This is a genomic window from Pseudomonas sp. MBLB4136, assembly GCF_051904765.1.
GTDB lineage: Bacteria > Pseudomonadota > Gammaproteobacteria > Pseudomonadales > Pseudomonadaceae > Aquipseudomonas.
Map to the genome: position 1 here is coordinate 2590373 of NZ_CP196713.1, position 230686 is coordinate 2821058.

Annotated in this window: 186 protein-coding genes, 5 tRNA genes, 3 rRNA genes and 5 pseudogenes (2 of these 199 cut by a window edge); 82 read left to right on the plus strand and 117 right to left on the minus strand. The window is 65.1% G+C overall.

Annotated features, from left to right (window positions below; all coding sequences use genetic code 11):
* The 3 genes from ACSX1D_RS11810 to ACSX1D_RS11820 all read right to left on the minus strand — a co-directional run.
* Positions 1-1325, minus strand: the 5' portion of a protein-coding gene (locus ACSX1D_RS11810; RefSeq protein ID WP_439858699.1) for a ferrous iron transporter B. 355 nt of this gene lie to the left of the window's left edge; the window shows 1325 of its 1680 coding nt (coding positions 1-1325); it begins with the start codon at positions 1323-1325; its stop codon lies off the left edge, out of view.
* 50 nt (positions 1326-1375) lie between these two features.
* Positions 1376-2188: a crotonase/enoyl-CoA hydratase family protein gene (locus ACSX1D_RS11815; RefSeq protein WP_439858700.1), complete on the minus strand. Its 813-nt coding sequence runs from the start codon at positions 2186-2188 to the stop codon at positions 1376-1378.
* A gap of 239 nt (positions 2189-2427) precedes the next feature.
* Positions 2428-4695 carry an Orn/Lys/Arg decarboxylase N-terminal domain-containing protein gene (locus ACSX1D_RS11820; RefSeq protein WP_439858701.1) on the minus strand — a complete coding sequence of 756 codons (2268 nt, stop codon included), beginning with the start codon at positions 4693-4695 and terminating at the stop codon, positions 2428-2430.
* A gap of 251 nt (positions 4696-4946) precedes the next feature.
* On the opposite strand from ACSX1D_RS11820, the gene ACSX1D_RS11825 reads away from it, so the two are divergent.
* Positions 4947-6044, plus strand: coding sequence for a saccharopine dehydrogenase family protein (locus ACSX1D_RS11825; protein ID WP_439858702.1), 1098 nt, complete (start codon positions 4947-4949; stop codon positions 6042-6044).
* A gap of 118 nt (positions 6045-6162) precedes the next feature.
* Here the strand turns inward: ACSX1D_RS11825 and ACSX1D_RS11830 are convergent, their stop codons facing one another.
* The 5 genes from ACSX1D_RS11830 to ACSX1D_RS11850 form a co-directional block, all read right to left on the minus strand.
* The gene (locus ACSX1D_RS11830) at positions 6163-6624 is read right to left on the minus strand and encodes an Lrp/AsnC family transcriptional regulator (RefSeq protein ID WP_439858703.1); all 462 of its coding nucleotides are present in this window, start codon (positions 6622-6624) and stop codon (positions 6163-6165) included.
* Positions 6625-6853: 229 nt separating this feature from the next.
* The gene (locus ACSX1D_RS11835; protein WP_439858704.1) at positions 6854-7543 is read right to left on the minus strand and encodes an ABC transporter permease; all 690 of its coding nucleotides are present in this window, start codon (positions 7541-7543) and stop codon (positions 6854-6856) included.
* Positions 7540-8235, minus strand: coding sequence for an ABC transporter permease (locus ACSX1D_RS11840; protein ID WP_439858705.1), 696 nt, complete (start codon positions 8233-8235; stop codon positions 7540-7542). The genes ACSX1D_RS11835 and ACSX1D_RS11840 overlap by 4 nt, the downstream gene beginning before the upstream one ends.
* A gap of 58 nt (positions 8236-8293) precedes the next feature.
* Positions 8294-9046 carry an ABC transporter substrate-binding protein gene (locus tag ACSX1D_RS11845; protein WP_439858706.1) on the minus strand — a complete coding sequence of 251 codons (753 nt, stop codon included), beginning with the start codon at positions 9044-9046 and terminating at the stop codon, positions 8294-8296.
* A 17-nt stretch (positions 9047-9063) separates the two neighbouring features.
* On the minus strand, positions 9064-9837 hold the full coding sequence (locus ACSX1D_RS11850; protein WP_439858707.1) for an ABC transporter ATP-binding protein: 774 nt from the start codon (positions 9835-9837) through the stop codon (positions 9064-9066).
* Between the two features lie 359 nt (positions 9838-10196).
* On the opposite strand from ACSX1D_RS11850, the gene gfa reads away from it, so the two are divergent.
* A complete protein-coding gene (gene gfa / locus ACSX1D_RS11855) occupies positions 10197-10775 on the plus strand; it encodes an S-(hydroxymethyl)glutathione synthase (RefSeq protein ID WP_439858708.1) in 579 nt (192 codons plus the stop codon).
* Positions 10776-11005: 230 nt separating this feature from the next.
* Here the strand turns inward: gfa and ACSX1D_RS11860 are convergent.
* The 6 genes and pseudogenes from ACSX1D_RS11860 to ACSX1D_RS11885 form a co-directional block, all read right to left on the minus strand.
* Positions 11006-11860: pseudogene (locus tag ACSX1D_RS11860) on the minus strand (universal stress protein); the annotation flags it as partial.
* 750 nt (positions 11861-12610) lie between these two features.
* Positions 12611-14032, minus strand: coding sequence for a 2-oxoadipate dioxygenase/decarboxylase HglS (gene hglS / locus ACSX1D_RS11865; protein ID WP_439858709.1), 1422 nt, complete (start codon positions 14030-14032; stop codon positions 12611-12613).
* 304 nt (positions 14033-14336) lie between these two features.
* Complete coding sequence (locus ACSX1D_RS11870) at positions 14337-15044, minus strand: CTP synthase C-terminal region-related (seleno)protein (RefSeq protein WP_439858710.1); 708 nt, start codon at positions 15042-15044, stop codon at positions 14337-14339.
* A 108-nt stretch (positions 15045-15152) separates the two neighbouring features.
* Complete coding sequence (locus ACSX1D_RS11875; RefSeq protein ID WP_439858711.1) at positions 15153-16037, minus strand: sterol desaturase family protein; 885 nt, start codon at positions 16035-16037, stop codon at positions 15153-15155.
* Between the two features lie 148 nt (positions 16038-16185).
* Positions 16186-16917, minus strand: coding sequence for an NAD(P)-dependent oxidoreductase (locus tag ACSX1D_RS11880; protein ID WP_439858712.1), 732 nt, complete (start codon positions 16915-16917; stop codon positions 16186-16188).
* Positions 16918-17032: 115 nt separating this feature from the next.
* A complete protein-coding gene (locus ACSX1D_RS11885; protein ID WP_439858713.1) occupies positions 17033-18361 on the minus strand; it encodes a mechanosensitive ion channel family protein in 1329 nt (442 codons plus the stop codon).
* Between the two features lie 245 nt (positions 18362-18606).
* Between ACSX1D_RS11885 and ACSX1D_RS11890 the strand changes: the two are divergent.
* Positions 18607-18735 (plus strand): annotated as a pseudogene (locus tag ACSX1D_RS11890) (IS110 family transposase); the annotation flags it as partial.
* 269 nt (positions 18736-19004) lie between these two features.
* On the opposite strand, the gene ACSX1D_RS11895 reads toward ACSX1D_RS11890, so the two are convergent.
* From ACSX1D_RS11895 to ACSX1D_RS11910, 4 genes are all read right to left on the minus strand, one after another.
* Complete coding sequence (locus tag ACSX1D_RS11895) at positions 19005-19472, minus strand: hypothetical protein (RefSeq protein ID WP_439858714.1); 468 nt, start codon at positions 19470-19472, stop codon at positions 19005-19007.
* Between the two features lie 325 nt (positions 19473-19797).
* A complete protein-coding gene (locus tag ACSX1D_RS11900; RefSeq protein WP_439858715.1) occupies positions 19798-21030 on the minus strand; it encodes a DUF3422 domain-containing protein in 1233 nt (410 codons plus the stop codon).
* A gap of 150 nt (positions 21031-21180) precedes the next feature.
* Positions 21181-22431: a 2-aminoadipate transaminase gene (locus ACSX1D_RS11905; RefSeq protein WP_439858716.1), complete on the minus strand. Its 1251-nt coding sequence runs from the start codon at positions 22429-22431 to the stop codon at positions 21181-21183.
* Positions 22432-22635: 204 nt separating this feature from the next.
* Complete coding sequence (locus ACSX1D_RS11910) at positions 22636-23547, minus strand: LysR family transcriptional regulator (RefSeq protein WP_439858717.1); 912 nt, start codon at positions 23545-23547, stop codon at positions 22636-22638.
* 156 nt (positions 23548-23703) lie between these two features.
* On the opposite strand from ACSX1D_RS11910, the gene amaB reads away from it, so the two are divergent.
* Positions 23704-25194, plus strand: a complete 1491-nt coding sequence (gene amaB / locus ACSX1D_RS11915; RefSeq protein WP_439858718.1) for an L-piperidine-6-carboxylate dehydrogenase — start codon at positions 23704-23706, stop codon at positions 25192-25194.
* Positions 25195-25522: 328 nt separating this feature from the next.
* On the opposite strand, the gene dnaQ is transcribed toward amaB, so the two are convergent.
* From dnaQ to ACSX1D_RS11930, 3 genes are all read right to left on the minus strand, one after another.
* Positions 25523-26266, minus strand: coding sequence for a DNA polymerase III subunit epsilon (dnaQ, locus tag ACSX1D_RS11920; protein ID WP_439858719.1), 744 nt, complete (start codon positions 26264-26266; stop codon positions 25523-25525).
* The gene (rnhA, locus tag ACSX1D_RS11925; protein WP_439858720.1) at positions 26259-26711 is read right to left on the minus strand and encodes a ribonuclease HI; all 453 of its coding nucleotides are present in this window, start codon (positions 26709-26711) and stop codon (positions 26259-26261) included. The genes dnaQ and rnhA overlap by 8 nt, the downstream gene beginning before the upstream one ends.
* Before the next feature lie 180 nt (positions 26712-26891).
* Entirely contained in the window at positions 26892-27653 is a 762-nt protein-coding gene (locus ACSX1D_RS11930) for a methyltransferase domain-containing protein (RefSeq protein ID WP_439858721.1), read from the minus strand.
* A 75-nt stretch (positions 27654-27728) separates the two neighbouring features.
* On the opposite strand from ACSX1D_RS11930, the gene gloB reads away from it, so the two are divergent.
* Both gloB and ACSX1D_RS11940 read left to right on the plus strand, forming a co-directional pair.
* Entirely contained in the window at positions 27729-28502 is a 774-nt protein-coding gene (gloB, locus tag ACSX1D_RS11935; RefSeq protein WP_439858722.1) for a hydroxyacylglutathione hydrolase, read from the plus strand.
* A gap of 100 nt (positions 28503-28602) precedes the next feature.
* Entirely contained in the window at positions 28603-30171 is a 1569-nt protein-coding gene (locus tag ACSX1D_RS11940; RefSeq protein ID WP_439858723.1) for a LysM peptidoglycan-binding domain-containing protein, read from the plus strand.
* Here the strand turns inward: ACSX1D_RS11940 and ACSX1D_RS11945 are convergent, their stop codons facing one another.
* Complete coding sequence (locus tag ACSX1D_RS11945) at positions 30172-31617, minus strand: HDOD domain-containing protein (RefSeq protein WP_439858724.1); 1446 nt, start codon at positions 31615-31617, stop codon at positions 30172-30174.
* Positions 31618-31763: 146 nt separating this feature from the next.
* On the opposite strand from ACSX1D_RS11945, the gene ACSX1D_RS11950 reads away from it, so the two are divergent.
* The 7 genes from ACSX1D_RS11950 to ACSX1D_RS11980 all read left to right on the plus strand — a co-directional run bounded on the left by ACSX1D_RS11950 (position 31764) and on the right by ACSX1D_RS11980 (position 41297).
* Positions 31764-33593 (plus strand): extracellular solute-binding protein, encoded by a 1830-nt coding sequence (locus ACSX1D_RS11950; protein ID WP_439862312.1) that lies wholly within the window; start codon positions 31764-31766, stop codon positions 33591-33593.
* A complete protein-coding gene (locus tag ACSX1D_RS11955; protein ID WP_439858725.1) occupies positions 33590-35434 on the plus strand; it encodes an extracellular solute-binding protein in 1845 nt (614 codons plus the stop codon). Before ACSX1D_RS11950 ends, ACSX1D_RS11955 begins: the two co-directional genes overlap by 4 nt.
* Before the next feature lies 1 nt (position 35435).
* Positions 35436-36509, plus strand: coding sequence for a microcin C ABC transporter permease YejB (locus tag ACSX1D_RS11960; protein ID WP_439858726.1), 1074 nt, complete (start codon positions 35436-35438; stop codon positions 36507-36509).
* A 1-nt stretch (position 36510) separates the two neighbouring features.
* Positions 36511-37530: an ABC transporter permease gene (locus tag ACSX1D_RS11965; RefSeq protein WP_208707012.1), complete on the plus strand. Its 1020-nt coding sequence runs from the start codon at positions 36511-36513 to the stop codon at positions 37528-37530.
* 1 nt (position 37531) lies between these two features.
* Complete coding sequence (locus ACSX1D_RS11970; protein WP_439858727.1) at positions 37532-39145, plus strand: ABC transporter ATP-binding protein; 1614 nt, start codon at positions 37532-37534, stop codon at positions 39143-39145.
* A 30-nt stretch (positions 39146-39175) separates the two neighbouring features.
* Positions 39176-39970 carry an enoyl-ACP reductase FabI gene (fabI, locus tag ACSX1D_RS11975; RefSeq protein ID WP_439858728.1) on the plus strand — a complete coding sequence of 265 codons (795 nt, stop codon included), beginning with the start codon at positions 39176-39178 and terminating at the stop codon, positions 39968-39970.
* 124 nt (positions 39971-40094) lie between these two features.
* Positions 40095-41297 (plus strand): ISL3 family transposase, encoded by a 1203-nt coding sequence (locus tag ACSX1D_RS11980; RefSeq protein ID WP_439858729.1) that lies wholly within the window; start codon positions 40095-40097, stop codon positions 41295-41297.
* Between the two features lie 48 nt (positions 41298-41345).
* Here the strand turns inward: ACSX1D_RS11980 and ACSX1D_RS11985 are convergent, their stop codons facing one another.
* The 9 genes from ACSX1D_RS11985 to ACSX1D_RS12025 all read right to left on the minus strand — a co-directional run bounded on the left by ACSX1D_RS11985 (position 41346) and on the right by ACSX1D_RS12025 (position 50266).
* Positions 41346-43211 (minus strand): SurA N-terminal domain-containing protein, encoded by a 1866-nt coding sequence (locus tag ACSX1D_RS11985; RefSeq protein WP_439858730.1) that lies wholly within the window; start codon positions 43209-43211, stop codon positions 41346-41348.
* 225 nt (positions 43212-43436) lie between these two features.
* The gene (hupB, locus tag ACSX1D_RS11990; RefSeq protein ID WP_003239952.1) at positions 43437-43709 is read right to left on the minus strand and encodes a nucleoid-associated protein HU-beta; all 273 of its coding nucleotides are present in this window, start codon (positions 43707-43709) and stop codon (positions 43437-43439) included.
* A gap of 137 nt (positions 43710-43846) precedes the next feature.
* Entirely contained in the window at positions 43847-46243 is a 2397-nt protein-coding gene (gene lon, locus ACSX1D_RS11995; RefSeq protein WP_439858731.1) for an endopeptidase La, read from the minus strand.
* 145 nt (positions 46244-46388) lie between these two features.
* Complete coding sequence (gene clpX / locus ACSX1D_RS12000; protein ID WP_208707017.1) at positions 46389-47669, minus strand: ATP-dependent Clp protease ATP-binding subunit ClpX; 1281 nt, start codon at positions 47667-47669, stop codon at positions 46389-46391.
* 104 nt (positions 47670-47773) lie between these two features.
* Positions 47774-48415: an ATP-dependent Clp endopeptidase proteolytic subunit ClpP gene (clpP, locus tag ACSX1D_RS12005; RefSeq protein WP_208707018.1), complete on the minus strand. Its 642-nt coding sequence runs from the start codon at positions 48413-48415 to the stop codon at positions 47774-47776.
* A 91-nt stretch (positions 48416-48506) separates the two neighbouring features.
* On the minus strand, positions 48507-49817 hold the full coding sequence (tig, locus tag ACSX1D_RS12010) for a trigger factor (RefSeq protein ID WP_439858732.1): 1311 nt from the start codon (positions 49815-49817) through the stop codon (positions 48507-48509).
* A gap of 124 nt (positions 49818-49941) precedes the next feature.
* Positions 49942-50026, minus strand: a tRNA-Leu gene (locus tag ACSX1D_RS12015).
* 54 nt (positions 50027-50080) lie between these two features.
* A tRNA-His gene (locus tag ACSX1D_RS12020) sits at positions 50081-50156 on the minus strand.
* Between the two features lie 33 nt (positions 50157-50189).
* Positions 50190-50266 (minus strand) — tRNA-Arg (locus tag ACSX1D_RS12025).
* Positions 50267-50536: 270 nt separating this feature from the next.
* On the opposite strand from ACSX1D_RS12025, the gene folD reads away from it, so the two are divergent.
* On the plus strand, positions 50537-51391 hold the full coding sequence (folD, locus tag ACSX1D_RS12030; RefSeq protein WP_208707020.1) for a bifunctional methylenetetrahydrofolate dehydrogenase/methenyltetrahydrofolate cyclohydrolase FolD: 855 nt from the start codon (positions 50537-50539) through the stop codon (positions 51389-51391).
* A gap of 60 nt (positions 51392-51451) precedes the next feature.
* Here folD and ACSX1D_RS12035 read toward each other — a convergent pair whose 3' ends face one another.
* From ACSX1D_RS12035 to ACSX1D_RS12060, 6 genes are all read right to left on the minus strand, one after another.
* Positions 51452-53194 (minus strand): ABC transporter substrate-binding protein, encoded by a 1743-nt coding sequence (locus tag ACSX1D_RS12035; RefSeq protein WP_439858733.1) that lies wholly within the window; start codon positions 53192-53194, stop codon positions 51452-51454.
* Between the two features lie 84 nt (positions 53195-53278).
* Positions 53279-53551 carry a DUF2160 domain-containing protein gene (locus tag ACSX1D_RS12040; protein WP_439858734.1) on the minus strand — a complete coding sequence of 91 codons (273 nt, stop codon included), beginning with the start codon at positions 53549-53551 and terminating at the stop codon, positions 53279-53281.
* An 11-nt stretch (positions 53552-53562) separates the two neighbouring features.
* Positions 53563-54363, minus strand: coding sequence for a carbohydrate ABC transporter permease (locus ACSX1D_RS12045; RefSeq protein WP_439858735.1), 801 nt, complete (start codon positions 54361-54363; stop codon positions 53563-53565).
* 8 nt (positions 54364-54371) lie between these two features.
* Positions 54372-55238, minus strand: a complete 867-nt coding sequence (locus tag ACSX1D_RS12050; protein ID WP_439858736.1) for a carbohydrate ABC transporter permease — start codon at positions 55236-55238, stop codon at positions 54372-54374.
* Positions 55235-56347, minus strand: a complete 1113-nt coding sequence (locus ACSX1D_RS12055) for an ABC transporter ATP-binding protein (protein WP_439858737.1) — start codon at positions 56345-56347, stop codon at positions 55235-55237. Before ACSX1D_RS12055 ends, ACSX1D_RS12050 begins: the two co-directional genes overlap by 4 nt.
* The gene (locus tag ACSX1D_RS12060) at positions 56347-57441 is read right to left on the minus strand and encodes an ABC transporter ATP-binding protein (RefSeq protein ID WP_439858738.1); all 1095 of its coding nucleotides are present in this window, start codon (positions 57439-57441) and stop codon (positions 56347-56349) included. Before ACSX1D_RS12060 ends, ACSX1D_RS12055 begins: the two co-directional genes overlap by 1 nt.
* A gap of 282 nt (positions 57442-57723) precedes the next feature.
* Here ACSX1D_RS12060 and ACSX1D_RS12065 point away from each other — a divergent pair, with 282 nt between their 5' ends.
* Positions 57724-59598, plus strand: a complete 1875-nt coding sequence (locus ACSX1D_RS12065; protein WP_439858739.1) for a sigma-54-dependent Fis family transcriptional regulator — start codon at positions 57724-57726, stop codon at positions 59596-59598.
* A 127-nt stretch (positions 59599-59725) separates the two neighbouring features.
* Positions 59726-60127, plus strand: coding sequence for a hypothetical protein (locus ACSX1D_RS12070; protein ID WP_439858740.1), 402 nt, complete (start codon positions 59726-59728; stop codon positions 60125-60127).
* Positions 60128-60172: 45 nt separating this feature from the next.
* On the opposite strand, the gene ACSX1D_RS12075 is transcribed toward ACSX1D_RS12070, so the two are convergent.
* Positions 60173-61090, minus strand: a complete 918-nt coding sequence (locus ACSX1D_RS12075) for a LysR family transcriptional regulator (RefSeq protein WP_439858741.1) — start codon at positions 61088-61090, stop codon at positions 60173-60175.
* A 141-nt stretch (positions 61091-61231) separates the two neighbouring features.
* Between ACSX1D_RS12075 and ACSX1D_RS12080 the strand changes: the two genes are divergently transcribed.
* Positions 61232-62668: an MFS transporter gene (locus tag ACSX1D_RS12080; protein ID WP_439858742.1), complete on the plus strand. Its 1437-nt coding sequence runs from the start codon at positions 61232-61234 to the stop codon at positions 62666-62668.
* Between the two features lie 414 nt (positions 62669-63082).
* Here ACSX1D_RS12080 and ACSX1D_RS12085 read toward each other — a convergent pair whose 3' ends face one another.
* Positions 63083-63544 (minus strand): hemerythrin domain-containing protein, encoded by a 462-nt coding sequence (locus ACSX1D_RS12085; RefSeq protein ID WP_208707031.1) that lies wholly within the window; start codon positions 63542-63544, stop codon positions 63083-63085.
* 496 nt (positions 63545-64040) lie between these two features.
* Entirely contained in the window at positions 64041-64928 is an 888-nt protein-coding gene (locus tag ACSX1D_RS12090; RefSeq protein ID WP_439858743.1) for a LysR family transcriptional regulator, read from the minus strand.
* 96 nt (positions 64929-65024) lie between these two features.
* Here ACSX1D_RS12090 and ACSX1D_RS12095 point away from each other — a divergent pair, with 96 nt between their 5' ends.
* Positions 65025-65525 (plus strand): lactoylglutathione lyase family protein, encoded by a 501-nt coding sequence (locus ACSX1D_RS12095; protein WP_208707033.1) that lies wholly within the window; start codon positions 65025-65027, stop codon positions 65523-65525.
* An 84-nt stretch (positions 65526-65609) separates the two neighbouring features.
* Here the strand turns inward: ACSX1D_RS12095 and cysS are convergent, their stop codons facing one another.
* Positions 65610-66995, minus strand: coding sequence for a cysteine--tRNA ligase (cysS, locus tag ACSX1D_RS12100; protein WP_439858744.1), 1386 nt, complete (start codon positions 66993-66995; stop codon positions 65610-65612).
* A complete protein-coding gene (locus tag ACSX1D_RS12105) occupies positions 66995-68665 on the minus strand; it encodes a glutamine--tRNA ligase/YqeY domain fusion protein (protein WP_439858745.1) in 1671 nt (556 codons plus the stop codon). The genes cysS and ACSX1D_RS12105 overlap by 1 nt, the downstream gene beginning before the upstream one ends.
* Positions 68666-68784: 119 nt before the next feature.
* On the opposite strand from ACSX1D_RS12105, the gene ACSX1D_RS12110 reads away from it, so the two are divergent.
* Both ACSX1D_RS12110 and lpxH read left to right on the plus strand, forming a co-directional pair.
* The gene (locus tag ACSX1D_RS12110) at positions 68785-69279 is read left to right on the plus strand and encodes a peptidylprolyl isomerase (RefSeq protein WP_208707036.1); all 495 of its coding nucleotides are present in this window, start codon (positions 68785-68787) and stop codon (positions 69277-69279) included.
* The gene (lpxH, locus tag ACSX1D_RS12115) at positions 69276-69998 is read left to right on the plus strand and encodes a UDP-2,3-diacylglucosamine diphosphatase (protein ID WP_439858746.1); all 723 of its coding nucleotides are present in this window, start codon (positions 69276-69278) and stop codon (positions 69996-69998) included. Before ACSX1D_RS12110 ends, lpxH begins: the two co-directional genes overlap by 4 nt.
* Positions 69999-70012: 14 nt before the next feature.
* Here lpxH and ACSX1D_RS12120 read toward each other — a convergent pair whose 3' ends face one another.
* A complete protein-coding gene (locus ACSX1D_RS12120; RefSeq protein WP_439858747.1) occupies positions 70013-70891 on the minus strand; it encodes a LysR substrate-binding domain-containing protein in 879 nt (292 codons plus the stop codon).
* Positions 70892-71021: 130 nt separating this feature from the next.
* Between ACSX1D_RS12120 and ACSX1D_RS12125 the strand changes: the two genes are divergently transcribed.
* The gene (locus ACSX1D_RS12125; protein WP_439858748.1) at positions 71022-72233 is read left to right on the plus strand and encodes an MFS transporter; all 1212 of its coding nucleotides are present in this window, start codon (positions 71022-71024) and stop codon (positions 72231-72233) included.
* Between the two features lie 54 nt (positions 72234-72287).
* On the opposite strand, the gene ACSX1D_RS12130 is transcribed toward ACSX1D_RS12125, so the two are convergent.
* Positions 72288-72890 carry a tRNA-(ms[2]io[6]A)-hydroxylase gene (locus ACSX1D_RS12130; protein ID WP_439858749.1) on the minus strand — a complete coding sequence of 201 codons (603 nt, stop codon included), beginning with the start codon at positions 72888-72890 and terminating at the stop codon, positions 72288-72290.
* 164 nt (positions 72891-73054) lie between these two features.
* On the opposite strand from ACSX1D_RS12130, the gene ACSX1D_RS12135 reads away from it, so the two are divergent.
* Both ACSX1D_RS12135 and ACSX1D_RS12140 read left to right on the plus strand, forming a co-directional pair.
* On the plus strand, positions 73055-73918 hold the full coding sequence (locus tag ACSX1D_RS12135) for a universal stress protein (RefSeq protein ID WP_439858750.1): 864 nt from the start codon (positions 73055-73057) through the stop codon (positions 73916-73918).
* Between the two features lie 206 nt (positions 73919-74124).
* Positions 74125-75030, plus strand: a complete 906-nt coding sequence (locus tag ACSX1D_RS12140; RefSeq protein ID WP_439858751.1) for a universal stress protein — start codon at positions 74125-74127, stop codon at positions 75028-75030.
* A 50-nt stretch (positions 75031-75080) separates the two neighbouring features.
* Here the strand turns inward: ACSX1D_RS12140 and ACSX1D_RS12145 are convergent, their stop codons facing one another.
* Entirely contained in the window at positions 75081-75545 is a 465-nt protein-coding gene (locus ACSX1D_RS12145) for a DUF1289 domain-containing protein (protein ID WP_208707043.1), read from the minus strand.
* A gap of 407 nt (positions 75546-75952) precedes the next feature.
* On the opposite strand from ACSX1D_RS12145, the gene acnB reads away from it, so the two are divergent.
* The 5 genes from acnB to alaC all read left to right on the plus strand — a co-directional run bounded on the left by acnB (position 75953) and on the right by alaC (position 83472).
* The gene (acnB, locus tag ACSX1D_RS12150) at positions 75953-78553 is read left to right on the plus strand and encodes a bifunctional aconitate hydratase 2/2-methylisocitrate dehydratase (RefSeq protein WP_439858752.1); all 2601 of its coding nucleotides are present in this window, start codon (positions 75953-75955) and stop codon (positions 78551-78553) included.
* 191 nt (positions 78554-78744) lie between these two features.
* The gene (locus tag ACSX1D_RS12155) at positions 78745-79962 is read left to right on the plus strand and encodes a CmpA/NrtA family ABC transporter substrate-binding protein (RefSeq protein WP_439858753.1); all 1218 of its coding nucleotides are present in this window, start codon (positions 78745-78747) and stop codon (positions 79960-79962) included.
* Positions 79963-79983: 21 nt separating this feature from the next.
* Entirely contained in the window at positions 79984-80562 is a 579-nt protein-coding gene (locus ACSX1D_RS12160; protein ID WP_439858754.1) for an ANTAR domain-containing response regulator, read from the plus strand.
* A gap of 185 nt (positions 80563-80747) precedes the next feature.
* Positions 80748-82112, plus strand: a complete 1365-nt coding sequence (locus ACSX1D_RS12165; RefSeq protein WP_439858755.1) for a pyridoxal phosphate-dependent decarboxylase family protein — start codon at positions 80748-80750, stop codon at positions 82110-82112.
* A 121-nt stretch (positions 82113-82233) separates the two neighbouring features.
* Positions 82234-83472: an alanine transaminase gene (gene alaC / locus ACSX1D_RS12170; RefSeq protein ID WP_439858756.1), complete on the plus strand. Its 1239-nt coding sequence runs from the start codon at positions 82234-82236 to the stop codon at positions 83470-83472.
* Positions 83473-83520: 48 nt separating this feature from the next.
* Here the strand turns inward: alaC and ACSX1D_RS12175 are convergent, their stop codons facing one another.
* Positions 83521-83913, minus strand: coding sequence for a hypothetical protein (locus ACSX1D_RS12175; protein ID WP_439858757.1), 393 nt, complete (start codon positions 83911-83913; stop codon positions 83521-83523).
* Between the two features lie 202 nt (positions 83914-84115).
* On the opposite strand from ACSX1D_RS12175, the gene ACSX1D_RS12180 reads away from it, so the two are divergent.
* The 12 genes from ACSX1D_RS12180 to cobA all read left to right on the plus strand — a co-directional run bounded on the left by ACSX1D_RS12180 (position 84116) and on the right by cobA (position 99415).
* A complete protein-coding gene (locus tag ACSX1D_RS12180) occupies positions 84116-84433 on the plus strand; it encodes a transcriptional regulator (RefSeq protein WP_208707050.1) in 318 nt (105 codons plus the stop codon).
* A gap of 412 nt (positions 84434-84845) precedes the next feature.
* Positions 84846-86234, plus strand: a complete 1389-nt coding sequence (locus ACSX1D_RS12185) for a CmpA/NrtA family ABC transporter substrate-binding protein (RefSeq protein ID WP_439858758.1) — start codon at positions 84846-84848, stop codon at positions 86232-86234.
* A gap of 58 nt (positions 86235-86292) precedes the next feature.
* Positions 86293-87282 carry an ABC transporter permease gene (locus tag ACSX1D_RS12190; protein WP_439858759.1) on the plus strand — a complete coding sequence of 330 codons (990 nt, stop codon included), beginning with the start codon at positions 86293-86295 and terminating at the stop codon, positions 87280-87282.
* 24 nt (positions 87283-87306) lie between these two features.
* The gene (locus ACSX1D_RS12195) at positions 87307-88101 is read left to right on the plus strand and encodes an ABC transporter ATP-binding protein (RefSeq protein ID WP_439858760.1); all 795 of its coding nucleotides are present in this window, start codon (positions 87307-87309) and stop codon (positions 88099-88101) included.
* 86 nt (positions 88102-88187) lie between these two features.
* Positions 88188-88631 carry a thioesterase family protein gene (locus ACSX1D_RS12200; RefSeq protein WP_439858761.1) on the plus strand — a complete coding sequence of 148 codons (444 nt, stop codon included), beginning with the start codon at positions 88188-88190 and terminating at the stop codon, positions 88629-88631.
* 60 nt (positions 88632-88691) lie between these two features.
* A complete protein-coding gene (locus tag ACSX1D_RS12205; protein WP_439858762.1) occupies positions 88692-89174 on the plus strand; it encodes a cytochrome C in 483 nt (160 codons plus the stop codon).
* Positions 89175-89616: 442 nt separating this feature from the next.
* A complete protein-coding gene (locus ACSX1D_RS12210) occupies positions 89617-90828 on the plus strand; it encodes a nitrate/nitrite transporter (protein WP_439858763.1) in 1212 nt (403 codons plus the stop codon).
* A gap of 207 nt (positions 90829-91035) precedes the next feature.
* Positions 91036-92703, plus strand: a complete 1668-nt coding sequence (locus ACSX1D_RS12215) for a protein kinase domain-containing protein (RefSeq protein WP_439858764.1) — start codon at positions 91036-91038, stop codon at positions 92701-92703.
* A 294-nt stretch (positions 92704-92997) separates the two neighbouring features.
* Positions 92998-95454 carry a nitrite reductase large subunit NirB gene (nirB, locus tag ACSX1D_RS12220; protein ID WP_439858765.1) on the plus strand — a complete coding sequence of 819 codons (2457 nt, stop codon included), beginning with the start codon at positions 92998-93000 and terminating at the stop codon, positions 95452-95454.
* Positions 95451-95777, plus strand: a complete 327-nt coding sequence (gene nirD / locus ACSX1D_RS12225) for a nitrite reductase small subunit NirD (protein WP_439858766.1) — start codon at positions 95451-95453, stop codon at positions 95775-95777. The genes nirB and nirD overlap by 4 nt, the downstream gene beginning before the upstream one ends.
* A gap of 110 nt (positions 95778-95887) precedes the next feature.
* Positions 95888-98605: a nitrate reductase gene (locus ACSX1D_RS12230; RefSeq protein ID WP_439858767.1), complete on the plus strand. Its 2718-nt coding sequence runs from the start codon at positions 95888-95890 to the stop codon at positions 98603-98605.
* Positions 98606-98677: 72 nt separating this feature from the next.
* Entirely contained in the window at positions 98678-99415 is a 738-nt protein-coding gene (cobA, locus tag ACSX1D_RS12235) for a uroporphyrinogen-III C-methyltransferase (protein WP_439858768.1), read from the plus strand.
* 105 nt (positions 99416-99520) lie between these two features.
* Here the strand turns inward: cobA and ACSX1D_RS12240 are convergent, their stop codons facing one another.
* The 9 genes from ACSX1D_RS12240 to ppsA all read right to left on the minus strand — a co-directional run bounded on the left by ACSX1D_RS12240 (position 99521) and on the right by ppsA (position 107854).
* A complete protein-coding gene (locus tag ACSX1D_RS12240; RefSeq protein ID WP_439858769.1) occupies positions 99521-100501 on the minus strand; it encodes an OmpA family protein in 981 nt (326 codons plus the stop codon).
* A gap of 111 nt (positions 100502-100612) precedes the next feature.
* Positions 100613-101203, minus strand: a complete 591-nt coding sequence (gene sigX / locus ACSX1D_RS12245) for an RNA polymerase sigma factor SigX (protein ID WP_208707063.1) — start codon at positions 101201-101203, stop codon at positions 100613-100615.
* A 92-nt stretch (positions 101204-101295) separates the two neighbouring features.
* Positions 101296-102120, minus strand: a complete 825-nt coding sequence (locus ACSX1D_RS12250) for a mechanosensitive ion channel family protein (RefSeq protein ID WP_439858770.1) — start codon at positions 102118-102120, stop codon at positions 101296-101298.
* 1 nt (position 102121) lies between these two features.
* Complete coding sequence (locus ACSX1D_RS12255; protein WP_208707065.1) at positions 102122-102367, minus strand: CrfX protein; 246 nt, start codon at positions 102365-102367, stop codon at positions 102122-102124.
* Positions 102368-102421: 54 nt separating this feature from the next.
* Positions 102422-103417: a zinc transporter ZntB gene (locus ACSX1D_RS12260; RefSeq protein WP_439858771.1), complete on the minus strand. Its 996-nt coding sequence runs from the start codon at positions 103415-103417 to the stop codon at positions 102422-102424.
* A gap of 31 nt (positions 103418-103448) precedes the next feature.
* The gene (gene rraA / locus ACSX1D_RS12265; RefSeq protein WP_439858772.1) at positions 103449-103937 is read right to left on the minus strand and encodes a ribonuclease E activity regulator RraA; all 489 of its coding nucleotides are present in this window, start codon (positions 103935-103937) and stop codon (positions 103449-103451) included.
* A gap of 34 nt (positions 103938-103971) precedes the next feature.
* The gene (locus tag ACSX1D_RS12270; RefSeq protein WP_439858773.1) at positions 103972-104271 is read right to left on the minus strand and encodes a Rieske (2Fe-2S) protein; all 300 of its coding nucleotides are present in this window, start codon (positions 104269-104271) and stop codon (positions 103972-103974) included.
* Positions 104272-104323: 52 nt separating this feature from the next.
* Positions 104324-105343: an alpha/beta fold hydrolase gene (locus tag ACSX1D_RS12275; RefSeq protein WP_439858774.1), complete on the minus strand. Its 1020-nt coding sequence runs from the start codon at positions 105341-105343 to the stop codon at positions 104324-104326.
* 138 nt (positions 105344-105481) lie between these two features.
* Positions 105482-107854, minus strand: coding sequence for a phosphoenolpyruvate synthase (gene ppsA / locus ACSX1D_RS12280; protein ID WP_439858775.1), 2373 nt, complete (start codon positions 107852-107854; stop codon positions 105482-105484).
* A 178-nt stretch (positions 107855-108032) separates the two neighbouring features.
* Here ppsA and ppsR point away from each other — a divergent pair, with 178 nt between their 5' ends.
* Positions 108033-108851 carry a posphoenolpyruvate synthetase regulatory kinase/phosphorylase PpsR gene (gene ppsR, locus ACSX1D_RS12285; protein ID WP_208707071.1) on the plus strand — a complete coding sequence of 273 codons (819 nt, stop codon included), beginning with the start codon at positions 108033-108035 and terminating at the stop codon, positions 108849-108851.
* Between the two features lie 60 nt (positions 108852-108911).
* Here ppsR and prpD read toward each other — a convergent pair whose 3' ends face one another.
* From prpD to ACSX1D_RS12315, 6 genes are all read right to left on the minus strand, one after another.
* A complete protein-coding gene (prpD, locus tag ACSX1D_RS12290) occupies positions 108912-110396 on the minus strand; it encodes a 2-methylcitrate dehydratase (RefSeq protein ID WP_439858776.1) in 1485 nt (494 codons plus the stop codon).
* 111 nt (positions 110397-110507) lie between these two features.
* On the minus strand, positions 110508-111707 hold the full coding sequence (prpF, locus tag ACSX1D_RS12295) for a 2-methylaconitate cis-trans isomerase PrpF (RefSeq protein WP_439858777.1): 1200 nt from the start codon (positions 111705-111707) through the stop codon (positions 110508-110510).
* A 138-nt stretch (positions 111708-111845) separates the two neighbouring features.
* Positions 111846-114455 carry a Fe/S-dependent 2-methylisocitrate dehydratase AcnD gene (acnD, locus tag ACSX1D_RS12300; protein ID WP_439858778.1) on the minus strand — a complete coding sequence of 870 codons (2610 nt, stop codon included), beginning with the start codon at positions 114453-114455 and terminating at the stop codon, positions 111846-111848.
* Positions 114455-115612 carry a bifunctional 2-methylcitrate synthase/citrate synthase gene (gene prpC, locus ACSX1D_RS12305; protein ID WP_208707075.1) on the minus strand — a complete coding sequence of 386 codons (1158 nt, stop codon included), beginning with the start codon at positions 115610-115612 and terminating at the stop codon, positions 114455-114457. Before prpC ends, acnD begins: the two co-directional genes overlap by 1 nt.
* 40 nt (positions 115613-115652) lie before the next feature.
* Complete coding sequence (prpB, locus tag ACSX1D_RS12310; RefSeq protein ID WP_439858779.1) at positions 115653-116537, minus strand: methylisocitrate lyase; 885 nt, start codon at positions 116535-116537, stop codon at positions 115653-115655.
* Complete coding sequence (locus ACSX1D_RS12315) at positions 116534-117271, minus strand: GntR family transcriptional regulator (RefSeq protein ID WP_439858780.1); 738 nt, start codon at positions 117269-117271, stop codon at positions 116534-116536. Before ACSX1D_RS12315 ends, prpB begins: the two co-directional genes overlap by 4 nt.
* 305 nt (positions 117272-117576) lie before the next feature.
* Between ACSX1D_RS12315 and rloA the strand changes: the two genes are divergently transcribed.
* From rloA to ACSX1D_RS12330, 3 genes are read left to right on the plus strand one after another with little or no spacing between them, the layout of a single operon-like run.
* Entirely contained in the window at positions 117577-118113 is a 537-nt protein-coding gene (gene rloA / locus ACSX1D_RS12320; RefSeq protein ID WP_439858781.1) for a retropepsin-like aspartic peptidase RloA, read from the plus strand.
* Positions 118114-118118: 5 nt separating this feature from the next.
* Complete coding sequence (gene rloB / locus ACSX1D_RS12325; protein ID WP_439858782.1) at positions 118119-119645, plus strand: osmotic stress tolerance membrane protein RloB; 1527 nt, start codon at positions 118119-118121, stop codon at positions 119643-119645.
* 3 nt (positions 119646-119648) lie between these two features.
* Entirely contained in the window at positions 119649-120635 is a 987-nt protein-coding gene (locus ACSX1D_RS12330) for an alpha-L-glutamate ligase-like protein (RefSeq protein ID WP_439858783.1), read from the plus strand.
* Between the two features lie 58 nt (positions 120636-120693).
* Here the strand turns inward: ACSX1D_RS12330 and ACSX1D_RS12335 are convergent, their stop codons facing one another.
* The gene (locus ACSX1D_RS12335) at positions 120694-123417 is read right to left on the minus strand and encodes a LuxR C-terminal-related transcriptional regulator (RefSeq protein ID WP_439858784.1); all 2724 of its coding nucleotides are present in this window, start codon (positions 123415-123417) and stop codon (positions 120694-120696) included.
* The gene (locus tag ACSX1D_RS12340; RefSeq protein WP_439858785.1) at positions 123414-126128 is read right to left on the minus strand and encodes a LuxR C-terminal-related transcriptional regulator; all 2715 of its coding nucleotides are present in this window, start codon (positions 126126-126128) and stop codon (positions 123414-123416) included. Before ACSX1D_RS12340 ends, ACSX1D_RS12335 begins: the two co-directional genes overlap by 4 nt.
* A gap of 166 nt (positions 126129-126294) precedes the next feature.
* Here ACSX1D_RS12340 and pabB point away from each other — a divergent pair, with 166 nt between their 5' ends.
* Positions 126295-127644: an aminodeoxychorismate synthase component I gene (pabB, locus tag ACSX1D_RS12345; protein WP_439858786.1), complete on the plus strand. Its 1350-nt coding sequence runs from the start codon at positions 126295-126297 to the stop codon at positions 127642-127644.
* Positions 127645-127686: 42 nt separating this feature from the next.
* Here pabB and thrH read toward each other — a convergent pair whose 3' ends face one another.
* Positions 127687-128304 carry a bifunctional phosphoserine phosphatase/homoserine phosphotransferase ThrH gene (gene thrH, locus ACSX1D_RS12350; protein ID WP_439858787.1) on the minus strand — a complete coding sequence of 206 codons (618 nt, stop codon included), beginning with the start codon at positions 128302-128304 and terminating at the stop codon, positions 127687-127689.
* A gap of 256 nt (positions 128305-128560) precedes the next feature.
* Here thrH and ACSX1D_RS12355 point away from each other — a divergent pair, with 256 nt between their 5' ends.
* The 3 genes from ACSX1D_RS12355 to ACSX1D_RS12365 all read left to right on the plus strand — a co-directional run bounded on the left by ACSX1D_RS12355 (position 128561) and on the right by ACSX1D_RS12365 (position 130817).
* Positions 128561-129295, plus strand: coding sequence for a phosphoadenylyl-sulfate reductase (locus tag ACSX1D_RS12355; protein WP_439858788.1), 735 nt, complete (start codon positions 128561-128563; stop codon positions 129293-129295).
* A gap of 196 nt (positions 129296-129491) precedes the next feature.
* Positions 129492-130301 (plus strand): ammonia-dependent NAD(+) synthetase, encoded by an 810-nt coding sequence (gene nadE / locus ACSX1D_RS12360; protein ID WP_439858789.1) that lies wholly within the window; start codon positions 129492-129494, stop codon positions 130299-130301.
* 162 nt (positions 130302-130463) lie between these two features.
* Positions 130464-130817: an MmcQ/YjbR family DNA-binding protein gene (locus tag ACSX1D_RS12365; protein ID WP_439858790.1), complete on the plus strand. Its 354-nt coding sequence runs from the start codon at positions 130464-130466 to the stop codon at positions 130815-130817.
* A 9-nt stretch (positions 130818-130826) separates the two neighbouring features.
* Here ACSX1D_RS12365 and ACSX1D_RS12370 read toward each other — a convergent pair whose 3' ends face one another.
* On the minus strand, positions 130827-131657 hold the full coding sequence (locus ACSX1D_RS12370; RefSeq protein ID WP_439858791.1) for an undecaprenyl-diphosphate phosphatase: 831 nt from the start codon (positions 131655-131657) through the stop codon (positions 130827-130829).
* A 488-nt stretch (positions 131658-132145) separates the two neighbouring features.
* Between ACSX1D_RS12370 and ACSX1D_RS12375 the strand changes: the two are divergent.
* From ACSX1D_RS12375 to ACSX1D_RS12385, 3 genes and pseudogenes are all read left to right on the plus strand, one after another.
* Positions 132146-132712: pseudogene (locus tag ACSX1D_RS12375) on the plus strand (cache domain-containing protein); the annotation flags it as partial.
* Positions 132713-133033: 321 nt separating this feature from the next.
* Positions 133034-133618: pseudogene (locus ACSX1D_RS12380) on the plus strand (methyl-accepting chemotaxis protein); the annotation flags it as partial.
* 7 nt (positions 133619-133625) lie between these two features.
* A complete protein-coding gene (locus ACSX1D_RS12385) occupies positions 133626-134240 on the plus strand; it encodes a hypothetical protein (RefSeq protein WP_439858792.1) in 615 nt (204 codons plus the stop codon).
* A 30-nt stretch (positions 134241-134270) separates the two neighbouring features.
* Here ACSX1D_RS12385 and ACSX1D_RS12390 read toward each other — a convergent pair whose 3' ends face one another.
* Positions 134271-134738, minus strand: coding sequence for a DUF3429 domain-containing protein (locus ACSX1D_RS12390; RefSeq protein WP_208707093.1), 468 nt, complete (start codon positions 134736-134738; stop codon positions 134271-134273).
* A 288-nt stretch (positions 134739-135026) separates the two neighbouring features.
* Here ACSX1D_RS12390 and ACSX1D_RS12395 point away from each other — a divergent pair, with 288 nt between their 5' ends.
* The 3 genes from ACSX1D_RS12395 to queD all read left to right on the plus strand — a co-directional run bounded on the left by ACSX1D_RS12395 (position 135027) and on the right by queD (position 138631).
* Positions 135027-136901: a di-heme-cytochrome C peroxidase gene (locus ACSX1D_RS12395; protein WP_439858793.1), complete on the plus strand. Its 1875-nt coding sequence runs from the start codon at positions 135027-135029 to the stop codon at positions 136899-136901.
* A gap of 86 nt (positions 136902-136987) precedes the next feature.
* Complete coding sequence (locus ACSX1D_RS12400; protein WP_439858794.1) at positions 136988-138133, plus strand: catalase family protein; 1146 nt, start codon at positions 136988-136990, stop codon at positions 138131-138133.
* A 141-nt stretch (positions 138134-138274) separates the two neighbouring features.
* Positions 138275-138631, plus strand: a complete 357-nt coding sequence (gene queD / locus ACSX1D_RS12405) for a 6-carboxytetrahydropterin synthase QueD (RefSeq protein WP_208707096.1) — start codon at positions 138275-138277, stop codon at positions 138629-138631.
* A gap of 151 nt (positions 138632-138782) precedes the next feature.
* Here the strand turns inward: queD and rrf are convergent.
* From rrf to zwf, 9 genes are all read right to left on the minus strand, one after another.
* Positions 138783-138898, minus strand: a 5S ribosomal RNA gene (gene rrf, locus ACSX1D_RS12410).
* A 140-nt stretch (positions 138899-139038) separates the two neighbouring features.
* Positions 139039-141929: ribosomal RNA gene (locus ACSX1D_RS12415) — 23S ribosomal RNA — on the minus strand.
* Between the two features lie 250 nt (positions 141930-142179).
* Positions 142180-142255, minus strand: a tRNA-Ala gene (locus ACSX1D_RS12420).
* A 31-nt stretch (positions 142256-142286) separates the two neighbouring features.
* Positions 142287-142363, minus strand: a tRNA-Ile gene (locus ACSX1D_RS12425).
* Between the two features lie 65 nt (positions 142364-142428).
* Positions 142429-143965 (minus strand): 16S ribosomal RNA (locus ACSX1D_RS12430).
* The 16S, 23S and 5S rRNA genes sit together here with 2 tRNA genes alongside, the layout of an rRNA operon.
* 606 nt (positions 143966-144571) lie before the next feature.
* A complete protein-coding gene (locus tag ACSX1D_RS12435; protein WP_439858795.1) occupies positions 144572-145435 on the minus strand; it encodes an aldo/keto reductase in 864 nt (287 codons plus the stop codon).
* Between the two features lie 96 nt (positions 145436-145531).
* The gene (locus ACSX1D_RS12440; RefSeq protein WP_439858796.1) at positions 145532-146203 is read right to left on the minus strand and encodes a bifunctional 4-hydroxy-2-oxoglutarate aldolase/2-dehydro-3-deoxy-phosphogluconate aldolase; all 672 of its coding nucleotides are present in this window, start codon (positions 146201-146203) and stop codon (positions 145532-145534) included.
* 19 nt (positions 146204-146222) lie between these two features.
* Complete coding sequence (gene pgl / locus ACSX1D_RS12445) at positions 146223-146936, minus strand: 6-phosphogluconolactonase (RefSeq protein WP_439858797.1); 714 nt, start codon at positions 146934-146936, stop codon at positions 146223-146225.
* A complete protein-coding gene (zwf, locus tag ACSX1D_RS12450) occupies positions 146923-148392 on the minus strand; it encodes a glucose-6-phosphate dehydrogenase (protein ID WP_439858798.1) in 1470 nt (489 codons plus the stop codon). Before zwf ends, pgl begins: the two co-directional genes overlap by 14 nt.
* Positions 148393-148573: 181 nt before the next feature.
* Here zwf and ACSX1D_RS12455 point away from each other — a divergent pair, with 181 nt between their 5' ends.
* On the plus strand, positions 148574-149434 hold the full coding sequence (locus ACSX1D_RS12455; RefSeq protein WP_439862313.1) for a MurR/RpiR family transcriptional regulator: 861 nt from the start codon (positions 148574-148576) through the stop codon (positions 149432-149434).
* 242 nt (positions 149435-149676) lie between these two features.
* Here the strand turns inward: ACSX1D_RS12455 and gpmI are convergent, their stop codons facing one another.
* From gpmI to ACSX1D_RS12520, 13 genes are all read right to left on the minus strand, one after another.
* Complete coding sequence (gene gpmI, locus ACSX1D_RS12460; protein ID WP_439858799.1) at positions 149677-151203, minus strand: 2,3-bisphosphoglycerate-independent phosphoglycerate mutase; 1527 nt, start codon at positions 151201-151203, stop codon at positions 149677-149679.
* Positions 151204-151214: 11 nt separating this feature from the next.
* Entirely contained in the window at positions 151215-152840 is a 1626-nt protein-coding gene (locus ACSX1D_RS12465) for an NADP-dependent glyceraldehyde-3-phosphate dehydrogenase (RefSeq protein WP_439858800.1), read from the minus strand.
* A 106-nt stretch (positions 152841-152946) separates the two neighbouring features.
* Positions 152947-154257 (minus strand): phosphopyruvate hydratase, encoded by a 1311-nt coding sequence (gene eno, locus ACSX1D_RS12470; protein WP_439858801.1) that lies wholly within the window; start codon positions 154255-154257, stop codon positions 152947-152949.
* Complete coding sequence (locus tag ACSX1D_RS12475) at positions 154250-154432, minus strand: hypothetical protein (RefSeq protein ID WP_439858802.1); 183 nt, start codon at positions 154430-154432, stop codon at positions 154250-154252. Before ACSX1D_RS12475 ends, eno begins: the two co-directional genes overlap by 8 nt.
* Positions 154433-154446: 14 nt before the next feature.
* Positions 154447-155895 carry a pyruvate kinase gene (gene pyk, locus ACSX1D_RS12480; RefSeq protein WP_439858803.1) on the minus strand — a complete coding sequence of 483 codons (1449 nt, stop codon included), beginning with the start codon at positions 155893-155895 and terminating at the stop codon, positions 154447-154449.
* A gap of 380 nt (positions 155896-156275) precedes the next feature.
* On the minus strand, positions 156276-157121 hold the full coding sequence (locus ACSX1D_RS12485; RefSeq protein ID WP_439858804.1) for a D-hexose-6-phosphate mutarotase: 846 nt from the start codon (positions 157119-157121) through the stop codon (positions 156276-156278).
* Between the two features lie 93 nt (positions 157122-157214).
* A complete protein-coding gene (locus ACSX1D_RS12490) occupies positions 157215-158441 on the minus strand; it encodes a maltoporin (RefSeq protein WP_439858805.1) in 1227 nt (408 codons plus the stop codon).
* 148 nt (positions 158442-158589) lie between these two features.
* Complete coding sequence (locus ACSX1D_RS12495) at positions 158590-159747, minus strand: ABC transporter ATP-binding protein (RefSeq protein WP_439858806.1); 1158 nt, start codon at positions 159745-159747, stop codon at positions 158590-158592.
* Between the two features lie 10 nt (positions 159748-159757).
* Positions 159758-160591, minus strand: a complete 834-nt coding sequence (locus ACSX1D_RS12500) for a carbohydrate ABC transporter permease (RefSeq protein ID WP_439858807.1) — start codon at positions 160589-160591, stop codon at positions 159758-159760.
* A complete protein-coding gene (locus tag ACSX1D_RS12505) occupies positions 160584-161492 on the minus strand; it encodes a carbohydrate ABC transporter permease (RefSeq protein WP_439858808.1) in 909 nt (302 codons plus the stop codon). The genes ACSX1D_RS12500 and ACSX1D_RS12505 overlap by 8 nt, the downstream gene beginning before the upstream one ends.
* 127 nt (positions 161493-161619) lie before the next feature.
* Positions 161620-162873 (minus strand): ABC transporter substrate-binding protein, encoded by a 1254-nt coding sequence (locus tag ACSX1D_RS12510; protein WP_439858809.1) that lies wholly within the window; start codon positions 162871-162873, stop codon positions 161620-161622.
* 252 nt (positions 162874-163125) lie between these two features.
* Positions 163126-163743 (minus strand): nitroreductase family protein, encoded by a 618-nt coding sequence (locus tag ACSX1D_RS12515; protein WP_439858810.1) that lies wholly within the window; start codon positions 163741-163743, stop codon positions 163126-163128.
* A gap of 68 nt (positions 163744-163811) precedes the next feature.
* On the minus strand, positions 163812-164723 hold the full coding sequence (locus ACSX1D_RS12520; RefSeq protein ID WP_439858811.1) for an EamA family transporter: 912 nt from the start codon (positions 164721-164723) through the stop codon (positions 163812-163814).
* Positions 164724-164800: 77 nt separating this feature from the next.
* Between ACSX1D_RS12520 and ACSX1D_RS12525 the strand changes: the two genes are divergently transcribed.
* Entirely contained in the window at positions 164801-165313 is a 513-nt protein-coding gene (locus ACSX1D_RS12525; protein ID WP_439858812.1) for a MarR family winged helix-turn-helix transcriptional regulator, read from the plus strand.
* 46 nt (positions 165314-165359) lie between these two features.
* Here the strand turns inward: ACSX1D_RS12525 and ACSX1D_RS12530 are convergent, their stop codons facing one another.
* The 4 genes from ACSX1D_RS12530 to edd form a co-directional block, all read right to left on the minus strand.
* A complete protein-coding gene (locus ACSX1D_RS12530) occupies positions 165360-166838 on the minus strand; it encodes an ATP-binding protein (RefSeq protein WP_439858813.1) in 1479 nt (492 codons plus the stop codon).
* Positions 166807-167541, minus strand: coding sequence for a response regulator (locus tag ACSX1D_RS12535; protein WP_439858814.1), 735 nt, complete (start codon positions 167539-167541; stop codon positions 166807-166809). The genes ACSX1D_RS12530 and ACSX1D_RS12535 overlap by 32 nt, the downstream gene beginning before the upstream one ends.
* Before the next feature lie 71 nt (positions 167542-167612).
* Positions 167613-168569: a glucokinase gene (locus ACSX1D_RS12540; RefSeq protein WP_439858815.1), complete on the minus strand. Its 957-nt coding sequence runs from the start codon at positions 168567-168569 to the stop codon at positions 167613-167615.
* A complete protein-coding gene (edd, locus tag ACSX1D_RS12545; RefSeq protein ID WP_439858816.1) occupies positions 168566-170392 on the minus strand; it encodes a phosphogluconate dehydratase in 1827 nt (608 codons plus the stop codon). Before edd ends, ACSX1D_RS12540 begins: the two co-directional genes overlap by 4 nt.
* Before the next feature lie 132 nt (positions 170393-170524).
* Here edd and gap point away from each other — a divergent pair, with 132 nt between their 5' ends.
* From gap to ACSX1D_RS12595, 10 genes are all read left to right on the plus strand, one after another.
* Positions 170525-171526: a type I glyceraldehyde-3-phosphate dehydrogenase gene (gene gap, locus ACSX1D_RS12550; protein ID WP_439858817.1), complete on the plus strand. Its 1002-nt coding sequence runs from the start codon at positions 170525-170527 to the stop codon at positions 171524-171526.
* Between the two features lie 91 nt (positions 171527-171617).
* A complete protein-coding gene (locus ACSX1D_RS12555) occupies positions 171618-172082 on the plus strand; it encodes a methylglyoxal synthase (RefSeq protein ID WP_439858818.1) in 465 nt (154 codons plus the stop codon).
* A gap of 215 nt (positions 172083-172297) precedes the next feature.
* Positions 172298-172606, plus strand: coding sequence for a BufA1 family periplasmic bufferin-type metallophore (locus ACSX1D_RS12560; protein ID WP_439858819.1), 309 nt, complete (start codon positions 172298-172300; stop codon positions 172604-172606).
* A gap of 24 nt (positions 172607-172630) precedes the next feature.
* Positions 172631-173533, plus strand: a complete 903-nt coding sequence (gene bufB, locus ACSX1D_RS12565) for an MNIO family bufferin maturase (protein ID WP_439862314.1) — start codon at positions 172631-172633, stop codon at positions 173531-173533.
* Positions 173530-174309 carry an HvfC/BufC N-terminal domain-containing protein gene (locus tag ACSX1D_RS12570; RefSeq protein WP_439858820.1) on the plus strand — a complete coding sequence of 260 codons (780 nt, stop codon included), beginning with the start codon at positions 173530-173532 and terminating at the stop codon, positions 174307-174309. Before bufB ends, ACSX1D_RS12570 begins: the two co-directional genes overlap by 4 nt.
* Positions 174306-174824 carry a DoxX family protein gene (locus tag ACSX1D_RS12575; RefSeq protein ID WP_439858821.1) on the plus strand — a complete coding sequence of 173 codons (519 nt, stop codon included), beginning with the start codon at positions 174306-174308 and terminating at the stop codon, positions 174822-174824. Before ACSX1D_RS12570 ends, ACSX1D_RS12575 begins: the two co-directional genes overlap by 4 nt.
* A gap of 20 nt (positions 174825-174844) precedes the next feature.
* Positions 174845-175186 carry a hypothetical protein gene (locus tag ACSX1D_RS12580; protein ID WP_439858822.1) on the plus strand — a complete coding sequence of 114 codons (342 nt, stop codon included), beginning with the start codon at positions 174845-174847 and terminating at the stop codon, positions 175184-175186.
* A 100-nt stretch (positions 175187-175286) separates the two neighbouring features.
* On the plus strand, positions 175287-176540 hold the full coding sequence (locus tag ACSX1D_RS12585; RefSeq protein WP_439858823.1) for a TolC family protein: 1254 nt from the start codon (positions 175287-175289) through the stop codon (positions 176538-176540).
* Positions 176540-178015, plus strand: coding sequence for an efflux RND transporter periplasmic adaptor subunit (locus ACSX1D_RS12590; protein ID WP_439858824.1), 1476 nt, complete (start codon positions 176540-176542; stop codon positions 178013-178015). Before ACSX1D_RS12585 ends, ACSX1D_RS12590 begins: the two co-directional genes overlap by 1 nt.
* Positions 178012-181179 carry an efflux RND transporter permease subunit gene (locus ACSX1D_RS12595; protein ID WP_439858825.1) on the plus strand — a complete coding sequence of 1056 codons (3168 nt, stop codon included), beginning with the start codon at positions 178012-178014 and terminating at the stop codon, positions 181177-181179. Before ACSX1D_RS12590 ends, ACSX1D_RS12595 begins: the two co-directional genes overlap by 4 nt.
* Positions 181180-181245: 66 nt before the next feature.
* Here the strand turns inward: ACSX1D_RS12595 and arfB are convergent, their stop codons facing one another.
* Positions 181246-181659: an alternative ribosome rescue aminoacyl-tRNA hydrolase ArfB gene (gene arfB, locus ACSX1D_RS12600; RefSeq protein ID WP_439858826.1), complete on the minus strand. Its 414-nt coding sequence runs from the start codon at positions 181657-181659 to the stop codon at positions 181246-181248.
* A gap of 75 nt (positions 181660-181734) precedes the next feature.
* The gene (locus ACSX1D_RS12605) at positions 181735-182289 is read right to left on the minus strand and encodes a VOC family protein (protein ID WP_439858827.1); all 555 of its coding nucleotides are present in this window, start codon (positions 182287-182289) and stop codon (positions 181735-181737) included.
* 242 nt (positions 182290-182531) lie between these two features.
* Between ACSX1D_RS12605 and ccoG the strand changes: the two genes are divergently transcribed.
* The 3 genes from ccoG (at position 182532) to ACSX1D_RS12620 (ending at position 186585) form a co-directional block, all read left to right on the plus strand.
* Positions 182532-183947, plus strand: coding sequence for a cytochrome c oxidase accessory protein CcoG (ccoG, locus tag ACSX1D_RS12610; protein ID WP_439858828.1), 1416 nt, complete (start codon positions 182532-182534; stop codon positions 183945-183947).
* 60 nt (positions 183948-184007) lie between these two features.
* Positions 184008-185417, plus strand: a complete 1410-nt coding sequence (gene mapR, locus ACSX1D_RS12615; RefSeq protein WP_439862315.1) for a GntR family transcriptional regulator MpaR — start codon at positions 184008-184010, stop codon at positions 185415-185417.
* Positions 185418-185514: 97 nt separating this feature from the next.
* Entirely contained in the window at positions 185515-186585 is a 1071-nt protein-coding gene (locus tag ACSX1D_RS12620; RefSeq protein WP_439858829.1) for a metal-dependent hydrolase, read from the plus strand.
* Positions 186586-186609: 24 nt separating this feature from the next.
* Here ACSX1D_RS12620 and ACSX1D_RS12625 read toward each other — a convergent pair whose 3' ends face one another.
* The 7 genes and pseudogenes from ACSX1D_RS12625 to ACSX1D_RS12655 all read right to left on the minus strand — a co-directional run bounded on the left by ACSX1D_RS12625 (position 186610) and on the right by ACSX1D_RS12655 (position 193919).
* Positions 186610-187491, minus strand: coding sequence for a methyl-accepting chemotaxis protein (locus ACSX1D_RS12625; RefSeq protein WP_439862316.1), 882 nt, complete (start codon positions 187489-187491; stop codon positions 186610-186612).
* Between the two features lie 24 nt (positions 187492-187515).
* Positions 187516-188565, minus strand: a pseudogene (locus tag ACSX1D_RS12630) (methyl-accepting chemotaxis protein); the annotation flags it as partial.
* Between the two features lie 446 nt (positions 188566-189011).
* Positions 189012-189662 carry a maleylacetoacetate isomerase gene (maiA, locus tag ACSX1D_RS12635; RefSeq protein ID WP_439858830.1) on the minus strand — a complete coding sequence of 217 codons (651 nt, stop codon included), beginning with the start codon at positions 189660-189662 and terminating at the stop codon, positions 189012-189014.
* A complete protein-coding gene (locus ACSX1D_RS12640; protein ID WP_439858831.1) occupies positions 189652-190635 on the minus strand; it encodes a fumarylacetoacetate hydrolase family protein in 984 nt (327 codons plus the stop codon). Before ACSX1D_RS12640 ends, maiA begins: the two co-directional genes overlap by 11 nt.
* A 70-nt stretch (positions 190636-190705) precedes the next feature.
* Positions 190706-191845: a homogentisate 1,2-dioxygenase gene (locus ACSX1D_RS12645; protein WP_439858832.1), complete on the minus strand. Its 1140-nt coding sequence runs from the start codon at positions 191843-191845 to the stop codon at positions 190706-190708.
* A 101-nt stretch (positions 191846-191946) separates the two neighbouring features.
* On the minus strand, positions 191947-193044 hold the full coding sequence (gene hppD / locus ACSX1D_RS12650) for a 4-hydroxyphenylpyruvate dioxygenase (RefSeq protein WP_439858833.1): 1098 nt from the start codon (positions 193042-193044) through the stop codon (positions 191947-191949).
* A gap of 269 nt (positions 193045-193313) precedes the next feature.
* Positions 193314-193919, minus strand: coding sequence for a response regulator (locus ACSX1D_RS12655; protein ID WP_439858834.1), 606 nt, complete (start codon positions 193917-193919; stop codon positions 193314-193316).
* Positions 193920-194152: 233 nt separating this feature from the next.
* Here ACSX1D_RS12655 and ACSX1D_RS12660 point away from each other — a divergent pair, with 233 nt between their 5' ends.
* The 3 genes from ACSX1D_RS12660 (at position 194153) to ACSX1D_RS12670 (ending at position 200533) form a co-directional block, all read left to right on the plus strand.
* A complete protein-coding gene (locus ACSX1D_RS12660) occupies positions 194153-197314 on the plus strand; it encodes a CHASE domain-containing protein (protein WP_439858835.1) in 3162 nt (1053 codons plus the stop codon).
* Positions 197315-197317: 3 nt separating this feature from the next.
* Entirely contained in the window at positions 197318-199801 is a 2484-nt protein-coding gene (locus ACSX1D_RS12665; protein ID WP_439858836.1) for an EAL domain-containing protein, read from the plus strand.
* 138 nt (positions 199802-199939) lie between these two features.
* A complete protein-coding gene (locus ACSX1D_RS12670; protein WP_439858837.1) occupies positions 199940-200533 on the plus strand; it encodes a hypothetical protein in 594 nt (197 codons plus the stop codon).
* 25 nt (positions 200534-200558) lie between these two features.
* On the opposite strand, the gene ACSX1D_RS12675 is transcribed toward ACSX1D_RS12670, so the two are convergent.
* The 5 genes from ACSX1D_RS12675 to ACSX1D_RS12695 all read right to left on the minus strand — a co-directional run bounded on the left by ACSX1D_RS12675 (position 200559) and on the right by ACSX1D_RS12695 (position 204930).
* Entirely contained in the window at positions 200559-202340 is a 1782-nt protein-coding gene (locus ACSX1D_RS12675) for an ABC transporter ATP-binding protein (protein WP_439858838.1), read from the minus strand.
* Positions 202333-202965: a DsbA family protein gene (locus ACSX1D_RS12680; RefSeq protein ID WP_439858839.1), complete on the minus strand. Its 633-nt coding sequence runs from the start codon at positions 202963-202965 to the stop codon at positions 202333-202335. Before ACSX1D_RS12680 ends, ACSX1D_RS12675 begins: the two co-directional genes overlap by 8 nt.
* Positions 202966-202967: 2 nt before the next feature.
* Complete coding sequence (trhO, locus tag ACSX1D_RS12685; protein WP_439858840.1) at positions 202968-203906, minus strand: oxygen-dependent tRNA uridine(34) hydroxylase TrhO; 939 nt, start codon at positions 203904-203906, stop codon at positions 202968-202970.
* 205 nt (positions 203907-204111) lie between these two features.
* Positions 204112-204417: a BolA family protein gene (locus tag ACSX1D_RS12690; RefSeq protein WP_439858841.1), complete on the minus strand. Its 306-nt coding sequence runs from the start codon at positions 204415-204417 to the stop codon at positions 204112-204114.
* Positions 204418-204429: 12 nt separating this feature from the next.
* A complete protein-coding gene (locus tag ACSX1D_RS12695; RefSeq protein ID WP_439858842.1) occupies positions 204430-204930 on the minus strand; it encodes a DUF2059 domain-containing protein in 501 nt (166 codons plus the stop codon).
* 266 nt (positions 204931-205196) lie between these two features.
* Between ACSX1D_RS12695 and ACSX1D_RS12700 the strand changes: the two genes are divergently transcribed.
* The 3 genes from ACSX1D_RS12700 to ACSX1D_RS12710 all read left to right on the plus strand — a co-directional run bounded on the left by ACSX1D_RS12700 (position 205197) and on the right by ACSX1D_RS12710 (position 208284).
* Positions 205197-206207 carry a DUF2804 domain-containing protein gene (locus ACSX1D_RS12700; protein ID WP_439858843.1) on the plus strand — a complete coding sequence of 337 codons (1011 nt, stop codon included), beginning with the start codon at positions 205197-205199 and terminating at the stop codon, positions 206205-206207.
* Between the two features lie 72 nt (positions 206208-206279).
* On the plus strand, positions 206280-207674 hold the full coding sequence (locus tag ACSX1D_RS12705; RefSeq protein ID WP_439858844.1) for a class II fumarate hydratase: 1395 nt from the start codon (positions 206280-206282) through the stop codon (positions 207672-207674).
* Positions 207667-208284, plus strand: a complete 618-nt coding sequence (locus ACSX1D_RS12710) for an NAD(P)H-dependent oxidoreductase (protein WP_439858845.1) — start codon at positions 207667-207669, stop codon at positions 208282-208284. Before ACSX1D_RS12705 ends, ACSX1D_RS12710 begins: the two co-directional genes overlap by 8 nt.
* A 23-nt stretch (positions 208285-208307) precedes the next feature.
* On the opposite strand, the gene ACSX1D_RS12715 is transcribed toward ACSX1D_RS12710, so the two are convergent.
* A complete protein-coding gene (locus tag ACSX1D_RS12715) occupies positions 208308-209273 on the minus strand; it encodes a DMT family transporter (RefSeq protein ID WP_439858846.1) in 966 nt (321 codons plus the stop codon).
* A 293-nt stretch (positions 209274-209566) separates the two neighbouring features.
* On the opposite strand from ACSX1D_RS12715, the gene ACSX1D_RS12720 reads away from it, so the two are divergent.
* A complete protein-coding gene (locus tag ACSX1D_RS12720) occupies positions 209567-209776 on the plus strand; it encodes a DUF6316 family protein (RefSeq protein WP_439858847.1) in 210 nt (69 codons plus the stop codon).
* Between the two features lie 92 nt (positions 209777-209868).
* Here ACSX1D_RS12720 and pap read toward each other — a convergent pair whose 3' ends face one another.
* Entirely contained in the window at positions 209869-211356 is a 1488-nt protein-coding gene (gene pap / locus ACSX1D_RS12725; RefSeq protein ID WP_439858848.1) for a polyphosphate:AMP phosphotransferase, read from the minus strand.
* Positions 211357-211477: 121 nt separating this feature from the next.
* Here pap and mnmC point away from each other — a divergent pair, with 121 nt between their 5' ends.
* Positions 211478-213484 (plus strand): bifunctional tRNA (5-methylaminomethyl-2-thiouridine)(34)-methyltransferase MnmD/FAD-dependent 5-carboxymethylaminomethyl-2-thiouridine(34) oxidoreductase MnmC, encoded by a 2007-nt coding sequence (gene mnmC, locus ACSX1D_RS12730; protein WP_439858849.1) that lies wholly within the window; start codon positions 211478-211480, stop codon positions 213482-213484.
* Between the two features lie 76 nt (positions 213485-213560).
* On the opposite strand, the gene ACSX1D_RS12735 is transcribed toward mnmC, so the two are convergent.
* The gene (locus ACSX1D_RS12735; RefSeq protein WP_439858850.1) at positions 213561-214034 is read right to left on the minus strand and encodes a MarR family winged helix-turn-helix transcriptional regulator; all 474 of its coding nucleotides are present in this window, start codon (positions 214032-214034) and stop codon (positions 213561-213563) included.
* Between the two features lie 113 nt (positions 214035-214147).
* On the opposite strand from ACSX1D_RS12735, the gene ACSX1D_RS12740 reads away from it, so the two are divergent.
* The 5 genes from ACSX1D_RS12740 to ACSX1D_RS12760 all read left to right on the plus strand — a co-directional run bounded on the left by ACSX1D_RS12740 (position 214148) and on the right by ACSX1D_RS12760 (position 222471).
* Complete coding sequence (locus ACSX1D_RS12740; protein ID WP_439858851.1) at positions 214148-215917, plus strand: N-acetylglutaminylglutamine amidotransferase; 1770 nt, start codon at positions 214148-214150, stop codon at positions 215915-215917.
* A 205-nt stretch (positions 215918-216122) separates the two neighbouring features.
* Positions 216123-217862 (plus strand): N-acetylglutaminylglutamine synthetase, encoded by a 1740-nt coding sequence (gene ngg / locus ACSX1D_RS12745; RefSeq protein WP_439858852.1) that lies wholly within the window; start codon positions 216123-216125, stop codon positions 217860-217862.
* Positions 217863-218023: 161 nt separating this feature from the next.
* Positions 218024-219214 carry an osmoprotectant NAGGN system M42 family peptidase gene (locus tag ACSX1D_RS12750; protein ID WP_439858853.1) on the plus strand — a complete coding sequence of 397 codons (1191 nt, stop codon included), beginning with the start codon at positions 218024-218026 and terminating at the stop codon, positions 219212-219214.
* A gap of 144 nt (positions 219215-219358) precedes the next feature.
* The gene (locus tag ACSX1D_RS12755) at positions 219359-222115 is read left to right on the plus strand and encodes a 7TM-DISM domain-containing protein (protein ID WP_439858854.1); all 2757 of its coding nucleotides are present in this window, start codon (positions 219359-219361) and stop codon (positions 222113-222115) included.
* A gap of 116 nt (positions 222116-222231) precedes the next feature.
* On the plus strand, positions 222232-222471 hold the full coding sequence (locus ACSX1D_RS12760) for a YheU family protein (RefSeq protein WP_439858855.1): 240 nt from the start codon (positions 222232-222234) through the stop codon (positions 222469-222471).
* Here the strand turns inward: ACSX1D_RS12760 and ACSX1D_RS12765 are convergent.
* From ACSX1D_RS12765 to ACSX1D_RS12800, 8 genes are all read right to left on the minus strand, one after another.
* On the minus strand, positions 222468-222896 hold the full coding sequence (locus ACSX1D_RS12765; RefSeq protein WP_439858856.1) for a hypothetical protein: 429 nt from the start codon (positions 222894-222896) through the stop codon (positions 222468-222470). The two genes, ACSX1D_RS12760 and ACSX1D_RS12765, sit on opposite strands and share 4 nt — an antisense overlap.
* Before the next feature lie 191 nt (positions 222897-223087).
* The gene (locus ACSX1D_RS12770; RefSeq protein ID WP_439858857.1) at positions 223088-223897 is read right to left on the minus strand and encodes an SDR family oxidoreductase; all 810 of its coding nucleotides are present in this window, start codon (positions 223895-223897) and stop codon (positions 223088-223090) included.
* A 124-nt stretch (positions 223898-224021) separates the two neighbouring features.
* Positions 224022-224390: a DUF2784 domain-containing protein gene (locus tag ACSX1D_RS12775; RefSeq protein WP_439858858.1), complete on the minus strand. Its 369-nt coding sequence runs from the start codon at positions 224388-224390 to the stop codon at positions 224022-224024.
* A gap of 97 nt (positions 224391-224487) precedes the next feature.
* On the minus strand, positions 224488-226461 hold the full coding sequence (locus ACSX1D_RS12780; RefSeq protein ID WP_439862317.1) for a polysaccharide biosynthesis protein: 1974 nt from the start codon (positions 226459-226461) through the stop codon (positions 224488-224490).
* A gap of 526 nt (positions 226462-226987) precedes the next feature.
* Positions 226988-227581, minus strand: a complete 594-nt coding sequence (locus tag ACSX1D_RS12785) for a sugar transferase (protein ID WP_439858859.1) — start codon at positions 227579-227581, stop codon at positions 226988-226990.
* The gene (locus tag ACSX1D_RS12790) at positions 227574-228737 is read right to left on the minus strand and encodes a DegT/DnrJ/EryC1/StrS family aminotransferase (protein WP_439858860.1); all 1164 of its coding nucleotides are present in this window, start codon (positions 228735-228737) and stop codon (positions 227574-227576) included. The genes ACSX1D_RS12785 and ACSX1D_RS12790 overlap by 8 nt, the downstream gene beginning before the upstream one ends.
* A gap of 210 nt (positions 228738-228947) precedes the next feature.
* Positions 228948-230084, minus strand: a complete 1137-nt coding sequence (locus ACSX1D_RS12795; protein ID WP_439858861.1) for an acyltransferase family protein — start codon at positions 230082-230084, stop codon at positions 228948-228950.
* A gap of 49 nt (positions 230085-230133) precedes the next feature.
* Positions 230134-230686: the 3' portion of a GNAT family N-acetyltransferase gene (locus ACSX1D_RS12800; protein WP_439858862.1), read on the minus strand. The gene runs 47 nt beyond the window's last position; the window shows 553 of its 600 coding nt (coding positions 48-600); its start codon lies beyond the right edge, outside the window — the gene reads right to left on this strand; it ends in the stop codon at positions 230134-230136.

The following is a 230686-nucleotide window of genomic DNA, read 5'->3' on the forward strand; positions in this document are numbered from 1 at the left end:
CGGGCCTCGTCCACCACCACGATGCGCGCCTCGTTGAGCTGGTGCAGGGCGAAGGATTCGGCCTCGTGTCCCGGTTGCGCCTGGGCCGGACGGCTGTCGCGGCGTTCGCCGCTCTCCAGGCTGGCCACCATGCCTTCGACATAGAGCACCGCTTCGGCCAGACGATTCAGCTCGGCAGCCGGCGGCACTACTTCCTCGCGCCAGCCGGCAACCGTCTGCAGCTGCGCCGCCAGCGAATTGCCGGCCGAGCTGAGGCCGACCATGGCGAGGGTCTTGCTCAGTTTGCCGAGCAAGGCGTGCAGGGCACTTAGACTCTCGGCCTGCACCGTGCCGCGCTCGATCAGATCGAGCATGTCCTTGAGACCGGTCAGCTCTTCGCGAATCGCCGAACTGAGCGAGCGCATCACCGACTGGCCGGGACCGGACAGACGCCGGTACTCCTCCTCCAGCAGGTGGTCGGTGAACGGCAAGGTCGCGAGGCCGAAGACTTCCCGCACCGGCGTGACGGTGGGGCCACGACTGTCGCCCAGGGCGACCAGATAGAGCAGCTCCTTGAGCAGGCTGCGTGAGGTCTCATGCTGCTCGTTGCCCAGCATCGCCTTGAGTTCGCGGTCGACTCTCGAAAACAGCTGCTTGCGCGACTTGCGCGCCAGCATGCGACCGTCGACCTGGGCCTCCAGGGCCGCTGCGGCGATCCAGCACAGGCGTCCGCGCGGCTCACCGCCATACAGACCGTCCAGGCGGTTCATCGCACGCGCCATGAGTCTCAGGCTGGCCTTGGGATTCTGCTCGCGGATGAAGCCGAGCAGCCCCACCTGATACATATGCCGCAGACGCTTGGCCTCGACGGCCCTGGTTGCCGCATCGAGGGCTGGCGCGTCGCGATGCGGGCGCTGCTGGTCGAGGCGCACGCTGAAGAAGAAGCTCTCGGGCAGCCCGGGCTGACCACCGGCCTGACGCAGGTCGTTGATCGCCGGCAACAGTAGCTCGGGCATCTCCTGGCGGTTGGCGTCGACGCTCTCCAGATAGCGGCGCAGCACGTGCAGGGCATTGCTCAGTGCCGAAAGCTGCACGTCGCGCTCGCTGCCAGCGCCGGCGGGAATATCGGTGGCCTGGTCGAGCACTTCCTGGGCCAGCAGCTCCGCCCCGGCCAGTTCGATCAGGTTGAGCGCGCCGCGCACCTGCTGCAGGCCCTCCACCGCCTGCTGCAACAGGCTGCCGTTGTCACGCTCGGCGATGAACTGCTCCAGGCTGGACTCGGCCTCCTCCATGGTGGTGAACAGCTCATCACGCACCAGGCTCAGCGACGTGGCTCCTGAAACCATGGGCTAATGCGCCTCCCGCGCCGATAGAGAAGAGGATCGCGGACAGCGCATCAGTCGGCGAACTCCGGCTTCTGCTTGCTCATGTGGGCGGTCATGGCCACCCGCAGGTCGACGGACTGCAGCATCGCGGCGTTCCAGGTGGCGACGTACTCCAGGCCATCGTCGACCCGATGGTCACGCATGTAGCGGATCATCTCCTTGGTACCGCGCACGGCGATCGGCGACTTGGCGGCGATCTCGCGGGCGATGTCCATCACCCCGTCGAGCAGCGCTGCGGCATCACCAAAGGTACGGTTGACCAGGCCGATGCGCCGAGCCTCTTCGCCGTCGATGGTTCGCCCGGTGTACGCCAGCTCGCGCATCATGCCGTCGCCGATGATGCGTGGCAGGCGCTGCAGCGTGCCGACATCGGCGGCCATGCCGATGTCGATTTCCTTGATCGAGAACTGCGCATCGACGCTGGCGTAGCGCATGTCGCAGGCGGCGATCAGGTCAATGGCGCCGCCCAGGCAATAGCCCTGGATCGCCGCCAGCACCGGCTTGCGGCAGCGGTCGACGGCATTGAAGGAGGCCTGCAGCTCGAGGATCTTGCGGCGCAGCGCCTCGGCATTACGGCCGACGTCCTTGCCCAGTTGGCTGCCGACCTGGGCCAGCAGCATCAGGTCGATGCCTGACGAGAAATGCTTGCCGGCGCCCGACAGGACCACCACCCGCACCTCGTCGGTGGCATCGGCCCAGCGGAATATCTCGATGATCTCCGACCAGAAATCGGCGTTCATCGCGTTGACCTTCTCCGGGCGATTGATCACGACATGGGCGATCTTATCTGCCAACTCGACGCGGAAGGCTTTGTAGTCGGACACGGCAGTCATCCTCAAGCAAAAGGCGCGGGCGCGCTTAGAAAGATTCTTATGATATGAACCGGCCAACTATAACAAGGACAGTGTCAATGTCGATGCCATCCACTGTGACGCAGGGCACGCCATGCAACTTCAGTCGGAACTTGAGTCCCGGCGTTAAGCATTTGATCTGTCGAGGATACTAGCACCGGTCAGCGCGCCGCACCGGCACCGCTTGAAGGCCCTGCTGCGGCAGGCGGCGCCTAGGCCTTGATGCAGTCCACCGTGTACAGGGCGCCCTGCGGGCCGTCCTGGCGTTGCAGCCCATGCACGTCCGCATCGAAGCCAGGGAAGCCGTGGTCGAAGGTACGGGCGAACTGCAGATAGTCGATGATCGCGCGGGTGGCCGGGGTGAAGCGCTCGCCCGGCATGATCAAGGGGATGCCGGGCGGATAAGGCACCAGCATCACCGCGGCGATGCGGCCGTCGAGCCGGTCGATCGGCACCGCCTCGACCTCGCCGCGCACCAACTGGTCGTATGCATCGGCCGGTTTCATCGCCACCTCCGGCAGCACCGTGTACATGCGCTTGAGCGCCTTGGCCGTGGCGTTCTCGCGGTAGCAGCCGTGCAACGCGTCGCACAGGTCGCGCAGGCCCATGCCCTGGTACTGCGCGCCGCCCGCCCTGGCGATGGACGGCAGGGCATCGGCCAGTGCCAGGTTGGCGTCGTAACTGCGCTTGAACTCCAGCAACTCGGTCAGCAGGGTGCTCCACTTGCCCTTGGTGATGCCCATGGAGAACAGCACGAGGAAGGAGTACAGGCCGGTCTTCTCCACCACCAGGCCACGCTCCCAGAGGAACTTGCCGACCACCGCCGCGGGTATCCCGCACTGGTCCAGCTTGCCGCCGGCGGTCAGCCCCGGCGTAACCAGGGTGACCTTGATAGGATCGAGCAGCACATAGTCCTCGGCCACTTCGCCGAAGCCGTGCCACTCGGCCTGCGGCTGCAACAGCCAGTCGCCGGTCGCCACCTCCTCGGCGCCCTCCGCCCGCGGCGGCTGCCAGATGCTGAACCACCAGTCGTCGGCCTTGAGGTTCTGCCGCAGGTGGGCCAGGGCGCGGCGAAAGCTCAGCGCCTCATCGAAGGTCTCCTGGATCAGCGAGCGCCCGGCCGGCCCCTCCATCATCGCCGAGGCCACATCGAGGGAGGCGATGATGCCGTACTGCGGCGAAGTGGAGATGTGCATCATGAAGGCTTCGTTGAAGCGGTCGCAGTCCAGCTGACGGCTGCCGCTGTCCTGCACGTGGATCATCGAGGCCTGGCTGAAGGCCGCCAGCAGCTTGTGGGTGGAATGGGTGGTGAACACCAGCGGCCCCTCGGCCTCGCGCGAGGTGCCCATGCCGTAGCGCCCGGCATAGAACTCATGGAAGGCCGCATAGGCGTACCAGGCCTCGTCGAAATGCAACACCTCGACACTGTCGCCCAGGGCCTGCTTGATCAGCTCGGCGTTGTAGCACAGGCCGTCGTAGGTCGAGTTGGTCACCACGGCGAGCTTGACCTTCGCCGCCGCGCCGCCGGCGCGCGCCTGGGCCAGCGGACTGGCGGCGATCTTGGCGCGGATAGACTCGGCGGAGAACTCGCTGAGCGGGATCGGCCCGATGATGCCCAGCTCGTTGCGTTCGGGGCTCAGGTACAGGGGGATGGCCCCGGTCATGATGATCGAGTGGAGGATCGACTTGTGGCAGTTGCGGTCGACCAGCACCAGGTCGTCGCGGGCAACCATGCTGTGCCAGACGATTTTGTTCGCCGTCGAGGTGCCATTGATCACGAAATAGGTGTGGTCGGCGCCGAAATTGCGCGCCGCGCGCGCCTCCGCCTCGGCCAGGGGGCCGGTGTGGTCGAGCAGCGAGCCCAGCTCCGGCACCGACACCGACAGGTCCGAGCGCAGCGTGTTCTCGCCGAAGAACTGGTGGAAGGCCTGCCCCACCGGGCTCTTGCGGTAGGCCACGCCACCGCCGTGGCCGGGCGTGTGCCAGGAGTAGTTGGACTGCGCGGTGTGCTGCACCAGGGCCTTGAAGAACGGCGGCAGCAGGCCGTCCAGGTAGTTGCGCGCGGCGCGGGCGACCTGGCGGGCGAGGAAGGGCACGGTGTCCTCGAACAGGTAGAGGATGCCGCGCAGCTGGTTGAGATCGTTCATCGCCTCGGCCGGCGCGTTCTCGATGGTGACCTGCTCGCCGAGGGCGAAGATCGGCAGCTGCGGCGCGCGCGTGCGGGCGATGCGGATCAGCTCGACCATGTCCTCCAGCAGGTGCTTGTTCTCCCCCGCCCCCTCGGCCGTCACCAGGATGCAGGCCAGGCCGTGGTGGGTCGAGGCGACGATGCGCCCTTCGGCGGCACTGGCGGTGGAGACGATGCTGAAGCCGTCCTGCTCCAGCTCCCGGGCGATCGCGCGCACCCGCTCGCCGGCCACGGTGTCGGCCTTGATGTCGCGGTGCACGATGAGCACGGGGAACTTGAGGTCTTTGTACATGGCGGTTCCTGCTCGGCTATGGCGCGCTTGCCTGTCCCTCAGGGTAGAAGGTCCAGGGTGCCATGTGACAAGAAAGTTATAAGACCCGCCGCGTACTGCCGTCCGCAGTCACGACTGAATCCGACTAAACGCATCACCAGCACGTCATATCGACTCACAAGCCAATCTTTTTGATGTTTTATGAGTCTTATTGTCGAACTAACTGCTCTTTAGACTGGCCCCATCTGAACGCAACCTTGGAGATAACAACAATGAACGTCCTCCTGCTCGGCGCGGGCCACATCGGCTACACCATCGCCCAACTGCTGCACAAATCCGGCGACTACCGGGTGCTGGTAGCCGACCGCGACGCCACCTCGCTGCAAGCCATCGCCGACCTGGGCATCGCCACCCGCGAACTCGACTCGGCCGACAGCGGCGCCCTGGAAGCCGCCATGCAGGGCCAGGATGCGGTGCTCAACGCCCTGCCCTACCACATGGCCATCGGCGTGGCCAAGGCAGCCAAGGCCACCGCCACCCACTACTTCGACCTGACCGAAGACGTGCACGCGACCAAGACCATCATGGAGCTGGCCAAGGACGCCAAGACCGCGTTCATGCCGCAGTGTGGCCTGGCCCCGGGCTTCATCGGCATTGCCGCCCACTCCCTGGCGCGTCACTTCGACAGCGTGCGCGAGGTCAAGATGCGCGTCGGCGCCCTGCCCGAGTTCCCCACCAACGCCCTGAAGTACAACCTGACCTGGAGCGTCGACGGCCTGGTCAACGAGTACTGCCACCCCTGCGAGGCGATCCGCAACGGCAAGCTACAGATGGTCCAGCCGCTGGAAGGCCTGGAGCACTTCTCCCTGGACGGCGTCGAGTACGAGGCCTTCAACACCTCCGGCGGTCTCGGCACCCTGTGCGAGACCCTGCAAGGCAAGGTCGAGGTGCTGGACTACAAGACCGTGCGCTACCCGGGCCACCGCGACCTGATGAAGTTCCTCCTGGAAGACCTGCGCCTGTCGGCCAACCAGGACAAGCTCAAGGACATCCTGCGCGGCGCGGTGCCCAGCACCATGCAGGACGTGGTGCTGGTGTTCGTCACCGTCAACGGCCTGCGCGGCGGCAAGCTGGTGCAGGAAGTGTTCAGCCGCAAGATCTTCGCCGCCGAACAGAACGGCCGCTTGACCAGTGCCATCCAGATCACCACCGCCGCCGGCATCTGCGCCGCCCTGGACCTGTTCCGCGAGCAGCGTCTGCCGCAAGCGGGCTTCATCAGCCAGGAGCAGGTGTCGCTGGAGGACTTCCTGGCCAACCGTTTCGGTCAGGCCTACGAGGAGCAAGAGGTGCAGACCCAAGAGGCCGCCTAAGCCTCGGCGAGTCACCGATCCCCGGTCGCCGGCAGCTCAGCCGGCGACCGGGGATTTTTCGTTTGGTCATCCGTTTCCCAGCCCGGCGCGGGCCAGGCGCCCGCCCAACCATTCCTGCCTAGAGCTTCTGTCCGCGATCCAGCTTGCACGACAGGATGATCGAGGTGGTGGTCTTCTCCACCCCGTCGACTTCGCCGATCTCGTCCAGCAACTGGTCGAGGCGCTCCGGCGAGTCGGCCCGCAACCAGGCGACGAAATCGAACTCCCCACTGACCGTACACAACTGCTGCACCTCGGCCATGCTGGTCAAGCGGCGCAGCACCTCCTTGCCCGAGCGCGGCTGCAGGGTGATGCCCACGTAGGCCTGCAGGCCGCCATCCAGCACACGCTGGCCCAAACGCAGGCCGTAGCCGGTGATGACCTTGTGCTTTTCCAGGCGGGTAATGCGCGAGATCACCGTGGTGCGGGCGATCCCCAACTTGCGCGCCAGCATGGCCACGCTCTCGCGGGCATTGAGTTGCAACGCGGCGATCAGCTGACGATCGATGTCATCCAGGCGCAGCGGGTTCAAATCAGACATTCAGGACCAACCTCAAGAACTCACGAGACAACGAAACGCCGCCCGGCAAGGCCGGCCAGCGTTGGCAATTTACTGATTCCGCTACGACTCGGGCGCCTTCCTCAGGAGGCGCCCGAATCGGTCTGCGTGGCGGCCAGGGCGCCTGCGCAGTCTGCTTATGCGCCGGCGCCGCGTAAAGCAGCCTCCGCGCTCCCGGCCCACGCCTCGGGCGGCGCCGGGCGCGAGCGGCTCAACGGCCCTGGCAGGCATCCACCCGCAGACGCCGCTCCAGCAGGCGGAAGGCATGCACCAGCAGATAGGCCGCCAGCAGGTAGAACAGGCCGGCGGCGAAGAAGATCTCCACCGGCTGGTAGGTGCGAGCGATGATGGTGCGCGACATGCCGGTCAGCTCCAGCAGGGTGATGGTGCTGGCCAGGGCGCTGGCCTTGAGCATCAGGATCACCTCGTTGCTGTAGGCCGGCAGGCCGATGCGCGCCGCCCGCGGCAGGACGATGTAGAGCGAGGTCTGCCAGCGCGCCATGCCCAGCGCTCGCGCCGCCTCGATCTCCCCCGGCGGCACGGCCTGGATGGCGCCACGCAGGATCTCGGCGATGTAGGCCGCGGTGTGCAGGGTCAGGGTGATGATGGCGCACCAGTAGGCATCACGCAGGTAGGGCCACAGCGGCCCCTCGCGCACCGCCTCGAATTGCGCCAGGCCGTAGTAGACCAGGAACAGCTGCACCAGTAGCGGCGTGCCGCGGAAGAAGAAGATATAGCCGTAGGGCAAGGCGCGCAGCCACCAGTGCCGCGAGGCCCGCGCTATGCCCAGGGGCAACGCCAGGATCAGCCCGGCGATCACCGCGATGCCGACCAGCTCCAGGGTCAGCCAGGCGCCCTCGAGAATCCGTGGCAGCCACTTGATGATCAATTCCCAGTTCATGCGGCAGCCCTCAGGAAACCACGGCTGGCACGCTTCTCGAGCAGGTGCAGGCCGATCATGGCGAGGATGGTCAGGCTCAGGTAGATGAACGCGGCCACCAGGAAGAAGGTGAAGGGCTCCTTGCTCGAGGTCACTGCGATCTGCGAACGGCGCATGATCTCCTCCAGGCCGATCACCGAGACCAGCGCGGTGTCCTTCATCAGGATCATGAACAGGTTGCCCAGCCCCGGCAGGGCGATGCGCCACATCTGCGGCAGGATCAACCGCCAGAGAATCCGCGCCTTGGACAGGCCGAGGGCCTGCCCCGCCTCGCGATGGCCCTTGGGGATGGCCAGGATGGCGCCCCGGAACACCTCGGTGGCGTAGGCGCCGAAACACAGGCCGAGGGCGATGGTGCCGGCGGCGAAGGGCGACAGCTCCAGGCTGGCCACGCCGAGCAGGTCGGCCAGGCTGCGCATCAGGCTGACCGTGCCGAAGTAGATCAGCAGCACCCAGAGCAGCTCGGGCACGCCGCGCACCAGGGTCGAATAGGTGCCGCCGAGCCACTGCAGCGGCTTGTACGGCGAAGTCTTGGCCAGGGCGCCGAGCAGGCCCAATACCAGGCCCAGGGACAGCGACGCGAGCGCCAGCTTGATGGTCATCAAGGCACCGGCGAGCAGCGCCGGGCCGAATCCGTAGAGATCGAGAGTCATGATTCAAACCACCGCAGGGGGCTGGTACGGCAGCGGCGGCCGCACCAGCCGGTGCCGATCAGTAGATGCTGAAGGGGAAGTACTTGTCGTTGATCTGCTTGTAGGTGCCGTCGGCGACGATTTCCTTCAGGGCGACATTGAGCTTCTCGCGCAGCGGCTCACCCTTGCGCACGGCGATGCCGATCTTGTCGTTGTCGAACACCGGCTCGCCCTTGAACTCGAAGCCCTTGCCGGCATCGCTCTTGAGCCATTCCCAGTTGACGAAGGTGTCGGCCAGCACACCGTCGAGGCGCCCGGACGTGAGGTCCAGATAAGCGTTCTCCTGGGTGTCGTAGAGCTTGATGTCGACCACGTCATCGAGGTTGTCTTCCAGCCAGGTGCCGGCGATGGTCGCGCGCTGGGCGCCGATCACCTTGCCCTTGAGGCTGGCTTCGTCGGTCTTGAACTCGCTGCCTTTCGGGGCGATGAACTGCAGCTTGTTGGTGTAGTAGGGCTCGGTGAAGTCGACCGCCTGCTGGCGCTCTTCGGTGATCGACATCGAGGCCACCAGGAAGTCGAACTTCCTGGCGTTCAGCGCCGGGATGATGCCGTCCCAGTCGGAGGTGACCACTTCGCATTCGGCCTGCATCTTGGCGCACAGGGCCTGGGCGATCTCGATGTCGAAGCCAACCACCTGGCCATCGGCGTCGATCAGGTTGAACGGCGGGTAGGCGCCTTCGGTGCCGATCTTCAGCTTGTCGGCGGCTACGGCGCTGGTGCCGAAAGCCAGGGTGGCGGCCGCAGCCAGCAGGATTTTCTTGTAGTTATGCATGCGATGTAGCTCCATTTTCAGTGGTTACTGGACATGAACTGCTTGCAGCGTGCCGACTGCGGGTTGTCGAACACCTGTTCCGGCGGGCCCTGCTCCTCGACCAGGCCCTGGTGCAGGAACACCACCTCACTGGACACCTGGCGGGCAAAGTTCATCTCGTGGGTCACCAGCAGCATGGTGCGACCCTCTTCGGCCAGGGCGCGGATCACGCTGAGCACTTCCTGGACCATTTCCGGGTCGAGGGCCGAGGTCGGCTCGTCGAACAGGATCACCTTCGGCTCCATGCACAGCGTGCGGGCGATGGCCGCGCGCTGCTGCTGGCCGCCGGACAGCTGGTTGGGGTAGACATGGCGCTTGTCGGCGATGCCTACCTTGGCCAGCAAGGCCTCGGCGCGCTCGATGGCCTCGGCCTTGCTCAGGCCCAGTACCCGGCGCGGCGCCTCGGTGATGTTGTCGAGCACGCTCATGTGCGGCCACAGGTTGAAGCTCTGGAAGACGAAGCCCAGCTCGCTGCGCAGGCGGTTGATCTGCTTGCTGCTGGCCGCCTGCAGGTCGCCGGCTGCGCCCTTCTTGAGCAGCAGCTCCTCGCCATTGACGATGATCTGCCCGCGGTGAGGGTTTTCCAGCAGGTTGATGCAGCGTAGGAAGGTGCTCTTGCCGGAACCGGAGGAGCCGAGGATGGAGATCACGTCACCGTCACGGGCATTCAGCGAGATGCCCTTGAGCACCTCGTGATCGCCGTAGCGCTTGTGCAGATCACGGATCTCCAGGGCGAACGGGGAGCTGGTCATGCAGTACCTCTTATTATTCTTTTTAAGCCTGGCAAATACTGCCGCCCGTCAAGGCCATCCGCCTAACACGCAGGCGTCATCGACGGCCTTAATGGCGTCATCCTTGCCCCGCGATAGCACTGCCGCAGCCTTCCCAGGCCCATCCGGCAGCGCCGCTGGCTACCGATCTAAACAAGGATAGGCACACGCCTCAAACGAAAAGAAGGACTCGGTTCATTCCAAAATCTATGGAACTGCACGGGTTGCTGCGGCACCGCCAGACGCCGGCCAAGCCCCGCCGATCGACGGTATCCGGCTCGCCCGCGCGGGCGCTGCCCCACGCTACGCTCATAGTGTTGGCAACTTTAAGGAGGTGAGAAATGACCGGCACATTCTCGATTCACCCATCGGTGGACAATGGCATCCAGCCAGGCGCCGATGACTTCGCCGGGGGAACCCTGGTCTGCCATTGCTCCCGGGATCCAGTCAAGGTGAGGGTCGACGCCCAGTCGGCGCACAATCACGCCTGCGGCTGCACCAAGTGCTGGAAGCCCAAGGGCGCCCTGTTCTCCCTGGTAGCGGTGGTGCCGCGAGACAAACTGCGGGTCAGCGAGCATGCCGAGAAGCTCGAAGTGGTCGACCCCGGCGCCACCATCCAGCGCCACGCCTGCCGCGAGTGCGGGGTGCACCTGTACGGGCGCATCGAGAACAGCGCCCACCCTCTCTATGGACTGGACTTCATCCACACCGAACTGTCGCCGGACAAGGGCTGGTCGGCCCCGCAGTTCGCCGCATTCGTCTCCTCGATCATCGAGTCGGGCACCGATCCGGCGCTGATGGGCGCGGTGCGCGCCCGCCTCAAGGCGCTCGGCCTGGAGCCCTACGACTGCCTGTCGCCGCCCCTGATGGACGCCATCGCCACCCACCTGGCCAAGGCCTCCGGCGCGCTGAAGAGCTGAATTCGGCCTACCGCCCCGAGGCCGCGAGACAGGCTCGCGGCCTCGGCCGGCACGCCGCCCGGCAGCTCGGCGAGTGCAGTTCGCGCCCCTCAGCGCGCTTGCAGTCCCGGCCCGCTGGGCTGCGGCTCGGCTTCGTCCGGGCCGTCTTCGGGCTCGGCCTGCTTGTGCACGCGTGCGGCATGGCTGTAGGGCCAGGAATGTATCGCCGAGTCCAGCTCCGGGCTCACCGGCGCCGCCAGTTCCTCCAGGTGACTGATCACATCGGCGGGCTTGAGCACCAGCACGTCGCACTCCAGGCTGTCGAGCACGGTTTCCGCCGTGTTGCCGATCAACGCCCCCGACAGGCCGCTGCGCGCCACGCTGCCGATCACCGTCAGTGACACGTCCAGGCGATGGGCGACCGCGGGGATCAGCACGTCGGCGGGGCCCTCCTCTATGTGCAGGCGTTCGTCGTCGATGCCGTATTCGGCCTGCAGCACCCGGCACTGCTTGCGGTACAGGGCCAGGATGCTGTCCTTGACCTGGAACACCGGATCGGGCGCCAGCAGTTCGGGACAAGGGTGGGCCGACATCAGGTGCAGGGTGCCGCCGGTCATGTTGGCGATGTCATGGCCATGACCGACGATCCCGGCATGCAGCACGCGGTGATCGACGTCGTCGTTGCCCGCATCGATGGCGGCGAGAATGCTGCTGCCCTGCCAGGACGCGGTCGTCCTCACGATCAGCACCGGACAAGGGCAAAAGCGCAGCAGCTTCCAGTCCTCGGAGGGCAGCAGGGTCTTGCTCAGGCGCGTATCGCGTCGGTGTTGCTTGATCACCAAGCCGCAGCCTTGAGCCTGCTGCGCGGCGATGATGGTCCGGTGCTGGCTACCATGCCAGGCCTGCTCGGCGCTAACGCTGAAGCCTTGGCCTTGCAGGGTCTCGCGGGTCTCGCCAAGGAGGGCCGAATAGTCGTTTTTCTTGTCGCACACCAACACGTGCAGGTGCGACTGCGTGGTGTTGGCGATCAGCTTGGCTCGGTCGAGGACCAGTGCCGGAGACTGCTCTGGGTCCATCACCACCAGGGTATTGCGAATGGTTTGCATGACTAACGTCCTGTGCGTAAGGGTGTCGGTACCGCTCGGCGACAGGTAGCGTCCAGGCCTTGACTCAGGCGCAGCCGCTTGCCGCTTCGTCGGGTGATCAACGGGTCACTGATTCGGCGAGGACGGCCGGGAAACGACTTCGATGAAATCTGCTTTTGATTCTTGGACTAATGAAGCCCGCCGCGCGCTCGCCCCGCGGATTCGGGGCGCCGCTACAGGATGTGGATGCCGTCACTCATGCGCGGCTCTCGCGAACCGGCGCTGTGTTGCGGTGCATCGACTAATAACGTGAAAGAGCGCTGTGCAGTCCATCTGCAGGCGTCCTCGGCATGATTCGCGTGCCTGGGCGGTCGGCTGGCATTGAGTGGAGCGGATTGACCATTCGTCAGGCGTCGCCCGTCGGCGTCCTCAAGCCAGCTTCCGAAGACACCCCGGTGTCGAACCCGGGCATCGATCACGGCGCTCATCGGCGACTGCATTGCAAAACGATGGTTCGCGGGCACAGTGCTGTTTGCCCTGCCCCACGCTTCAGTGTGGTCGTTGTGCCGCAGCCCGCCAGCACCGCTAGTCGATTGGCGCGCTGGCGAGGTGCCGACGGACAGGGCCATCACGGCCCTCGCCCGCCCCTCTTGCCGCGTCCGCCGGCTGTTTGTGGGAGGCCGCGCGCCGGGCGCAAAGCACCAGGTCAGGCGCGCCGGCAGGTAAGCGAAGACCCAGGCGTGGCGATCGACGGCAGGCCTCGCCTGCGCCTCAGGCGAGTGCCGCCAGGCCCAGCGCCTCGGCGCACTGCTCCAGCGAGCGCTGCTGGGTTTCCGCGTACAACGCCAGCTCATCGAGCACCGGCGCGCCCAGGTCGCGCTCGAAGGCTTCGCGGTTGGCGCTCTGGCCATAGCTGTCGCGGGCATTGTCGCCGAGGTTGGACTGGAAGATGCCGGCGGCGCTGACCGGCAGGAAGTCCTCGTAGACCAGTGGCTCGCATTGCAGGTGGCCGGCGGCCAGCAGCGCCTCGAGTTCCTGGGCCAGCTCGCCCCGCGCCTTGGCGGCCACGCCCTGCTCGGTGACGAAGTAGCGGAAGTAGGCCAGCCCCTGCCGGCGCAGGCTGGCGTAGTCATCGGGGAACGCCTGGAACTGCTGGCTGAGCGTGGCCATATAGGCCGCCGCGCCCTCCTCGTTCGGCGCGCCACCGGCGACCTTGCGGGTAGCCTCGAGCAGGCGGTCATACAGCGCCCGACCCCGCGGGGTGAGGGCCACGCCACGCTGCTCGATCTCGCCGAAGCGCGCGGTGTGGCTGCCCAGCGCATCGCTGCCGTCCGCCTCGACGAACGTCACCGCCTCCTGCAGGGCCTTGAAGCTGGTCTGCCGCAGCAGGATCGGGCAGCGCCGCGGTGGCGGCCCTTCGATCACCGCCTTCGGGCTGATGCCGCGACCCTGCATGCCGGCCTGCACCGCGTCGATATCCAGGGTGCGCGGAGTCAGGTGATTGATGTGCGGCCCCTTGAACGCCACCACATCGGCGATCAGCCGGTGCTGGTCGCTCAACTGCTGGTACAGCGCGGCACCGACGGTGCCCTCGCGGTGCCAGCGGAAGGTCTCCAGGGCCTGCTGGACGAACTCGTCCGCCTCGCCCGCGTTCAGGCCGCCGGCTGCCTCGGCCCGCTCGATCAGCTGCAGGGCGCGAGGGGTGAAGATATTGCGCCGCGCGAGGATGCCCGCGGCCAGTTCGCGCAGCTCGCGGTTCTCGATCAGCTCCAGACGCAGCAGCGAGGTGAACACGCGGAACGGGCTGTGCTGCAGCGACGCCTCATGGATGGCACGAAACGCGGTGGAATGCACCGGCACGCCGGCACAGGCCAGATCGTAATAGCCCACCGGATACATGCCCATGACCGCGAACAGGCGGCGCATGGTGGCCAGCTCGGCGGCGCTGCCCAGGCGAATGGCGCCGTGGCGCTCCATGTCCAGGCGCTGGATCTCGCCTGTTGCGCTGAGCCGCGCGGCCAGCTGCCGGTCCTGCGCCAGGGCCTGGGCGTTGACCTCCCCCACCAGCTCCAGCAGCGCGCCGTACAACGGCACCTCGGCCTGGTACATGGCCGACATGGCGCGGGAGAACTGCGCGCGGATCTCATCGGGACTAACCAGCGCATCCGGGTTAGCGGCAGCTTGAACGCTCATGGGAACTCGACTCCTTGCATCGCCTGGACAGGGTGGCCGGCATCCCCAGTGATTTGGTATTCCAGCCATTCATGGGAAACATTCTGGCGAGCGGGATAGTCGGTTTCAAACGACTAATCCTCAGCTGTTCATTCCCTTAAAGAATCCACCGGCAGGCGCTGGCAGGCCCAGAATGCTCGCGGGAAGGCCATACAGTCTCGGCGCGTCTCGGCGCACCAATCGGGAACGCCGCTGTGCCCTGGATCGACCCCGAGTCGCCCTCGACCGCCAGGGCCAGCCGCTATATGGGCGAAGTACCCCGGCCTCAGCGCCCCGCACCGGACATGCAGGCACGCAGGAAGGCAACCACCAGCGGAACCGGATCGCCCCGCAGCGCCCTGCGCTCGGGTTGAAACAGGGTCGCGACGAAGAAGGGATGGCCCTCGAGTTCGACCGCGCGGACCTCGCCCGCCCCGTCATAGGCCGTCGCTCGCAGCGGTCCGGAGACAAGCGCCGCGCGGAACGCTGGATTCAGCCCGTAGCTGCATCGATACCCTTCGGTAATTTCAACCGCAGCGTAGGCGGACGCGACACGGGTATTGGCCTGCAGGCGAATCAGGTCACTCACCTCCACCAATGCGCACGCCAACGGGGCAATCACCTGGCGCGGCGCATCGGGGGCGGTTTCGCCATGCTCGGCGTCGTGCCAGCCCAGCACATTGCGCGCGTACTCCAGCAGCGCATGCTGAAACCCGCCACATGTCCCCAGGAAGGGCATGCCATTGCTGCGTGCATGGCCAATGGCGAGCAGCGCACCGTCCATGTTCCGGTAAGGGCTGGCAGGCACACACCAGAGTCCGTCGAAGCGGCTGATCGAGGCGGCAGAGGTGATCGTTTCGGTGCCGATCCACTCGAACCCCACCTCGACTTCCAGCCCCTGCGCCGCCTGCTGCAGCGCCAGTGGGATGGCCTGATGGGCCGGAACGGCGTCGTGGTAGTCGCCGATCAAGCCGACTGTGATGGTTGCGGGCATGTCCGTGTACGTTCCTTGTCAGTGGCAAATTTCAGCTTCGGGGCGCCCAGTACGGGCGCCCATCAGCGGTTAACGCAGCGAGAACCGAACGTTCTCCGGGCAATCTGCCTATCCCACGCAGCACCCAGGGGAAAACAGCGAGCGCAACTGCGAGAAGTAGCCAGACCGCCCTGGGTAGGCGGCGCTGTCGGCGAACAGGCCAACCTGCACCGGCGCCCTGTTGTTCCCGCCCAGGTAGAACGTCTTGAATACCTGATCCCAAATCACCAGGGCACTGCCAAAGTTGACATGGCCTTCGCGCGCGTCACTGGAATGATGCCAGCGGTGCAATTCGTTGCTGCTGAAGATGAAGTTCAGCCAGCCGCTCTTAAGGTCGATATTCGCATGCTGCAGCATGAGCACCGGCTGGGTGAGCGCCAGATACCCCAGCAACGCCTCGGGCGAAAATCCGAGGAGCATGGCCGGCAGCATGCCGACGATAAAATTCGTCGCGTGATTGAGCGGATGAAACCGGAAGTTGTTCAGGCTATACAGGCGTTCACTGCTGTGGTGCATGGCGTGCAACCACCAGAGCGGCTTGGCCATGTGATGCAACCGGTGCGACCAATAGCGCCCAAGCTCGATGAGCAGGGTCGCCGCCAGTATCTGCAACGCAAGGGGCAGGCTCGCCAGAAAGGCCTCGCTTGGCGCGATCGATGCCGCCCCCAGTAATGAAACAAGGGCGACAGGCCCAGCCGCCTTGAGCAACGGCTCCACCATGCCGACCAGCACCATGGCGCTGATGACATCGGTCCCGGCATCCCCCCTGTTGCGGCGCCAGTCCTCTCGATAGGGGGCGAAACGCTCGAACAGCATGCCGGCCACCAGCGTCGCGACAGTAGCGGCAAGAACCGTCACCTCGAGGTCCAGCCCAGCGTGATAGGCGAAAAAGAAGGCGGCCAGGCTGGCGCAGACGCTGATCAACAAAAAGGTGCGACTCAACAGCTGTTGCATAGTGCGCTCTCCGATCCATGGTGACGGGGCTAACGCGTCGCGTCAGCGCCCAGTTAAGTTGACGAGCGAAATCTCGCTCAACCGCATCCACTTGCCCTGTACATACAGTCCCGCGCCGCCCCCCTGCACGATGCGTTGAACGCACGGTCTACAGGGGGCCGTCGACGTTATAGACCACCGGCATCCGCCCCTTCCATTTAAGCCAGCCGCCATTGTCGGTGATCAGGTCCGCCATGAAATGTGCCACGTTGATGCGACTGGTTTTGCCTGCATCGAATATCGCGCTTCGGGTCGGTGAAGGGTGAACCGCGTATTCGGTTACAACGCTCTCATCAATCAAGGTATCGGGACGAACCACGGCCCATTCGATCAACCCGTCGCCGTGACCAATGCGGGTGCGCAGAAAATCTGCGGCCCGCTCATTATCCAGGTGCGGCGGCACCAACAGGCGAATCAGCCCCACGACAACTTTCTGGGCCCAGGAAATCGGCTCAGACAGATCGCGATTGCGGTTGCCGGTGGTGTTCATCAGCACGAACTTGACCGGTCTGGCCGGCTGGCTTTCGCCGATGGCGGTGCATAAGCGGTTGACCGCATCGGTCACCAGCCGGCGCGGCTCGCCGTAGATCCCCTTCAGGCTCAGGCTGTGTCCCAGGCACGAAGCCACTGCCTCACACCCATCGACGTGACGCGCCAGTTCGCCGTCGCTCAACTCCAGGATGCTGCCGGGGATAACCGAAAGATTCTCATTGTTTTCGAAGAGCCGCCGAAACGGCTCCGGCGCTCTCACAATCGCCCGGACCTGCTGGCCTCGACTGAGCAACTGCTCGACCAACAACCGCCCCGTCGCGCCGCTTGCGCCTACCACCAGTATGGCCATGCCCTGTCTCCTTCCCTGTATCTGGACAACTGCGCTCGCAACGATCAAGCCAAGGGACGGGCCTTATCCACTGCCCGTACGCTACGCCCCAAGGCGATGGCGCGCCACGGACTGGCTAATCGCCCCGTCTTCTTTTGGCGGAGGGGCGTTCGTTCAGGACACGCACCTCTCTCTGCGGGAAGGGTATTTCGAAGCCATGCTCCTGCAGCGCCTCCAAGATCATCAGCAAGAGGTCGCCCCCTACGCGATTCTTGCCGTCGTCGACCCCCTCCATCCAGAACTCCACGAACATATTGATGCCCGAGTCGCCAAAGCTGTCTATCTCGCAGTCGGGCCGCTCCTCGAACGGTACATCCTCACCGCTGAATACCTGCGGGTGGCTGGCGACCACTTCCTTGATGATCTCCACCAGCTTCCTGACATCCGAGTCATAGGAGACCGAAAAATCCACCCGATAGCGCTGGCTTTTGTCCTTGTGCGTCCAATTGGTAAATATCTCGGCGATAAACTTTTCGTTCGGTACCACAACATCCTTGCCATCGAAGGTTTCCAGCGTGGTCGAGCGCATATTCAACTCACGCACAATTCCGGTGCGGCCATCCTCGAGCTCGACGTAATCACCAATGGACACCGAGCGGTCCAGCAGGATGATGATTCCGGATATGAAATTGGAGGCGATGGCCTGCAACCCAAAGCCCAGACCAACACCCAGCGCGCCGCCAAACACCGCGAGCGTGGTGAGGTTGATGCCCATGATTTGCAACAGCAGCAGGAAAATGAAGAAGAATATCGCCACCTCGAAGAGCTTCGCGGCCACTTCCCGGGTGCGTACGTCCAGGTTCTCCTGATGGGAAATGAAGTCCCGGCCGGTTCTGCTGCTGACGCGGCCGAGCCAGAACAGCATCGAGCCGAAGATCGCGACCCGGGCGATGCCGTATACCGAAATCTCGATATTGCCCAGGTTGACCGAGATGGATTCGAGTATCCCGATCAATCCGTCGAGCAGGCCGACCAGGTGCAGAAATAACAACGGGATGCCCAGCCACTTGAAGGTCGCGGCGAGAAACCTGTTGCGGATAAAGTTACGGATGATCGAGTAAAAGATAAGCAGGATGGAAATGGTAAGCGCCGCCTGCACCAGCCACCCCTGACTCAGCAGGTTCTCGCTCACCTCAACGGATATTCGCAACAACAAAATCGCGAGTATCGGGAAAATCAAGCCACCCAGCCTGCCGATAAATTTACGAAGCGGATGAGCGCCAGCCTCATCATCTCCTACATTCAGAACCGGGACATATTTCCTGATGCGATTGGCAACTATCCAGGCAAGCGCGTAAATGGCTATGACGATACCCATTTGCGTGTAGGTTACCGGCTGGGAAACAACCGAACTCACCGTCTGGAGCGCCTGATCGACCTGCACGCCGAGATTGTCAATCATCATTATTGAAAACCCTATCCATTACTTGACAGGCAAACTGGACTATCCAAGTAAAATCAACTTCACAGCGCCCCCATAAAACACAACAGCTGTCTAGCCAGAATCATAGACTCGATCTATTACCCCGGGGCCTTGGCCTAAAAAGCTACTAGACCACCGACACCCACTGCAGCAAACGAATATGAAGCATAGCCCCCGGATCCGAACCTATGCCGCCAACACCGCTTGCACGCAAACAAAATGTTTAAACGGCGGCGCGCATCGACCACAACAAGGTGGCGGTGGCCCTGGCCAACAAACTGGTGCGGATCTGCTGGGCGGTACGGTGTCACCAGGGCCGCTTCAGTGGCGACTGGCAGCGCGTAAGGCCCGCCTGACGGCGGGCGTAATCAGGAGGGAATGAAGGGTTTCGGATGGTTGTGGTGAGACGCGAGACTGTCGGAACAGGCGAGTCCGGCAGCGGAACAAGGCCGATAACAATCATGATCCACGTGATCGATTGAACGCTGGGCCCCCGCTGCGCGAACTACAGAGTGGCCAGGGCGATGCTGCCCATGACAGGCCGGATATACGAATGCAACCGCACTGACGACAGGCTTGAAAAGCGATTCCTCATCTACTTGTGGGGAGCGTCCATATACAATTGTTAGGAGGCAACACGCTTCTTTGCCTCTTCTGCTTTTTCTATCAAATGGCTGATTAGGTCCTCGAAAAGGCCATGTCGTATGTTGCCTGCCCAACGCTCAATTTCTTGAATTGTCTTTGGTAGTTGGCGCGCAGATTCGTAAAAGTTGAAAATATCCTCTGCGGCTCTTGAGCCTAGTGATGGTACTTCTAAGCGGCACATGTTGAATGCTTCTGCTGATACGGCTGATTTTATGCGTTCAGCGATTTCCTGCATGGTGAGTGGCTCAATAAAGCTGGGCATGTTTTCTGCTGATGCTTGGTTGATTACAGAAAGCTCATTCTGTAAGGCGTCTATATTGGATTGGATTTCACGATGAAGGATTCTGGATATGTTTTTAGTATTTCTCTTGCCTTTTGCGCTTTCGTAGGCGGCACTCAGTGCGAAGCCAAGAACAACTCCGATTACCGTGAGGGCAAGCTCAAACATCCATATCTCCAATTGCTTCCTAACTAAAATTAGACACCGAATGGTGCGTTTAAACGCACCATTCGGTGGATAACATTCCTTGTCGCCTTTGGCTTTCCCTGTCTATTCCGGAGATTCCAGCGGGTCGCTGGGGGCAGAAGGACGTTATGCACCATCGACGGCAAGCCTGGATGCCTCGCCCACGCTTGGCATATGCCGGCCGACGCTACTGTTTTGCCATGATCCTGTCCAGCGACTGAATCTGCCGGCATGCCGTGCTCGGCAGAGGATATCGGCCAAGCGCAGGCGATGCCGGCTTCGGCCGCGCGGCTGGGGCCCTGCCCGCCTAGTGCCGCGCGGCTTGCTTCAGCCGCCGCGCCAGCAGCAGCAGGGTCAGCAGGAACAGCGGCGCCAGCAGGGCGAACAGCACCTTGCCGGACAGCGGCGAGCCCAGGGCGCCCAGGCCTTCCAGGGTCATCTTCAGCAGGCCGATCAGGTAGTAGCTGATGGCGATCAGCGAGAAGCCCTCTACCGCCTTCTGGATCTTCAGCTGGGTGTGGGTGCGGGCGTTGAGGCTTTCGAGAATCTTCGAGTTCTGCTCCTCCACTTCCACCTGGGCCTTGGCCTGCAGCAGTTCGCCGAGGTTGGCGATGCCATGGGCCAGGCGGTCCAGGCGCTGTTCGGTGGCGGCGCAGTAGCGCACGCTGGGCTTGAAGCGCCGCTCGAGGAAGATGCCGAGGCGCTGGTGCTCGCCGACGTGGCTTTCGCGCAGCTCGGCGATGCGCTCGAAGACAATCTGCGCGTAGGCCGCGGTGGCGCTGAAGCGCGGCCGGCTGGTGGCCGAGCAGCGCATCAGCCGGGCCGACAGCGCGGTCAGGCCATCGAGCAGGGCCTTGGCCTGGTCGTTGTCCGCCTCGGCGTTGCGCTCGGCGAGGCGGATCAGTTCGCGGTCCAGTTCCTGCAGCGTATTGCCCAGCTCCTGTGCCGTGGGCAGGCCGAGGCACGCCAGCATGCGGTAGGTCTCGATCTCCACCAGGCGGCGCACCATGCGCCCGAGGCGGTAGGCATTCAGGCCACGGTTGACCAGCAGCAGGCGATTGTAGCCCTGGGCCGAGAGGCGGAAGTCGCCCCACACCGTGGCGTCGCCACCGCCGATATGCGAGCCGGCCGGGTCCTTGAAGCCATAGCCGGCCGGCGCCTGCGCCGCGTCCTGCTGGTTCTCGACGAGGATCACCAGGGCATCGATGATCAGCTCGCGGTGGGCGTCGAGCAGGCCGCGCAGCGGCTGCGGCACCTCGGCCCAGCGCGTGCCATCGGCCGCCAGCGGCACCACCCAGGTCAGCGAGAGGAATTCGCTGTGGCGCTCCCACTTGAAGGCGCAGCCGGCGATGCGCAGCAGGCCGTGGCGCAGCACGCCGCGGCCCGGGTTGTCGGCCAGCTCGTCGAGGCGGCGGACGATGGCCTCCAGTGACTGGCCATCGTCCAGCAGGGCGAAATGATAGACATGGGCCGGGCCGTCGAAATAGAGCGACGGGCGCGCGTGCAGTTCATCGTGCAGGCTTGCTCTCAGCGGGTGCATCACAGGCTCCAAGACAGAGGGCGCCACCGCTCGGCCGGCAGCGCCTGAATCTACTGGACTGCCGCCCGCCCCGCCGGGACACAGGTCGCCGCGGTGCCTCTATGGCCTGGGCGCATCAGCAGGCCACGGCGCAAGCGGGCGCCGATCGACTCAGTCCAGTTGCGCCAGGCAGCGCTCGAAGATGTCGAAGCCCTCGTCCAGCCGCTCGGGCTCGGTGGTCAGCGGCGCCAGCAGGCGGATGATGTGGCGCTGCTTGCCGCTGGGCATCAGCAGCAGGCCCTGCTCGCGGGCGTTGCCCAGCAGGCTGGCCAGGCGCTCGCTGCCGGGGCCGCCGTCGGCGCTGCGCAGTTCGATGCCGCGCATGGCGCCCACGCCGGTCAGGCGGCCGATGGCAGCCGCCCAGGGCGCCTGCCGCCAGCTGGTGTAGCGGGCGAGGATGGTGCATTCCTGCAGCTCGCCCCAGGTCGCCAGGTTGGCGTCGCTCATCTCTTCCAGGGTGGCCAGGGCCGCGGCGCAGGCGATCGGGTTGCCCGAATAGGTGCCGCCCAGGCCGCCCTTGGGCAGCGCGTCCATCAGTTCGCGGCGGCCGACCACCGCCGCCAGCGGCAGGCCGCCGGCCATGCTCTTGCCCAGCAGCAGAAGGTCCGGCTCGATGCCCAGGCGGCTGAAGGCGAAGCGCTGGCCGCTGCGGCCGAAGCCGGACTGGATCTCGTCGATGATCAGGAGGATGCCGTGGGTATCGCAGAAGCGCCGCAGGTCCTGGGCGAAGGCCGCATCCAGGGCCTGGAAGCCGCCCTCGCCCTGCACCGGTTCGACGATGAAGCAGGCCACCTCGGCGCGGTCGATCTCCACGCTGAACAGCCGCTCCATGGCCGCCAGGGCCTGCTCGCGGCTGACCCCGTTATCGGCACTGGGGTACGGCAGGTGATAGACCGGCCCCGGCAGCACGCCGACCTTCTGCTTGTAGGGCGCCACCTTGCCGTTGAGGTTGAGGGTGGCCAGGGTACGGCCGTGGAAGCCGCCGTCGAAGGCGATCACCGCGCTGCGCCCGGTGGCCGCGCGGACGATCTTCAGGGCGTTCTCCGCCGCCTCGGCGCCGCTGTTGGTGAGCATGCCGGAGAGCGGGTAGCTGACCGGAACGAAGCACGTCAGGGCCTCCATCAGCCGGCCGTAGCCCTCATGGGGCACGGCATTGAAGGCCGAGTGGGTCAGCCGGCCGGCCTGCTCGCGCACCGCCTCGACGATGCGCGGATGGCAGTGGCCGAGGTTGAGCACGCCGATGCCGCCGACGAAGTCGATGTAGCGCTTGCCGGCGCTGTCCCAGACCTCGGCGTTGCGGCCGTGGCTGAGGCTGATGGGGTGGACGATGCCCAGGGCGTTGCTGATCGGAGCCTGGCTCATGGGCGCACACCCTCCGCGCGGCGAAGGATCGAAGGGCATGGGCAGGCATTCTCGCGGGCGGGCATGGGGCGTCCTCGTGGCCGGGTTGACTGGGCCACTATGAAAGCGAGAGATGAAGGCGCCCGGCAAACGAAAAAAAACGCGGCTGTCATTCCTTTTTTTCCGCCTTGTGCCCGCCTCGACGCGGTGCCCGCTGGGGACGACTCAGCGTGCGGCCTCGCCGTGTTCGAGGCGTACCTGCGCCTCGATCCACTTCACGAAGGCGCGAATCTTCGGCACTTCGGCGGCATGTTCGGCGTAGGCGAGAAAGTGCCGGCCGCTGCTGGGCTGGGGGTGATCCCAGGGAATCACCAGCTTGCCCTCGGCCAGCTCGTCCTCCACCAGGAAACGCGGCACCAGCGCCACGCCGCAGCCGGACTGGGCCGCGCGGATGCACATATAGAAGGTCTCGAAGCGCGGCCCGTGGTAGCTGTGCTCGGTCTGCAGGCCCTGGGCCTCGAACCACTCGTGCCAGGCCTCGGGCCGCGAGGCGCACTGCAGCAGCACCCGCTCGCTCAGCTGCAGGGCGCTGTCCAGCGGCGTGGCCGGGAGGATGTCCGGGGCGCACACCGGCACCATCTCCTCGCCGAACAGCTCGATGCACTCGGCCCCCGGCCAGGTGCCCTGGCCGAAGAAGAACACCACGTCGGCCCGCGCCTGGACCAGGTCGAAGGGTTCCAGTTCATTGCGGATGTCCAGGTGGATGTTCGGGTTGGCCGCACCGAAGCCCTTGAGATGAGGGATCAGCCAGCGCGCGCCGAAGGTCGGTTGGGTCGCCACCTTGAGCACCTCGGTCTCGCCACCGTAGGACAGGATGTAGTGGGTGGACATCTCCACCTGCTTGAGGATCTTGTTCACCTCGGTCAGGTACAACGAGCCGGCCGGGGTCAGCTGCAGGCGCCGGCGGATGCGGCGGAACAGCAGGTGCTGGAGCATCTCCTCGAGCTGCGCCACCTGCTTGCTCACCGCGCTCTGGGTGAGGAACAGCTCCTCCGCGGCGCGGGTGAAGCTCAGGTGGCGCGCCACCGCCTCGAAGCACTGCAGGGCGGCCATGGACGGCATCAGGCGTTTGGACATGGGGAAATCTCGCGAAGGCGTGGGGCGGCGAACAGGGGCGAACGATGAATCCTAGGAATGACATGGCGAATAATGCTCGCTTGCTGCCCTCCAGGCGGAAGATTAATACTGACCCCGAGCATAATTTTCAACCACGACCAGATACAGGAGAGAGCCATGGTTGACGGACTTCTGAGCCGCCTCGGGGTTAGCGCCCACGCAGTAGAGAATGGCAACTACCCGGTACACACCCCGATCGACGGCAGCCAGATCGCTTCGGTCAGCCTGGAAGACCGCGCCGCGGTGCAGGCCAAGATCGCCCGCGCCGAGCAGGCCTTCCTGGCCTGGCGCAGCGTGCCGGCGCCGCGTCGTGGCGAACTGATCCGTCTGTTCGGCGAGGTGCTGCGCAAGCACAAGGCCGACCTCGGCGAACTGGTGTCCTGGGAAGCCGGCAAGATCACCCAGGAAGGCCTGGGCGAAGTGCAGGAGATGATCGACATCTGCGACTTCGCCGTCGGCCTGTCGCGCCAGCTCTACGGCCTGACCATCGCTTCCGAGCGCCCGGGCCACCACATGCGCGAGACCTGGCAGCCGCTCGGCGTGGTCGGCGTGATCAGTGCCTTCAACTTCCCGGTGGCGGTCTGGGCCTGGAACACCACCCTGGCCCTGGTCTGCGGCGACGCCGTGCTGTGGAAGCCATCGGAGAAGACCCCGCTCACCGCCCTAGCCTGCCAGGCGCTGTTCGAGCAGGCGCTGGCCGCCTTCGGCGATGCCCCCGAGGGCCTCAGCCAGCTGATCATCGGCGACCGCGAGGCCGGCGACGCCCTGGTCGAGGACCCGCGCGTGGCCCTGATCAGCGCCACCGGCAGCACCCGCATGGGCCGCGAAGTGGCGCCCAAGGTGGCCGCGCGCTTCGGCCGCACCATCCTCGAACTGGGCGGCAACAACGCCATGATCCTGGCCCCCAGCGCCGACCTCGACATGGCCGTGCGGGCCATCCTGTTCGGCGCCGTGGGCACCGCCGGCCAGCGCTGCACCACCCTGCGCCGGCTGATCGCCCACGAGTCGGTCAAGGACGAGATCGTCGCCCGCCTCAAGGTCGCCTACAGCAAGGTGCGCATCGGCCACCCGCTGCAGGGCAACCTGGTCGGCCCGCTGATCGACAAGCACAGCTTCGAGGCCATGCAGGCGGCGCTGGACAAGGCCCGCGCGGAGGGCGGCAAGGTCTTCGGCGGCGAGCGCCAGCTGGCCGAGCAGTTCCCGAACGCCTACTACGTCAGCCCGGCCATCGTCGAGATGTCGGCGCAGAGCGAGGTGGTGCGCCACGAGACCTTCGCGCCGATCCTCTACGTGATGAGCTACAGCGACTTCGACCAGGCCCTGCGCCTGAACAACGAAGTGCCGCAGGGCCTGTCGTCGTGCATCTTCACCACCGACATGCGTGAAGCCGAGCAGTTCCAGAGCGCCGCCGGCAGCGACTGCGGCATCGCCAACGTCAACATCGGCACCAGCGGCGCGGAAATTGGCGGCGCGTTCGGCGGCGAGAAGGAAACCGGCGGCGGCCGCGAGTCCGGCTCCGATGCGTGGAAGGCCTACATGCGCCGGCAGACCAACACGGTCAACTACTCCCGTGAGCTACCCCTGGCCCAGGGCATCGTGTTCGACTGACAGCAACCCAGGCCCTAACGACAAAGCCCCGAGGCCTGCGCTCTCGGGGCTTTTTCATTTGGACGCCGCCGTAGGGTGCGCTATGCGCACCGAACACCCTGCAACGGCTGCTGCGCCATAGCGCTGGTGCGCGCGGCACACCCTACCGCTCTCAGTGTTCGACCGACGCGAAGCAGGCCTGAACGACAAAGCCCCGAGACCTGCGCTCTTGGGGCTTTTTCATTTGGACGCCGCCCGTAGGGTGCGCCATGCGCACCGAACACCCTGCAACGGCCACTGCGTCAAAACGCTGGTGCGCGCGGCGCACCCTACCCGCGCATGGCGCCCCCTACTGCTCTGCTTTTGGCTGTTCCAGCTGCACCCACAGGGGCGGCGCGCCGGCCGACTTCTCGATCACCGCCATACGGGCGGCATGGGCGGCCACCTCGTCCTCGCTGGCGCGGATCACCAGGGTGCGCGCGCGCTCGGCAGGCAGGCGGCGGATCGGCGTGGGCTGCCGGCGACCGCTGCTGTCGCCTTCGGAGCCATCGCCGGCCAGGGACAGGTTGGTCTGCCCGCCGGTCATCGCGAGGTAGACGTCGGCGAGGATCTCGGCATCGAGCAAGGCGCCGTGCAGGTCACGCCCGGAGTTGTCGACGTCGTAACGCTTGCACAGCGCATCGAGGTTGTTGCGCTGGCCCGGATGGCGCTCGCGCGCCATCAACAGGGTGTCGAGAATCGGGCAGTGCTCGCCGATGTCGGCGCGCTCCTGCTGACCCAGCAAGGCGAACTCGTTGTTGATGAAGCCCACGTCGAACGCCGCGTTGTGGATGATCAGCTGGGCGCCCTTGATGAACTCGAAGAACTCCTCGGCCACATCCTTGAAACGCGGCTTGTCCTGCAGGAACTCGTTGGTGATGCCGTGCACCGCGATGGCGCCTTCGTCGATCTCGCGATCCGGCTGCAGGTAGACGTGGAAATGCCGGCCGGTCAGGCGCCGGCCCATCAGCTCGACGCAACCGATCTCGATGATCCGGTGACCATCGGTGACCGGCATGCCGGTGGTTTCGGTATCCAGAACGATGCTACGCACGCTTCAATCCCCTCACTTCTTCGACGCCACGGTTGGCCAGCTGGTCGGCCCGCTCGTTGCCCGGGTGGCCGGTATGACCGCGCACCCACTGCCAGGTCACGTTGTGGCGATTGACCTGCTCATCCAGCTGCTGCCACAGGTCGGCATTCTTCACCGGCTGCTTGGCGGCGGTCTTCCAGCCGCGCTTCTTCCAGTTCGGCATCCAGTCCTGGATGCCCTGCATAACGTACTGGGAATCGGTGACCAGGCGCACCTCGCAGGCGCGCTTCAGCTCGGCCAGGGCGCGAATCGCCGCGGTCAGCTCCATGCGGTTGTTGGTGGTCTCGGCCTCGCCGCCCCAGAGCTCCTTCTCCACCCCCTTGAAGATCAGCAGCGCGCCCCAGCCACCGACTCCCGGATTGCCCTTGCAGGCACCATCGGTGTAGATCTCGACTTGTTCAGACATGCACAGCCTTTTTCTCAGTAATTTTCGCCGGCAGGCTCTAGTGCCCGGTACGGATGATGGGTTGTCGCCAGCTCGGCCGGCAATGAGGATCAGCGTCGGCCCCTGGCGGGCCATGACGAACGGCGCAGCACCGCTATTGCCGACACCGTCATGGACTGATCGATTGCGCCGCCGGGGCCGCTAGGACCGCTCGGAATCGCGCCGGCTGACCTTGGCCACCGGCATCGGCACCAACTTGCCCATCGGCGCACGCTGGGTCTGGCGCAGCGGCCGCAGACCGACCACCAGCTTGCGCGCGACCAGCAGGTAGAAGCCGCCACCCGGCGACTGCCAGGCATCGCCCCAGGCCTCCAGCGGCGCCAGGCGAGCCTGCCAGGCATTGGAAGCAAGCGGCGGACGATAGCATCCGAAGCAGCGTTTCTCCAGCGCGAAGCCCAGCAAGTGCAGCCAGTCGCTGACCCGTCCGGGCGCGATGCAGCGGGCCCTGCGCAGAGCGTCGCGGCTGTACAGGTGACGCACGCCCCAGGCGCTCACCGGATTGATGCCGACAACCAGCAGATGGCCGCCCGGCCGGACGCTGCGCGCCGCTTCGCGCAGCAGACCGTGGGGCGACAGGCTGAAGTCCAGGCCGTGCTGCAGCAGCACCAGGTCCGCGGCATGCTCGCTCACGGGCCAGGCCTGCTCCTCGCAAACGATCTCGACGCCCTTGAACGGCGCGCCGAGGCGCACGCTGCGCTGGATCTGCGCGGCCCCGGGCACCGCGTGCGCCGAGGGCCCGTAGTGCACCAGGTAGCCGCCGAAGAAGCGCGCCAGCTCGCGCTCCAGCAGGCGCTGCTCCTCGGCCAGCAACAGCTGTCCGTGAGGGCCGTTGAACCAGTTGCGCGCCTCGCCGATCAGCGCGAGCCAATCGGCATCGGCCTGAGCGAAAGGATGATCCGCCATAAGGATTGCCTGCGTAGCCGTCATTGCCAATGAGGCCTAAGATGCACCTTTGTGAACCGCTTAGCGACCCACACCATGATAAAGATCGATGCCCTTCCCGCCTTTACCGACAACTATATCTGGTTGTTGCAGGATCCCGAGACGCGCCGCTGCGCGGTAGTCGACCCCGGTGACGCCGCGCCGGTGCTGGCCTGGCTGAGCGAACATCCCGGCTGGCAGCTGAGCGACATCCTGATCACCCATCACCACCCCGACCATGTCGGCGGGGTGGAGCGGCTGAAATCGACGAGCGGTGCCCGCGTGCTCGGCCCGGCCGCGGAGCGGATCCCCGCCCGCGACCTGGCCCTTGGCGAAGGGGACAGGGTCGAGGTGCTCGGCCACAGCTTCGCCATCATCGAGGTACCGGGGCATACCCTGGGCCATATCGCCTATTACCAGGCCGAGCAGCACTGGCTGTTCTGCGGCGACACCCTGTTCGCCGCCGGCTGCGGCCGCCTGTTCGAGGGCACGCCCGAACAGATGCATGTCTCACTCAGCCGCCTGGCGGCGCTACCCGCCGAGACCCAGGTGTACTGCACCCATGAATACACCCTGAGCAACCTGCGCTTCGCCCAGGCGGTCGAGCCCGACAACCGGCAGATCGCCCAACGCCTGGCGCAGGTCAGCGAATGGCGACAGACGGGACGGATCAGCCTGCCCTCCACGCTACAACTGGAGCGCGCCACCAACCCCTTCCTGCGTAGCGACGAACCCTCGGTGCAGGCCCGCATCGCCGAGCGCGAAGGCGCGAAACCGCGTTCGCCCAGCGACGTGTTCGCCAGCCTGCGCGCCTGGAAGGATCGCTTCTAAAAGGTCGACGGCGGCGCAAAAGGGGCGCCGCAAACTTGACCCCCCCGGTCACGGTTTCTAGAATCCCTCGCTCTTTTGCCTGGGAAGTGCGCCCCGACCAATGCCTATATCACCACGCAAGCCATTGATTAATAAGGCATTAGCACAAGGCGCCGCGGCGCTCGTGGTGGTGTTCAGCCTGCTCCTGAGCGGCTGCCAAAGCAGGGGCGGCGGCGAGGACGACGGCCGCGACACGGACCTGACGATCAGCCTGGAGCGGGAGCCGGAATGGTTGACCGCCAGCATCCAGCCGGACGAGCCAGTCGATATCTGGGAGCGGGTTCGCGACGGCTACCAGCTGCAGGACGAAATCGGCATCAACCCGCGCATCGAACAGCAGCGCCTGTGGTTCGCCAGCAACCCCGCCTTCGTCGAGAAGGTCGGCGAGCGCAGCAGCCCCTACATCCATTACATCGTAGAGCGCCTGGAAGAACGCGGCATGCCGATGGAGCTGGCGCTGCTGCCGATGATCGAAAGCGCCTACAACCCCTTCGCCTATTCGCCGGCCGATGCCGTTGGCCTGTGGCAGTTCATCCCCTCCACCGGACGCCATTTCAACCTGCGCCAGACCAGCTGGTACGACGGCCGTCGCGACGTTTTGGCCTCGACCAACGCGGCGATGAACTACCTGTCACGCCTGCATGAGATGTTCAACGGCGACTGGCTGCTGGCTCTGGCCGCCTACAATGCCGGCGAAGGTCGGGTTAGCCGCGCCATCGAGCGCAATCAGCAGCTCGGCCTGCCGACCGACTACTGGAACCTGCCGCTGCCGGACGAGACGCGCAACTACGTGCCCAAGCTGCTGGCCTTGTCCCAGGTGATCATGAGCCCCACGGCCTATGGCGTCAGCCTCGCGCCCATCGCCAACGAGCCCTATTTCGAGAAGGTCAAGCTCAAGCAACGCATGGACCTGTCCCGGGTCGCCGTCCTGGCCGAGCTCGACGAGGAGGAGCTGTATCAGCTCAATCCGGCCTTCAAGCGGCGCATCACCCTCGACGGCCCGCAGCACCTGCTGGTGCCGACCGACAAGGCCGAGATACTCACGGCCAACCTGGCCCTGATCAAGCCCCAGGAGCTGGTCGACTGGCAGCAATACCGCGTGCGCAGCGGCGACAGCCTGCACGCCATTGCCAACCGCCACCAGGTTACGGTGCGGACGCTCAAGGACATCAATCGGCTCAGCAGCAATCGACTGAATGTCGGCCAGGTACTGAGCATTCCCGCCCAGCCCGGAACACAAGCGCCGCAACCGCTGTACCAGAAGGTCGCCAGCCCGGCGCCGCAAGCGGCACCGGCAGCGCGCAGCTATCGGGTGAAGAACGGCGATACCCTGTGGCAGATCGCCAGGAGCCACGGTGTTTCGGTCAAGGATGTGCAGCGCTGGAACAGGCTCCAAGGCAACAGCCTGCGGGTCGGCCAGACGCTGGCGCTGCAATCGCCCAGCGCCAGTACCGGCAGCGCCGCGCAACAGCGTGATGCCGCCACCTACTACAAGGTGCGGCGAGGCGATTCGCTGTACCTGATCGCCAAGCGCTTCAAGGTACAGATGGAGCACCTGCAGCGCTGGAACCCGCGCACCGGCAGCGCCCTCAAGCCCGGCCAGACCCTGACCCTGTACCTGCCGCGCTGATCAGCCGCGCCGACTCAGCGCCTCCAGGCAGCGGCCGGTGAGCTGGGTAAAGCGCTGGAAGGCGACGAACTGTTCATGACTTAAGGCTCGCCCGGATAGCCGGCTGTCGGCATACAGCACGCCTATTTCGCGCTTGCCCGCCACGAGCGGGGCGATGAAGAACATGCCCTGGCCGAGGAGCTGGCGAATCGGCTCGCTCACCAGTTCGCTCAGGCCATAACTGGCAGGCACGCCCATCCACACCGGCTCCTTGTGGCGCAGCACATAGCTGAAGATGTGGCTCTGCGTGCCGACTCCGGCCGGCAGCTCGAAATCACCCATCCAGCCGCCGGTGCCCTCCCCGACAACCCGTTTGGCGCGAAAAAAGCGCTGCCCATCGGCCAGCACCACCAGCATCACCCGCTCCAGGCCGGCCCCGCGGTGCACTCCGCTGAACAGCGCGTCGAGAATCAGGCCGAGGTCGCCCTTGTGCTGCGCCATCTCGCCGAGCTCCTGCAGGGCGCGCTGCAGCGTCTGCAGGTCGGGCTGCAGCAGCCGCGCCTGGCGTCGCTCCTGCTGCAGGCGAATCTGCTCCGGGTCGGTGTCGGGGATCAATCGGGACAGCTGGCTGGCACCGAAGGTGGCGGCCACCCTGACCGCCTCATCGGCGCTGTCCAGCACCTGCTGCATGGCCTCCTCGCGACTGATGCCGACGAAACTGGCCAGCTGCCCGACCAGCTGCTCCATCGGCGGCGATTCCCAGCCCTCCAGCGCCGCCTCGCTGATCCGCGTACCGAGCGTGACGGCATACACCGCCGGATCATTCTGCGTGGCGTTGCCCTGCGCCAGGCTGGCGATCTCGCCGAGGTTCCAGGTCCTGACCAGGCCTTGGGTCAGCTGGCGAAAGCTGGTGCCGAGCACCGTGCGCACGGCCGTTTCGGCATCGGCGCCCGGTTGCGCCAGGGCATGGGCCAGTTCGTCGGCCTGCTCGCCACCGCAGCCCCAGAATGCCAGCTCGCCCAGGTGGAACAGCAGGGCGGCGATGAACACCTCTTCCTGATGCCGCGAGAGCACGTAACCGGCGATGTTGCGCGCCTGCACCGCGGCATGGAAGGAGCGCGCCAGCAACGCCTGCACCTGCTCCCGCGGCGCCTTGGTCAGCAGGCCATCGATCAGCGTCACCGCCAGGCCGATCAGCCGCACATTATCGAAGCCGATCAGCACGATGGCCCGTGAGATAGTGCGGATGGTCTCGCGCGAAGGGTTGTAGTATGCGCTGTTGCCGACCCGCAGGACCTTGGAGGTCAGCGAGGCATCGCGCAACAGGACATCGGCCAGTTGCTTGACCGACGAGTCATCCGAATGTGCCAGCCGGTGCAGATCCTGCACCACGGAGGCCACCGCAGGCAGCTCGGCCTCGTTCAGGCGCTCAATCCATGACTGCAAACCATGACTTCTTGTACCCAAGATCGAGGCCTCGTTATGCGTTGTCCAGATGTCGTCGATAGGCGTCCAGGCCCTGCTCCCGGGCCTGGCCTTTTTCCAGCGGATACAAGCTGTTACTGTACCGGACAAGAAGCCCAAAAGCCGCCACGGATCGGATAATTCACTTGATACGTCCCCTCCTCTCGTTACTGCTAGGCCTGGTCATCAGCCTGCCGGCCTGGGCGGCCATCCGCGAAAGCCATGGCTACGCGCAGTTCGGCCTGCTCAAGTACCCCGCCAGCTTCAGCCATTTCGACTGGGTCAATCCCGACGCCCCCAAGGGCGGCACCATGCGGATGATGGCGCTGGGCTCGTTCGACACTCTCAACGCCTACACGCTCAAGGGCACCAGCCCGATCGCCACCGCCAACTTCCTGCAATACGGCATCACCGGCCTGAACGAGCCGTTGATGGTCGGCACCGACTCCTACGACCCCTCCGGCGACGAACCGGCCTCCAGCTACGGCCTGATCGCCAAGTCGATCGAGTACAGCGACGACCGCAGCTGGGTGGTGTTCAACCTGCGTCCTGAAGCGCGCTTTCACGACGACAAGCCGATCACCGCCTACGACGTGGCGTTCTCCTACCGCCTGTTGCTCAAGGACGGGCACCCGCAGTACCGCACCAATCTGCAGGAAGTGAAGCGGGTCGACATCCTCAACCGCCATCGTATTCGCTTCGTCTTCAAGCGCTCCGGCAACCCGCTGCTGATCCTGCGCCTGGGTGAACTGCCGGTACTGCCGCAGCACTACTGGAAGGACCGCGAGTTCAAGACCACCACTTTCGAGCCGCCGCTGGGCAGTGGTCCCTATCGCATCAGCCAGGTCAATCCAGGGCGCAGCCTGACCTTCGAGCGGGTCAAGAACTGGTGGGGCGAAAAGCTGCCGGTCAACCGCGGCAAGTACAATTTCGACCGGGTCGACGTGGAGTTCTACCGCGACAGCCACGTCGCCTTCGAAGCCTTCAAGGCCGGCGAGTTCGACTTCTATATCGAGCAGCAGGCGAAGAACTGGGCCAGCGGCTACCGCTTCCCGGCAGTGGAACGGGGCGAGGTGGTCCAGGCCAATATTCCGCACCAGATTCCCACCCAGACCCAGGCGCTGTTCATGAACACGCGGCGTGCGATCTTCGATGATCGCAAGGTTCGTGAGGCCATTGGCCTGATGTTCGATTTCGAGTGGACCAACCGCGCGCTGTTCAACAGCGCCTACACCCGGGCCCAGAGCTACTACCCGAACAGCGAGTTCTCCGCCACCGGAAAACCCCAGGGCGCCGAGTGGCTGCTGCTGTCCCCGTACCGCAAACAACTGCCGGCGCGGCTGTTCACCGAGCCCTTCAAGATGCCGCAGACCGACGGCCGCGGCATCCCGCGCGACACCCTGCGCCGCGCCCTGACATTGCTTGGCGAGGCAGGCTGGAAGCCAAGCGGCCAGCGTTTGCTCGACCGCGATGGCCAGCCGCTGCGGTTCGAGGTCCTGCTGGTCAACCCCAGGCTGGAGCGGATCCTCCAGCCCTTTGTCGAGAACCTTGCGCAAATAGGCATAGAGGCCCAGTTACGCACCGTCGACCGCGCCCAGTACAAGCAGCGCCTGGATCAGTTCGACTTCGACATGATCCTGCTGACCCTGCCGCAGACCCTAAGCCCGGGACTGGAGCAGTGGCTGTATTTCCACTCCAGCCAGGGCAAGGTCAAGGGTGGCAAGAACTACGCCGGGATCGACCACCCCGTGGTCGACGCCCTGCTCGACAAGCTGCTGGCCGCCAAGACCCGCGACCAGCAGGTAGCCGCGACCCGCGCCCTGGACCGCGTGCTGCTGTGGCAGCACTACACAATACCCAACTGGTACATCAGTCAGCATCGCCTGGCGTACTGGAATCGCTTCGCCTTCGTCGCCACGCCGCCCTACACGCTGGGCCTGCGCACCTGGTGGCTGAAATCCCTGGAGACCACTCGATGACGCATCCGTTGCGCTCATTCCTCGCCCACGGCAGCGGCCTGTTGCTGCTGGCCCTGGCCGGCCTCGGCCAGGCCGCACCTCAGCATGCCCTGACCCTGTATGACGAGCCGCCCAAGTATCCGGCCGACTTCCAGCACTTCGACTATGTGAACCCCGATGCGCCCAAGGGCGGAACCCTGCGCCAATCCGGCTTCGGCGGCTTCGACAGTCTCAACCCCTTCATCAACAAGGGCGTAGCGGCCGACGAAATCGGCCTGATCTACGACACCCTGACCCGCCACAGCCTGGACGAGCCGTTCACCGAATATGGACTGCTCGCGGAAACGATTGAGAAGGCCCCCGACAACGCCTGGGTGCGCTTCACTCTGCGTCCCGAGGCCCGCTTCCACGACGGCCAGCCGGTTACCGCGCAAGACGTCAAGTTCACCTTCGAAACCCTGATGCAGCATGGCGCCCCCACCTACCGCGCCTACTACGCCGACGTCGACAGGGTCGAGGCGGAGGGCCCGCGCCAGGTGCGCTTCATCTTCAAGCACAGCGGAAACCGCGAGCTGCCGCTGATTCTCGGCCAGTTGCCGGTACTGCCCAAGCACTGGTGGGCCGACCGCGACTTCGCCAAGGGCAACCTGGACATTCCCCTCGGCAGCGGCCCCTATCGGGTGGTAGACGTCAAGGCCGGCCGTTCCATTCGCTATGAGCGAGTCAGGGACTGGTGGGGCAAGGACCTGCCGGTCAACCGCGGTTTCTACAACTTCGACAACTTGCGTATCGACTACTACCGCGACAATACGGTCGCGCTGGAGGCGCTGAAGGCCGGGCAGTTCGATTTCTGGCTGGAGTCCAGCGCGAAGAACTGGGCCACCGCCTATGACATCGACGCGGTGACCAATGGCCAGCTGATCAAGGAAGAGATCGCCAACCACAACCCCACCGGCATGCAGGGTTTCATCTTCAATACCCGCCGGCCGCTGTTCCAGGATCGGCGGGTGCGGGAGGCGCTCGGCCTGCTGTTCGACTTCGAGTGGGCCAACAAGCAGCTGTTCAATGGCGCCTACTCCCGTACCCGCAGCTATTTCGACAACTCCGAGCTGGCATCCAGCGGCCTGCCGGACGAGGCCGAGCTGAAGATCCTCGAACCGCTGCGCGGCAAGGTTCCGCCCGAGGTGTTCAGCAAGGCGTTCAGCGTTCCGGTCACCGATGCCAGCGGCATCATCCGCGAGCAGCAACGCCGCGCCTATCAGCTGTTGCAGGACGCCGGCTGGCACGTCGAGGGCGACCACATGCTCGACGCCGAGGGCAAGCCGGTCAGCATCGAGTTTCTCCTCGCGCAGGCCGAGTTCGAGCGGGTGCTGCTGCCATTCAAACGCAACATGGCCGACCTGGGCATCGAGCTGGTAATTCGCCGGGTCGACGTGTCGCAGTACATCAACCGCCTGCGCTCGCGGGACTTCGACCTGATAGTCGGCGGTTTCGGCCAGTCCAACTCGCCCGGCAACGAGCAACGCGAGTACTGGCATTCGAGCAGCGCGGACAAGCCCGGCAGCCGCAACTTCATCGGCCTGCAGGATCCGGCCATCGATCAACTGGTTGACGGCCTGATCAACGCCGACTCGCGGCAGAGCCTGGTCACCCATACCCGCGCCCTCGACCGGGTACTGCTGTGGGGCCATTACGTCATCCCCAACTGGCACATCAAGACCTGGCGCGTAGCCTACTGGAATCGCCTGGCCCACCCGCAGACCACGCCGCTCTACGATATCGGCTTGCACACCTGGTGGGTTCGCGAGCAAGCGCCAGACGAGCCGCCAACCGAGGCCGAAGCACCGAGCACGGAGCCTTAACATGCTGGCGTATATCATTCGTCGCCTGCTGCTGATCATCCCCACGCTGTTCGGCATCCTGCTGCTCAATTTCATCATCATCCAGGCCGCCCCCGGCGGCCCGGTGGAACAGATGATCGCCCAGCTGGAAGGCTTCGAGGGCGCCACCAGCCGCATCGCCGGCGGCGGCGCCGAGGTCGCCGTGGCCAGCTCCAACTACCGCGGCGCCCAGGGCCTCGACCCCGAGCTGATCGCCGAAATCGAGCGTCTGTACGGCTTCGACAAACCGGCGCCGGAACGCTTCTGGATCATGCTGAAGAACTATGCCCAACTGGATTTCGGCGAGAGTTTCTTTCGCGATGCCGAAGTGATCGACCTGATCATCGAGAAGATGCCGGTTTCGGCATCCCTCGGGCTGTGGAGCACCCTGATCATGTACCTGGTGTCCATCCCCCTGGGCATCGCCAAGGCGGTGCGCCATGGCAGCGCATTCGACGTCTGGACCAGCTCGGCGATCATCGTCGGCTATGCCATTCCCGCGTTCCTGTTCGCCATCCTGCTGATCGTGCTGTTCGCCGGCGGCAGCTACTTCGACTGGTTCCCCCTGCGCGGCCTGACCTCGAACAACTTCGACCAGCTCAGCCTCGGCGGCCAGATACTCGACTACTTCTGGCACCTGGCCCTGCCAGTCACCGCCCTGGTGATCGGCAACTTCGCCACCCTGACCCTGCTGACCAAGAACAGCTTCCTCGACGAGATCAACAAGCAGTACGTGACCACCGCCCGGGCCAAGGGCCTGTCGAAGAACGGCGTGCTCTATGGCCATGTGTTCCGCAACGCCATGCTGATCATCATCGCCGGCTTCCCCTCGGCGCTGATCGGCATCTTCTTCACCGGCTCCTTGCTGATCGAGGTGATCTTCTCCCTCGACGGCCTCGGCCTGATGAGCTTCGAAGCCGCCATCAACCGCGACTACCCGGTGGTCTTCGGCACCCTGTTCATCTTCACCCTGCTGGGACTGGTGCTGAAGCTGATCGGCGACCTCACCTACACCCTGGTCGATCCACGCATCGACTTCGAAAGCCGGGAGCATTGAGATGGCCTTGTCTCCTATCAATCAACGGCGTTTCGAACTGTTCAAGGCCCACAAGCGCGGCTGGTGGTCGTTGTGGATCTTCCTCGCCCTATTCGTCCTGACTCTGGGTGCCGAGCTGATCGCCAACGACAAACCGCTGGTGGTGCAGTACGACGGCCAATGGTACTTCCCGGTGCTCAAGCGCTACCCGGAGACCACCTTCGGCGGCGAGTTCCCCTTGCAGGCGAACTACAAGAGCCCCTATATCAAGGGCTTGATCGCCGAGAAGGACGGCTGGATGCTCTGGCCGCCCATCCCCTTCAGCTACTCCAGCATCAATTACGACCTGGAGGTGCCGGCCCCCGCGCCGCCTTCCGCGGCGAACTGGCTGGGCACCGACGACCAGGGCCGCGACGTGCTCGCCCGGGTGATCTATGGCTTTCGCATCTCGGTGCTGTTCGCCCTGACCCTGACAGTGCTCAGTTCGATCATCGGCGTGCTCGCCGGCGCCCTGCAGGGCTTCTACGGCGGCTGGGTCGACCTGCTCGGCCAGCGTTTCCTCGAGGTCTGGTCGGGCCTGCCGGTGCTCTATCTGCTGATTATCCTGGCCAGCTTCGTGCAACCGAACTTCTGGTGGCTGCTGGGCATCATGCTGCTGTTTTCCTGGATGAGCCTGGTCGACGTGGTACGCGCCGAATTCCTTCGCGGCCGCAACCTCGAGTATGTGCGGGCGGCCCGCGCCCTCGGCATGGAGAACGGCGCCATCATGCTGCACCACATCCTGCCCAACGCCATGGTCTCGACCATGACCTTCATGCCCTTCATCCTCACCGGCGCCATCGGCACCCTGACCGCCCTGGACTTCCTCGGTTTCGGCCTGCCCCCGGGCGCGCCGTCGCTGGGAGAGCTGGTCGCCCAGGGCAAGTCCAACCTGCAGGCGCCCTGGCTCGGCATCACCGCATTCTCCGTGCTGGCACTGATGCTCAGCCTGCTGGTGTTTATCGGCGAAGCGGCGCGCGACGCCTTCGACCCGAGGAAATGAGATGAACGACTCAGCCCCCCTGATCGAAGTCCGCGACCTCGCCGTCGAGTTCGTCATTGGCGAGCAGAAACAACGCGTGGTCGAAGGCGTCAGCTTCTCCATCAAGCGCGGCGAGACCGTCGCCCTGGTCGGCGAGAGCGGCTCCGGCAAGTCGGTCACGGCCCACTCGATCCTGCGCCTGCTGCCCTACCCCCTGGCGCAGCACCCGAGCGGCAGCATCCACTACGCCGGGGAAGACCTGCTCAAGCTCGACGAGAACCGTCTGCGCGGCATCCGCGGCAACCGCATCGCCATGGTCTTCCAGGAGCCCATGACCTCGCTGAATCCGCTGCACAGCATCGAGAAGCAGATCAACGAGGTCCTCGCCCTGCACAAGGGGCTCACCGGCAAAGCCGCCAGCGAACGCACCCTGGAACTGCTCGATCTGGTCGGCATTCCCGAGCCGCACAAGCGCCTCAAGGCCTACCCCCACGAACTCTCTGGCGGCCAGCGCCAGCGCGTGATGATCGCCATGGCCCTGGCCAACGAGCCGGAACTGCTGATCGCCGACGAGCCGACCACCGCGCTGGACGTCACGGTGCAGCTGAAAATCCTCGAACTGCTCAAGGAGTTGCAGGCCCGCCTGGGCATGGCGCTGCTGCTGATCAGCCATGATCTCAACCTGGTGCGAAGAATTGCCCATCGGGTATGTGTCATGCAGAGCGGAAAGATCGTCGAACAAGCGTCGTGTGAAAAGCTGTTCCGTGCACCGCAGCATGCCTATACCCAGGAGCTGCTCGGCGCCGAGCCCAGCGGCGACCCAGTCGCCGTCAGTGCCGGCGCGCCATTGCTGGAGGTCGACGACCTGCGTGTGTGGTTCCCGATCAAGAAGGGGCTGCTCCGGCGCACCGTCGACCATGTGAAGGCCGTGGACGGAATCACCTTCAGCCTGCCTCAGGGCCAGACCCTGGGCATAGTCGGCGAGAGTGGTTCCGGCAAGTCGACCCTGGGCTTGGCTATCCTGCGGCTGCTTGGCAGCCAGGGCGCCATCCGTTTCCAGGGCCAGGAATTGCAAGGGCTGTCGCAAGACGGCGTGCGCCCCCTGCGTCGACAGATGCAGGTGGTGTTCCAGGACCCGTTCGGCAGCCTGAGTCCGCGGATGTCGGTGGGCCAGATCGTCGGCGAAGGCCTGCACATCCATCGCATGGGCACGCGGGAGGAGCAGGAACAGGCGATCATCGACGCGCTCGTGGAGGTGGATCTGGATCCGGAGACCCGGCACCGCTACCCCCACGAGTTCTCCGGCGGGCAAAGGCAGCGGATCGCCATCGCCCGCGCGCTGGTGTTGAAGCCGGCGCTGATACTGCTGGACGAGCCGACTTCGGCGCTCGATCGCACAGTACAGCGCCAGGTCGTGGAGTTGCTGCGATCGCTGCAGGTCAAATACAACCTGACGTATCTGTTTATCAGCCACGATCTGGCGGTGGTTCGGGCATTGAGCCACCAGCTGATCGTGGTCAAGGAAGGACAAGTGGTGGAACAGGGATCGGCGGAGCAAATCTTCGCCGCTCCGCAACATATTTATACTCAGCAGCTACTGGAAGCCGCCTTTCTGGCTCCGGGCACTGCTGACTAATCCTTGAAAGCAGGAAGAGGAAGAGCACACATGGGTTTTCTAACCGGTAAGCGCGTACTGATCGTTGGCGTTGCCAGCAAATTGTCCATCGCCTCGGGTATCGCCGCGGCCATGCACCGCGAAGGCGCCGAGCTGGCCTTCACCTATCAGAACGAGAAGCTCAAGGGCCGTGTCGAGGAATTCGCCGCCGGCTGGGGCTCGGGCCCCGAACTGTGCTTTCCTTGCGACGTGGCCAGCGATGACGAGATCGTCAGCGTGTTCGAGGCCCTGAGCAAGAAGTGGGATGGCCTGGACTGCATCGTCCACTCAGTCGGCTTCGCCCCGGGCGACCAGCTCAACGGCGACTTCACCGATGTCACCACCCGCGAAGGCTTCAAGATCGCTCACGACATCAGCGCCTACAGCTTCGTTGCCCTGGCCAAGGCCGGTCGCGAGATGATGAAGGGCCGCAACGGCAGCCTGCTGACCCTGTCCTACCTGGGTGCCGAGCGCACCATGCCCAACTACAACGTGATGGGCATGGCCAAGGCCAGCCTGGAAGCCGGCGTCCGCTACCTGGCCGCCAGCCTCGGCCCGGAAGGCACCCGCGTCAACGCCATCTCCGCCGGCCCCATCCGCACCCTCGCCGCCAGCGGTATCGCCAGCTTCCGCAAGATGCTCGCCGCCAACGAGAAGCAGACCCCTCTGCGTCGCAACGTGACCATCGAGGAAGTCGGCAACGCCGGCGCCTTCCTCTGCTCCGACCTGGCCTCGGGCGTGAGCGGCGAGATCATGTACGTCGACGGTGGCTTCAACACCACGGCCATGGGCGCCATGGAGGACTGATCGGCGAAACGCCGACAATAAAAAAGGTTCTTCGCGGACTCTGGGGAAAGAGCGAGTTGACAGTCAGGGAAATGGGTAGATTGGCAGTCGCCAAACACACCAACTCCCAGTCCCTGCTGTCGCCGTGCATCCTATTGATCTTGCCGCTTTCTGGCCAGGCTACGAGGTCGTCGCCTGCCGCCCCGCCGCTGAAAACACCCTGCTGATTGAGCTGGAGCCCCAGGCCAACCGGCTACCCCAGTGTGGGCGCTGTGGCCAGCCCTGTCCGTTGATCCACGAACGGCGCATGCGCCAGGTGCGTGACCGTGACCTGCTGGATCGGCGTGTTGTTCTGCAGTTACCCGTGCGCCGCATCGACTGCCTGACCTGTGGACGCGTGACCGAGCGTATCGACTGGTTGGGACCGGCCGCACGCCTGACTCGGCGCTTGCAGATCTGGCTCGAAGGCCTGTTGCAGCTCTTGCCGATAAGCCATGTCAGTCGCCTGACCGGCTTGCACTGGCACACCCTCAAGGCCATCGACAAGCGTCGATTGGAAGCCGCAGTGGGCGCCTTCGAGCCCGCTGACGTGCGGCGCTTGGTGATGGACGAGTTCGCCCTGCACAAGGGCCATCGCTACGCCACGGTGATCATGGATGCCGAGCGAACCCGCGTGCTGTGGGTCGGGCACGGCAACAGCCGCGAGGCTGTTCGGCCGTTCTTCGAGCTGCTTGGCGAGCGCTGCCAGCAGATCGAGGCGGTGGCGATGGACATGAACACGGCCTTCGACCTGGAGGTGAAGCGCCATTGCCCGCGGGCCGAGGTGGTGTACGACCTGTTCCATGTGGTGGCGCGCTACGGCCGCGAGGTGATCGACCGTATCCGCGTCGACCAGGCCAACCTGCTACGGCATGACAAACCGGCGCGCCAAGTGGTCAAGCGCAGTCGCTGGTTGCTGCTGCGCAACCGGGCCAACCTCAAGAGCGAGCAGGCGGTGCAGTTGCAGGAGCTGCTGCAAGCCAATCAATCACTGGCCACCGTCTACCTGCTCAAGGATGCGCTCAAGGACATCTGGTACGCGCCCGGCGTCTGGGAGGGCTGGCGGCGCTGGCGGGACTGGCAACGGCACGTCCGGGACAGTAGCCTGGCGCCGCTGCAGCGCTTCGCCAAGAACCTCAGGCGTTACCTCCGCGGCATCCTCGCCAGTGCCCGCTTCCCGATGCACACCAGCGTGCTGGAGGGGGCGAACAACCGCATCAAGGTCATCAAGCGCATGGCCTATGGCTTCCGCGACTCGGACTACTTCTTCCTGAAAATCAAGGCCGCCTTCCCCGGGAAAGTGCGATGAACCATAAAAAAGCCCGCTTTCGCGGGCTTTTTTATTGTCGGTCGGCTATCAGAATCGCTCGATATCCGCCCGGGCTTCCAGCTGCTTGCGGAACGCGGCGAAGTTCTGCTGGCCGCTGCGCGACGCCAGGAACTGCCGGTACATGGACTTCTCCTCGTCCGCCAAGGGCTCCTGGGGCTCGCTCACGCCACTGAGGCGAATCAGCACGAAGTCGCCATTGCCGAGGCCTACGCCGGCAAAGGTCGGCTGCCCTGCATCGACGGGCTTGGGCATGCGGAACACCGCCTGCAGCACCGATGGCTCGACGCCTTCCTGGCTGCGTGTGGCCGCCTCGACCGGTTGCCAGGTCTGGGCCTGCTCAGCCGGCGTCTGGCCGTCGCGCAACGCCGCCAACAGGTCCTCACCCTTGGCTTTCGCCGCCTCGCTGGCGCGAACCTGGGTCAGGTGCGCACGGATGCTGTCGGACACCTGATCCAGCGCCAACTGCTCGGGCTTCTTGTGCTCTTTCACGCGTACCACAACGACCGTATTGGGGTCGAGCTCGATGGTGCTGCTGTTGCGCCCGTCTTCCAGCGCGTCCTCACTGAACGCGGCCTGAATGACCTGGCGGTTGGCGGTCAGCCCTTCGCCACCCTCGCGACCGAAGGCCTCGCTGGTCTTGATCTCAAGCCCCAGCTCCTCCGCCGGCTGGGCCAGGTCGGAAGCCTCGAATGCCAGGTCTTCCAGTTGCTTGGCGGCTTCGACGAAACGCTGCTCGACCTGGCGGGCTTTCAAGTCCCGCACCAGCTTATCCTTCAGGCTGGCAAGGCTCGGCACCTCCGGCGCCTGCACGCCCAACAGCTTGATCAAGTGCCAGCCGAACTCGCTGCGCACCGGCGCCGAGACCTGATTCTCGCCCAGCGCATACAGCGCTTCCTCGAAGGCCGGGTCGTAGACACCCTGCCCCGCATAGCCCAGATCACCACCCTCGCCGGCCGAGCCCAGGTCATCGGAAAACTCTTTGGCCAGCGCCGCGAAGTCTTCGCCCTGCTGCAGACGCTTCTGCACGCCCTCGATCTTGGCCTTGGCCTGCTCATCGCTCAGCGAATCGCTCACCTCCACCAGGATGTGCGCGGCCCGGCGCTGCTCGGCCAGGTTGGCGATCTCGCTCTGGTAGGCGCTCTGCAGGTCCTCGTCAGACACCTCGACTTGATCGAAGAAGGCATCCTTGGTCAGCTCGACATACTCCAGGACCACCTGCTCCGGGCTCATGAACTGCGCCGCCTGGGCCTGGTAGTACGCCTTGACGTCATCTTCGCTCAACTGCACTGCCGCGCTATCGGCCGGCACCTTCAGCATGGCGAAATCACGGGTCTGCTTCTCCAGACGGGCAAACGCCTCGACCTGGGCATCGGTGACGAAAGCGCTGCCGGCAAGTCCCGCACGCAACTGACCGATGAGCATTTCCTGCGCCAGCATCTGGCGGAACTGCAGGCGGCTGTAGCCCAGCTGGCGAATGACCTGATCGAAACGCTCTGCGCTGAACTTGCCCTCGACCTGGAATTCCGGCGTTTGCAGGATCAGCTGGTCAAGCGCCTGCTCGGAGAAGGCAAAGTCGGCATCGCCAGCAGCCTGAAGCAGCAAGGTGCGCTCGATCAGCCCCTTCAGCGCCGCCTCGCGCAGCAGCTTCTCGTCCAGCAAGGAGGCGTCGAAGTCCTTGCCGAGCTGTTGCAGCAGCTGACGGCGCTGCATCTCGACCGCCTGCCCCAGCTGATTCAAGCTGACCTTCTCGCCGTTGACCTCGGCGGCATTCTGGCTATTGCTGGTACTGGTGAAAATGGCCTCGACGCCGGTAAATGCCAGCAGCACGACGATGAGGCCGATAATGGTTTTGGCGATCCAACCCTGTGAGTTGTCCCTGATGTTCTGCAGCATGCGTCCCCCAGAACGGCTGTACGAAAACAAGCGGCCGCGCAGCGTGGGTAATATCCGGATAGAAGAAAGGCGCATCCTAGGATGCGCCTTCGCGTAACTGGCGGAGCGAACGGGGCTCGAACCTGCGAACCCCGAGTGACAGACCGGCATTCAAGCAACCGGTTACCGCTCCGCGGCCAGATCAACCTTACGGCCGACCTGGTAGGGCAAGGGCCCGAAGGACGCTTAGTTGACGGCGTCTTTCAGAGCCTTGCCAGCTTTGAAACCTGGGATCTTAGCGGCGGCGATGCTGATCGGCTTGCCGGTCTGCGGGTTGCGACCGGTGCGAGCGGCGCGTTCTTTGACTGCGAAGGTGCCGAAACCAACCAGTACAACGGAGTCGCCAGCCTTGAGAGCGCCGGTGACGGATTCAATCACTGCATCCAGCGCACGGCCGGCAACAGCTTTCGGGATATCAGCAGATGCAGCGATGGCATCGATCAGTTCCGACTTGTTCACTCTTAAGTCCCCTTAATTTCTGTTGAGTTTGTTTCTTGATTTTTAGTGTAAGCAAAGCGGGTGCTGGGTGGCGTGCCGACACAATAAGAGCCGCTTTATAACAAGGGCCCTAAAATTGTGTCAAGGAAGCCCCCCGGCTAATGCGTGCTGATTCGCTCCTTGGAGTCAGAATCGCGCTTCTCATCCTTTGCAACCAGCTCGGGAGCCGCATCGGGCAAGGGCTCCGGGGCGTATTGCAGCGCAATTTGCAGGACTTCGTCAATCCATTTAACCGGCTTAATCTGCAGGTCCTGCTTTATATTTTCCGGAATCTCTTTCAAGTCCCGCACATTTTCTTCGGGAATGATCACAGTTTTGATTCCACCCCGGTGCGCCGCCAGCAACTTTTCCTTTAGGCCGCCAATAGCGAGGACCTGACCGCGCAGGGTAATTTCGCCGGTCATGGCCACATCTGCGCGCACCGGGATCTGGGTCAGCGCCGAGACCAGCGCGGTGCACATGCCCACACCTGCGCTGGGGCCGTCCTTGGGCGTGGCACCTTCCGGCATGTGGATATGGATGTCCCGCTTCTCGTAGAAGTCCAGGGCCACGCCCAGGCTCTTGGCCCGACTACGCACCACGGTCTGCGCGGCGGTAATCGATTCCACCATCACATCGCCCAGCGAGCCGGTCTTGATCAGCTGGCCCTTGCCGGGCACCACCGCCGCCTCGATGGTCAGCAGCTCCCCCCCCACCTGGGTCCAGGCCAGCCCGGTCACCTGACCGATCTGATCCTCCTGCTCGGCCAGGCCATAGCGATGCTTGCGCACCCCGAGGAAGTGCTCCAGCGACTCGGCCGTGACCACGACCTCGAAGCGCTTCTCGCGTGCATGCTCCTTCACGGCCCGACGGCAGACCTTGGCGATCTGTCGCTCAAGGCTGCGCACACCCGCCTCGCGGGTGTAGTAACGAATGATGTCGCGGATCGCCGCCTCCTCGAACGCCAGCTCGCCCTTCTTCAGGCCATTGGCCTGGATCTGCTTCGGCGCCAGGTACTTTATGGCGATATTGACCTTCTCGTCCTCGGTATACCCGGGCAGGCGAATCACCTCCATGCGGTCCAGCAGGGGCGCCGGGATGTTCATGGAGTTGGCGGTGCAGAGGAACATCACATCGGAGAGATCGTAATCGACCTCCAGGTAATGGTCGTTGAAATTGTGGTTCTGCTCCGGATCGAGCACCTCGAGCAGGGCCGAGGCAGGGTCGCCGCGCATGTCCTGGCCCATCTTGTCGATCTCGTCGAGCAGGAACAATGGATTGCGCACGCCCACCTTGGTCATCTTCTGGATCAGTCGCCCCGGCATCGAGCCGATATAGGTGCGGCGGTGACCGCGGATCTCCGCCTCGTCGCGCACGCCACCCAGGGCCATGCGCACGAACTTGCGGTTGGTCGAATGGGCAATGGACTCGGCCAGGGAAGTCTTGCCCACCCCCGGCGGCCCGACCAGGCAGAGCACCGGCCCCTTGATCTTCTTCACCCGCTTCTGCACGGCGAGGTACTCGAGAATGCGCTCCTTGACCTCTTCCAATCCGTAATGGTCGGCATTGAGAATGGCCTCGGCCCGCGCCAGGTCCAGACGCACCTTGCTATGCGCCTTCCACGGCACATTCACCAGCCAGTCGATATACGAACGCACCACGGTGGCTTCGGCCGACATCGGCGACATCTGCTTGAGCTTGTTCAGCTCGGTCTGGGCCTTGTCGTAGGCCTCCTTGGTCAACCCGGCATTCTCGATGCGCTTCTTCAGCTCATCCAGCTCGCTGTGGCCTTCGTCGATGTCGCCAAGCTCCTTCTGAATGGCCTTCATCTGCTCATTCAGGTAGTACTCGCGCTGACTGCGCTCCATCTGCTTCTTCACCCGGCCGCGAATGCGCTTCTCCACCTGCAGCAGGTCGATCTCCGCATCCAGCAGGGCCAGCACGTGCTCGACCCGCGCGGACAGGTCGGTGATCTCCAGGATTTCCTGCTTCTGCTCGATCTTCAGCGCCATGTGCGCCGCCATGGTGTCGACCAGGCGACTGGGCTCGTCGATGCTGTTGAGCGACGACAGCACCTCGGCCGGGACCTTCTTGCCGAGCTGCACATACTGCTCGAACTGGCTGAGCAGGCTGCGCACGAAGACCTCGGACTCGCGCTCGGCGGCCTCCACCTCGTCGAGCAGCTGCACTTCGGCGCGGCAATGGCCATCAGCCTCGATGAAGCGCTCGATCTCGCCGCGCTGCTCGCCTTCGACCAGCACTTTGACCGTGCCATCCGGCAGCTTCAACAACTGCAGCACCGTCGCGACGGTGCCAACCCGGTAGAGCTCTTCCTCAGCCGGATCATCATCCGCGGGGTTCTTCTGGGCAAGCAGCAGGATCTGCTTCTCCCCGGTCATCGCCGCCTCGAGGGCTTCGATGGATTTCTCGCGCCCGACGAAAAGCGGGATCACCATGTGCGGATAGACCACGACATCGCGCAGCGGCAGGAGAGGCAATTCGATGGTTGTCTTCATGATTTCGGCTCTACGGCGGCCATACGGCCGTAAACAGTTGGGATTACCCTTGGCCCTAAGATGGGGGTAGCCCCAGCAAAAAACAAGCGTTAGCACCGGAAATGCAAAGGGGCCCGCAGGCCCCTTTGCATTCAGGATGAAACGATCACGCGTCAGGCGCAGCCTTAGCAGGTGGCTCGCTGTTTTCGTAGATCAGCAGCGGCTTGGACGAACCGTCGATGACGCTTTCGTCGATCACCACCTTGCTGACCTCCGACTGCGAAGGGATCTCGTACATGGTGTCGAGCAGGATTCCTTCGAGAATCGAGCGCAGGCCACGGGCACCGGTCTTGCGCTCCAGCGCCTTGTGCGAGACCGCTTTCAGAGCGTCTGGACGGAACTCCAACTCGACCCCTTCCATCTCGAACAGCTTGGCGTACTGCTTGGTCAGAGCGTTCTTAGGCTCGGTCAGGATCTGCATGAGCGCCGCCTCGTCCAACTCTTCCAGAGTCGCGATGACCGGAAGACGGCCGACGAACTCGGGAATCAGACCGAACTTCACCAGATCATCGGGCTCTACCTCGCGCAGCGACTCGCCAACCTTCTTACCCAGATCCTTACTGCGCACCTCGGCATTGAAGCCGATGCCGCCCTTGGTCGAGCGCCCCTGGATGACCTTCTCGAGGCCAGAGAAGGCACCGCCACAGATGAACAGGATGTTGCGCGTATCGACCTGCAGGAACTCCTGCTGCGGATGCTTGCGCCCCCCCTGCGGAGGCACCGAAGCGACCGTGCCTTCGATCAGCTTCAACAGGGCCTGCTGCACGCCCTCACCGGAAACATCGCGGGTGATCGAGGGGTTGTCGGACTTGCGCGAGATCTTATCGATCTCGTCGATGTATACGATGCCCATCTGGGCCTTCTCTACATCATAGTCACACTTCTGCAGCAGCTTCTGGATGATGTTCTCGACATCTTCCCCGACATAACCCGCCTCGGTGAGGGTGGTGGCATCGGCGATGGTGAATGGGACATTGAGCAGGCGTGCCAGGGTCTCGGCAAGCAGGGTCTTACCCGAGCCGGTGGGACCGATCAGCAGGATGTTGCTCTTGCCCAGCTCGACGTCATCCTTCTTGTCACGCTGGTTGAGCCGCTTGTAGTGGTTGTACACCGCCACCGACAAGACCTTCTTCGCACGCTCCTGACCGATCACATACTGATCCAGGATGGTGCTGATCTCCTTGGGCGCAGGCAGCTTGTGCGCGCTGCTCTCGGCCTGGGCTTCCTGCACCTCCTCGCGGATGATGTCGTTGCACAGGTCGACGCACTCGTCGCAGATAAAGACCGAGGGGCCGGCAATCAATTTGCGCACTTCGTGCTGGCTCTTGCCGCAGAAGGAGCAATAAAGCAGCTTGCCGTTGTCCTCGCCGTTGCGGGTATCAGTCATTCGATCAATCCAATACGGTAGGCTTGAAACACAAGATGAAGGCAAATGCGGGCGTTTTCAAGCCCGCGCAGCGGCCGGGATGCCCAGCCGCCTGGTTAAGCCGCTTAGCCCGCCAATTGACGCTTGCTCAGCACCTGATCGATCAGGCGATACTTCACCGCGTCTTCACCACTCATGAAATTGTCACGATCGGTGTCGCGGGCGATCACCTCGATCGGCTGGCCGGTGTGATCTGCAAGAATCTTATTCAGGCGCTCGCGAATGGTCAGGATCTCACGGGCATGGATCTCGATGTCCGAGGCCTGACCCTGGAACCCGCCCAACGGCTGATGAATCATCATCCGCGAGTGCGGCAGGCAATAGCGCTTGCCCGCTGCGCCACCAGCCAGCAGCAGCGCACCCATGCTGCAGGCCTGACCGATGCAGATAGTGGAAACGTCGGGCTTGATGAATTGCATGGTGTCGTAGATCGACATCCCTGCGGTCACCGAGCCACCCGGGGAGTTGATATACAGGTGGATATCCTTGTCCGGGTTCTCAGCCTCGAGGAACAGCAGCTGAGCGGCAACCAGGTTTGCCATGTAGTCTTCGACCGGACCAATCAGGAAGATCACCCGCTCCTTGAGCAGGCGCGAATAGATGTCGTAGGCGCGCTCACCGCGAGCCGACTGCTCGATCACCATCGGCACCAGGCCGCCGGCGGCTTGAATATCTGGCATGTGTTGCATAAAAGGATTGCGGGACATGTCTTGCACTCGCTCCCTAAATAGTCATGTCACAAATACGCATAAGCCAGCGCGGAGGCTGGCTTATGGCGTGTTCGAACGAGGTAAAGAATCAGTCGGCTTTGGGCGCTTCCGCCGGCTTGACAGCTTCTTCGTAAGAGACCGCTTTATCGGTCACGTTGGCCTTCTGCAAAACAGTATCTACAACTTGCTCTTCCAGCACAACCGAACGCACTTCGTTCATCTGCTGGTCGTTCTTGTAGTACCAGGCCACAACCTGCTCGGGCTCCTGATAAGCCGAAGCCATCTCCTGAATCAGCTCACGCACGCGGTCTTCGTCCGGCTTCAGCTCGAACTGCTTGACCACCTCGGCGACGATCAGCCCCAGCACCACACGGCGCTTGGCCTGCTCTTCGAACAGCTCGGCCGGCAGCTGCTCCGGCTTGATGTTGCCACCGAATTGCTGGACGGCCTGAACGCGCAGACGGTTGACCTCGTTACCCAGCAGCGCCTTCGGCACCTCGATCGGATTGGCGGCCAGCAGACCGTCCATGACCTGGTTTTTCACCTTGGACTTGATGGCCTGACGCAGCTCGCGCTCCATGTTCTTGCGAACTTCGGCGCGGAAGCCTTCAAGGCCACCGTCCTTCACGCCGAACTGCGCGAAGAACTCCTCGTTCAGCTCGGGCAGCTGCGGCGCGGACACGCTGTTCACCGTCACGGTGAACTCAGCCACTTTGCCGGCCAGATCGAGGTTCTGGTAATCCTCGGGGAAGGTCGGATTGATCACACGCTCTTCACCAGCCTTGGCACCAATCAGGGCGTCCTCGAAGCCGGGGATCATGCGGCCGGAGCCGAGCACCAGCTGAGTGGCCTTGGCGGAACCGCCGGCGAAGGCTTCGCCTTCGATCTTGCCGACGAAGTCGATGTTCAGCTGGTCGCCGTTTTCAGCGGCGCGCTCGACGACTTCGAAGCGGGTGTTCTGCTTGCGCAGGATGTCCAGCATGTTGTCCAGATCGGCATCAGCCACTTCGGCCTGCAGACGCTCGACGGCGATCGACTCGAAACCCTGAACCTCGAACTCCGGGAACACCTCGAAGGTGGCCACGTACTCCAGGTCCTTGCCCTTTTCGAAGGTCTTCGGCTCAACGGCCGGCGCGCCGGCCGGGTTCAGCTTCTGCTCGACAACCGCTTCGTAGAAGGTTTCCTGGATCAGGTCACCCAGGGCTTCCTGACGCGCCGAGGCTTCATAGCGCTGACGGATCACGCTCATCGGCACTTTGCCGGGGCGGAAGCCAGGAACCTTGGCACGACGGGCAGTCTGCTGCAGACGCTTGTTGACTTCAGTCTCGATGCGCTCGACGGGAACGCCGACGGTCATGCGGCGCTCAAGAGCAGAAGTGCTTTCAACAGAAACTTGCATGGATATTCCTCGTTGCACAGACATAAGCCGGCCGTTTCCGGCCCCAGATCAAGGGCATGCATTCTAGAGGGTCAATTTACAGAAGTCACCCTAGATGCAGGCGGCAATCGGGAGGGAAAGAAGATGGTGCGGACGGAGAGACTCGAACTCTCACACCTTGCGGCGCCAGAACCTAAATCTGGTGTGTCTACCAATTTCACCACGTCCGCGTGGTCAGACTATAAAACAAAAACGCCAGGCTTTTGGCCTGGCGTTCTGGAATATGGGGTGGACGATGGGAATCGAACCCACGACACCAGGAGCCACAATCCTGTGCTCTACCAACTGAGCTACGCCCACCATATTACTTTTGCTTGTGCCAAAGCTGCCAAATGGCACGCCCGGCAGGACTCGAACCTGCGACCATCCGCTTAGAAGGCGGATGCTCTATCCAGCTGAGCTACGGGCGCCTATCCATCTGCAAGCGCAGACTTAAAGCTTTCGGCTTCGGCGGCAATCTTTCGACCGCTGCCTTTGCCGTCTTACCCAGCGACTGGCTGTGCTCGACAAGCGGGGCGCATGTTATAGAGGCGACCATGGGTCGTCAACACTAAAATCAAAAAAATTCAGCGAGATAAAGGGGTTACGCGAAATTCCTGGGCTGGCGCCTTTGCCGTACCGTTTCGCCATGCGAGAATGCGCGTCCTTTTTCAATCCTTTGCAATGGTTAACCAAGCGCAATGACCGCACAATTGATCGATGGCAAAGCGATCGCCGCCAGCCTCCGCTTGCAGATCGCCCAACGTGTCGCCGAGCGACGCCAACAGGGCCTGCGGGCTCCCGGCCTCGCGGTGATCCTGGTCGGCAGCGACCCGGCCTCCCAGGTCTATGTCTCGCACAAGCGCAAAGACTGTGAAGAAGTGGGCTTCCTTTCCCAGGCTTATGATCTGCCGGCCAGTACCAGCCAGGCCGAGCTCCTGGCCCTGATCGACCGGCTGAACGAAGACCCGAGCATCGACGGCATCCTGGTACAGCTGCCGCTGCCGGAACACCTCGACGCCTCCTTGCTGCTGGAGCGTATTCGCCCCGACAAGGACGTGGATGGCTTCCACCCCTACAACATTGGTCGCCTGGCCCAGCGCATGCCGCTGCTACGCCCCTGCACGCCCAAGGGCATCATGACCCTGCTGGAAAGCACCGGCGTCGACCTCTATGGCCTGCACGCAGTGGTCGTCGGCGCCTCCAATATCGTCGGCCGACCGATGGCCATGGAGCTGCTGCTCGGTGGCTGCACCGTCACCATCACCCATCGTTTCACCAAGGACCTGGCAGCCCATGTGGCGCAGGCCGACATCGTCGTGGTCGCGGCTGGCAAGCCCGGGCTGGTGAAGGGTGAATGGATCAAGCCGGGCGCCATCGTCATCGACGTCGGCATCAACCGCCAGGACGACGGCAAGCTGATCGGCGACGTGGTCTACGAGACCGCCCTGCCCCGCGCCGGCTGGATAACCCCGGTTCCGGGGGGCGTCGGCCCCATGACCCGCGCCGGCCTGCTGGAGAACACCCTGCACGCGGCGGAACACCTGCACGACTGAGCGCGAAGCAGCAAGAAAAACGGCACCCTAGGGTGCCGTTTTTTATTGCCTGGCTAGACCTTAGCCACGACCTTGCTCCCAGGACTTCAGCAGCTCGTCGTAGTTGATGGTCTCGCCCTTGGGCTTCTCGTTTGCCAGCTTCGGCTTCGGCGCCCCCGGCTGGTCCAGCCAGTACTGCGGGTCACGCGCTTCGTTCAGCTTCGGCCCACACTCGCCCAGCACCCCGGAACGCTCCAGGCGCCCGAGCATGGTGTCCTGCGCGGCGGCGAGGCCGTCCAGGGCCTGCTGCGGCGTCTTGTCGCCACTGGCCGCTTCGGCGATGAACTGCCACCACAACTGCGCCAGGCGCGGGTAGTCCGGTACGTTGGTGCCGGTCGGCGTCCACTGCACCCGTGCCGGGCTGCGATAGAACTCGACCAGCCCGCCCAGCTTGGGTGCCACGTCGGTCATGGCCTGGGACTGGATGTCCGACTCGCGGATCGGCGTCAGGCCGACCAGGGTCTTCTTCAGCGACACGGTCTTGGAGGTGACGAACTGGGCGTACAGCCAGGCCGCCAGGCGCTGCTTCTCCGGCGTCGACTTGAGGAAGGTCCAGGAACCGGCGTCCTGGTAGCCGAGCTTCATGCCCTCTTCCCAGTACGGCCCCTTGGGCGATGGCGCCATGCGCCACTTCGGCGTGCCGTCCTCGTTGACCACCGGCAGGCCGGCCTTGGTCATGTCCGCGGTGAAGGCGGTGTACCAGAAGATCTGCTGGGCAATGCTGCCCTGCGCCGGTACCGGGCCGGCCTCGGAGAAGGTCATGCCCTGAGCTTCAGGCGGTGCGTACTGGCGCATCCAATCGACGTACTTGGTGGTCGCATATACCGCGGCCGGGCCGTTGGTGTCGCCACCACGGGCGACGCTGGAGCCGACCGGACGGCAACCGTCGACCCGGATGCCCCACTCGTCCACCGGCAGGCCGTTGGGCAAGCCCTTGTCGCCACCACCGGCCATGGAGAACCAGGCATCGGTGAAGCGCCAGCCCAGGGACGGGTCCTTCTTGCCGTAGTCCATGTGGCCATAGACGCGCTGGCCGTCGATTTCCTTGACGTGCACCGAGAAAAACTCGGCGATGTCCTCGTAGGCCGACCAGTTGACCGGCACACCCAGCTCGTAGCCGTAGATTTCCTTGAACTTGGCCTTCAGCTCCGGACGCTCGAACCAGTCGGCGCGGAACCAGTAGAGGTTGGCGAACTGCTGGTCGGGCAGCTGATAGAGCTTGCCATCGGGCCCGGTGGTGAAGGAGGTGCCGATGAAGTCCGGCAGGTCCAGGGTCGGCAAGGTGTAGTCCTTGCCCTCGCCGGCCATCATGTCGCTGATCGCCACCGCCTTGCCGTACCGGAAGTGGGTACCGATCAGGTCGGAGTCGTTGATGTAACCGTCGTAGATGTTCTTGTCGGACTGCATCTGGGTCTGCAGCTTCTCGACCACATCACCTTCCTGCATCAGGTCATGCTTGAGCTGGATGCCGGTGATCTCGCTGAACGCCTTGGCCAGGACCTTGGACTCGTACTCATGGGTGGCGATGGTTTCCGAGGCGACGCTGATGCTCATGCCGCGAAACGGCTCGGCCGCCTTGATGAACCACTGCAGCTCGGCCAGCTGCTGTTCCGGGGTCAGGGTCGAGGGATTGAACTCCTCGGCTATCCACTTCTTCGCCGCCTCTTCGTAGGCATCCGCCCAGGCCGCACCACTGAGCCCGGACAACGCCAGCAGGGCGGCCAGCGCCATGCTACGTCGAGTTTTGTTGTTATTTTCGAACATAGAGACCTCCATCTCAGGTTTTATAAGAGGCGACACGACTGCCACGCGACAACGCCGGACGGCGCTGGACGCCTGCAGCACACATCAACCCCAACGCATCACTGCAAACAGCCACAGCAAAGACAGCAACGAGGCTATCCAGACGCTCCAGTCGGTCGCGCCAACCACCAGCAAGTGCAGGTAGGCACTACCAAGCAGACCGATGAACAGCCGATCACCACGGGTCGTGCTGATCGGCAGAAACCCTCTGCGCTCGACGCAGGGCGAGCGTATTTCCCAGACCGTCATGCCCGCCAGCAGCACGGCGATCGCGCCGAAGAACAGGCCGGTCGGCAACGTCCACGCCATCCAATCCATATGCCTTCTCCTTAAACCCGACCGAGGGCGAAGCCCTTGGCCACGTGGTTGCGAACGAACCAGATCACCAGCATCCCCGGCAGGATGGTCAACACCCCGGCGGCGGCCAGCACCCCCCAGTCGATACCGGAGGCCGATACCGTGCGGGTCATCACCGCGACGATGGGCTTGGCGTCCACCGAGGTCAGGGTGCGCGCCAACAGCAGCTCGACCCAGGAGAACATGAAGCAGAAGAACGCGGTGACGCCGATGCCCGAGCCGATCAGCGGAATGAAGATCTTCACGAAGAACTTCGGAAAACTGTAGCCGTCGATATAGGCCGTCTCGTCGATCTCCTTCGGCACCCCGGACATGAAGCCTTCGAGAATCCACACCGCCAACGGCACGTTGAACAGGCAATGGGCCAGGGCCACGGCGATATGGGTGTCGAACAGGCCGATCGAGGAATACAGCTGGAAGAACGGCAGCAGAAACACCGCCGGCGGCGCCATGCGGTTGGTCAGCAGCCAGAAGAACAGGTGCTTGTCGCCGAGGAAGCGGTAGCGCGAGAAGGCATAGGCCGCCGGCAGCGCCACGCTGAGGGAGATCAGGGTGTTGAGGGTGACGTAGTACAGCGAGTTGAGATAGCCCTCGTACCAGCTCGGGTCGGTGAAGATCACCCGGTAGTTGTCCAGGGTGAAACCGTGCGGCCACAGGCTCAGGCCGCCGAGGATCTCGGTATTGCTCTTGAACGACATGTTCAGCAGCCAGTAGATCGGCACCAGCAGGAACAGCAGGTAGCACAGCAGCACCACGCGTTTACGCTTAGTCATGGTCGGCCTCAGCGGTTTTTGTCGTCGTGGGTCATGGCGGTATAGAACAGCCAGGACACCAGCAGGATGATCAGGAAATAGACCAGGGAGAATGCCGCAGCCGGTCCCAGGTCGAACTGGCCGACCGCCATCTGGGTCAGGGTCTGACTGAGGAAGGTGGTGGCGTTGCCCGGCCCGCCGCCGGTGAGCACGAAGGGCTCGGTGTAGATCATGAAGCTGTCCATGAAGCGCAGCATCACGGCGATCAGCAGCACGCTCTTGAGCTTCGGCAGCTGGATATGGCGAAACACCGCCCAGGCCGAGGCGCGGTCGATGCGCGCCGCCTGGTAATACACGTCGGGAATCGCCCGCAGGCCGGAGTAGCAGAGCAGCGCCACCAGGGAAGTCCAGTGCCAGACGTCCATGATCAGCACCGTGACCCAGGCGTCCGCGGTGTTGGAGGCGTAGTTGTAGTCCACCCCCAGCTCGTTGAGGCTCCAGCCGAGCAGGCCGATGTCGGCGCGGCCGAAGATCTGCCAGATGGTGCCGACCACGTTCCACGGGATCAGCAACGGAATGGCCATCAGAATCAGGCACAGCGAGGCCCAGCGCCCCTTGGTCGGCATGGTCAGGGCGATGCCTATCCCCAAGGGGATTTCGATCAGCAGCACGCAGCCCGAGTAGATGAACTGGCGCAGCAGCGAGTCGTGCAGGCGGGTGTCCTGCAGCACCTGACGGAACCAGTCGACGCCGACGAAGTAGCGGCTGGACTGATCGAAGATGTCCTGCACCGAGTAGTTGACCACGGTCATCATCGGCACGATGGCGCTGAACGCCACCAGCAGGAACACCGGCAGCACCAGCCACCAGGCCTTGTTGTTATGCACCTTGTTCATGGCGCCACCTCCAGCTGGCCTTCATCGACCAGATAGTCGTCGGCGTAGAGCATCAGCCACTGCGCCGGAAAGCTGATATAGGCCTGTTTCTGCGGCACCTGCTGATCCTCCTGCAGGCGCACCTTGATCGGCTGGCCGTCCAGTTGCAGGCTGAGGATCTTGTAGGTCCCCAGGTCCTCGACATGCAGCACCTCGGCGCGCAGGGCGCCCTCGTAGGGGCCGTCCCAGACATGCACGAACTCGGGGCGGATGCCGACCTTGAGGCTCTTCCAGGTCATCCCGGCCAGTCGACGGGTCAGCGCCGCGCTGAGCGGCAGCTGGGTATCGGCGAAGCGCACACCGCCCTCGCAGGGGCTGACCTCGATCAGGTTCATCCCCGGGCTGCCGATGAAGTAACCGACGAAGGTGTGGCTGGGGCGCTCGAACAGCTCTCGCGGCGTGCCGAACTGGACGATCTGGCCGCCGTACATCACCGCGATCTTGTCGGCGAAGGTGGAAGCCTCCAGCTGGTCGTGGGTGACGTAGACCATGGTGATGTTGAACTGCTCGTGGATCTGCTTGAGCTTGCGCCGCAGCTTCCACTTCAGGTGCGGGTCGATGACCGTCAACGGCTCGTCGAAGAGGATCGCCGAGACGTCGTCGCGCACCAGGCCGCGGCCCATGGAGACCTTCTGCTTCTCGTCGGCGGTCAGGTTGCGCGCCTTCTTGTGCAACAGCGGGTGCAGCTCCAGCACCTCGGCGATCTCATGCACCTTGCTCATCACCTGAGGCTCGGCCATGCCCTGGTTGCGCAGGGGAAACGCCAGGTTGTCGAACACCGTCATGGTGTCGTAGACCACCGGAAACTGGAAAACCTGGGCGATGTTGCGCTGCTCCGGGGGCAGTTCGTTGACCGCCTTGGCGTCGAACAGCACCTCGCCGTGGGACGGCTTGAGCAGCCCGGAGATGATATTGAGCAGGGTCGACTTGCCGCAGCCCGAAGGCCCCAGCAAGGCGTAGGCACCGCCCTGCTCCCACACGTGGTTCATCTCGCGGATGGCGTAGTCTTGCGCGCCGGAAGGCTCGTGACTGTAACTGTGCGCCAGGTTCTTCAAACGTATCTCGGCCATCAGGCACTCCTCCCTGTGCGCCGGGTGGGCGCCTGAACCAACTGCCCTTGGGCATCGAAGACGAACAGTTTGTGCGTGGGAATGTAGATGAGGATCGGCGCGTCCACGTCGTACTCATGGACGCCCGGCAGGTGCAGGACCAGGACGAACTGCTCGTTGCGCACGTGCAGGAAGGTTTCCGACCCGCTGATCTCCGCCAACTCGACGGTCACCGCCAGTTCCAGGTCATCGTCGTTGGACGGCACCAGGCCGATATGGCTGGGGCGCACGCCGAAGCGATAGTCGCCCACGGCGATGTCCTTGAGGTCCGGGTTCAACGGGAAATGCACGGCGTCGGCGAAGCTCACCTCGGTTTCGCTGATGCGCCCGGGCATGAGGTTGATCGCCGGCTCGGAGAACAGCTCGGCGGCCAGCACCTGCTGTGGCCGGTGATAGACCTCCGCCGTGCGGCCGCTCTGCACCACCCGCCCCTCGTGCAGGATGGTGGTGGTGCCGCCCAGGGCCAGGGCCTCATTCGGCTCGGTGGTGGCGTAGATGGCGATGGTGTGGCGCGCCTGGAACAGCTCGCGCATCTCCTGGCGCAGCTCTTCGCGCAGTTTGTAGTCGAGGTTGACCAGCGGCTCGTCGAACAGGATCAGCGAGGCGTCCTTGACCAGGGCGCGGGCCATGGCCGTGCGCTGCTGCTGGCCGCCCGACAGCTCCAGCGGATAGCGCTTGAGCAGCCCGTCGATCCGCAGCATCTGCGCGGTCGCCTGGACCTTGTCGATGATTTCGGTCTCGGCCACGCCGGCCTGGCGCAACGGCGAGGCGATGTTCTCGAACACCGTCAGGGTCGGGTAGTTGATGAACTGCTGATAGACCATCGAGACGTTGCGCTGACGCACCGGCACACCGGTGACGTCCGCACCATTCATCAGGATGCGCCCCTTGTCCGGACGGTCCAGCCCGGCCATCAGGCGCATCAGACTGGTCTTGCCCGCCAGGGTGCGACCCAGCAGGACATTGAAGGAACCGGGTTCGAAGCTCAGGCACGCATCGTCGATATGCACCTGGTTGTCGACGGTACGGCTGACATGTTCCAGCGTAAGCGACATGGCCTGTCCTTTTGTTGTTGTGCCATTTGCGGCATTAAGCCGTTTTCGCTAACAAAGCCAGTTTTGTGCCAGAACCCATAACAACAACTTAAGCTATTGTTTTAATTAGCTCTTTATCAAACAAGAAACAGCCAGGCTATTTGCGACTGAACAGTTCTGAACAGGGTTAAATGAACAAATGAACAATCGCGCTGTTGACATTGAACAGTCATCAACGACACTGGCCACTGCCCGGCACAGACCGGAGTCGATAACGACAAGAACAACAACGGAACACTTGGCATGCCCGATGCGGATTCTTCACTGTCCCATGACAACATCATCCAGGAGTCCTGGTCGCGCTGCCGCGACTTCGGCCTGACACACCAGAGCACGCCCAGCTTCGGCCTGCCGGGCAAGGGCGAAGTCTCGACGCTGCTGGAAAGCCAGCACGCCCTGGTGCAGACCACCCAGCGCGAAGTACTGCCCTATTACGGCGACATCCTCGCCAACTCCAACTGCCTGATCATGCTGGCCGACAACCAGGGCCAGCTGCTGCAGTCCTGGGGCGACCAGCGCTTCGTCGACCCCAGCCTGGCCAGCGGTTTCCGCCCCGGCGCCAGCTGGCTGGAGCGCTTCACCGGCACCAACGCCATCGGCACCGCCCTCAGTTGCGGCCAGGCCGTGCACATCCAGCACGACGAACACTTCCTCAAGGCCAACCGTTTCATGACAGGCTCGGCCTCGCCGATCTTCGACGAGCAGCGGCAGATGATCGCCGTGCTGGATGTCTCCAGCGACAGCTACCTGCCGCCGGCCCACACCCTGGGCATGGTCAAGATGATGAGCCAGTCGGTGGAGAACCGGCTGATCCTCAACCTGTTCAGCGGACGCTATTTCCAGCTGACCTTCAACACCAGCCTGAACAACCTCGACAGTCCCTGGGCGGGGCTGCTGGTCTTCGACGACCAGGGCCAGGTGGTCTCGGCCAACCGCCGCGCCGACAGCCTGCTCGGCGTCGGCCTGGCCCGGGTGAACATCGACAGCCTGTTCGACATTCCTCTTCAGCAGCTGCTCAACCAACCCCAGGCCCAGCCCTTCAAGCTGCGCTCGAGCGGCGGCTTCAGCTTTCACGCGCAGCTCAAGCGCCCCCAGCAACCGGCGCCGATCCAGGCCCGCGACTTCCGCCCCGCCGCCCCGGCCGAGGAGCGCGCCAAGGGCTTTACCCTGGCCTCGATCAACCTCGGCGACCCCCGCGTGGCCAAGGCCGTGCGCCAGGCCGAACGGCTGCTGGAGAAGGACATTCCGATCCTTGTCCACGGCGAGACCGGCGTCGGCAAGGAGGTCTTCGTAAAGGCCCTGCACCAGGCCAGCTCGCGGGCCAACCAGGCATTCATCGCGGTCAACTGTGCGGCCATCCCCGCCGAACTGGTGGAGTCCGAGCTGTTCGGCTACGAGAAGGGCGCATTCACCGGCGCCAACCAGAAAGGCAGCATCGGCCTGATCCGCAAGGCCCATAAGGGCACGCTGTTTCTCGACGAGATCGGCGACATGCCGTTGCGGGTGCAGGCACGCCTGCTGCGCGTGCTGCAGGAGCGTTGCGTGCAGCCGCTGGGCAGCTGCGAGCTGTTTCCGGTGGATATCCGCCTGATCTCCGCCACCAACCGCCCGCTGCGCCAGGACGTCGACAGCGGCCTGTTCCGTCAGGACCTCTACTACCGGATCAACGGCCTGAGCCTGGCACTGCCGCCGCTGCGCGAACGCAGCGACAAGGCAGCGCTGTTCCAGCGCGTCTGGGACTACCACCGCGAACCCCACCAACGGGCGGGCATCAGCCGCGAGGTCGAGGCGCTGTTCCTGCGCCATCCCTGGCCGGGCAACCTGCGCCAGCTCAGCAGCGTGCTGCAGATAGCCCTGGTGATGGCCGACGATGAGCCGATCCGCGCCGAACACCTGCCGGAGGATTTCTTCGACGACCTGCAGCAGGCTCCGGCGGCGGCCGAACCAGCCAGCGCGCCGCAGCCACTCGAGCAGCAGGCGCCCGGCGCTGGCGAAAGCCAGGATCTGCTCGGCCAGTACCAGGCCTGCGGCGGCAATATCTCGCACCTGGCGCGCAACCTGGGCGTAAGCCGCAACACCCTGTACAAGCGGCTGCGCGAGCAGGGGCTGAAAAACTAGGGGAAGGCGCCATGCGGCCGATCGACACCCGGCGCGCCGTCGAACTCCCGCGCCACTCATGGAGCAGGACGAGGCCTGCAAGATCCCCATGGGCAACTGCGCCCCGGGATCGCTATGATCGGTGCCCATGACGCCTTCCTTTCCGATCCGCCAGCCCTGCCCGCCCGGAGTCTGCGACTGCCAGCGCGAACAGTTGCTGGACAGCCCAGACAGCGACCTGCGCATCCTGCGCCTGACCCGCCAGGAGGAGAAGCGCCTGCTCGAGCGCCTGGAGAACATTCAAAGCCTGAGCGATCTCGAGCACATGCAGCGGCGCCTCCACGAGCAGCTGGGCATCCGCCTGGCGATCGCCCCCGGCTTCAACGAAGTGCGCAGCATGCGCGGCATCGCCATTCGTATCGACGACCTGCCAGGGCTCTGCCGCAAGACCCGCCAGGCGATTCCGGCGGCGATTCGCCGCGGCCTGGAGAAGCACCCGGAAATCGCCTACGACCTGCTCAACGCCCACGACCTGTTGCGCGACGCCTGACGCAGGCAGCGGACCGGCGCACAAGGCAACGTCAGTCTGCCGGTCCTATTCTCCCGTCGACGCCTCACCGAGCTGCTCCGCGCACACCTCCCGAACGCAGCCACGCAACCAGCGGTGCGCCGGGTCGGCATGCAGCCGCGGGTGCCAGAGCAAGGCAACGCTGATCTCCGGCGTCGCGAACGGCAGAGCAAAACTGTGCATACCGAGGCGCAGGTTTCCGCTATGGCGTTCGGGAACACTGGCGATCAAGTCAGAACCCCTGGCGAGCGCCAAGGCCGTCGAGAAACCCTCGACCAGCGTGACGACCCGCCGCTTCAACCCCAGGGGCTCCAGCGCTTCATCGATCGGCCCCTTGTCGAGCCCGCGCCGCGAGACCGCGACATGCCGCCCGGCCGCATAGCGCGCGGGGCTGATCTCGCCCTGGCTCAGCGGATGTCCCAGGCGCACGACGCCGATGAAGCGGTCACGGAACAGCCCCTGCACCCGCAACTCCGGAGCGGTCGCCTTACCCACCACACCGGTTTCCAGGTCGACGCTGCCATCGCGAAGTGCGGCGCCGTCCTTGTCCGCCTTATGCACGAAGCGCAGCCGCACGCCAGGCGCCTGCTGGCAGACCCTGGCGATCAGGGCCGGGCCGAAGTTCTCCACGAAGCCCTCGCTGCTGCGCAGCGTGAAGGTACGGGACAGCCGCTCGAGGTCGAGATTCTCCACGGGACGCAGCACCGCCCCGGTGTCCCGTACCAGCTGGCTGACCTGCTCACGGAGCTCAAGCGCTCGAGGAGTGGGCACGAGGCCACGCCCGGCCCGCACCAGCAACGGGTCTCCGGTCGTCTCCCGCAGTCGCGCCAGCGCCCGGCTCATTGCCGACGGGCTCAGGCGCAATCGCTGCGCGGCTCGGGCAACGCTGCCTTCGGCGAGCAACACATCCAGGGTGACCAGCAGGTTGAAATCGGGATTCGACATGCCTCGACCATAGCACGGCCCCGGGCTGACATGGCGTCGGACGCACGTATTCAGTGCAACTGCTGCGCCTTCCGCCTTATCAGGCGCAAGCCTATGGTTTCGACAGCAGCGTTTGCCGGCCAACCAGAGGGGACGAAGTGGATGTCGACGCCAACCACCGCGAGACACGATGAGATAGACCCGGGACGCACCGAACAGGCCGCTTCGTTTCGCTGGAGGCTCGTCAGCCTTGCGTTGCCCATGTTGCTGGCCTCGCTCGGCAGCAGCATCGCCACGGTCGGCCTGCCGACGCTGGCCCAGGCGTTCGGCGCCTCCTTCCAGGCGGCCCAGTGGATCGTCCTCGCCTACCTGCTGGCCATCACCACGCTGATTGTCGGCGCGGGACGTCTCGGCGACATCATCGGCCGCCGACGACTGCTGCTGGCCGGGGTGCTCCTGTTCACGGCGGCCTCGCTGCTGTGCGGCGTCGCTGCGTCGTTCTGGCTGCTGATCGCCGGCCGGGCACTGCAGGGCCTCGGAGCCGCGATCATGATGGCGCTGACCATGGCCTTGGTCGGTGACATGGTAGCGAAGGAAAGGACCGGCCGGGTCATGGGGCTGCTCGGCAGCATGTCCGCGATTGGCACCGCGCTAGGGCCGTCCCTCGGCGGCGTGCTGATCGCCGAACTTGGCTGGCGGGCGATCTTTCTGCTCAACCTGCCCCTGGGTGGCCTGACACTGCTGCTCGCCCATCGCTATCTGCCCGCCGAGCGCCAGGCGCCGCAGGCGGATAGCGGCGGTTTCGACGTGCTCGGTACCCTGTTGCTGGCGCTGACGCTCGGGGCCTACGCGCTCGCCATGACACTCGGGCGCGGCGGCTTCGGCCCGCCCAACATGGCGTTGCTGCTGGCAGCCGTGGTCGGCGTCGGCTTGTTTCTGCGCGTCGAATCCACCGCGGCCTCGCCCTTGATTCGCCTGGCCCTGCTCCGCGATCCAGTGCTGAGCGCCGGCCTGGCCATGAGCATGCTGGTCTCGACTGTGCTGATGGCGACACTGGTCGTCGGGCCCTTCTATCTGTCGCGGGCGCTCGGGCTCGATGCCCTTGGGGTCGGGCTCGCCCTGTCCAGCGGCCCGTTGCTCGCTGCGCTGGCCGGCGTGCCCGCCGGCCTCATCGTCGAGCGCCTTGGTGCACACAGGATGACCCTGGCCGGGCTCTGCGCGATGGCAGTCGGCTGCAGCCTGCTCGCCCTGTTGCCCGAGACACTGGGAGTCGCCGGCTACGTCATCCCCATCTTGCTCACCACCGCCAGCTACGCGCTGTTCATGGCGGCCAACAACACCGCCGTCATGAGCGATATCCGGAATGAGCAACGTGGCGTCATCGCCGCACTGCTCAGCCTCTCGCGCAATCTGGGGCTGATCACCGGCGCGTCCGTCATGGGTGCGGTGTTTGCGTGCGCCTCAGCCACGAACGACATCACGATGGCACACCCCGCCGCCGTCGCCGCCGGCATGCGCAGCACCTTCGCCGTCGCCCTGCTGCTGATCGCCGTCGCGCTGGCCGCCGCGGCTGCTGGCCGTGCTCGGTCTTGGCAATAGTCGGTCGCGGGCCTGGATGGCGCGGCCAGCCGGGGGGCGGTGCCGCGCGGGCAACGAGTAGGGCGAGAACCAGGTTCACCAGTGCTCCGGTAAAGCGTGTTACTCCGAGCCTGAACTCGAACATCGACGCGGGCCCCACGCTCGGCCTGGGGAGGCGAATGGCAGGAGGCCACGTACCTTTTTCGCTCCGCCGCTATCGATGCCCGACTGGATCAGCCCCATGGCCTGCACTCAGCGAGCTTGAAGCTGAAACTGCTGGGCAGACCCGTCGCGTCCTTGAAACGACCCGTCGGGCCAACGCCGGCAGCCTTGTTTCACGCACAAGCGCAATCGGCAGGCAGGAAGACAGATTCACCAACTCACGCGCAGAAATACGTACTGAAACCAGAGCCATACGGCCATGGCCGCGGCACCCTATTGTTGCCAGTGCTGCTTAATGTCCTGCCATTGCTCATCCATGATCCACTCGTCTGCCATCGGAAAGAATATATTCTCCTCGCGATCCATGTGGTCATAGTACTTCCTAATATAGTCCTCGACGAAAGCGGCTATTTCCTTTGAGTTAAGCCCCGATTGTTCCAGGGCCCCGAGTTGCTTGGCGATTCGCTCGAACCCTTGATGATCACGCTCTATATCTCTCACGCACTGATGCAGCGGCGCCTCGGTTGCCAACAACTTCTCACGAATCAGTTCTTCATTCTGATGGTGTTTTGTTTCCGCCTCACCATGCAGAGACTCCAGCATCCTGTAGAGCTGCTCGCAGTCGGCCGCTTCATCCACGCCACTGCCAAGCACTTTCAGCAGTTGTTTTATTCGGTCGATAGTGGCGGAAACACCGCGATGGTAGACGTGAAGTTCCTCCAGTAACGGGTGCATAGCAAACCTCTCTGACATAAAGCCGGAGTATTCCCAGTAACCTTTAGACTAGTACGGGAAGCTTGCCCTCCTGTTGATCTGCATCAATGAAGCCTAGCGCCCAGATGATGCCAGCAAGTCCAGTTCTGGCCTTGCGCCGCATCTTAGGTCCATAAATCGCTAATGCGCGCTTGGGATATGCAATCAAAGTCTTTAACTTGAACGCATCCACCACCCTGCCCCGCCACCCACAACTTACTTCCGCCAGGGCAACAACAGGGATATAAGCGCCGCCCCCTGCAGTTATCGAAGGTTATTTCATTAGGGTCGCAAATTGCCCGAGCCGCGTGGATCAGCGCCGACGGTGATCGATGCCGGGTAGCGCTCGCCAGAACAGCGCCGGCAACAGCGGCGGCCGAGGCCGCTGCGTTCGCTTGAATCGCAAGCTCAACAGCAGCGGCCAACGATCTTTCGCTTCGGCGTAGCTCGACTCGCGGTCGACAGGCGCGGTGCCAGATCAGCCGGCAGCCGATAGGCTCGGAAAGCTCGCCTTGATCCGCTGCAGGAGCAGCTCGGCGCGGGCCGATAGCGGCCATTCGGCGCGGTGCAGCAGCCACAGGCTATCGACCACCGCAGGCGCCCCCTCGATGACCTGGATGGCCTCTGGCCGGGCGAAGGCCAGGCGGGCGAAGCGCGGAATCACCGTGAATCCCAGGCCGCGGGCCACCGGCTCGAGGATCAGGCCGATCTGGTTGGTGAAGCCGCGGCACGGCAGGCTGCGCACCCCGGGCGCGCCGGGAAACCGCCGACTGAGCAGGCGCCCGGCCATGGCCTGGCCATCCGGGTGATCGATAAAGCCGAGGCGCTCGAGATCGCGCCAGTCGCGGACCCGCTCGCCGGCCGGCACCACCAGCTCCAGCGGCTCCTCGGCAAAGCGGCTGACGCTCAGGCGCGGATCATCCGGCTTGAGGGTCACCAGACCCAGTTCGAAGCGGTTCTCCAGCACGGCGTCCAGCACCTCGCGGTCCGGGGCGAAGCGATGGCGGATGCTCAGGCCCGGGTGCGCCTGCTGCAGCGCCAACAGCTGCGGGTAGAGCGCCAGGCCGATGCTGCCGGGGCTGATCAGGCCGATCTCGCCCTGCTCGGCGTCGGCCTCGGACAGCCGCTGCTGCAAACGCTGGTCGGCGGCACCGACCTCCATGCAGTAGTCGAGCAGGGCGTGGCCGGCGGGCGTCAGCTCGAGCTGGCGCGGGCGGCGGATCAGCAGCGGGCCCAGGCGCTCCTCGAGACGCTGCACATGCTGGCTGACCGCGGCCTGGGTCAGGTCCAGGCGCTCGGCGGTGCGGGTGAAATTGCCCTGCTCGGCGAGCGTGGCGAAGGTACGCAGCCATTGCGGATTTAGCATAACGATCTCTTATTGAAATCATAACCTGACGATTATTTTGATTATGACTATGCACACCTAGACTGGCTACACTTCAGCCAACACGAGGTTTTGCTCATGTCCAGCGTCTACCCCCGCAGCTTTTCCCACATCGGCCTGTCGGTCACCGATCTCGACGCCGCCGTCAAATTCTACACCGAGGTCATGGGCTGGTACCTGATCATGCCGCCGACCACCATCAGCGAGGACGACTCGGCCATCGGCGTGATGTGCACCGACGTGTTCGGCGCGGGCTGGGGCTCGTTCCGCATCGCCCACCTGTCCACCGGCGACCGCATCGGCGTGGAAATCTTCCAGTTCCGCAACGCCGAGAAACCGCAGAACAACTTCGAGTACTGGAAGACCGGAATATTCCACTTCTGCGTACAGGACCCGGACGTCGAAGGCCTGGCCGCCAAGATCGTCGCGGCCGGCGGCAAGCAGCGCATGCCGGTGCGCGAGTACTTCCCGGGCGAGAAGCCGTTCCGCATGGTCTACATGGAAGATCCCTTCGGCAACATCCTGGAGATCTACAGCCACAGCTACGAGCTGACCTACTCCGCCGGCGCCTATCAGTAAAGCGCGACCCCAGCAGCGGCTAACGCCGCCCACACCAACAAAAAAGGCCGCAAATGCGGCCTTTTTTGTTGTCTCCCAGTCCGGCTATTCGGCCAGGCGCCAGGTGGTGCCGCCCTTGCCGTCTTCCAGCACCACGCCCATGGCGCCGAGCTGGTCGCGGATGCGGTCCGACTCGCCCCAGTTCTTCTCGGCGCGGGCCTGCAGGCGCGCGGCGATCAAAGCCTCGACTTCGGCAGCGTCGACCTTGCCTGCGGCGCCGGCCTGGAGGAAGGCGTCCGCCTCCAGCTGCAGCACGCCGAGCAGCCCGGCCAGCTCCTTGAGCCGCGCGGCCAGGCCGGCCGCGGCCTGCAGGTCGCTGTCGCGCAGGCGGTTGACCTCGCGCACCATCTCGAACAGCACGGCGCAGGCTTCCGGGGAGTTGAAGTCGTCGTCCATCGCCGCGGCGAAGCGCTCGGCGAAGTCCTCGCCGCCGGCCGGTGCCGCCTCGGGCAGGCCGCGCAGCGCATGGTAGAAACGCTCCAGGGCGCCCTTGGCTTCCTTGAGGCTGTCCTCGGAGTAGTTGATCGGGCTGCGGTAGTGGCTGGACACCAGCAGGTAGCGCACCACCTCGGGGTGGTACTTGTCCAGCACCTCGCGGATGGTGAAGAAGTTGCCCAGGCTCTTGGACATCTTCTCGCCGTCCACGCGCACCGCGCCGGCATGCATCCAGGCCTTGGCGTAGAGCTTGCCGGTGGCCGCCTCGCTCTGCGCGATCTCGTTTTCGTGGTGCGGGAACACCAGGTCCGGGCCGCCGCCGTGGATGTCGAAGGTCTCGCCCAGGCAGCAGGTGGACATCACCGAGCACTCGATGTGCCAGCCCGGCCGCCCCTTGCCCCAGGGCGAATCCCAGCTCGGCTCGCCCGGCTTGGCGCCCTTCCACAGGACGAAGTCCAGCGGGTCTTCCTTGGACTCGTCGACCTCGATGCGCGCGCCGACGCGCAGGTCCTCGATCTTCTTCCTCGACAGTTTGCCGTAGCCGACGAACTTGCCGACCCGGTAGTAGACGTCGCCGTTACCCGGGGCATAGGCGAAGCCCTTGTCGATCAGGTTCTGGATCATCGCGTGCATGCCGGCGATGTGGCCGGTGGCGCGTGGCTCCTGATCGGGGCGCAGCACCGACAGGCGTGCCTCGTCCTCGTGCATGGCGCTGATCATGCGCTCGACCAGGGCCTCGAACGGCTCGCCGTTCTCTTGTGCACGCTTGATGATCTTGTCGTCGATATCGGTGATGTTGCGCACATAGTTCAGCGCATAGCCGCTATGGCGCAGCCAGCGGGCGATCACGTCGAAGGCCACCATGACCCGTGCATGGCCGATGTGGCAGAAGTCGTAGACGGTCATGCCGCACACGTACATGCGCACCTGGTTGCCTTCCAGCGGCTGGAAGGCTTCCTTGGTCTTGCTCAGGGTGTTGTAGATCGACAGCGCCATTACTGACCTCCCCAGGAGTCACGCAGGGTCACGGTGCGGTTGAACACCGGAGCGCCCGGCCTGGAGTCCTTGAGGTCGGCGCAGAAGTAGCCTTCGCGCTCGAACTGGAAGCGTTCCTCCGGCTGCGCCTGGGCCAGCGACGGCTCTGCGCGGCAGCCCTTGAGCACCACCAGGGAATCGGGGTTGATGTTGTCGAGGAAGCTGGCGCCCTCCTCGACCTTCTCCGGGTTGGCCGAGCGGAACAGGCGGTCGTACAGGCGCACTTCGCACTCGACGCTCTCGGCGGCCGGCACCCAGTGGATCACGCCCTTGACCTTGCGGCCCTCGGGGTTCTTGCCCAGGGTGTTCTCGTCATAGCTGCAGCGCAGTTCGACGACATTGCCGGCGGCATCCTTGATCGCCTCGTCGGCGCGGATCACGTAGCTGCCGCGCAGGCGCACCTCGCCACCCGGAACCAGACGCTTGAAGCCGGCCGGCGGGGTTTCCTCGAAGTCGCCGGCGTCGATGTAGAGCTCGCGGCTGAACGGCAGCACGCGCACGCCCATGTCCTGCTTGGGGTGACGCGGCAGCTCGAGGTTTTCCACCTGGCCTTCGGGGTAGTTGCTGATCACCACCTTGAGCGGCTTGAGCACGCACATGGCGCGCGAGGCGTTGGCATCCAGGTCTTCGCGGATGGCGAACTCGAGCATGCCGATGTCCACCACGCCGCCGGCGCGGTTGACCCCGATCATGTCGCAGAAGGTGCGGATCGACGCCGGGGTGTAACCACGACGGCGGTAGCCGGACAGGGTCGACATGCGCGGGTCGTCCCAGCCGCTGACGTGCTTCTCATCGACTAGTTGCTTGAGCTTGCGCTTGCTGGTGATGGTGTAGTTCAGGTTGAGCCGGGCGAATTCGTACTGGCGCGGCTGCGCCGGCACCGGCAGGTTGGCCAGGAACCACTCGTACAGCGGGCGATGGTCCTCGAACTCCAGGGTGCAGATCGAATGGGTGATGCCCTCGATGGCGTCCGACTGACCATGGGTGAAGTCGTAGCTGGGGTAGATGCACCATTTGTCGCCGGTCTGGTGATGATGGGCGTGGCGGATGCGGTAGAGGATCGGGTCGCGCAGGTTCATGTTCGGCGAGGCCATGTCGATCTTCGCCCGCAGGGCGCGGGCGCCGTCGGGGAACTCACCGGCCTTCATGCGGGCGAACAGATCGAGGTTTTCCTCCACCGAGCGCTCACGGAACGGGCTGTTCTTGCCCGGTTCGGTGAGATTGCCGCGAAACTCGCGGGCCTGGTCCGGCGACAGGTCGCAGACATAGGCCTTGCCCGCCTTGATCAGTTCGACGGCCCAGTCGTGCAGCTGATCGAAATAGTTGGAGGCGTAGCGCTCCTCGCCGGCCCACTGGAAGCCCAGCCACTGCACGTCGCTCTTGATCGCGTCGATGTATTCCTGGTCTTCCTTGGCCGGGTTGGTGTCGTCGAAGCGCAGGTTGCACTCGCCGCCGAACTCCCTGGCCAGGCCGAAATTCAGGCAGATCGACTTGGCATGGCCGATGTGCAGGTAACCATTAGGCTCCGGCGGGAAACGGGTGATGATCTTCGTGTGCTTGCCCGCTTCCAGGTCGGCCTGGACGATGGGACGAAGAAAGTTCGTAGCGGCGGGAGTCTCTGGCTTGCTCATGGGGTCCTTGATCATGCAGGTGCGGCGCAGGGTAGGCCGACTAAAACAAAGCGCTTATCATAGCCGAAGCTGTCAACCCCCTGACAGGCCTTCGAATTTCTCGACAGAGCGAATCCCAAATGATCAAGCTGCACACCAACCACGGCGTCATCACCCTCAACCTGTTCGAAGACAAGGCCCCGGAAACCGTGGCCAACTTCAAGGAATACGTGAAGGCCGGCCACTACGACAACACCGTGTTCCACCGCGTGATCAGCAACTTCATGATCCAGGGCGGCGGCTTCGAGCCGGGCATGAAGCAGAAGCCGACCCGCGCACCGATCAAGAACGAAGCCAACAACGGCGTCTCCAACAAGGTCGGCACCGTCGCCATGGCCCGCACCATGGAGCCGCACTCGGCCTCCGCGCAGTTCTTCATCAACGTCGCCGACAATACCTTCCTCGACCACAGCGCGCCGACCGTGCAGGGCTGGGGCTACGCGGTATTTGGCGAAGTGAGCGAAGGCATGGACGTGGTCGAGAAGATCAAGGGCGTGGCCACCACCATGAAGTCCGGCCACCAGGACGTACCGGTCGACGACGTGATCATCGAGCGTGCCGAGATCGTTGAGTGATCCTACTGATCTCCGACCTGCATCTTGAAGAGGAGCGCCCGGACATCAGCCGGGCGTTTCTGCATTTCCTGCAGACCCGCGCCGCCCGGGCCGAGGCGCTGTACATCCTCGGCGACTTCTTCGAAGTGTGGATCGGCGACGATGCCATCAGCCCCTTTCAACGCTCCATCGCCCAGGCCCTGCGCCAACTGAGCGACGGCGGCACACGCATCTACCTGATGCATGGCAATCGCGACTTCCTGCTGGGCCAGGCGTTCTGCCGCGAGGCCGGCTGCACCCTGCTGAGCGATCCGAGCCTGGTCGATCTGGCCGGCGAGCAGGTCCTGCTGATGCACGGCGACAGCCTGTGTACCCGGGACGAAGCCTATATGCGCATGCGTCGCTGGCTGCGCAACCCGCTGAGCCTGTTCATCCTGCGCCACCTGCCCCTGGCCACCCGCCACAAGCTGGCGCGCAAGCTGCGCAAGGAAAGCCGCAGCCAGACCGCGATGAAGGCCAACGACATCGTCGACGTCACCCCCACCGAGGTGCAGCGGGTCATGGCGGCCCAGGGCGTGCGCACGCTGATTCACGGCCACACCCACCGCCCGGCGGAGCATGAGCTGCAGGTCGAGGGCCAGTCCGCCCGGCGCATCGTTTTGGGCGACTGGGACCGCCAGGGCTGGGCCCTGCAGATCGACGCTCAGGGCTGGCAGCTGGCGCCCTTCCCCCTCGGCTGAGCAACGCCGCCGATCTAGCGTTGCAGGGCGACCTGGCGCTCATAGCGCTGGAACTGCGGACTCGCCTCGATGGTCTGCGCCAGGCGCAGGGTCGCCTCGTTGACCTCATCGGCGACGAACAGGGTGATGTCCGTGCCAGGCAGGGCCGGCAGGCCCTCCTCGATCACCTGCAGGCCGGGCTCCAGGGTCGAGCGCGGAATGATGCCGACGCCGATCCCGGCACGCACGGCGGCCAGGACCCCGGCCCGACTCTGGCTGGTGAAGGCGATCCGATAAGGAATCTGCGCCTCGGCCAGCACCTTGCCCGCCGAATCACGGTGATAGCAGCCCTCGACGAACACCGCCAGCGGCAGCGGCTCGCGCTCGTGGGTCGAGTGGGCCTCGGTGCGCACCCACACCAGTTCGTCGCGAAACAGCCGGCGACCGCCATCGGACGCCGCTGGCATCTCGACCAGGGCCAGGTCCAGCTTGCCCTCGGCCACCAGTGACGCCAGGTAGTGGGGCCGATGGTCGCAGACCACCTCCAGGCAGGCCTCGGGATAACCCAGCACGAAGGCTTCAAGCAAAGGCGTAAGGCTGCGCGTGGCGTACTGGTCATGGGTGCCGAAGCGCACCTGGCCGGCCACGTCGGCATGCTGGAAGGTGCCGAGGATACGGTCGTGCAGGTTCAGCAGCTGCTGGGCATGACCCTTCAGCTGCTCCCCGGCTGGCGTCAGGCGGACGCCGTACTGGCCACGCTGCAGCAGTTCGGTCGCGACCAGGGCCTCCAGCCGGCCGAGCTGCATGCTGATGGTCGAGGGCGCGCGGTGCAGGCGCGCGGCCGCGGCGGTCAGGTTGAGCGTCTCGGCGACCACGACAAAGGTACGCAGCAAGGCTATGGGCAGGTCGCGCATGGCAGAATTCAACCTTATTGAAAGTGGCGATCAATATTTATCGTTTTGCCGAATCCTGGCAAGCCTCTATGTTAGCCGGCATCCAGCTCACCCCTTGCCGACCCCCGCGAGCTGTCCCGGAGCCTGAATAATGCGGATGCCCACCACCTTCGGCCTGAACCAGATCGTCAGCCACGGCTTTGGCATGTTCCTGTTCGCCGCGCTGATGCCGTTCATGCGCGACGCCATCGAGATCAGCCCCTGGCAGCTGGCGACCATCGGCGCCCTGACCCAGGTCGCGTATCTGGCCGGCGCCATGCTCCTGGGTACGCTAGGCCACCGCCTGGGCACCGGCCGCCTGGCCCTGCTGACCGGCATCACCTCCAGCAGCCTGCTGTTGCTCATGTCGCAGCTGCGCGATCCGCTGCTGATCACCCTGACCCTGACCTGTCTGGCCGCCAGTGCGGCGATCAGCTGGGGCTGCATCGTCGAGATCGTCAGCCGCTGCGCCCGTCCCGAATCGCGTTCGACCTACCTCTCCTGCGCGTCCAGCGGCACGGCCTGGGGCTATGCCCTCAACGGCCTGCTGATCCTCGTGGTGGTGCCGCTGCTCGGCTGGCAAGCCAGCTGGCAGGTGGCCGGGCTGTTCGGCCTGGTGGTGCTGGCCCTGACCTGGCACATGCTGCGCGACCTCAAGGCGGCCCCCATCGAGGCGACCGAGGGCCTGGCCCCAGTCGACGCGGCGATCCCGACCGCCAAGCTGTTCGCCACCATCATCGGCGAACGCACCGCGCTGTTCGCCTGCCTGATCTGCCTGCTGGTGGGCTTCACCACCATGCCCTTCTCCTACTGGCTCAACACCTACCTCGACGAGCTCAGCCTGCCGGCGGCACTTGGCGGCTATACCTGGGCGACGGTGGGGGGTACCGGCATGGTGGCCGGCTTCATCACCGGCAAGCTGGCCGACCGACGCGGTCATGGCACTGCGCTGATGGTGATCTTCAGTGGCTTCGCCCTGGGCCTGCTGGCGTTTATCGCCGACCCGGGCAAGTTCGCCCTGGTCGCCGGCTTCGGCTATGGACTGATGTACTTCCCGATGTGGGGCATCGTCGCCGGCTGGGTCAACCAGCACTACTCCTCGACCGCCACCATGCAGATCAGCGGCATCTGCATGGTGACCTTCGGCCTGGGCGGGACCCTGGGCAACCTGCTGGCCGGCTATATCCGCGAAACCACCGGCTCGCTGCACGACGTGTTCTTCGTGCTGACCGCTGCGTCGCTGCTGCTGGTGGCCCTGGCCATCGTCATTCTGCGTGGCAATCGCAAGGTGCTGCCGATCATCCCGCCGGCTGGCGCCTGCTGAAGCCCGCCTTGTCTCTGCCGCCCACTGAAGGGGCGGCAGCCCGCCAGATGCGGCTCAGGCAGCCGCGCCGCTGTGGAAGCGGAACTCCTTGTCCGGCGTGAGGATCGCCTCGCGCTCCACTTCGGCGAAGTACGCCACCCGCTCATTGATCGACTCGCCGGCATAGTCCCGGGCCATCTTCAGGTAGCCCTGGTAATGACGCGCCTCGGACTTCAGCAGGGAGCGGTAGAACTGCCCCAGTTCCTCGTCCAGGTACGGCGCCAGGCGGAAGAAGCGCTCGCAGGAACGCGCTTCGATGAAGGCGCCGACGATCAGGGTATCCACCAGCTTGTGCGGCTCGGATGTACGCACGTGCTTGTGCAGGCGCTGGGCATACAAAGCCGCGCTCACCGGTCGGTAGGCGATGCCACGCCGCTGCATCAAGGCCGCGACCTGCTCGAAATGGCGCAACTCTTCGCGGGCCAGACGCGACAGGTTGTATTGCAGATCGGACTTCTCGATATAGCGAAAAAGCAGGGTCATGGCCGTCGACGCGGCCTTCTTCTCGCAGTTGGCGTGGTCGATCAGCATGATGTCCTGGTGCTGCAGGGCCTGGGCAATCCAGGCATCCGGCGTGGGACAGAGGAGAAAGGCTTCGATCTCGGGTAGCAGTTGCATAGGCTCACGATTGGGGTGACGGCGCCAGTAGGCGGGCAAGGCCGGCCATTATACGAATGGTGCCAGGAACAGCCAGCCGCGACGTTGATACCAGTCAAAAACACGAGGCGCCTGCACCATCTATAGTTGTCTGGCCGCAGCAACCATTTCACAGGGAGACGTACATGCAAGCCATTCGCAGCATTCTGGTGGTGATGGAACCGGAACAACCAGAGGGCCTGGCCCTGAAGCGGGCCAAGTTGATCGCTGGCGTAACCCAGTGCCAACTGCACCTGCTGGTCTGCGACAAGAAGCATGACCATTCGACCTATCTGCACGACCTGAGCAGCGCGCTGCAGCAGGAAGGCTTCAGCGTCTCCTGCCAACAAGCCTGGCACGAGAATCCGCACCAGACCGTGATCGCCGTGCAGCAGGCCGAAGCCTGCAGCCTGGTGATCAAGCAGCACTTTCCCGACAACCCGCTGAAGAAGGCCCTGCTCACCCCGAACGACTGGAAACTGCTGCGCTACTGCCCCGCTCCGGTGCTGATGGTCAAGAGCGACAAGCCCTGGGCCGGCGGCATCGTTCTGGCCGCCGTCGATGTCGGCAATGCCGACGCCGAGCACCGCACCCTGCACGCCAGCATCATCAGCCATGGCCATGACATCGCCGCCCTGGCCAAGGCCAACCTGCATGTGATCAGCGCCCACCCGGCGCCGATGCTGTCGGCCGCCGACCCGACCTTCCAGCTCAAGGAGACCATCGAGGCGCGCTACCGCGAAGAGTGCAAGGCCTTTCAGGCCGAGTTCCAGATTGCCGACGACTGCCTGCACATCGCCGAAGGGCCGGCCGACGCCCTGATCCCGCAGACCGCACGCAAGCTCGGCGCGGTGGTCACGGTGATCGGCACGGTCGCCCGCACCGGCCTGTCCGGCGCACTGATCGGCAACACCGCCGAGGTGCTTCTCGACTCGCTGGAAAGTGACATCCTGGTGCTCAAGCCCGCGGACATCATCGCCCACCTGGAAGAACTGGTCGGCCAACGCTGAACGGTGCGACGCTGCCGCCTGCGGGCGGCAGGTTGCTGCCTCCCCCCTGGCGCAACTGACATACGGCGTGGCGAAGGCGGCCGTTAGCGGCCATGCTGCTATGGCTGCGCAGCCGATCACCGGCACCGCAAGACCATCCAGGCTTCTCGAGACAGGCCCAGATCGCCGCTGCGCGGCCTCACGGTTCAATGCCTAGGGAGATAGCCATGCAAAGCATTCACCGAATTCTGGTTGTGCTTAATCCGGTGCACTCCGACAGCCTCGCGCTCAGGCGAGCCAAACTCATAGCCCACGGTATCAACGCCCATCTGCACCTGCTGCTCTGCGACCAGCGGCAGGATCATGGATCGCTGCTCCGCAGCCTGAATACCCGGCTCAGTGGCGAAGGCTTCAGCGTCACCACGCAGCAGGAGCGCTGTGACCATCTGCATGCGACCGGTGCCATCCTCGCGGCGCAGAAGGCCCACGCCTGCGATCTGGTGGTCAAGCAGCACTACCCGGACAACCCGCTGACCAAATCGATTATTCCGCCCGAGGACTGGCGATTGCTGCGCGACTGCCCCGTTCCGGTGTTGATGACCAAGACCGAACGGTCCTGGGAGGGCGGCCTGGTCCTGGCGGCCATGGATGTCGACAATCACGAAGGCCAGCATCTGGATCTGCAAGGCAGCATCATCGGCCATGCGGTGGACCTGGCCGCCCTGCTCCACGGCACGCTGCACGCCGTCACCGCCTATTCCAGCGGTTTCGACCTGACCGCCGACCCCTGCGCCCCCAGGCTCGATGGCCAGGCGGCGCAGTGCTGGGAAGGCAGTCGCTGGTTCCAGGAGGAATACGGCCTGCGTGACCACCAGCTGCACCTGGCCGAAGGCTCGGCGAGAACGGTGATCGCGCAGTACGCCCACGAGCTGGAAGCGGCCATCACGGTCATCGGCACAGTGGCGCGCAAGGGACTGTCCGGGATGTTGATCGGCAACACGGCGGAAGCCTTGCTGGACCGGGTCGACAGCGACGTACTGGTGCTCAAGCCCCACGATGCGGACGTGCACCTGCTCGAACCCCTGGAGCAGAAATCGAATTTGCCGCACGTGCACCTGGCCGGTTCCCGCTAGCTGGGGACGCCCGAAGGCCAGCAGCCCACGCCCCGGCGACTCGCCTGCGCCTACTGGCCTTCGCGCAGGAAACGGGGTGCGATATAGCGACCGTAGTGCGCCTCGGACAGCAGGAAGAACTCGCGGTCGATGGCGTCACGCAACTCGGGCAGGGCCCAGTCGCGAAACTCCGGCAGCAACGCGATGCCGTAGGCGTCGAGCTGGTTGATCACCCGTGCGCCACGGGCAATCAGCTGGTACGCCCAACAGTAGGGCGACTGCTGTGCCACGAATCGGATCTGGCGCTGCTCCAGTTGCGTGCGCAGACGCCCCTCATCGAAGACCTCCAGCTTGGCCACCATCACCTGCTCCAGCAGCAGCTCCAGGCGCCGCCAAACCGCCTGTTTTTCCTCCTCGCTGTAGCCATTCCACTGGATCACTTCGTGGTGGAAACGCTTGCACCCGCGGCACACCAGGTCGCCATAGACGGTCGAACACAGGCCTACACAGGGAGTCTTGATGCGTTGATTGGACATGGCGAAAACAGCGTCAGAGGCGAAACGGCCTGGCATCTTAGCCCTTTGTCCAAGCCAGATCATCCCCACCGGGCAGACGGCAATCGCTTAACTTTGCCCGCGCTTTGCAGTAGTATCAGCCCGCCTTTTATAGGCGCCAATGTCCGTTGGAAGCTGTTTTCAAAGCGTCACGAGCACAGTCGATCCTGCAGGTACGATGTTGGCGCCGGCTCTTGAACCCCCCTTCAAGCGTCTGCGCCAGCCCTCATCTACCCCGTCCTGCCGGCGTAAAACTTTGAAAGCAGCTTCTGGAAGAAATCCCTGAAATCTCGGCCGAGCGGCTCAAAAAGCCACGAAGCGCTTGATTCGGAGTTTTCTGGATACGCGTCCCGGACAACCCTTTGGGACCACTGATGAGGGTAATAACTGTGCTTGAAGCCTATCGCAAACACGTAGCAGAGCGTGCCGCTCAGGGTATCGTGCCCCAGCCGCTGAACGCCGAACAAACCGCAGGCCTGGTCGAGCTGCTGAAAAACCCGCCGGCTGGCGAAGAACAATTCCTCGTTGACCTGATCACCAACCGCGTGCCGCCAGGCGTCGACGAAGCCGCCTACGTCAAGGCCGGGTTCCTCTCTGCCGTGGCCAAGGGCGAAGCCGCTTCCCCGCTGATCAACAAGCAGCGCGCCGTCGAACTGCTCGGCACCATGCAGGGCGGCTACAACATCGCCACCCTGGTCGAGTTGCTGGATGACGCCGAACTGGCCAGCGTGGCCGCCGAGCAACTGAAGCACACCCTGCTGATGTTCGACGCCTTCCACGACGTCGCCGAGAAAGCCAAGGCCGGCAACGGCCACGCCAAGGCCGTACTGCAGTCCTGGGCCGATGGCGAGTGGTTCACCAAGCGCCCGGCGATCGCCGAGAAGTACAGCCTGACCGTGTTCAAGGTCCCCGGCGAAACCAACACCGACGACCTGTCCCCGGCGCCCGACGCCTGGTCGCGTCCGGACATCCCGCTGCACGCCCTGGCCATGCTGAAGATGGCCCGCGACGGCATCGTGCCCGAGCAGCAAGGCGCCATCGGTCCGCTCAAGCAGATCGAAGAGGTCAAGGCCAAGGGCTTCCCGGTCGCCTACGTCGGCGACGTGGTCGGTACCGGTTCCTCGCGCAAGTCCGCCACCAACTCGGTGCTGTGGTTCTTCGGCGACGACATCCCCTATGTGCCGAACAAGCGCGCCGGCGGCTTCTGCTTCGGCTCCAAGATCGCCCCGATCTTCTACAACACCATGGAAGACGCCGGCGCCCTTCCGATCGAGTTCGACGTGTCGAACCTCAACATGGGCGACGTGATCGACGTCTATCCCTACGCCGGCAAGGTGTGCAAGCACGGCACTGAAGAAGTCATCACCACCTTTGAACTGAAGACCCCGGTGCTGCTCGATGAAGTCCGCGCCGGCGGCCGTATCCCGCTGATCGTCGGCCGCGGCCTGACCGAGAAGGCCCGTGCCGAACTGGGTCTGGGCAGCTCCGACCTGTTCAAGAAGCCGGAGCAGCCGGCCGACAGCGGCAAGGGCTTCACCCTGGCGCAGAAGATGGTCGGCAAGGCCTGCGGCGTGACCGGCGTGCGTCCGGGCACCTACTGCGAGCCGAAGATGACCACCGTCGGCTCCCAGGACACCACTGGCCCGATGACCCGCGACGAGCTGAAGGACCTGGCCTGCCTGGGCTTCTCCGCCGACCTGGTGATGCAGTCCTTCTGCCACACCGCGGCCTACCCAAAGCCGATCGACGTCACCACCCACCACACCCTGCCGGACTTCATCCGCACCCGTGGCGGCGTGTCCCTGCGTCCGGGCGACGGCATCATCCACAGCTGGCTGAACCGCATGCTGCTGCCGGACACCGTCGGCACCGGCGGCGACTCGCACACCCGTTTCCCGATCGGCATCAGCTTCCCGGCCGGTTCCGGCCTGGTGGCCTTCGCCGCCGCCACCGGCGTCATGCCGCTGGACATGCCGGAATCGGTGCTGGTGCGCTTCAAGGGCAAGATGCAGCCCGGGATCACCCTGCGTGACCTGGTCCATGCGATTCCCTACTACGCCATCCAGAAGGGCCTGCTGACCGTCGAGAAGAAGGGCAAGAAGAACGCCTTCTCCGGCCGCATCCTGGAGATCGAAGGCCTCGACGAGCTGACCGTCGAGCAGGCGTTCGAGCTGTCCGACGCCTCCGCCGAGCGTTCGGCCGCCGGTTGCACCATCAAGCTGCCGGAAAAGGCCATCGCCGAGTACCTGAAGTCGAACATCACCCTGCTGCGCTGGATGATCGGCGAAGGCTATGGCGATGCCCGCACCCTGGAACGCCGCGCCCAGGCGATGGAAGCCTGGCTGGCCAAGCCGGAGCTGATGAGCGCCGATGCCGACGCCGAATACGCCGAAGTCATCGAGATCGACCTCAACGAGCTGAAGGAGCCGGTGCTCTGCGCACCGAACGATCCGGACGACGCCCGTCTGCTGTCCACCGTGGCCGGCGACAAGATCGACGAGGTGTTCATCGGTTCGTGCATGACCAACATCGGTCACTTCCGCGCTGCCGGCAAGCTGCTGGACAAGGTCAAGGGCGGCATTCCGACCCGTCTGTGGCTGTCGCCGCCGACCAAGATGGATGCCCACCAGCTGACCGAGGAAGGCTACTACGGCATCTACGGCAAGGCCGGTGCGCGCATGGAAATGCCGGGCTGCTCGCTGTGCATGGGTAACCAGGCACGGGTCGCCGCCAACTCCACCGTGGTCTCGACCTCGACCCGTAACTTCCCCAACCGTCTGGGCGATGGCGCCAACGTGTACCTGGCCTCTGCCGAACTGGCAGCGGTCGCCGCGATCATCGGCAAGCTGCCGACCGTCGAGGAGTACATGGTCTACGCCAAGGACATCGACAGCATGGCTGCCGACGTCTACCGCTACCTGAGCTTCGACCAGATCGCCGAGTTCCGCGAAGCCGCTGCCAACGCCCAGATTCCGGTCGTTCAAGCCTAAGCGTTACCCGCGTCGAAAGAGCCCCGCCCCGTGCGGGGCTTTTTTATGCCTGGCGTTCGCCATTCGTGGCATATCGCTTGCTTATGGATACTCAACAGGGCCGCAATCGATCCGCAGACAGTGGCCTCATCCCCCCTGTCCTGGCGCTGATGGGGCCGACGACCTTTGAAGTTGAGCAAGGAAAAGGTGCAATGAGCGAGCATGATATTCCCCGCAGCGACGCGCTGGCCTGGGTCAACGGCAGCGATGCACCGGAGAAGAGCGCTCTGGATATCGGCTTCATGGCCCTGACCGACTCGGCCTCGCTGATCGTCGCCGCGACCCAGGGCTTCGCTCAGCCCTACGGCCTGACCCTGAACCTGCAGCGCCAGGCGTCCTGGGCCACCCTGCGCGACAAGCTGCTAAGCGGCGAGCTGGACGCCGCCCAGGGCCTTTACGGCCTGCTCTACGCGGTGCACCTGGGCATCGGCGGCACGCCGCCGGTGGACATGGCCGTACTCATGGGCCTGTCGCAGAATGGCCAGAGCATCAACCTTTCCCAGCCCCTGCAGGAAGCCGGGGTGACCAATACTGAGGCGCTGCGCGCTCGCGTGCGTCAAAACAGTGCGAAACTCACCCTGGCGCAGACCTTCCCCACCGGCACCCACGCCCTGTGGCTCTATTACTGGCTCGCCAGCCAGGGCATCCATCCGCTGGACGACGTGAATACGGTCGTCGTACCGCCCTCGCAGATGGTCGCTCACCTGCAGGCCGGACGCATCGACGGCTTCTGCGCCGGCGAGCCCTGGGGCGCCCAGGCGATTGCCGAAAGAAAGGGCTTCACCCTGGCCACCAGCCAATCGATCTGGCCGGATCATCCAGAAAAGGTCCTGGGCTGCACCCAGGCGTTCGTCAGCGCCTACCCGAACACGGCCCGCGCCCTGGTGATGGCGGTGCTGGAAGCCAGCCGCTTCATCGATCAGAGCGAGGAGAACAAGCGCAGCACCGCACAACTGCTCAGCGCCAGCGAGTACGTCGATGCGCCGCTGAACGCCATCCAGCCGCGCTTTCTCGGCCAGTACGAAGACGGCAACGGCCACGCCTGGCTCGACGCCCATCCGCTGCGCTTCTTCGATGAGGGCAAGGTGAACATGCCCTATCTATCCGATGGCCTGTGGTTCATGACCCAGTTCCGCCGCTGGGGCCTGCTGCGCGAAGACCCGGACTATTTCGCGGTGGCGCGCCGGGTCCAGCAGCTTAAGCTTTATCATGAGGCTGCCGAGGCGCTGGGAATCGCGGTGCCGGCATCGCCCCTGCGCAGCGCCACGCTGCTCGATGGCAAGCCCTGGGATGGCGCCGACCCCGCCGGCTATGCCCGCAGCTTCGCCCTGCACGCCCTGGCCGACGTCCGCCAGGCCTCTGCCCTCTGACCCCTGGAAACCGATACCACCATGCTGCGCATCCTCCTGATCAACGACACGCCGAAAAAGGTTGGCCGACTGCGGGCCGCCCTGATCGAAGCCGGCTTCGAGGTGGTCGACGAATCCGGCCTGACCATCGACCTGCCCGAGCGGGTCGAGGCGGTCCGCCCGGACGTCATCCTGATCGACAGTGAATCCCCCGGCCGTGACGTCATGGAACAGGTGGTCCTGGTGAGCCGCGACCAGCCTCGGCCCATCGTCATGTTCACCGACGAGCACGACCCCAAGGTCATGCGCCAGGCCATCCAGTCCGGGGTCAGCGCCTACATAGTCGAAGGCATCCACGCCGAACGCCTGCAGCCGATTCTCGACGTGGCCATGGCCCGCTTCGAGAGCGACCAGGCCCTGCGCGCCCAGCTGCAGGCGCGCGACGCGCAGCTGGCCGAACGCAAGCGCATCGAGCTGGCCAAGGGCCTGCTGATGAAGATGAAGAGCTGCAATGAGGAAGAGGCCTACACCCTCATGCGCCGCCAGGCCATGAGCCGTCAGCAGAAGCTGATCCAGGTCGCCGAGCAGATCATCGCCATGCACGACATGCTCGGCGGCTGAGGGACTCACGGAAGCGCCAGCGCTCGTCAGCGCGCAACTGTACTGCCTGAAACGCCACTGTGTACCCCGTTGCGAACTACGCCGGGCGAGCTGTACGGCCATCTCGGGGCCGGGTTGTGCCTGCTGCGCCGCCGCGGGCCTGGCTATGCTGAAGGCCCCGCACAGTTCTCGACGACGAGGCCCGCATGACCAGCACCCTTGATGAGCGCCAACTCCTGGCCGAGGCCGACCGCCGCGCCCTCGACTACTTCGACGGCATTCCCGGCCGCCCGGTATTTCCCGGGCCGGCTGCCATCGCCGACCTGCAAGCCCTCGATCAGGCGCCGCCCGAGCGCGGCGTCGACGCCGCCGAGGTACTGCGGCGCCTGGATGAGATCGGCTCGCCGGCCACAGTCGCCTGCAACGGCCCGCGCTACTTCGGCTTCGTCATCGGCGCCACCCTGCCCGCCGCCGCCGCGGCCGAGCGCCTGGTGCTGGCCTGGGACCAGTGCGCCTCATCGTTCGACAACTCGCCGGCGGCCGACACCCTGGAACGCATCGCCGGGCGCTGGGTATGCGAGCTGCTCGGCCTGCCGAGCGAAAGCGCCGTGGGCTTCGGCACCAGCGCCACCGCCTGCACCCTGGCCTGCCTGTCCGCCGCGCGACGCAAGCTCCTGGCCCGCCAGGGCTGGGACTTCGACGGCGACGGCCTGGTCGGTGCCCCGGAAGTGCGCGTGGTGGTCTCCGCCAGCTGCCACATCACCGTGAAGAAGGCCCTGCGCATCCTCGGCTTCGGCATGAACCGGCTGATCGTCGCGCCGACCGACGCCCATGGGCGCGTCGACCCTCAGCAACTGCCGCCCCTGGATGACCTGACCATCCTCTGCCTGCAGGCCGGCGAGGTGAACACCGGCGAGTTCGACCCCTTCGCCGAGCTGATCCCCCAGGCCAAGGCAGCCGGGACCTGGGTGCACATCGACGGCGCCTTCGGCCTCTGGGCCCGCGCCTCCTCCTCGGCCGAACTGGCCAGCGGGGTCGAGCTGGCCGACAGCTGGACCACCGACGGCCACAAGTGGCTGAACACCCCCTACGACAGCGCCATGGCCATCTGCCGCGACGCCGACGCCCTCGCCACCGCGATGAACAGCGACGCGGCCTACGCCACGGCGTCAAAGGATGCGCAGAAGAATCTCACCCTGGAGTTCTCCCGCCGCGCCCGCGGCGTGGCGGTCTGGGCCGCCCTCGCCAGCCTCGGCCGCGCAGGTCTGCGCGAAATGCTCGACCGGCATATCCGCCAGGCCGGCCACCTGGCGGCAAGCCTGCGTGCCCAGGGCTATCAGGTGCTCAACCGGGCCGTGCTGAACCAGGTGCTGGTGCGTGCCGACAGCGATGAGCAGACCGTGGCCATTCGCCAGGCGGCGCAGGCCTCCGGCCAGGTGTGGTTCGGCCCGACGATCTGGCAGGGGCGTCCGGCCTTCCGCCTCAGCCTGTCCTCCTGGCGCACCCGCGATGCCGACATCCAGGTGCTGATCGAGCTGCTGGGCGAACTCAAGCGCAGCACGCCGGCCTGAGTGCAGTCGCCCGACAAGCCACTCGACAAACCCCAGGCGCTGCGCTTATCGTCGCCGCCTGGCCAGCGCACTGGCCAACGTCGCTCGGACGGTTCCGGGCGCTTACGTTTTCGAGGACAGCATGGCTGATCAAGCTTCGCGCCGCTTCGCGCGCATCGATCGACTCCCCCCCTACGTGTTCAACATCACCGCCGAACTGAAGATGGCCGCCCGCCGCCGCGGCGAGGACATCATCGACTTCAGCATGGGCAACCCGGACGGCCCCACGCCGCCGCACATCGTCGAGAAGCTCTGCACCGTCGCCCAGCGCGAGGACACCCACGGCTACTCCACCTCGCGCGGTATCCCGCGCCTGCGCCGCGCCATCTCGCGCTGGTACCAGGAGCGCTACGCGGTGGACATCGACCCGGACAGCGAAGCCATCGTCACCATCGGTTCCAAAGAAGGCCTGGCCCACCTGATGCTGGCCACCCTGGACCATGGCGACACCGTGCTGGTGCCCAACCCCAGCTACCCCATCCATATCTATGGCGCGGTGATCGCCGGCGCCCAGGTGCGCTCGGTGCCACTGGTGCCCGGGGTGGACTTCTTCGCCGAACTGGAACGGGCCATCCGCGAGTCGATCCCCAAGCCGAAGATGATGATCCTGGGCTTCCCCTCCAACCCCACCGCACAGTGCGTGGAGCTGGACTTCTTCGAGCGCGTGGTGGCCCTGGCCAAGCAATATGACGTGCTGGTGATCCACGACCTGGCCTATGCCGACATCGTCTACGACGGCTGGAAGGCGCCGTCGATCATGCAGGTGCCGGGTGCCAAGGACATCGCCGTGGAGTTCTTCACCCTGTCCAAGAGCTACAACATGGCTGGCTGGCGCATCGGCTTCATGGTCGGCAACGCCGAGCTGGTGAACGCCCTGGCGCGGATCAAGAGCTACCACGACTACGGCACCTTCACCCCCCTGCAGGTCGCCGCGATCGCCGCCCTGGAAGGTGACCAGCAATGCGTGCGCGATATCGCCGAGCAGTACCGCCAGCGCCGCAACCTGCTGGTCAAGGGTCTGCACGAGATCGGCTGGATGGTGCAGAACCCCAGGGCCTCGATGTACGTCTGGGCGAAGATTCCCGAGCACTACGCGGCACTCGGTTCGCTGGAGTTCGCCAAGAAGCTGTTGGCCGAGGCCAAGGTCTGCGTCTCACCGGGCCTGGGCTTCGGCGACTACGGCGACGATCATGTGCGCTTCGCCCTGATCGAGAACCAGGACCGCATCCGCCAGGCGCTACGCGGCATCAAGGCGATGTTCCGTGCCGACGGCCTGTTGCCGGCCGCGTCGGGCAAATCCCGCAAGGCGCCAGAGGCCTGATGCCTTGAGCCGTTGCGCGCGGTAGCCATGCCGCCGCGCAACGGCCCCTCATCCCGAATAGTCCAGCACCGTCCACACCCGGCTCAGGCCCTCGCCGATCACACAGCCGGACTCGCCCAAGCGCTTGTTATCGTGCAGCGACATCAGGCTGGTCACGCCATCCGCGGCATCGCGCCGCTCGCTCAACCATTGCAGGCGCCCGCAGTTGGCTGTCTCGATCACGTAGCTGGCGGCTACCGGCGCATGCTCGCTGGGCAACCTGATCGCATCGACCACCGTGCCGCGCTCCTCGCTGCGCTTGCCATCGGACACCAGCACCGCCCAGGCCTGGCCGTTCTCGATCACCAGGTAGCTGCCGTTGGCCCTGGGTTGCTCGATCTGCGGCTGAGCGCAGCCGCCCAGCAGGGCCAACAGCACAATCGTCATCAAGCTCTGTTGCATTGCTACTTGCTCCTCTGCAGTGCACCGCAATCCGGCTAGGGCGGACCAGGCGAATGAGTGAGTTCAGGAAAGCGACGGTCTTACTATTGCCCAATACTGGTTATATGTACAGTATTTTTCCAGTAGACTGTTTTCCGTCATCGGTCAGCCCTCGACTGCCTCATGGGCCGGCCAATTCAGTGCATCAATCAGGAGCAAAGCGATGCTGGACGTACTGCAACTGAAACACACGGTGAATCGCATGCCGCTGGAGCGGGTTCGCGCGACGGTCGAGGAACTGCAGCTCGAAGGCCTGGTCACCGAGGGCAAGACGCCCTTCAACCGCGTGCACTTCAATACCTGCTTCGCCGAGATCGAGGCCCTGCTGCAGCGCGCCGGCTACCACAGGCAGCTGGACGTGGTCGGCTATCAGGGCCTGGCCTACGCCATGTTCGACCCGGCGCGCTGGGACGCGGTGGACGTGCTGAGGTGGCTCAAGGAGTTCGTCGAGGAGGCCCGGGCGCAGCCGGCCGTGCGCTAAGCCGGCGGCGCCTGCGAAACCGAACCAAAAGCGCTCGGGACATGGGCACGGCGCACAGCGATCGCCCAAGAACAGGGCCGAGTGCGCAGCGCCTGGCAGTCCCGCGAGCGCCCCGCTGCGCGCCCTGAAGCCGCCAAGTCAGCCGGCAACACCTCCATAACCATTTGTTTTAGAAGACTTTAATCTCCAGCCACCGACTGCCGGCGAAGGCCGCCGAGGCACTGCGCCCGGGCTTGCAACTGGCGCCTCGGGAAAGCTGGCAAGCCCCTTGCAACTACCTCCTCAGCAAACGTCTTCGGATCGCCAACGGCGGTGATCGAGACGAATAGACAAAGACGTCAAAGGCAACCAGCTCCCCCGGGCCGGCTTGTCCGCGACGTCTTTTTTCGTTTTCGAGACCAGAGGAATCACCATGCGTACATTCACCGCTCGCCGCTCCCTGCTGAAAAAGACCGTCGCCGGCCTGGGCTGCGCCGCCGCCATCCTGCTGTCGCCCCTGAGCCTGCAGATCGCCCAGGCGGCCGATCCGGAAAAGGACGAACTCAAGCTCGGCTTCATCAAGCTGACCGACATGGCGCCCCTGGCCATCGCCTACGAGAAGGGCTACTTCGAAGACGAGGGGCTCTACGTCACCCTGGAAGCGCAGGCCAACTGGAAGGTGCTGCTGGACCGGGTGATCACCGGCGAGCTGGACGGTGCGCACATGCTCGCCGGCCAGCCGCTGGGGGCGACCATCGGCTTCGGCACCAAGGCCGAGGTGGTCACCGCCTTCTCCATGGACCTCAACGGCAACGGCATTACCATGTCCAATGCCGTGTGGGAAGAGATGAAGAAGCACGTTCCGATGGAGAACGGCAAGCCGGTACACCCGATCAAGGCCGATGCCCTCAAGCCGGTGATCGAGCAGTACAAGGCCCAGGGCAAGCCCTTCAATCTGGGCATGGTGTTCCCGGTCTCCACCCACAACTACGAGCTGCGCTACTGGCTGGCCGCCGGCGGCATCAACCCCGGCTACTACGCGCCGGCCAAGGGCGACATCGCCGGCACCATCAACGCCGACGCACTGCTCTCGGTCACCCCGCCGCCGCAGATGCCTTCGACCATGGAGGCCGGCACCATCGATGGCTACAGCGTGGGCGAGCCGTGGAACCAGCAGGCCGTGTTCAAGGGCATCGGCGTGCCGGTGATCACCGACTACGAGATCTGGAAGAACAACCCGGAGAAGGTCTTCGGCGTATCCAAGGCCTGGGCCGAGGCCAACCCGGAAACCCACAAGCGCCTGGTCAAGGCGCTGATCCGCGCCGCCATGTGGCTGGACGAGAACGACAACGCCAACCGCGCCGAGGCCGTGCAGATCCTCTCGCGCCCCGAGTACGTCGGCGCCGACGCCAAGGTGATCGCCAACTCCATGACCGGCACCTTCGAGTACGAAAAGGGCGACAAGCGCGAAGTGCCGGACTTCAACGTGTTCTTCCGCTACCACGCCACCTACCCCTACTACTCCGACGCCATCTGGTACCTGACCCAGATGCGCCGCTGGGGGCAGATCGGCGAAGCCAAGCCGGACAGCTGGTACCTGGACGTGGCCAAGCAGGTCTACCTGCCGGAGATCTACCGCAGCGCCGCCGCCGAACTGGTGGAAGAAGGCATGGCCAAGTCCGAGGACTTCCCGGACGCCGGCGAGGATGGCTTCCGCGCCCCCACCAATGAATTCATCGACGGCCTGACCTACGACGGACGCCAGCCGAACGCCTACATCAACCAGTTCAGCATTGGCCTGAAGGCCGACTCCGCGCTGTAAGCCAGCCATAGCCCAGGGAGCCGGACCCTCCGGCTCCCCCTGCTTCGAGGATCAGACGATGAGCAACCCCGCCGTCGCCCAACCCATACGGGAAACCCTGAAGTCGGCGCGCAGCGCCGCCTTCAAACGCTGGCTGCCAAGCGTGTTGATGCCGCTGATCGGCGTGCTGGCCTTCCTGCTGTTCTGGCAGCTCGCCGCCGGCAGCATCGACACCAGCCTGGGCAAGTTCCCCGGTCCCGCCCAGGTCGCCAGCCAGTTCGGCGCCCTGGTCAGCGAGCACCAGCGCGAGATGAACAAGGCCGACGCCTTCTACACCCGCCAGGAGGCGCGCAACGCCGCCAAGCTGGCGAACAATCCCGACGCCGAGGTGAAGATTCGCCCCTATACCGGCAAGCCGACCTTCTTCAAGCAGATCTTCACCAGCCTCTACACGGTGCTGACCGGCTTCGCCATTGCCTCCCTGCTGGCCATTCCGCTGGGGATCGTCTGCGGCCTGAGCAAGCCGATCTACAACGCGGTCAACCCGCTGATCCAGGTGTTCAAGCCGGTCTCGCCACTGGCCTGGCTGCCGCTGGTGACCATGGTGGTCAGCGCCGTGTACACCAGCAGCGACCCGATGATGGCCAAGTCCTTCGTCACCTCGGCGATCACCGTGGCGCTGTGCTGCCTGTGGCCGACGGTGATCAACACCACGGTGGGCGTGGCCAACCTCGACCAGGACCTGCGCAACGTCAGTCGGGTGCTCAGCCTGTCGCCGCTGTCCCATGTGCGGCGCATCGTCCTGCCCGCCGCCGTGCCGATGATCTTCACCGGCCTGCGCCTGTCGCTGGCCACCGGCTGGATGGTGCTGATCGCCGCCGAGATGCTGGCGCAGAACCCCGGCCTGGGCAAATTCATCTGGGACGAGTTCCAGAACGGCAGCTCCAACTCCCTCGGCCGGATCATGGTCGCGGTGATCGTCATCGGCCTGATCGGCTTCGTCCTCGACCGTCTCATGCTCCTGCTGCAGCGCCGCGCCAGCTGGGACAAGAACGCCGACCTGCGCTAAGCCCCCCACCTTCAGGAGTCCGCCATGCAAACCGCACACCTCGAGCTGACCGGCGTCGGCATCAGCTTCCCCACCGACAAGGGCCTGTATTGCGCCCTGCAGAACGTCAACCTGAAGATCGCCAAGGGCGAGTTCGTCTCGCTGATCGGCCACTCCGGCTGCGGCAAGTCGACCGTCCTCAACATCGTCGCCGGCCTCCACCAGGCCAGCACCGGCGGGGTGATCCTCGACGGCCGCGAGGTCGACTCGCCCGGCCCCGAGCGTGCCGTGGTGTTCCAGAACCACAGCCTGCTGCCCTGGCTGAGCTGCTACCAGAACATCGAGCTGGCCGTGCGCCAGGTGTTCCAGGGGCACAAGAGCAAGGCAGAGATGCGCGAATGGATCGAGCACAATCTGGCGCTGGTGCACATGAACCACGCCCGCGACAAGCGCCCCAGCGAGATCTCCGGCGGCATGAAACAGCGCATCGGCATCGCCCGCGCCCTGGCCATGCAGCCCAAGGTGCTGCTGATGGACGAGCCGTTCGGCGCCCTCGACGCCCTGACCCGCGCCCACCTGCAGGATTCGCTGATGGAGATCCACGCCGAGCTCGGCAACACGGTGATCATGATCACCCACGACGTCGACGAGGCGGTGCTGCTGTCCGACCGCATCGTGATGATGAGCAACGGCCCGGCGGCGACCATCGGCGACATCCTCGAGGTCAAGTTGGCGCGCCCACGCGAGCGCATGGCCCTGGCCCACGATGCGCGCTACCACGAGTACCGCGCGGCGGTGCTGGAGTTCCTCTACCAGAAGCAGCAGCGCCCGGCGGCCTGAGCCTGGCGCCGCCACGGCCGGGCGCGCGCGTATAATGCCGCCGCGCGCCCGAGCGGCGCGAACTCCAGCCGCAACGAGATCCCGCCATGGCCCGCCTGAAACTCGAGTTCCCCGAAGACCAGTACTGCTACAGCACCCACCTCACCGTGCGGGTCACCGACATCAACGCCGCCAACCACCTGGGCAACGATTCGATGATCTCGATGATTTCCGAGGCGCGGGCGCGCTTTCTGTTCGAGTTCGGCGTGGAGGAAACCCGCGAGGACGGCGTCGGCATCATCGTCACCGACCTGGCCACCACCTACCGCGCCGAAGCCCATGCCCGCGACCAGTTGCTGTTCGAGGTCGGGGTGATGGACTTCAACCGCTACGGCGGCGATATCACCTTCCGCGTCAGCCGCCCGCTCGATGGCACCCTGGTGGCCATGGCCAAGTCGGGCTTCGTGTTCTTCGACTACAGCCGCGGCCAGGTGGTGCAGATGCCGGCGACCTTCAGCGACCTGTTTCCCCAGGTCAACTGGCTGGACTGAGCGCCTGCGCTATACCTAGGGACAGCGCCGCTCGAGGGCGCCCGCAGTCCGAGGTTCGCCATGTCCGCCAAACGCCGCTTTGCCTTGAACAGCCTGCTCGCCAGCCTGCTGAGCTGCAGCCCCTGTGCATTCGCCGATGAGGCGCAGCTCGAGCGCGGCCGCTACCTGGTCAACATCGGCGGCTGCAATGACTGTCGCACCGCCGGCTACCTGATGGCCCCCGGCTCCATCCCCGAGAGCGAGTGGCTCAAGGGCGATCGCCTCGGCTGGAGCGGCCCCTGGGGCACCACCTACCCGAGCAATTTGCGCCTGCTGCTGCCGTACCTCAGTGAAAGCCAGTGGCTGACCCTGGCGCGCAACGCCAACTACCGCCCGCCGATGCCCAACGACAAGCTGCACATCATGACCGACGAGGATCTGCTGGCCATCTACCGCCTGGTCAAGCACCTCGGTCCGGCCGGCGAGCCGGCACCGGCCGCGCTGCCACCCGGGCAGACGCCGCCCGCCCCGGTCGTCCTCTTCCCGACACCACCGGCGGATTGAGCGGTCCCCCCAACACCGCCTCGCAACGCCCCGTCTCGGCGCATGATCGCCACCCGCGCCCCATTTTGACTCGCCCGCCAACCCGTCTGGGCAACCCTGACCCCGATTCCGCGCGCTTCGAAAGGTTGGCGCAGCTTTTGCTACTACCCCTCACAGGTAGCCAATGGCGGCTGCCCCACGAACGACAAAGACGTCGCCTCCCCCCGCGCTGAACAGCACCGGGGTCAGGCGACGTTTTTCGTTTCCGCCCCAGCGTCTGGGGATGGCGATGTCCCTGTGATCCAGGGGCCTTGCGGGCAACTCTCTCAACCCAGCTGTGGCTTCGGCCGCAGGGCGCGGCACCACAAGTGCCGCGCCTCCCCGGCGGGCTGCGGCTACCGTGTCCACGACCACGGTCTACCGCGCCCCGACCGGGACCCTTTCTTGCCGATGAGGTGTTCGAATGAATACGAGTTTCTGGAAAGCCGGTCACGCCCCCACGCTGTTCGCCGCCTTTCTCTATTTCGACCTGAGTTTCATGGTCTGGTACCTGCTCGGTCCATTGGCCGTGCAGATCGCCACCGATCTCGAGCTGACCGCCCAGCAACGCGGCCTGATGGTCGCCACACCGATTCTCGCCGGCGCCGTGCTACGCATCGTCATGGGGTTCCTCGCCGACCGCCTGTCGCCCAAGAGCGCCGGGTTGATCGGTCAGGTGGTGGTCATCTGTTCGCTGTTCGCCGCCTGGCAGATCGGCATCCAGACCTACGAGCACGCCTTGCTGCTCGGCCTGTTCCTCGGTTTCGCCGGCGCGGCCTTCGCCGTCGCCCTGCCCCTGGCCTCGCAGTGGTACCCGCCGCAGCACCAGGGCAAGGCCATGGGCATCGCCGGCGCCGGCAACTCCGGTACCGTGCTGGCGGCACTGTTCGCCCCGGGCCTGGCCGCGCTGTTCGGCTGGCAGAACGTCTTCGGCTGGGCGCTGATCCCGCTGCTGATCACCCTGGTGATCTTCGCCCTGGTGGCCAAGAACGCCCCGGAGCGGCCCAAGCCCAAGGCCCTGGCCGACTACCTCAAGGCCCTCGGCGACCGCGACAGCTGGTGGTTCATGTTCTTCTACAGCGTCACCTTCGGCGGCTTCATCGGCCTGGCCAGCGCCCTGCCCGGCTACTTCAACGACCAGTACGGCCTGGACCCGGTCACCGCCGGCTACTACACCGCCGCCTGCGTCTGCGCCGGCAGCCTGCTGCGCCCCCTGGGCGGCGCCCTGGCCGACCGCATCGGCGGCATCCGCTCGCTGCTGATGATGTACACCGTCGCCTCGCTGTGCATCGCCGCGGTGGGCTTCAACCTGTCCAGCTCGACGGCGGCCCTGGCCCTGTTCGTCGCCGCCATGCTCGGCCTCGGCGCCGGCAACGGCGCGGTGTTCCAGCTGGTGCCGCAGCGCTTTCGCAAGGAAATCGGCGTGATGACCGGGCTGATCGGCATGGCCGGCGGCGTCGGCGGCTTCCTCCTGGCCGCGGGGCTGGGCGCGATCAAGCAGCACACCGGCGACTACCAGCTGGCCCTGTGGCTGTTCGCCAGCCTCGGCCTGCTGGCCTGGGTCGGCCTGTACGGCGTGAAGCAGCGCTGGCGCACCACCTGGGGCTCGGCTGCCGTCACCGCGGCGCGGGTGTAACAGGCTAACGTAGGGTGGATGACGCCTTGTTCATCCACCCTAGGCTTTCAGCCTACCGGCAAAACGGAGGGCTGAGGCAAAGGCGGGGCTGCCCGGCAGGGTGGCAATGCACTGGTCAGGACAGGGGGAAAGCCGGCGACGGCCGCCCCTCGCAGCCATGCCCCAGTCTCGCCTTTGCCTCAGCCCTCCCCTTACAGGACAGCCATGATGGCCCTGCAACTGAGCTTCGGCGACGCCACGGCCACCGGCCCTCGACAAGAGAACCAGGACGCCCTGCGCGTGGTGACGCCGGCACCGGCCCTGGCGGCGAGCAAGGGCTACCTGTTCGCCCTGGCCGATGGCGTCAGCCAATGCGCCGATGGCGGCCTGGCCGCCCGCGCGACCCTGCAGGCCCTGGCCCTGGACTACTACGCCACCCCGGAGACCTGGGCGGTGGCGCAGTCGCTGGACCGCCTGCTGGTGGCCCACAATCGCTGGCTGCAGGCCAATGGCGGCGGCCAGCCGCTGCTCACCACCCTCACCGCCCTGGTCCTGCGCGGCCGGCGCTTCACCCTGGCGCATGTCGGCGACTGCCGTGCCTATCGCTGGCACGCCGGCCAGCTCGAACGCCTCAGTGAGGACCATGTGTGGGAACAGCCGGGCATGCAGCATGTGCTCAAGCGCGCCCTGGGCCTGGACCAGCACCTGGTGGTGGACTACCTGGACGGCGAGCTGCGCGCGGGCGAGAGCTTCCTGCTGGTCAGCGACGGGGTCTGGGCGGTGCTCGGCGACCTGGGCATCCAGCGCATCCTGCACGACGAACCAGACCCCGCCGCGGCCTCGCGGGCACTGGTCAGCGCCGCCCACCTGGCCGGCAGCCAGGACAATGCCAGCGCCCTGCTGGTGCGGGTCGAGGGTCTGCCGCAGACCGACCTGGCCGATACCCTGGCGCAGCTCGCGGCCTGGCCACTGCCGCCGCGGCTACGCGAAGGTCAGACGTTCGAGGGCTGGCAGGTCGACCGCCTGCTCGCCGAGTCGCGCCAGTCGCTGGTCTACCGGGTGCGCGATGCCCAGGCGCGGCGCTGGCTGCTCAAGACCCTGCCGCCCTCCCGTGCCGACGAGCCCCAGGCCGGGCCGGCGCTGCTGCTCGAGGAGTGGTTCCTGCGCCGCGTGGCCGGCCGCCACTTCGCCGAGGTGCATCCGCTGCCACAGCGCCAACACCTGTACTACCTGCAACGCGAGTACGCCGGACAGACCCTCGCCGAGCACCTGCGCCTGTCCGGCCCGCTGCCGCTGCCGGAGTGGCTGGACATCGCCCCGCGCCTGCTCAAGGCCGTGGGCATGCTGCACCGGCGCAATATCCTGCATCGCGACATCAAGCCGGAGAACCTGCTGTGGGGCGATGACGGCGAACTGCGCCTGGTGGATTTCGGCCTGGCCTACTGCCCCGGGCTGTCGCGGGACGAGGCCGGCAGCCTGCCTGGCACGCCCAGCTATATCGCTCCGGAATGCTTCGGCGGCAGCCCGCCCAACCCCGGTCAGGACCTCTACGCCGCCGGCGTGACCCTCTACCACCTGCTCACCGGCCACTACCCCTACGGCGAGATCGAGGCCTTCCAGCATCCGCGCTTCAGCACGCCGACGCCGGCCAGCCGCTATCGCCCCGACCTGCCGAGCTGGCTGGACGAGAGCCTGACTCGCGCAGTCAGCGCCGACCCGCAGCAGCGCTATGAAACCGCCGAGGAATGGCTGCTGGCCCTGGAACAGGGTGAGCGCCAGGCCCTCAGCAGCCGGCCCAGGCCGCTGCTGGAGCGTGAGCCGCTGCTGGTCTGGCGCACGGTGGCGCTGGTTTCCCTGCTGCTCAACCTGGCCCTGCTGGTCCTGCTGCTGAGCTAGGCGCCACGCCGTGACGATGCACCATAAGGGCGCAACTCGCCTTAAACAGGTGCGCCGGCAGCCTCCCGGAGCCGCCCCGGACATGAGCAGAAAGCGCTGCAGCCCCCGGTAACCGAGCATTCGGCAAAGTTGGCACAGAGCCTGCTAAAGCACTCATACAAATCAAAAAAGCGCGACCTTCAACGTGGAAGGTCGCGCTTCCCGAGAGAACGGGACCAGGACAAAGGCGTCCTCGCTAGGTGACTAGCGGGACGCCTTTTTTTGTTTTCCGGTTTTGCGTGACGGTGAGGAACCATGAAAAAACTCAAGTTGGTGATGATCGGCAACGGCATGGCCGGAGTCCGTACCCTCGAAGAGCTGCTCAAGCTCGCCCCCGACCTCTATGAGATCACCGTGTTTGGTGCCGAACCGCATCCGAACTACAACCGCATCCTGCTCTCGCCGGTGCTGGCCGGCGAACAGACCTTCGAGGAGATCGTCCTCAACGACCTCGCCTGGTACGCCGACAACGGCATCGACCTGCGCCTGGGGCGCAAGGTGCTGGAGATCGACCGCAAGGCGCGCAAGGTGATCGCCGACGACGGCAGCGAAGCCGAGTATGACCGCCTGCTCATCGCCACCGGCTCCAACCCCTTCATCCTGCCGATTCCCGGCAAGGACCTGGACGGGGTGATCGGCTACCGCGACATCGCCGACACCCAGACCATGATGGACACCGCCAAGACCCATAAGCACGCGGTGGTGATCGGCGGTGGCCTGCTCGGCCTGGAAGCGGCCAATGGCCTCAAGCTGCGCGGCATGGACGTCACCGTAGTGCATATCGGCGACTGGCTGCTGGAGCGCCAGCTCGACCGCACCGCCGGCGACCTGCTGCAGAAGTCCCTGGAGGACCGCGGCCTGAAGTTCCTCCTGCCCAAGCACACCGCCGAGCTGCTGGACAACGGCGAAGGCCGGGTCTGCGCGGTGAAGTTCAAGGATGGCGAGGTGATCCCCGCCGACCTGGTGGTGATGGCCGCCGGCATCCGTCCCAACACCGAACTGGCGGAGCAGGCCGGGATCGCCTGCAATCGCGGCATCCTGGTCAACGACACCATGCAGACCTTCGACCCGCGGGTCTACGCCATCGGCGAATGCGCCAGCCATCGCGGCATCGCCTACGGCCTGGTGGCGCCGCTGTTCGAGCAGGCCAAGGTCTGCGCCAACCACCTGGCCCAGCTCGGCTTCTCCCGCTACCAGGGCTCGGTGACCTCGACCAAGCTCAAGGTCACCGGCATCGACCTGTTCTCCGCCGGCGAATTCATGGGCGCCGAGGGGACTGAAACCATCACCCTGTCCGACCCCATCGGCGGCGTGTACAAGAAACTGGTGATCAAGGACGACGTGCTGGTCGGCGCCTGCCTGTACGGCGACACCGCCGACGGCGGCTGGTACTTCCGCCAGATCCGCGAGAACCACAACGTCAGCGAGATCCGCGACCACCTGATGTTCGGCGAGAACGCCATCGGCGACGTCGGCCACCAGGGCGCCGACAAGACCGCCAACATGCCCGACAGCATGGAGGTGTGCGGCTGTAACGGCGTGTGCAAGGGCACTATCGTCAAGGCCATCCAGGAGAACGGCCTGTTCTCGGTTGACGAGGTCAAGAAGCACACCAAGGCCGCCAGTTCCTGCGGCTCCTGCGCCGGATTGGTCGAGCAGATCCTGATCAGCACGGTCGGCGGCGCCGCCGACGTCAAACCCAAGAGCGAGAAGGCCATCTGCGGCTGCAGCGAGCTCAACCATGGGCAGATCCGCAAGGCCATCCGCGAGCAGCACCTGACCAGCCTCAGCCAGGCCATGGCCTTCATGAACTGGAGCACGCCCAACGGCTGCGCCACCTGCCGCCCGGCGCTGAACTACTACCTGATCTCCACCTGGCCGGGCGAGGCCAAGGACGACCCGCAGTCGCGCCTGATCAACGAGCGCGCCCACGCCAACATCCAGAAGGACGGCACCTACTCGGTGGTGCCGCGCATGTGGGGCGGGGTGACCAACCCCTCCGAGCTGCGCCGCATCGCCGATGTGGCCGACAAGTACAACGTGCCCATGGTCAAGGTCACCGGTGGCCAGCGCATCGACCTCCTGGGCATCAAGAAGGACGACCTGCCGGCGGTGTGGAAGGAGCTGGACATGCCTTCCGGCCACGCCTACGGCAAGTCCATCCGCACCGTGAAGACCTGCGTGGGCAGCGAGTTCTGCCGCTTCGGCACACAGAACTCGACCCAGCTGGGCATCGACCTGGAGCACGACCTGTTCAACATGTGGTCGCCGCACAAGGTCAAGCTGGCCGTCTCCGGCTGCCCGCGCAACTGCGCCGAGGCCGGCATCAAGGACGTCGGCATCATCGGCGTGGACTCCGGTTTCGAGATGTACATCGGCGGCAACGGCGGCATCAAGACCGAGGTCGCGGAGTTCTTCGTCAAGCTCAAGACCGCCGAGGAGGTGCGCGAGTACAACGGCGCCTTCCTCCAGCTCTATCGCGAGGAAGCCTTCTACCTGGAGCGCACCGTGCACTACATGCAGCGTGTGGGCATGGAGCACATCAAGAAGGCCGTGCTCGAAGACGCCGACAACCGCAAGGCGCTCAATGCCCGCCTGCAATACGCGCTGTCCTTCGAGCAGGACCCGTGGAAGGAACGCATCGAAACCCCGAACCTGAAGAAAGAGTTCGACCGCATCAATGTCGTGCAGCTCGAGGAGGCCTCCGTATGAACTGGCTGGATATCTGCGCCCTAGACGAGATCAACGTGCTGGGCTCGCGCATCGTCAATGGCCCGAAAGGCGACATCGCGCTGTTTCGCACCTCCGACGACGAAGTCTTCGCCCTCGACGATCGCTGCCCGCACAAGGGCGGGCCGCTGTCCCAGGGCCTGATCTATGGCAAGCGCGTGGCCTGCCCGCTGCACAACTGGCAGATCGAGCTGGCCAGCGGCGAGGCGGTGGCCCCGGATGTCGGCTGCGCCCACCGGCACCACGCCAAAGTCGAGAATGGCCGGGTGCTGCTGTCCCTGAATGGCGCGAAAGAGTGCGCGTGAGCCGCAGGGTGGAAGGCCACCCCGTGGAAAACGCCACGGGCTTTTCCACCGCCACGTACCGGTGGACCCGCACAGCGTCGTCCACCCCACGCCTGTAGGAGCCCCGAACCATGGCCAGCACCAACCAGATCACCGCCTCGACCTGCTGCTACTGCGGCGTCGGCTGTGGCGTGCTGATCGAACACGACGGCGAGAAGATCCTCGGCGTTGCGGGCGATCCCAGCCACCCGGCCAACTACGGCAAGCTGTGCAGCAAGGGCGCGACCCTGCACCTGACCGGCGACCTCGACGCCCGCGGCCTGTATCCCGAACTGCGCCTGGGCAAGGGCCTGGCGCGTAGTCGCACGGACTGGGACAGCGCCCTGGACCACGCCGCCAGCGTGTTCGCCGAGACCATCCGCGAGCACGGCCCGGACAGCGTGGCCTTCTACATCTCCGGCCAGTTGCTGACCGAGGACTACTACGCCTTCAACAAGCTGGCCCGGGCCCTGGTCGGCACCAACAACCTCGACTCCAACTCGCGCCTGTGCATGAGCTCGGCCGTAGTGGGCTACAAACGCAGCCTCGGCGCCGACGCGCCGCCCTGCAGCTACGAGGACATCGAGCAGAGCGACTGCCTGCTGATCGCCGGCAGCAACATGGCCTACGCCCATCCGGTGCTGTTTCGCCGCCTGGAGGAAGCCAAGGCCAGGCGCCCGGAGATGAAGGTCATCGTCATCGACCCGCGGCGCACCGACACCTGCGAGCTGGCCGACCTGCACCTGGCGATCCTGCCAGGCACCGACGTGGCCCTGTTCCACGGCATCCTGCACATCCTGATGTGGGAAGGCTGGATCGACCGGCGCTTTATCGATGCCCACACCGAGGGCTTCGACGCCCTGAAGAAGCTGGTGCGCGACTACACCCCGGGCACGGTGGCGGAAATCTGCGGCATCTCCCTGGAGCAGTTGCAGGCCTGCGCCGAGCTGATCGGCAGCGCGCCGTCCTTCCTCTCGCTGTGGTGCATGGGCCTGAACCAGTCCAGCGCAGGCAGCGCGAAGAACAGCGCGCTGATCAACCTGCACCTGGCCACCGGGCAGATCGGCAAGCCCGGCGCCGGTCCCTTCTCCCTGACCGGCCAGCCCAACGCCATGGGCGGGCGCGAGACCGGCAGCCTGTCCAACCTGCTGCCCGGCCACCGCGACGCGGCCAATCCCGAGCACCGCGCCGAGGTGGCCGGCTACTGGGGCGTCGACGGTCTGCCGCAAAGCACCGGGCTGAGCGCCATCGAGCTGTTCGAGGCGGTGCGCGCCGGCAAGATCAAGGCCCTGTGGATCGCCTGCACCAACCCGGCGCAATCGCTGCCGGACCAGAACAAGGTGCACGAGGCCCTGGCCGCCTGTCCTTTCGTGGTGGTCCAGGAAGCCTTCTTCACCACCGAGACCTGCCAGTACGCCGACCTGCTGCTGCCCGCCGCCAGTTGGGGCGAGAAGGAAGGCAGCGTGACCAACTCCGAGCGTCGCGTCAGCCACGTGCGCCCCGCCGTGCCGGCGCCGGGCCAGGCGCGGCCGGACTGGGCGATCACCTGCGACTTCGCCCGTCGCCTGGAACCATCCCTGCGCCCCGGCATGCCCAGCCTGTTCGCCTTCGACGGCCCCGAGGCGCTGTTCGAGGAGTACAAGCAGCTGACCCAGGGGCGCGACCTCGACCTCTCCGGGCTGTCCTACGCGTTGATCGATCGGCTGGGTCCCCAGCAGTGGCCCTTCCCGGCCGGCGCCAGCCAGGGCACCCCACGGCTGTACGGCGACGGGCGCTTTGCCACCGACAACGGCCGCGCGCGCTTTCATGCCGACCCTTACCGCGCGCCCAAGGAGAAGCGCGAGGCGCGCTTCCCGCTGACCCTCAACACCGGCCGCCTGCGCGACCAGTGGCATGGCATGAGCCGCACCGGCACCGCCGCCCGGCTGTTCGGTCATGTCGAGGAGGCCGTGCTCAGCCTGCACCCGGATGAGCTGCGTCGGCGCCGCCTGCAGGCCGGCGACCTGGTCAAGGTGCGCAGCCGCCGCGGCAGCCTGATCCTGCCGATCCAGGCAGACGAGGCGGTGCGCTCCGGCCAGGCCTACCTGCCGATGCACTGGGGCAACCGATTTCTCAACGGCCTGGGGGTCAACGTGCTGACCCTGCCGGCCTTCGACCCGCTGTCCAAGCAGCCGGAACTCAAGCACGCCGGCATCGAGGTAGAAAAGGCCGAGCTGCCCTGGCAGTTGTTCGCCCTGGTCGAGGGCGACGTGCAGAAGCGCTTCGCCGCCCTGCGCCCGCTGTTCGATGGTTTCGCCTACGCCAGCCTGACCCTCACCGGCCGCGAGCGCCCGGCCCTGCTGATCCGCGCCGCCTGCGCGGTAGCACCTGAGCCCGCGCTGCTGGCGCAGATCGATGCGCTGCTGGATGTCGTCGAGGGCCCGGTACTGGCCTACGACGACCCACGGCGCACCGTCGGCAAGCGCGTGCGCATCGAAGACGGGCGCATAGTCGCCATCCGCCTAGCCGGCGAAACCGCCGCACGCGACTGGCTGCGCAACCTGTGGAGCGAGGGCCAGGCCGACGCCGACCTGCGCCGCTGGCTGCTCGCCCCCCTGTCCACCCCGCCCGGTGGCGCCGGCGCGCAAAAGGCCAGCAAGACCCTGTGCAACTGCCTGAACGTCAGCCAGGACGCGGTCTGCGCCGGCATCGCCCGCGGCCTCGACCTCAATGGCCTGAAACAGGAACTCAAGTGCGGCACCAGCTGCGGCTCCTGCGTTCCCGAGATCAAACGTCTGCTGGCCACCCAGCCGGTTGCCGTCAATGCCTAACCGTAGGGTGCGCGATGCGCACCAACCCCCACTATTCGGTGCGCACAGCGCACCCTACGCGAGGAATGCCCCATGAGCGGAAAAGTCTGGCTGGTAGGCGCAGGACCCGGCGACCCGGAACTGCTGACCCTCAAGGCGGTTAGAGCCCTCAATCAGGCCGAGATCGTGATGATCGACGACCTGGTCAACCCGGCTGTGCTGGAGCACTGCCCCGGCGCCCGGGTGATACCGGTGGGCAAGCGCGGCGGCTGCCGCTCCACGCCCCAGGCCTTTATCCACCGCCTGATGCTGCGCTACGCCCGCCAGGGCAAGTGCGTGGTGCGCCTGAAGGGCGGCGATCCGTGCATCTTCGGCCGCGGCAGCGAAGAGGTCGACTGGCTGGCAGCTCACGGCGTCGAGGTGGAGATGGTCAACGGCATCACCGCCGGGCTGGCCGGCGCCACCCACTGCGGGATTCCCCTGACCCTGCGCGGCGTCGCCCGCGGCGTGACCCTGGTCACCGCCCACACCCAGGACGACAGCAGCCTCAACTGGCAGGCCCTGGCCCAGGGCGGCACCACCCTGGTGGTGTACATGGGCGTGGCCAAGTTGGCGGAGGTCCGCGAGAGCCTGCTGGCTGGCGGAATGCGCGCGGACATGCCGGTGGCGATGATCGAGAACGCCTCCCTGCCCCAGCAACGCGACTGCCGCAGCACCCTGGCGACGATGCAGAGCGATGCCCTGGAGTTCCAGCTCAAGAGCCCGGCGATCCTGGTGATCGGCGAGGTCGCGACCGCCCAGCAAGCGCTGCAGCTGGCGGTGAGTGCCTGACCACTTCGCTCCTGCGAAGTCCTTCCTGCCCGGCCTCGGCCGGGCTTTTTTCTGGGCAAAGAAAAACCCGGCCGAGGCCGGGTTTTTCTCAGGGCTTAGGCTCGATCACTGCTTGATCTGAGCTTCCACTTCGGCTTCCACGCGACGGTTGATCGCACGGCCAGCGTCGCTGGCGTTGTCGGCAACCGGGCGGGACTCGCCGTAGCCGACCGCGTTGACGCGCTCGCCGGATACACCGTACTGGTTGACCAGCACCTGGCGAACGGCGTTGGCACGGCGCTCGGACAGCTTCTGGTTGTAGGCGTCGCTGCCGACGGAGTCGGTGTGGCCCTCAACGGTGGTGCGGGTCTGCGGGTACTGGTTCATGAAGTCAGCCAGGTTCTTGATGTCGCTGTAGCTTTCTTCCTTCACGCGATCCTTGTCGAAGTCGAACTTGACGTCCAGCTCGACGCGAACCATCTCCATCGGCTCTTCGGCCTGAACCGGCGCCGGAGTCGGCTCGACCATGGCGACCGGAGCCGGCGCCGGAGCCGGCTTGCTGCCACCGCCGAAGTTCATGCCGACACCCACGCCAGCAGCCCACTCGGCTTCGTTGGCGTCGATGTTGTACATGCCATCTACACCGGCACGGGCAAACAGGTTCTCGGTGATGAAGTACTTCACACCGGTGCCCACGTTGGCGAAGGTCGAATGGTCACGACCGGTGCGCGCCGGCACATTGCTGATGTTCTGGTGGGCGAAACCCGCCGATACGTAAGGACGCAGACCGACGCCCGGCTCACCGAAGTGGTAGGTGGCGTCCAGGCCAGCCATGTTGCCCTTGATGTTCTTGTTACCGGTGCCGTTTTCCGAACGAATATCGTGGTACTCGCCATACGACAGGCCCAGTTCGACGTCATCGGTCAGGTAGTAACCAACGGAACCACCGAACAGATTGCCGTTGGACAGGTCGCGAGAGCTGTCGGTCATGTAACGCTTGCCGAAAGCTTCCACCTCGACTGCGCCTTGGCCTTGAGCCAGCGCGCCCAGGGAGGAGGCGGCAACAAGAGAGCCAATGACTACGCCTAAGGTGTTTTTCAGTTTCATCCGTAAATCCCCACTATGGTGATTGATTGAATTGCGTGCAGGTAGACACGCAAAACGGCGGCGAGTTTAGCAGAACCGCTTGCTGCGCCAGAGTCTTAAAGTTGCCCCGAACTAACTTTCGGTGTCGCCGGCAAATTTCTCACGCAAGCGGTCTAGCGCGCGTTTATAGCGCATTTTCGTGGCGCTCAGGCCCATGTGCATGATGTCCGCGATTTCCTGGAACTCCAGCTCTGCGACAAAACGTAGCACCAGAATTTCCCGATCGATCGGGTTCACATGCACCAGCCAGCGATCCAGTCCCCCGCGATCCTCGACCTTCGGCGTCTTTTCTTCCGACGCCTCCTCCAGAGGATCCAGACTCAGTGCATCCATCAGGCGGCGCTTGCGCCGCTCCTTGCGGTACTGGGTGATGCACTCGTTGTAAGTGATGCTGTACAGCCAGGTCTTGAACTTGGACTTGCCCTCGAAGTTCTTCAGGCCGTAAAGAACCTTGAGCATGACCTCCTGGCAGACATCGTCGGCGTCGCGATCGTTCCCCAGATAACGTGCGCACACGTTGAACAGGGTGCGCTGGTAACGCCGCATGAGCTCTTCATAGGCGCGGGTGACGTGAAACAACTCGCCATGCGCCCGCGCTACCAGCTCCTCGTCAGAGAGCTCGCGGGGGTCATATCGCATGGGCAACGGTTGGGCTTTATTCAAAACGAGTCGGGCCGACAGTCGGAACACAAGCCGCCAACGCCCGATGGCTCAGGCGGCGGGTTTGGCGGCATACATTAACAGGGATTGGCGCGTTAGCGGCTGCTTACCCGCTGTTCGAGCAAGGTGCGATTGGCCACCGAGATCAGCTCCCCCGCGTCGGTTAACAGGATAGTCTTGACCGTGCCAATTTCCTCGATCTGCCCTTCGACCTCACCCACCTGCACTTGTTGCCCGACCTGATACAACTCTCGCACATAGATGCCCGCGAGGATCTGCCCGGCGATCTCGCGGCTGCCCAGGCCCAGCGCCAGGGCCACGGCCAGACCGACCGAGATCAGCACGATGGCGATGACGTTGTTGAGCAGGTCGGTCTTGACCTCCAGCTGGCCGATGGCCACGGAGATGCTGATGATGATCACCAGGCCCTGGGCGATGCGCCCCAGCCCATGGGCATAGTCCAACCCCACGCCTTCCGCCGCGCCGCGCACCAGGCCGCTGACCAGATGGGCCAGCAGCACGCCGGCGACCAGCACCAGGGCGGCGCCGAACACCTTCGGCAGGTACAGCGCCAGCACATCGAGGGTGCCGGAAACCCGCTGCAGGCCCAGCGACTCGGCGGCCGAGACGAGGAATATCAACAGGACGAACCAGTAGACGATCTTGCCGATCAGGGTCGATACCGGCGCCTGGATGCCACCGCGGCTGAGCAGCTTGGTCAGGCCGGTGCCTGCCATCAGGCGATCCAGGCCCAGCTTGCCGAGCAGCTTGGACAGCAGGGTGTCGAGCAGCTTGGCCACGACGAAGCCCAGTAGCACCAGGATCAACGCCACGAACAGGTTCGGAATAAAGCCAGCGACCTTGGTCCAGAGAGCGGTCATCGCGGCAATCAGGCTTTGAGTCCAGGGATCGAGTTCCATTTCAGTCAGCCTTATCAGTAGAACGGGTAGAAGAGTGACGACGGGAGACCGGCGCGACGTGCGCCGAACCGTTGTTCAAGGCGATCATCAGGGCGCCGAGCCAGTTGCCCATCAGGCTGAACAGATCGCCCACGCCGACCTGGCGATTGGCGGTCTTCAGCACGCGGTGCAGGCAGGCATCGTCGTCGTGTTCGGAGACGGACGATTTGAGCAAATCGCGCAGGGATTCTTCGAATGGATCGTGCATCAAGCACCTCACAGGACGTCTCGGCTAGACGAGACCAGCCGTCGTCGGGTCACATCAGAGCCAGCGCCAGCGCCGGAACAACCACCATTGGCCGAGGCCGATGGCCGTCATGATCAGGCAGGCGATGACGAAACCAAACGGGCTCTCGGCCCCCGGCATGCCGCCCACGTTGATGCCCAGCAGGCCGGTCAGGAAGCTCATGGGCAGAAACACCATGGTGATGATGCTGAAGCGGTACATGATGCGGTTCATCCGCTCGTCCATGCGCCGGTTCTCCGCGTCCAGCACCAGGCTGACCCGCTCGCGGCTGAGCTCCAGCTCCTCCAGGTAGCGGGTCAGGCGGTTGTTCAGCTCGTTCCAGTAATCGGTATCGTCGGCGACGAACCAGGGCTGCTGGTTGCGCGTGAGCTGGGCGAATATCTCCCGCTGCGGCGCCAAGAAGCGCCGCAGGCCGGCGGCGCGGCGGCGGATCTGCAGGAGCAGGTCATGGTCGGGCAGAATCCGCTCGTCGGCATCGATCTGCTCCTCCTGCTCGTCGACCTGCTCGGCCAGCTCGGCGACCAGGGCATCGACCTTGTCGGTCAGGTAGTCGGCCAGGCTGAGGATCAATTCCGAGGAGGTCTTCGGCCCCTTGCCCGCCTGCAGGTCGCGAATCAGGTCTTCGCTGGCGCGCAGCGGCCGCAGGCGCAGGGATATGACCCGGCGGGCGGCGGCGAAGATGCGCACCGAGACCATGTCCTCGGGCTCCGCTCCCGGGTTGAGGTTGACCCCACGCAGGAACAGCAGCAACTCCTGATTCGGCAGCGTCAGCAGGCGCGGGCGGGTGTTTTCCTCCAGCAGCAGGTCGCAGGCGAACTCGCCCAATCCGCTGTCGCGTCGCAGCCAGGCCTGGGTCTGCGGGTGACTGCGATCCCAGTGCAGCCACAGGCTCTCGCCCTCCGCCAGCTCGAGGCCGGCCAGCCCGTCATGGGCAACCGCCCTCGCCCCGCCCCGGCCGTCGAGCACCAGCGCATGCACCAGGCCCCACTGGACGTTGTCTTCCACCTGCATCCACGCACTCCAGATCAATCGGCCAGGGCAATCACTCGGGCATCTTCAGGGCACTGGGCGACACGATGACGCCGTTGTTGTCGGCATACAGGTACTCGCCGGGGCGGAAGGTCACGCCGCCGAAGACCAGGGCCAGGTCGAGCTCGCCGACACCACGCCGGGTGCTCTTCAGCGGATGGCTGGCCAGCGCCTGGATGCCGATCTCGGTCTGCGCCAGTACGTCGACGTCGCGCACGCAGCCGTAGACCACTATGCCTTCCCAGCCATTCTTCGCCGCCTTTTCGGCGAGCATGTCGCCGAGCAGCGCACAGCGCATCGAGGCACCGCCATCGACCACCATCACCTTGCCCTTGCCAGGCTGCTCGACCAGTTCCTTGACCCGCGAGTTGTCCTCGAAGCACTTGACCGTGACGATCTCGCCGCCGAAGGAATCGCGGCCGCCGAAATTGCTGAACATCGGCTCGACCACCTGCACCAGCTCGGGGTAGGCGTCACACAGATCGGGGGTGATGTAATGCATGGCTAAGCTCCTTCTAACACTGGGGATTCAGGCTTCACAGGTCGATACCGACACGATCGCCGTCGTAGCTCAACGGCAGCTGTACCAGATTGCCACAGCTGGCGTTGAGCGCGCGCCCACTGGACAGGTCGAACTCGATGCCATGGCGCGCGCAGCGCAGCACCCGGCCGTTGACCGCCGCCGTGTGCAGCGCGGCACCGCGGTGCGGGCAACTGTTTTCCAGCAACAGGCGGCGGCCCTCGACGACCAGCAGGAGCAACTCCCGCCCCTGCACCTGAAAAGTCCGGCGATAGCCCTCCTCAAGGTTGAGCAGGCGCTCCAGGGCAACGAACATCGAGCCTCCAGCTACCGCATAAAGTGACCAGGTAAGCGCATTGCGTCACATGTTAACCGGATGAAGGCTCCGTTGATACGCCTGCGCGCGGCTCAAGGGCGATGCTTTGCACGCCGGCGGCGCGCAACGAGCCGTTGTCCAGCCAGTGCTCGACCAGGGGCCACACCTCGGCCTGCGCCTGCCTGCTGACCAGCATCTGCACATGGTCGAAATCCGTGGAGAAACCCTGCTGCCTGCCCAGGCAGAGGAACTCACGTACCGCGCTGCCGCACTGCTCCAGCAGCTTACGGCAGGCCCAGGCCGGGTCCTGCTTGTCGCCCACCGCCGCCACGGCCAGCAGCGGCACCCTCACCTCGCGCAAACCGGCCCACCAGTCGCGCTCGGCATCGCCGAAGCGGCCGAACAGGCCATGCCAGCGCAGGCTCTCCAGGGCCAGGCCGATCGGCTCGTCTTCCGGCCCGCGCTTCAAGCGCGAGCCGGACAACACCGAGAAGCGCCCCAGCAGCAGCCGACTGCCCCACTCCACCGGCGGCAGTTTCAACGGCCAGTAGACGCGGCTGATCTGGCTGCCGAACAGCACGACCGAGGCCACTCGTGCTTCATCCAGGTAGTGCCCGCCCAGCGCGCCGGCCAGGGTGATACCGCCCAGGGAGTGCCCCAGCCAGTGGGCGGCTTGCGAGTTCTGCTCATGGATGAAGTCGGCGATTGCCGGCAGGTCGTAGCGCACATAGTCGCTGACCCGGTTGCGCGAATAACTGCGATTGCGCGGCGACAGACCATGGCCGCGCATTTCTGCGATCCACACATCGAAACCGGCGCGCGCCAGGTAGGGCCCCAGGCCGATGCCCTTGGGCGAATACCAGAAGCGGCGATTGGAAAAGCTGCCCGGCAACAGAATCACCGGCACGCCACGCTCGCCCTCGCGGCCAAAACGGCCGAGCCGGGTCAGCGCCAGTTCGACACTGGGGTCGGGGCTGTTGCCGGGCTTGAGACGGTAGACATCCTCACTCAGGTCGCCACGGATTTCGGCGCTGATCAAGGCGACGGGAAAAAGCTGACTGCTGCTCTGCATCTACTTCGCTCTGGTACAAAAAATTGCCGGGGCAATTCTTCACGTCGACTGGCGACGGCCCGAAGGGTGGCCGCCAGGGATGGCAAGCCACAAAAAAGGGCGGGATAACCCGCCCTCGTTAACGTGGTTACCGGCAGATCAGGCTGGCTGGCCTTCGGCGAGGAAGAACCAGGTATCCAGTACCGAGTCTGGGTTCAGCGACACGCTCTCGATGCCCTGCTCCATCAGCCAGCGCGCCAGATCCGGGTGGTCCGAAGGCCCCTGACCGCAGATGCCGATGTACTTGCCGGCCTTGTTGCAGGCGGCAATGGCGTTGCCCAGCAGCTTCTTCACCGCCGGATTACGCTCATCGAACAGGTGGGCGACGATGCCCGAGTCGCGGTCCAGGCCCAGGGTCAGCTGAGTCAGGTCGTTGGAGCCGATGGAGAAGCCGTCGAAGTACTCGAGGAACTCCTCGGCGAGGATGGCGTTGGACGGCAGTTCGCACATCATGATGACCTTCAGGCCATCCTGACCGCGCGCCAGACCGTTGCTGGCCAGCAGCTCGACCACCTGGCTGGCTTCGCCGAGGGTACGCACGAACGGCACCATGATCTCGACGTTGGTCAGGCCCATCTCGTTGCGCACCTTCTTCAGCGCGCGGCATTCCAGCTCGAAGCAGTCGCGGAACGACTCGCTGATGTAGCGCGAGGCGCCGCGGAAGCCGAGCATCGGGTTCTCTTCTTCCGGCTCGTAGAGCTTGCCGCCGATCAGGTTAGCGTATTCGTTGGACTTGAAGTCCGACAGGCGCACGATGACCTTCTTCGGCCAGAAGGCCGCGGCCAGGGTGCTGATGCCTTCCACCAGCTTCTCGACGTAGAAGCCCACCGGATCGTCGTAACCGGCGATGCGCTTCTCCACGCTGTCCTTGATCTCCGGCGGCAGGCCGGCGAAGTTCAGCAGCGCCTTGGGGTGCACGCCGATCATGCGGTTGATGATGAACTCCAGGCGCGCCAGGCCAACACCCTCGTTGGGCAGCTGGGCGAAGTCGAAGGCGCGGTCCGGGTTGCCGACGTTCATCATGATCTTGAACGGCAGCTCGGGCATGGCGTCGACCGAGTTCTTGCGGATATCGAAGCCCAGTTCGCCCTCGAAGATGAAGCCGGTATCGCCCTCGGCGCAGGAAACCGTCACCCCCATGCCGTCCTTCAGCACCTGGGTGGCGTTTCCGCAGCCGACTACCGCCGGAATACCCAGCTCGCGGGCGATGATCGCCGCGTGGCAGGTACGCCCGCCACGGTTGGTGACGATGGCGCTGGCGCGCTTCATCACCGGCTCCCAGTCCGGGTCGGTCATGTCGGAGACCAGCACGTCACCGGGCTGCACCTTGTCCATCTCGGAAACGTCCTGAATGACGCGCACGCGGCCGGCACCGATCTTCTGACCAATGGCACGACCTTCCACCAGCACGGTGCCGGTTTCCTTGAGCAGGTAGCGCTCCATCACGTTGGCGCTGGTGCGGCTCTTCACGGTCTCGGGACGGGCCTGGACGATGTACAGATTGCCGTCGTCGCCGTCTTTGGCCCACTCGATGTCCATTGGTCGGCCGTAGTGCTTCTCGATGATCAGCGCCTGCTTGGCCAGTTCGCTGACCTCGGCGTCGGACAGGCAGAAGCGCGCGCGATCGGCGCGCTCGACGTCGACCACCTTGACCGACTTGCCGGCCTTGGCTTCATCGCCGTAGATCATCTTGATCGCCTTGCTGCCCAGGTTGCGGCGCAGGATGGCCGGGCGGCCCGCTTCCAAGGTCTGCTTGTGCACGTAGAACTCGTCCGGGTTGACCGCACCCTGCACTACGGTCTCGCCCAGGCCGTAGGCGCCGGTGATGAACACCACGTCACGGAAGCCAGACTCGGTATCCAGGGTGAACATCACCCCGGCGGTACCGGTTTCCGAACGGACCATGCGCTGCACCCCGGCGGACAGGGCGACCAGCTTGTGGTCGAAGCCCTGATGCACGCGGTAGGCGATGGCGCGGTCGTTGAACAGCGAGGCGAACACCTCTTTGGCGGCGCGGATCACGTTGTCCACGCCACGGATGTTCAGGAAGGTCTCCTGCTGGCCGGCGAAGGAGGCGTCCGGCAGGTCTTCGGCGGTGGCCGAGGAGCGCACGGCGACGGCCATGTTGTCGTTGTCGCCGGCCATGGCGGCGAACGCCTGGCGGATTTGCTTGTCCAGCTCCGCGGGGAACGGCGCGTCCATCACCCACTGGCGAATCTGCGCGCCGGTCTTGGCCAAGGCGTTGACATCGTCGACATCCAGCGCATCGAGTGCGGCATGGATCTGCGCATTCAGCCCGCTTTCTTCGAGGAAGTCACGGTAGGCCTGGGCCGTAGTGGCGAAACCACCGGGAACCGACACACCAGCACCGGCAAGGTTGCTGATCATCTCGCCCAGGGAGGCGTTCTTGCCCCCTACATGCTCAACATCGTGGACGCCGAGCTTATCGAGGGAAACTACGTACTCTACCAAGGTGATCTCTCCACTTAGGTGTTGGAAAAGCTCAAGGGGCTGGGAAAGTTCGGCGGAGCGAATCCGCGCGATTGTGGCCTGGCCCTGGAAAATAAGTAACAATGCCGACCACTTCGGGCCTGCAAAAGCGGGCCTATCATAGCCAAGATTCGTCCTCAGCTTAAGGCCCATGGCGCAAATGAAACGAACCGCTTTTTTCATCTCCGATGGTACCGGCATCACCGCCGAAACCCTGGGTCAGAGTCTGTTGGCGCAGTTCGACACCACCAGCTTCACCAAACTCACGCGACCGTACATCGACAGCGTGGAAAAAGCGCGCGCCATGGTACAACAAATCAATAGTGCTGCCGAGAAAGACGGGGTGCGGCCGATCATCTTCGACACCATCGTCAACCAGGAGATTCGCGACGTGCTGGCCCAGTCCGAGGGCTTCATGATCGACATCTTCTCGACCTTCCTCGCCCCGCTGGAGCAGGAACTGAGCTCGCACTCCTCCTATTCGGTGGGCAAATCCCACTCGATCGGACACAACTCCAACTACATGGAGCGCATCGAAGCGGTCAACTTCGCCCTGGACAACGACGACGGCGCCCGCACCCACTACTACGACAAGGCCGACCTGATCCTGGTCGGCGTGTCGCGCTGCGGCAAGACCCCGACCTGCCTGTATATGGCCATGCAATATGGCATCCGCGCCGCCAACTACCCGCTGACCGAGGAAGACATGGAGCGCCTGCAGCTGCCGGCGGCGTTGAAGAAGTACAAGGACAAGCTGTTCGGCCTGACCATCGACCCCGATCGCCTCACCGCCATCCGCAACGAGCGCAAGCCCAACAGCCGCTATGCCAGCTTCGCCCAGTGCGAGTTCGAGGTGCGCGAGGTGGAGAACCTGTTCCGCCGCGAGAACATTCCCTTCATCAACTCCACGCATTTCTCGGTGGAGGAGATCTCGGCGAAGATCCTCGTGGAAAAAGGCGTCGAACGCCGCCTCAAGTAAGCCTCGCCGATATCGCAAAAAGCCGGAGCCCACGCTCCGGCTTTTTTGTGGACGCTTGGTCTAGATCACCCACAAGTCCATGAATTGCTGCACCGGCGTGGACTCGAGCCGCGCCTGGTCCCGGCACAGGGCGACGATCTCGGCGCAGCGCTGGGCGGGAAAGCGGGTTGCCAGGCTGGCCTGGAACTTGGCCTCCAGCAGCGGAATACCCTCGGCGCGACGGCGGCGGTGGCCGACCGGGTACTCCACCTCGACCTTCTCGGTGCAGCTGCCATCGGCAAAGAACACCTGCACGGCATTGGCGATCGAGCGCTTGTCGGCCTCCAGGTATTCGCGGCTGTAACGCGGCTCTTCGACCACCTCCATCTTGTCGCGCAGCTCGTCGATCAGCGGGTTGGCCGCGTGGAAGCCGTCCTCGTAGTGCTCGGCCGACAGGCTGCCGAACAGCAGCGGCACGGCGGTCATGTACTGCAGGCAGTGATCGCGATCGGCCGGATTGGCCAGCGGCCCGGCCTTGGAGATGATGCGGATCGCCGATTCCTGGGTGCTGATGACGATCCTGGCGATGTCGCCCAGACGATTCCTGACCTGTGGATGCAGTATCACCGCCGCCTCGCAGGCGGTCTGCGCGTGGAACTCGGCGGGGAAGCTGATCTTGAACAGCACGTTCTCCATCACATAGCTGGCGAAGCCCTGGGAGAAGCGAAAGCGGCGCTGGTCCGCCGGCTTGCTCACCAGGTCGCGGTTGCTGTGGCTGAACGACACGTCGTAGAAGCCCCACTGCGGCGCGCTGAGCGCGCCCGGAATGCCCATCTCGCCGCGCCGGGCGATGTCGGCCAGGCGCACCCCGCGACTGCCGGCGTCGCCGGCCGCCCAGGATTTGCGCGAACCGGCATTCGGCGCGTGGCGGTAGGTGCGCAGCGCCTGGCCGTCGACCAAGGCATGGGATATGGCCGAGAGCAGCTGTTCGCGGCTCGCGCCCAGCAGCTTGGCGCTGACTGCGGTGGAGGCCAGCTTGACCAGGATCACATGGTCCAGGCCGACGCGATTGAAGGCGTTCTCCAGGGCGACTACCCCCTGAATCTCGTGGGCCATGACCATGGCCTCGAGCACCGCGCGCATGCTCAGCGGCGCCTCGCCACCGGCCACGCGCCGTTGTGACAGGTGATCGGCCAGCGCCAGGATGGCGCCGAGGTTGTCGGAGGGGTGACCCCATTCGGCCGCCAGCCAGGTGTCGTTGTAGTCCAGCCAGCGCACCAGGCAGCCGATGTCCCAGGCCGCCTTGACCGGGTCGAGGACCAAGCGGGTGCCCGGCACCCGCGCCCCCTGCGGCACCACCGTACCCTCGACGAGCGGCCCGAGCAGCTTGCAGCACTCGGGAAAACGCAGGGCCAACAGCGCGCAGCCGAGGCTGTCCATCAGGCAATGGCGGGCGGTGCTCAGGGCCAGCACCGAGTCGACCCGGTAGGTGAGCACATAGTCGGCGATATCCTGGATCACCTGGTCATAATCGGGACGCTTGTTCTGCTCGACGTTGCCGCTCATTGCACGCTCCGTTCGCCGGGTACCCGGCGCTGTGGCCGCTTGACGCGGGCCAGCCAGCCCGCAGAAACGACAAAGCCCGCTTGCGCGGGCTTTGCCTGAGTCTAGACCAGACTAGAAGGCATCCCCAGGCACACGCACCCAGCCCTCCATCAGTACCCGGGCGCTGCGACTCATGATCGCCTTGGTCACCGACCATTCGCCCGCGACCTGGGCGGCCTCGGCGCCGACCCGCAGGGTGCCCGAGGGGTGGCCGAAACGCACCGCGCTGCGCGCACCGCCGCCCGCCGCGAGGTTCACCAGGGTGCCCGGAATCGCCGCGGCGGTGCCGATGGCCACCGCGCAGGTACCCATCATGGCGTGGTGCAGCTTGCCCATGGACAGCGCGCGCACCAGCAGGTCGACCTCGCTCGCCGACACTGTCTTGCCGCTGGACGCCCGATAGTCCTTGGGCGTCGTCACGAAGGCGATCTTCGGCGTGTGCTGGCGAGTGGCAGCCTCTTCCGGCGTATTGATCAGGCCCATGCGCAACGCACCAGCGATGCGGATGGCCTCGAAGCGCGCCAGCGCCTCGGGGTTGCCATTGATGTCCTCGCGCAGTTCGGTGCCCTGGCAACCGATATCCTCGGCATTGACGAACACGGTCGGAATGCCGGCAGTGATCATGGTGGCCTTGAGCGTGCCGCCCTCTACAACATCAGCGGGAACCTCGAGATCGTCGACCAGATTGCCGGTCGGGAACATCGAGCCGCCCTCCTCGCCGTCGTCGGACGGATCGAGAAACTCCAGCACGATCTCGGCCGCCGGGAAGGTCACCCCGTCGAGTTCGAAACCGCCGGTCTCCTGCACCTGGCCATTGCTCACCGGCACATGGGCGATGATGGTTTTCTGGATATTGGCCTGCCAGATACGCACCACGCAGGTGCCGTTATCGGGGATGCGGGCCGGATCGACCAGGCCGGCATGCAGGGCGAAAGCGCCGGCGGCGGTCGACAGGTTGCCGCAGTTGCCGCTCCAGTCGACGAACGCCTTGTCGATGGAAACCTGGCCGTAGAGGTAGTCGACGTCGTGGTCGGGCTGACTGCTTTTCGACAGGATCACGCATTTGCTGGTGCTGGACGTGGCGCCGCCCATGCCGTCGATATGCGCGGAATAGGGATCGGGGCTGCCGATCACGCGCATGAACAGCTTGTCACGGGCCGCGCCCGGCACCTGGCAGCGCTCGGGCAGGTCCTGCAGGCGGAAGAACACGCCCTTGCTGGTGCCACCACGCATATAGGTGGCGGGAATCTTGATCTGCGGTTGGTAAGCCATGGTTTCGTCCTGGCCGAGTAATAAGAAGTCGCAAGGCGGTTGGCGCTTTTTCATCCACCACGCAAGCCTCGCCATGGTGGATCGGTAAAGCGTGATCCACCCTACGAAGACCGGGGCGTTGCCGCCCCGGATGTTCGCTCAGCCCTTGTTCGACTCGAGGAAGTCCTGGGCGAAGCGCTGCAGCACACCGCCGGCCTCGTAGATCAGCACCTCTTCGTTGCTGTCCAGACGGCAGGTCATCGGCACTTCGACGCGTTCGCCGTTACGGCGAGTGATGACCAGGGTCAGGTCCGCCCGCGGCTTGCGCTCGCCGACCACGTCATAGGTCTCGCTGCCATCGATGCCGAGGGTCAGGCGGGTGGTGCCCGGCTTGAACTCCAACGGCAGTACGCCCATGCCGATCAGGTTGGTGCGGTGGATGCGCTCGAAGCCTTCGGCCGCGATCACCTCGACACCGGCCAGACGCACGCCCTTGGCCGCCCAGTCGCGGGACGAGCCCTGACCGTAGTCGGCCCCGGCGACGATGATCAGGTTCTGCTTGCGCTGCATGTAGGTCTCGATGGCTTCCCACATGCGCATGACCTTGCCTTCCGGCTCCACCCGGGCCAGCGAACCTTTCTTCACCTGACCGTCGACCACGGCCATCTCGTTGACCAGTTGCGGGTTGGCGAAAGTGGCGCGCTGCGCGGTCAGGTGGTCGCCGCGGTGGGTGGCGTAGGAGTTGAAGTCCTCTTCCGGCAGGCCCATCTTGGCCAGGTACTCGCCGGCGGCGCTGTCCCGCAGGATGGCGTTGGACGGCGACAGGTGGTCGGTGGTGATGTTGTCCGGCAGCACCGCCAGCGGGCGCATGCCCTTGAGCGTGCGTTCGCCGGCCAGCGCGCCCTCCCAGTACGGCGGGCGACGGATATAGGTGCTCATCGGGCGCCAGTCGTACAGCGGGCTCTCGGCTTCCTGCACAGCGCCCAGGTCGAACATCGGGATGTAGACCTGGCGGAACTGCTCCGGCTTGACGCTGGAGGCGACGATGGCGTCGATTTCCTCGTCGCTCGGCCACAGGTCCTTCAGCGTCACCGGGTTGCCGCTCTGGTCATGCCCCAGCACGTCCTGCTCGATATCGAAACGCACGGTTCCGGCGATGGCGTAGGCCACCACCAGCGGCGGCGAGGCCAGGAACGCCTGCTTGGCGTAGGGGTGGATACGCCCGTCGAAGTTACGGTTACCGCTCAATACGGCGGTGGCATACAGGTCGCGGTCGATGATTTCCTGCTGGATCGCCGGATCCAGCGCGCCGGACATGCCGTTACAGGTGGTGCAGGCGTAGGCGACGATGCCGAAGCCGAGCTGTTCCAGCTCCGACAGCAGGCCCGCCTCCTCCAGATACAACTTGGCGACCCTGGAGCCAGGTGCGAAGGAGGTTTTCACCCAGGGCTTGCGCAGCAGGCCCAGGGCGTTGGCCTTCTTCGCCAGCAAGCCGGCCGCCACCACGTTGCGCGGGTTGGAGGTGTTGGTGCAGCTGGTGATGGCGGCGATGATCACCGCGCCATCCGGCAGCAGGCCTTCGGCCTCCTCGGCCTTGGCGGCCGCCAGCTTGGCTTCGTCGGCAATGCCGCGCTCGTGCAGCGCCGAGGTCGGCAGACGCTTGTGCGGGTTGGACGGGCCGGCCATGTTGCGCACCACGGTGGACAGGTCGAAGCTCAGCACCCGTTCGTATTCGGCAGTGACCAGCGCATCGGCCCACAGGCCGGTGGTCTTGGCGTAGTTCTCCACCAGCGCCACCTGCTCCGGCTCGCGCCCGGTGAGCTTGAGGTAGTCGATGGTCTGCTGGTCGATGTAGAACATCGCCGCAGTGGCGCCGTACTCCGGGCACATGTTGGAAATGGTCGCGCGGTCGCCGATGGACAGGCTGTCCGCCCCCTCGCCGAAGAACTCGACCCAGGCGCCCACCACGCGCTCCTTGCGCAGGAACTCCGTCAGGGCCAGGACGATGTCGGTGGCGGTGATGCCCGGCTGGCGCTTGCCGGTCAGCTGGACGCCAACGATGTCGGGCAGGCGCATCATCGAGGCACGGCCAAGCATCACGGTTTCCGCTTCCAGGCCGCCAACGCCGACTGCGATCACGCCCAAGGCATCGACGTGGGGGGTGTGGCTGTCGGTGCCGACGCAGGTGTCCGGGAAGGCCACGCCGCCGCGCGCCTGGATCACCGGGCTCATCTTCTCCAGATTGATCTGGTGCATGATGCCGTTGCCGGCCGGAATCACATCGACGTTCTTGAACGCGGTCTTGGTCCACTCGATGAAGTGGAAGCGGTCCTCGTTGCGCCGGTCTTCGATCGCCCGGTTCTTCTCGAAGGCCTCCGGATCGAAGCCGGCATGCTCGACGGCCAGGGAGTGGTCGACGATCAGCTGGGTCGGCACCACCGGGTTGACCTTGGCCGGGTCCCCGCCCTGCTCGGCAATGGCGTCACGCAAACCGGCCAGGTCGACCAGCGCAGTCTGGCCGAGGATATCGTGGCAGACCACCCGCGCCGGGTACCAGGGAAAGTCCAGGTCGCGCTTGCGCTCGATCAGCTGCTTGAGCGAATCGGTCAGCGTGGCCGGATCGCAACGGCGCACCAACTGCTCGGCCAGCACGCGGGAGGTATACGGCAGCTTGGCGTAAGCGCCAGGCGCGATGGCGTCGATCGCCTCGCGGGTATCGAAATAGTCCAGCGCAGTACCGGCCAGATGCTTGCGGTATTGAGTGTTCATCACTGGCGATCCTTGAGCGGCACGAACTTGAGGTCTTCGGGGCCGACGTAGTTGGCGCTCGGGCGGATGATCTTGCCGTCGATGCGCTGCTCGATCACATGGCTGGACCAGCCGGCGGTGCGGGCGATGACGAACAGCGGGGTGAACATGGCGGTGGGCACGCCCATCATGTGGTAGCTGACCGCGCTGAACCAGTCGAGATTGGGGAACATCTTCTTGATCTCCCACATCACGCTTTCCAGGCGCTCGGCGATGTCGAACATCTTGCTGCTGCCCTGCTCGGCGGAAAGCTCGCGAGCCACTTCCTTGATCACCTTATTGCGCGGATCGGCGACCGTGTAGACCGGATGGCCGAAGCCGATCACCACTTCCTTCTTCTCGACCCGGGCACGGATGTCGGCCTCGGCCTCGTCCGGGTTGTCGTAGCGCTTCTGGATCTCGAAGGCCACCTCGTTGGCGCCACCGTGCTTGGGTCCGCGCAACGCGCCGATACCGGCGGCGATGGCCGAGTACATGTCCGAACCGGTGCCGGCCACCACCCGCGAGGCGAAGGTGGAGGCGTTGAACTCGTGCTCGGCGTAGAGGATCAGGCTGGTGTGCATGGCGCGCACCCAGCTGTCCGCGGGTTTTTCGCCATGCAACAGGTGGAGGAAGTGGCCGCCGATGGAGTCATCGTCGGTGTCCACCTCGATGCGCTTGCCGTTGTGGCTGAAGTGGTACCAGTACAGCAGCATCGAGCCCAGGGAGGCCATCAGCTTGTCGGCGATATCGCGGGCGCCTGGATGGTTGTGATCGTCCTTCTCCGGCGACAGGCAGCCCAATACGGAGACACCGGTGCGCATCACGTCCATCGGGTGGGCGCTCGGCGGCAGCTGCTCCAGGGCCGTCTTGAGGGCCGCGGGCAGGCCGCGCAGGGCCTTGAGCTTGGCCTTGTAGGCGGTCAGCTCGGCGACGTTGGGCAGCTTGCCATGCACCAGCAGGTGGGCGATTTCCTCGAACTCGCAGGTGGTGGCGACATCGAGGATGTCATAGCCACGGTAGTGCAGGTCGTTACCGCTGCGCCCGACGGTGCACAGCGCGGTGTTGCCGGCGGCAGTGCCGGAGAGGGCGACGGATTTCTTCGGTTTGAAGCCCGGGGTGGTTTCGGTGGCACTCATGCTTATCTCCTCGAATCCTTGTTGTTCTTGCCTGGCACTATCACTTCTTGGCGGCGAACAGCGCGTCGAGCTTCTGCTCGAAGGCGTGGTAGCCAATGCGCTCGTACAGTTCGGCGCGGGTCTGCATCAGCTCGATCACGTTCTTCTGGTGGCCTTCCTGGCGAATGGCCGTATAGACGCTTTCTGCGGCCTTGTTGGCGGCGCGGAAGGCCGACAGCGGGTAGAGCTGGATGGCCACACCGACCGAGGCCAGCTCGTCGCGGGTAAACAGCGGAGTCGCGCCGAATTCGGTGATATTCGCCAGCACCGGCACGTTCAGCGCATCGACAAAGCGCTTGTAGGTCGGCAGGTCATAGGCGGCCTCGGCGAAGATGCCGTCGGCACCGGCCTCGACGTAGCGCTGGCAGCGCTCGATGGCGGCGTCTACGCCTTCAGCCTGAATGGCATCGGTACGGGCGATCAGGAAGAAGTCCGGGTCGCTCTTGGCATCGGCGGCGGCGCGCACACGGTCGACCATCTCTTCGCAGGAGACGATTTCCTTGCCCGGACGGTGGCCGCAGCGCTTGGCGCCGACCTGATCCTCGATATGGGCGGCGGCGGCGCCGGCCTTGATCAGGTTCTTGATGGTGCGCTCGATATTGAAGGCGCTGGGGCCGAAGCCGGTGTCGATGTCCACCAGCAGCGGCAGGTCGCAGACATCGGTGATGCGGCGCACGTCGGTCAACACGTCATCCAGGGTGTTGATGCCCAGATCAGGCAGCCCCAGCGAGCCGGCCGCGACCCCGCCGCCGGACAGGTAGAGGGCCTTGAAGCCGGCACGCTGGGCCAGCAGCGCGTGGTTGGCGTTGATGGCGCCGATCACCTGCAGCGGCGACTCGATGGCGAGAGCCTGGCGAAAACGCTGGCCTGGGGAAAGCTGACTCATGACTCACCTCTGGGTTTGGCTGTCTTGGATTGTGCGCCCTGCCCCGACTGGGCTTTGTAATGACGCTCGATATTGCGTTTGGAAGCGCCGATATGGCGGCGCATCAGCAGCTCGGCCAACTCGCCGTCACGCTCGGCGATGGCATCGAGAATTCGGTGATGCTCGGCAAAGGCCTGGCGCGGTCGACTGGGCGTCGCGGAAAACTGCAGGCGATACATGCGCACCAGCTGGTACAGCTCGCCGCAGAGCATCTGGCTCAGGGTCTTGTTGCCGCTGCCCTGGATGATCCGGTAGTGGAAGTCGAAGTCGCCTTCCTGCTGGTAGTAGCCGACGCCGGCCTTGAACGCGGCGTCCTGCTCATGCAGGTCGAGCACTCGGCGCAACTCGTCGATCTCCACCTGGGTCATGCGCTCGGCCGCCAGGCGACAGGCCATGCCCTCCAGCGACTCGCGGATCTCGTACAGCTCGATCAGCTCGTCATGGGACAGCGACACCACCCGCGCCCCGACATGGGGAACCCGCACCAGCAGCCGCTGCCCCTCCAGGCGATGGATCGCTTCGCGCAGCGGCCCGCGACTGATGCCGTAGGTACGCGCCAGCTCCGGCTCGGAGATCTTGCTGCCCGGGGCGATCTCGCCCTTGACGATGGCGGCCTGAATGCGCCGAAACACATGCTCGGAGAGCGTCTCCGAGTCCTCTTGCGCGCCGCCGGGCGCCTCAGTGACATCCAGCATATTGTCGACACCGATCCACTTGAATGCACTGAAACTACGAAAAACCCCCATTATTGTCAAATAAAACAACAACACTGTCGACAATTCATAAAGCAAGAGCAAACTACCAGCCTCTGCGGAAATCACCTGCGCAATTGCTCATAAGCGCCTGTTACTGCTGAAAACGGCCGTGCTAGAATGCCGCCGTTTTTAGCCCGGCCGGACAGGCACGTCATGCCTGCTAAACTCCAAGCCAGACGCACGGGGCCATCGCGCCACGCCCGCCGGTCTTCCCGCTCAGCTGTGTGCCATATTCAATAGGACTTATGAGATTCGAGCCCTCTGCCCTGCTTTGTTGCCTGCTCCTTTCGCCAGGCCTGGGGTTCGCCGCGGAGAAGACCGTTTACGGCCTCAATGAGTACGCCAGGCTTTACGATCTCGATCTGGAGGTTGCCGCGAAACTGGATACTGGAGCCAAGACCGCTTCCCTGAGCGCGCGCGAGATCAAGCGCTTCAAACGCGACGATGAAACCTGGGTCCGCTTCTACCTGGCCATCGACGAGGCCCACGAGCACCCTATCGAGCGGCCCCTGGCGCGGATCAGCAAGATCAAACGCCGCGCCGGGGACTATGACCCCGAAGAAGAAAAAACCTACACCGCACGTCCCGTTATCGAGATGACCCTGTGCATGGGCCAAGCCCTGCGCACCATCGAAGTGAACTTGACCGACCGCAGCGCCTTCCAATACCCGTTATTGATTGGTTCCGAAGCCCTCAAACGCTTCAGCGCGCTGGTCGACCCAAGCCTTAAATACGCAGCAGGCAAACCTGGCTGCACCACCGACGCAAACCCTGGCGAGTAACTCCCATGCGCTCTCTTACCCTGCATCTGAAAGTCCTGATCACGCTCCTGGTGAGCCTGGGCGTTCTGATTACGGCTTACCAGATCTTCATTCTCGGCATCCCGGTGACCGAGGACGAAACGGACGATCTGTGGAACATCGATGCCAAGGTCGAGTTTCAGGCCAACCCGCGCGAGCCGGTCAAGCTGCAAATGTTCGTGCCGCCGCTCAACCAGGACTACGTCAGCCTCAACGAGAGCTTCATCTCCAACAACTATGGGGTGAGCATCAGCCGCGCCGAGGGCAATCGCCGAGTGACCTGGTCAGCACGGCGCGCCAACGGCAAGCAGACCCTGTATTACCGCCTGGTGCTGACCAAGCGCTACAGCGGCGAGCAGGCCAAGGCCAAGGGTCCGATCTTCCGCGACAGCCTCCCGGTCGAAGGCCCCGAGAAGATCGCCGCCGAGGCGCTGCTGGCACCGATTCGCCAGCACTCGGCGGACGTCGAGACCTTCATCAGCGAAACCATCAAGCGGATCAACGACAGCGGCGACGACAACGTCAAGTTGCTGCTGGGCGGCGATGCCTCCAGCGCCAACAAGGCCAATGCCATCGACCTGCTGCTGTCGATCGCCCACGTGCCGATGGAGCGCGTGCACACCATTCGCCTGAACGCCGAGGCCCCGCAGAGCCCGGAACTCTGGCTGCGCAGCTTCAATGGCGAGAAGTGGCTGTATTTCAGCCCGGAAACCGGCGAGCAGGGCCTGCCGGCCGATCGCCTGATCTGGTGGACCGGCGATGACGAGCTGATCACGCTCGAAGGCGGCAAGAAGGCCCAGGTCAGCTTCAGCCTGAACAAGAGCGAGATGAACGCCATTCGCCTGGCCAAGCTGACCGACGAAAGCACCGACGCCGACTTCCTCGGCTATTCGCTGTACGGCCTGCCCCTGTCGACTCAGCAGACCTTCCAGATCATGGTAGTGATCCCGATCGGCGTGCTGCTGATCCTGATCCTGCGCAACCTCGGCGGCCTGCAGACCCTGGGCACCTTCACCCCGGTGCTGATCGCCCTGGCCTTCCGCGAAACCCAGCTGGGCTTCGGCATCGTCCTGTTCACCATCATCACCACCCTGGGCCTGTCGCTGCGCTCCTACCTGGAGCACCTCAAGCTGCAAATGCTGCCGCGCCTGTCGGTGGTGCTGACCTTCGTGGTGGTGCTGATTGCCGCGATCAGCCTGCTCAGTCACAAACTGGGCCTGGAGCGCGGCCTGTCGGTGGCGCTGTTCCCGATGGTGATTCTGACCATGACCATCGAGCGCCTGTCGATCACCTGGGAAGAGCGCGGCGGCGGCCATGCCTTCAAGGTCGCCATCGGCACCCTGGTGGCCGCCACCCTGTCCCATTTGCTGATGAGCATCCCGGAGCTGGTCTACTTCGTCTTCACCTTCCCGGCGGTGCTGATGATCCTAGTCGGGTTCATGCTGGCGATGGGTCGCTACCGCGGCTACCGCCTGACCGAACTGTTTCGCTTCAAAGCCTTCCTGAAGGATTGAGCCATGCTAGGTCTCTGGAAAACCTGGAAGGCCCTCGAAGCCAAAGGCATCATGGGCATCAACCGACGCAATGCGGACTACGTGCTGAAGTACAACAAACGGCACCTCTACCCCATCGTCGATGACAAGATCATCACCAAGGAACGCGCCATCGAGGCCGGCATCCACGTGCCGCAGATGTATGGGGTGATTTCCACGGAGAAGGAGATCGACAAGCTCCCCGAGATCATCGGCGGACGCAGCGATTTCGTGGTCAAGCCGGCCCAGGGGGCCGGCGGCGACGGCATTCTGGTGGTCGCCGACCGCTTCGAGGAGCGCTACAAGACGGTCTCCGGACGGATCATCAGCCACGAGGAAATCGAGCACCAGATCTCCAACATCCTCACCGGCCTCTATTCGCTCGGCGGCCATCGCGACCGCGCGCTGATCGAATACCGGGTGATTCCCGATCAGATCTTCAAGAGCATCAGCTACGAAGGCGTGCCGGACATCCGCATCATCGTGCTGATGGGCTATCCGGTGATGGCCATGCTGCGTCTGCCGACCCGCCAGTCCAATGGCAAGGCCAACCTGCACCAGGGCGCCATCGGCGTCGGTGTGGACCTGGCCACGGGCGTCACCCTGCGCGGCACCTGGCTGAACAACAAGATCAGCAAGCACCCGGACACCACCAACGCGGTGGACGGCGTGCAACTGCCGAACTGGAACGGCTTCATGAAGCTGGCGGCCGGCTGCTACGAACTCTGCGGCCTGGGCTACATCGGCGTGGACATGGTCCTGGACCAGGAGAAAGGCCCGCTGATTCTGGAGCTCAACGCCCGCCCCGGCCTGAATATCCAGATCGCCAACGACTGCGGCCTCACCCACCGCGCACACGCGGTCGAGGATCGCCTGGTCGAGCTCAAGGCCAAGGGCATCCAGGAGAGCCCCGAGGAACGCATGCGTTTCTCCCAGAAGCTGTTCGGCCACGCGCCGATCGCCGAGATCTGACGGCACGCGTAGAACCAGCCCGGCCGATGCCGGGCTTTTTTCTGCCTGCTCGGCATCCCTATGTTGCCTCGCCCAGCAGCCCGCTGCTCCTGCCCCTGAGCACTGCCTGGGTGCGACTGCGTACCCCCAGCTTGGCGAACAGCTTGTGCAGGTGCCACTTTATCGTGGCTTCGGACAGGTGCAATGCCCGGGCGATCTCACGATTGGCCAGGCCGGCGCCGACCAGGCGCAAGATGTCCAGCTCCCTGGGGCTCACCTCCGGATGGTCATCCAGCGCCTGGGGATCGATGGCCAGTCGACGGCACTGCTCGCGCAGCTGTCGATCCAGCTCCTGCCAGCTCCCCGCACCGCCCACCTGGCTCGCCGACCAGGCATCCCAGAGCGGCAACAACCACAGGGCATCGTCCAGGAACAGACGCCGATAACCCCTGTGCCAGGCATCTTGCAGGGTCGCCTGGAACAACGGAAAGGCCCTCTCGGCGCCATTCGTGCGCCAGCACGCCACGGCCAGCAGCAACGACAGGCGCAAGCGTCGTTCGTGCTGGTGCTCGGCCGTCTGCTCAGCCAGGCAGGCCTCCAGCAGCGCCAGCGCACGCGGCGCCCGACGCTCGGCCAATGCCAGTCGCGCCTGGCACAGCACCAGCGCCACGGCAGCATCGCCGTGGCGCCTCAGCGGCAACTCCGCCAGCTGTCGCTGCAACTGCAGGCAGATCCGCTCGGCCTCATGGGGGCGGCGCAACCACAGGAGAAACTGCACCCGACAACCCATGGCCTGCGCGTAGACCCGCTCGTAGCCCGGCCCCTGCAGCCCCGCCAGCCATTCTTCGAGCTGTTCCAGGGCCGGCTCGCACTCGCCGGCGTAGAAGCGCGCGCGCACCATCACCAACTGGCCGCGACTGGCCAGTTCGACCGGCGTGGCGAGATCGCGGCGACTGGTGGCCAAGGGCAGTTCGGCGAGGATCGCGGCGTGCCGGTCCTGCTCATACAGCAGGTCGGCATAGGCCAGGGCCAGCACACCCCCCACTCGGCTGCGCCTGCCGAAGGCCCGCTCGACCCGGGCGCGGGCGACTTCCGCCAGGGTGCGTCCGCGCTCGAGTCGCCCCTGCTCCTTGCACAGCAGCGCCTCGATCAGCCTGAGCACCACACGCAAGTACTCGCTAGGGGCGCGCCGCAGGCTCTCGCGCGCCAGGCCGAGCGACCGCGATGCCTCGCCGTAATCGCCAAGCAGGGCGTGAGCGGTCGCCTGCACGCACGCAAGGCTGGCGCGAATCTCCGGCTGATCGAGCGGCACCCGGCCGAGCCAGTGCCGACTGATGGCGAGGCAGTCCTGCAGCCGGTCCTGATAGAGCTGGACCAGGGCCTTGATCAACTGAGCCACGGCGAGCAGCTCGTGGGGCCTGTCGTGCAGCGCCTGCCCCTGCTGCAGCAGGCGCGCGCTGATGTCCTCGATCAGCGCCTCGGCATCGAGGTATTTCTGCTCGAAGGCCAGCTGCCAGGCGTAGAAGATCTGGAACACCGGGTACTCGCGAATCACCTGCGCCGGCAACGCCGCCACGCTGGAGAGAATGCCGTAGAGCTGGTTGTCGGCGAGCAGGCGCGCACCCTGACGCGCCAGCAATCCGGCGGCGAAGGCATACTCACCGGCGGCCAGGGCATAGTTGACCGCCCTGTCGAGCAGGCTCCGCTGCTCGCACCAGCGCGCGGCCGCCAGCTGCAACCGTCGCCCATCGCCGCGTCTGAGCAGGCGCCCGCGCAGGCATTCGGCGAACAGCGGATGGTAGCTGAACCACTCGCCCTGCTCGTCCAGGGCGGTGATGAACAGTTGCTCGTTGTGCAGACGCTGGAGGATTGCCCCGGCATCTTCCCGGCCGGTGAGCGCATTGCACAGTTCGGCACTGAACTGCTCGAGCACCGACGTCTGCTCGAGAAAAAGCCGCAGCTCCGGCGCCAGCCGAGCCAGTACATCCTCGTTAAGGTAGTCGGCGATATGACGCTCGCTACCGGAGAACTCCGCGATAAATGCAGCGGGATCAGGGTGCCGAGCCAGGGACAGGACGATCAACTGAAGCGCGCCAATCCAGCCCTCGCTCCGCCGGTGCAGCCGCTCGACCTGCTCACTGCTCAGGCGCAGTTGCTGGATGTCGCAGAGATAGGTCGCGGTTTCCTCGGCGCTCAGGCGCAAATCCTCGGCGCGCAGCCAGACTGTATTGGCGCCGCGTAAAAGCCCGCCTTCGTCTGAGCGCGGCCCGGAACGCGTGCCGGCGATCAGCCGGACATGCGCCGGCAGCCCCTCGATCAGGCCCCGCTTCAGGGGGCCGAGAGAGGGATGGCGGATACTGTGGAAGTCATCGAGGATCAGGTACAACTCGCCCTCGACCTGCCTGAGCTCGCTCAGGAAGGCATCGAGCAGGGCCTGGCCGGGCCCGCCCGCAACACCCTGCTCCCCGTCCAGGATGGCACCGCCGAAACCCGGCAACTGTGTGTCGATGGCCGCCACCAGATAGTGCAGCAGGCGCAGCGGCTCGCTGTCCGCCTCGTCGCAGGACAGCCAGGCCACCCGCGCCCCGGACGCCTGCAGGGCCTGGCGCAACTGGCCGAGCAAGGTGCTCTTACCGTAGCCCGCTGGCGCACAGAGGATGACCAGGCGCCGCTCACGGGCCTCGATCAGCCGCTGGAACAACGCCCTGCGTATCAGCTGCGGACGAGCGCCAACCACGACGGGCGCCAGCTTGGTACGCAGCAGCGGCAGGGAGGGCGGCAGCGACAAGCCCTCGAGGCTCATGGCGCGACCAGCCCCAGTTCCTGGGCGCGGCGGATCGCCTGGGTCCGATTGCGCACCCCGAGCTTCGCGTAGATGTTGTGCAGGTGCCATTTGACGGTGCCCAGGGCCAACGCCAGGCGCTGGCCGATGGAGTCGTTGGCCAGTCCCTGTGCCGCCAGCTGGATCACTTCGGCCTCGCGCTCGGTCAAGCCTTCGGCCAGGGGCACCTCGGCCTGCAGGGCTTCCTGCCCCGGCCAGATCGCCAGAATCGAGCGAATGAACGCCTGCAGGGCCGGATAGCGCTCGCCCGCCTCGAGCTGCGACAAGAGCCGGCGCACCGGAGCCCCCTCCTCGATGAACAGGCTGCGCAGTGCATCGTGTTCCGCGCGCGACAGACACTGCACCAGCAGGCTCTGCGCGCGCTCCTGATAGCCCAGGTGCTGGTGGCTGAGCGCCGCCAGAAGGTCCAGGCGCAAGCGCTGTAGCCCATGCCAGTCGTCCTGCAGCAGTCCGCGCAGCTGGGCAATTTCGTGCAGCGCCTCGCTATGATGATCGCGCGCCTGCAGCAGGCGGATGCGCGTCAGCCCCCGAACCCAGAGCACTGGATTGCAGGCCAGGTGCCGGTAGTGCCCGGCCAATCCAGGCCAGTCGACGTCCTTCAGGCGCTGCTCGGCGCCCGTGAGCCGCTCGGCGCCCGGCTCCTGGAGCAGCTGCGTCACCTCGTCGCCGAGCGCCTGGGCCTGGAAGCGCCATGCGCGGTTGCCGGCGGCCAGATGCTGCATGCGCAGCAGGGTGGCCCGGGCTTCTTGCGGCTTGGCTTGGGCACGCTGGACCTGAGCCAGGCACAGCATGCCCTGGGCATACAGGTCGACCGGGTTGATCACATCGACCGTGGCCAAGGCCCAGCGCAGGCGCTCCTCGACACCCTCGAGGCGGCCCTGATGGTAGTCGATCAACGCCCCGCTGATGGTCGGCAACGCCAGGGCGCGGGCATTCGTGGCGAAGCATGGCGCGGTGCGTGCGCGTAGTTGCGCGAACAGCTGCCCGGCCCGCTTGATCTGCCCCTGCTGCAGGCACAGCAACACCTCCACATTGGCCAACTGCATGCCCAGGTAGTGCCCCTCGAGAAAGTGATTGCGCTGCTGCGCCAGCGCCAGCAGGCGTCGCGCCGACTCGCCCTCCCCGAGCATCACGTTGGCCAGGGCACCGACGATCAGCATCGCCATCTCGAGAAACGCGGTGTGCCCCCCCAGTTGCAGCTCGACCCGGCGCGTGAGGGCGACGCAGCCGGGCAGATCGTCCTTCTGCAGGGCGATCAGCGCCTTGATCGTCAGGATCGCCAGCACGCGGTCCTCGAGGTCGGCCGCCGCCTCGGCCATACGCCAACGGTGCAACTGCTCGTCGAGCATACGGTTGGCCTCGGCCAGGCCCAGCTCCGCCGCGCGGCTCCAGACGTCGGCCAGCACCAGCATCGGATAGTCCTGGGCGATCTCGTCCGGCACACGCTGGCGCCACTTGTAGATCAAGTGCAGTTGACCGCGATTGATCAGCTCCAGCCCACCGCCGTCGACCAGGGCGGCGAGCATCCGTGGGTCTTCGGCCAGGCAGGCGTGCTCGATCGCCAGATTCTGCATGCGGTGCGTGGCAAACCACAGGCTGGCCTTGAAATGCAGCTGTTTGAATCGCTCGGGGTCGCGCCCCTGCAGGCGCCGGCGCAGGAACTCGGCGAACAGGTTATGGAAGCGGTACCAGTGCCGCTGGCGATCGAGCGGCAGCAGGAACAGCTGCATGGTTTCCAACGCCTCCAGCATTTGCTGGCCATCCTGCCGGCCGGCCAGGGTATTGGCCAGGTCGCCACACAGCTGCTGGGCGATCCCTAGGGCCTCCAGCAGCTGCTGATTATCGGCCGGCAACTGCTCGAACACAGTGCACAGCAGGTAATCGCCAACGGTCGCTGGACTCGCTCCCAGGTCGTCCAGCTGTTGCCAGGCCTGGGGCTGCTGACGCAACCACAGGCTGGCTAGGTGCACGCCCACCAGCCAGCCTTCGGTGTGGCGGTACAGCGCCGCCAATGCCGGGGCTTCCAGCTGCAGGCCATGGCGCGCCAGATAGTCGCCGGTCTCGGCCTGGCTCAAGCGCAAATCGCCCTCGCCGATCTCCAGCAGCAGCCCCTTGGCGCGCAGGGTGGCCAGTTTCAGCGCCGGTTGCGAGCGGCTGGCCAGGGCCAGGACGAAGCCCGCAGGCGCATAACGGATCAATCGCTCCAGCGCCGCCAGCAGCTCGGTATTCTGAATCAGGTGCAGGTCGTCGAGGACCAGCAGCAGCGGCGCCTGCACCTGCGCCAGGTCCGCCAGCAGCGTCTCCGTCACCGCGGCGACGGGCACCCCCATGGTGTTCTGCAGGTAGCCACGGGCTGCCAGGCCGAGGCCCGGGACCAGGCTTTCAAGCGCCTCGATCAAGTGCAGGAAGAAGCGCGCCGGCTCGTCGTCATCGGCATCCAGTGACAACCAGGCCACCGCGTAGCCGGCAGACGCCTTCTGCTGCGCCAGGGCGCTGAGGGCCCAGGTCTTGCCGAAACCGGCCGGCGCGGAGAACAGCAGCACGCGCGCATGGGGCTGGGTCGACAGCGCCGCCTCGATCCGCGGCTTGGGCAGCGCTTCGATGGCCGCCTCGGGCGGGCCGAGCTTCCAGTGCAGCAGGCTCCCGGCGGCAGGACCCAACGTCTCATCCATGGCCTCGATCCCCTGACTGGATATGAACTGGCACCATCGTGCAGCATTATTTTCCGGCCGGTCATACTAATCAGCCGCCGCCCGCCGAGCAAACCTACGCGCAAACCCTAGGATGAATGGTGACGGCGTTCTACAATCGGCGTCCGCGCTCGTCCGAATACCTCGAATGTCTACTTGTCTCGTTCACCCTCTGCCCTATCGCGCCGACCCTGCCGAGTTTTTCGCTGCCGTACGCCAGGCCCCGGGAGCGGTCCTGCTGGACGCCGGGCGCCCGGCGGCGCAGCGCGGACGCTACGACCTGATCAGCGCCTGGCCCATGGCGGAGTTCACTCCCGCGCCCGACGAAGCAGGCGAGGCTTTTCTGCAGCGCCTGCGCGAGGGGCTGAGTGCCCTCGGCCCGGCAGAGCCGCCCGGCGACCGCCCCCTGCCGTTCGCCGGCGGACTGATCGGCTACCTGGGCTACGACTTCGGCCGGCGCCTTGAAAAGCTGCCGGCGCAGGCGGTCGACGACCTCGGACTAGCCGATGCGCGCTTCGGCCTATATGCCTGGGCGCTGATCAGCGATCACCAGTTGGGGACCAGTCAGCTGCTGTTTCATCCGCGCCTGGCGAGCGATGAGCGCGAGCGACTGATTGCCCTGTTCGAAAAGGTTGCCGCCGAACCCTCCCCTTCCTTCAGGCTGCTCGGCGCCTTCCGCGCCGATCTCGACGAAGCTGGGTATCGCCAGGCCATCGAGCGCATCCAGGCCTATATCCAGGCCGGCGACTGCTACCAGGTAAACTTCGCCCAGCGTTTCCGCAGCCATTACCAGGGCGACCCCTGGGCTGCCTACCAGGCTCTGCGCAGCGCCTGCCCGACGCCCTTCGCCGGCTACCAGAGCCTGCCGGACGGGGCGATCATCAGCCTGTCGCCGGAACGCTTCATGCGGGTCAGCCAGGGCCTGGTCGAGACCCGCCCCATCAAGGGCACGCGGCCGCGCGAGGCGGACCCACAGCAGGACGCCGCCCAGGCCCACGCGCTGATGACCAGCCTGAAGGATCGCGCCGAAAACCTGATGATCGTCGACCTGCTGCGCAACGACCTGGGTCGCAGTTGCCGCACCGGCTCGGTGCGGGTGCCGGAGCTGTTCGCCCTGGAGAGCTACCCCAACGTCCACCACCTGGTCAGCGCGGTGACCGGCGAGCTGGCCACCGGCAAGGATGCCCTGGACCTGATCGCCGGCAGCTTCCCCGGCGGCTCGATCACCGGCGCACCGAAGATCCGCGCCATGCAGATCATCGACGAGCTGGAGCCGACCCGGCGCGCGCTCTATTGCGGCTCGTTGCTCTATCTGGATGTGCGCGGCGAGATGGACAGCTCGATCGCCATCCGCAGCCTGCTGGCCAAGGATGGGCAGATCAGCTGCTGGGGCGGTGGCGGGATAGTCGCGGACTCGGTCTGGCAGGCCGAGTATCAGGAGTCGATCACCAAGGTGAAGGTGCTTCTGCAGACCCTCGAGCAGTTCTGCGACGCATGAAAAGGCCCGCGACAGCGGGCCTCGTTCCTTTCCTCGTCGCGCCTACAGGCTCAATGGGCGATTGGATGCCTTGAGGAACTCATGCTTGAGGTCTTCGTAGCTGTGCACCGCCGGAAACTGCGGGAACTCGCGAATCACGTTGTCCGGCGCATGGAACAGGATGCCGGCATGGGCCTCGCTGAGCATGGTGGTGTCGTTGTACGAATCGCCCGCGGCGATCACCCGGTAGTACAGGCTCTTGAAGGCGATTACCGACTGGCGCTTGGGGTCCTTCTGGCGCAGCTGATAGTTCACCACTCGGCCACTGTCGTCGGTGATCAGCTTGTGACATAGCAGGGTCGGAAAGCCCAACTGGCGCATCAGCGGCTGGGAGAATTCGTAGAAGGTGTCGGAGAGGATCACCACCTGAAAGCGCTCGCGCAACCAGTCGACGAACTCCACCGCACCATCCAGCGGCTTGAGGGTGGCGATCACCTCCTGGATGTCGGCCAGCTTCAGGCCATGCTCGTCGAGGATGCGCAGACGCTGCTGCATCAACACGTCATAGTCGGGAATGTCCCGGGTGGTCGCCTTCAGCGCATCGATTCCGGTTTTTTCCGCGAAGGCGATCCAGATTTCCGGAACCAATACGCCTTCCAGGTCGAGACAAGCGATTTCCATGGGACACTCCTAGCTTGGGCCTGAATGAAGGCGGCACTCTAGCGGCTCGCCCACAGCCACGCAACGCGGGCCCTTATACCCAAAAACCTTGGTCGACATGGAATTTGATTATTTAGCCGCATAAAGCCTTTTTGCTACCATCCCCGGCACAGCGCGCCAGCGGGCGCGGGCAGCCCTGGCGAGCGGCAGGCTTTATCGCCACACCCGGCCGGTTGTCCATGCCCCTGCAAGCGACCATAACCAGGAATCTAGCCCGATGAGCCATCCCTTCGATGTAGCCGAACTGGCCGCGACCTATGCAAACAAGTCGCCCCAGGACATTCTCAAACTCGCTTTCGAGCATTTCGGCGATGAACTGTGGATTTCCTTCAGCGGCGCCGAAGACGTGGTACTGGTGGACATGGCCTGGAAGCTCAATAAACAGGTCAAGGTCTTCAGCCTCGATACCGGCCGCTTGCACCCGGAGACCTATCGTTTCATCGACCAGGTACGCGAACACTACGGCATCGCCATCGAGGTGCTGTCGCCCGACGCCACGGCACTCGAAACCATGGTCAAGGCCAAGGGCCTGTTCAGCTTCTACAAGGACGGCCACGAAGAGTGCTGCGGCATCCGCAAGATCGCTCCGCTTCGCAAGAAGCTGGCCACGGTGAAGGCCTGGGCCACCGGCCAGCGCCGCGACCAGAGCCCCGGCACCCGCAGCCAGGTCGCTGCGGTGGAGATCGACGGGGCCTTTTCCACTGCCGACAAGCCGCTGTACAAGTTCAATCCCCTGGCGCAGATGAGCAGCGAGGACGTCTGGGCCTATATCCGCATGCTCGAGCTGCCCTACAACAGCCTGCACGAGCGCGGCTTCATCAGCATCGGCTGCGAGCCCTGCACCCGCCCGGTCCTGCCCAACCAGCACGAACGCGAAGGGCGCTGGTGGTGGGAAGAAGCCACGCAGAAGGAGTGCGGCCTACACGCCGGCAACCTGATCGCCAAGCAATAACCGCGGCGAAGCCCGGCCCGGAACACTGCAACCGAGCCATGCATAATGCCCCTATCGGCCGATCGGGGCATTTTTCGTTGGGCACCGACAATGGAGCCGACGGGCGTTGTGAGCGAACCGCAGCCCCTGCAACAATCCCCCCTTTCCTCGGCCTGGCGACACGGCCTGGTAAATCGACGAACAAGGAGCTCTTGGCATGAACCTGCAGCAATCCATCGGCAACGCCCTGGGCGTGCGCGCACTCGACACCCCGGCGGAGCTCGCCAACGAAGTGCAGCGGCGTCTGGCGTTCATCAAGGAGCGGCTCGGACAATCCGGTTGCAGCACTCTGGTGCTGGGCATCAGCGGCGGCGTGGACTCCCTGACGGCCGGGCTGCTCTGTCAGAAGGCGGTCGCCGAACTGCGTGCCGAAGGACGGCAGGCGGAATTCATCGCCGTACGCTTGCCCTACCGTGACCAGCAGGATGAGGCCGATGCCCAGTGGTCGCTGCGCGTGATCAATCCCGATCGCATCGAAACGGTCAACATCGCTGCCTGCGTCGACGGCTTGATGTCGGCCCTGCAACCGGCAGACAACGCCGCCAGGAACGACTTCGTCAAAGGCAACATCAAGGCGCGCGCGCGCATGGTGGCGCAGTATGCCCTGGCCAACTACAACAACGGCCTGGTGGTCGGCACCGATCATGCGGCCGAAGCGGTCATGGGCTTTTTCACCAAGTTCGGCGACGGTGCCTGCGACCTGGCCCCGCTGACCGGCCTGGTCAAGGGCCAGGTCCGACAGATCGCCACGCTGCTGGGCGCACCGGAGGCACTGGTGTACAAGACGCCCACTGCCGACCTGGAGGAGCTCGAGCCCGGCAAGCCGGACGAGAAGGCCTACGGTTGCACCTATGAACAGATCGATGACTTCCTGCTCGGGCGCACCGTGGCGATAGAGGCCGAAGAGCGCATCATCCAGACCTACCGCAGGACCGAGCACAAGCGCACCCTGCCCTATACCCCCTGATCGACTCGCTCGCGGCGGCAGGCAATGGGCGATGCGGCTGGACCGGCAATCCGCCGCTTCCTCCGTCATGCGAGCGCTCGAACAGCGCAGGCTTGCATCTGATCGCCGCCACTGCGGCGACCTGCTAGCGTTGCTGAAGATCCGGCCACTGCGTGAGGCGCCATGACCCAGGAAGAAATAGCCCGCTATTGCCTGCAGCTGCCCGGCGCACGCGAAGACTTCAAATGGGGCAACAACCAGGTGTTTTCCGTGGCCGGCAACAAGATGTTCGCGGTACTGAACTTCCTCGGCCACGATCTGGCCTGCAAAGTCGACAGCGACCTGTTCCTTGGCTATGTCGACCGTCCCGGCATCCGCCCGGCGCCCTACCTGGCAAGGGCCCACTGGATCAGCATGAGCTGCACGCACCTGCCCCTGGGCGACGCCGAACTGTGCCAGCTGCTGACTCGCTCCCACCAGCTGGTGGTGCGCCGGCTACCCAAATGCCGGCAAGTCGGCCTGCTGCTGGACGACTGAGACCGAGGCTCAGCCCGCGGCGGTGCTCCAGTCGATCAGGCCTATCTGCCAGGTGGCCAGGATCAGCAGGCCGAACACAATCCGATACCAGGCGAAAGCGGTATAGCCGTGATTGCCGATGAAGCGCAACAGCGCACGCACGGCGATCATGGCAAAGATGAACGAGGTGACGAAGCCGATGGCGAACACCGGCAGATCGGCCGGCAGGAACAGCTCGCGATACTTGTAGCCGGAGTACACCGCGGCGCCGACCATGGTTGGCATCGCCAGAAAGAACGAAAACTCGGTCGCCGCCTTGCGCGACAGGCCGAACAGCAGCCCGCCGATGATGGTGGCGCCGGAGCGGGAAGTCCCCGGAATCATCGCCAGACACTGGGCACAACCGATCTTCAGCGCCTGCTGCCAACTCATGTCATCGACCCTTTCGGCCAGCACCTGATGGGTCCGCTGTTCGGCCCAGAGCATGGCTACACCACCTACCACCAGGGCGCTGGCGACCGTGATCGGGTTGAACAGGAACTCGTGGATCAGGTCGGCAAAGGTCACTCCCAGCACCACGGCGGGAAAGAATGCGATCAGCAGGTTACCGGTGAAGCGCTGGGCCACGCGCTCTTTGGGCAGGCCCAGCACAACATCGAAGAGTTTCTGCCGGTATTCCCAGACCACGGCAAGAATAGCGCCCAGTTGGATGATGATATTGAAGGCCATCTCTCGCTCACCGGAAAAATCGATGAGATCCGCGACTATGATCTGATGACCCGTACTGGAAATCGGCAGGAACTCGGTAATACCTTCGACAATACCTAGAATCAAGGCCTGTACGGCCAACCACAGTTCCATCAAAACTCCCAGGGCGCACGGCAAAGGCCGCGCAAATAACATGTCATTGAAGTAATCGAGTGCTGGAGAACGGGTCTGGGACCCAGGTTTCGCCGTTAGGTTCCCCCGCGTTGCCAATCAAGGCCATATAACTTAGGTTTTCCGCGCGGGGGCCGGAATGCTATCAGAGAAACCGGCACTATCGCCGTATCTGTGCAAAGTCTTGCGCAGCCAACTGGCCCCGCCAAGGCGAGCCTGGAATAATTCCGTCAGCCGAGCTGGCCATACAACCCAGTGGTGTAATCCCACTCCCCAATTTCAATTACAACAACAGGGAGCCGCTTACAATGAATTGCCTCCGAAACCTGCCCATCAGTCGCCGTCTGTGGCTGATCTCGGCCGTCACCATCGTCATGCTGTGTATCCAGGGCGGACTGATGCTGCAGCAACTGCATAGTGGCCTGTATGCCGCCAAAGGCGAAAAGACCAAGCATGTGGTGCAAGGAGCGATGGGCATCCTTCGCCATTACCAGGGCCTGGAAAGCGGCGGCGCGCTGAGCCGTGAGCAGGCCCAGCAACAGGCGATGGAAATGATCCGCGGCCTGCGCTATGCCGGTCAGGAGTACTTCTGGATCAACGACCAGACGCCCACCATGATCATGCACCCAACCAATCCCAAGCTCGAAGGGCAGAACCTCTCGGGCTTCAAGGATCCGGACGGCAAGGCCCTGTTCAACGAAATGGTGCGCATCAGCAAGGCCGAAGGCGCCGGCCAGGTTGACTACCGCTGGCCGAAACCGGGCTCCAGCGAGCCGGTGCCCAAGGTTTCCTATGTCGAACTATTCCAGCCGTGGGGCTGGATCATCGGTTCCGGGGTGTACGTCGACGATGTCGAGGCCGAGTTCAGGTCTCAGGCGCTGACAGCGCTGGGTGTGGGCCTGGCCATTACCCTGCTGATGGCCACGCTGGTGACACTCATCGCGCGCAGCATCGCCCGGCCGCTGCGCGACGCGGTGGGGGCCATGGCCAATATCGCCAGCGGCGAAGGCGATCTGACCCGCACCCTGGACACCTCCGGGCGCGACGAACTGGCGGCGCTGGCCGGACACTTCAATGCCTTCACCGGCAAGGTGCGCCAGGTGATTAGCCAATCACTCGAATCCGCCGGCACCCTCGATCAGGCCGCGCGCGCTCTCGGCGGCATTGCCGAGGGCGCGCAACAACACAGCCAGCAGCAATCGCAGCAGATGGAACTGGTGGCGGCGGCGGTCAGCCAGGTGACCTACGGCGTGCAGGATGTGGCGAAGAACGCCGAACACGCCTCCGGCGAGGTGCATAGCGCCGAAGAGCAGGCCCTGCAAGGTCAGCAGAATATCGACGCCAGCTTGCGCCAGATCGGCCAGCTGTCCGCCACCATCGACCAGGCGGTGGCCGTGATGCACTCCTTGGCCGAGGAAAGCACGCAGATCGGTAGCGTCCTGGAGGTGATTCGCTCGATCGCCGAACAGACCAACCTGCTCGCCCTCAACGCTGCCATCGAAGCGGCCCGCGCCGGAGAACAGGGTCGCGGCTTCGCCGTGGTGGCCGACGAGGTGCGTTTGCTCGCGCAGCGCACACAACAATCGACTGCCGAGATTCAGGGCATGATCGAGCGCCTGCAGGGCAACTCCGAGGCCGCGGTCAAGGTCATCAACGAGAGCAGTCAAGCCTCTCAGCTGACCGTTGAGCAGGCCAGCCAGGCCGGCGAGAGCCTGGCCCTGATCGCCCAGTCACTGCGCAACCTGACCGGCTTGAATGCTTCCATCGCCAGCGCCACACTGCAACAATCGCAGGTGGTCGAAGACATCAACCAGAACGTCACCCAAGTGGCGGGACTGGCACATGACAATGCCCATGCGGCCGGGCAATCCAGCGAAGCTGGACAGCACCTGGTACAGATGGCCGAACAGCTCAACGGACTCTTGAGGCAGTTTCGCGTATGAGGCAAACATGAGCGGCATGGAGCATCAGGAAGTCGACCTCAGCAGGCCGCAGAATCAGGACCTGATCTGGGATCTGGACAGCATCGCTCGGCGTGAGCTCGCCGAGCGTTTCATCAAGCTGTTCGAAAACCGCCTGTGCGTGTACTCGGAGTCCGTGCGCCAGCTCTACACCAACTACGACCTGCACTTTCCCAGCGACCTGGGCCGCAAGATGGTGGTGCTGCCCAACCCCTACGCCTTCCATGACACCCTGCACGGCATCGAGTCACTGGCCGTACGCAAGACCGGCCTCTGCGTGCTGCCCGGCGCCGTGCTGGGCAAGCCCGGCCTGCTCCTGGCTACCCAGATCAGGGAAGGCGGGCCGGCCCCCAAGACCATGCCGTTCAAGCCGGCCCTGGCGCAGATCATCAGCAACCAGAAGAAGATGGGCGACCTGTTCCTACCAATCATGATGAAAGGCGACTTGCGCGAGTTCGATCAACAGATGCCCTACATCCACCTGCATCGGCTGCAGATCAGTCGCCTCAACCGCCTGTCCACCTTCGAGCGCGATGACATCCAGCAGACCATCACCCGCAAACTGCTGATGCTCTATCGCCAGGCCGATAGCCTGGTCTGCTAGAGCGCGGCCCGGCCATCCAAGCGCTTTGGATCACAGGCGCAGCAGACTGATCCAGGCCAGCAGCAGGCTGATCGTCACGACTATGGTCAAGGGCCGCCGCAATGCCGGATACCATTTGGGCGCCAAGCCCAACTTGACCGCACGCAAGTCGGCAAAGTAGAGCAGCACAAAGGCCAGCAGAAACACCGGCAGGGCGAAGCCGAAAGGCAGGCCGCTGGCTATCGCGACCCATCCCAACATCGGCGGGATCACGGACAGGCCAAGCTGCAGCTTGGCACGCTCATCGCTCGCCTCGGCGCGCATCGCCAGCCCCCAATGAATAGCCCCCATGAATGCCAGGATTACCGCCGCATAGTCCAGCAGCGCCGACATGACATAGGGACGCCAGGCAAACGGCGTAATCCAAATGCCCAGAGCCCCGCTGACGAAAGGAATCAGGCCGGCGTAGCCGAGGTGCATGGCCAGTTGCTGGGGATGCTTGGCTTCGAAGGGATGCATCGCGAACTCCTGTCAGATGTGCGCTCAGGGTAGCCAGACATTGGTCTCCCCTGCAAACCAGCGGGACTCGAATCGTTCAGCTCCTGGCCGGTGTTTCCGGAGTCGCCTGCGCAGCCCCGCCAGATCCAACTCCGTCGCGACGGGCGCAACGCCAGACGCCAGCACGGACGGGACCACCTCGACCTCCCCAGGGTGACGCAGGCACATTCCCAGGTTAACTCATGGCCGCTTGCCATTAACCAGCGCACTTGGCATAAAGTCAGGTCAATATCTACAAGGAAGTGCCCGATGCGAACGCTCCGTCGCGCCCTGGTGAGTCTCCTGCTGCTGCTGAGTCTTGGCCTCGGCATCGGCCTGTATTTCGTTGCCAACCCCAACCTGCCCGCCTATCAGAAGCCGGCACGCCTCCACTATCTGGACCAGTGGAGCGAAGAACAGCGCCAGACCTACTACTACACCCCCCAGGGCACCCGGGTTAAGGGTTTGCGCTACGACTGGTTCGGCGCCCTCGAACTCCCCCTGAGCACGCGCAAGTTCGCCACTCCAGACTACCTGGCGCGCTTCGGCTTTCTGGTCGACCCCGGGCAGAGCGCCAGTGAGCGCAATCCGGCCAACCTCCCGGTCGGCTTCACCCGCCATGAGGACAGCGCGAACGGCATCCAGTACCTGGACATCAGTTGCGCGGCTTGCCACACCGGCGAGCTGCGCTACCAGGGCCAAGCCGTGCGCATCGACGGCGGGCCGGCCCTGCATTCGCTCGCCTCGACCGTGCCTACCCTCAAAGGCGGTGGGTTCGGCCAGGCCCTCGGCATGAGCATGGCGTTCACCTACTACAATCCCCTCAAGTTCAGGCGCTTCGCCAAGGAGGTCCTCGGCGAGCAGTACCCTGAAGGGCGCGATCAGCTGCGCCGCGACTTCAAGGAAGTGCTCGATCGCCTGCTCGATACCGCCTTCAACGACTGGCATCGCGAACTCTATCCGACCGAGGAAGGTTTCGGCCGCACCGATGCCTTCGGTCGCATCGCCAACAGCGTATTTGGCGACGCGATCGATCCGGCCAACTATCGCATCGCCAACGCGCCGGTGAGCTATCCGCATGTCTGGGATATCTGGAAATTCGACTGGGTGCAGTGGAACGGTTCGGCCATGCAGCCGATGGCACGCAATATCGGCGAAGCCCTGGGCGTCGGGGCGACCCTGCACCTGCTCGACGACCGCGGACAGTCAGTTGCAGAAGGCGAACGCTATGCCTCCAGCGTGCGTCTGCGGGATCTGTACACCCTCGAGGAAACCCTGCAAGAGTTGAAGCCTCCGGCCTGGCCCGAAGCCGTCTTCGGTCCGATCGACCGTCCGCTGGCGAGCCAGGGCCGAGCCCTGTTTCAGGAGAACTGCGCCTATTGTCACGCCCCAGATCCAAAGCCCCGCGACAAGCGCTTTGCCCCAGCACGGGACCCGGAATGGCACATGCGCGTCGTGCCCACCGAGATAGTCGGCACTGACCCTACCGCGGCTGACAACATTGCCGACCACCGCTTCGACATCAGTCGACTGGGTTGGTCCAGAGAGCAGCTGGGCAAGCTGGACGTTCGCCTGTTCGGTGCCACCCTGGATGCCGTGGACTTCAAGAACATCTCCAGCGCCAAGGGGCTGGCCTACATCACCGCGTATGTGGCGAACCGCGCCTACCAAGACGCGGGGATACAGCCCAGGGAGCGCTGGCGCATGGACGGCTTCGGGCTACCGATCGGCGTCCAGGAAAAGCGCGGCTACAAGGCCCGCCCGCTGGACGGCATCTGGGCCACCCCGCCCTTCCTGCACAACGGATCGGTGCCCACGCTGTTCCAGTTGCTCTCGCCGCTGACGGAGCGGCAAGCACAGTTTTGGGTCGGCAGCTTCGAGTTCGACCCACAAAAGGTCGGTTTCTCCAGCCAGGAGTTTCCAGGCGGTTTTCTTTACGACACCCGCATCACCGGCAACAGCAACCGCGGCCACGAATTCCGCGACGGTTGTCGCCAGGGCGGAGTGATCGGTCGCGCCCTGCAGCCCGAAGAGCGCCTGGCGCTGATCGAGTACCTCAAGGTTCTGGGCAACACCGAGCTCGAAAAACAGCTGCAGCCCATCAAGGCCAAACCCTGGAGTCCGGGGCCCGAATGCCAGCCCTGAGACAGCTCTCCTGCACTCCAAGGCCAGGCGGCGCACACTTGAGCCTGGCCGCCAGACATGACCACGACTGATAAGGGAAACAATCCATGCTGAAACAAACCTGGCTCTGGCTCGGACGCCAGTTAGGCAGAATACTGCTCCTGCTGCTGGCCCTCGGCCTGGGCGGCTGGGCTGCGGGCACGCTGTACTACAAGGTGAAACACTCCGGAGCGGTGTCCAGCCAGGAGCAAGTACCGCCAGGAGAAGCAGCCCTCACCCAAGCCATCATCGAAGATGCCATACGCATCGTCGAACAGCACCGCGACAACACCCGGGTACTGCGTGACGCCCACGCCAAAGCCCATGGCTGCGTTAAGGCCGAAGTGACCATACTTAGCGACCTGGATCCAGACCTGCGCCATGGCGTGCTCAGCGAACCGGGGAAAAGCTGGCAGGCCTGGATGCGCCTGTCCAATGGCAACGCCTATCCGCAGTTCGACCGTGTTCGCGATGCCCGCGGCATGGCCATCAAACTGCTGGACGTCCCCGGCGAGAAACTCATCGAGGGCCCCGGCCATCAAGACGAACAGGACTTCGTGATGTTCAACCACCCGGTATTCTTCGTCCGTGACGTGGCCGAGTATCGCAGCAACTTCGCCGCCCAAGCCGACGGCAAGAAAGTGCTGGCCTTCTTCCCCAGCTGGGATCCGCGCAGCTGGGAAATCCGCCATCTCATCATTGCACTGAAGACCCTGGCACCGGCCCCGCAGAGCCCGGTCGCGACCACCTATAACTCCATTTCCCCGTTCAAGCTTGGCCCCCACAACATCAAGTATCGCGTCATACCTGCTCCAGAGAACTGTCCGCAGTATCGCCTGCCGGAGCCCAACACCGACCTGCCCAACTTCCTGCGCAGCGCGCTTTACCAACAGCTTTCACTGGACCGCGTACCCGCCTGCTTCGCCCTGCAGGTCCAGCGGCAGAAGCCTTCCCACTACATGCCGATCGAAGATCCTAGCGTCGAGTGGGATGAAGCCGTATCGCCCTATGAAACCGTCGCCAACATCCAGGTGCCCGCCCAGGATTTCGATAGCACAGAGCAGAACCGTTTTTGCGACAACCTGTCCTTCAACCCCTGGCACTCGCTTCCCGAGCACCGGCCGATTGGCGGCCTCAACCGCCTGAGGAAGGCCGTGTATGAGGCCGTAAGCGTCTATCGCCACGAAAGAAACGGCGAGACGCCGAACAACTAAATTTCCACCGCGGCTGATACCTACGGCCGCAGGCGAGCATCCCGCGGCCCGCAGCATTGGGTAAAGCACGGGCCTAGCTGGTAAGATCAGCCTTTATCAGAGCGGAGCTTGCAGCCGCGCATCCTAGAGAGACATGCAGTAGTGGAACTGTTCAAAGAGTTTGTTTTCGAGGCCGCTCACCGTCTACCCCACGTCCCCGCTGGACACAAGTGTGGGCGGTTGCACGGCCACTCCTTTCGCGTCGCCGTCTACATCGAAGGCGAGGTCGACCCCTATACCGGCTGGATCCGCGACTTCGCAGAGATCAAGGAGATCTTCAAGCCGCTCTACGAGCAACTGGATCACAACTACCTCAACGATATTCCCGGCCTGGAAAATCCCACCAGCGAAGTCATCGCCAAGTGGCTCTGGCAGCAACTCAAGCCCCTCCTACCGGAACTGTCCCGCATCCGCATCCACGAAACCTGTACCAGTGGCTGCGAATACCGCGGCGACTGAATTCAGCACATAAAAAGGCCACCCCGAGGGGTGGCTTTTTTATGTGCGTCAGTGATCTCCAGCCTGGGCATGAAATTCAGGTTCACTTCTTTTCCTTCGCGCAAAAGCAAACCCCCGACCTGCTTACGCGGGTCGGGGGTTTGGGATAGGTGCTTGACGATGACCTACTCTCACATGGGGAAACCCCACACTACCATCGGCGATGCATCGTTTCACTACTGAGTTCGGGATGGGATCAGGTGGTTCCAACGCTCTATGGTCGTCAAGCAATTCAGCAGGGGAGTCGCGGTTGAGGCGCTTCCCCGAATTGGGTATGTGATATGCGGTATTGCGTGTTCTGGCAAATTTTCGGTTTGTTGTCGACTTCAACCGTCTGACACACAAACAACAAATTGTTTGGGTGTTATATGGTCAAGCCTCACGGGCAATTAGTATGGGTTAGCTCAACGCCTCACAGCGCTTACACACCCCACCTATCAACGTCGTAGTCTTCGACGGCCCTTTAGGGAGCTCGAGGCTCCAGTGAGATCTCATCTTGAGGCAAGTTTCCCGCTTAGATGCTTTCAGCGGTTATCTTTTCCGAACATAGCTACCCGGCAATGCCACTGGCGTGACAACCGGAACACCAGAGGTTCGTCCACTCCGGTCCTCTCGTACTAGGAGCAGCCCCTCTCAAATCTCAAACGTCCACGGCAGATAGGGACCGAACTGTCTCACGACGTTCTAAACCCAGCTCGCGTACCACTTTAAATGGCGAACAGCCATACCCTTGGGACCGGCTTCAGCCCCAGGATGTGATGAGCCGACATCGAGGTGCCAAACACCGCCGTCGATATGAACTCTTGGGCGGTATCAGCCTGTTATCCCCGGAGTACCTTTTATCCGTTGAGCGATGGCCCTTCCATACAGAACCACCGGATCACTAAGACCTACTTTCGTACCTGCTCGACGTGTCTGTCTCGCAGTCAAGCGCGCTTTTGCCTTTATACTCTACGACCGATTTCCGACCGGTCTGAGCGCACCTTCGTACTCCTCCGTTACTCTTTAGGAGGAGACCGCCCCAGTCAAACTACCCACCATACACTGTCCTCGATCCGGATAACGGACCAGAGTTAGAACCTCAAGGTTACCAGGGTGGTATTTCAAGGATGGCTCCACGCGAACTGGCGTCCACGCTTCAAAGCCTCCCACCTATCCTACACAAGTAAACTCAAAGTCCAGTGCAAAGCTATAGTAAAGGTTCACGGGGTCTTTCCGTCTAGCCGCGGATACACTGCATCTTCACAGCGATTTCAATTTCACTGAGTCTCGGGTGGAGACAGCGCCGCCATCGTTACGCCATTCGTGCAGGTCGGAACTTACCCGACAAGGAATTTCGCTACCTTAGGACCGTTATAGTTACGGCCGCCGTTTACCGGGGCTTCGATCAAGAGCTTCGCTTTCGCTAACCCCATCAATTAACCTTCCGGCACCGGGCAGGCGTCACACCCTATACGTCCACTTTCGTGTTTGCAGAGTGCTGTGTTTTTAATAAACAGTCGCAGCGGCCTGGTATCTTCGACCGGCATGAGCTTACGCAGTAAATGCTTCACCCTCACCGGCGCACCTTCTCCCGAAGTTACGGTGCCATTTTGCCTAGTTCCTTCACCCGAGTTCTCTCAAGCGCCTTGGTATTCTCTACCTAACCACCTGTGTCGGTTTGGGGTACGGTTCCTAGTTACCTGAAGCTTAGAAGCTTTTCCTGGAAGCATGGCATCAACCACTTCGCATTCTAAAAGAACGCTCGTCATCAGCTCTCGGCATTAAGCGCCCGGATTTACCTAAGCACTCTGCCTACCACCTTAAACACGGACAACCAACGCCGTGCTGGCCTAGCCTTCTCCGTCCCTCCATCGCAGTAACTAGAAGTACGGGAATATTAACCCGTTTCCCATCGACTACGCATTTCTGCCTCGCCTTAGGGGCCGACTCACCCTGCGTCGATTAACGTTGCGCAGGAAACCTTGGTCTTTCGGCGTGCGAGTTTTTCACTCGCATTGTCGTTACTCATGTCAGCATTCGCACTTCTGATACCTCCAGCAAGCTTCTCAACTCACCTTCACAGGCTTACAGAACGCTCCTCTACCGCTCATCCTAAGATGAACCCGTAGCTTCGGTGTATGGTTTGAGCCCCGTTACATCTTCCGCGCAGGCCGACTCGACTAGTGAGCTATTACGCTTTCTTTAAAGGGTGGCTGCTTCTAAGCCAACCTCCTAGCTGTCTAAGCCTTCCCACATCGTTTCCCACTTAACCATAACTTTGGGACCTTAGCTGACGGTCTGGGTTGTTTCCCTTTTCACGACGGACGTTAGCACCCGCCGTGTGTCTCCCGTGCTGACACTTGCTGGTATTCGGAGTTTGCATCGGTTTGGTAAGTCGGGATGACCCCCTAGCCGAAACAGTGCTCTACCCCCAGCAGTGATACACGAGGCGCTACCTAAATAGCTTTCGAGGAGAACCAGCTATCTCCGAGCTTGATTAGCCTTTCACTCCGATCCACAGGTCATCCGCTAACTTTTCAACGGTAGTCGGTTCGGTCCTCCAGTCAGTGTTACCTAACCTTCAACCTGCCCATGGATAGATCGCCCGGTTTCGGGTCTATACCCAGCGACTAAACGCCCTATTAAGACTCGCTTTCGCTACGCCTCCCCTATTCGGTTAAGCTCGCCACTGAATATAAGTCGCTGACCCATTATACAAAAGGTACGCAGTCACCCAACAAAGTAGGCTCCCACTGCTTGTACGCATACGGTTTCAGGTTCTATTTCACTCCCCTCTCCGGGGTTCTTTTCGCCTTTCCCTCACGGTACTGGTTCACTATCGGTCAGTCAGTAGTATTTAGCCTTGGAGGATGGTCCCCCCATATTCAGACAAAGTTTCTCGTGCTCCGTCCTACTCGATTTCACTTCTAAGATCCTTTCGCGTACAGGGCTATCACCCACTATGGCCGCACTTTCCAGAGCGTTCCGCTAAAATCAAAGAAGCTTAAGGGCTAGTCCCCGTTCGCTCGCCACTACTAAGGGAATCTCGGTTGATTTCTATTCCTCAGGGTACTTAGATGTTTCAGTTCCCCTGGTTCGCCTCACACACCTATGTATTCAGTGTGTGATACCCAGCTTATGCTGGGTGGGTTCCCCCATTCAGAGATCTCCGGATCAAAGTCTGTTTGCCGACTCCCCGAAGCTTATCGCAGGCTACCACGTCTTTCATCGCCTCTGACTGCCAAGGCATCCACCGTATGCGCTTCTTCACTTGACCATATAACCCCAAGCAATCTGGTTATTGTCTATAACGTGAAGACGACATTCGCCGAAAATTTGCACTTGAGAACAACGCAAATTTTACCTTGACCAAATTAATTACCAGTGAAAGTAATTAATCAGTCACTTCTATCACATACCCAAATTTTTAAAGAACGATTTTCGTACTGGTCAAAGACCAGAAATCAACATTCAACTGACGATCTCAGGAATGTTCATTTCTGAACTCTACACAACGATGCTGTAAGTGGTGGAGCCAAGCGGGATCGAACCGCTGACCTCCTGCGTGCAAGGCAGGCGCTCTCCCAGCTGAGCTATGGCCCCATATTCTACCAAGGCCAAACCCCACAACAATTGGTGGGTCTGGGCAGATTCGAACTGCCGACCTCACCCTTATCAGGGGTGCGCTCTAACCAACTGAGCTACAGACCCAATCGTCTTTCGCAATGAATCAAGCAATTCGTGTGGGAGCTTATAAGGAAGCTGATGTCGTCGATTAAGGAGGTGATCCAGCCGCAGGTTCCCCTACGGCTACCTTGTTACGACTTCACCCCAGTCATGAATCACACCGTGGTAACCGTCCCCCTTGCGGTTAGACTAGCTACTTCTGGTGCAACCCACTCCCATGGTGTGACGGGCGGTGTGTACAAGGCCCGGGAACGTATTCACCGTGACATTCTGATTCACGATTACTAGCGATTCCGACTTCACGCAGTCGAGTTGCAGACTGCGATCCGGACTACGATCGGTTTTATGGGATTAGCTCCACCTCGCGGCTTGGCAACCCTTTGTACCGACCATTGTAGCACGTGTGTAGCCCTGGCCGTAAGGGCCATGATGACTTGACGTCATCCCCACCTTCCTCCGGTTTGTCACCGGCAGTCTCCTTAGAGTTCCCACCATAACGTGCTGGTAACTAAGGACAAGGGTTGCGCTCGTTACGGGACTTAACCCAACATCTCACGACACGAGCTGACGACAGCCATGCAGCACCTGTGTCTGAGTTCCCGAAGGCACCAATCCATCTCTGGAAAGTTCTCAGCATGTCAAGGCCAGGTAAGGTTCTTCGCGTTGCTTCGAATTAAACCACATGCTCCACCGCTTGTGCGGGCCCCCGTCAATTCATTTGAGTTTTAACCTTGCGGCCGTACTCCCCAGGCGGTCAACTTAATGCGTTAGCTGCGCCACTAAAATCTCAAGGATTCCAACGGCTAGTTGACATCGTTTACGGCGTGGACTACCAGGGTATCTAATCCTGTTTGCTCCCCACGCTTTCGCACCTCAGTGTCAGTATCAGTCCAGGTGGTCGCCTTCGCCACTGGTGTTCCTTCCTATATCTACGCATTTCACCGCTACACAGGAAATTCCACCACCCTCTACCGTACTCTAGCTTGCCAGTTTTGGATGCAGTTCCCAGGTTGAGCCCGGGGCTTTCACATCCAACTTAACAAACCACCTACGCGCGCTTTACGCCCAGTAATTCCGATTAACGCTTGCACCCTCTGTATTACCGCGGCTGCTGGCACAGAGTTAGCCGGTGCTTATTCTGTCGGTAACGTCAAAATTGCAACGTATTAGGTTACAACCCTTCCTCCCAACTTAAAGTGCTTTACAATCCGAAGACCTTCTTCACACACGCGGCATGGCTGGATCAGGCTTTCGCCCATTGTCCAATATTCCCCACTGCTGCCTCCCGTAGGAGTCTGGACCGTGTCTCAGTTCCAGTGTGACTGATCATCCTCTCAGACCAGTTACGGATCGTCGCCTTGGTGAGCCATTACCTCACCAACTAGCTAATCCGACCTAGGCTCATCTGATAGCGTGAGGTCCGAAGATCCCCCACTTTCTCCCGTAGGACGTATGCGGTATTAGCGTTCCTTTCGAAACGTTGTCCCCCACTACCAGGCAGATTCCTAGGCATTACTCACCCGTCCGCCGCTGAATCAGGTAGCAAGCTACCCTCATCCGCTCGACTTGCATGTGTTAGGCCTGCCGCCAGCGTTCAATCTGAGCCATGATCAAACTCTTCAGTTCAATACTGCTTGGGTTTTGAGAAAACCCTAAACTTGGCTCAGCAATCGCAAACCTCTTACTTAAAAGAGTTAACTCTCGAATTAACGAGTGTTGCTTTGTGATGCTGATAATCAGTTGACTATCAGTCTTACCCCACAAGCACCCACACGAATTGCTTGATTCAGTTGTTAAAGAACAGTTGGTTAAGTCTTTCGTCTCAACCGAGGCGCGCATTCTACAGCAGCCTCATCTTCCGTCAAGCAGTTTCGAAAATTTCTTTTCTACTTCAACCACTTGCGCCTTCGATCAACCTTCAGCTTCTCGTCAGCGGGAGGCGAATTCTACAGCGTTCAAAACCACTGTCAACCACCTTTTCAACCGCTCTCGCCCCACTCAATCGAAGCACCGACAGGATCAACTTGCCACCCTGTCAGCCCGACGCATTCTACGCCGCCTGCGCTGCGTTGCAACCCCTTATCTAAACTTAACCCTTTGTTTTGCAAAGCGTTTTATCAGGAACTTACGCCGGAGAAGGCGCGCATTATAGGCATCAAGCGCAGCAGGTCAACGCTTTATTATCGAGAACCGAAAGAGCAGCCATGCACCCATGGCACAGCCCGCGGCAGTTCATGGCACCTTGATGCCGCGCGCGGCCTCGGCCAGGTAGAACCAGGTCGGCGCGTCGAGCTTGAGCGCACTACCCGCCAGCGCCTCTTCTATACGCGCCCAGCGCAAGCTACCGAGGATGGGGAGCGGCCGACCGGGCAAACGACGCACCCAGGCCAACGCCACCTGACTGGGGGTCGCCTGCATGGCTACGGCCACCTCCTCCAGGGCCTTATGTAAAGTCGGCGAGAAATGGCCGCCCGCCATGGGCGACCAGGCCTGAACCTGCAGGCCATCGGCCTGCATCGCCTGCAAGCGGCCATCCCAGGCAGCCTGCTGGGCGAGCAGCGACAACTCGACCTGATTACAGCGCAACGGCAATTCACGCGCGAGTACCTGCCAGTGCAGCGGCTCGGCATTGGACAGGCCCAGCCATGCGACCTTGCCGCACTCGACCAACGACTGCAGCGCCGCGACCACCTCGTCGACCTGCAGCAGCGGATCCGGACGATGAAGCAGGAAACCATCCAGACGCTCGACACCGAGGCGCGCCAGCGAGGCCTCGACCGCCCCGACCAGGTAGGCGGCCGCGGTGTTGTAGTGCTTGACCCGCCAACGAGATATATCCTGGGCCGCAGGCACTATGTCGGCCTTGCTGATCAACTGCAGCTGCGCACGCAGACCGGGACGCAGACGCAGAGCCGCACCGAAGCGCGCCTCGCACTCGCCCTGGCCATAGATGTTGGCATGATCGAAGGCCGTAAGCCCGCGCTCCACGCAACGCTCGAGCAAGCCGAGCAGCGACTGCGGCGAGTCGAGATCCGGATAGTCGAGCAGGCGCATCATGCCAAGCAGCAGGGGCGACTCTAAGGAAGGTTCAGTCATCTCGGAGTTCTCGATATCAGGGCGCGACCAACAACGGCCACGTACCCACCCTGACGGCCCGGACAATGCCAGGCCACCAAGAGCGCAGGGAGTGACTCAGCCGAGCAATCGCAGTGCCTCGGCACTGGCCCGCTCGACCTGAGCCCAGTCGCCGTCCTTGATCCACTGACTGTCCAGCATCCAGGTGCCGCCGACGCACATCACGTTCGGCTGGGCCATATAGCGCTGCAGGTTGTCGGGGCTGACGCCCCCCGTCGGGCAGAAGCGCACATCGGCGAAGGGCCCACCGAATGCCTTGAGCGCCGCCGCGCCGCCGCAGATTTCCGCGGGGAACAGCTTGAAGCGCCGATAGCCGAGGCCGTAGCCGAGCATGATGTCCGAGGCGCTGCCGGTACCCGGCAGCATGGGGATATCGCTCTCCAGGCCCGCTTGCAGTAACTCAGCCGTGGAGCCAGGCGTGACAATGAACTGCGCTCCTGCCTCCACCGCCGCGGCAAGCATGCGCCGATCGAGCACGGTGCCGGCGCCGACGCACAGCTCCGGGCGCAGTTCGCGCAACAGGCGGATGGCCGCCAGGCCGTAGCGGGAGCGCAGAGTGACCTCCAGCACAGTAAGGCCGCCGGCAGCCAGGGCATCGGCCAGCGGCAGGATGTCCTCCTCGCGGGCAATGGTGATCACCGGCATGATCCGGGCGCGCGCACAGATGCGGTCGATCTGCTCGATTTTCGCCGCCATGCGGCTGTGCGAGAGGGTGTCGTTATTGGTCATATCAGCTGGTCCTTCGGCCCTAGGGGCACCAGTAAATCTCAAGGGGGGAATGCAGAAAGGCGCGAATCGGCATCCGTGCCGGATCATCGAGGCTCAGGGCTTCAGCCAGGGTGGCCAGCTTGGCGCTCCCCTGAATAGCCAACAGCGGCAAGCGAGCCGAAGCGAGCAGCGACAGGGTCATGCTCAGGCGCTGACGCGGTTCGCTGGGCGCCTGCATCGGCAGGCAGCGCCGGCTGCCCTCGGGCTCGAGGGCCTCGCACAAGTTCGGGCTGCCAGGGAACAGGGAGGCGGTATGGCCGTCATCCCCCATGCCCAGCACCAGCACATCGATCGGCGGCAGCTCGCTCAGCACCTGGTCAGTTTTAAGCGCGGCCTGCTCGAGGCTGCCGGCGACCTGGTAGAGACCGATGAAGCGCGCCTCGGCAGCCGGGCCACGAAGCAGGTGGCGACGCACCAGCGACTCGTTGCTGGTGGCGTGATTGACCGGCACCCAGCGCTCGTCGGCCAGGCTGATCACCACACGCGACCAAGGCAGCTGCTGCTGCGCCAGGCTCTCGAAGAAGGCGACGGGACTGCGCCCGCCGGACACCACCAGAGTGGCGACACCCTGGCTATCGATAGCGCTGCGCAGCACGGCCGCGACGTCTGCGGCAAGCGTCTCGGCAAGCTGCTGCGCATCACTCAGGCTGCGCGCCAGCATGCCCAGCGGCAGGTTCAGATCAGAGATCGCCATACCAGGACCTCTCGTCGCGAGTGATCAGGGCCACCGAACCCATGGGGCCCCAGGTACCGGCCGGATAGGGTTTAGGCGCATCGCCGAGCTGCTTCCAGCCGGCAATCAGCTGGTCGCACCACTGCCAGGCGTACTCGATTTCGTCCTTGCGCACGAACAGGTTCTGATTGCCGCGCATCACCTCCAGCAACAGGCGCTCGTAGGCATCCGGGATGCGGGCACTGCGGTAGGTGTCGGAAAAATTCAGCTGCAGGGGGCCGCTGCGCAGATGCATGCCCTTGTCCAGGCCCTGATCCTTGGTCATTACCTGCAGGGCGATACCCTCGTCCGGCTGCAGGCGGATGATCAGCTTGTTGCCAATCAACTGGCGCTGCTCGGCGGCAAAGATGTAGTGCGGCGGCTCTTTGAAATGAATGACGATCTGCGAGAGCTTCTGCGGCATGCGCTTGCCGGTGCGCAGGTAGAAGGGCACGCCAGCCCAGCGCCAGTTGCGGATGTCGGCACGCAGGGCGACGAAGGTCTCGGTGTCGCTCTGGGCGTTGGAGTTTTCCTCCTCCAGGTAGCCCGGAACGGCCTTGCCATCGCTGATGCCGGCCACGTACTGGCCACGCACCACCTGGCGACTGAGCTGTTCGGCCTTGATCGGCTCCAGGGCCTTCAACACCTTGACCTTCTCATCGCGAATACTGCTGGCGGAGAGGTCGCTGGGCGGGTCCATGGCGATCAGGCAGAGCAGCTGCAGCAGGTGATTTTGGATCATGTCGCGCAGTTGGCCGGCCTGGTCGAAGTAGCCCCAACGCCCCTCGATACCGACCTTCTCCGCCACGGTGATTTCCACGTGGGATATGAAGTTCTGGTTCCACTGGGTCTCGAACAGGCTGTTGGCGAAGCGCAGAGCGATCAGGTTCTGCACCGTCTCCTTACCCAGGTAGTGGTCGATGCGATAGACGCGCGACTCGGGGAAGTACTCCGCCACCGCGTCATTCACCGCTCGCGAGGACTCCAGGTCATGGCCGATCGGCTTCTCCAGCACCACCCGGGTGCGCTCGGCCAGATCGACCTGCGCCAGGTTGGCGCAGATGCCGCCATATACCGAGGCCGGGGTAGCAAAGTAGGCAATCATCGACTGGGCATCGCCAACCAGCTCGACCAGCGCGCCGTAGTCGTCGGCCTGGAGGAAGTCCATGCTCAGATAGCTCAGGCGCCCCTGGAAGCGCTGCAGCACCGCCTCGTCGACCTCAGCGGCCGGAACGTAGCGGCGCAGGTGCCGCTCGATCGACTGCAGGTGCGAGGCGGCATCGCCGCCTTCACGGGCCAAGGCCAGAATGCGCGTATCGGCATGCAGCAGCCCTGCGCGATCGAGCTGGTACAGGGCAGGGAACAGCTTGCGAAGCGCCAGATCGCCCAGCGCGCCGAAGAGGGCAAAGGTGCAGGAATCAACGGTTATCGATGGCATAATGTTTGTTCTTCTATCAAGATGCACTAGAAATACCCGGTAACAGGCGTTTTGACAAGGGAAAATGTAGTAATAAACACAACATTTTTCCCGGATTGACATTCCAGTGGTCGCGAGCCGACCCCATCAGTAGGATAGGCCGGCACTTTCATCGCCCGCCTGAGGAGTAGAAATGGATCGCGTGCGCAATCTCCTGGAGCAGATCCAGGGCCGCCTGGACAGCCTGAACAAGGCCGAACGCAAGGTCGCCGAGGTGATTCTGCATAACCCGCAGCAGGCCACCCGCTTCAGTATTGCCGCCCTGGCGCAGGCCGCCCAGGTCAGCGAACCTACGGTCAATCGCTTCTGCCGCTCGTTCGACGTCAACGGCTACCCGGAACTGAAGATGCAGCTGGCACAGAGCCTGGCCAGCGGCGCCGCCTACGTCAGCCGCGCCGTGGAGGCCGACGACGGGCCCGAGGCCTACACCCGCAAGATCTTCGGCAGCGCCATCACCTCGCTGGATGCCGCCTGCCAGGCGCTCGACCCGCAGATGGTCAGCCGTGCCGTGGACCTGCTGATCCAGGCACGGCAGATCCACTTCTTCGGCCTCGGAGCCTCGGCCCCGGTGGCGCTGGACGCGCAGCACAAGTTCTTCCGTTTCAACCTGGCGGTCTCGGCCCATGCCGACGTGCTGATGCAGCGTATGTTGGCCTCGGTGGCCCATACCGGCGACCTGTTCGTGATCATTTCCTATACCGGGCGCACCCGCGAGCTGGTGGAGGTGGCGCGCCTGGCGCGGGAGAACGGCGCCTCGGTGCTCGGCCTGACCGCCGCTGGCTCACCACTGGCCAAGGCCAGCACCCTGAGCCTGGACATCCCCCTGCCGGAGGACACCGACATCTACATGCCGATGACCTCGCGGATCATCCAGCTGACCGTGCTCGACGTGCTGGCCACCGGCATGACCCTGCGCCGCGGCGTGGATTTCCAGCCGCACCTGCGCAAGATCAAGGAAAGCCTCAGCGCCAGCCGCTACCCGGCGGACGAAGAGCCCAGCTGAAACGACGCGCCAGCTAGCGGCTGCCAGCGGTGCGCATGGCGCACCCTACCCTTGGACCGCATACCCCAACCGGCAGTAGCCGCGAGGGGGCAACGTAGGGTGCGCCATGCGCACCAAGCTAGTCGTTCTCCGCGCGCCATTCGGAGCCAGAGCCATTTACCAGCGGCGCGCATGGCACACCCTACCTACACACGCCAAGCATCCAGACCTATTACCAGCGATGCGCACAGCGCACCCTACGACTACTTGCGCAGCAGCAGGGAGCGGCCGTCCATCTCCTTGGGCACCGGCAAGTCCATCAGTTGCAGCAGGGTCGGCGCGATGTCGCACAGCCGGCCATCCTCGAGCCCGAACAGCCCGGCCCGCTTGCCGACCAGGATCAGCGGCACGGGATTGAGGGTATGGGCGGTGTGCGCCTGCCCCGAAGTCGCATCGAGCATCTGCTCCACGTTGCCGTGATCGGCGGTGATCAGGCACTCGCCATCGGCCGCCAGGGTGGCCTCGACCACCTGGGCCAGACACTGGTCCAGTGCCTCCACCGCCTGCACCGCCGCCGCGAAGGAGCCGGTATGACCGACCATGTCGCCATTGGCGTAGTTGCACACGATCAGGTCGTAGGCCTGACTGCCGATCGCCTCGACCAACTTGGCGGTCAGTTCCGGCGCGCTCATCTGCGGCTGCAGGTCGTAGGACGCCACGTCGGGCGAAGCCACCAGGATGCGCTGCTCGCCGGTGAACGGCTGCTCACGGCCGCCATTGAAGAAGAAGGTGACGTGGGCGTACTTCTCCGTCTCGGCGATACGCAGCTGGGTCTTGCCCTGCTCCGCCAGGTACTCGCCCAGGCTGTTCGCCAGGTTTTCCGGGGGGAAGGCGCAGGGGCCGTCAAGTTGCGCCGAGTAGCGGGTCAGGGTCAGCAGGCGCTGCCTGGGCACCAAGCGCGAGCGGGCGAAGGCATCGAACGCCGGATCGACCAGGGCCTGGCACAGCTGGCGCGCGCGGTCGGGGCGGAAGTTCATGAAGACCAGCGCATCCTCGCCTCCCAGCTCGACCGGCTCGCCGATACCGGTGGCACGCACGAACTCGTCCGACTCGCCGCGCTCATAGGCCGCCAGCAGCGCCTGCTCGGCACTGGCCGCGCGGAACTCGGCGCGACCGTCGACGAGCAAGCCATGGGCCGCCTCGATGCGCTCCCAGCGATTGTCACGATCCATGGCGTAGTAGCGCCCGACCAGCGAGGCGATGCGCCCCTTGCCCAGGCGCGCCAGCTCGGCCTCCAGCTCGGCGATTACGGCCTGGGCGCTTCTCGGCGGGGTATCGCGACCATCGAGGAAGGCGTGCACGTAGAAGCGCTCGATGCCGCGCTCGGCCAGCACCCGGCACGCGGCCAGGATCTGCTCGCTGTGACTGTGCACGCCGCCGGGCGACAGCAGGCCGAGCAGGTGCACCGCGCCGCCGCGCCGCCGCGCGCCGTCAAGCAGGTCGGTGAGCGCCGGATTGGCGGCGAACTCGCCGTCGGCGATCGCCTTGTTGATCCGCGTGAAGTTCTGGTACACCACGCGCCCGGCGCCGAGGTTCATGTGCCCCACTTCCGAGTTGCCCATCTGCCCCTCGGGCAGGCCGACGGCCAGCCCGGAAGTGGCGATGCGGCTGTGCGGGTAGCGCTGGAACAGGGCATCCAGGGTCGGCGTGCGCGCCGCGGCCAGGGCATTGGCCTCGGCCTCCTGGCGCAGGCCGATGCCGTCGAGAATGATCAGGGTACGGGTGGTCATGCCGGTTGCCTTCAGAAGATGTAGTCGGTGGTCAGGAAGCTGGATTCACGATTGCGGATGATCTCGCTGACCAGCGCCTTGTTGCTTTCCTGGAACTTGGTCGCCACCAGGGTGCGGATGGAGAACACACGCAGGGCGTCGTGCACCGACAGGGTGCCCTCGGCCGAGTTCTTGCGGCCGTTGAACGGGTAGCTGTCCGGGCCACGCTGGCACTGCGCATTGATGTTGATGCGGCCGACCTGGTTGGCGAAGGCGTCGACCAGGCGGCCGACCTGGGCCGAGTTGTTGCCGAAGATGCTCAGTTGCTGGCCGAAGTCGGAATCGAGCACGTAGTCGATCACCGTCTGCAGGTCACGGTAAGGCACCACCGGCACCAGCGGGCCGAACTGCTCCTCGTGGTACACGCGCATCTGCGCCGTCACCGGATAGAGCACCGCCGGGTAGAAGAACGAGCCCCGGCTCTCGCCACCATCGGGATTGACCACCTGGGCGCCCTTCTCCAGCGCATCGGCCACCAGGCCGCCGAGGTACTCGGTCTTGCCCTCCTCCGGCAACGGCGTCAGGGCCACGCCCGGCTCCCAGGGCATGCCCGGCTTGAGCGCGGCGAGCCTGCTATTGAACTTGTCGAGGAAGCTGTCGACCACATCCTCATGCACGAAGAGGATCTTCAGCGCCGTGCAACGCTGGCCATTGAACGACAGCGCACCGGTCAGCGCCTCGCTGACCGCGCTGTCCAGGTCGACCTCGGGCAGAACGATGCCCGGGTTCTTCGCATCCAGGCCCAGGGCCGCGCGCAGGCGGTGCGGCCGCGGATGCAGCTTCTTCAGGGCACTGGCGCCCTTGTGGGTGCCGATAAAGGCGAACACATCGATCTTGCCGCTGGCCATCAGCGCACTGACCGCCTCGCGGCCGCCGCTGTAGATCACGTTGATCACCCCGACCGGGAAGCTGTCACGAAACGCCTCGAGCAACGGACGGATCAGCAGCACGCCGAATTTGGCCGGCTTGAACACCACCGTGTTGCCCATGATCAGCGCCGGGATCAGGGTGGTGAAGGTCTCGTTCAGCGGGTAGTTGTAGGGCCCCATGCACAGGGTCACGCCCAGGGGCACGCGACGGATCTGGCCGAGGGTGTCCTGCTCCAGCTCGAAACAACTGGAGCGGCGATCCAGCTCCTTGAGCGCGGCGATGGTGTCGACGATGTAGTCGCAGGTGCGGTCGAACTCCTTCTCGGAATCCTTGAGGTTCTTGCCGATCTCCCACATCAGCAGCTTGATCACCGGCTCGCGCTGCTCGCGCATGCGCGCCAGGAACGCCTCGACGTGCTGGATGCGCTCGGCCACGCGCATGGTCGGCCAGGCGCCCTGGCCGTTGTCGTAGGCGCGCACCGCGGCCTCCAGGGCATCCAGCGCCGCCTGCTCATCGAGCTCCGGGGTGCTGCCGAGTATCACCTGGCGGTCGCCCTGTTCGGTTGCCAGATACACCGGGCTGCGCACGGTCGCCAGCGGGCCCTTCCAGGTGCGCAACTGGCCATCGACCAGGTAGTCGCGCTGCTCGATGGGCGCCCCTAGGCGATAGGCCTCGGGAATCTCGGCCAGGGACGGAAACAGCGAGCCGAGGCGGCTTACTTGGGTCATGGCATCTACCTCATCTGAAGGCGAATGAGCGGCGCCGGCGCAGCGACGCCGGCCCCGAACTGAAGCGAACGACAATGGCGACCCGGCAGCCGCCGGTGGTCCCCTGCTAGGCGCCAGCGCGCAGATTGGCGAGCAACCATTCGCCACTGTAGTTGGCGCGCCCCTGCAGCGCCTGCTCGATGCGCAGCAGCTGGTTGTACTTGCCGACCCGGTCGGAACGGCACAGCGAGCCGGTCTTGATCTGCCCGGCACAGGTGGCGACGGCCAGATCGGCGATGGTGGTGTCCTCGGTTTCGCCGGAGCGATGGGAAATCACCGCCGTGTAGCCGGCCTCCTGGGCCATGCGGATGGCGTCGAAGGTCTCGCTCAGCGTGCCGATCTGGTTGAACTTGATCAGGATCGAGTTGCCGATGCCGCGCTGGATGCCCTCCTTGAGGATGCGTGTATTGGTGACGAACAGGTCGTCGCCGACCAGTTGCACGCGCTTGCCGATTTTCTCGGTCAGGCAGGCCCAGCCGGCCCAGTCGCTTTCGTCCATGCCATCCTCGATCGAGACGATCGGATAGCGCTCGCACAGGCCGGCCAGGTAGTCGGCGAAACCGGCGGAATCGAAGCTCTTGCCCTCGCCCGCCAGCACGTAGCGGCCGTCGTGGTAGAACTCCGAGGCCGCGCAATCGAGGGCCAGGGTAACGTCCTGGCCAAGCACATAGCCGGCGCGCTCGACCGCCTGCTGGATCACCACCAGGGCCTCCTCGTTGCTACTGAGCGAGGGGGCGAAACCGCCCTCGTCGCCCACCGCGGTGCTCAGGCCACGCTCGCTCAGCACCTGCTTGAGGGTGTGGAAGATTTCCGCCCCCATGCGCAGCGCCTCGCTGAAGGAGCCGGCGCTGACCGGCTGGATCATGAACTCCTGGATGTCGACGTTGTTGTCCGCGTGCTCGCCGCCGTTGAGAATGTTCATCATCGGCACCGGCATGCTGAAGGTGCCCGGCGCGCCATAGAGGGCGGCCAGATGCTCGTACAGCGGCAACCCCTGCACCGCGGCCGCCGCCCTGGCGGTAGCCAGGGAGACCGCGAGGATCGCGTTGGCGCCCAGCTCGGCCTTGCTCTCGGTGCCGTCCAGGGCCAGCATCGCCTCGTCGACCTGCCGTTGATCCAGCGCATCCAGGCCCAGCACGCCCTCGCGGATGGCGCCGTTGACATTGGCCACCGCACACAGCACGCCCTTGCCCTTGTAACGCGCGGCGCCGTCGCGCAGCTCCAGGGCCTCACGGGTGCCGGTGGAGGCGCCGGACGGCACGCTGGCGACGCCCACTGCGCCACCGGCCAGGGTCACCACCGCCTCGACGGTGGGATTGCCGCGCGAATCGAGGATCTCGTAGGCGGCAACCTGCTGGATCAGAGAATCTTTACTCATGGCGTTCGGCACCCTTGGTTGAAGTAGAAGTTGCAGTCAGCGCCGCGCAGGGCGCCCCATCGAGCAGCTCGCGCTGCTCGGCATAGGATTCGCGAAAATCGAAGTCCCGCGGCCAGCTTGGCTCGCCGTCCGCGACACCCTGGCCACGCTGGTCATGCCTGTTGGAATTGCTCACTCTCAGCTCCTCGCTCAGCAAATGGGGTCGCCCACGCGGATCACCCGCAGGCAATTGGTGCCGCCCTGCGCATTGGCGTAGTCGCCGCGCGAAATCAGCAGGTGATCACCGGTCTCGACGACGCCGCGACGCACCAGCTCGTCGACGGCGCGGGCATTGACCTCGCCCACCGGGAAACTGTCGCTATCGAATGGAATGGTCTGCACGCCGCGGAACAGCGCCACCCGGTTCTGCGTGCGCGGGTTGCGCGAGAAGGCGTAGATCGGCAGGTGCGAACGAATCCGCGACATCAGCCGCGGCGTGTCGCCGCTCTCGGTCATGCAGATGATCGCCTTGACCCCGTGCAGGTGGTTGGCCGCGTACATGGCGGCCATGGCGATCGACTCGTCGATCTTGTGGAACACCTCGTCCATGCGGTGCTTGGAGCGATGGCTGTGCGGATGCTTCTCCGCCCCGACTATCACCCGTCCCATGGCCTGCACGGTTTCGACCGGATAGGCGCCGGCGGCGGTCTCGGCCGACAGCATCACCGCATCGGTGCCATCGAGCACGGCGTTGGCCACGTCGAACACCTCGGCGCGTGTGGGCATCGACTGGGTAATCATCGACTCCATCATCTGCGTCGCGGTGATCACGATCCGGTTCAGGGTCCGGGCACGCTCGATGATCAGCTTCTGCACCGCCACCAGCTCGGCATCGCCGATCTCCACGCCCAGGTCGCCGCGCGCCACCATCACGCCTTCCGAGGCCTCGATGATCGCGTCCAGCACGCTCAGGTCATTGACCGTCTCGGCCCGCTCGATCTTGGCGACCAGGCCGGCTTCGCCGCCCGCCTCGCGCAGCAGTCGGCGGGCCAGCTGCATGTCGGCGGCATCGCGGGGAAAGGACACCGCCAGGTAGTCGACCTGCATCTGCGCGGCGGTGCGGATGTCCTCGCAGTCCTTGTCGGTCAGCGCCGCCGCCGAGAGACCGCCACCCTTGCGGTTGATGCCCTTGTTGTTGGACAGCGGGCCACCGACCAGCACCTCGCAGAACAGCTTGCTGCCCTCGACGCGCAACACCTTGAGCTCGATGCGACCATCGTCCAGCAGCAGGATGTCGTCAGGCCGACTGTCGTTGATCAGCGCCTCGTAATCGATGCCGACGCCATGCTCGTCGCCGGCGCTCTTGTCCAGCCCGGCATCGAGGACGAAGACCTGGCCCTTGCTCAGCTGCACCTTGCCTGCGGCGAAGCGGGCGATGCGGATCTTCGGCCCTTGCAGGTCGGCCAGCACGGCGACGAAGCGCCCATGCTTGCGGGCCATCTCACGCACCAGGTCGGCGCGGGCGATGTGATCCTCGGCACTGCCATGGGAGAAGTTCAGACGCACCACGTCGACACCGGCGAGCACCAGGCCTTCGATGGCCTCGGCACTCTGTGTGGCCGGACCCAGGGTGGCGACAATTTTTGTTCTTCGCTGCATAGCTGAGTGTCCTCAAAGACAGGTGTGGCGAACGAGCAAACCGAGACCCGAGCAGGCCGGACAGGCACCAAGGCACGGCACGCGACTGCTGACCAATACGCCTCGCCAAAATGGTTGCTTTATCAAACTGTGCTATTGATACTCGGATCAAATACATTAATCAAGATAAAATGTTGTAATAAAAACAACATGAACGCGACAAGCAGCCGAACACCGGCTACGGCGCGACCGAGCGCATGCACGTTGCGGATCAAGTGCGACCGTCCCGCCCCAGGCAACGGGATGGCGGATGCAGGCGATGCAGGAAGCAGTGCAAGGAAAGGGGCGCCGGCGGGCTGGATGCCGCCGACGCGAAGCGAGAAACCAGTGGCGCCAGGGCATCAGCCCCGGCGGGCGTGCAGGCTCAGCAGCCCTTCTTCGCCGGCCGCGAGGCTCAGGCTGTCGGGTCCGCAGCTGGCCGCCTCGACACAGAGAAAGCCCAGCGCCTCGTTCCAGCCGACATCGGTCAGGGGACGACTGCCGGGATGCCAGACCACGCTGTTGGCACCCCCGGAGGTATCCACCAGGAGGCGCCGCTGCCAGGCCGGATCCTGCAGCTGCAGCTGGCCGCCGCGACGGAAGATCCGGTGGCAGCCATCGTCGATGCGCAGCACGCCGCCCTGCAGGCAGTCGGCGCGCGCCAGCAGGTCGTAACCCGGCGCGCCATCCAGGCCGAGCAGCCCCACCTGCGCCACATCGCCGACCCGCCAGTAGGCATGCAGGGCGTGACTCAACAGACAAGGCTCGCTGTCCGCGTGCCGGGTGACCAGGCGCAGCCTGAGCTCGGCGCCCAGCTCCGCCTCCAGCGTCACCTGCCAGTCGCACAGCTCCAGCTGCCAGTGCAGGCGCACGCCCTGCTCATGACTTTCGCTGAGCAGCAGCTGCCAGTCGCTCAGCCGCGCCCAACCATGGGACGGCCAGCCAGGCTCGGTCGGGTGACGACCGAACCAGGGCCAACAGATCGGCACCCCGCCGCGAATCGCCCCATGGGGCTGCCAGCGACTGGCGCACCACAGCCAGGGCCTGTCGCCGCGCGGCTGGAAGTGCAGCAGCTGCGCGCCCTGGCGACTGAACACCGCCTGGCAGAGCGGGTGCTCGACCAGCAGCAGCTCGCGGCCCTGGTGCGTCAGCCAGCGCGGCGAAGACCCGCCGGAGGACAGAAACAGCCCAGCCAGAGGGTGCTCCAAAGCACCCCCTGGCTGAGTTGACGACTCACCCGGCGGCAAGCCGGGGCGACGCCGCGCGCTAAGCGCCGGCATCGTTGTCTTCCCGCATAGCCATTACCACCAGTACTCGACCTGGGCGCCGAAGTTGGAGCCATGCCGGGCACTGCCGAACACGCCGCTGTCGGAGAGTGCCGAGCCGGCCGCCATCTGGCTGGCGGCATCCTGGGCCGCCTGGTTCCAGGTCGCGTAGGTGTAGTACAGGCGGAACTCGGGACGGGCCCAGAAGCCCGGTCCGGCCGGCGACCAGGTCGGCGCCACGGTGAACTTGCTCAGCTTGCGCGTGCCGCCGCTGGCATCGACCTGATCGTGGCCCAGCTCGCCGACCAGCTTGAACCGCTCGGTGAAGGCATAGCTGGTACGCCCGCCGACCGACAGCCAGTTCTCGTCGTCCTGGTTGGCGCGCTCGTCCTTCTGGTACACCACCAGGAACTGGCCGCCCAGGCGCGGGGTGATCTGCCAGTCGAAGTGCTCCACCAGGCGATAGCGCTTGGCGCTGTCATCGAGCATCACGTCGCCGGTCGAGCCCAGGGCGGTGCCCGGGCCGGGACCGTACTGCAGGGCCAGGGTGTTGGTGCCGCCGAGGTCGAGGAAGTCCTTCTGCTTGTGCTGGGCGGTGATCGACCAGCCGCTGTGGGCGCCCTCGATGTGGCGCGGCTTGTCGATGAAGCTCAGGCCGAATTCCAGCTCGCCATTGGGGTTGGTGTCGAAGCCGGCGACGTTGAAGTCGTGGCGGTTGATGTATTCCTTCTGGAACACGCTGTCCTTGCGCGAGAAGGCGTAGCTGTACTTCAGCCCGCCCAGCTCGTAGTTCTCGATGCCGGCGCCGGTGGCGCTCTGGTTCCAGTAGAAGAAGTCGCTGATATGGATGTCGTTGCGCTTGTAGTAGCGCCGCCCCGCCCACAACGAGCCGCCGTTCAGCGCCGGCACCTTGCTCCACTCGGCATAGGCCTGCGACATCCGCGTGAAACCATGGTCACCGGTGAACTTCGGGGTATGCCCGTACTCGTTGAACAACTGCGCCATGCCCTCGACGCTGACCACCGAGCCATCGTCCAGGGTCAGCAGGTCCTGGCGCAGGTCCAGTTCGGCGTACTGCTCGCACTCGTTGCCGAGGCGGAACTTCGACTGGGCGCCGGGCAACTGGAAGCACGACTGCCGATCGCCGTCGGAACTGCCGGCGCCGCTACGCACATAGCCGCTGAACTCCAGGGCCGACGCCGAACCCGGTGCTGCCAGATAGGCCAGGGTTACCGCCAGGCCAAGACTCTTCGCTGCTTTCATCCATCCACTCCTTCTTGTTGTTATGGTCAGAACTTGCCTTACAGCCACTCGCGGCGCGCCCATACGGCAGTCGCACCAACGAGCCTGTTGCTTCGCATTGCACGGACTGGCACGAAACGCAGCGCCCGGATGAATTCCGGGCGCCCGCTCAACGCCCCTTGAACTGCGCGACCTTGACCGGCGGTTCGCTGAGCGCGGCCGCGCCATGCTGCACACGCTCGCCGCTCTGGGCGTCGAACAGCAGCACCTTGCTCGGGTCGAACTGCAGCGTCAGGCTCTGCCCTTCACGCGGCGCCAGGTCTGGGGCCAGGCGGCAGCAGACCTTGGTCTGGTTGAGATTGACGAACACCAGGGTGTCCGGCCCGGTGGGCTCGGTGACCTCGACCTCGGCGAGGATCGACGGCAGCGCAGCGCCCTCGGCAGCCGACACCTGGATCTGCTCGGGACGAATGCCGAGGATCAACTCGCGCTCCTCGCTGCCTGCCGGCATCGCCCCCAGGGGCAACTCGCAACGCGCCTGACCGCTGTCCAGGCGCGCGACCATCTGGCCGTCGCGGCGCTGCAGGCGCAGGGGAATGAAGTTCATCGGCGGCGAACCGATGAAGCTCGCCACGAACAGGTTGGCCGGGTCGTTGTAGATCTGCTGCGGGGTGCCGAACTGCTGGATGATGCCGTCCTTCATCACCGCCACCTTGTCGCCCAGGGTCATGGCCTCGATCTGGTCGTGGGTGACGTAGACCGTGGTGGTCTTCAGGCGCTGATGCATCAGCTTGATCTCGGTGCGCATCTCCACCCGCAACTTGGCGTCCAGGTTGGACAGCGGCTCGTCGAACAGGTAGATCTTCGGCCGCCGCGCCAGGGCCCGGCCCATGGCCACGCGCTGCTGCTGGCCACCGGACAGCTGGCCGGGCTTGCGGCTCAGCAGGTGTTCGATCTGCAGCAGCTTGGCCACCCGCGCCACCTCCTCCTCGATCGCCGCCGGGGCCATCTTGCGGATCTTCAGGCCGAAGGCGATGTTGTCGCGCACGCTCATGGTCGGGTACAGGGCGTAGGACTGGAACACCATGGCGATGTCGCGGTCCTTGGGGCTCTTGCCGCTGATGTCGTCGCCGTCCACCAGGATCGCCCCGCCGCTAACGTCCTCCAGGCCGGCGATGCAGTTCATCAGGGTCGACTTGCCGCAGCCGGACGGCCCCACCAGGATCAGGAACTCGCCCGAGTCGATGGACAGTTCGATGTTCTTCAGGGTGTCCGCCAGGCCGCTGCCGTAGGACTTGTTGACGTTGCGTAGTTCGAGGGTTGCCATTGTTGTGTCCTCAACCTTTGACGGCGCCGGCAGTCAGCCCGCGCAAAAAGTACTTACCGGCCAGCACGTAGACCACCAGGGTGGGCAAGCCGGCGATCATCGCCGCGGCCATGTCGACGTTGTATTCCTTGACCCCGGTGCTGGTGTTGACCAGGTTGTTCAGCGCCACGGTGATGGGCTGGGTGTCGCCACTGGCGAACACCACACCGAAGAGGAAGTCGTTCCAGATCTGGGTGAACTGCCAGATCAGGCAGACCATGATGATCGGCACCGACATCGGCAGCAGGATCTTGCCGAAGATGGTGAAGAAACCCGCGCCGTCCAGGCGCGCCGCGCGCACCAGGGCATCGGGGATGCTCACGTAGTAGTTGCGGAAGAACAGCGTGGTGAAGGCCAGGCCGTAGACCACGTGGATCAGCACCAGGCCGCTGGTGGTATTGGCCAGGCCGAGCTGGCCGAGGGTGAAGGACGCCGGCAGCAGCACCACCTGGAACGGCAGGAAGCAGCCGAACAGCAGCAGGCCGAAGAACAGCTGCGAACCGCGGAAGCGCCACATGGCCAGCACGTAGCCGTTGAGGGCGCCGAGCAGGGTCGAGATCAGCACCGCCGGCACGGTGATCTTCACCGAGTTCCAGAAGTAGCCGCCGACGCTGTCCCAGGCCTTGACCCAGCCGATCGCGGTGAACAGCTCGGGCCAGGACAACAGGTTGCCGGTGCGGATGTCGTCCGGGGTCTTGAAGCTGGTGAGCAACATGATCACCAGCGGAATCAGGTAGACCGCGCAGGCCACCAGCAGGGTCGCGTAGATGGCCACACGGCCCGGAGTCAAGGCACGCTTAATCATGGCGCTTGTTCCTCAGTTCGGAGTACAGGTACGGCACCAGGATCGCCAGCACCGCGCCGAGCATCAGGATCGCGCTGGCGGCGCCGAGGCCCATCTGGCCGCGGGTGAAGGTGTGGGCGTACATGAACATCGCCGGCAGGTCGGAGGAGTAGCCCGGACCGCCCGCGGTCATCGAGGCGACCAGGTCGAAGCTCTTGATCGCGATATGGGCGAGGATCATCAGGGCGCTGAAGAACACCGGGCCGAGGCTCGGCAGGACGATGCGCAGGTAGATCGCCGGCAGGCTGGCGCCATCCACCTGGGCGGCGCGGATGATCGACTGGTCGACGCCGCGCAGGCCGGCCAGGAACAGCGCCATGACGAAGCCCGAGGCCTGCCACACCGCTGCCATCACCAGGCAGTACACCACGTACTGCGGGTCCACCAGCCAGTCGAACCGAACACCTTCCCAACCCCAGTCGCGCAGCAGCTTGTCCAGGCCCAGGCCGGGATTGAGCAGCCACTTCCAGGCGGTGCCGGTGACGATCATCGACAGCGCCATCGGGTAGAGGAAGATGGTGCGGATGAACCCTTCGCGGCGGATGCGCTGATCCAGCAGCACCGCCAGGAGCACGCCTAGCACCAGGCTGATGGCAATGAACAGGCCACCGAACACCATCAGGTTCTTGCTCGCCACCCACCAGCGGTCGTTGTCCAGCAGGCGCTGGTACTGCTCCAGGCCGACCCACTTGTAGCTGGGCATGAAGCGCGAGTTGGTGAACGACAGCAGCAGGGTCCACAGGATGTAGCCGTAGAAGCCGACCGTAATGATCAGCATGCTCGGCGACAGCACCAGCTTCGGCAGCCAGCGCTGCAATGCATCCAGCTTTGATGCCTTGGTAAAGACTGCGATTGAGCTCATAACACAGGTCCATCACGTCGGGAGGAACAGATTCAGGGCGCAACTATCCACGGCGCGGTTTTCACCGCACCGGGATACTCGAGTCACCTGGAGAGAGCCGCCGGCTTGGCCGACGGCCGGGGCTGCCTTACTGCACAGCCTTGATCGCGGCGGCCAGTTGCTGCGCGGCGCGCTGCGGGTCGCCTTGCGGGTCGTTGAAGAAGTTGGTCACCACATCGAACACCGCGCCCTGCACGTAGCTGGAAGCGGCCATGCCGTGGGCCAGACTCGGCTGCAGACCGCCGTTGCCGGCCGCCTCCTTGAAGTCGGTCATGGAGGCTTGCGCGCAGGCGTCGAAGGCGCTCATATCCTGGTCCAGGCGCACCGGGATCGAGCCCTTGTTGAGGTTGAAGAACTCCTGGAACTGCGGCGACATGACGGTACGCGCCAGGTCCGCCTGGGCCTTGCGGTTGTCCTCGTCGCTCAGCCTGAACATGGCCAGCGAATCGATGTTGTAGGCGAAGCTGCCCTGGGTGCCGGGGAACGGCAGGCACTGATAGTCCTTGCCCGGGACCTTGCCGGCCGCGGTCCATTCGCTCTTGGCCCAGTCGCCCATCACCTGCATGCCGGCCTTGCCGTTGATCACCAGGCCAGTGGCGGTGTTCCAGTCGCGGCCGGCGGCGTTGGCGTCGATGTAGTCGCGCAGCTTCTTCAGGGCGGCGAAGGCCTCGACCATCTTCGGCCCGGTCAGGGTCGCCTCATCCTGCTCGACGAAGGCCTTGCGGAAGCCTTCCGCGCCGAGGACGCTGAACACCAGGTCCTCGAACACCGTGGCGTCCTGCCAGGGCTGGCCGCCATGGGCCACGGGGATGAAGCCGGCGGCCTTGAGCTTTTCTGCGGCGGCGAAGAACTCGTCGAGGGTGGTCGGCGGCGTGGCGCCGGCCTGGGCGAAGACTTCGGGGTTGATCCACAGCCAGTTGACCCGGTGCACGTTGACCGGCACCGCGACATAGTCGCCGTCGTACTTCATCACCTGGGTCACCTGCTCCGGCAGCAGCGTGTCCCACTGCTGCTCCTTGGCGACGCCGTTGAGCTCGGTGAGCAGGCCCAGCTCGCCCCACTCCTGGATATCCGGCCCCTTGATCTGCGCGGCGGCCGGCGGGTTACCGGAAACGGCGCGGGTCTTCAGCACGGTCATGGCCGCCTCGCCACCGCCACCGGCGACGGCGAAGTCCTTCCAGGTATGCCCTTTCTCTTCGACCAGTTTCTGCAGGGTATCGGCGGCGCGCTTCTCGCCACCGGAGGTCCACCAGTGCAGCACTTCGACTTCACCGGCGTGGGCGGCCAGTGGCAGCAGGTAGGCAAGGGAAATAGCGGTTGTCAGGCGGGAGAACGCGTTCATGAACAGTACCTTTTTGTTGTTATCCACGGGATTGATGTGATCCACGGGCAAGTCTGGTGCTTGCGCTGCGTTGGATTCTATCCAGGGACCAGACCTCGCAGGGTAACGAAGGGATGCACAAAGGTCACAGGCTCGTTACAAAGGCGCGCCCCTGCCACACTCCAGCCATTCGAGTGCCTGGCTGCACAGGCAGTAAGGCCCGGGCGACCTGTTCGGATCGTTCCGGGCCAATCGGAGCACCGCGGCGAGGGTTCAGGCGAACGCCATGACCTCGGGCAACGGCTTGCGCGGCTTCTGCGGCCAGTTGCCCGGGGCCGGGTAGCCGGCGGTGACCAGGATCACCGGAATCTCATTGGCCGCCAGGTCGAACTCGCGCGCCACCGCAGCGGCGTCGAAGCCGCTCATGGGCCCGGTCGCCAGGCCCATGCCCGCGGCGGCCAGCATCAGGGTCATGGCCGCCAGGGAGGCCGAACGCAGCGCCTCGTCACGCTGCAGCTGCGGGTTGCCCCGGTGCGAGCCGGTGGCCGCGGCGACCCAGCCCTCGACCAGCGCCTGATCCAGGATGCCGGCCGCGACCGAGGGCTGCAGCGCCCGCGCGAGCCCCTCATGGGCCTGCAGGGTGCCGCAGACGATGTAGGTGACCGGGGCATCGAGCACCTGCTGCTGGCCGTAGGCGGCCCCGTGCAGGCGCGCCTTGGCCTCGGCGCTGCGCACGGCGATGAACTTCCAGTTCTGCAGGTTGTAGGCCGATGGCGCGCGGGCGGCCAGGCGCACCAGTTCGCTGACCTGTTCGTCCGACAGGTCGCGACTGCTGTCGTAGCGACCGGTCGATACGCGGGACTCGATGAGCTGCTTGATGAAGTCGGACATGGAGGTTCTCCTCTGACGATGGATGATGAAGGCCGCAGCGCGACGACACGCCCGGCCAAGGTTGCCGATCAGCGCTGCAGTTGTGCGGCCGGCGCGGCCGGCGGCACTGGAACCGGGGCCGCTGAAGCCCACTGCACCGCCAGGATGCTGCCGAGCACCGCCACCAGCCCCAACAGCGACAGGCCGGTCATGCTCTGGCCGAGCAGCGCCCAGCCGAGGACCACCGCGGTCAGCGGGCTGAGCAGGCCCAGCGAGGACACCGCGACCGGCGTCAGCCGAGCGATGCCGCGGAACCACAGGGCATAGGCCAGCAGCGCACCGAACAGCGACAGGTAGGCATAGGCCAGCCACTGGCTGAGGCTCAGGCTCGGCAACGGCGGATCGAGGCTCCAAGCCACCGGCGCCAGCAACAGCCCGCCCAGCAGCAACTGCCATCCAGTGAACGCCAGCAGCGGCACCTCGGGCCGCCAGCGCCGCGCCAGATAGGTGCCGGTCGCCATGCAGGCGGTGCCGACAAAGGCCGCGGCGATGCCGAGCGAATCCCAGGCGGCCCCCGGCGACAACAGCAGCGCCGCCATGCCGGCCACCCCCAGCGCGCCAGCCCCCAGGGCCAGGTTGGCCGGGCGGCGGCCGTCCAGGCTCCACACCAGGCCCATCACCAGCAGCGGCTGCAGCGCCCCGACCACGGCCGCCAGGCCGCCGGGCAAACGGTAGGCGGCCACGAACAGCAGGGCCTGGAAGAAGCCGATATTCAGCGCCGCGAGCACCGCCAGGCGCGGCCAGGTCGCACGACCGGGCCAGTGGCGGCTGTACAGCACCAGCAGCAGCCCCGCCGGCAAGGTGCGCAGCAACGCGGCCGTGAAGGGCCGGTCCGGCGGCAGCAGTTCGGTGGTGACGATATAGGTCGAGCCCCAGATGGCCGGCGCCAGCGCGGTGATCAGCACATCGACCCAGGACACGGAGGTTTGCTTGCGGCTCATGCAATTACCTTCAATTCAAGATAAAATCAGAGCCTCGCACACAACAATCTTGACATCAAGACAAACAGGGGTATCCGATGAGCACAGATCGACGACCGGACGCGGTGGACGCCATCATCGAGCAGTGGCGCCGCGAGCGCCCGGACCTGCAGCTCGGGCCGATGGGCACCATCGGCCGCCTCAAGCGTTGCTCGACCCTGCTCGGCCGCCGCCTGGACGAGACCTTCGCGGCCTTCGGGCTGAGTTTCTGGGAGTTCGACGTGCTGGCGACCCTAAGGCGTGCCGGCGCCCCCTTCCGCCTGGCACCGACCGAGCTGTTCGCCACCCTGATGGTCACCTCGGGCACCATGACCCATCGCCTGAAGAGCCTCGAAGCCAACGGCTGGGTGCAGCGCGAGGCCAATCCCGACGATGCACGCAGCCTGCTGGTGAGGCTGACCGACGACGGCAAGGCGCTGATCGACCGCGCGGTGACGGCCCATGTGGAGAACGAGCACAGGATCATGGCGCCGCTGGACGCCGCCGAGCAGGCGGCACTGGATGCCAGCCTGGTCCGGCTGTTGTCGGTACTGGAGCCGGCACGCGACTGACGGCCAGGCGCGCCCCGGGCGTTCGGCGGCCTAGGGCCGCTGCGCCTCACTCGGCATGGCGCGGCAATGTCAGGGTCACCCGCAGACCGCCCTCGCGCAGGTTGCGCAGGCTCAGCTCGCCACCGTGGCTATGGGCGATATTGCGCGCGATGCCCAGGCCCAGGCCATAGCCCTGCTGCTGCCCGGCCAGGCGAAAGTGCGGTTCGAACACCTGCTCCAGGCGCTGTTCCGGCACCCCCGGCCCTTCGTCATCGACGTGCAGGACGAACGTGCGGGCATCGTCCTCGATATGCAGGTGGGCCCGTTCGCCGTACTTCAGCGCGTTGTCCACTAGGTTGCCGATGCAGCGCTTGAGCGCCAGGGGCTTGCCCGGATAGCTGGCCAGGGCCTGGCCATCCAAGGTCACCCGGCCATTGCCGGCCGGGGCCAGGTAGGGTTCGATCACGCAGTTGAGCAGGTAGTTGAGGTCGACCGGCTCGATGTTCTCATGGATGTCGGTGTCCTTGACGCACTGCAGCGCGCCCTTGACCAGCATCTCCAGCTCATCCAGATCGCGACCGAACTTGGCCTGCAACTGCTCGTCGTCGAGCAGCTCGACACGCAGGCGCAGGCGGGTGATCGGTGTGCGCAGGTCGTGGGAGATGGCGCTGAACAGCTGGCTGCGCTCGCGCAGGTAGCGGCCGATGCGCTCGCGCATGCTGTTGAAGGCGCGACTGACCTCTACCACCTCGCTGCCGCCGGCCTCGGGCAGCGGTTCGACCTCGCTGCCCAGGGACATCTCCCGCGCCGCCACTGCCAGACGCTTGAGCGGTCGGCTCTGCCAATGCACCAGCAGACCGATGAACAGCAGCAGGAAGCTGCTGGTGAGGATGATGAACCACAGCTGCTGGGCCGGCAGCCCCTGCTGCTCCAGGCTGACGTAGGGCTCGGGCATCAGCGAGGCGAGGTACAGCCACTCGTTCGGCGCGATCTGGATCTGGGTGACCAGCACCGGTGGATTCAGCGGCTCCAGGCTCAAGGCATAGTGGGCCCAGGAACGCGGCAACTGGTCGAGCTTCAGGGCGCTGTTGAAGATCAGCAGATCCTCGGGGCTGACGAACTGCACCAGCAGGTCCAGGTCCTTGCCCAGGCGCTCGCGCAGGGTCGCGTCCACCGCATCGAGCACCGCGCGCTTGCGGGGCGTCTGCGGCAACACCTGCATGCTCAGCGGCTTGTCGTTGAGCGAGACGAAGAAGCGCGTGCCGCCCATGTTGCGCAGCTGGTCGAGCACCAGCGGCCGGTAGCCCAGGGGCAGCGAACGGAAGTAGCTGACGCTGGCGGCCATCGACTGGGCCAGACTGCGCGCGCTGGTGAGCAGCCCCTCCATCTGGCTGGCGCGCAACTGCGACACCCAGATGACGCTGGACAAGGCCTGGGCCAGCAGCACCACCAGCAGGGTCAGCAGCAGCATGCGCGCCAGCAGCGAGCGCGGCACCGGCAGAAGCCGGCGCAGGTTAATGGACATCACCGAGATGGGGCGTGACATTGGCCGCCAGCAGGTAGCCGCTGCCACGCACCGTGCGGATCAGCCGCGACGGCTTGTCCGTATCGCGCAGGCGCTGGCGCAGGCGACTGACCGCCATGTCGACGATGCGCTCGAGCGGCATCACCTCGCGGCCGCGGGTGGCGTTGGCGATGGTGTCGCGGTCGAGAATCTGCTGCGGATGATCGAGGAACAGCTTGAGCAGGGCGAAGTCGGCGCCGGAGAGGATCACCTCCTCGCCGTCGGCGTGGAACAGGCGGTGGCTGACCATGTCCAGGCGCCACTCGTCGAAGGCCAGCACCTCGCCGCCGCGCTCCTGGCTGAAGTGCGCGCGGCGCAGCAACGCCTTGATCCGCGCCAGCAATTCGCGCGGGCTGAACGGCTTGCCCAGGTAGTCGTCGGCACCCAGTTCCAGGCCGATGACCCGGTCGGCCTCGTCGGAACTGGCGGTGAGCATGATCACCGGCACCTGGGCGAAACGCTGGTGCTCGCGCACCCAGCGGCACAGGCTGAAGCCGTCCTCGTCGGGCAGCATCACATCGAGGATCACCAAATCCGCCGGCTCGGCGCTCAGCCCCTGGCGAAAGGCCGCGCCATCGCCGACCGTGCGCACCTGGAAGCCGGCGCGGCTCAGGTAGGTGTGCAACAGCTCGCGAATTTCCTGGTCGTCATCGACCAGCAGAATGGATTTTCCGGGCTGACTCACAGCGGGCCTTCCTCATTCTTGTAGGGTGCGCGATGCGCACCGGCACCCACAGGCGGTGCACACGGCGCAGCCTACACAGAGGCCTGCTGCAAGGCCACACCGGCGCCCATCAACCCCGGATATTCGGCGGTCACCAGCCACACCGGAATCCCGTCGAAATACGGGCTCATGACCCCCTTGTCACGCAGGCTGCGAGCAAAGCCACTGGCCAGGAACAGCTCGGCGAAGCGCGGCACCACGCCGCCGACTATGTAGACGCCGCCACGCCCGCCCAGGCTCAGCACGTTGTTGCCGGCGGCGCGGCCGAGCCAGCAGCAGAACTGCTCGATCACCTGCAGGGCGACGGCTTCGCCGGCCAGCGCCGCCGCGGTGATCTCGGCCGGCGAGTGCAGGCGCGGCTCATGGCCATCCAGGGCACAGACGGCGCGATAGAGCGTCAGCAGGCCGCCGCCGCTGAGCACGTCCTCGGCGCGCACATGGCCGAGCTGGGCATACAGCTGCTGCCACAACTGGGCCTCGCGCGGACTGCCGATCGGCAGGTCGACGTGACCGCCCTCGCCCGGCAAGGCCAGCCAGCTGCCGTCGGCCAGCTCCAGCAGGGTGCCGACGCCCAGGCCGGTGCCGGGGCCGATCACCACGCAGGGCCGGTGCGCCTCGGGCTGGCCCGGGCAGACCAGGCGGCGCTCGTCCTCGCGCAGGCGGGTCATGCCCAGGGCCATGGCGGAGAAGTCATTGACCAGCAGCAGCTCGCGCACCTGCAGGGTCTCGCAGAACGCCGCGCGACTGAGGCGCCAGTGGTTGTTGGTGAAGCGGAACTCATCACCGCTGACCGGCCCGGCACAGGCCAGGCACACCGAATCCACCGCGCCGAGCGGCAGCTCCAGCTCGGCCAGGTAGGCACCGATGGCCGCCTCCGGCCCCGGGTAGTCGGCGGTGGCCAGCACCCGCACCGACTCCAGCTGCTCGTCGCGCCACAGGGCGAAGCGCGCATTGGTCCCGCCGATATCGCCGACCAGCGCCAGTTTCACTTCAGCGACTCCAGGCTGCTGGTGAAGGCGCTGGCGCCCTGCTCGGCCGAGCTGAAGGCCAGGCGCATGAAGGAGAACAGCTCACGACCGCAGCCCACGGCATTGTTCAGGGTGTCGATCGCCGGCTCACGCGCCGCCAGCTCGGCGTCCTCGACTAGCACCCGCAGCTCGCCGGTCTTGCCGTCGACGCGAATCACGTCGCCGTCGCGCACCCGCGCCAGCGGGCCGCCGTCGAAGGCTTCGGGGCAGACATGGATGGCCGCCGGGATCTTGCCCGAGGCACCGGACATGCGCCCGTCGGTGACCAGCGCCACCTTGAAGCCGCGATCCTGCAGCACGCCGAGGAACGGGGTCATCTTGTGCAGCTCGGGCATGCCGTTGCTACGCGGCCCCTGGAAACGCATGACCGCGACAAAGTCACGCTCCAGCTCGCCGGCCTTGAAGGCATCGGCCAGCTCCTGCTGGTCTTCGAATACCCGCGCCGGCGCCTCGACCACCTGGTGCTCCGGCGCCACGGCGGAGACCTTCATCACCCCGCGACCGAGATTGCCCTGCATCAGGCGCAGGCCACCTTCGGCCGAGAACGGGTTGGCCACCGGGCGCAGCACGCTTTCGTCATGGCTCTTGCTCGGGCCATCGCTCCAGACCAGCTGGCCGTCCTCGAGGAAGGGCTCGCGGGTGTAGCGGGACAGGCCGTGGCCGGCCACGGTGTTGACGTCCTCGTGCAGCAGGCCGGCCGCGAGCAGCTCGCGAATCAGGAAGGCCATGCCACCGGCGGCCTGGAAGTGATTGATGTCGGATTTGCCGTTGGGATAGACGTGGGCCATGGTCGGCACCACTTCGGAAAGGTCGGCCATGTCCTGCCAGGTCAGCTGGATGCCCGCAGCCCGGGCGATGGCCGGCATGTGCAGGGTGTGGTTGGTCGAACCACCGGTGGCATTCAGCGCGACGATCGAGTTGACCAGGCAGCGCTCGTCGACGATCTCGCCGAGCGGCATGAACTGGCCGCTCTGCTTGGTCAGGCGGGTGATCTGCCGGGCCGCCTCGACGGTCAGGGCGTCGCGCAGCGGCGTACCCGGGTTGACGAAGGAGGCACCGGGCAGGTGCAGGCCCATCACTTCCATCAGCAGCTGGTTGGTGTTGGCGGTGCCATAGAAGGTGCAGGTGCCCGGGCTGTGGTAGGCGGCCATTTCCGCTTCCAGCAGCTCGTCGCGGGTCGCCTTGCCCTCGGCGTAACGCTGACGCACATCGGCCTTTTCCTTGTTCGACAGGCCGGACGGCATGGGTCCGGCCGGGACGAACAGGGTCGGCAGGTGGCCGAAGCGCAGCGCGCCCATCATCAGGCCCGGGACGATCTTGTCGCAGATACCCAGGTAGATCGCCGCGTCGAACATGTTGTGCGACAGCGCCACGGCGGTGGACATGGCGATCACCTCGCGACTGGCGATGCCCAGCTCCATGCCCGGCTCGCCCTGGGTCACCCCGTCGCACATCGCCGGCACGCCACCGGCGAACTGGCCGACCGAACCGACCTCGCGCAGGGCCTGCTTGATCTGCTCCGGGTAGTGCTGATACGGCTGGTGCGCCGAGAGCATGTCGTTATAAGCAGAAACAATCGCCACGTTGGCCGCATCCATCAGGCGCAGGGTCTGCTTGTCCTGGCTGCCGCAACCGGCGACGCCGTGGGCGAAATTGGCGCACTGCAGCTTGCCGCGCTGCGGCCCTTCGCTGGCAGCCGCATGAATCATCGCCAGGTAACGCTCGCGGGTGGCGCGGCTGCGGGCAATCAGGCGGTCGGTGACCTCTTGTACGCGGGGATGCATGTTGTCGACTCCAGGGTGGTGGATGGCGATATTTTGTACTTACTACAAAAATATTGCCAGCAAAAAGGCTTGATTTCTACACTCCCACAGATAATCTTGTAATTCCAACAACAAATCCATGAGAACCGAGCCATGCCCATTCGAATTGCCATCAACGGTTTCGGCCGCATCGGACGCAACGTATTGCGCGCCCTGTACAGCCAGAGCTACCGCCAGCAGCTGCAGGTCGTGGCCATCAACGACCTGGGCGACAGCGCGATGAACGCTCACCTGTTCAAGTATGACAGCGTGCACGGCACCTTCGAGGGCGAGGTCGAGGTCGACGGCGAGAGCCTCACGGTCAACGGCGACCGCATCGCCGTCAGCGCCATTCGCAACCCGGCCGAGCTGCCCTGGAAAGCCCACCAGGTCGACGTGGTATTCGAATGCACCGGGCTGTTCACCGAGCGCGACAAGGCCGCCGCCCACCTGGCCGCCGGCGCACGCAAGGTGATCATCTCGGCACCGGCCAAGGGCGCCGACGCCACCGTGGTATTCGGCGTCAATCAGGACGTGCTGCGCCCGTCCATGCAGATCATCTCCAACGCCTCCTGCACCACCAACTGCCTGGCCCCGGTGGCCCAGGTGCTGCAGCGCGAACTGGGCATCGAGCAGGGCCTGATGACCACCATCCATGCCTACACCAATGACCAGAACCTCTCGGATGTCTACCACAGCGACGCCTACCGCGCCCGCTCGGCGACCCAGTCGATGATCCCGACCAAGACCGGTGCCGCCGAGGCGGTGGGCCTGGTGCTGCCGGAACTGGCCGGCAAGCTGACCGGCATGGCCGTGCGGGTGCCGGTGATCAACGTATCGCTGGTCGACCTGACAGTGCAGGTCAAGCGCGAAACCACGGCCGACGAAGTCAACGCCCTGCTCCTGGCCGCCAGCCGGCGCTCCCCGGTGCTCGGCTACAACAGCCTGCCGCTGGTGTCCTGCGACTTCAACCACAACCCGCTGTCGTCGATCTTCGACGCCAACCACACCAAGGTCAGCGGCAAGCTGGTGAAGGTCATGGCCTGGTACGACAACGAGTGGGGCTTCTCCAACCGCATGCTCGACAGCTGCCTGGCCCTGTGCAACGCAGAATAAGTGTCGCGGCCAAAGGCCTGGCCCGGCGAACTGCCGGGCCGCCTTCGCCTAGGCGCCGCGCAGCCACCCCTGTCCCGATCAGGATGCCTCGATGAGCCGTATCAGCTTTACCTCCGCGACCCTGCCGGCGCGCAAGCGCATCGCCCTGGTCGCCCATGACCATTGCAAGGAATTTCTCCTCGACTGGAGCGTGCGCCAGCGCGAGCGCCTGGCCAAGCACCAGCTGCTGGCCACCGGCACCACCGGCCTGCTGCTTGGTCAACGCCTGCAATTGCCGGTCGAATGCATGATCAGCGGCCCGCTGGGCGGCGATCAGCAGCTCGGCGCGCGCATCGCCGAGCGCCGCGTGGACATGCTGGTGTTCTTCTGGGACCCCTTCGAGCCGCAACCCCACGACCCGGACATCAAGGCCCTGCTGCGCGTCGCCGCGGTGTGGAACATTCCCGTGGCCTGCAACGAAAGCAGCGCCGACTACATGCTCGCCAGCACCCTGCTGGAGCAGCAGCACGATTACCGCATCCCCGACTACCAGACCTATCTGGCTGGTCGCGGCTGAGCCACGGCCGCCCCTCTTCCCCCCTCTTGCGCGTCTCCGCGCCGCCAACGCCGTGGAATTTCATGCTCCCCTGTAACAAAGGCTCCACGACCACGTCTGATGCAGTAGGAACGACAGGCCCAACCTGCAACGCTGCAACCAGCGATGCGGTGCCCCCATGCCGTTCTATGCTCACACCGAGTGCATCATTCCTTGACGATATGGAGATACCCAAGATGAAAACCACTGTTTCCCATGCTGTTTCCGCCGCCGGTCTCGCTCTCGCCCTGGGGGCAGCCCTGGCGATCTCCAGCGCACCGCTCACCGCCCAGGCGGCAGAGAACGAGAAGTGCTACGGCGTATCCATGAAGGGCAAGAACGACTGCGCCGCCGGGCCAGGCACCACCTGCGCCGGCACCGCCAAGACCGACTACCAGGGCAATGCCTGGAAGTTCGTCCCCGAGGGCACCTGCAAGGAAATCGCCTCGCCGACCTCGCCGACCGGCTTCGGCCAGCTCGAGGCCTTCGAGGAAGTGAAGTCCTGATCGGCCCCAGCCGGAGCGCTGATGATGGTCCCTAATCCCAATCCCCCTTTCAGCAGCACTCCGGCGCTCCGGTCCGCGCTTCCCAGCCGGGCCGGGGTAAGCCTCAAGTCGCAGCATTTCCAGGAAATCCTCGACAGCCTCCCGGCCGTGGGCTTCTTCGAGGTGCATGCCGAGAACTACATGGTCGCCGGCGGCCCCTTCCACCACTACCTGGAGCGGATCCACGAGCGCTACCCCCTGTCGATTCACGGCGTCGGCCTGTCCATTGGCGGTCAGCAGCCCCTCGACAGCGACCACCTCGGGCGCCTGGCCCGGCTGCTCGACCGCTATCAACCGCAATCCTTTTCCGAACACCTGGCCTGGTCCAGCCACGGCGAAGTGTTCCTCAACGACCTGCTGCCGATCCGCTACGACACCGCGAGCCTGGAGCGGGTCTGCGCCCACGTCGACCAGGTGCAGAACACGCTCAAGCGGCAGATGCTGCTGGAGAATCCGGCGACCTACCTGCAGTTCGCCGGCTCGACCCTGGACGAAACCAGCTTCATCGACGAAGTGGTGCGCCGCACCGGCTGTGGCCTGCTGCTGGACGTCAACAACATCTATGTCTCGTGCATCAACCACCACTGGGACGCCCGCGCCTACCTGCGCGCCCTGCCGCTCGAGGCGGTCGGCGAAATCCACCTGGCCGGATTCGCCGAGGATCAGGATGCGGCCGGCGAGCGCCTGCTGATCGACAGCCACGGCGCCGCGGTGGATGACGCGGTGTGGGCGCTCTACCAGGACGCCCTGCAGCTGCTCGGCCCGACCCCGACCCTGCTCGAGCGGGACAACGCGGTGCCGGCGCTGGAAGTGCTGGTGCGCGAGGCGCACCAGGCCCAGGCGCTGCTCGACGCCTGCCAGGCGGACCGCCAGGAGGCCCGCGCATGAGCCTGCAGCAGGACTTTGCCGCCGCGCTGCTCGACCCCGAGCGCGACTGCCCGGAGCAGCTGCTGACCTGGAACGGTTCGGACCCGGCCAAGCGCTTCGCCGTCTACCGCAACAATGTGCTCAGCTCACTTGTCGATGCCCTGGCCGCCAGCTTCCCGGTGGTCCAGCAGCTGGTCGGCGAGCAGTTCTTCCGCGCCATGGCGGCCGTGCATGTGCGCCAGTCGCCGCCACGCTCGCGCATCCTCGCCGACTACGGCGCCGGTTTCCCGGCCTTTATCGAAGGCTTCGCCCCGGCCGCCGGCCTGCCGTACCTGGCGGATGTGGCGCGCCTGGAGCTGCTGCGCATTCGCGCCTACCACGCCGCCGATGCCACGCCGCTGGCCGCCGCGGCGCTTGCCGAGGCCCTGGCCACGCCGGAGCGGGTCGGCGCCCTGCGCTTCACCCTGCATCCCTCGCTCGGCCTGCTGCAGTCGAGCTTTGCGGTGGTCTCGCTGTGGGCCGCTCACCAGGGTGAGCTACGAGTCGCCGACCTCGACCCCGGCCGGGGCGAATGCGGCCTGGTGCTGCGCCGCGACCTGGAGGTCGAGGTGCAGGCCATCGCCCCGGCCGAGGCGCAGTTCATCCGCGCCCTGCAGGAAGACCAAGCGCTGGCCCGGGCCGCCGAAGGCGCCCTGGCCAGTGACGCCGAATTCGACCTCGGCCACTGCCTGGCCCGGCTGCTCGGCGCCGGCGCCCTAACCCAGTTTGCCTACGACACCGAAGGACCATGCCCATGAGCAACTCCACCTCCCTGGCCGGCGCCTCCGCCCCCGCTCGCCTGATCGCCGCGGCGATCGACCTGTGCAAGCTGATTCCCTACGGTCTGGTGGCCTTCATCGGCCGCTTCTCCATCGCCGCGACCTTCTGGCTCTCGGGCCAGACCAAGATTCAGGGGCTGGCCATCGACATCGTCTCGGGTACCTTCGAGATCGGCATGCCCAGGCTCTCCGCCTCCGCCGTGCCGCTGTTCGAACATGAGTACCAGCTACCGCTGCTGCCGCCCGAACTGGCGGCGTACCTGGCGGCATTCGCCGAACACCTGTTCCCGATCCTGCTGCTGGTCGGCCTGGCCACGCGCTTCTCCGCCCTGGCCCTGCTCGGCATGACCCTGGTGATCCAGCTGCTGGTCTATCCCGGCGCCTACCCGACCCACGGGGTCTGGGCCGCGGTGCTGCTGATGCTCGCTGCCAAGGGCCCCGGCATGCTGTCGCTTGATCACCTGATCGCCCGACACTATGGTTATAATCGCTGACCCACCACTTCCGGCTCGCCATGCAAATACTCCTGCGCTGGTCCCTCTGCCTGCTGCTCTGCCTGGCCATTCCGCTCAGCGGCATGGCGGCTGTGGCCGTGCAGGTAGAGCCGTGCCCCATGCAGGAGTCCGGCATGCATGGGGCAGCCGACGCCACGCACGACTGCTGCGACGAAGAAAAGAGCGCCTTGCTCGGCAGCAAGATATGCAAGAGCGGTCAGCAGTGCCAGGGCGCCGGCCTGCTCCAGGTCACGGCGGATAAGGCCGCGTTGGCGGCCTTCCGTACACCGCGGCTGTTCGCCTACAGCGACTTCATCCCCTCCCTCAGCCCCGACGACCTCTGGCGCCCTCCCCGCGCCTGACTCCCGTTCTGTCCTGAACGCCGCCGCGCGCAGCTGATGCGCGCCGTGGCACTCGCGCCTGCCTGGTGGTGGGCGCCGGATCATTACTGGAAGTTGTCCCATGAAACCCTCTTATTCACGTAACGGGCGCACCTGCCTGGCCGCCCTGGCGGCCTGCCTGCTGTACCTGCCGGGCTGGGCAGCGGCCCTGACCCTGGAGCAAGCCCTGCAACTGGCCGAGCAGCAGACGCCCTCGCTGGCCGCCCAGGCGGCCGGGGTCGACGCGGCCCGCAGTGCGGCCATCGCCGCCGGCGAACTGCCGGACCCGAAACTGCTGCTCGGCCTGCAGAACGTGCCGGCCGAAGGGCCCGATCGCGGCAGTCTGAACAGCGACTTCATGACCATGCAGATGGTTGGCGTCATGCAGGAGGTACCCAACCGCGCGAAGCGCCAGGCGCGGGTGGACGTGGCCCAGGCCGGCATCCAGCGTGCCAGCGCCGAGCAGCGGGTCGAGCGGCTTCAGGTCCGGCGGGAAACCGCGCTGGCCTGGATCTCGGCCTTGGCCGTCGAGCACAAGCTCGAGCTGTTCACCACGCTGTACGAGGAGAACCGCCTGCTGGGCAAGGCGGTGCAGGCCCGTATCGCCGGCGGCCGTGGCCAGGCCGCCGACGCCGTGGCGCCCAGGCAAGAGGCGGCCCTGCTGGCCGAGCAGGAAGACCAGCTGATCAGCCAGCGGTCACGCCAGCGTGCAGCGCTGCGCCGCTGGATCGGCGAGGCGGCCGAGCAGACGCCGGTCGGCCGCCTGCCCGCATGGCCGGTCGATGCCCAGCACTACCGCAGCAAGCTGCAGCAGCACCCCGAGCTGGGCGCCTTCGCGCCCATGACCGAGGAGGCCGAGGCCAGGGTGCGCGAGGCGGTGGCGGACAAGCGCCCGGACTGGAGCTGGGAGCTCGACTACCAGCGTCGTGGCCGGGAATTCGGTGACATGGTCAGCGTGCAGTTCAGCATTGACCTGCCGCTGTTCCCAGGCGCCCGGCAGAACCCCAGGATCGCCGCCCGCCATGCCGAACTCAACCGTGTGCAGGCCGAGCGCGAAGCGCTGGAACGCGAGCATGCCGCGCAGCTGAGCGACGACCTGGCCGAGTTCCAGCGCCTGCAGCGCGCCGTGCAACGCAGCGAGGACAGCCTGGTGCCGCTGGCCGAGGAAAAGCTCGCCCTGAGCCTGGCCGACTACCGCGGCGGCAGCGGCGAGCTGAGCGCGGTGGTTGCCGCCCGCCGCGAACTGATCGAGGCGCGCCTGCGACAGATCGACCTGCAGGAGCAACGCGCCCTGAGCAACGCCCGCCTGTATTTCGCCTATGGAGAATCCCGTTGATGAGCGCTCGAATCCTTCAAGGCGTCCTGCTCACCGGCCTGGCCCTGGTCCTCGGCGGCCTCGGCGGCTACTGGCTCGCCAAACAGCCCGGCGAACCCCTGCAGGACCGCGCCGCGCCACCGGGCTCGTCCCAGGGCGAGGTGTTGTACTGGTATGACCCGATGTACCCACAGCAGAAATTCGACCAGCCGGGTAAATCGCCCTTCATGGACATGCAACTGGTGCCGCGCTATGCCGACGAGGCCGGCGACAGCGCCGCCGTCAGCATCGATGCCAGCGTCACCCAGAACCTCGGCATGCGCCTGGCCACGGTCACCCGCGAGCGCCTGGCCAGCAGCCTGGAGGTGGTCGGCAACCTGACCTTCAATAGCCGCGATGTCGCCGTGGTGCAGGCGCGCAGCGGCGGCTTCGTCGAACGCGTCTATCCCCTGGCCCCGGACGACCGGGTCGCCGCCGGCGCGCCCCTGGCCGACCTGCTGGTGCCCGACTGGGCCCAGGCCCAGGAAGAGTTCCTCGCCCTGCGTGGCGTCGCCGACGCCCAGCTGCTGGCCGCCGCGCGCCAGCGCCTGCGCCTGAGCGGAATGCCGGCGGGGCTGATCGCACGCCTGGAGCGCAGCGGCCAGGTACAGACCCTGTGGACGGTGACCAGCCCCATTGCCGGGGTGTTGCAGAGGCTCGACGTGCGCGCCGGCATGACCCTGGCCGCGGGCCAGCCACTGGCGACCATCAACGGCCTGGCCAGCGTGTGGCTCGACGCCGCCGTGCCCGAGGCGCAGGCCCAGGGCCTGGCGCCAGGGCAAGCGGTCGAAGCACGGCTGCCGGCGCTGCCCGGCGAGGTGTTGGCAGGACGCATCGACAGCATCCTGCCCCAGGCCGACCTGGACAGCCGCACCGTGCGGGTCAGGGTCGAACTGGACAATGCCGATGGCCGGCTGCGCCCCGGGCTGACCGCCCAGGCACGCCTGACCCGCCCGGCCGAACAGGACGCGCTGCTGGTACCGAGCGAGGCGGTGATCCGCACCGGGCGCCGCGCCCTGGTGATGCTGGCCGAAGATGGTGGACGCTACCGGCCGGTCGAGGTCCGCCTCGGCCGCGAGAACGGCGAGCAGACCCAGATCCTCGAAGGCCTGCAGGAGGGCCAGCAGGTGGTCGCCTCCGGGCAGTTCCTGCTCGACTCCGAGGCCAGCCTGCGCGGCCTGCTCGCCCCGGACCTGGACGCCGCCGCGACACCGGTCATGGCGCCGGCCCTGCATGAAGCCGAAGGCCGGGTCATCGCCATCGACGACACCGAACTGACCCTCGCCCACGGCCCCTTCAAGACCCTCGGCATGCCGGGCATGACCATGAGCTTTCCGCTGGCCGAGCCGGCCCTGGCACAAGGCATAGCGACCGGCGACCGGGTACGGGTCGGCGCGCGCGAAAGCGATGCCGGCCTGCGCATCGAGCGTCTGGTCAAGCTGGAGGAGCAGCCATGATCGCCGCCCTGATCCGCTGGTCGGTGCGCAATCGCCTGCTGGTGCTGCTGGCCACCCTGTTCACCACCGCCTGGGGCACCTGGTCGCTGCAGAACACCGCCATCGATGCGCTGCCGGACCTGTCCGACGTGCAGGTGATCATCCGCACGCCCTACCCCGGCCAGGCCCCGCAGATCGTCGAGAACCAGGTCACCTACCCCCTGGCCACCACCATGCTCGCGGTGCCGGGGGCGAAGACGGTACGCGCCTACTCGTTCTTCGGCGACAGCTTCGTCTACGTGCTGTTCGAGGACGGCACCGACCTGTACTGGGCCCGCTCGCGGGTGCTGGAGTACCTGAGCCAGGTGCAGGATCGCCTGCCGGCTGCCGCCAAGCCGGCCCTGGGCCCGGACGCCACCGGGGTCGGCTGGATCTACCAGTACGCCCTGGTCGATCGCAGCGGGCGGCATGACCTGGCCCAGCTGCGCGCGCTGCAGGACTGGTTCCTCAAGTTCGAGCTCAAGACCCTGGCCAACGTCGCCGAGGTGGCGACCATCGGCGGCATGGTCAAGCAGTACCAGGTGCAGCTCGACCCGATCAAACTGGCCAGCCTGGGCATCACCCAGGCCGAGGTGACGGCCGCCATCGGCCGCGCCAACCAGGAGTCCGGCGGCGCGGTACTGGAGCTGGCGGAGACCGAGTTCATGGTGCGCGCCTCGGGCTATCTGCAGAGCCTCGATGACTTTCGCGCCATCCCCCTGCGCCTGGACAGCGGCGGCGTGCCGGTGACCCTCGGCGACGTGGCGCATATCCAGCTCGGCCCGGAAATGCGCCGTGGCATCGCCGAGCTCGACGGCGAGGGCGAGGTGGTCGGCGGCGTGGTGATCCTGCGCAGCGGCAAGAACGCCCGCGCCACCATCAGCGCGGTCAAGGCCAAGCTCGAGGCGCTCAAGGGCAGCCTGCCCGAGGGCGTGGAGATCGTCACCAGCTATAACCGCAGCCAGTTGATCGACCGCGCGGTACGCAATCTGGGCGAGAAGCTGGTGGAGGAATTCATCGTCGTCGCCCTGGTCTGCGCGCTGTTCCTCTGGCACCTGCGCTCCTCCCTGGTGGCTATCGTCTCCCTGCCGGTCGGGGTGTTGATCGCCTTCGCGGTCATGCAGCAGCAGGGCATCAACGCCAACATCATGTCGCTCGGCGGCATCGCCATCGCCATCGGCGCCATGGTCGACGCCGCGGTGGTGATGATCGAGAACGCCCACAAGAAGATCGAGGCCTGGCGCGCGTCCCATCCCGGCGAGGAGCTCAAGGGCGAACAGCATTGGCAGGTGATGACCGAGGCGGCGGTGGAGGTCGGCCCGGCGCTGTTCTTCTGCCTGCTGATCATCACCCTGTCGTTCATCCCGGTGTTCACCCTGCAGGCCCAGGAAGGCCGCCTGTTCGGCCCGCTGGCCTTCACCAAGACCTACGCCATGGCCGCCGCCGCCGGGCTGTCGGTGACCCTGGTTCCGGTGCTGATGGGCTACTGGATTCGCGGGCGGATTCCCGACGAGGCGCGCAACCCGCTGAACCGCGGGCTGATCCGTCTCTACCAGCCGGCCCTGGAAGCAGTGCTGCGCTGGCCCAGAGCGACCCTGGTGGTGGCCTTGCTGGTGTTTCTCAGCGCCCTGTGGCCCTTGTCGCGCCTGGGTGGCGAATTCCTGCCCCCGCTGGATGAGGGCGACCTGCTGTACATGCCCTCGGCCCTGCCCGGGCTGTCGGCGCAGAAGGCCGCGCAGCTGTTGCAGCAGACCGACCGCCTGATCAAGACAGTGCCCGAAGTCGCCCATGTGTTCGGCAAGGCCGGCCGCGCCGAGACCGCCACCGACCCGGCGCCGCTGGAGATGTTCGAGACCACCATCGCGTTCAAGCCCCAAGAGCAGTGGCGCGCCGGCATGACCCCGGAAAAGCTGGTGGAGGAACTGGACCGGGTGGTGCAGGTGCCGGGGCTGAGCAATATCTGGATTCCGCCGATCCGCAACCGCATCGACATGCTCGCCACCGGCATCAAGAGCCCGATCGGGGTCAAGGTCGCCGGCAGCAATCTGGCGCAGATCGACGAGACCACCCAGGCCATCGAACAGGTCGCCAAGCAGGTGCCGGGCGTCAGCTCGGCATTGGCCGAACGCCTCACCGGCGGGCGCTACATCGATGTCGACATCGACCGCCAGGCGGCCGCGCGCTACGGCCTGAACATCGCCGATGTGCAGGCCATAGTCGCCGGCGCCATCGGCGGCGCGAACATCGGCGAGACCATCGAGGGCCTGGCGCGTTTTCCCATCAGCCTGCGTTACCCACGGGAATGGCGCGACTCGCTGAGCGCACTGGAACAGCTGCCGATCTACACCCCCCAGGGCAGCCAGATCACCCTGGGCAGCGTGGCGCGGATCGGGGTCAGCGACGGCCCGCCGATGCTCAAGAGCGAGAATGCGCGCCCATCGGGCTGGGTCTATGTGGATGTGCGCGGCCGCGACCTGGCCTCGGTGGTGGCCGACCTGCGCACCGCCATCGAGCAGCAGGTGCGCCTGCAGCCGGGCGTCAGCCTCAGCTACTCGGGCCAGTTCGAATTCCTCGAGCGGGCCAATGCGCGGCTCAAGCTGGTGGTGCCGGCCACCCTGCTGATCATCTTCGTGCTGCTCTACCTGTGCTTCTCACGCATGGGCGAGGCGGCGCTGATCATGCTCACCCTGCCCTTCGCCCTGACCGGCGGGGTGTGGTTCCTCTACCTGCTCGGCTACCACCTGTCGGTGGCCACCGGGGTCGGCTTCATCGCCCTGGCGGGAGTCGCCGCCGAGTTCGGCGTGATCATGCTGCTGTACCTGAAGAATGCCTGGGGCGAGCGCCTGGCCGCTGGCCATCATGGCGAACAGGCGCTGCTCGAGGCGATCCGCGAGGGCGCCGTGCAGCGGGTACGGCCCAAGGCCATGACCGTGGCGGTGATCATCGCCGGCCTGCTGCCGATCCTGCTCGGCAGCGGCAGCGGCAGCGAGGTGATGAGCCGCATCGCCGCACCCATGGTCGGCGGCATGCTCAGCGCGCCGCTGCTGTCGCTGTTCGTGCTGCCGGCGGCCTACTGCCTGATGCAGCGGCGGCAGATGCAGCGCGACGGCGGCATAGGCGCAGCGCTCGCCGACAGCAGGGGTTAGGCGCAGGCGCCTTGCACTCGTGGCAGGTCGCCGCGGTCCCTACCCGGGCCACGGCGGCCGCCGCTCTCAGAAGTCGACCTTGCCGCGGCCGGCCTTGATCGCCCCGCGCTTGCTCTTGCCCTCCAGGCGGCGCTTCTTCGAGCCCAGGGTCGGCTTGGTCGGCCGGCGCGCCTTCTCGGTCTTGCCGGCGCTGCGGATCAGCTCGGCCAGGCGCTCCAGGGCATCGCTGCGGTTCTGTTCCTGGGTGCGGTACTGCTGGGCCTTGATGATGATCACGCCATCGGCGGTGATGCGGCTGTCGCGCAGGCTGAGCAGGCGCTCCTTGTAGAACGGCGGCAGGGACGAGGCCTGGCTGTCGAAGCGCAGGTGCACCGCGCTGGAGACCTTGTTGACGTTCTGACCACCGGCGCCCTGGGCGCGGATGGCGGTCAGCTCGACTTCGTCGTCGGGCAGGTGGACGCTGTTGGAAATCACCAGCATGGCGGGGTCTTGATCGGGAATGAAGGCTCAGGATACCCCAAGCGGGTTACCCGGTTCCTGCGCCGCGGCGGCGGTTCAGCCTTCCCCCAGCGCCGCCCCATGGCCCTTGCGCCACTGCTCGACCGGCCGAAAGCCGGGCAACTCACGGATGCGCTGCTCCGTATAGGCACGGAGCGCGTCATCGTCGAGGCTCAGATCGATGGCAAACTTGCACGGCTGGTCGACATGCCAGGGCGTGTCGGCGAAGACTTCCAGGCGGTTGCCTTCCGGATCTCGGAAATAGAGCGACCAGGTGGTGCCATGGGACACGGCGTCGACGGCGAGGTCGCCGGAGCCGCTCAGGGCAGCGTGACAGCGGCGCAGACCGGCCAGGTCCGCGACGCGAAAGGAGATGTGATCGAGCGGGCTGTCCTGGGGCCGGCGCGCCGGACGCGGGTTGAGCACCAGCTGATGGTGCTCGCCGGGGTTGCGACTGAGAAACACCATGGCGTCCGGTCCGGCGCCGCGATCGCTGACGATGAAGCCCAGGCGTTCGGTGTAGAAGCTCTCCATCGGCGCCATGGCGCGCACGTAGAGTTCGAAGTGGCTCAGGGCCAGCTCGGGAAACGCCACACCGTTTGATGTACCCATGATCGTCAACGCTCCTCATTCCGTCGTTCAAGGCCATGACCACGGCATAGCCGCCTCCGGGGCGTGCTCGCGTCATGAGGCAGTAGCTTGCTCTTATTCGATCGACAGGGCCACCGACGCATGGGCGCGGCGACGGCGTAATCATCTGATCCGCTTTTTAATCGACAACCTGAGTCTGTTTCGCACACGCCCCTGCGCCGATCATGCACCCCGCCTGACCACTGCCAGATGGGGCCTCGTCCATGACCGAACGCATTCCCGCGCAGCTCGTCGAAACCCTCGATCCGCGCAGCCCGATACGCCTTACACCCGCCCAGGCCGGTGGCCCGATCCACACCCGCAGCTTCACCGGACGGTTCCGCAATCTGCGTCTGTACGGCGCCGGACTGTTGTTTCTGATCTTCTTCGGCACCGCCTGGCTCGACTGGAACGGGCGCCAGGCGGTGCTGTTGAACCTGGCTGAGCACCGCTATTACATCTTCGGCGCGACCTTCTGGCCGCAGGACTTCATCCTGCTGTCGGCGCTGCTGATCATCGCCGCCTTCGGCCTGTTCACCATCACCGTGGTGGCCGGACGCGTCTGGTGTGGCTACAGCTGTCCACAGAGCGTGTGGACCTGGGTGTTCATGTGGGCGGAGAAGATCACCGAAGGCGAGCGTAACCAGCGCGTCAAGCTGGACGCTGCGCCCTGGTCGTTCAACAAGCTGGCGCGACGCAGCGCCAAGCACGCGATCTGGCTGGCCGTCAGCCTGCTCACGGCGCTGACCTTTATCGGTTACTTCACACCGATCCGCGAGCTGGCCGGCGACCTGCTACGCCTGCAACTCGATGGCGCCACCCTGGTGTGGGTGCTGTTCTTCATGGCCGCCACCTACCTCAACGCCGGCTGGCTGCGCGAAAAGGTCTGCGTGCACATGTGCCCCTACTCGCGCTTCCAGAGTGCGATGTTCGATGATGACACCTTGCTGGTGGCCTACGACGCCCAGCGCGGCGAAGGCCGTGGCCCGCGCAAGAAAGGCAGCGACCGCAAGGCCGAGGGCCTGGGCGACTGCATCGACTGCACCCTGTGCGTGCAGGTCTGCCCCACCGGCATCGACATTCGCGATGGCCTGCAGATCGACTGCATCAGTTGCGCGGCCTGCATCGACGCCTGCGACACGGTGATGGACAAGATGGGTTATCCCAGGGGGCTGGTCGGCTACCACTCCGAGCGCGAACTGCAGGGCGGCAAGACCCACCTAGTGCGCCCGCGGCTGATCGGCTACGGCATCGCCCTGGCGTTGATGCTCGCCGCCTTCGCCTGGGCCCTGAGTGCCCGCTCGATGCTGTCCATCGACGCGGCCAAGGATCGCAGCATGTACCGCGAGAACCAGCTGGGGCAGATCGAGAACACCTACTTGCTCAAGGTGATCAACAAGACCCAGCAAGCGCAGCGCTATGGCCTGGCGCTGGTCGACAGCCCCGGCCTACGCCTGGACGCGCCGCAGCAGTTGCTGCTGGCACCTGGGGAGATTCTCGATGTACCGGTCAGCGTGGCGCTGGAGAGCAAACAGGTCGACGCCAGCGCCATGCCCGTGCATTTTGCGATCCACAACCTGGCCGATGCCAGCGAGCAGGCGCAGACGCGCAGTACCTTTCTCTCACCCAGCGGGCGCTGAAAGTCGCATGCCTGGACGACTCCCCGTAGAGTGCGCGGATATGCAGACCCTATGGATACGATGAAACGCTACGAGAAATTCGCCGAGCAGATTGCCGAGCTGATTCGCAGCGGCGTGCTGGCGCCCGGGGAGCGGGTGCCGTCCGTGCGCCAGGCCAGCCGCACCTACGGCGTCAGCCCGTCCACGGTGTTCCAGGCCTACTACCTGCTGGAGGACCGCGGGCTGATCCAGGCCCGCCCGCGCTCCGGCTATTTCGTCCGCGAGCATGCCAGGCGCCCGCTGCCCGAGCCGGACATCGACCCGCGCCAGGCGCAGACCGCCGAGGTGGATGTCAGCGAGCTGGTGTTCTCCGTGCTCGGCTCGCTCAAGGACCCGGGCACCGTGCCGTTCGGCTCGGCCTTCCCCAGCCCGGCGCTGTTCCCCCTGCCACGCCTGGCCCGTTCCATGGCCCGGAGCCTGCGCGGCCTGGCGCCCCAGGCGGTGATCGCCGACATGACCGAGGGCAACCCCGACCTGCGCCGGCAGATCGCCCTGCGCTACATGGCCAGCGGGGTGCGTCTGCCGCTCGAGGAACTGGTGATCAGCAACGGCGCGATGGAGGCGCTCAACCTGTGCCTGCAGTGCGTCACCCAACCGGGCGACCTGGTGGCCATCGAGGCGCCGGCCTTCTATGCCACCCTGCAGGTGCTCGAGCGCCTCAAGCTCAAGGCGGTGGAAATTCCCGTGCACCCGCGCGAGGGCATCGACCTGGACAGCCTGTCCAGCAGCCTGGCACGCCTGCCGATCAAGGCCTGCTGGTTCATGAGCAGCCTGCAGAACCCCCTGGGCGCGAGCATGAGCGAGGACAAGAAAGGCGCGCTGTACGAACTGCTGCGCCAGCATCAGGTGCCGCTGATCGAAGACGATGTCTACGCCGAGCTGTATTTCGCCGCCCAGCCGCCCAGGCCGGTGAAGAGCTTCGACCGCGAGGGCCTGGTGATGCACTGCGGCTCGTTCTCCAAATGCCTGGCGCCGGGCTACCGGGTCGGCTGGGTGGCCGGCGGGCGCTACGCCGAGCAGATCGCCCGCCTGCGGCTGATGACCACCATCTCGCCCTCGGTGCCGGCCCAGGCCGCCCTGGCCGACTACCTGCAGCACGGCGGCTACGACCGCCACCTGCGCAAGCTGCGCCACGCCCTGGAAACCCAGCAGGCCGCCATGCTCGCCTCCGCGGCCCGGCACTTCCCCAGCGGCACGCGGGTAACCCGTCCGGCCGGCGGCTACTTCCTCTGGTTCGAGTTTCCCGAGCGGGTCGATTCGCTGCAGCTGTTCCAACTGGCCCTGGCCCAGGGCATCAGCCTCGCGCCCGGGCCGATCTTCTCCGCCACCCGGCGCTTCGGCAACTGCGCCCGGCTCAACTACGGCCACCCCTGGGACGCGCGCAGCGAACAGGCCATGGCCACCCTCGGGCGCATCCTCGCGGCGTTCTGAGTGGCAGTCGCCTGGTAACCTTTGCTTGAACTTTTTCGGCGGCGCCGGCCCGACAGCTCGGTTAACGTAGTTGTCTGTTCGCAGCTGAGGTCAGGGCATGGATTCGATTACTCAGGCGGTGCTCGGCGCCACCATCCAGGGGGCCATGCTCGGCCGCTGGCAGGGACGCAAGGCGCTGGCCTATGGCGCCCTGCTCGGCACCCTGCCCGATCTGGATGTGATCATCGACTACGGCGACGCCGTGGCGGACATGACCTACCACCGCGGCTTCAGCCACTCGCTGTTCGTCCTCGGCGCCCTGGCCCTGCTGCTGACCTGGCTGGTGCGACGCCTGCACCCGCACCCTGGCTATTCGGCCAAGCGCCTGCTGGCGACCGTGGCCCTGGTGTTGCTCACCCACCCCCTGCTGGACAGCTTCACCAGCTATGGCACCCAGCTGTTCTGGCCGCTGACGCCGACGCCGACGGCCTGGTCGAGCATCTTCATCATCGACCCGCTGTACACCCTGCCCCTGCTGGGCGCGGTGCTGCTCGGCCTCAGGTTCGGCCTGCGCGAGCCCAGCAACAAATGGCCGCTGCTCGCCCTGACCCTGTCGAGCCTCTATCTCGGCTCGACCCTGGTGGGCAAGTCCATGGCCGAACAGCGCGTCGAAGCGCAACTGGCGCGACAAGGCATCCAGGCCGAGGCGCTGTTCAGCACGCCGACACCGCTCAACAGCTTGCTCTGGCGGGTCATTGTGCTGGACGGCGAGGCCTACCACGAGGCCCTCGTCGGCTGGCTCGACCGCGACCCGCCGCAATTGGTGCGCATGCCCCGCGGCGCGGCCCTGTCAGCCGTGCTGGCCGACAATCCGGCCCACCAGCGCCTGGCCTGGTTCACCAACGGCGTGCTGCGCTACGACCGCATCGGCGAGCGCCTGGTGGTCACCGACCTGCGCCTGGGCATGACCGGCTTCCATCCCTTCCGCTTCGATTTCGCCGGCTGGCAGGATGGCCAGTGGCGGGTGCCGGCGCAGATCGAGCGCTGGCCGCTCGAGCGCGGCGACCTCGGCCGCCTGACGCTGCTCTGGCAGCGCATCTGGCACCCCGAGGTCGAGGTGCCGCTGCTGGCCTGGGCCAGCGAACTGGGCAAGCCACTGCTGGCCAGGCGCGCCGCCGATACCGAATAGACCGGCGGCGCGACAGGCAACGGACTAGGTGCGGAACTGCCCCACCAACCCCTGCAACTCGACGCCCAGACGGGCCAGCTCGGCGCTGGAGGCCGCGGTCTGCTGGCTGGCGCTGGCACTCTGTTCGCCGATATCGCGCACCCGGGTGATGCTCTCGCTGATGGTCTCCGCCACTGCGCTCTGCTCCTCGGCAGCGGCGGCGATCTGCTGGTTCATCTGCTCGATGGTGCTCACCGCCTGGGTGATGCGCCCCAGGGCTGCGCCGGCCTCACCGGCCAGGGTGACGGTACGCTGGGTCAGGCTGCGGCTGCTTTCCATCTGCTGCACCGCCCCCAGGGCCATGCGCTGCAAGCCGGCGATCAGCGCCTCGATCTCCTCGGTGGAGTTGTGCGCGCGCTGCGCCAGGGCGCGCACCTCGTCGGCAACCACGGCGAAACCGCGGCCCTGCTCGCCGGCCCGCGCCGCCTCGATGGCGGCGTTGAGTGCCAGCAGGTTGGTCTGTTCGGCGACGTTGCGGATCACCTCCAACACCCCACCGATGCGCGCGCTCTCCTGATTCAGCGCGGCGATCGCCTCGGCCGACTGCTCCACCTCATTGGCCAGATCACCGATCTGCCCCACTGCCTGCTGCACCACCCGGTTGCCCTGCTGGGATTCACGGTCGGCATCGCGCGCCGCCTGGGAGGCCTGCTCGGCGTTCTGCGCCACCTCCTGCACGGTCGCCGCCATCTGGTGCATGGCGGTGGCGGTCTGTTCGGTCTCCTGGCGCTGGGTCTGCACCCCGGCGCTGGTCTGCGCGGTAATCGCCGACAATTGCTCGGCCGCCGCGGCGATCTGGCTGACGCCACCGCCGATGCGGCCGATCAAGGTGCGCAGGCTCAGGGTCATCGCCTGCATGGCGGCCATCAGCTGGCCCGGCTCATCGCGACGGCCCTGGGGCAGATCCTGACTCAGATCGCCCTCGGCGATGCGCCTGGCGAAGACCACGGCCTGGCGCAGCGGCGCAACGATCGAGCGGGAGATCAGCAGTGCGGCCAACAGCCCCAGCACCACAGCCGACACCCCGACGACGCACAACAGCCGCTGGGCCCGCGTACTGTCCGCACGCATCTGCTGCTCGGCGCTGGCCTGCGCCGCCTCCGCCAGGCTGAGTACCGCGCGCGCCCGCTCGATCATCGCAGCCTCCGCGGCCTGATTCTGCTCGCGCAGCTGCTGGTAGTAAGCGAAGGCGCGCTGGTACAGGGCCAGGGACTGCAAGGCCGTATCGATAGCGCCTTTCTGCTCATCGCTCAGCCACACCGTCAGGCTACGCGCCACGCTCTGCAAATCCTCGCTGAGGTAGCTCCACTCCTCCAGGGCCTTGGCCGATCCGTCGATGATGTACAGGCTTTCATTGCCGCGCAGATCGAGCATGCGCTTGCTCAGGCCCGACGCCGTCTCTGCCAGGGTCAAGGGATCGCTGCCGCGTAGCTTGTCGCCCTGCAGACGCAGTTCGCGTACGGCGTCGTACATGTCCAGCTCGATCACCTCGAACTGGTCGCGCGCCTCGCCTGCGGCTGCGCCCATGTCGCCGCGCGCCTCGCGCGCCCTGCTCTGCAATTCGACGTAGCTGTCGAACTGATCGCGATATTCGCCAACCGCCTGCTGCATGGTCTGCAGACGTCGGCGCTCAGCTTGTGGCGCGCGCTGCTCCAGGCGGCCCAGTGCGGCATGCACCTTCGCCAGGCTCGCGCGCGCCCGCTCGGCGCTCTCCGGCGTCTGCTCGAGGGCGAAGTTGCGCTCCAGGCGCCGCGCCTGCAGGACCTCCTGGGTGACCTCGGCCAGCTGCCCGGCCTGCTCATGTCCCTGCAGAACATCCCGGACCGCGACAAAGCCGCCTGCGGTCATTGCGACCGTGAGCGATAGCACCAGGGCAAAACCGCAGAACAGCTTCTTGCTCACGGCAAGGTCGGCGAAAAAGCGGGTGGCAGACTGCAGCATAAAAGTCGACTCCGTTATTTTTATGCGTCGCGACTGCTGCGGCCGCCAAGGGCGGCCGCAGCAGTCGCGACATCGATCTCTGGACCAGCTGCCTTCGCAACCCCTGTGCCAGCTTTTGTCGACGCCCCCCCATCACCTGCGCATGGCAACGGCAACGCCCCGAGCATAGCGTCGTTGCGACTGGCGTCACGGGCCGCCGACCACTGTCCGGGTGGACAGCGGCCGGCAAGCAGGCAATTTTCCGCCACCACGCGGCCATAAATGGCGGTTTTCCGCCACTCTCCAGGCGCCAAGCTTTCGCTGCACGGGTTCGGGGGCTACCTCGAAACGACTCCGGACGGAGCCTGCGGAAGCCGGAACAAACCAAGGCGCACGGGACAAGCCCGTGCGCCTTGGATCGCGGAACCTTGGTCGGCACGCTAAGCCTCAGCGTCCAGCCGCCAACCTCACTGGGCGTCGGGCTGGGCCTCGGGCGCGGCCTGCTTGAAGGCCTCCAGGGCCTCGCAGCGGGCGACCATGGCGAGGATGCGCGGGTAGGCGTCGAGGTCGCAGTTGAAGCGCCGCGCGTTGTAGACCTGGGGAATCAGGCAGGCTTCCAGGTAGCCGGGGCGCTGGCCGAGCGACAGACGCCCGCCGAACGCCGCCAACCCCTGCTCCACCGCCGCCAGGCCGCTCTGTACCCAGTGCCGGTACCAGGCACTCTTCGCCTCTTCGCCCACCCCCAGCTCGCTGGACAGGTACTGCAGCACCCGCAGGTTGTTCAGCGGGTGCACGTCACAGGCGATATGCAGGGCCAACGCCCGCACCTGGGCCCGCAGCGCCGGGTCAGCCGGCAGCAGCGCCGGTACCGGGAACACTTCCTCCAGGTACTCGAGAATCGCCAGGGACTGGGCGATCCTGCTATCGCCGTCGACCAGCAGCGGCACCAGCTCCTGGGGATTGAGCGCCTTGTAGGCCGCCCCGTGCTGCTCTCCGCCATCCTTGACCAGGTGCACCGGCACCTGCCTGTACGCCAGGCCCTTGAGGTTCAGGGCGATACGCACGCGGTAGGCGGCGCTGGAGCGCCAGTAGCCGTAGAGCCTCAGCTCAGTGCTCATAGCGCTCCACCCGTTGGTCGATGGCGCCGAAGATGCTCTGGCCCTGGGCGTCGAACATCTCGATGCGCACCCGGTCGCCGAACTTGAGGAACGGCGTCTTCGCCTCGCCCTGCTCGATGATCTCCAGCATGCGCTTCTCGGCCAGGCAGGAGGAACCGGCGCTGCGGTCGTAGTTGGACACCGTGCCCGAGCCGATGATGGTGCCGCTGCCCAGGGGCCGAGTCTTGGCGGCATGGGCCACCAGGGTCGGGAAGTTGAAGGTCATGTCGGTGCCGGCGTCCGGCTGGCCGAACAGCGCCTCGTTGATGTGCGACACCAGCGGCCGATGCACCTTGCCGTCTTTCCAGGCATCGCCCAGCTCATCCGGGGTCGCCGCCACCGGCGAGAAGCTCGACGACGGCTTGCTCTGGTAGAAGCCGAAGCCCTTGGCCAGTTCGCCGGGGATCAGGTTGCGCAGCGACACGTCGTTGACCAGCATCAGCAGCTGGATATGCCCGGCGGCCTCGGCTGGCGTGGCGCCCATGGGCACGTCGTCGGTGATCACCGCCAGCTCGGCCTCCAGGTCGATGCCCCAGGCCTCGTCGGCCAACTGGATCGGGCTGTGCGGCGGGATGAAGGCATCGGCACCGCCCTGGTACATCAGCGGGTCATGCCAGAAGCTCTCCGGAATCTCGGCGCCGCGGGCCTTGCGCACCAGTTCGACATGGTTGACGTAGGCGCTGCCGTCGGCCCAGTGGAAGGCCCGTGGCAGCGGGCTGTGGCAAGCGCCCTGGTCGAAGGCGAAGGCCTCGGCGCAGAGGCCGTCGTTGAGGCGCTGATAGATGGCCTCCAGCTGCGGGCGCTTGTGCGCCCAGCCGTCCAGGGCGGCCTGCAGGGTGGCGGCGATCTGCGGGACCTTCACCGCGCGGGACAGGTCGCGGGAGACCACCACCAGGATGCCGTCGCGGCCTTGCTGCAAAGATGCGAGTTTCATGCTCAAACCTCGTAGGGTGCGCTACGCGCACCACAGCTGATCTTCAGGGCAGCGCTACGCGCGCCCTACTTCAGGAGTCCTTGCCCGGCGCACGCCAGGAATTGACGTATTCGGGGACATCGACGCTGGCTGCGGCTTCACCGACCTCCAGGGCGCGACGCGTATCGATCATCACCGCCACTTCCTCGACGAAGGTCGCCGGGCTTTCCTGGCTCTTCTTCAGCGCCTTGGGATGGGGCCCATGGGGGAAGCCGCAGGGGTGCAGGGTGACCATCCCGGCCTCGATGTTGTCGCGGCTGAAGAAGTTGCCGCGGTGGTAGAACAGCACTTCGTCGTAGTCGTCGTTGTTATGGTAGAACGGCACCTTGAGCGCGCCCGGGTCACTCTCCACCGGCCTTGGCGTAAAGGTGCAGACCACGAAGCCGTTGGCGACGAAGGTGGTGTGCGCCGACGGCGGCAGGTGGTAGCGGTGGCTCATCAGCGGGCGGATATCCCGCCAGTTCAGGCGCACCACGGTGTTGTCGCCGTGCCAGCCGACCACGTCCAGCGGGTTGTAGGGATAGGTCACGGTGCTGATCTGGCCGCGCCGCTTGATCCTGATCTGCCAGGTGTTTTCGTCCTGCTGGGCCTTGAAGGCGTCGTCCAGGCGCGGATGGTCGAGCACCGCCGGGTCGAAGATCGCCTGGGGCCCGAGCAGACCCTTGTCCGGCAACTGGTAGGCGCCGTCGGTGTTCTCGATCAGCAGCATGAAGGTCGGCTCGCTGGCCTCGATGCGCCAGGCGGTGCCACGCGGGATCACCAGATAGTCGCCGTCGCGGTACTCCAGGTGGCCGAAGTCGCAGTAGAAGTGCCCCGCGCCCTCATGCACGAACAGCAGGTCGTCGCCGTCGGCGTTGCGCACCAGGTGACGCATGGCGCCATGGGTCTTCCACACGCGCAGCTTGACATCGCCGTTGTGCAGGGTCAGCGGCGCCAGCAGCGGACAGTCGCGCTCGCTGGCGATGTCGTTGAAGTTGAAGGCATGGGGGCGCAACGGCCCCTGCCAGTCGATCCAGCCGGTCGGCGGGTGCCTGTGATGCAGGTGCGCGGTCGGCCCGAAGAAGCCCTCGCGGCCCATCTCGCGCTCGAAGGTGCCCTGGGGGAAATCGCAGTGCGCCTGGCGCGAGCACTCGCCCTCGCGCAGGGGGAAGCTGATCCATTTACGGCTCATGAGAAGACTCCCTGTAGGGTGCGCCGGGCGCACCTCAAAACTCGGCATTGCTGGTGCGCGGGGCGCACCCTACGGACCGCCGGGCCATGGCCCGGCGCGGATCATTCGGCCTTGATCACGCCACGCTTGATCTGGTCTTCCTCGATGGACTCGAACAGGGCCTTGAAGTTGCCCTCGCCGAAGCCCTGGTTGCCCTTGCGCTGGATGATCTCGAAGAAGATCGGGCCGATCACCGTGTTGGTGAAGATCTGCAGCAGGATGCCGTCGTCGCCCGGCGTACCGACGCCCGGCGCTCCGTCGATCAGGATGTTCAGCTCGCGCAACACCTCGGTCGGTTCACCGTGGCCGGCGACGCGCTGGTCGACCTTTTCATAATAGGTGTCCGGGGTCTTCATGAAGTCCACGCCGTTGGCCCGCAGCTGGCGCACGGTGGCGTAGATGTCGTCGGTGGACAGGGCGATGTGCTGGATGCCCTCGCCGTGGTACTCGCGGATGAATTCCTCGATCTGCGACTTGTCGTCGGCCGATTCGTTGATCGGGATGCGGATCTTGCCGCAGGGCGCGGTCATGGCGCGCGACAGCAGGCCGGTGAGCTTGCCCTCGATGTCGAAGTAGCGGATCTCGCGGAAGTTGGCGATGCGCTCGTAGAAGCCCGACCAGACGTCCATCTGCCCGCGCTTGACGTTGTGGGTCAGGTGGTCGACTTCCTTGAGGCCCACGGCGTTGTCGTTGGGCGAGCGGCCCTCGATGTACTCGAAGTCGACGTCGTAGATGCTCTTGTCGCCATAGCGGTCGACGAGATAGAGCAGGGAGCCGCCGATGCCCTCGACGCAGGGGATGTTCAGCTCGCCGAAGTTGGCGTGGCTGCCGACCAGCTTGGCGCCCTGGGCCTCGACGTAGGCCGCGGCCTGGGCCGCGTTCTTCACCCGGAAGGCCATGGCGCAGGCGCTCGGCCCGTGCTTGAGGCCGAATTCGCGGACATGGCCGGTAGGGCTGCCGTTGAGCACGAAGTTGATGTCGTTCTGCTGGAACAGCCAGACTTCCTTGGAGCGGTGCTTGGCCGTCTCGGTGAAGCCCATGGCGGTGAACAGCTCGCGCAGCTGCTGGATGCCTTCGGGGGTCGGGGCGGTGTATTCGACGAACTCGAAGCCGTCGGTGCCGATGGGGTTGTGCTGTTCGATCTTGTTCACGGCGTTCATTGCGCCTCCTCGTTGTTGTGATGGACACACCGCCGCGCCCGGCGGCGGGTGGCGATGGAATGACTTCATCACAGCGGAGCAACGGAGCACGCACAAGCGCCATGCGGCGCCCATTGCAGGGCCTCACGGCGAATCTTGGCAGAATTTATTTACAGCGCAGGGCAAGCTGCCCGCCCAAGGTGTTAGCGTCCGCCAATCGTAACGTTTAGTTTACAAGGCGGTGCGCCCGGCTGCCGCCAAACCCCGGCAGTACCACGACAAGCAAGGGTTCAGACGCTTTCCGGCTTCACCCCGATCGACTTCCAGGCCCCACCCTTGGGCTCCAGCAGGCGTTCGACCTCGGCCAGGAACTCCTGGTTGTCGAACGGCTTGCGCACCAGGGCGTCGGCACCCAGTTCGAGGGCCTGGGCCATGCGCTTTTCGCTGTCCGCAGAAACCACCAGGATCTTCAGGGGAAACGGCATGGGCGAGCGCTGCAGGTAGCTCAGCACCCCCAGGCCGTCGAGGCCCGGCATGCGCAGGTCGAGGGTCATCAGCGCCGGCCTGAAGCTGTGCAGCATGGCGCCGGCGGCGAAGCCATCCGGCGCATGGGCCGTTTCAAAGCCGGCCGGCTTCAGCACCCGCGCCAGGGCCCGGGCCATGCTCGGGTCATCCTCGACGATCAGCACCCGCCGAGCGGGCAGCAACGACACGCCGGGCAAGGGAATATCGTTCTCCAGCATGAAGGCGTGCAGCGCCTCCTGCGGAACCCGATAGTCGCCGCGCCCTGGCAGTCGATAGGCCTGCAACAGGCCGCGCTCGATCCAGCGAATCACCGTGCGAAAACTCACCCCACACAGCAGTGCTGCCTGCCTGGTCGTCAGAACGTCGGACATCGCGATCCCCTCGCTGATAGTTGTGGGCCAATGATAACGACTCGCCCCGAACGTCGCTTAGCCAAGATAAACCATTGCCGCCATTTGTCGCATATGTCACATTTGGCATAAAGAAGCATCCTGGCCCCATCGGCGGGCCGGGGCAAACACCGTCAACACGAAGCGGACCGGCTTATCCGGTCCGCAACCTTCCTTCAGGATGAAGATCATCGATGCGCCGGATACCCGCGCCTGTGCCTTACCGTCTAGCCGCCCTCTGCGCCCTGCTGCTCGGCATCGGCCTCACCCTGATCCTCTGGTGGAGCGCGCAGAACCAGGCGCTGCAAGAGGCCCGGCAACGCTTCGAATTCCAGGTCCGCGAAACCCAGTTGGCCATCCGCCAGCGCCTGCTGGCCTACGAGCACGTCCTGCGCGGCGCCGCCGGACTGTTCGCCGCCTCGAAGCAGGTCGACCGTGATGAATGGCGACGCTATATCGACAGCCTTCACCTCGAGAGCAACTACCCCGGCATCCTCGGCCTGGGCTTCAGCCGATGGCTGCAGCCTGGCGAGGACCAGGCGCTGCCCCGGCAGATGCGCGCCGAGGGCTTGAGCAACTTCGCCATCTGGCCCCGGGGCGAGGGCGATGCCCACACCGCGATCGTCTTTCTCGAGCCCGACAACTGGCGCAACCAGCGCGCCCTCGGTTTCGACATGTACAGCGAAGCCACCCGCCGCGACGCCATGGAGCGCGCCCGTGACCTGGCCACGCCCATTGCCTCCGGACGGGTGCGCCTGGTTCAGGAAACCGAGTCCGCCCCGCAGCACGGCTTTCTCATGTACCTGCCGGTCTATCTGGACGGCCTGGTGCCCGCGGACCTGCAGGCCCGCCGACAAACCCTGCGGGGCTTCGTCTACAGCCCGTTCCGCATGGACGACCTGATGCAGGGCATCTTCGGCGCGCAAGCCAAGCCGCTGCTCCGCCTGCAGATCTTCGACGGCGCCAACGCCGCCCCCGAGTGGCTGATGTACGACAGCTTCGCCGGTGCCGCCGCGGACGCCATGCCGCTCTTCGACAGGCTACGCCACGTCAACTTCAACGGTCGCCAGTGGGCCCTGAGCTTCGCCTCGCTGCCGGAGTTCGAGCACAGCATCGAGCGCCAGAAGCCGGCGATGATCCTTGGCGGCGGCCTGCTGACCAGCCTGCTGCTCGCCATCCTGGTGTGGCTGCTGGGGGCCAACCATGCCCGCAGCCAGCAGCTGGCCAGGGCCAACCGCGGGCTGCAGGCGGAAATCGCCGAGCGGCGCAAGCTGGCGGACGCGCTGGTGCAGGCCAGGGACAAAGCCGAGGCGGCCAATCAGGCCAAGAGCGAGTTCCTCTCCAATGTCAGCCACGAGCTGCGCACCCCGCTGACCCTGATCCTGGCGCCGATCGAGGAACTGCTCGGCGCCACGGCCCCGGCCAGCCGCCGGCCACTGGCGCGGATCAAGCGCAATGCGCTGATCCTGCTCAACCGGGTCAACGACCTGCTGGACTTCGCCAAGGCCGAAGCCGGCATGACCGAGTTGCGCCCGCGCCACGTCGACCTGCAGCGGCTGATCAGCCAGCTGGCCGACGACGCCGCGCAGCTGGCGGCAAGCAAGCAGTGCCTGCTGCACTGGCAGATAGACCCGAAGCTGACCTGGGGCTACCTGGACCCCGACCACCTGGAGAAAATCCTCCTCAATCTGCTGAGCAACGCCATCAAGTTCACCCCGCCGGAGGGTCGCATCGAACTGACCGCGTTCATCCATGACGAGCAGCAGTTCAGCATCAGTGTCAGCGACTCGGGCCCCGGCATCGGCCAGGAGCAGCTGCCGCAGCTGTTCCAGCGCTTCCAGCAGCTGGACAACTCGGCCACCCGCCAACACGGCGGCACTGGCCTCGGCCTGGCCCTGACCAAGGAGCTGGTGGAACTGATGGGCGGCACCATCGAGGTGCACAGCGAAGCCGGTAACGGTTGCTGTTTTCTGGTGCAACTGCCGCGCGGCAGCCAGCCCCCAGTCGAGGACAACCCGCCCTTGCTCCCCGGCGACCCGACTTCACTACTGCTGCGTCACAGTCGCCTGCAGGAGAGCGCCGATTCATCCGAGACTGCGGCTACCGCGGCGCCGACCGGCACGGCACGGGTACTGGTGGCCGACGACAACCGCGACCTGCGCCAGTACATCGGCGAGCTGCTGGCGACAGAGTGCACCGTCGTGCTCGCCGCAGACGGGCTGCAAGCCTGGAACCTGCTGCAGAGCCAGCCGTTCGACCTGCTGCTCAGTGATGTGATGATGCCCGGCCTGGATGGCCTCAGCCTCGCCAGCCGGGTCAGGGCCGATACCCGCCTGGCCCAGCTGCCGGTGCTCCTGCTGACCGCCCGCGGCGGCCAGGACAACAGCATCAGCGGCCTGGCCTCGGGCGCCAACGATTACATCGCCAAGCCCTTCTCGCCGGCCGATCTGCTGGCCCGGGTGCGCAGCTGCCTGCGGCTGAGCCAGACCCAGCACCGCCTGCAGGAACAGGCCCACGACGCCGGCATGGCGCTGCAGGCGGCGGGCATCCTGCACAACCTGGGCAATGTGCTGAACGGCGTAACCGTGTCCTCGGCACGCCTGCGCGACAAGCTGCAGCATTCGAAAGTCGGCTCGGTGCGCCGACTGGCCGAACTGCTGCAGGCAGAACCAGCCGCCCCGCACAGCGCAGTTGCCGAGGACCCGTCGCACAGCCAGCAGGTGCCCGCCTATGCCCTGCAACTGGCCGAGCACCTGGAGGCCGAACGACAGGTCATGCTGGCGGACGCGGAACGCCTGCGCAGCTGCGTCGAGCATGTCGAAGCCGTGCTCGCCAGCCAGCGCCAGCTGATTCGCCCGGACCTGCAGGTGCGCGAACCCGTGGTGCTCGGCGAGCTGCTCAACCACGCCGTGCAAATGGCCAGGGCGGCCTTTATCGCCGCGGACCTGCGCATCGAGCGGCTTTACTGCGAGAGCGACATCGCCCTGACGGACCGCCACCAGGTCCTGCAAATCCTGCTCAACCTGCTGCGCAACGCCAACCAGGCCACCGCCGAGCTGCCCACGGGGAGCAAGCGCATCAGCCTGCGCACCTTCCGCGACCCGGACGGCGTTCGCCTGGAAGTCCAGGACAACGGTGTCGGCATCGCCGCCGAGCGCATCGCCACCCTGTTCGACCAGGGCACCACGACCCGCGGCGAAGGCCATGGCTATGGCCTGCACATGAGCGCCTACCTGGCCCAGGGCCTGGGTGGCCGTATCAGCTGCCGCAGCGACGGCCCCGGCCTGGGCGCCTGCTTCAGCCTGGAGCTGCCTGCCCCGTGCAGCCAGCCCTCCACCATCACCCCAAACACCTACGCCGGGACTACCGAAGCCTAAGCCATGTCGACCGAGCCACTCAGCCTCATCCAGCGGCAGCCGAGCAACGCCGCCACCACAACCGCTCAGGCCCCAGCGAACGAGCCGAGCGCCTATCTGGTGCTGGGCAACAGCCACGAGCCGGCTGCGCCGCACCAGCCAGAGCGCGGGATCGCGGACGTCGAGGCGGCGGCGCGGATTCTGCTGATCGACGACAACCGCAACAACCTCGAGCTGATGCGCGAAATCCTGATTGGCGAAGACCGCAGCGCCGCGCGCCAGCTGGAGTCCCTGGAGGCCGCCCTGTTCGGCGCCAGCAAGCGCCCGGCCGGCAAGTCGCTGCCCAGCTTCGCCGTGGACCACTGCGAATCGGGTCGCCGCGGCCACGAGCTGGTCGCCAGCGCGCTGGCCGGCGCACGCCCCTATGCGGTTGCCTTCGTCGACATGCGCATGCCCAATGGCTGGGACGGCCTGCAGACCATCGAGGCGCTGTGGCAGCTCGATCCGCACCTGCAGGTGGTGATCTGCACCGCCTATGACGACCACAGCTGGGAGCAGATCATCGAGCGCCTGGGTTGCCTGGACAACCTGCTGTTCCTGCGCAAGCCCTTCGACCCCATCGAGGTGCTGCAACTGGCCACCGCCCTGAGCGAAAAGTGGCGCCTGCAGCATGCCCGGCAGAACCAGCTGGCCGAACTGCACGAGCACGTCGCCGAACGCACCCGCCATCTGCAGCAGGCCTTGGATCAGTGCCTGCGCGCCGAGCGCGAATTGCTGCACCTGGCCACCCATGACGCCCTGACCGGACTGGCCAGCCGCCCGCTGTTCATGGATCGATTGCAGCAGGCGATGGTCCTGGCCCAACGTCAGGAACGCCAGCTGCTGATTGCCTTCATCGACCTGGACCGCTTCAAGCAGTACAACGACCAGCTCGGCCGCAAGTGCGGCGACGAACTGCTGCGCATGATCGCCGATCGCATGAACGCCTGCCTGCGCGAGTCCGACACCCTGGCGCGCCTGGGCGGCGACGAGTTCGCCCTGCTGCTGCCAGACACCAAGCAGGCCAAGAACGCCATGGCCGCGCTGACCCGTCTGCTCGACCGGCTGGCCGAACCCTTCGCCCTCGAGGGCAAGGCGCTCAGCGTGACCTGCAGCCTGGGCTGCAGTGTCTACCCCGACGACGGCACCAGCGGTGAAGACCTGCTGCGCTATGCCACCATTGCCAGCTACCGGGCCAAGGAGCTCGGGCGCAACACCATCCAGGCCTACAACCCGCAGCTGCATGCCCGCCTGCAGGAGCGCCAGTTGCTGGAAAGCGCCTTGCACCAGGCCATCGCCAACCAGGAGTTCGAGCTCCACTACCAGCCCCAGGTCGACCTGCGCAGCGGCCGCATCTGCGGCCTGGAGGCGCTGCTGCGCTGGCACCATCCGCAACTCGGTAGCATCTCCCCGGCGCGCTTCATCCCGATTGCCGAGGAAAATGGCCTGATCCACCAGATCGGCGAATGGACCCTGTACAGCGCCTGCCGCCAGCTGCAGGCCTGGCAGCAACAGGGCATCCCCCTGCAGCGGGTGGCGCTTAACCTGTCGGCCAGGCAGGCCGCCCAGCCCGGCCTCGATGCGCTTATCAGCCGCTGCCTCAAGGAGACCGGCATCGATCCCAGCTACCTGGAACTGGAACTCACCGAGAGCGCCTCGATGAACGACCCCGAGCACATCATTCCGCTGATGCAGCGCCTGCGCAAACTGGGGATCAACCTGGCCATCGACGACTTCGGCACCGGCTACTCGAACCTCAGCTACCTGCAATTGTTCCCAGTGGGCAAACTCAAGCTCGACGGCTCCTTCGTCCGCGGCATTACCAGTGACGCCGGCAGCATGGCGATCATCGACGCGGTGATCGCCCTGGCCCATCGCCTGGGACTCAAGGTGGTGGCCGAGATGGCCGAAACCGAGGCCCAGGTCATCCAGCTGACGGCCCACGGCTGCGACCAGGTGCAGGGCTACTACTTCAGCCGGCCGCTGCCGGCCGCCGACCTGGAGCCGCTGCTGCGCGCCGGGGCGGCGGTACTGCCGACCGCCGGCACCGACGACGGGGCCAAGCGGGTGCTGATCCTCGACGACGAAGAGAACGTCACCTCGGCGATCCGCCGCGCCTTCCGCAACCAGCACTTCGAGGTGCTGACCGCCAACAACGCCGCCGAAGCCTTCGACCTGCTGGCGCGTCATCGGGTCGGCGTGGTGCTCAGCGATCAACGCATGCCCGACATGAACGGCAACCGCTTCCTCAACCAGGTGCGCATGCTCTACCCGGAGACGGTGCGCGTCCTGTTCACCGGCTACACCGACTTCCAGTCCATCCGCGAGGCGATCAACCTCGGCGCCGCGCACCAGTTGATCGACAAACCCTGGAACAACGGCGAGCTGCAGCAACTGATCACCCAGGGCCTCGAGCAATATGCGCGGAATCGCCAGCAACCGAGCCAGGCAAGCGCCTGCGGGGGGTAGCAACAACTGCATGAGCACAAGGCGCCAAGCGGGTTTGGCGCCGGCCCCGCTGGAGGAGCTGTATCACGCCACATTGATAGCATTTAGCCACCAATTACTCGGCTATCATGACCAGCACTACAGGGAGGTGCAGCGGACATGAACAGCGACAACCCGGACAGTGAAGACCTCGCCCAGGCGCCGCTCAGCGACGAACAGCGCCTGGCACTGCTGGAGAAAGGCCGACGAGTCGACCGCATTCTGCTGATTGGCCTGACCGCCATGCTGGCGGTGATTCTCGCCAGCTGCCAGACCTCGGTGCTGGTGGGCCAATTCGGCGAATCCGACGAGCGCGCCGACGCCCTGCTGATCCAGAGCCTGGAGCAACGGCAGCAGGCCCTGGAAAGCAGGATCGCGGCGCTGGAGCAGCAGACCGGCGAGCTCGCGGCAGCCTCAGACCACAGCGGCACGCTCGCGCGCCCCGTGGTCGACAGCCCCGATGCCATCAGCCAGGTGGCCAGGACCCTGATCGGCCAGGAGCAGAGCTACCAGACCAGCCTCATCGCCCTGAGAACCGGCATGGGCGAGCTGGCGGGGATGATCGCCGGCTCACGCAGCTGGCTGGACCACTACAACGAAGTGCTGGCCAAGCCGCTGGCCGAGAGCCAGGCGCGGGTAAAGGAGTTGCAGCAGTGGCGTGCCGGCCTCGAGCTGAGCTCGGCTGCCACGCCCGCCGCCCCAGGCGCCCCCTGATCCGGCGCTGGGGCGCCACTGCGCCTCAATGCTGCTGCAGATGCCCATACAACTTGGCGTAGAGCCCACCGACCGCGATCAGCTGCTGGTGGTCACCATCCTCGGCGATGCGCCCGCCATCGAACACCAGCACCCGGTCGGCCTGCTTAACCGCGCTCAGGCGGTGGGCGATGATCAGGGTAGTACGGCCGTTGAGGAACTGCGCCAGGGCCTGATGCAGGGAGTACTCGGTGGCGGCGTCCAGGGCCGAGGTGGCTTCGTCGAGAATCACCACCTTGGGCTCGGCCAGCACCATGCGGGCGATCGCCAGGCGTTGGCGCTGACCACCGGACAGCCGCACGCCCGAGCGCCCGACGATGCTGTCCAGGCCCTGCGGCAGCATGCCGATGGTGGTCGCCAGCTGGGCGATCTCCAGCGCCCGCCAGCAGGCCTCGTCGCTGCGCTCGCGGCCCATGCACAGGTTGGCGCGCACCGTGTCGTTGAACAGCGCCGGGTGCTGCAGCACCACCGCGACCTGATCGCGCACCTTCTCCAGGCCGATCTCCGCCTGGCTGCTGCCGCCGAAACTGATGGTGCCGGCCTGGGGCGTGTAGAGGCCGAGCAGCAATTGGACCAGGGTGCTCTTGCCGCCGCCGCTGGCACCGACTATCGCGACCTTCTCGCCGGCGGCGATGCTCAGGTCGAGGCGGTCCAGCACCGGCTCGTCGTTGTAGGCGAAGGTCAGCCCCTTGACCTCGATGCCGACCGTCTCGCGGCCCTTGAACGGGTCGATGCTTCCCGGGTATTGCGGTTCGTCGGCGCGTGCCAGCAGCTCATTGATCCGCTGCAGGGCGCCACCGGCGGCGTAGAAGGCGTACTGCAGGCTGAGCAGCTGCTCGACCGGGCCGATCATGAACCACAGGTAGCTGAACACCGCGAGCATCTGGCCGATCGACAGATCGGAGAACAGCACGGTGAGCATGGCGGCGGCGCGAAACACGTCGATGCCGAACTGGAACAGCAGGCCGCTGGCGCGATTGGACGCATCGCTCTTCCACTGCGAGGCGGTGGCGTAGTCGCGCACCTCCCTGGCACGGCCGCCGAGGCGGCCGAGGAAGTAGCCCTGGCGGTTGCCGGCGCGGATCTCCTGGATCGCCTCGAGGGTCTCGGTGAGCGCCTGGGTGAAGCGCGAGGTGCTGTCGTTCTCCAGCTTCTTCAGCTGCTTGACCCGTTTGCCCAGTTGCACCGAGGCGAAGATCACCAGCGGGTTGAACAGCAGGATCAGCAGCGCCAGCTGCCAGTGCATCCACAGCAGGATCGCCGCCGTGCCGGTGAGGGTCAGGGTCGCCACCAGGAAGCGGCTGAGGGTCTCGCCGACGAACTTGTCCAGGGTGTCCAGGTCGGTGACCAGGTGGGTGGTCACGGTGCCGCCGCCGAGGCTCTCGTACTCGCCGAGGGAGATACGCTTGAGCCGTTCGATCAGGCGGATGCGGATGCGGTAGACGATGTCCTTGGACAGGCGGGCGAACTGGCGCGCCTGCAACACGTTGAACACCAGCGCCGCGCCGCGCAGCAGCAGGGTCAGCAGCAGCATCAGGCCGATATAGCCGGCCGCGGTCTCCCAGGAGCCGGGCAGGAAGTGGTCCATCACTTTGAGCGCCGCGTCGCCATCGCCCAGCAGCACTTCGTCGACCAGCAGCGGCAACAGCAGAGGAATCGGCACGCTGCACAGGGTCGCCAGCAACGCCACGCCATTGGCCAGCAGCAGGGCCTTCTTGTGGTGCAGGGCCAGACGACGGACTTCCGCCCAGCTCAGGCGGTCAGCCATGGGCGACGCGCTCCAGCCAGCGCCCGAGCAGCGGCGCCAGGGTCTCCAGCGGTTGGTAGCCATTGGTCAGCAGGGCCAGCTGGCCGTCGCGCTCGGCCAGCAGCGTGGGGAAGCCGGCGATGCCTAAGTCCTGCACCCAGGAGAAGTCGGCCGCGGTGGCCGCACGCATGGCCGGGCTGTCGAAGGCCTCGGCGAACTCGATGCGCGGAATCCCCGCCTGCTCGGCCAGGCGCACCAGCTGCCCGGCCTGGGTGACGTCGACGCCCTCGGTGTAGAACGCCTGCTGGATCAGCTTGGCCAGCGGCCAGGTGCTGTCCGGGTCGAGCTGACGCGCGGTGACCAGCGCCCGGCAGGCCGGTTCGGTGTCGTAGACGAAGCCCTCGGGCAACCCCTCGTCGAAATTGAATAGCTGGCCGGTGCTGGCGTTGACCGCCTGCCAGTAGCCCAGGTAGCGCACCCGCGCCGCCGCATCGACGGCGATACGGTCGCGGCGCAGGCCGCCGACCACCAACTGCAGCGGCACGCCGGCGGCGGCCGCCTGCTCGGCGAGGGACTCGAGTACCGGGGCGAAGCCCCAGCACCAGGAACACATCGGGTCCATCACGTAGAGCAGGCGTGCGGGCATGGTCAGGCCTCGGAAGCTTGGCGGGGGTTGTAGCCCAGGGGATGCGGCTGGTTGCGCGCCTTGGCCAGTACGATCTGTTTCTGCCGCTCGCGGGCGCCGGCGCGGGTCTTCTCCGGCAGCGAATCCCAGCAGTGCGGGCAGCTGACGCCGGGGGTGAAGAACTCCGACTCGCGGTCGGCCACCGACACCGGGGTACGGCAGGCGTGGCACTGGTCGTAGTCGCCCTCGCTGAGGTCATGGCGCACGGTGACCCGGTTGTCGAAGACGAAGCAGTCGCCACGCCAGCGGGTCTGCTCCTGGGGCACCTCCTCCAGGTACTTGAGGATGCCGCCCTTGAGGTGGAACACCTCCTCGAAGCCGGCGCCGAGCATGTAGCTGGAGGCCTTCTCGCAGCGGATGCCGCCGGTGCAGAACATGGCGACCTTCTTGTGCTTGGCCGGGTCGAAGTGCGCCTGGACGTACTCGGGAAACTCGCGGAACGACTTGGTCTTGGGGTCGATCGCGCCTTCGAAGGTGCCGATCGCCACCTCGTAGTCGTTGCGCGTGTCGATCAGCAGCACCTCGGGATCGCTGATCAGATCGTTCCAGTCCTTCGGCTCGACATAGGTGCCGACCCGCTGGTTGGGGTCGACGCCCGGCACGCCGAGGGTGACGATCTCTTTCTTCAGCTTGACCTTGGTGCGGTAGAACGGCTGCTCGTCGCAGTAGGATTCCTTGTGGTCGACATCGGACAGGCGCGGGTCGAGGCGGAACCAGGCGAGCAGGCCATCGATGCCTTCGCGGCTGGCGGAAACGGTGCCGTTGATGCCTTCCTCGGCCAGCAGCAGGGTGCCCTTGACGCCGTTGTCCAGCATGGTTTGCAGCAGGGGTTCGCGCAGCGCCTGGTAGTCCGTCAGGGAGACGAACTTGTACAGCGCCGCCACGACGATCTTGTCGGTCATGCAGCGGGTTCCTTCAGTAGTCGCCCTCGCAAAGGGCGGACTGGGGCTAAAACGAAAGCGCCGGCGAGGCCGGCGCAGGGTGAAGTTTACGTTTCCTGGCGCCTGTCGTGTAGGGGCCAATTGCCTCAGGCGACGACGCACCAGCTCTGCACCGGCCACAAGCGGCAGCCAGCGCCGCCGCGAAGCTCGATCCAGCCGGGCAGGATCAGTGCTCGTGCTTGCTGCCGCCGCGGCAGGTTGGCGACTCCGGCGCGGCGCCCTGCTGCGCCCACTCTTCGGGCGTATAGGTGTGCAGGGCCAGGGCATGCAGCTGGCTCATCAGCTCGCCGAGACTGGCATAGACCTTCTGGTGCCGCTTGACTGCGTTCAACCCGCTGAACTGCGGGCTGACGATCACGGCCTTGTAGTGCGTCTCCAGGCCGCGGCTGTGCATGTGGCTCTCATCCAGCACCTCGAGGTGCTGCGGCTGCAGCGCGGCGAAGGCCGCCTGCAGTTGCTCTAGTTTCGACATCTACGACTCCGGTTACGGCTTTTTCGATCCCAGCTCGGCGGTCATATCCGCCAGCAATTTGTTCACCCGCGGCACCACCGCCTCCAGCCTGTTCTGGGTCAGGCGGGCGGACTGGGCGGTCAGCATGGGCATCTTCTCCAGCACCTTCCGTCCCAGCGGCGACTGGTAGAAGGCCAGCAGCTCCTGCATTTCCTGCTCGTTGAAGTTACTGGTGTAGAGCTCGACCAGGTCCGGCTTGATCACCTCCCAGCCCACTGCGCTATCCAGCGCCGCATTGGCCTTGGCCTGGTACCGCTCCAGCAGCGCCCGCTTGCCCTCCGGCGCCTGGCTCTCGGCAAAGCGCTGGGCAAACATCTGTTGCACCTGGGCATAGACCGGCACGGTCAGCCGCTCGGCCCGCGCGAGCTTGAGGAAGCGCTCGGCATCGGCGGCATGACTGGCGGCATCGGCAAACGCCTGGGCGCTGCCGCAGGTCAACAGAACCGTGGCGCAGAGGGCGGTAAAACGAGACATCGACTACTCCCGAACAGGAAAACAGGGGCGGATACACCCCTTGAGCCGCCATTCTGTGCCCAAGCCTTGCGCGCACTCAAGCTTCGTCAGCGGCGACATGCTTCTAAAAACTGCGCACTGGCTCACCGCACGTGCGCGAGTCAAAATGCCAGCACTTGCTCGAGGCAAGGCCTGCTGGGCATGCTGAACGGCTTGCTATCATTACATCGCTATTCGGCTCACCGCGCGGGCGTCCCCAGCGCCCTGCACACACATGGACGTGTTCGATGAACAGCTTCACCCTGCCCCCTCCCCACGCGCTGATCGACCTGTGCGATCAGCACGGACGCCTCAATCCGCGCGCCATCGGCTGGTCGCCCCGGCCCCAGGTCGACTGCACCCTGCCCGGCCACTTCGGCCGCCGCAAACGCTGGAACCACTGGTGCATCACCACACCGCAGTGGATGCTCTCGCTGACCCAGGCCGACCTCGACTACCTCGGCTATGGCGCCGTGTACTTTCTCGACATGGAGAGCGGCGAGGCCGTGGCCCACAGCCACCTGCGCCTGCTGGGACAGGGATGCCGGCTGCCGAGTCAGCCGCAGCAGAGCCATGAGTTCAACCACCCGCGCCTGCAGCTACGAGTCGCCGAGCACACCGGCCGGGTGCGCCTGACCGTCGCCGCAACGCCACTCGGCGGGCAACCCCTGCAGGTCGCCCTGGATATCCAGCGCCCCGCCCACCTGGACTCGGTCAACCTGGTGGCTCCGCTCGCCCAGCGCGGCTTTCATGCCACCTGTCGGCAGCTCGGACTCCCCGCCAGCGGCAGCGTGCAACTGGGCACCCGCCACTACGCCTGCAGCGCCGGACAGAGCTTCGCCGCCCTGGACTTCGGCCGCGGCGTCTGGCCCCTGCACAGCCACTGGATCCGCGCCGCCTTCGCCGCTCCAGGGGGCATCGCCGGCAACTTCGGCGCCGGCTGGACCGACCACAGCGGCCTCTCGGAAAACGCCCTGTGGTTTGGCGGCGAACTGCATCACCTGGATAGTCCGGTGCACATCGACCAGCCTCCATCTAGCCGCCTGGCGCCCTGGACCCTGACCACAGCCGATGAACGGGTCAAGCTGACATTCACCCAGCGCCAACGGCACCGCGCCTATCCACGGGTCGGGCCGCTGTATGCCGATAACCAGCAGTGGTTCGGCCACTTCGACGGCGTGCTGCGAGCACCTTCGGGCGAAAACGTGCCGGTGAACGGCGCGCTCGGCTGGCTCGGCACCACCCGGACACGCTGGTAACCACCGATCGCCAGGGAACCGGCGACCACTCTGTGCGGCCTAAGCTTGCTAGAACGCATCTGGAGAGCCGCCATGAGCCGCACCGAAACCGATAGCATCGGCCCGATCGAAGTCCCCGAAGACGCCTACTGGGGCGCCCAGACCCAGCGCTCGACGATCAATTTCGCCATCGGCGAGGAACGCATGCCGCAGGCTGTAATACACGCCCTGGCGCTGATCAAGAAAGCCGCCGCGCGGGTCAACGGGCGCGTCGGCAACCTGCCCCAGGATATCGCCCGACTGATCGAACAGGCGGCCGACGAGGTGATCGACGGCAAGCATGACGACCAGTTCCCCCTGGTGGTCTGGCAGACCGGCAGCGGCACGCAGAGCAACATGAACGTCAACGAAGTGATCGCCGGCCGCGCCAACGAACTGGCCGGCGGCGCCCGTGGCGGCAAGAGCCCGGTGCATCCGAACGACCACGTCAATCAGGCGCAGAGCTCCAACGACAGCTTCCCCACCGCCATGCACATTGCCGCCGCCCGGGCCGTGCAGCACGACCTGCTGCCGGCATTGGCGGAGCTGTCCGGCGGCCTTGCCGAGCAGTCCGCGCGCCACGCCAAGCTGGTCAAGACCGGACGCACCCACCTGATGGACGCCACCCCCGTGACCTTCGGCCAGGAGCTGTCGGCCTTCGTTGCCCAGCTGCGCTATGCGGAGCAGGCGATTCGCCATGCCCTGCCGGCGGTCTGCGAGCTGGCCCAGGGCGGCACGGCGGTGGGTACCGGCCTCAATTCGCCGCAGGGCTTCGCCCAGGCCATGGCCGCCGAACTGGCGGCACTGAGCGGCCTGCCACTGGTCAGCGCGCCGAACAAGTTCGCCGCCCTGGCCGGTCACGAGCCGCTGACCAGCCTGTCCGGGGCGCTGAAGACCCTGGCCGTGGCGCTGATGAAGATCGCCAACGACCTGCGCCTGCTCGGCTCCGGCCCGCGCGGCGGACTGGCCGAGGTGCGCCTGCCGGCCAACGAGCCGGGCAGTTCGATCATGCCCGGCAAGGTCAACCCGACCCAGTGCGAGGCGCTGTCGATGCTCGCCTGCCAGGTCCTGGGCAACGATACCGTCATCGGCTTCGCCGCCAGCCAGGGCCACCTGCAGCTAAACGTGTTCAAGCCGGTGATCATCCACAACCTGCTGCAATCGATCCGCCTGCTGGCCGACGGCTGCCGCAACTTCCAACTGCACTGCATCGCCGGCCTGGAACCGGACGCCGCGCAGATGGCCGCACACCTGGAACGCGGCCTGATGCTGGTCACCGCACTCAACCCGCATATCGGCTACGACAAGGCCGCACAGATCGCCAAGAAGGCCTACGCCGAGGGCTCCACGCTGCGCGCCGCGGCCCTGGAGCTGGGGCTGCTGAGCGAGGAACAGTTCGACGCCTGGGTACGCCCGCAGGACATGCTGGGCAGCGACAAGCATGAATGAGGCGAAAAGCGGCGCGACGCCGCTGGAAGGCGATGGCAAGCGCATCCTGATGATCTTCGGCACGCCCAAGGCCAGCAGTCTCTGTCATGCCCTGGGCGACGCCTATGCCCAGGGCGCACGCGGCAAAGGCCACGTGGTGCGCCAGCTGAAGCTCGGCGAACTGAGTTTCGACCCGGTCCTCCGGGATGGCTACGACCAGGGTCAGCTGCTGGAACCGGACCTGCTCGAGGCCCAGCGCCAGATTCACTGGGCCGAGCATCTGGTGTTCGTCTACCCGGTCTGGTGGGGCGGCCTGCCAGCGCTGCTCAAGGGCTTCTTCGACCGGGTGTTCCTGCCCGGTTTCGCCTTCAAGTACCGCGGCCACTCGCACGCCTGGGACAAGCTGCTCAGCGGCCGCACCGCCGATCTGCTGGTGACCCTGGACACGCCACCCTGGTACTTCCGCTGGATCTACGGCGCGCCGGCGCACCGCCAGATGACCCGTACCATCCTCGGCTTCAGCGGTGTCAAGACCCGGCGCCTGGCCGAGTTCGCCCCGGTGCGCCCATCCTCCGAAGCCCAGCGCCAGAGCTGGCTGCAGCGCGCCGAGCGGCTGGGCGTGCGCGCCTGAGCCGCGGCCCGAAAGCTGTCGCCCTAGGGCAGCGCCGCCAGCTTGCGCATGCGCCGTGCGCGCAGGCCGGCCAGCAACGAGGGCCCCAGCGCCGTCAGTGCCGACCCCAGCACCACCAGCACGGCGCCGCCATAGGCGATCCAGTTGAGCTGTTCGGGGCGCACATGGTCCGGCCACCAGCTGGCCGCCAGCGCCACCGAGGCGAAGGTCACCAGCGGGGTGACGGCCAGGGTCGCGCTGACCCGCGACGCCTCCCAATGCGCCAGGGCTTCGGCGAACGCGCCATAGGCCACCAGGGTATTCAGGCAACAGGCCAGCAGCAGCCAGCCCTGCAGCGGACTCAGTTGCAGCACCTGCAGCGGCTGCGCCCAGGGGGTGAGCAGCAGGGCGCAGGCCAGGTAGATCACCATCATCACCTGCAACGAGTTCCATACCGTCAGCAACTGCTTCTGCGCCAGGCCGTAGAACGCCCAGACGAACGCCGCCAGCAGCACGATCAGCACCCCTGTGGTGTAGGTGCTCAGCGAACTCAACAGCTCGTCCAGGCGCTGATTGAAGAACAGCGTAAAGCCCGCCAGCAGCAGGGCCAGGCCGACGCCCTGGCCGATGCCGAAACGCTCACGGAAGACCAGCACGCTGCCGACCAGCAACAGGATCGGCGCCACCTGGATCACCAGCTGAGTGGTGCCCGGCGAGAGCAGGTTGAGGCCGATCAGGTAGAGCACATAGTTGCCACTCAGCCCGGCGATCGCCAGCACCAGCAGCCAGGCGCCACGGCGTCCCAACGGACGAAAGCGCGGCAAGCGCCTGGCCGCCGCCAGATAAGCCAGGAGGATCGAGCCGGCGACGAACAGGCGATACCAGGTCACGGTCACCGGATCCATCACCTGCAGCACTTCTTTGAGCTTGATCGGCAAGACGCCCCAGAGCAGGGACGTGAGCAACGCCAGGAACATGCCGTATAGCCAACGGCCCGATGAGATATGCATGACAGCCTCTGCGCCCCACGACGCCCGCTATCGCCTGAAATAGAGCGGGCGGACCCCGTAAACCGGCATTCTAGGCTGGCCCTCGAAAGGGACACAGCCACAGTTCGGTCACGATAGATGCAGGATCTGTATCGATGGCCATTTGGCATCGCCGGCAAGCTGACGCCAAATAAACGTAAAACAAGCAAAAAGACGCGATCTGGCGGAAAAAAGCGACCACTGGTCGCCAACCCCAACAGCAGAAAAACCCAGGGTTAGACTCATTCAATCAGGCTTTGCGTGAGGTCCCATCCATGTTTGGTCAACGGCAGATCGACCCCGGCCCCGGTACGCACTATCGCAGCGAGCGAGTCAGCGCGGTCAACGGACAGTATTTCTTCGCCACCCGTGAAGGCACCCTGGAAGGCCCCTACTTCACCCGCGTCGACGCCGAGCGGGAAATCGCCCTGTATGTACGCAGGATGGTGCAGGCGAACGACATCATCGAGAGCCGGACGTTCTAGAGAGAATCAGTCACCCGGGAACCGCAGCCAGGCGCGGCTCCCGGGTGCCTGCCCTCCTGCCCAGGCGCCAGCGCGCCGCCCCCACCTCTGGGTCAATCCGCGGCGAAAGCCGCCTCCAGTGCCTGGTTGATGGTGCGCAGCACCTTGACCCGAGCGAAGCGCTTGTCGTTGGCCTCGACTAGGGTCCAGGGCGCGATTTCGGTGCTGGTGCGATCGACCATATCCTCCACCGCCTGGCGATAGAGCGGCCACTTCTCGCGATTGCGCCAGTCTTCCTCGGTGATCTTGAAGCGCTTGAAGGGAATCTTCTCGCGCGCCTTGAAGCGCGCCAGCTGGGTATCCTGATCGATGGCCAGCCAGAATTTCACCAGCACCACCCCCGCCTCGCTCAACTGCTCCTCGAAGTCGTTGATCTCGCCATAGGCGCGCAACCAGTCGCCCGGGCCGCAGAGCCCCTCGACCCGCTCCACCAGCACCCGGCCATACCAGGACCGGTCGAACAGCGTGAAGCCGCCACGGGCCGGCACATGGCGCCAGAACCGCCACAGATAAGGCTGCGCCCGCTCCTCCTCGGTCGGCGCCGCCACCGGCACGATCTGATACTGGCGCGGGTCCAGGGCGCCCGTCACGCGACGAATGGCGCCGCCCTTGCCGGCCGCGTCATTGCCCTCGAACACCGCCACCAGTGAGTGCCTGCGCATGCGCTTGTCGCGCATCAGGCCGGAGAAGCGCGCCTGCTCGCTGGCCAGTTGCTCCTGATAGTCGTCCTTGTCCAGTGCCAGGCTCAGGTCGAGGCTGTCGAGCAGGCCACGCTCATCCAGGCTCGAGATCAGCGGCGCCGCGTGGGGCTGGGGCACCCTCGGCGCCTTGGCCTTGAGCGCCGCCTGCAGGCCATCGAGCAGAATGCGCCCTACCGTGAGGCTGCGATAACAGGCGTCCGCCCCCTCCACCACGTACCAGGGCGCGTAGTCGCGACTGGTGCGGCGCAACACCCGCTCACCGACGCGCACGAACTTGTCGTAGGTCTTCGATTGCTGCCAATCCAGCGGACTGATCCGCCAGCTGTGCAAGGGATCATCCTGCAAGGCCTTGAGTCGCGCCTTCATCTGCTGCTTGGACAGGTGAAACCAGAACTTGAAGATCAGCGCGCCCTCGTCGCAGAGCATCTGCTCCAGCCCCAAGGCACCTGCGATGGCCTGATCCAGCTGGGCATTCTTGAGCGACCCGCGCACCCGCCCCTGGAGCATCTGGCTGTACCAGTTGCCGAAGAACACGCCGATGCGCCCCTTGGGCGGCAGCTTGCGCCAGTAGCGCCAGGCCGGCGGCCGGGCCAGCTCCTCATCGCTCTGCTGGTCGAAGGTACTGACCTGGATCAGACGCGGATCCATCCACTCGTTGAGCAGCTTGACCGTTTCGCCCTTGCCCGCCCCTTCGACACCGTTGAGCAGGATGATCACCGCGAAGCGCCCCTGCTGACTTAATTCGTACTGCGCCTCCAACAACGCCTCGCGCAGCAGCGGCTCTTCGGCCTCGAATGCGTCCTTGTCGATGGCGTGACCTATCTCGGCGGACTCGAACATACCCAACTCCCTGATCTGATTGCCCCAGCCTAGCGGAGAGTTGCACCCGCCGTCCGCCAGAGCGCGCAATCGACCGGGCGCGATCAGCTAGAATGCGCGCCTGCTCAACCGGGTGACCGCCATGTCCGACGCTCCTGCCAACCTCCCCGACAGCCAACTCGCACAACTCGACTGGGACGCCAAGGGCCAGCCGCTGTCGCGCCTTTACGGCGACGTGTACTTCTCCCAGGAAAACGGCCTGGAGGAAACCCGCTACGTGTTCCTGGCCAACAACCGGCTCGCGGAACGCTTCGCCGCCCTGGGTGACGGCGAGCAACTGGTTATAGGTGAAACCGGCTTCGGCACCGGGCTGAACTTCCTCTGCGCCTGGCAGCTGTTCGAGCAGCACGCCGCCGCCGGCGCCCGCCTGCACTTCGTCAGCGTCGAGAAGTACCCGCTGAGCCGCGCCGACCTGCAGCGCGCCCTGGCCCTGTGGCCGGAGCTGGCGGCGTTCGCGCAGCTGCTGCTGGCCCAGTACATCGCCGTGCATCCAGGCTTTCAGCGCCTGGTATTTGCCGACGGACGGGTCACCCTCAGCCTGCTGATCGGCGACGCCCTGGAGCTGCTGAGCCAGCTCGACGCCCGCGTCGACGCCTGGTTCCTCGACGGCTTCGCCCCGGCCAAGAACCCGCAGATGTGGAGTCCGCAACTGTTCAGCCAACTGGCCCGGCTGTCCGCCGCGCAGGCCACCTTCGGCACCTTCACCAGCGCCGGCGAGGTGCGCCGCGGGCTCAAGGCGGTCGGCTGCACGGTCAAGCGGATGCCCGGCCTGGGCAAGAAGTGGGAAGTGCTCAAGGGCCAGTTCAGCAGCGCCCCCGACCACGCGACCAAGCCCTGGTTCGCCCGTCCTCCGCGCCACGCCGGCGAACGCCACGCCCTGGTGATCGGCGCCGGCCTGGCCGGCTGCGCCACGGCGGCCAGCCTGGCCGCCCGCGGCTGGCGGGTCAGCCTGCTGGAGCGCCATGCCGCGATCGCCCAGGAGGCCTCCGGCAACCCCCAGGGCGTGCTCTACCTCAAGCTTTCGCCCCACCACACGACGCTGTCGCGGCTGATCGTCAGCGGCTACGGCCACACCCGCCGCCTGCTCGAGCAGCTGCCCAGGGGCCAGGACTGGGATGCCTGCGGCGTGCTGCAACTGGCCTTCGACAGCAAGGAGGCCGCGCGCCAGGCCCGCCTGGCCGCGGCCTTCCCCGCCGACCTGCTGCAGCCGCTGAAGCAGGCCGAGGCCGAACGCCTAGCCGGAGTCGGGCTGCCCTGCGGCGGCCTGTTCTACCCCCACGCCGGCTGGGTCCATCCGCCGGCGCTGTGCCGCCTGCTGAGCGAACATCCGAATATCCGCCTGCTGCCCCACAGCGAAGCGATGGAATTGCGCCGTGACGACGGACAGTGGCAGGCCTGGCAAGGTGAGCGGCTGCTCGCCAGTGCACCGCTGGCGGTCCTGGCCGGCGCCGCGGAGATCAAGCGCTTCCAGCAGAGCGCCGAGCTGCCGCTCAAGCGCATCCGCGGACAGATCAGCTGCCTGCCGGCAACCGCACGAAGCAGCGCGCTGAGCACCGTGGTCTGCGCCGAGGGCTATGTCGCCCCGGCGCGCCTGGGCGAGCACACCCTCGGCGCCAGCTTCGACTTCAACAGCGACGACCTGACCCCCAACAGCGCCGATCATGCGGGCAATCTACGGATGCTCGAGGAGATTTCCGCAGACCTGAGCGCACGCCTGAACGGCGCCGGACTCGACCCGGCCGAACTGTCCGGGCGCGCCGCCTTCCGCTGCACCAGCCCCGACTACCTGCCGATAGTCGGCCCCCTGGCCGATCGCGATGCCTTCGCCGCGGCCTACGCAGTACTGGGCAAGGACGCCCGCCAGGTACCGGATACGCCCTGTCCCTGGCTCGAGGGCCTGTATATCAACAGCGGCCACGGCTCGCGCGGACTGATCACCGCGCCATTGTCCGGCGAGCTGCTGGCCGCCTGGCTGAACGACGAACCCCTGCCCGTGCCGCGCGAAGTGGCCGAGGCCTGCCACCCGAACCGCTTCGCCTTGCGCGCATTGATCCGTGGCGGCAGCACCGACAAGACAGCTCGGCAGTAGGGTGCGCCGCGCGCACCGCCAAGATTGTCTGACGCACAGGCAGCGGTGCGCATGGCGCACCCTACGTACGTTCACCTCACTCCATCTCGCCACACAACTCCGCGGCGCGCAGTAGCGCCGCGGTCAGGCTGTGACGCTCCCACTCGGCCAACGCGGCGAAGCGCTGACGGAACTCCGGTGGCAGCAGGCTCGGCGCCTGCTGCACCAGCTCGCGCCCGGCATCGCTGAGCAGCAACCACTGGCGCCGACGGTCCTGATCGTCACGCTGGCGGTGCAACAGGCCGCGCTCCTCCAGGCGGTCGAGCATCCCCGACAAGGTGGCCGCGGTCAGGCTCACCCGCCCGCTCAGGTCACTGGCGGTCAGCCGCGCCTCGCCGGCCAGCACCTGCAGGATCATCAGCTGCATCGGCGTCAGGCCACCGAAGCGGGTCAGGCGCTTGGCATGCACCTCGCCCGCCTGCTGCAGACGCCGCAGGGACTGGAACATCGGCAGTTCGAAGGCCATTACAGATGACAAATCTATTTCAGTCGGAACTATTTTTTCGCCCATATTCAGATACATACTCGAATGGAAACTTTGACATCAAAGCATTTTTTTGTTCCCATGTAAAAGGTTCGGCGAGCCCGGACGACTCCCCAACGGCAATACCGGTAAGGAAATTTATGTGCGGAATAGCTGGAGAACTACGTTTTGATCAACGACCGGCCGACCTGGCTGCAGTCGAGCGAATCACCCATCATTTAGCGCCGCGCGGTCCTGACGCGCACGGCTTCCACAGCCAGGGGCCGATTGCCCTTGGCCACCGTCGGCTGAAGATCATGGATCTCGCCGAGGCCTCCGGCCAACCGATGATCGACAGCGATCTCGGCCTGTCCATGGTGTTCAACGGTGCCATCTACAACTACCCGGAACTGCGCGACGAGCTGGAAAGCCTCGGCTACCGCTTCTTCTCCGGTGGCGACACCGAGGTGCTGCTCAAGGGCTACCACGCCTGGGGCAAGGACCTGCTGCCCAAGCTCAACGGCATGTTCGCCTTCGCCGTATGGGAGCGCGACAGCCAGCAACTGTTCATCGCCCGCGACCGCCTCGGCGTCAAGCCGTTGTACCTGTCGCGCAGCGGTCAGCGCCTGCGCTTCGCCTCGAGCCTGCCCGCCCTGCTGGCCGGCGGCGACATCAGCAAGGCGCTGGACCCGATCGCCCTCAACCACTACCTGAACTTCCACGCCGTGGTACCGGCGCCGCGCACCATACTGGCCGGCGTCGAGAAGCTGCCGCCGGCCAGCTGGATGCGCATCGACGCCCAGGGCAACTGCGAGCAGCAGAGCTGGTGGCAGCTGGACTACGGCCCCAAGCGCGACGAGATCGCCTTCGAGCTGGAAGACTGGCGCGACAAGGTGCTCGACGGCATGCGCGAGGCGGTGTCGATTCGCCAACGCGCGGCGGTGGACGTCGGCGTGCTGCTGTCCGGCGGCGTCGATTCGAGCATGCTGGTCGGCCTGCTGCGTGAGACCGGGGTGGAGAACCTCTCGACCTTTTCCATCGGCTTCCAGGATGCCGGCGGCGAGCGCGGCGACGAGTTCCAGTACTCGGACCTGATCGCCGAACGCTTCAACACCCGGCACCATCAGCTGCGCATCGGCGAGCATGAGATCATCGAACAGCTGCCGGCGGCCTTCCGCGCCATGAGCGAGCCGATGGTCAGCCACGACTGCATCGCCTTCTACCTGCTCTCCCGCGAAGTGGCCAAGCACTGCAAGGTGGTACAGAGCGGCCAGGGCGCCGACGAGCTGTTCGCCGGCTACCACTGGTACCCGCTGGTGGATGGCGCCGAGGATGCCTTCGCCGCCTACCGCAAGGCGTTCTTCGACCGCGAACACGACGAATACGCCCAGTGCGTACAGCCCGAGTGGCTGACCGACGACCATGCCGGCGAGTTCGTCCGCCAGCACTTCGCCAAGCCCGGCGCCGTGGCGGCGGTGGACAAGGCGCTGCGCCTGGACAGCACGGTGATGCTGGTCGACGACCCGGTCAAACGGGTCGACAACATGACCATGGCCTGGGGCCTGGAGGCGCGCACGCCGTTCCTCGACTACCGCCTGGCCGAGCTGTCGGCGCGCATTCCCGGACGCTTCAAGCTGCCCGACGGCGGCAAGCACGTGCTCAAGGAAGCCGCGCGCAAGGTGATTCCAAGCGAAGTGATCGACCGCAAGAAGGGTTACTTCCCGGTACCGGGCCTCAAGCATCTGCAGGGGGCTACACTGGACTGGGTCCGCGACCTGCTGGTCGACCCGAGCCAGGACCGTGGCCTGTTCAACCCGGCCATGCTCGACCGCCTGCTGACCGATCCAGATGGCCAGCTCACGCCACTGCGCGGCTCGAAGCTGTGGCAGATGGCGGCGCTCAACCTGTGGTTGAACGAGCAGGGCCTGTAATAGCGCAGGGTGGAAAAGCGCAAAGCGTTTTCCACTACCCGTGGTGGATGGAGAAAGCGCCATCCACCCTACGCCGCCGCGCAGGGCGAGGAATGCCGCCCTGGCGCACTTCATCGCCGTAGCCGGATGCCATCCGGGGAAGTCACGACTGAACTCACGCCCAGGCCCCTGCCGGGGCGATGCGAACAGCTAAGGAAACACCTCAATGCGAGCCATCACCTTCAATCAACGCCTCCAGCGCGGCCAGGCGCCCTCCTACGAGCGCCTGCAGGCGCGCTTCGCCGAGGAGCGCGGGGCCAAGCCCAGCGAATCCCTGGCCGTGCATTGCGGCTGGGGCCGGCTGTTGATCGGCCATACCTTTCCGGACCCGGCGGAGCTGGCCGATGAGCTGTTGACCGAACGCCCCGGCGAACGCGATATCGCCCTGTACGTGGCCGCGCCGCATCAGGTGCTGGCCCAGGCGCCGCAGCAGCTGTTTCTCGACCCCTCCGACACCCTGCGCCTGTGGTTCAGCGACTACCGCCCGGCGCGCCGCGGTTTTCGCGGCTACCGCGTGCGCCGCGCCCATGTCGCCGAGGACTGGCAGGCGATCAACCGCCTGTACCAGATGCGCGGCATGCTGCCCATCGATCCGGCCAAGCTGACCCCGCGTCATCAGGGCGGCCCGGTGTACTGGCTGGCCGAAGACGAAGACAGCGGCGCGGTGATCGGCAGCGTCATGGGCCTCAATCACCAGAAGGCCTTCAAGGATCCGGAGAACGGCAGCAGCCTCTGGTGCCTGGCGGTGGACCCGACCTGCAGCCGTCCCGGGGTCGGCGAGGTGCTGGTGCGCCACCTGATCGAGCACTTCATGAGCCGCGGGCTCAGCTACCTCGATCTTTCCGTCTTGCACGACAACCGCCAGGCCAAGGGGCTGTACGCCAAGCTGGGCTTCCGCGAGCTGCAGACCTTCAGCATCAAGCGCAAGAACAGCATCAACCAGCCGCTGTTCCTCGGCCCCGGCCCGGAGGCCGAGCTCAACCCCTACGCCAGGATCATCGTCGACGAGGCCCTGCGCCGCGGCATCGAAGTGCAGGTCGACGACGCCGAGGCCGGCCTGTTCACCCTCAACCACGGTGGCCGGCGCATCCGCTGCCGCGAGTCGCTGACCGACCTGACCAGCGCCGTGAGCATGACCCTGTGCCAGGACAAGCGCCTGACCCACCGCGCCCTGGAGCGCGCCGGCCTGAGCCTGCCGGCCCAGCGCCTGGCCGGTAATGCCGAGGAAAACGCGGCCTTCCTCGCCGAGCACGGCCGCCTGGTGGTCAAGCCGGTGGATGGCGAACAGGGCCAGGGGGTGGCGGTCGACCTGCGCACCCCGGGCGAGGTCCAGGAAGCGATCGAGCGCGCCCGGGTGTTCGATGGCCGCGTGCTGCTGGAGAGCTTCCATGAAGGCTTCGACCTGCGCATCCTGGTGATCGGCTTCGAGGTGGTCGCCGCGGCCATCCGGCGCCCCGCCGAGGTGATCGGCGACGGCCGCCACAGCATCGGCGACCTGATCGACGCCCAGAGCCGTCGCCGCCAGGCCGCCACTGACGGCGAGAGCCGCATCCCCAAGGATGCCGAGACCCTGCGCACCCTGCACGCCGCCGGCGTCGACTACGACAGCGTGCTGCCGATCGGCCAGCGTCTGGCGGTGCGCAAGACGGCCAATCTGCACACCGGCGGCAGCCTCGAGGACGTCACCGACATCCTCCACCCGGCCCTGGCCGATGCCGCGGTCAAGGCGGCGCGGGCGCTGGACATCCCGGTGGTCGGCCTCGACCTGCTGGTGCCGGCGGCGGATCAGCCTGGGCACGTGTTCATCGAGGCCAACGAGCGCGCCGGCCTGGCCAATCACGAGCCACAGCCGACCGCCGAGCGCTTCCTCGACCTGCTCTTCCCCCTGAGCCAGGTCACCGGCTAGCCCCGCACCGCCCTGGGCGCGCGACGCGCGCCCACTAGCCAACGCACGCCCCCTGCCGGGAAAACCTCGGCGACTAAGCTGGTCAGCATGCACAGCCCGTCATCCTTTCCTGCTGACAACCTGCACGCAGGGCCAGGAATCACCCAGCGAAGGAGTCCCCCATGCAGCAACTCCCCGAACCCGATCTCGAATATATGCGCAAGGTCCTCCTGGAGATGCTCGCCATCCCCAGCCCGACCGGATTTACCGACACCATCGTGCGCTACGTCGCCGAACGCCTGGAAGAGCTGGGCATCCCCTTCGAACTGACCCGTCGCGGCACCATCCGCGCCACCCTCAAGGGCAAGCAGAGCAGCCCGGATCGCGCCGTGTCGACCCACCTCGACACCATCGGCGCCATCGTCCGCACGGTGCAGGACAATGGCCGTCTGGGCCTGGCCCCGGTGGGCACCTGGTCCAGCCGCTTCGCCGAAGGCAGCCGGGTCAGCGTGTTCACCGAGACCAGCGTGATCCGCGGCAGCGTGTTGCCGTTGCTGGCCTCCGGGCACGCTTTCAACACCGAGGTGGATCAGCTGCCGATCAGCTGGGACCATGTCGAACTGCGCCTGGATGCCTACTGCGCGACCCGCGCCGATTGCGAATCCCTGGGGGTTTCCGTGGGGGACTTCGTCGCCTTCGATCCGCTGCCGGAGTTCACCGAGAGCGGTCACATCAGCGCCCGTCATCTGGACGACAAGGCCGGCGTCGCCGCCCTGCTCACTGCGCTCAAGGGCATCGTCGAGAGCGGCGCCGAGCTGGAGATCGACTGCCACCCGCTGTTCACCGTGACCGAGGAGGTCGGCTCGGGCGCGGCGGCGGCACTGCACTGGGATGTCAGCGAGTTCGTCGGCGTCGACATCGCCCCGGTCGCCCAGGGCCAGGCCTCCAGCGAGCACACGGTCAGCGTCGCCATGCAGGACTCCGGCGGTCCCCACGACTATCACCTGTCGCGCCAGCTGCTGCGCCTGGCTCGCGAGCACGACATCCCGGTGCGCCGTGACCTGTTCCGCTTCTACCACAGCGACGCCCAGTCGGCGGTCGGCGCCGGTCACGACGTGCGCACGGCCCTGCTGGCCTTCGGCTGCGATGCCACCCACGGCTACGAACGCACCCATATGGACAGCCTGGTCGCCCTCAGCCGGATCCTCTGCGCCTACCTGCTCAGCCCGCCGGTGTTCGCCAGCGACGCCCAGCCGGCGCAGGGCTCGCTGGACCGTTTCAGCCACCAGCTCGAGCACGAGACGCAGATGGCCAGCGATACCCGCGTGCCGGCCGTCGACAGCCTGCTCGGCCAGCGCGGCGAGGATGCTTGAAGGAGCCGACGCATCCGGGCAAAGTGACCGACACTGACAAACCGGACTTGGCCCTTGCCGACAGCCTGACGGCAAGGGCCCGCCAGGCACCTTGAGCGGTCGTACTCGGCGCTGGGCGGCCAAGTTGAATGATGGGGTTCATGGATGACGCGGACTTGCCTGGCCATGCTGCTGCTCTGGCTCTGTGCACCGGCATGGGCACTGCCTCCGACCACCCTGGATAGCGACAACCTGCGCCTGTCTCTCGCAGCGTCCACTGCCTACCTGGAAGACCCCGACGGCACGCTCAGCGTCGATCAGGTCCAGCGGCTGGCTGACCAGCGCTTCACCCCGGTGCGCGGCGACCACGTCAACCTCGGCAAGAACGATTCGGTCTGGTGGTTCAGGATTCGCCTGGACAACCGCCTGGCACGCGACCTCGCCGGCTATCTGGAGGTCAACTACGCGCTGCTCGATGACCTGCAGCTCTACCAACCCGGCGCCGACGGCGGCTGGCTGCGCCAGGGCAGTGGCGACCGCTATGCGTTCTCGCAGCGACCGGTGCAGGTGCGCAACTTCTGGTTTCCCCTCGAACTGGCGCCGGGCGAGAGCACCCTGCTGCTGCGCGTGAAGACCACCAGCACCCTCTATCTGCCGCTGTACTTCAGCACCCACCAGGCCAGCGCGGCGGCCCAGGAAAACCTCATGGGCCTCAACGGCGCCTTCTACGGCGTGCTGTTCGCGATGTTCTGCTACAACCTGTTCCTGTTCATCTCGCTGCGCGAGGCGGCGTACTTCTGGTACCTGGTGTACAACCTGAACATCGGCCTGTTCGCCGCCAGCTTCGACGGCATGCTGTTCAAGCTGCTGCCGGAGCATACCGAGCTGCAGTCGGTGAGCATCTATATCCTGATGTACCTGCACTGCTTCAGCGCCACCCAGTTCAGCCGCTACTTCCTGCAGACCCGTGAGTATTTTCCGCGCCTGGACCTGGGCCTGCGCCTGTTCATGCTGGCGCTGCTCGGCTGCCTGGTGTCGCTGCCGCTGATCGGCCTGCCAGCCTGGAACATACTCGCCAGCCTCGCCGTGCTGGGGCTGTCGCTGGTGCTGCTGCTGTGCGGCAGCTACGTCTGGCGCCGGGGGCTGCGCCATGGCTCCTACTACATTCTGGCCTGGGGCATCCTGCTGGCCTCGCTGATCATCGCCACCTCCGGCTCGCTGGGGGTCGAACTGTTCGGCCTGTATGGCCCGGCACTGGTCAAGGCCGGCGTAACCATCGAACTGATGACCCTGTCGATCGGCCTGGCCGACCGCATCAACCTGCTCAAGGAAGAGGGCTTCCGCTCACGCCGGGCCGCCGAGCAGGCGGCGATCGAGAGCCAGGCCAAGAGCCGCTTCCTGGCCAGGATGAGCCACGAGATACGCACCCCGCTCAACGGCGTGCTGGGCATGCTGCAATTGCTCAAGGAAACCTCGCTGGACCGCAGCCAGCGCTTCTATGTCGACACCATTGCCAGCTCGGGAAGCGCGCTGATGACGGTGATCAACGACATTCTCGACTACGCGCGGATCGAGTCGGGCAAGCTCAGCCTGGAGCGGATCGACTTCGATCTGGAGCAGCTGATCTCCGACACCCTCAGCCTGTTCACCGGCCAGGCCCTGGACAAGCAGCTGCGCGTCCATGTCAGCCTGGAAACCGGCGTGCCGAGGCGCATGCAGGGCGACCCGACGCGACTCAAACAGGTGCTGATGAACCTGCTCAGCAATGCCCTGAAGTTCACCGCCGAGGGCCACGTGGCACTCGAGGTCTGCCGGCGCATCGACTCCCAGGGCAATCCGCATCTGCTGTTCGTCGTCAGCGACAGCGGGATCGGCATCGACTCGCAGACCCTGGCGCGGTTGTTCGAATCCTTCTCCCAGGGCGACTCCAGTACCACCCGACGCTACGGCGGCAGCGGCCTCGGCTTGACGATCAGCAAGGAACTGGTGGAAATGATGGGCGGGCGCATCGAGGTCAGCAGCGCCTCCGGCCAGGGCGCGCGCTTCGCCTTCGATATTCCCCTGAGCGACCAGGCGCAGCAACCCGATCCGTTGACTCAGCTGCTGGGCGGTCGCTGCGCCCTGCTCGCCTCGCTCGACGGCCAGGGGCTGAACGCCCTCAGTCGCCTGCTCGAGCGCTGGGGCATGCGTACCGAGTGCTGCCAGGACCCGCAGCGCTTGCGCGAGCAGTTGCACGCGTTCGCCGAGCCGCCGCTGCTGGTGCTGCTCGCGCCTTGGCCAGGCAACCCCAGCCAGTGGCTCGAGGCCCTGCGCGCAGACCTGCTCCCGGGTCAGCGGGTATTGCTGCTCGGCTCGGCGCAGCATGGCCGCGAGCCCACCGGCCACGCCGACCTGCGCCTGGCCAGCCTGCTGCAACCGGTGGCGCTCAGCGCCCTGCGCGCGACGCTGACGGCGCTGCATGAGGCGCCCGGCAGCGAGCCGGACGTGCAGCCGCCAGTGGCGCGCGAAGAGTGCGAGGGCGCGCCCTGCATCCTGGTCGCTGAAGACAATCCGGTGAACTCCATGGTGGTCCAGGGCTTCCTCAAGAAGCGCGGCTACAGCGTGCGCCTGGTCAGCAACGGCCTGGCCGCGCTCAACGCCTATCAGCACGACCCGGCCGCCACCCACCTGATCCTCATGGATTGCGAGATGCCGGAGATGGACGGCTTCGAGGCGACCCGGCGCATTCGTCAGCTGGAGCGCCAGCGCAATCTGGCGCCCATCCCCATCGTCGCCCTGACCGCGCACATCTTCGACGAGCATCGCCAGCACGGCATCACCGCCGGCATGGACGACTTTCTCGGCAAGCCCCTGGACCGTGGCCTACTGTATCGCACCCTGGATCGCTACCTGCTCGGCTTTCCCCTGGACCTCCCTGGCTAGCCCCGCCACTGCCCCTGGGTGCGCCGGGCCGCTGCCGCGGCAATCGCCAGACGACCGGCATCGCCAGCTGCCGCAAGGCGGGTTAGCATCGCCGCAGCGTTCTGGAGAGCCCCGCCTTGTTGATCCCCCCCCAGCTGTTGGAAGCCGACACCCTGACCCACCTGATCGAGGACTTCGTCACCCGCGATGGCACCGATAACGGTGACGAGACTCCGCTGGAAACCCGCGTGCAGCGGGTGCGCCGCGCCCTGAAAAAAGGCGAGGCGGTGATCGTGTTCGACCCGGAGAGCCAACAGTGCCAGTTGGCGCTGAAGCGCGACGTGCCCAAGGAGTGGCTGCAGGCGCTCGCCGACTAGCTGCGCAGGCCGCCCTCACGCTCCCAGGCGCAGCGTACCCGCAGCTCGCCCTCCTGAGGGCTGTGACAGCCGTTGTCCGACTCCCAGCGGAAGGTGTGGGTACCGTTGAGTTCGGTTTCCAGATGCACCACCGCGCTGGCCCAATACAGACGCTTGAGCAACGCTTCGAACTGCTCGACCCACAGGCCCCACTCGTACTCCACGGCCCGATAGCTGGCGCCGAAATGGATCACCTGGGTCTGGTACAGGCCCTCACCCGGCTGCTCGCAGCAGGCGAACATCTCGCGCCCAAGAAACGACCAGGCATCGCCGGCCGGCAGATCGTGCAAGACCTGACGATTGATTTCGCGACGCAGCCGACTCTCCGCCGCGCTATCCGATGGCCAGTCGCGGATGCAGCCATAGACGATGGATTCCGACTCCATTCCGCCACTCCAAAAATTCCAGGCTGCCTTCTATCACAGCCCCGGCGGGCAAGAAAGGAACTGCTGCGGAACTCAGGGAGTTTCAGTGCTGCGCCAGGGTTCACCACGGCCCGTGTCGGTTAAACGGCCCCTGACAGAGCCAGACTGCTACGGCGCCGCGAGGGCGGTCACAGCGCCGCACTGCGACCAGTTCAACCCTGGCCGGCTTTGGCCCGCATCCGCTGCGCCATGCCGACCATCTCCTCATACACCGCCTGCGGATTCTCCTGCTTCAGCGCCCAGGCCATGCGGCCCTGCTCGTGGGGCAGGATCATGAACGCGCCCTTGGCGATTTCCTGGTAGATGTAGTCGGCGATCTGCGCCGCATTGATCGGCGAGCTCTCGAGCAACTTGCCCACCTGGGCCTTCATGGCAGGCGTCGGGCCGCGAAAGGAGTCCAGCAGGTTGGTCTGGAAGAACGACGGGCAGACCACATGGACGGCGACCTCCTGAGCCCTCAGCTCGACCAGCAGACTCTCCGACAAGGCCACCACTCCGGCCTTGGCCACGTTGTAGTTGCTCATGGCCGGGCCCTGCATCAAGGCCGCCATCGAGGCGATATTGACGATCCGGCCCTTGCTGCGCTCCAGCAGCGGCAGGAAGGCCTTGCAGCCCTTGACCACCCCCATCAGGTTGATCGCGATCTGCCAGTCCCAGTCCTCCAGCGACAACTCGTCGAAGAAGCCCCCGGAAGCCACGCCGGCGTTGTTGACGATCACATCGACGCCGCCGAACCTGTCCTCGCAGGCCTGGGCCAGCGCCGTCAGCTGGCTGTAGTCGCGCACATCGCAACGCAGAGCAAAGCCATCGCCCCCCGTATCCCGAACCATTTGCAGGGTCTCGGCCAGCCCCGGTTCATTGATGTCTGCCAGCGCCAGGCGCCAACCCTCGCGCGCCCAACGCAAGGCGATCTCGCGCCCCAGTCCCGAGCCTGCGCCGGTAATCATCATGCGATTTTGCATACAGAGTTCGCCTTGATCCTGCGGTGATGGAAGAGCGACAGTGTAGCGAAGACGCTGGGCGCGCCCATCCAGGATCAGGCCGCTGAATGAGGCAGACTAACAATTGCCGGGAATAGGGCCAGGCCTAGCGTCGCAGGCTGATGCGCCACAGCACGAAGCCGTAGATCGATGCGTTGAGCAGCAATACCCCAGCGCCCAGCCACAGCTGAGCCGTCGGGGTCAGCCCCACTGGATAGATGATCGGCAACAGGTAGTGCTCGACGAAACCACCGCTAAAGCCAGCTTCACCCGCTGCGAGGCGCAAGCTGTTCTCCAGGGGCGTCAACGGGCACTGCAGCTGGCACAACTCGACCACCGCGCCCCACACCGCAGCCGGCAGATGCAGCCAGACCAGCCAGCGCCACTGCAACACGAGCAAGCCGCCGAGCAGGACAAACAAGATAAACAGCAGGTGCAGCAACAGAACCGCATCCGCCGCCAAGCGCAACATCATAGCAACCACCTGCCGAAAAGCTCACCGCCGATGGCAGCCAGATACCGGCCAGGCACCTGCGGGAGCCCTTCGCTCCCGCTGCCGTCAGTGCAACCGATTACGGTTCTACCCGGCGCTTCTGATGAATCCAGTCGACGATCTCGCCGTCCGGCGCATAGCCGCTCACCGTTTCACGGAGCAACTGGCGTACCCGGTCATAGTCGTCGCGTTCCACCGCCCCGAGCAGCTCGCCTAGAACCTTCTTGAAGGCCTCCCAGGAAAGATGTTCCTCGTTGGCACGCATGATCATGGGATGATCGGTCGGGCTGACGTTGTCACCGATCAGCAGCTCCTCGTAGAGCTTTTCCCCAGGGCGCAGACCGGTAAACTCGATGGTGATATCGCCGTGCGGATTCTTCCCGGAACGCACACTCAACCCGCTAAGGTGAATCATCTTCTCCGCCAGCTCGACGATCCTCACCGGCTTGCCCATGTCCAGCACGAATACGTCGCCGCCCTGTCCCATGGCGCCGGCCTGAATCACCAACTGCGCTGCCTCTGGGATGGTCATGAAATAACGGGTGATACTCGGGTGGGTCACCGTTACTGGGCCACCCTGCTTGATTTGCTCATGGAAGCGAGGAATCACCGAGCCCGAGGAACCCAGTACATTACCGAAACGGACCATAGTGAAACGGGTCTTGTTGACCCGGTGCACAGCGCCCTCATCACCGAACAGTACCGGGGCCGACTCACGGCTCAAGGCCTGCAGCACCATCTCGGCCAAGCGCTTGGTGCTGCCCATCACATTGGTTGGGCGCACCGCCTTATCCGTGGAGATCAGCACGAAGTGCTCGACGCCAGCCTTGACCGCTGCCTGCGCCGTATTCAATGAACCCAGCACGTTGTTCAGCACGCCTTCGGCGATGTTGTGTTCGACCATCGGCACATGCTTGTACGCCGCGGCGTGATAGACGGTATTCACCGCCCAGGTGCGCATGACGTCGACCAGCCGTCCTGGATTACGAATAGACCCGAGAATCGGCATTAGCCGCACAGGCAATGACTCCCGGCAAACTCGCTGCTCCAACTCGGTATGAATGTTGTAGAGGTTGAATTCGCTGTGCTCGAACAGAATCAACGTCGTCGGGCCGCTGGAAACAATCTGCCGGCACAACTCCGCCCCAATCGAACCACCAGCCCCAGTGACCATCACCACTTGGCCTCTAATGCAGCGCTCGAACAGCGCCTGCCGCGGCGGCACCGCATCGCGCCCGAGCAGGTCGGCGATGTCCACTTCCTGGACGTCCTCCACCTTGACCCGACCACTGGCAAGGTCCATGAAACCGGGCACGCTGCGCACATGCAGAGGGAAATCCTCGAGCACTTCCAGAATCTCCCGGCGGCGCCCGCGGGAGGCCGAGGGAATAGCCAGGAGAATCTCGTCTGCCCCGGTTTCATCAATCAGTTGCTGGATATGTTTTGGCGTATAAACCCGTAGCCCGGCAATCACCCGATTGGCGATATTCGAGTCGTCATCGATAAAGGCCACCGGCCGCATGGCCCGTCCCATACGCAAAGCCGCCACCAACTGGTTGCCGGCCGCACCGGCACCGTACACCGCGACCTTCGGCAGTCCGGCATCTCGCCCCTTGAGTCTGGTAGGCTGGTCGGGCGAATACCAGTCGCCCATGAAGTACTGGCGCATCACCAGGCGCAAACCACCGATCAACACCAGGCTCAGCCACCAGTAGTTGAACACCATGGAACGGGGAATGACCTTGGGCGCATCCTGATGCCAGTACACCGTCAGCGCCAAGAGTAACGCCGAGAGCGTGACAGCCTTGCCAATGGCCAGCAAGGCATCGTTGCCGAAGTAGCGCATCACGGCCCGATACATGCCGAAGCGAACGAACAGCGGAATGGCAATCAGCGGCGCCGCGGCGAACAGCCACGCATGGCCAACGAACGGCTCGACGAACCGGACATCTCCAAGGCGCACAACAAAGGCGAGCCACAGTGCGGCCCAGACCAATAGAACATCTACCGTGACCTGGAGCAGTCGCTTATGGCGCCTCGGCAGGGAAACCATACGGCTGCGTAGTTTCTCGGCAAGTCTTAACACAAAAAATCCTCACACTGCGTACACCAAAACTGCATCAGATTACGCCTGACAGAAAATCATCTAATGTCACCGGCTTGTTCCCCGCACCTCGGGCCACCTAAGCTGGCAAAATCCCCCCAGAGCCCGGCCCACCCTTAACAAACCGCAACCAATCCAGTCACTGACCCAAAAGCTCCCGCCTTGAGCTGCAACGCCAGCCGCGGCACAAGTGAATAGGCGAACTGCACGCCCATCAAATCACCTGCCCTCCACTCAAATCGCGAAGGGCATCCGTCGGAGCGGATTGCCCCCCTTGGAGGACAGTCACCGGCATATTCCAGTCATAACGCGGGGCAGCTTACTGCCTGGCACGACCGCACAGGGCCTTCTTACAAACCTGGTCGCCACCTAGCAAGCGCCGCGGCAAGGCGGAGGCCGTATCTAGTCTGGTTTGAGAAGACTATCCGGTTCGCTACAGTCTACCTGAGTACCTCACCATCCACCGCCCGAGACGCTATCGTGATAGAACCTTTAAAACGGTGGCGAAGATAATCCGAATGTCAGTCACAAGACTCTGTTGTTCGACATAGTCAAGATAGAAGCGCTGCTTAATAGGAAGAACAACATCAATGTAGGCTTGACGTGGATCCTGATAACCGGCCAGGAGCTGGTTTTCGTCAACCATTTCAATAGATGCCCAATCGGTGATACCGGGCCGCACGGACAAGACCATCTCCCGCACATCGGGTGGATAACAGTCTATGAACTCTTGAACCTCCGGACGCGGCCCGACAATACTCATCTTGCCAAGCAGGACATCGATTAACTGCGGCAGTTCATCTAGCTTGTACTTGCGCAAAAAAAGTCCTGCCCGCGTAACCCGCTTATCTACCCCTACAGTCAAGCGCCCCGCTCTCTCGGCGTCCACCCGCATCGTACGGAATTTATGAATACGAAACGGCTTGCCGTGACGACCAACGCGCACCTGCCTAAAAAAAACCGGTCCCGGCGAATCTAGCCGCACCCAAATCATGACCGTCAGGAATACAGGTGACAGTAAAAGCAGTCCGAAGCCGGAGCAAAGCAAATCGAATGTGCGCTTAGACATCAGCCAATACCTGTCGGAAAGCATCAATAACCCGCTGCTGATCGGAGTCGCTCATACGAGTGTACAGAGGGATGGAGATCTCCTGCTCGAAGAGCCGTTGTGCAACAGGGAACATCTCTGGCTCAAGACCGCAACTCTCTCGCCAATAGGGATGCAGGTGCAATGGAATAAAATGCACTGAGCATCCAATACCCTGCTCAGACATCCTCACAATAAATTCGTCCCTGTTAATGCCTGCTTCGGGCAACAAGCGAACAGGGTACAGATGGCGAGCGTGAAGATCGCCAGGCGGAGCGCTGACCGGAAGGATAACCGGCAAGTCCCTGAGCGCCTCATCGTACACCCGCGCCATGGCCTCACGTTTAAGCTGAAACCCATCCAGTCGGCGCAACTGATGAATGCCCATCGCTGCCGCCATGTCGGTCATGTTGTATTTGTAGCCAGGCGCGATCACCTCATAGAACCATGCCGGGGACTTGGACACATAACGATCAAACGCGTCCCGGCTAATCCCATGCAGTCGCATTACTCGACAACGCTTTGCTATCTCTGGATTACTCGTGACGACCATGCCACCTTCGCCCGTGGTCATGGTTTTATTAGCATAGAAGCTAAATACAGTCACATCCGTTTCCAGCGTGCCGATTTTACGCCCACCCCAAGTGGTTGGAAGTGCATGAGCGGCATCTTCTACAACCTTCAATCCATAGCGTCGAGCAATACCAAGCAACGCATCCATTTCACAACTCAAACCAGCAAAATGCACCGGCATGATCGCACGAGTACGCGGGGTTATTGCCGCCTCCACCGCAATCGGGTCGATATTGAAGGTATGATCTTGCACATCCACCATCACGGGGACAGCACCGAGATAGCGCACCACTTCAGCCGTGGCCGTAAAGGTATAGCTGGGCAGAATAACCTCGTCACCGGGGCCAATACCAATGGCCTCCAGAGCCAGATGCAGGCCTGCCGTTGCCGAGTTAACGGCGATGCTTTCAACGCCGCCACCGAGGAATGCGGAAAAATCCTGTTCAAACTGCCGAGTCCTGGGCCCGGTAGTTACCCAGCCGGAGCGCAACGAAGCGACAACTTCCTGAATTTCCTCTTCACCAATCTCGGGCAAAGCAAAGGGCAAATATTTTTCTTCGTTCAATTGGAAACCACCTCAAGCTTTTAGGCCATAACACAAGACACAAATTCCAAGACACTCAATAGGCCCACGCCCAGTAAAACTGCAGAAATTCTCAGCACATGTAGACAGTTAAATCAGCCCATACCGAACCGCTATGACTTTAACAACCGCCCTCCTGCTCATTGTCATCAGTCAGTCGGCGCCAACCACCATCACCAGCAGAGCGGCGGACTACTTGAGAGCCGACGCCCTCACTCCCAAATAATCTTGCCACACTTTCCCACGCATACGCTGCGCAATTAATCGACCAAGGCTAATTGATGGCCGCTCGACAATTAAGTGCACAATACAAGAGGCGACCAGCGTCATTAGCAAAGCCACCAGCAGGGCGGCGTAATAACTCCACCCCATCGCCAAAGCCAGGCGTAAGAACACATAACCACAAAGCGGATGAATCACATATACAGGGTAACTGATGCGAGACAAAAAAACGAAGAACGAGTTACAACGAATACGGCCACGAAAGCAAAACAACACCGCAAACACCGCGAGCGCATAACCATAACTCAGGGTTATGTGATAGAAATTTGGCGCGTACGTTGAGGCGCGCCAAGTCAAGCAAAACAAGAGCGCCAGGCACACTATATATACGACACCCCGCCCCCACGAAATTTTATTCGAATGAATAAAATAGAAAACACTTCCCATAAACATAAAAGCAAAGAACATAACGTCCTTCGCCTGTGCCTTCACCCAAGTAGGCGCCTGCCCCCCGTCCGAATTAGCGAGCAAATTGAAAATCAACCCGAGTATGCAAATCAACAAAATCGGCCAGAACCTACCCGAGCGAAAAGTGCCAACCAAGAGCAGCGCGAGCAAGTAAAACTTGAGCTCTATAACCAAAGTCCAGTTCACATAATCTAGACTTGGAATATCAAAGAAGTTCGCTACCAGCAGGGCATTGGCAATGAAGCTCCTCCATTCGACGGGAAAAGCCAGAGACCAATACATCGAGGACACGTAAACGGCAAACACTCCTATCGAAAGCCCTACGATATAGGTCGGTAATATTCGCAGGAGTCGAGCGCATACAAATGCAATAGGAGTATTCGCGGTTACCGACAGCGGTATAACCAGTCCCGAAATCAGAAAAAACAACCCCACACCGAACGCACCAAAATTGAAGTACCGCAGAGAAAACCAACTTGCAATCCATGGAGCGGGCTCATCCAGCAACGGCGCTGCGGTAATACGAGCGACAAGAGCTGGCCCCCACCAAAAAATGCCGATCCAGTGCGAGGCCACCACAAACCATGGCGCAATACCTCGAAGGACATCAGAAAAGTCGATCCTTTCTCGCTCTGTCATTACTCATTCCACCACAGAAATCTCAACTCACTTACCATTGATCCATTCGCTATATATTCTTGACGTACCGGAACATTGCTCTGCCCGCATGCTGATTAAAGCGAGATTCAATGACATAGCCGTTTTTCCGGTAGAACGCATTGACCCTATCATTTCCAACCTCGTCGGTTGTCAGATAGACAAATTTCTGCCCACGTGAAAGAGCCTCATGCTCGAACCTAGTCAGCAGTCCTTGGCCAACAGATTTTCCTACAACAGCTGGACTGACTCCGATGCTGCTCAAAAGCGCACCACCGTTCAAGCCGGCCGGCTGATCACCCCGATAGAAAATGGCTTTAAACAACTTAATAAAAACAACTTTAGGGTTACGCAACAGCGCTGGGAATGCATAACAAAGGAAGGACAAAAAACGCCGCCGCCGCAAGTCCGAAAAAAATGAGGTTGGCGCACTCGTGCCTGCTGCAAAGCCCATGATCTGCCCCTCCTCCTCGGCCACAAGAAAAATCCCGCTGGAATGCAGTAGAAAGCCTCTATACATCTCATCGAGAAACCTGCTTCCCAAGCTCGTAAGGAAAAACCCAGGAAATGCCGCGACGTGCACT

What these genes read in the sequence shown, in the direction of transcription:
- ACSX1D_RS12580 (WP_439858822.1), top strand. Translation starts at nt 174,845, where the DNA reads ATGCAAATACTCCTGCGCTGGTCCCTCTGCCTGCTGCTCTGCCTGGCC.
- ACSX1D_RS12605 (WP_439858827.1), bottom strand. Translation starts at nt 182,289, where the DNA reads ATGGGTACATCAAACGGTGTGGCGTTTCCCGAGCTGGCCCTGAGCCAC.
- ACSX1D_RS11965 (WP_208707012.1), top strand. Translation starts at nt 36,511, where the DNA reads ATGGCCTTGTCTCCTATCAATCAACGGCGTTTCGAACTGTTCAAGGCC.
- ACSX1D_RS11940 (WP_439858723.1), top strand. Translation starts at nt 28,603, where the DNA reads ATGCCTATATCACCACGCAAGCCATTGATTAATAAGGCATTAGCACAA.
- ACSX1D_RS11985 (WP_439858730.1), bottom strand. Translation starts at nt 43,211, where the DNA reads ATGCTGCAGAACATCAGGGACAACTCACAGGGTTGGATCGCCAAAACC.
- pyk (WP_439858803.1), bottom strand. Translation starts at nt 155,895, where the DNA reads ATGCAGCGAAGAACAAAAATTGTCGCCACCCTGGGTCCGGCCACACAG.
- ACSX1D_RS12190 (WP_439858759.1), top strand. Translation starts at nt 86,293, where the DNA reads ATGAGCAACCCCGCCGTCGCCCAACCCATACGGGAAACCCTGAAGTCG.
- ACSX1D_RS12585 (WP_439858823.1), top strand. Translation starts at nt 175,287, where the DNA reads ATGAAACCCTCTTATTCACGTAACGGGCGCACCTGCCTGGCCGCCCTG.
- ppsR (WP_208707071.1), top strand. Translation starts at nt 108,033, where the DNA reads ATGAAACGAACCGCTTTTTTCATCTCCGATGGTACCGGCATCACCGCC.
- ACSX1D_RS12055 (WP_439858737.1), bottom strand. Translation starts at nt 56,347, where the DNA reads ATGGCCGAGATACGTTTGAAGAACCTGGCGCACAGTTACAGTCACGAG.
- ACSX1D_RS11870 (WP_439858710.1), bottom strand. Translation starts at nt 15,044, where the DNA reads ATGCCCGCAACCATCACAGTCGGCTTGATCGGCGACTACCACGACGCC.
- ACSX1D_RS12670 (WP_439858837.1), top strand. Translation starts at nt 199,940, where the DNA reads ATGAACAGCGACAACCCGGACAGTGAAGACCTCGCCCAGGCGCCGCTC.
- ACSX1D_RS12655 (WP_439858834.1), bottom strand. Translation starts at nt 193,919, where the DNA reads ATGTCCGACGTTCTGACGACCAGGCAGGCAGCACTGCTGTGTGGGGTG.
- ACSX1D_RS12195 (WP_439858760.1), top strand. Translation starts at nt 87,307, where the DNA reads ATGCAAACCGCACACCTCGAGCTGACCGGCGTCGGCATCAGCTTCCCC.
- hppD (WP_439858833.1), bottom strand. Translation starts at nt 193,044, where the DNA reads ATGAACGCCGTGAACAAGATCGAACAGCACAACCCCATCGGCACCGAC.
- ACSX1D_RS12180 (WP_208707050.1), top strand. Translation starts at nt 84,116, where the DNA reads ATGCTGGACGTACTGCAACTGAAACACACGGTGAATCGCATGCCGCTG.
- ACSX1D_RS12505 (WP_439858808.1), bottom strand. Translation starts at nt 161,492, where the DNA reads ATGAGCTCAATCGCAGTCTTTACCAAGGCATCAAAGCTGGATGCATTG.
- ACSX1D_RS12205 (WP_439858762.1), top strand. Translation starts at nt 88,692, where the DNA reads ATGTCCGCCAAACGCCGCTTTGCCTTGAACAGCCTGCTCGCCAGCCTG.
- ACSX1D_RS11885 (WP_439858713.1), bottom strand. Translation starts at nt 18,361, where the DNA reads ATGATGATTGACAATCTCGGCGTGCAGGTCGATCAGGCGCTCCAGACG.
- trhO (WP_439858840.1), bottom strand. Translation starts at nt 203,906, where the DNA reads ATGACCGACAAGATCGTCGTGGCGGCGCTGTACAAGTTCGTCTCCCTG.
- clpP (WP_208707018.1), bottom strand. Translation starts at nt 48,415, where the DNA reads ATGTCCCGCAATCCTTTTATGCAACACATGCCAGATATTCAAGCCGCC.
- ACSX1D_RS12680 (WP_439858839.1), bottom strand. Translation starts at nt 202,965, where the DNA reads ATGCCCGCACGCCTGCTCTACGTGATGGACCCGATGTGTTCCTGGTGC.
- ACSX1D_RS12495 (WP_439858806.1), bottom strand. Translation starts at nt 159,747, where the DNA reads ATGGCAACCCTCGAACTACGCAACGTCAACAAGTCCTACGGCAGCGGC.
- ACSX1D_RS12270 (WP_439858773.1), bottom strand. Translation starts at nt 104,271, where the DNA reads ATGTTCGTTGCCCTGGAGCGCCTGCTCAACCTTGAGGAGGGCTATCGC.
- rloB (WP_439858782.1), top strand. Translation starts at nt 118,119, where the DNA reads ATGCGCTCTCTTACCCTGCATCTGAAAGTCCTGATCACGCTCCTGGTG.
- ACSX1D_RS12135 (WP_439858750.1), top strand. Translation starts at nt 73,055, where the DNA reads ATGCAAGCCATTCGCAGCATTCTGGTGGTGATGGAACCGGAACAACCA.
- ACSX1D_RS12385 (WP_439858792.1), top strand. Translation starts at nt 133,626, where the DNA reads ATGAGCGGCATGGAGCATCAGGAAGTCGACCTCAGCAGGCCGCAGAAT.
- cobA (WP_439858768.1), top strand. Translation starts at nt 98,678, where the DNA reads ATGAGCGGAAAAGTCTGGCTGGTAGGCGCAGGACCCGGCGACCCGGAA.
- ACSX1D_RS12330 (WP_439858783.1), top strand. Translation starts at nt 119,649, where the DNA reads ATGCTAGGTCTCTGGAAAACCTGGAAGGCCCTCGAAGCCAAAGGCATC.
- lon (WP_439858731.1), bottom strand. Translation starts at nt 46,243, where the DNA reads ATGAAGACAACCATCGAATTGCCTCTCCTGCCGCTGCGCGATGTCGTG.
- ACSX1D_RS12520 (WP_439858811.1), bottom strand. Translation starts at nt 164,723, where the DNA reads ATGAGCCGCAAGCAAACCTCCGTGTCCTGGGTCGATGTGCTGATCACC.
- ACSX1D_RS11850 (WP_439858707.1), bottom strand. Translation starts at nt 9,837, where the DNA reads ATGACCAGCTCCCCGTTCGCCCTGGAGATCCGTGATCTGCACAAGCGC.
- ACSX1D_RS11835 (WP_439858704.1), bottom strand. Translation starts at nt 7,543, where the DNA reads ATGAACTGGGAATTGATCATCAAGTGGCTGCCACGGATTCTCGAGGGC.
- ngg (WP_439858852.1), top strand. Translation starts at nt 216,123, where the DNA reads ATGCGAGCCATCACCTTCAATCAACGCCTCCAGCGCGGCCAGGCGCCC.
- ACSX1D_RS12050 (WP_439858736.1), bottom strand. Translation starts at nt 55,238, where the DNA reads ATGAACAAGGTGCATAACAACAAGGCCTGGTGGCTGGTGCTGCCGGTG.
- ACSX1D_RS12335 (WP_439858784.1), bottom strand. Translation starts at nt 123,417, where the DNA reads ATGAGCCTCGAGGGCTTGTCGCTGCCGCCCTCCCTGCCGCTGCTGCGT.
- ACSX1D_RS12315 (WP_439858780.1), bottom strand. Translation starts at nt 117,271, where the DNA reads ATGCTGGATGTCACTGAGGCGCCCGGCGGCGCGCAAGAGGACTCGGAG.
- ACSX1D_RS12435 (WP_439858795.1), bottom strand. Translation starts at nt 145,435, where the DNA reads ATGACTGAACCTTCCTTAGAGTCGCCCCTGCTGCTTGGCATGATGCGC.
- ACSX1D_RS11845 (WP_439858706.1), bottom strand. Translation starts at nt 9,046, where the DNA reads ATGCATAACTACAAGAAAATCCTGCTGGCTGCGGCCGCCACCCTGGCT.
- ACSX1D_RS12230 (WP_439858767.1), top strand. Translation starts at nt 95,888, where the DNA reads ATGGCCAGCACCAACCAGATCACCGCCTCGACCTGCTGCTACTGCGGC.
- ACSX1D_RS12755 (WP_439858854.1), top strand. Translation starts at nt 219,359, where the DNA reads ATGACGCGGACTTGCCTGGCCATGCTGCTGCTCTGGCTCTGTGCACCG.
- prpB (WP_439858779.1), bottom strand. Translation starts at nt 116,537, where the DNA reads ATGAGTCAGCTTTCCCCAGGCCAGCGTTTTCGCCAGGCTCTCGCCATC.
- pap (WP_439858848.1), bottom strand. Translation starts at nt 211,356, where the DNA reads ATGTTCGAGTCCGCCGAGATAGGTCACGCCATCGACAAGGACGCATTC.
- pabB (WP_439858786.1), top strand. Translation starts at nt 126,295, where the DNA reads ATGTCTACTTGTCTCGTTCACCCTCTGCCCTATCGCGCCGACCCTGCC.
- mapR (WP_439862315.1), top strand. Translation starts at nt 184,008, where the DNA reads ATGAAACGCTACGAGAAATTCGCCGAGCAGATTGCCGAGCTGATTCGC.
- ACSX1D_RS12250 (WP_439858770.1), bottom strand. Translation starts at nt 102,120, where the DNA reads ATGGAACTCGATCCCTGGACTCAAAGCCTGATTGCCGCGATGACCGCT.
- ACSX1D_RS12060 (WP_439858738.1), bottom strand. Translation starts at nt 57,441, where the DNA reads ATGTCGCTTACGCTGGAACATGTCAGCCGTACCGTCGACAACCAGGTG.
- ACSX1D_RS11900 (WP_439858715.1), bottom strand. Translation starts at nt 21,030, where the DNA reads ATGCACCCGCTGAGAGCAAGCCTGCACGATGAACTGCACGCGCGCCCG.
- prpF (WP_439858777.1), bottom strand. Translation starts at nt 111,707, where the DNA reads ATGGCTTACCAACCGCAGATCAAGATTCCCGCCACCTATATGCGTGGT.
- ACSX1D_RS12735 (WP_439858850.1), bottom strand. Translation starts at nt 214,034, where the DNA reads ATGGGCGAAAAAATAGTTCCGACTGAAATAGATTTGTCATCTGTAATG.
- ACSX1D_RS12140 (WP_439858751.1), top strand. Translation starts at nt 74,125, where the DNA reads ATGCAAAGCATTCACCGAATTCTGGTTGTGCTTAATCCGGTGCACTCC.
- ACSX1D_RS12465 (WP_439858800.1), bottom strand. Translation starts at nt 152,840, where the DNA reads ATGACCCAAGTAAGCCGCCTCGGCTCGCTGTTTCCGTCCCTGGCCGAG.
- ACSX1D_RS12080 (WP_439858742.1), top strand. Translation starts at nt 61,232, where the DNA reads ATGTCGACGCCAACCACCGCGAGACACGATGAGATAGACCCGGGACGC.
- ACSX1D_RS12795 (WP_439858861.1), bottom strand. Translation starts at nt 230,084, where the DNA reads ATGACAGAGCGAGAAAGGATCGACTTTTCTGATGTCCTTCGAGGTATT.
- edd (WP_439858816.1), bottom strand. Translation starts at nt 170,392, where the DNA reads ATGCATCCCCGCGTACAAGAGGTCACCGACCGCCTGATTGCCCGCAGC.
- ACSX1D_RS12560 (WP_439858819.1), top strand. Translation starts at nt 172,298, where the DNA reads ATGAAAACCACTGTTTCCCATGCTGTTTCCGCCGCCGGTCTCGCTCTC.
- acnD (WP_439858778.1), bottom strand. Translation starts at nt 114,455, where the DNA reads ATGAACACTCAATACCGCAAGCATCTGGCCGGTACTGCGCTGGACTAT.
- ACSX1D_RS12555 (WP_439858818.1), top strand. Translation starts at nt 171,618, where the DNA reads ATGAGCCGTATCAGCTTTACCTCCGCGACCCTGCCGGCGCGCAAGCGC.
- ACSX1D_RS12525 (WP_439858812.1), top strand. Translation starts at nt 164,801, where the DNA reads ATGAGCACAGATCGACGACCGGACGCGGTGGACGCCATCATCGAGCAG.
- gloB (WP_439858722.1), top strand. Translation starts at nt 27,729, where the DNA reads ATGATAAAGATCGATGCCCTTCCCGCCTTTACCGACAACTATATCTGG.
- arfB (WP_439858826.1), bottom strand. Translation starts at nt 181,659, where the DNA reads ATGCTGGTGATTTCCAACAGCGTCCACCTGCCCGACGACGAAGTCGAG.
- gfa (WP_439858708.1), top strand. Translation starts at nt 10,197, where the DNA reads ATGACCGGCACATTCTCGATTCACCCATCGGTGGACAATGGCATCCAG.
- ACSX1D_RS11895 (WP_439858714.1), bottom strand. Translation starts at nt 19,472, where the DNA reads ATGTTTGAGCTTGCCCTCACGGTAATCGGAGTTGTTCTTGGCTTCGCA.
- ACSX1D_RS11970 (WP_439858727.1), top strand. Translation starts at nt 37,532, where the DNA reads ATGAACGACTCAGCCCCCCTGATCGAAGTCCGCGACCTCGCCGTCGAG.
- ACSX1D_RS12275 (WP_439858774.1), bottom strand. Translation starts at nt 105,343, where the DNA reads ATGCAGAGCAGCAGTCAGCTTTTTCCCGTCGCCTTGATCAGCGCCGAA.
- rraA (WP_439858772.1), bottom strand. Translation starts at nt 103,937, where the DNA reads ATGCATTACATCACCCCCGATCTGTGTGACGCCTACCCCGAGCTGGTG.
- ACSX1D_RS12500 (WP_439858807.1), bottom strand. Translation starts at nt 160,591, where the DNA reads ATGATTAAGCGTGCCTTGACTCCGGGCCGTGTGGCCATCTACGCGACC.
- eno (WP_439858801.1), bottom strand. Translation starts at nt 154,257, where the DNA reads ATGAGTAAAGATTCTCTGATCCAGCAGGTTGCCGCCTACGAGATCCTC.
- gap (WP_439858817.1), top strand. Translation starts at nt 170,525, where the DNA reads ATGCCCATTCGAATTGCCATCAACGGTTTCGGCCGCATCGGACGCAAC.
- ACSX1D_RS12145 (WP_208707043.1), bottom strand. Translation starts at nt 75,545, where the DNA reads ATGTCCAATCAACGCATCAAGACTCCCTGTGTAGGCCTGTGTTCGACC.
- ACSX1D_RS11825 (WP_439858702.1), top strand. Translation starts at nt 4,947, where the DNA reads ATGAACGTCCTCCTGCTCGGCGCGGGCCACATCGGCTACACCATCGCC.
- ACSX1D_RS11880 (WP_439858712.1), bottom strand. Translation starts at nt 16,917, where the DNA reads ATGGCCATACTGGTGGTAGGCGCAAGCGGCGCGACGGGGCGGTTGTTG.
- ACSX1D_RS12710 (WP_439858845.1), top strand. Translation starts at nt 207,667, where the DNA reads ATGAATGAGGCGAAAAGCGGCGCGACGCCGCTGGAAGGCGATGGCAAG.
- ACSX1D_RS12155 (WP_439858753.1), top strand. Translation starts at nt 78,745, where the DNA reads ATGAGCGAGCATGATATTCCCCGCAGCGACGCGCTGGCCTGGGTCAAC.
- ACSX1D_RS12595 (WP_439858825.1), top strand. Translation starts at nt 178,012, where the DNA reads ATGATCGCCGCCCTGATCCGCTGGTCGGTGCGCAATCGCCTGCTGGTG.
- ACSX1D_RS11955 (WP_439858725.1), top strand. Translation starts at nt 33,590, where the DNA reads ATGACGCATCCGTTGCGCTCATTCCTCGCCCACGGCAGCGGCCTGTTG.
- tig (WP_439858732.1), bottom strand. Translation starts at nt 49,817, where the DNA reads ATGCAAGTTTCTGTTGAAAGCACTTCTGCTCTTGAGCGCCGCATGACC.
- ACSX1D_RS12695 (WP_439858842.1), bottom strand. Translation starts at nt 204,930, where the DNA reads ATGTCTCGTTTTACCGCCCTCTGCGCCACGGTTCTGTTGACCTGCGGC.
- ACSX1D_RS12510 (WP_439858809.1), bottom strand. Translation starts at nt 162,873, where the DNA reads ATGAACGCGTTCTCCCGCCTGACAACCGCTATTTCCCTTGCCTACCTG.
- fabI (WP_439858728.1), top strand. Translation starts at nt 39,176, where the DNA reads ATGGGTTTTCTAACCGGTAAGCGCGTACTGATCGTTGGCGTTGCCAGC.
- ACSX1D_RS12255 (WP_208707065.1), bottom strand. Translation starts at nt 102,367, where the DNA reads ATGCACGATCCATTCGAAGAATCCCTGCGCGATTTGCTCAAATCGTCC.
- ACSX1D_RS12185 (WP_439858758.1), top strand. Translation starts at nt 84,846, where the DNA reads ATGCGTACATTCACCGCTCGCCGCTCCCTGCTGAAAAAGACCGTCGCC.
- ACSX1D_RS11960 (WP_439858726.1), top strand. Translation starts at nt 35,436, where the DNA reads ATGCTGGCGTATATCATTCGTCGCCTGCTGCTGATCATCCCCACGCTG.
- ACSX1D_RS12355 (WP_439858788.1), top strand. Translation starts at nt 128,561, where the DNA reads ATGAGCCATCCCTTCGATGTAGCCGAACTGGCCGCGACCTATGCAAAC.
- prpD (WP_439858776.1), bottom strand. Translation starts at nt 110,396, where the DNA reads ATGAGCGGCAACGTCGAGCAGAACAAGCGTCCCGATTATGACCAGGTG.
- ACSX1D_RS12590 (WP_439858824.1), top strand. Translation starts at nt 176,540, where the DNA reads ATGAGCGCTCGAATCCTTCAAGGCGTCCTGCTCACCGGCCTGGCCCTG.
- ACSX1D_RS12400 (WP_439858794.1), top strand. Translation starts at nt 136,988, where the DNA reads ATGCTGAAACAAACCTGGCTCTGGCTCGGACGCCAGTTAGGCAGAATA.
- ACSX1D_RS12125 (WP_439858748.1), top strand. Translation starts at nt 71,022, where the DNA reads ATGCGGATGCCCACCACCTTCGGCCTGAACCAGATCGTCAGCCACGGC.
- ACSX1D_RS12215 (WP_439858764.1), top strand. Translation starts at nt 91,036, where the DNA reads ATGGCCCTGCAACTGAGCTTCGGCGACGCCACGGCCACCGGCCCTCGA.
- ACSX1D_RS12700 (WP_439858843.1), top strand. Translation starts at nt 205,197, where the DNA reads ATGAACAGCTTCACCCTGCCCCCTCCCCACGCGCTGATCGACCTGTGC.
- ACSX1D_RS12130 (WP_439858749.1), bottom strand. Translation starts at nt 72,890, where the DNA reads ATGCAACTGCTACCCGAGATCGAAGCCTTTCTCCTCTGTCCCACGCCG.
- ACSX1D_RS12095 (WP_208707033.1), top strand. Translation starts at nt 65,025, where the DNA reads ATGTCCAGCGTCTACCCCCGCAGCTTTTCCCACATCGGCCTGTCGGTC.
- ACSX1D_RS12240 (WP_439858769.1), bottom strand. Translation starts at nt 100,501, where the DNA reads ATGAAACTGAAAAACACCTTAGGCGTAGTCATTGGCTCTCTTGTTGCC.
- nirB (WP_439858765.1), top strand. Translation starts at nt 92,998, where the DNA reads ATGAAAAAACTCAAGTTGGTGATGATCGGCAACGGCATGGCCGGAGTC.
- ACSX1D_RS11820 (WP_439858701.1), bottom strand. Translation starts at nt 4,695, where the DNA reads ATGTACAAAGACCTCAAGTTCCCCGTGCTCATCGTGCACCGCGACATC.
- ccoG (WP_439858828.1), top strand. Translation starts at nt 182,532, where the DNA reads ATGACCGAACGCATTCCCGCGCAGCTCGTCGAAACCCTCGATCCGCGC.
- ACSX1D_RS12365 (WP_439858790.1), top strand. Translation starts at nt 130,464, where the DNA reads ATGACCCAGGAAGAAATAGCCCGCTATTGCCTGCAGCTGCCCGGCGCA.
- ACSX1D_RS12780 (WP_439862317.1), bottom strand. Translation starts at nt 226,461, where the DNA reads ATGGTTTCCCTGCCGAGGCGCCATAAGCGACTGCTCCAGGTCACGGTA.
- ACSX1D_RS12175 (WP_439858757.1), bottom strand. Translation starts at nt 83,913, where the DNA reads ATGCAACAGAGCTTGATGACGATTGTGCTGTTGGCCCTGCTGGGCGGC.
- ACSX1D_RS12370 (WP_439858791.1), bottom strand. Translation starts at nt 131,657, where the DNA reads ATGGAACTGTGGTTGGCCGTACAGGCCTTGATTCTAGGTATTGTCGAA.
- ACSX1D_RS12690 (WP_439858841.1), bottom strand. Translation starts at nt 204,417, where the DNA reads ATGTCGAAACTAGAGCAACTGCAGGCGGCCTTCGCCGCGCTGCAGCCG.
- ACSX1D_RS12490 (WP_439858805.1), bottom strand. Translation starts at nt 158,441, where the DNA reads ATGAAAGCAGCGAAGAGTCTTGGCCTGGCGGTAACCCTGGCCTATCTG.
- ACSX1D_RS12160 (WP_439858754.1), top strand. Translation starts at nt 79,984, where the DNA reads ATGCTGCGCATCCTCCTGATCAACGACACGCCGAAAAAGGTTGGCCGA.
- ACSX1D_RS12575 (WP_439858821.1), top strand. Translation starts at nt 174,306, where the DNA reads ATGAGCAACTCCACCTCCCTGGCCGGCGCCTCCGCCCCCGCTCGCCTG.
- gpmI (WP_439858799.1), bottom strand. Translation starts at nt 151,203, where the DNA reads ATGACCACCCGTACCCTGATCATTCTCGACGGCATCGGCCTGCGCCAG.
- cysS (WP_439858744.1), bottom strand. Translation starts at nt 66,995, where the DNA reads ATGGCGCTGTCGATCTACAACACCCTGAGCAAGACCAAGGAAGCCTTC.
- ACSX1D_RS12440 (WP_439858796.1), bottom strand. Translation starts at nt 146,203, where the DNA reads ATGACCAATAACGACACCCTCTCGCACAGCCGCATGGCGGCGAAAATC.
- ACSX1D_RS12765 (WP_439858856.1), bottom strand. Translation starts at nt 222,896, where the DNA reads ATGGAGTCGGAATCCATCGTCTATGGCTGCATCCGCGACTGGCCATCG.
- ACSX1D_RS12705 (WP_439858844.1), top strand. Translation starts at nt 206,280, where the DNA reads ATGAGCCGCACCGAAACCGATAGCATCGGCCCGATCGAAGTCCCCGAA.
- ACSX1D_RS12740 (WP_439858851.1), top strand. Translation starts at nt 214,148, where the DNA reads ATGTGCGGAATAGCTGGAGAACTACGTTTTGATCAACGACCGGCCGAC.
- folD (WP_208707020.1), top strand. Translation starts at nt 50,537, where the DNA reads ATGACCGCACAATTGATCGATGGCAAAGCGATCGCCGCCAGCCTCCGC.
- nadE (WP_439858789.1), top strand. Translation starts at nt 129,492, where the DNA reads ATGAACCTGCAGCAATCCATCGGCAACGCCCTGGGCGTGCGCGCACTC.
- zwf (WP_439858798.1), bottom strand. Translation starts at nt 148,392, where the DNA reads ATGCCATCGATAACCGTTGATTCCTGCACCTTTGCCCTCTTCGGCGCG.
- ACSX1D_RS12530 (WP_439858813.1), bottom strand. Translation starts at nt 166,838, where the DNA reads ATGTCACGCCCCATCTCGGTGATGTCCATTAACCTGCGCCGGCTTCTG.
- ACSX1D_RS11930 (WP_439858721.1), bottom strand. Translation starts at nt 27,653, where the DNA reads ATGGCGGATCATCCTTTCGCTCAGGCCGATGCCGATTGGCTCGCGCTG.
- ACSX1D_RS12640 (WP_439858831.1), bottom strand. Translation starts at nt 190,635, where the DNA reads ATGAAACTCGCATCTTTGCAGCAAGGCCGCGACGGCATCCTGGTGGTG.
- ACSX1D_RS12675 (WP_439858838.1), bottom strand. Translation starts at nt 202,340, where the DNA reads ATGGCTGACCGCCTGAGCTGGGCGGAAGTCCGTCGTCTGGCCCTGCAC.
- ACSX1D_RS12210 (WP_439858763.1), top strand. Translation starts at nt 89,617, where the DNA reads ATGAATACGAGTTTCTGGAAAGCCGGTCACGCCCCCACGCTGTTCGCC.
- rloA (WP_439858781.1), top strand. Translation starts at nt 117,577, where the DNA reads ATGAGATTCGAGCCCTCTGCCCTGCTTTGTTGCCTGCTCCTTTCGCCA.
- ACSX1D_RS12715 (WP_439858846.1), bottom strand. Translation starts at nt 209,273, where the DNA reads ATGCATATCTCATCGGGCCGTTGGCTATACGGCATGTTCCTGGCGTTG.
- ACSX1D_RS12340 (WP_439858785.1), bottom strand. Translation starts at nt 126,128, where the DNA reads ATGGATGAGACGTTGGGTCCTGCCGCCGGGAGCCTGCTGCACTGGAAG.
- bufB (WP_439862314.1), top strand. Translation starts at nt 172,631, where the DNA reads ATGGTCCCTAATCCCAATCCCCCTTTCAGCAGCACTCCGGCGCTCCGG.
- ACSX1D_RS12075 (WP_439858741.1), bottom strand. Translation starts at nt 61,090, where the DNA reads ATGTCGAATCCCGATTTCAACCTGCTGGTCACCCTGGATGTGTTGCTC.
- ACSX1D_RS12785 (WP_439858859.1), bottom strand. Translation starts at nt 227,581, where the DNA reads ATGTCTAAGCGCACATTCGATTTGCTTTGCTCCGGCTTCGGACTGCTT.
- hglS (WP_439858709.1), bottom strand. Translation starts at nt 14,032, where the DNA reads ATGAGCGTTCAAGCTGCCGCTAACCCGGATGCGCTGGTTAGTCCCGAT.
- ACSX1D_RS12090 (WP_439858743.1), bottom strand. Translation starts at nt 64,928, where the DNA reads ATGCTAAATCCGCAATGGCTGCGTACCTTCGCCACGCTCGCCGAGCAG.
- mnmC (WP_439858849.1), top strand. Translation starts at nt 211,478, where the DNA reads ATGTCCGACGCTCCTGCCAACCTCCCCGACAGCCAACTCGCACAACTC.
- clpX (WP_208707017.1), bottom strand. Translation starts at nt 47,669, where the DNA reads ATGACTGATACCCGCAACGGCGAGGACAACGGCAAGCTGCTTTATTGC.
- ACSX1D_RS12260 (WP_439858771.1), bottom strand. Translation starts at nt 103,417, where the DNA reads ATGCAGGTGGAAGACAACGTCCAGTGGGGCCTGGTGCATGCGCTGGTG.
- ACSX1D_RS12165 (WP_439858755.1), top strand. Translation starts at nt 80,748, where the DNA reads ATGACCAGCACCCTTGATGAGCGCCAACTCCTGGCCGAGGCCGACCGC.
- ACSX1D_RS12035 (WP_439858733.1), bottom strand. Translation starts at nt 53,194, where the DNA reads ATGTTCGAAAATAACAACAAAACTCGACGTAGCATGGCGCTGGCCGCC.
- ACSX1D_RS11910 (WP_439858717.1), bottom strand. Translation starts at nt 23,547, where the DNA reads ATGTCCAAACGCCTGATGCCGTCCATGGCCGCCCTGCAGTGCTTCGAG.
- ACSX1D_RS12085 (WP_208707031.1), bottom strand. Translation starts at nt 63,544, where the DNA reads ATGCACCCGTTACTGGAGGAACTTCACGTCTACCATCGCGGTGTTTCC.
- ACSX1D_RS12570 (WP_439858820.1), top strand. Translation starts at nt 173,530, where the DNA reads ATGAGCCTGCAGCAGGACTTTGCCGCCGCGCTGCTCGACCCCGAGCGC.
- ACSX1D_RS11830 (WP_439858703.1), bottom strand. Translation starts at nt 6,624, where the DNA reads ATGTCTGATTTGAACCCGCTGCGCCTGGATGACATCGATCGTCAGCTG.
- ACSX1D_RS12045 (WP_439858735.1), bottom strand. Translation starts at nt 54,363, where the DNA reads ATGACTAAGCGTAAACGCGTGGTGCTGCTGTGCTACCTGCTGTTCCTG.
- ACSX1D_RS11840 (WP_439858705.1), bottom strand. Translation starts at nt 8,235, where the DNA reads ATGACTCTCGATCTCTACGGATTCGGCCCGGCGCTGCTCGCCGGTGCC.
- ACSX1D_RS12105 (WP_439858745.1), bottom strand. Translation starts at nt 68,665, where the DNA reads ATGAGCAAGCCAGAGACTCCCGCCGCTACGAACTTTCTTCGTCCCATC.
- ACSX1D_RS12040 (WP_439858734.1), bottom strand. Translation starts at nt 53,551, where the DNA reads ATGGATTGGATGGCGTGGACGTTGCCGACCGGCCTGTTCTTCGGCGCG.
- ACSX1D_RS12665 (WP_439858836.1), top strand. Translation starts at nt 197,318, where the DNA reads ATGTCGACCGAGCCACTCAGCCTCATCCAGCGGCAGCCGAGCAACGCC.
- ACSX1D_RS12065 (WP_439858739.1), top strand. Translation starts at nt 57,724, where the DNA reads ATGCCCGATGCGGATTCTTCACTGTCCCATGACAACATCATCCAGGAG.
- prpC (WP_208707075.1), bottom strand. Translation starts at nt 115,612, where the DNA reads ATGAGTGCCACCGAAACCACCCCGGGCTTCAAACCGAAGAAATCCGTC.
- ACSX1D_RS12110 (WP_208707036.1), top strand. Translation starts at nt 68,785, where the DNA reads ATGATCAAGCTGCACACCAACCACGGCGTCATCACCCTCAACCTGTTC.
- rnhA (WP_439858720.1), bottom strand. Translation starts at nt 26,711, where the DNA reads ATGTCTGAACAAGTCGAGATCTACACCGATGGTGCCTGCAAGGGCAAT.
- nirD (WP_439858766.1), top strand. Translation starts at nt 95,451, where the DNA reads ATGAACTGGCTGGATATCTGCGCCCTAGACGAGATCAACGTGCTGGGC.
- pgl (WP_439858797.1), bottom strand. Translation starts at nt 146,936, where the DNA reads ATGGCGATCTCTGATCTGAACCTGCCGCTGGGCATGCTGGCGCGCAGC.
- ACSX1D_RS12200 (WP_439858761.1), top strand. Translation starts at nt 88,188, where the DNA reads ATGGCCCGCCTGAAACTCGAGTTCCCCGAAGACCAGTACTGCTACAGC.
- ACSX1D_RS12770 (WP_439858857.1), bottom strand. Translation starts at nt 223,897, where the DNA reads ATGCAAAATCGCATGATGATTACCGGCGCAGGCTCGGGACTGGGGCGC.
- ACSX1D_RS12645 (WP_439858832.1), bottom strand. Translation starts at nt 191,845, where the DNA reads ATGAGCCGTAAATGGATCAGCTTCCCCCTGCGCGAGGGCGAGTGCTCG.
- ACSX1D_RS12515 (WP_439858810.1), bottom strand. Translation starts at nt 163,743, where the DNA reads ATGTCCGACTTCATCAAGCAGCTCATCGAGTCCCGCGTATCGACCGGT.
- ACSX1D_RS12620 (WP_439858829.1), top strand. Translation starts at nt 185,515, where the DNA reads ATGGATTCGATTACTCAGGCGGTGCTCGGCGCCACCATCCAGGGGGCC.
- amaB (WP_439858718.1), top strand. Translation starts at nt 23,704, where the DNA reads ATGGTTGACGGACTTCTGAGCCGCCTCGGGGTTAGCGCCCACGCAGTA.
- ACSX1D_RS12070 (WP_439858740.1), top strand. Translation starts at nt 59,726, where the DNA reads ATGACGCCTTCCTTTCCGATCCGCCAGCCCTGCCCGCCCGGAGTCTGC.
- ACSX1D_RS12625 (WP_439862316.1), bottom strand. Translation starts at nt 187,491, where the DNA reads ATGGCCGCCATGCAGGCGATGACCCTGAGCCTGCGCACCTTGATCGGC.
- thrH (WP_439858787.1), bottom strand. Translation starts at nt 128,304, where the DNA reads ATGGAAATCGCTTGTCTCGACCTGGAAGGCGTATTGGTTCCGGAAATC.
- ACSX1D_RS11905 (WP_439858716.1), bottom strand. Translation starts at nt 22,431, where the DNA reads ATGAGCCAGGCTCCGATCAGCAACGCCCTGGGCATCGTCCACCCCATC.
- ACSX1D_RS12750 (WP_439858853.1), top strand. Translation starts at nt 218,024, where the DNA reads ATGCAGCAACTCCCCGAACCCGATCTCGAATATATGCGCAAGGTCCTC.
- ACSX1D_RS12775 (WP_439858858.1), bottom strand. Translation starts at nt 224,390, where the DNA reads ATGATGTTGCGCTTGGCGGCGGATGCGGTTCTGTTGCTGCACCTGCTG.
- ACSX1D_RS12395 (WP_439858793.1), top strand. Translation starts at nt 135,027, where the DNA reads ATGCGAACGCTCCGTCGCGCCCTGGTGAGTCTCCTGCTGCTGCTGAGT.
- ACSX1D_RS12120 (WP_439858747.1), bottom strand. Translation starts at nt 70,891, where the DNA reads ATGCGCGACCTGCCCATAGCCTTGCTGCGTACCTTTGTCGTGGTCGCC.
- alaC (WP_439858756.1), top strand. Translation starts at nt 82,234, where the DNA reads ATGGCTGATCAAGCTTCGCGCCGCTTCGCGCGCATCGATCGACTCCCC.
- ACSX1D_RS12720 (WP_439858847.1), top strand. Translation starts at nt 209,567, where the DNA reads ATGTTTGGTCAACGGCAGATCGACCCCGGCCCCGGTACGCACTATCGC.
- ACSX1D_RS11875 (WP_439858711.1), bottom strand. Translation starts at nt 16,037, where the DNA reads ATGCAACAGCTGTTGAGTCGCACCTTTTTGTTGATCAGCGTCTGCGCC.
- ACSX1D_RS12390 (WP_208707093.1), bottom strand. Translation starts at nt 134,738, where the DNA reads ATGCATCCCTTCGAAGCCAAGCATCCCCAGCAACTGGCCATGCACCTC.
- maiA (WP_439858830.1), bottom strand. Translation starts at nt 189,662, where the DNA reads ATGAGCACTGAGCTGAGGCTCTACGGCTACTGGCGCTCCAGCGCCGCC.